199 protein-coding genes and 41 pseudogenes (1 of these 240 running past the window's edge) are annotated in these 225,533 nt (G+C 68.6%); 125 read left to right on the top strand and 115 right to left on the bottom strand.

The genetic code is table 11. The features are described 5' to 3' along the window. On the bottom strand, positions 1-1,200 hold the 5' portion of the coding sequence (locus tag GQF42_RS02020; protein WP_158917093.1) for a helix-turn-helix domain-containing protein. It extends 57 nt beyond the left edge of the window; only the first 1,200 of its 1,257 coding nucleotides appear in the window; the start codon lies at positions 1,198-1,200; its stop codon lies off the left edge, out of view. Between the two features lie 227 nt (positions 1,201-1,427). Here GQF42_RS02020 and GQF42_RS02015 point away from each other — a divergent pair, with 227 nt between their 5' ends. The 3 genes and pseudogenes from GQF42_RS02015 to tpg (GQF42_RS02005) all read left to right on the top strand — a co-directional run. Beyond that, a complete protein-coding gene (locus GQF42_RS02015; protein WP_158917091.1) occupies positions 1,428-1,697 on the top strand; it encodes a hypothetical protein in 270 nt (89 codons plus the stop codon). Between the two features lie 201 nt (positions 1,698-1,898). Beyond that, positions 1,899-3,488, top strand: a pseudogene (gene tap, locus GQF42_RS02010) (telomere-associated protein Tap); the annotation flags it as partial. Between the two features lie 15 nt (positions 3,489-3,503). Continuing rightward, positions 3,504-4,065, top strand: a pseudogene (gene tpg / locus GQF42_RS02005) (telomere-protecting terminal protein Tpg); the annotation flags it as partial. Between the two features lie 269 nt (positions 4,066-4,334). Here tpg (GQF42_RS02005) and GQF42_RS02000 read toward each other — a convergent pair. Next, positions 4,335-4,808 carry a hypothetical protein gene (locus tag GQF42_RS02000; protein ID WP_158917089.1) on the bottom strand — a complete coding sequence of 158 codons (474 nt, stop codon included), beginning with the start codon at positions 4,806-4,808 and terminating at the stop codon, positions 4,335-4,337. A gap of 181 nt (positions 4,809-4,989) precedes the next feature. On the opposite strand from GQF42_RS02000, the pseudogene tpg (GQF42_RS47525) reads away from it, so the two are divergent. The 3 genes and pseudogenes from tpg (GQF42_RS47525) to GQF42_RS45455 form a co-directional block, all read left to right on the top strand. Then, a pseudogene (gene tpg, locus GQF42_RS47525) lies at positions 4,990-5,358 on the top strand (telomere-protecting terminal protein Tpg); the annotation flags it as partial. 58 nt (positions 5,359-5,416) lie between these two features. After that, positions 5,417-5,581 (top strand): hypothetical protein, encoded by a 165-nt coding sequence (locus tag GQF42_RS45460; protein ID WP_233273183.1) that lies wholly within the window; start codon positions 5,417-5,419, stop codon positions 5,579-5,581. Between the two features lie 213 nt (positions 5,582-5,794). Then, positions 5,795-6,376 carry a hypothetical protein gene (locus tag GQF42_RS45455; protein WP_233273182.1) on the top strand — a complete coding sequence of 194 codons (582 nt, stop codon included), beginning with the start codon at positions 5,795-5,797 and terminating at the stop codon, positions 6,374-6,376. Between the two features lie 193 nt (positions 6,377-6,569). Here the strand turns inward: GQF42_RS45455 and GQF42_RS01985 are convergent, their stop codons facing one another. Genes GQF42_RS01985 through GQF42_RS01975 form a run of 3 tightly spaced genes read right to left on the bottom strand, consistent with a single transcriptional unit; the run spans position 6,570 to position 10,792 of the window. After that, positions 6,570-7,952 carry a sensor histidine kinase gene (locus GQF42_RS01985; protein ID WP_158917087.1) on the bottom strand — a complete coding sequence of 461 codons (1,383 nt, stop codon included), beginning with the start codon at positions 7,950-7,952 and terminating at the stop codon, positions 6,570-6,572. Then, positions 7,949-8,626 carry a response regulator transcription factor gene (locus GQF42_RS01980; protein ID WP_158917085.1) on the bottom strand — a complete coding sequence of 226 codons (678 nt, stop codon included), beginning with the start codon at positions 8,624-8,626 and terminating at the stop codon, positions 7,949-7,951. Before GQF42_RS01980 ends, GQF42_RS01985 begins: the two co-directional genes overlap by 4 nt. 3 nt (positions 8,627-8,629) lie before the next feature. Then, on the bottom strand, positions 8,630-10,792 hold the full coding sequence (locus tag GQF42_RS01975; RefSeq protein WP_158917083.1) for an MMPL family transporter: 2,163 nt from the start codon (positions 10,790-10,792) through the stop codon (positions 8,630-8,632). 193 nt (positions 10,793-10,985) lie between these two features. On the opposite strand from GQF42_RS01975, the pseudogene GQF42_RS45450 reads away from it, so the two are divergent. Beyond that, positions 10,986-11,081 (top strand): annotated as a pseudogene (locus tag GQF42_RS45450) (type I methionyl aminopeptidase); the annotation flags it as partial. 812 nt (positions 11,082-11,893) lie between these two features. Here GQF42_RS45450 and GQF42_RS01960 read toward each other — a convergent pair. From GQF42_RS01960 to GQF42_RS01950, 3 genes are all read right to left on the bottom strand, one after another. Then, positions 11,894-12,670 (bottom strand): alpha/beta fold hydrolase, encoded by a 777-nt coding sequence (locus tag GQF42_RS01960; protein WP_158917081.1) that lies wholly within the window; start codon positions 12,668-12,670, stop codon positions 11,894-11,896. Positions 12,671-12,804: 134 nt separating this feature from the next. Further along, positions 12,805-13,704: an aldo/keto reductase gene (locus GQF42_RS01955; RefSeq protein WP_158917079.1), complete on the bottom strand. Its 900-nt coding sequence runs from the start codon at positions 13,702-13,704 to the stop codon at positions 12,805-12,807. Then, the gene (locus tag GQF42_RS01950; protein ID WP_158917077.1) at positions 13,701-14,567 is read right to left on the bottom strand and encodes a helix-turn-helix domain-containing protein; all 867 of its coding nucleotides are present in this window, start codon (positions 14,565-14,567) and stop codon (positions 13,701-13,703) included. The genes GQF42_RS01955 and GQF42_RS01950 overlap by 4 nt, the downstream gene beginning before the upstream one ends. A 421-nt stretch (positions 14,568-14,988) precedes the next feature. Here GQF42_RS01950 and GQF42_RS01945 point away from each other — a divergent pair, with 421 nt between their 5' ends. Continuing rightward, complete coding sequence (locus GQF42_RS01945) at positions 14,989-15,312, top strand: hypothetical protein (protein ID WP_158917075.1); 324 nt, start codon at positions 14,989-14,991, stop codon at positions 15,310-15,312. Between the two features lie 223 nt (positions 15,313-15,535). Here the strand turns inward: GQF42_RS01945 and GQF42_RS01940 are convergent. Then, positions 15,536-16,095: pseudogene (locus GQF42_RS01940) on the bottom strand (tyrosine-type recombinase/integrase); the annotation flags it as partial. On the opposite strand from GQF42_RS01940, the gene GQF42_RS01935 reads away from it, so the two are divergent. Both GQF42_RS01935 and GQF42_RS01930 read left to right on the top strand, forming a co-directional pair. Continuing rightward, positions 16,095-16,871, top strand: coding sequence for an IS3 family transposase (locus GQF42_RS01935; protein WP_325100279.1), 777 nt, complete (start codon positions 16,095-16,097; stop codon positions 16,869-16,871). The pseudogene GQF42_RS01940 and the gene GQF42_RS01935 sit on opposite strands and share 1 nt — an antisense overlap. 63 nt (positions 16,872-16,934) lie before the next feature. Beyond that, positions 16,935-17,183 (top strand): hypothetical protein, encoded by a 249-nt coding sequence (locus GQF42_RS01930; RefSeq protein WP_158917072.1) that lies wholly within the window; start codon positions 16,935-16,937, stop codon positions 17,181-17,183. A 230-nt stretch (positions 17,184-17,413) separates the two neighbouring features. Here the strand turns inward: GQF42_RS01930 and GQF42_RS01925 are convergent, their stop codons facing one another. Next, positions 17,414-17,698 (bottom strand): transposase, encoded by a 285-nt coding sequence (locus tag GQF42_RS01925; protein WP_158917071.1) that lies wholly within the window; start codon positions 17,696-17,698, stop codon positions 17,414-17,416. A gap of 266 nt (positions 17,699-17,964) precedes the next feature. On the opposite strand from GQF42_RS01925, the gene GQF42_RS47135 reads away from it, so the two are divergent. The 4 genes from GQF42_RS47135 to GQF42_RS01905 all read left to right on the top strand — a co-directional run bounded on the left by GQF42_RS47135 (position 17,965) and on the right by GQF42_RS01905 (position 24,135). Next, positions 17,965-20,706 (top strand): PKD domain-containing protein, encoded by a 2,742-nt coding sequence (locus GQF42_RS47135; protein ID WP_158917070.1) that lies wholly within the window; start codon positions 17,965-17,967, stop codon positions 20,704-20,706. 77 nt (positions 20,707-20,783) lie between these two features. Then, complete coding sequence (locus GQF42_RS01915; RefSeq protein WP_158917069.1) at positions 20,784-21,746, top strand: ABC transporter ATP-binding protein; 963 nt, start codon at positions 20,784-20,786, stop codon at positions 21,744-21,746. After that, complete coding sequence (locus GQF42_RS01910; RefSeq protein ID WP_158917068.1) at positions 21,743-23,131, top strand: ABC transporter permease; 1,389 nt, start codon at positions 21,743-21,745, stop codon at positions 23,129-23,131. Before GQF42_RS01915 ends, GQF42_RS01910 begins: the two co-directional genes overlap by 4 nt. Positions 23,132-23,373: 242 nt before the next feature. Next, complete coding sequence (locus GQF42_RS01905; protein WP_158917067.1) at positions 23,374-24,135, top strand: SMI1/KNR4 family protein; 762 nt, start codon at positions 23,374-23,376, stop codon at positions 24,133-24,135. On the opposite strand, the pseudogene GQF42_RS01900 reads toward GQF42_RS01905, so the two are convergent. Beyond that, positions 24,106-24,916, bottom strand: a pseudogene (locus GQF42_RS01900) (IS5 family transposase). The gene GQF42_RS01905 and the pseudogene GQF42_RS01900 overlap by 30 nt on opposite strands. Positions 24,917-25,127: 211 nt before the next feature. Between GQF42_RS01900 and GQF42_RS01895 the strand changes: the two are divergent. The 3 genes from GQF42_RS01895 to GQF42_RS01885 all read left to right on the top strand — a co-directional run bounded on the left by GQF42_RS01895 (position 25,128) and on the right by GQF42_RS01885 (position 26,762). Continuing rightward, complete coding sequence (locus GQF42_RS01895) at positions 25,128-25,400, top strand: hypothetical protein (protein ID WP_158917066.1); 273 nt, start codon at positions 25,128-25,130, stop codon at positions 25,398-25,400. A 351-nt stretch (positions 25,401-25,751) separates the two neighbouring features. Next, positions 25,752-25,895, top strand: a complete 144-nt coding sequence (locus GQF42_RS01890; protein WP_158917064.1) for a hypothetical protein — start codon at positions 25,752-25,754, stop codon at positions 25,893-25,895. A gap of 618 nt (positions 25,896-26,513) precedes the next feature. Further along, positions 26,514-26,762 carry a hypothetical protein gene (locus GQF42_RS01885; RefSeq protein WP_158917062.1) on the top strand — a complete coding sequence of 83 codons (249 nt, stop codon included), beginning with the start codon at positions 26,514-26,516 and terminating at the stop codon, positions 26,760-26,762. A 277-nt stretch (positions 26,763-27,039) separates the two neighbouring features. On the opposite strand, the gene GQF42_RS01880 is transcribed toward GQF42_RS01885, so the two are convergent. After that, a complete protein-coding gene (locus tag GQF42_RS01880) occupies positions 27,040-28,371 on the bottom strand; it encodes a S1 family peptidase (RefSeq protein WP_233273181.1) in 1,332 nt (443 codons plus the stop codon). Positions 28,372-28,729: 358 nt separating this feature from the next. Then, positions 28,730-28,921 (bottom strand): hypothetical protein, encoded by a 192-nt coding sequence (locus GQF42_RS01875; RefSeq protein ID WP_158917058.1) that lies wholly within the window; start codon positions 28,919-28,921, stop codon positions 28,730-28,732. 429 nt (positions 28,922-29,350) lie between these two features. Here GQF42_RS01875 and GQF42_RS01870 point away from each other — a divergent pair, with 429 nt between their 5' ends. The 4 genes from GQF42_RS01870 to GQF42_RS01855 all read left to right on the top strand — a co-directional run bounded on the left by GQF42_RS01870 (position 29,351) and on the right by GQF42_RS01855 (position 32,964). After that, entirely contained in the window at positions 29,351-29,845 is a 495-nt protein-coding gene (locus GQF42_RS01870) for a hypothetical protein (RefSeq protein WP_158917056.1), read from the top strand. Between the two features lie 66 nt (positions 29,846-29,911). Further along, positions 29,912-30,085, top strand: a complete 174-nt coding sequence (locus GQF42_RS01865; RefSeq protein WP_158917054.1) for a hypothetical protein — start codon at positions 29,912-29,914, stop codon at positions 30,083-30,085. Between the two features lie 191 nt (positions 30,086-30,276). Further along, positions 30,277-32,202 (top strand): NHL repeat-containing protein, encoded by a 1,926-nt coding sequence (locus tag GQF42_RS01860; protein ID WP_158917052.1) that lies wholly within the window; start codon positions 30,277-30,279, stop codon positions 32,200-32,202. Between the two features lie 306 nt (positions 32,203-32,508). Further along, positions 32,509-32,964, top strand: coding sequence for an endonuclease/exonuclease/phosphatase family protein (locus tag GQF42_RS01855; RefSeq protein WP_158917050.1), 456 nt, complete (start codon positions 32,509-32,511; stop codon positions 32,962-32,964). A gap of 120 nt (positions 32,965-33,084) precedes the next feature. Here GQF42_RS01855 and GQF42_RS44685 read toward each other — a convergent pair whose 3' ends face one another. The 3 genes from GQF42_RS44685 to GQF42_RS01845 are packed head-to-tail and all read right to left on the bottom strand — an operon-like array spanning position 33,085 to position 37,013. Then, entirely contained in the window at positions 33,085-33,198 is a 114-nt protein-coding gene (locus GQF42_RS44685) for an ALQxL family class IV lanthipeptide (RefSeq protein WP_199272542.1), read from the bottom strand. 39 nt (positions 33,199-33,237) lie between these two features. Then, entirely contained in the window at positions 33,238-35,964 is a 2,727-nt protein-coding gene (gene lanL / locus GQF42_RS01850; protein ID WP_199272541.1) for a class IV lanthionine synthetase LanL, read from the bottom strand. Between the two features lie 56 nt (positions 35,965-36,020). Continuing rightward, complete coding sequence (locus GQF42_RS01845) at positions 36,021-37,013, bottom strand: radical SAM protein (protein WP_233273736.1); 993 nt, start codon at positions 37,011-37,013, stop codon at positions 36,021-36,023. Positions 37,014-37,292: 279 nt separating this feature from the next. Here GQF42_RS01845 and GQF42_RS01840 point away from each other — a divergent pair, with 279 nt between their 5' ends. Next, entirely contained in the window at positions 37,293-38,027 is a 735-nt protein-coding gene (locus tag GQF42_RS01840; RefSeq protein WP_158917044.1) for an IclR family transcriptional regulator, read from the top strand. Between the two features lie 85 nt (positions 38,028-38,112). Here GQF42_RS01840 and GQF42_RS01835 read toward each other — a convergent pair whose 3' ends face one another. Together GQF42_RS01835 and GQF42_RS46815 are read right to left on the bottom strand one after the other, a co-directional pair. Further along, positions 38,113-38,271, bottom strand: a complete 159-nt coding sequence (locus GQF42_RS01835) for a hypothetical protein (RefSeq protein WP_199272540.1) — start codon at positions 38,269-38,271, stop codon at positions 38,113-38,115. A gap of 125 nt (positions 38,272-38,396) precedes the next feature. After that, a complete protein-coding gene (locus tag GQF42_RS46815; RefSeq protein WP_267906114.1) occupies positions 38,397-38,531 on the bottom strand; it encodes a hypothetical protein in 135 nt (44 codons plus the stop codon). Between the two features lie 44 nt (positions 38,532-38,575). Here GQF42_RS46815 and GQF42_RS47520 point away from each other — a divergent pair. Continuing rightward, positions 38,576-38,743: pseudogene (locus GQF42_RS47520) on the top strand (transposase); the annotation flags it as partial. Between the two features lie 95 nt (positions 38,744-38,838). On the opposite strand, the gene GQF42_RS45435 reads toward GQF42_RS47520, so the two are convergent. Both GQF42_RS45435 and GQF42_RS01825 read right to left on the bottom strand, forming a co-directional pair. Next, positions 38,839-38,991 (bottom strand): hypothetical protein, encoded by a 153-nt coding sequence (locus GQF42_RS45435; RefSeq protein WP_233273180.1) that lies wholly within the window; start codon positions 38,989-38,991, stop codon positions 38,839-38,841. Positions 38,992-39,594: 603 nt separating this feature from the next. After that, positions 39,595-40,914 carry an IS630 family transposase gene (locus tag GQF42_RS01825; protein ID WP_199273015.1) on the bottom strand — a complete coding sequence of 440 codons (1,320 nt, stop codon included), beginning with the start codon at positions 40,912-40,914 and terminating at the stop codon, positions 39,595-39,597. A gap of 82 nt (positions 40,915-40,996) precedes the next feature. Here GQF42_RS01825 and GQF42_RS01820 point away from each other — a divergent pair, with 82 nt between their 5' ends. Further along, positions 40,997-41,767, top strand: coding sequence for an MBL fold metallo-hydrolase (locus tag GQF42_RS01820; RefSeq protein ID WP_158917040.1), 771 nt, complete (start codon positions 40,997-40,999; stop codon positions 41,765-41,767). Here the strand turns inward: GQF42_RS01820 and GQF42_RS01815 are convergent. From GQF42_RS01815 to GQF42_RS01790, 7 genes and pseudogenes are all read right to left on the bottom strand, one after another. Next, positions 41,764-42,038, bottom strand: a pseudogene (locus tag GQF42_RS01815) (transposase); the annotation flags it as partial. The gene GQF42_RS01820 and the pseudogene GQF42_RS01815 sit on opposite strands and share 4 nt — an antisense overlap. A gap of 59 nt (positions 42,039-42,097) precedes the next feature. Continuing rightward, positions 42,098-42,175 (bottom strand): annotated as a pseudogene (locus GQF42_RS47515) (helix-turn-helix domain-containing protein); the annotation flags it as partial. 313 nt (positions 42,176-42,488) lie between these two features. Further along, positions 42,489-42,665, bottom strand: a pseudogene (locus GQF42_RS45425) (transposase); the annotation flags it as partial. Between the two features lie 37 nt (positions 42,666-42,702). Beyond that, positions 42,703-43,347 carry a polysaccharide deacetylase family protein gene (locus GQF42_RS01800; protein ID WP_158917038.1) on the bottom strand — a complete coding sequence of 215 codons (645 nt, stop codon included), beginning with the start codon at positions 43,345-43,347 and terminating at the stop codon, positions 42,703-42,705. A 358-nt stretch (positions 43,348-43,705) separates the two neighbouring features. Beyond that, positions 43,706-43,819 (bottom strand): annotated as a pseudogene (locus GQF42_RS47130) (hypothetical protein); the annotation flags it as partial. Continuing rightward, positions 43,799-44,169 (bottom strand): annotated as a pseudogene (locus GQF42_RS45415) (HoxN/HupN/NixA family nickel/cobalt transporter); the annotation flags it as partial. The pseudogenes GQF42_RS45415 and GQF42_RS47130, both read right to left, overlap by 21 nt. Positions 44,170-44,267: 98 nt before the next feature. Next, a complete protein-coding gene (locus GQF42_RS01790; RefSeq protein WP_158917036.1) occupies positions 44,268-45,545 on the bottom strand; it encodes an IS701 family transposase in 1,278 nt (425 codons plus the stop codon). 505 nt (positions 45,546-46,050) lie between these two features. Between GQF42_RS01790 and GQF42_RS01785 the strand changes: the two genes are divergently transcribed. From GQF42_RS01785 to GQF42_RS01775, 3 genes are read left to right on the top strand one after another with little or no spacing between them, the layout of a single operon-like run. Then, entirely contained in the window at positions 46,051-46,494 is a 444-nt protein-coding gene (locus tag GQF42_RS01785) for a hypothetical protein (protein ID WP_158917034.1), read from the top strand. After that, positions 46,491-46,859, top strand: coding sequence for a hypothetical protein (locus GQF42_RS01780; RefSeq protein WP_158917032.1), 369 nt, complete (start codon positions 46,491-46,493; stop codon positions 46,857-46,859). Before GQF42_RS01785 ends, GQF42_RS01780 begins: the two co-directional genes overlap by 4 nt. A gap of 35 nt (positions 46,860-46,894) precedes the next feature. After that, positions 46,895-47,248: a hypothetical protein gene (locus GQF42_RS01775; protein WP_158917030.1), complete on the top strand. Its 354-nt coding sequence runs from the start codon at positions 46,895-46,897 to the stop codon at positions 47,246-47,248. Positions 47,249-47,710: 462 nt separating this feature from the next. On the opposite strand, the gene GQF42_RS45410 is transcribed toward GQF42_RS01775, so the two are convergent. The 3 genes from GQF42_RS45410 to GQF42_RS01760 form a co-directional block, all read right to left on the bottom strand. After that, the gene (locus GQF42_RS45410; protein WP_233273179.1) at positions 47,711-48,505 is read right to left on the bottom strand and encodes a hypothetical protein; all 795 of its coding nucleotides are present in this window, start codon (positions 48,503-48,505) and stop codon (positions 47,711-47,713) included. A 665-nt stretch (positions 48,506-49,170) separates the two neighbouring features. Further along, a complete protein-coding gene (locus GQF42_RS01765; RefSeq protein WP_158917028.1) occupies positions 49,171-49,362 on the bottom strand; it encodes a hypothetical protein in 192 nt (63 codons plus the stop codon). Positions 49,363-50,427: 1,065 nt separating this feature from the next. Then, complete coding sequence (locus GQF42_RS01760) at positions 50,428-50,622, bottom strand: hypothetical protein (RefSeq protein WP_158917026.1); 195 nt, start codon at positions 50,620-50,622, stop codon at positions 50,428-50,430. Between the two features lie 4 nt (positions 50,623-50,626). Here GQF42_RS01760 and GQF42_RS01755 point away from each other — a divergent pair, with 4 nt between their 5' ends. From GQF42_RS01755 to GQF42_RS01725, 7 genes are all read left to right on the top strand, one after another. Continuing rightward, on the top strand, positions 50,627-51,067 hold the full coding sequence (locus GQF42_RS01755) for a hypothetical protein (RefSeq protein WP_233273178.1): 441 nt from the start codon (positions 50,627-50,629) through the stop codon (positions 51,065-51,067). 418 nt (positions 51,068-51,485) lie between these two features. Beyond that, entirely contained in the window at positions 51,486-52,661 is a 1,176-nt protein-coding gene (locus GQF42_RS01750; protein ID WP_158917024.1) for a glycosyltransferase family 4 protein, read from the top strand. Between the two features lie 749 nt (positions 52,662-53,410). Beyond that, positions 53,411-54,355, top strand: coding sequence for a hypothetical protein (locus tag GQF42_RS01745; protein ID WP_158917022.1), 945 nt, complete (start codon positions 53,411-53,413; stop codon positions 54,353-54,355). Positions 54,356-54,602: 247 nt separating this feature from the next. After that, complete coding sequence (locus GQF42_RS01740; RefSeq protein WP_158917021.1) at positions 54,603-55,952, top strand: hypothetical protein; 1,350 nt, start codon at positions 54,603-54,605, stop codon at positions 55,950-55,952. Between the two features lie 245 nt (positions 55,953-56,197). Further along, positions 56,198-56,356 carry a hypothetical protein gene (locus GQF42_RS01735; protein WP_158917019.1) on the top strand — a complete coding sequence of 53 codons (159 nt, stop codon included), beginning with the start codon at positions 56,198-56,200 and terminating at the stop codon, positions 56,354-56,356. Positions 56,357-56,480: 124 nt separating this feature from the next. After that, on the top strand, positions 56,481-56,645 hold the full coding sequence (locus GQF42_RS01730; protein ID WP_158917017.1) for a hypothetical protein: 165 nt from the start codon (positions 56,481-56,483) through the stop codon (positions 56,643-56,645). After that, on the top strand, positions 56,642-57,022 hold the full coding sequence (locus tag GQF42_RS01725; protein ID WP_199272539.1) for a peptidase inhibitor family I36 protein: 381 nt from the start codon (positions 56,642-56,644) through the stop codon (positions 57,020-57,022). Before GQF42_RS01730 ends, GQF42_RS01725 begins: the two co-directional genes overlap by 4 nt. Positions 57,023-57,146: 124 nt before the next feature. Here the strand turns inward: GQF42_RS01725 and GQF42_RS01720 are convergent, their stop codons facing one another. From GQF42_RS01720 to GQF42_RS01700, 5 genes are all read right to left on the bottom strand, one after another. Then, positions 57,147-58,169 carry a helicase associated domain-containing protein gene (locus GQF42_RS01720; protein ID WP_375999850.1) on the bottom strand — a complete coding sequence of 341 codons (1,023 nt, stop codon included), beginning with the start codon at positions 58,167-58,169 and terminating at the stop codon, positions 57,147-57,149. 188 nt (positions 58,170-58,357) lie between these two features. Then, positions 58,358-58,681 (bottom strand): transposase, encoded by a 324-nt coding sequence (locus GQF42_RS01715; RefSeq protein ID WP_158917015.1) that lies wholly within the window; start codon positions 58,679-58,681, stop codon positions 58,358-58,360. A 1,554-nt stretch (positions 58,682-60,235) separates the two neighbouring features. Then, entirely contained in the window at positions 60,236-60,853 is a 618-nt protein-coding gene (locus GQF42_RS01710; RefSeq protein ID WP_158917013.1) for a DUF5317 family protein, read from the bottom strand. A 349-nt stretch (positions 60,854-61,202) separates the two neighbouring features. Continuing rightward, positions 61,203-61,331 carry a hypothetical protein gene (locus GQF42_RS46810; protein ID WP_267906113.1) on the bottom strand — a complete coding sequence of 43 codons (129 nt, stop codon included), beginning with the start codon at positions 61,329-61,331 and terminating at the stop codon, positions 61,203-61,205. Between the two features lie 557 nt (positions 61,332-61,888). Beyond that, positions 61,889-62,941, bottom strand: coding sequence for an IS110 family RNA-guided transposase (locus tag GQF42_RS01700; protein WP_158917009.1), 1,053 nt, complete (start codon positions 62,939-62,941; stop codon positions 61,889-61,891). A 324-nt stretch (positions 62,942-63,265) separates the two neighbouring features. Here GQF42_RS01700 and GQF42_RS01695 point away from each other — a divergent pair, with 324 nt between their 5' ends. Together GQF42_RS01695 and GQF42_RS01690 are read left to right on the top strand one after the other, a co-directional pair. Continuing rightward, on the top strand, positions 63,266-64,174 hold the full coding sequence (locus GQF42_RS01695) for an IS256 family transposase (protein ID WP_267906112.1): 909 nt from the start codon (positions 63,266-63,268) through the stop codon (positions 64,172-64,174). 486 nt (positions 64,175-64,660) lie between these two features. After that, positions 64,661-65,668 (top strand): glycosyltransferase family 2 protein, encoded by a 1,008-nt coding sequence (locus tag GQF42_RS01690; protein WP_158917007.1) that lies wholly within the window; start codon positions 64,661-64,663, stop codon positions 65,666-65,668. A gap of 24 nt (positions 65,669-65,692) precedes the next feature. On the opposite strand, the gene GQF42_RS45405 is transcribed toward GQF42_RS01690, so the two are convergent. The 3 genes from GQF42_RS45405 to GQF42_RS01675 all read right to left on the bottom strand — a co-directional run bounded on the left by GQF42_RS45405 (position 65,693) and on the right by GQF42_RS01675 (position 66,986). Continuing rightward, the gene (locus tag GQF42_RS45405) at positions 65,693-66,178 is read right to left on the bottom strand and encodes a hypothetical protein (RefSeq protein WP_233273177.1); all 486 of its coding nucleotides are present in this window, start codon (positions 66,176-66,178) and stop codon (positions 65,693-65,695) included. A gap of 26 nt (positions 66,179-66,204) precedes the next feature. After that, positions 66,205-66,402: a hypothetical protein gene (locus GQF42_RS01680; protein WP_158917005.1), complete on the bottom strand. Its 198-nt coding sequence runs from the start codon at positions 66,400-66,402 to the stop codon at positions 66,205-66,207. Between the two features lie 104 nt (positions 66,403-66,506). Then, entirely contained in the window at positions 66,507-66,986 is a 480-nt protein-coding gene (locus tag GQF42_RS01675) for an ATP-binding protein (RefSeq protein WP_158917003.1), read from the bottom strand. A gap of 159 nt (positions 66,987-67,145) precedes the next feature. Here GQF42_RS01675 and GQF42_RS01670 point away from each other — a divergent pair, with 159 nt between their 5' ends. After that, on the top strand, positions 67,146-67,523 hold the full coding sequence (locus GQF42_RS01670; protein ID WP_158917001.1) for an STAS domain-containing protein: 378 nt from the start codon (positions 67,146-67,148) through the stop codon (positions 67,521-67,523). A 275-nt stretch (positions 67,524-67,798) separates the two neighbouring features. Here the strand turns inward: GQF42_RS01670 and GQF42_RS01665 are convergent, their stop codons facing one another. Further along, on the bottom strand, positions 67,799-67,969 hold the full coding sequence (locus tag GQF42_RS01665; RefSeq protein ID WP_067040255.1) for a hydrophobic protein: 171 nt from the start codon (positions 67,967-67,969) through the stop codon (positions 67,799-67,801). Positions 67,970-68,058: 89 nt separating this feature from the next. Between GQF42_RS01665 and GQF42_RS01660 the strand changes: the two genes are divergently transcribed. Next, positions 68,059-68,910: a hypothetical protein gene (locus tag GQF42_RS01660; RefSeq protein ID WP_158916999.1), complete on the top strand. Its 852-nt coding sequence runs from the start codon at positions 68,059-68,061 to the stop codon at positions 68,908-68,910. A 133-nt stretch (positions 68,911-69,043) separates the two neighbouring features. On the opposite strand, the gene GQF42_RS01655 is transcribed toward GQF42_RS01660, so the two are convergent. After that, complete coding sequence (locus GQF42_RS01655; RefSeq protein WP_158916997.1) at positions 69,044-69,406, bottom strand: hypothetical protein; 363 nt, start codon at positions 69,404-69,406, stop codon at positions 69,044-69,046. 641 nt (positions 69,407-70,047) lie between these two features. Between GQF42_RS01655 and GQF42_RS47125 the strand changes: the two genes are divergently transcribed. The 4 genes from GQF42_RS47125 to GQF42_RS01635 all read left to right on the top strand — a co-directional run bounded on the left by GQF42_RS47125 (position 70,048) and on the right by GQF42_RS01635 (position 74,161). Next, on the top strand, positions 70,048-70,251 hold the full coding sequence (locus GQF42_RS47125) for a hypothetical protein (protein ID WP_158916995.1): 204 nt from the start codon (positions 70,048-70,050) through the stop codon (positions 70,249-70,251). 27 nt (positions 70,252-70,278) lie between these two features. Then, positions 70,279-71,418, top strand: coding sequence for a GDSL-type esterase/lipase family protein (locus tag GQF42_RS01645; RefSeq protein WP_158929662.1), 1,140 nt, complete (start codon positions 70,279-70,281; stop codon positions 71,416-71,418). Positions 71,419-71,829: 411 nt separating this feature from the next. Next, positions 71,830-73,023, top strand: a complete 1,194-nt coding sequence (gene tuf, locus GQF42_RS01640) for an elongation factor Tu (protein WP_158916993.1) — start codon at positions 71,830-71,832, stop codon at positions 73,021-73,023. A gap of 319 nt (positions 73,024-73,342) precedes the next feature. Next, a complete protein-coding gene (locus GQF42_RS01635; protein WP_158916991.1) occupies positions 73,343-74,161 on the top strand; it encodes a hypothetical protein in 819 nt (272 codons plus the stop codon). 29 nt (positions 74,162-74,190) lie between these two features. Here GQF42_RS01635 and GQF42_RS01630 read toward each other — a convergent pair. After that, positions 74,191-74,403: pseudogene (locus GQF42_RS01630) on the bottom strand (IS256 family transposase); the annotation flags it as partial. 12 nt (positions 74,404-74,415) lie between these two features. After that, on the bottom strand, positions 74,416-74,982 hold the full coding sequence (locus GQF42_RS01625; protein ID WP_158916989.1) for a transposase: 567 nt from the start codon (positions 74,980-74,982) through the stop codon (positions 74,416-74,418). Positions 74,983-75,071: 89 nt separating this feature from the next. Here GQF42_RS01625 and istA (GQF42_RS01620) point away from each other — a divergent pair, with 89 nt between their 5' ends. Beyond that, positions 75,072-76,280, top strand: a complete 1,209-nt coding sequence (gene istA / locus GQF42_RS01620; RefSeq protein WP_456115194.1) for an IS21 family transposase — start codon at positions 75,072-75,074, stop codon at positions 76,278-76,280. Next, positions 76,277-76,642: pseudogene (locus GQF42_RS01615) on the top strand (ATP-binding protein); the annotation flags it as partial. The gene istA (GQF42_RS01620) and the pseudogene GQF42_RS01615, both read left to right, overlap by 4 nt. A 121-nt stretch (positions 76,643-76,763) precedes the next feature. Here the strand turns inward: GQF42_RS01615 and istB are convergent. Both istB and istA (GQF42_RS01605) read right to left on the bottom strand, forming a co-directional pair. Continuing rightward, positions 76,764-77,537 carry an IS21-like element helper ATPase IstB gene (gene istB, locus GQF42_RS01610; RefSeq protein ID WP_158916748.1) on the bottom strand — a complete coding sequence of 258 codons (774 nt, stop codon included), beginning with the start codon at positions 77,535-77,537 and terminating at the stop codon, positions 76,764-76,766. Further along, positions 77,534-78,931 (bottom strand): IS21 family transposase, encoded by a 1,398-nt coding sequence (istA, locus tag GQF42_RS01605; protein ID WP_456115212.1) that lies wholly within the window; start codon positions 78,929-78,931, stop codon positions 77,534-77,536. The genes istB and istA (GQF42_RS01605) overlap by 4 nt, the downstream gene beginning before the upstream one ends. Positions 78,932-79,113: 182 nt before the next feature. Between istA (GQF42_RS01605) and GQF42_RS01600 the strand changes: the two are divergent. Continuing rightward, a pseudogene (locus GQF42_RS01600) lies at positions 79,114-79,524 on the top strand (ATP-binding protein); the annotation flags it as partial. Here GQF42_RS01600 and GQF42_RS01595 read toward each other — a convergent pair. Continuing rightward, the gene (locus GQF42_RS01595) at positions 79,489-80,208 is read right to left on the bottom strand and encodes an IS5 family transposase (RefSeq protein ID WP_407699475.1); all 720 of its coding nucleotides are present in this window, start codon (positions 80,206-80,208) and stop codon (positions 79,489-79,491) included. The pseudogene GQF42_RS01600 and the gene GQF42_RS01595 overlap by 36 nt on opposite strands. Positions 80,209-80,508: 300 nt before the next feature. Further along, positions 80,509-81,369, bottom strand: coding sequence for an enoyl-CoA hydratase/isomerase family protein (locus GQF42_RS01590; protein ID WP_158916987.1), 861 nt, complete (start codon positions 81,367-81,369; stop codon positions 80,509-80,511). Positions 81,370-81,523: 154 nt separating this feature from the next. On the opposite strand from GQF42_RS01590, the gene GQF42_RS01585 reads away from it, so the two are divergent. The 4 genes and pseudogenes from GQF42_RS01585 to GQF42_RS01570 form a co-directional block, all read left to right on the top strand. Further along, positions 81,524-82,141, top strand: a complete 618-nt coding sequence (locus GQF42_RS01585; protein WP_158916985.1) for a TetR/AcrR family transcriptional regulator — start codon at positions 81,524-81,526, stop codon at positions 82,139-82,141. Between the two features lie 231 nt (positions 82,142-82,372). Further along, positions 82,373-83,077 (top strand): annotated as a pseudogene (locus tag GQF42_RS01580) (IS256 family transposase); the annotation flags it as partial. A 209-nt stretch (positions 83,078-83,286) separates the two neighbouring features. Further along, a pseudogene (locus tag GQF42_RS01575) lies at positions 83,287-83,598 on the top strand (transposase); the annotation flags it as partial. A gap of 21 nt (positions 83,599-83,619) precedes the next feature. After that, positions 83,620-83,853 (top strand): annotated as a pseudogene (locus GQF42_RS01570) (IS256 family transposase); the annotation flags it as partial. 32 nt (positions 83,854-83,885) lie between these two features. Here the strand turns inward: GQF42_RS01570 and GQF42_RS01565 are convergent. Further along, on the bottom strand, positions 83,886-84,554 hold the full coding sequence (locus tag GQF42_RS01565) for a TetR/AcrR family transcriptional regulator (protein ID WP_158916983.1): 669 nt from the start codon (positions 84,552-84,554) through the stop codon (positions 83,886-83,888). A gap of 82 nt (positions 84,555-84,636) precedes the next feature. Here GQF42_RS01565 and GQF42_RS01560 point away from each other — a divergent pair, with 82 nt between their 5' ends. Then, positions 84,637-85,557, top strand: a complete 921-nt coding sequence (locus GQF42_RS01560) for an alpha/beta fold hydrolase (protein WP_158916981.1) — start codon at positions 84,637-84,639, stop codon at positions 85,555-85,557. 173 nt (positions 85,558-85,730) lie between these two features. On the opposite strand, the gene GQF42_RS01555 is transcribed toward GQF42_RS01560, so the two are convergent. The 6 genes and pseudogenes from GQF42_RS01555 to GQF42_RS01530 form a co-directional block, all read right to left on the bottom strand. Further along, on the bottom strand, positions 85,731-85,982 hold the full coding sequence (locus GQF42_RS01555) for a hypothetical protein (protein ID WP_158916979.1): 252 nt from the start codon (positions 85,980-85,982) through the stop codon (positions 85,731-85,733). Between the two features lie 86 nt (positions 85,983-86,068). After that, positions 86,069-86,335 carry a DUF4235 domain-containing protein gene (locus tag GQF42_RS01550; protein WP_158916977.1) on the bottom strand — a complete coding sequence of 89 codons (267 nt, stop codon included), beginning with the start codon at positions 86,333-86,335 and terminating at the stop codon, positions 86,069-86,071. A 4-nt stretch (positions 86,336-86,339) separates the two neighbouring features. Further along, positions 86,340-86,819: a DUF3618 domain-containing protein gene (locus tag GQF42_RS01545; RefSeq protein WP_158916975.1), complete on the bottom strand. Its 480-nt coding sequence runs from the start codon at positions 86,817-86,819 to the stop codon at positions 86,340-86,342. Further along, complete coding sequence (locus GQF42_RS01540; protein ID WP_233273175.1) at positions 86,816-87,247, bottom strand: phage holin family protein; 432 nt, start codon at positions 87,245-87,247, stop codon at positions 86,816-86,818. The genes GQF42_RS01545 and GQF42_RS01540 overlap by 4 nt, the downstream gene beginning before the upstream one ends. Before the next feature lie 659 nt (positions 87,248-87,906). Then, complete coding sequence (locus GQF42_RS01535; RefSeq protein ID WP_233273174.1) at positions 87,907-88,377, bottom strand: phosphatase PAP2 family protein; 471 nt, start codon at positions 88,375-88,377, stop codon at positions 87,907-87,909. A 121-nt stretch (positions 88,378-88,498) separates the two neighbouring features. Continuing rightward, a pseudogene (locus tag GQF42_RS01530) lies at positions 88,499-89,562 on the bottom strand (YihY/virulence factor BrkB family protein). A 151-nt stretch (positions 89,563-89,713) separates the two neighbouring features. Between GQF42_RS01530 and GQF42_RS01525 the strand changes: the two are divergent. After that, complete coding sequence (locus GQF42_RS01525; RefSeq protein ID WP_158916973.1) at positions 89,714-89,914, top strand: hypothetical protein; 201 nt, start codon at positions 89,714-89,716, stop codon at positions 89,912-89,914. Between the two features lie 325 nt (positions 89,915-90,239). Here GQF42_RS01525 and GQF42_RS01520 read toward each other — a convergent pair whose 3' ends face one another. Next, complete coding sequence (locus GQF42_RS01520) at positions 90,240-90,572, bottom strand: ANTAR domain-containing protein (RefSeq protein ID WP_233273141.1); 333 nt, start codon at positions 90,570-90,572, stop codon at positions 90,240-90,242. A 171-nt stretch (positions 90,573-90,743) separates the two neighbouring features. On the opposite strand from GQF42_RS01520, the gene GQF42_RS01515 reads away from it, so the two are divergent. The 4 genes and pseudogenes from GQF42_RS01515 (at position 90,744) to GQF42_RS01500 (ending at position 92,877) form a co-directional block, all read left to right on the top strand. Then, positions 90,744-91,004 carry a DUF5133 domain-containing protein gene (locus tag GQF42_RS01515; protein WP_233273140.1) on the top strand — a complete coding sequence of 87 codons (261 nt, stop codon included), beginning with the start codon at positions 90,744-90,746 and terminating at the stop codon, positions 91,002-91,004. 214 nt (positions 91,005-91,218) lie between these two features. Continuing rightward, positions 91,219-92,079: a SigB/SigF/SigG family RNA polymerase sigma factor gene (locus GQF42_RS01510; protein WP_158916971.1), complete on the top strand. Its 861-nt coding sequence runs from the start codon at positions 91,219-91,221 to the stop codon at positions 92,077-92,079. Positions 92,080-92,187: 108 nt separating this feature from the next. After that, a complete protein-coding gene (locus GQF42_RS01505; RefSeq protein ID WP_158916969.1) occupies positions 92,188-92,547 on the top strand; it encodes an STAS domain-containing protein in 360 nt (119 codons plus the stop codon). 118 nt (positions 92,548-92,665) lie between these two features. Beyond that, positions 92,666-92,877, top strand: a pseudogene (locus GQF42_RS01500) (cold-shock protein). A gap of 369 nt (positions 92,878-93,246) precedes the next feature. Here GQF42_RS01500 and GQF42_RS01495 read toward each other — a convergent pair. From GQF42_RS01495 to GQF42_RS01480, 4 genes are all read right to left on the bottom strand, one after another. Further along, positions 93,247-94,269 (bottom strand): iron-containing redox enzyme family protein, encoded by a 1,023-nt coding sequence (locus tag GQF42_RS01495; RefSeq protein WP_158916967.1) that lies wholly within the window; start codon positions 94,267-94,269, stop codon positions 93,247-93,249. Then, positions 94,266-94,478: a CDGSH iron-sulfur domain-containing protein gene (locus GQF42_RS01490; protein WP_158916965.1), complete on the bottom strand. Its 213-nt coding sequence runs from the start codon at positions 94,476-94,478 to the stop codon at positions 94,266-94,268. The genes GQF42_RS01495 and GQF42_RS01490 overlap by 4 nt, the downstream gene beginning before the upstream one ends. Next, positions 94,462-95,142, bottom strand: coding sequence for a HemK2/MTQ2 family protein methyltransferase (locus GQF42_RS01485; RefSeq protein WP_158916963.1), 681 nt, complete (start codon positions 95,140-95,142; stop codon positions 94,462-94,464). Before GQF42_RS01485 ends, GQF42_RS01490 begins: the two co-directional genes overlap by 17 nt. Before the next feature lie 330 nt (positions 95,143-95,472). Beyond that, entirely contained in the window at positions 95,473-97,008 is a 1,536-nt protein-coding gene (locus tag GQF42_RS01480) for an FAD-dependent oxidoreductase (protein ID WP_158929658.1), read from the bottom strand. Positions 97,009-97,211: 203 nt separating this feature from the next. On the opposite strand from GQF42_RS01480, the gene GQF42_RS01475 reads away from it, so the two are divergent. Continuing rightward, the gene (locus tag GQF42_RS01475; RefSeq protein ID WP_158916961.1) at positions 97,212-97,538 is read left to right on the top strand and encodes a plasmid stabilization protein; all 327 of its coding nucleotides are present in this window, start codon (positions 97,212-97,214) and stop codon (positions 97,536-97,538) included. Between the two features lie 201 nt (positions 97,539-97,739). Here the strand turns inward: GQF42_RS01475 and GQF42_RS47510 are convergent. The 3 genes and pseudogenes from GQF42_RS47510 to GQF42_RS01460 all read right to left on the bottom strand — a co-directional run. Then, positions 97,740-98,165: pseudogene (locus GQF42_RS47510) on the bottom strand (transposase); the annotation flags it as partial. A 376-nt stretch (positions 98,166-98,541) separates the two neighbouring features. Further along, a pseudogene (locus tag GQF42_RS01465) lies at positions 98,542-98,855 on the bottom strand (transposase); the annotation flags it as partial. A gap of 231 nt (positions 98,856-99,086) precedes the next feature. Continuing rightward, positions 99,087-99,713 (bottom strand): TetR/AcrR family transcriptional regulator, encoded by a 627-nt coding sequence (locus GQF42_RS01460; protein WP_158916959.1) that lies wholly within the window; start codon positions 99,711-99,713, stop codon positions 99,087-99,089. Between the two features lie 132 nt (positions 99,714-99,845). Here GQF42_RS01460 and GQF42_RS01455 point away from each other — a divergent pair, with 132 nt between their 5' ends. From GQF42_RS01455 to GQF42_RS01425, 6 genes and pseudogenes are all read left to right on the top strand, one after another. Then, positions 99,846-100,778 carry an alpha/beta hydrolase family protein gene (locus tag GQF42_RS01455; RefSeq protein WP_158916957.1) on the top strand — a complete coding sequence of 311 codons (933 nt, stop codon included), beginning with the start codon at positions 99,846-99,848 and terminating at the stop codon, positions 100,776-100,778. Between the two features lie 41 nt (positions 100,779-100,819). Then, positions 100,820-101,679: pseudogene (locus GQF42_RS01450) on the top strand (LLM class flavin-dependent oxidoreductase). Positions 101,680-101,694: 15 nt separating this feature from the next. Next, the gene (locus GQF42_RS01445; protein ID WP_158916955.1) at positions 101,695-102,663 is read left to right on the top strand and encodes an alpha/beta hydrolase; all 969 of its coding nucleotides are present in this window, start codon (positions 101,695-101,697) and stop codon (positions 102,661-102,663) included. Positions 102,664-102,870: 207 nt separating this feature from the next. Continuing rightward, positions 102,871-103,767 carry a cyclase family protein gene (locus tag GQF42_RS01440; RefSeq protein ID WP_158916953.1) on the top strand — a complete coding sequence of 299 codons (897 nt, stop codon included), beginning with the start codon at positions 102,871-102,873 and terminating at the stop codon, positions 103,765-103,767. A 329-nt stretch (positions 103,768-104,096) separates the two neighbouring features. Continuing rightward, positions 104,097-105,190 (top strand): IS630 family transposase gene (locus GQF42_RS47945; protein ID WP_446447348.1). Its coding sequence is split into 2 segments (ribosomal slippage): positions 104,097-104,558 and positions 104,561-105,190, totalling 1,092 coding nucleotides; the frame shifts between segments, so codons are not numbered across the junction. 97 nt (positions 105,191-105,287) lie between these two features. Continuing rightward, entirely contained in the window at positions 105,288-106,697 is a 1,410-nt protein-coding gene (locus GQF42_RS01425; protein WP_158916949.1) for an IS701 family transposase, read from the top strand. A gap of 50 nt (positions 106,698-106,747) precedes the next feature. Here GQF42_RS01425 and GQF42_RS01420 read toward each other — a convergent pair. From GQF42_RS01420 to GQF42_RS01410, 3 genes and pseudogenes are all read right to left on the bottom strand, one after another. Beyond that, positions 106,748-107,050 (bottom strand): annotated as a pseudogene (locus tag GQF42_RS01420) (ISAzo13 family transposase); the annotation flags it as partial. Between the two features lie 101 nt (positions 107,051-107,151). After that, entirely contained in the window at positions 107,152-107,766 is a 615-nt protein-coding gene (locus tag GQF42_RS01415) for a hypothetical protein (RefSeq protein WP_158916947.1), read from the bottom strand. 95 nt (positions 107,767-107,861) lie between these two features. After that, positions 107,862-108,047 (bottom strand): annotated as a pseudogene (locus GQF42_RS01410) (transposase); the annotation flags it as partial. A gap of 61 nt (positions 108,048-108,108) precedes the next feature. On the opposite strand from GQF42_RS01410, the pseudogene GQF42_RS47505 reads away from it, so the two are divergent. The 3 genes and pseudogenes from GQF42_RS47505 to GQF42_RS01400 all read left to right on the top strand — a co-directional run. Beyond that, positions 108,109-108,348: pseudogene (locus tag GQF42_RS47505) on the top strand (hypothetical protein); the annotation flags it as partial. Positions 108,349-108,445: 97 nt separating this feature from the next. Continuing rightward, positions 108,446-109,708 carry an ISL3 family transposase gene (locus GQF42_RS01405; protein WP_233273172.1) on the top strand — a complete coding sequence of 421 codons (1,263 nt, stop codon included), beginning with the start codon at positions 108,446-108,448 and terminating at the stop codon, positions 109,706-109,708. A gap of 7 nt (positions 109,709-109,715) precedes the next feature. Then, positions 109,716-109,987 (top strand): annotated as a pseudogene (locus GQF42_RS01400) (M24 family metallopeptidase); the annotation flags it as partial. Here GQF42_RS01400 and GQF42_RS01395 read toward each other — a convergent pair. Both GQF42_RS01395 and GQF42_RS01390 read right to left on the bottom strand, forming a co-directional pair. Then, on the bottom strand, positions 109,963-112,710 hold the full coding sequence (locus GQF42_RS01395) for a molybdopterin-dependent oxidoreductase (protein WP_158916945.1): 2,748 nt from the start codon (positions 112,708-112,710) through the stop codon (positions 109,963-109,965). The pseudogene GQF42_RS01400 and the gene GQF42_RS01395 overlap by 25 nt on opposite strands. Continuing rightward, positions 112,707-113,531 carry an FAD binding domain-containing protein gene (locus GQF42_RS01390; RefSeq protein WP_158916943.1) on the bottom strand — a complete coding sequence of 275 codons (825 nt, stop codon included), beginning with the start codon at positions 113,529-113,531 and terminating at the stop codon, positions 112,707-112,709. Before GQF42_RS01390 ends, GQF42_RS01395 begins: the two co-directional genes overlap by 4 nt. 213 nt (positions 113,532-113,744) lie before the next feature. On the opposite strand from GQF42_RS01390, the gene GQF42_RS01385 reads away from it, so the two are divergent. Next, entirely contained in the window at positions 113,745-115,256 is a 1,512-nt protein-coding gene (locus tag GQF42_RS01385; protein ID WP_158916941.1) for a PucR family transcriptional regulator, read from the top strand. Between the two features lie 4 nt (positions 115,257-115,260). Here the strand turns inward: GQF42_RS01385 and GQF42_RS01380 are convergent, their stop codons facing one another. The 4 genes from GQF42_RS01380 to GQF42_RS01365 form a co-directional block, all read right to left on the bottom strand. Further along, positions 115,261-115,659, bottom strand: coding sequence for a TOBE domain-containing protein (locus GQF42_RS01380; RefSeq protein ID WP_158916939.1), 399 nt, complete (start codon positions 115,657-115,659; stop codon positions 115,261-115,263). 669 nt (positions 115,660-116,328) lie between these two features. After that, complete coding sequence (locus GQF42_RS01375) at positions 116,329-117,363, bottom strand: IS110 family RNA-guided transposase (RefSeq protein ID WP_233273171.1); 1,035 nt, start codon at positions 117,361-117,363, stop codon at positions 116,329-116,331. 234 nt (positions 117,364-117,597) lie between these two features. After that, complete coding sequence (locus GQF42_RS01370; RefSeq protein ID WP_158916937.1) at positions 117,598-118,065, bottom strand: hypothetical protein; 468 nt, start codon at positions 118,063-118,065, stop codon at positions 117,598-117,600. Beyond that, positions 118,062-118,628, bottom strand: a complete 567-nt coding sequence (locus tag GQF42_RS01365) for an ATP-binding protein (RefSeq protein ID WP_158916935.1) — start codon at positions 118,626-118,628, stop codon at positions 118,062-118,064. Before GQF42_RS01365 ends, GQF42_RS01370 begins: the two co-directional genes overlap by 4 nt. A 260-nt stretch (positions 118,629-118,888) precedes the next feature. Between GQF42_RS01365 and GQF42_RS01360 the strand changes: the two genes are divergently transcribed. Further along, positions 118,889-120,214, top strand: a complete 1,326-nt coding sequence (locus GQF42_RS01360; RefSeq protein WP_158916933.1) for a DNA-binding protein — start codon at positions 118,889-118,891, stop codon at positions 120,212-120,214. Here GQF42_RS01360 and GQF42_RS01355 read toward each other — a convergent pair whose 3' ends face one another. The 7 genes and pseudogenes from GQF42_RS01355 to GQF42_RS01325 form a co-directional block, all read right to left on the bottom strand. Next, positions 120,215-121,228, bottom strand: a complete 1,014-nt coding sequence (locus GQF42_RS01355; protein ID WP_158916931.1) for an NAD-dependent epimerase/dehydratase family protein — start codon at positions 121,226-121,228, stop codon at positions 120,215-120,217. A gap of 72 nt (positions 121,229-121,300) precedes the next feature. Then, the gene (locus tag GQF42_RS01350; protein WP_158916929.1) at positions 121,301-122,545 is read right to left on the bottom strand and encodes a site-specific integrase; all 1,245 of its coding nucleotides are present in this window, start codon (positions 122,543-122,545) and stop codon (positions 121,301-121,303) included. Beyond that, positions 122,542-122,883: a hypothetical protein gene (locus GQF42_RS01345; RefSeq protein WP_158916927.1), complete on the bottom strand. Its 342-nt coding sequence runs from the start codon at positions 122,881-122,883 to the stop codon at positions 122,542-122,544. The genes GQF42_RS01350 and GQF42_RS01345 overlap by 4 nt, the downstream gene beginning before the upstream one ends. Positions 122,884-123,236: 353 nt before the next feature. Continuing rightward, a pseudogene (locus GQF42_RS45390) lies at positions 123,237-123,634 on the bottom strand (helix-turn-helix domain-containing protein); the annotation flags it as partial. A gap of 152 nt (positions 123,635-123,786) precedes the next feature. Further along, positions 123,787-124,419 carry a UbiX family flavin prenyltransferase gene (locus GQF42_RS01335; protein ID WP_067051830.1) on the bottom strand — a complete coding sequence of 211 codons (633 nt, stop codon included), beginning with the start codon at positions 124,417-124,419 and terminating at the stop codon, positions 123,787-123,789. A 308-nt stretch (positions 124,420-124,727) separates the two neighbouring features. Beyond that, positions 124,728-126,230: a UbiD family decarboxylase gene (locus GQF42_RS01330; RefSeq protein WP_158916925.1), complete on the bottom strand. Its 1,503-nt coding sequence runs from the start codon at positions 126,228-126,230 to the stop codon at positions 124,728-124,730. Continuing rightward, positions 126,230-126,829, bottom strand: a complete 600-nt coding sequence (locus tag GQF42_RS01325; RefSeq protein WP_158916923.1) for a non-oxidative hydroxyarylic acid decarboxylases subunit B — start codon at positions 126,827-126,829, stop codon at positions 126,230-126,232. The genes GQF42_RS01330 and GQF42_RS01325 overlap by 1 nt, the downstream gene beginning before the upstream one ends. A gap of 114 nt (positions 126,830-126,943) precedes the next feature. Between GQF42_RS01325 and GQF42_RS01320 the strand changes: the two genes are divergently transcribed. The 3 genes from GQF42_RS01320 to GQF42_RS01310 all read left to right on the top strand — a co-directional run bounded on the left by GQF42_RS01320 (position 126,944) and on the right by GQF42_RS01310 (position 128,613). Next, on the top strand, positions 126,944-127,393 hold the full coding sequence (locus tag GQF42_RS01320) for a MarR family winged helix-turn-helix transcriptional regulator (RefSeq protein WP_067051826.1): 450 nt from the start codon (positions 126,944-126,946) through the stop codon (positions 127,391-127,393). Between the two features lie 73 nt (positions 127,394-127,466). Next, positions 127,467-127,604 carry a hypothetical protein gene (locus tag GQF42_RS01315; RefSeq protein ID WP_158916921.1) on the top strand — a complete coding sequence of 46 codons (138 nt, stop codon included), beginning with the start codon at positions 127,467-127,469 and terminating at the stop codon, positions 127,602-127,604. Between the two features lie 427 nt (positions 127,605-128,031). Continuing rightward, positions 128,032-128,613, top strand: a complete 582-nt coding sequence (locus GQF42_RS01310; RefSeq protein WP_158916919.1) for a UbiX family flavin prenyltransferase — start codon at positions 128,032-128,034, stop codon at positions 128,611-128,613. A 226-nt stretch (positions 128,614-128,839) separates the two neighbouring features. Here the strand turns inward: GQF42_RS01310 and GQF42_RS01305 are convergent, their stop codons facing one another. The 4 genes from GQF42_RS01305 to GQF42_RS01290 all read right to left on the bottom strand — a co-directional run bounded on the left by GQF42_RS01305 (position 128,840) and on the right by GQF42_RS01290 (position 135,746). Further along, positions 128,840-131,698: a helix-turn-helix transcriptional regulator gene (locus GQF42_RS01305; protein WP_233273733.1), complete on the bottom strand. Its 2,859-nt coding sequence runs from the start codon at positions 131,696-131,698 to the stop codon at positions 128,840-128,842. 173 nt (positions 131,699-131,871) lie between these two features. Further along, complete coding sequence (locus GQF42_RS01300) at positions 131,872-132,633, bottom strand: SDR family oxidoreductase (protein ID WP_158916915.1); 762 nt, start codon at positions 132,631-132,633, stop codon at positions 131,872-131,874. Positions 132,634-132,685: 52 nt separating this feature from the next. Next, positions 132,686-134,296, bottom strand: a complete 1,611-nt coding sequence (mdlC, locus tag GQF42_RS01295) for a benzoylformate decarboxylase (protein WP_158916913.1) — start codon at positions 134,294-134,296, stop codon at positions 132,686-132,688. A gap of 289 nt (positions 134,297-134,585) precedes the next feature. Further along, entirely contained in the window at positions 134,586-135,746 is a 1,161-nt protein-coding gene (locus tag GQF42_RS01290) for an alpha-hydroxy-acid oxidizing protein (RefSeq protein WP_158916911.1), read from the bottom strand. A gap of 107 nt (positions 135,747-135,853) precedes the next feature. Between GQF42_RS01290 and GQF42_RS01285 the strand changes: the two genes are divergently transcribed. Next, on the top strand, positions 135,854-136,888 hold the full coding sequence (locus tag GQF42_RS01285) for an Lrp/AsnC family transcriptional regulator (RefSeq protein WP_067051817.1): 1,035 nt from the start codon (positions 135,854-135,856) through the stop codon (positions 136,886-136,888). 362 nt (positions 136,889-137,250) lie between these two features. Here GQF42_RS01285 and GQF42_RS01280 read toward each other — a convergent pair whose 3' ends face one another. From GQF42_RS01280 to GQF42_RS01260, 5 genes are all read right to left on the bottom strand, one after another. Beyond that, positions 137,251-138,180, bottom strand: a complete 930-nt coding sequence (locus tag GQF42_RS01280; protein WP_158916909.1) for an NAD(P)H-binding protein — start codon at positions 138,178-138,180, stop codon at positions 137,251-137,253. Positions 138,181-138,336: 156 nt separating this feature from the next. Next, a complete protein-coding gene (locus GQF42_RS01275; RefSeq protein ID WP_233273169.1) occupies positions 138,337-138,579 on the bottom strand; it encodes an MDR/zinc-dependent alcohol dehydrogenase-like family protein in 243 nt (80 codons plus the stop codon). Positions 138,580-138,718: 139 nt separating this feature from the next. Then, positions 138,719-139,174 (bottom strand): hypothetical protein, encoded by a 456-nt coding sequence (locus GQF42_RS01270; protein WP_158916907.1) that lies wholly within the window; start codon positions 139,172-139,174, stop codon positions 138,719-138,721. Beyond that, positions 139,171-140,172 (bottom strand): metallophosphoesterase family protein, encoded by a 1,002-nt coding sequence (locus GQF42_RS01265; protein WP_158916905.1) that lies wholly within the window; start codon positions 140,170-140,172, stop codon positions 139,171-139,173. Before GQF42_RS01265 ends, GQF42_RS01270 begins: the two co-directional genes overlap by 4 nt. Further along, positions 140,169-140,465 (bottom strand): plastocyanin/azurin family copper-binding protein, encoded by a 297-nt coding sequence (locus GQF42_RS01260; protein WP_158916903.1) that lies wholly within the window; start codon positions 140,463-140,465, stop codon positions 140,169-140,171. Before GQF42_RS01260 ends, GQF42_RS01265 begins: the two co-directional genes overlap by 4 nt. Positions 140,466-141,466: 1,001 nt before the next feature. On the opposite strand from GQF42_RS01260, the gene GQF42_RS01255 reads away from it, so the two are divergent. The 12 genes and pseudogenes from GQF42_RS01255 (at position 141,467) to GQF42_RS01200 (ending at position 155,542) form a co-directional block, all read left to right on the top strand. Continuing rightward, complete coding sequence (locus GQF42_RS01255; RefSeq protein ID WP_158916901.1) at positions 141,467-142,069, top strand: sigma-70 family RNA polymerase sigma factor; 603 nt, start codon at positions 141,467-141,469, stop codon at positions 142,067-142,069. Between the two features lie 25 nt (positions 142,070-142,094). After that, positions 142,095-142,886: an anti-sigma factor family protein gene (locus GQF42_RS01250; protein ID WP_158916899.1), complete on the top strand. Its 792-nt coding sequence runs from the start codon at positions 142,095-142,097 to the stop codon at positions 142,884-142,886. Positions 142,887-144,256: 1,370 nt separating this feature from the next. After that, positions 144,257-144,685, top strand: a complete 429-nt coding sequence (locus GQF42_RS01245) for an ATP-binding protein (protein ID WP_233273167.1) — start codon at positions 144,257-144,259, stop codon at positions 144,683-144,685. Positions 144,686-144,971: 286 nt separating this feature from the next. Beyond that, positions 144,972-146,606 (top strand): vanadium-dependent haloperoxidase, encoded by a 1,635-nt coding sequence (locus GQF42_RS44675; RefSeq protein WP_233273166.1) that lies wholly within the window; start codon positions 144,972-144,974, stop codon positions 146,604-146,606. A gap of 647 nt (positions 146,607-147,253) precedes the next feature. Then, on the top strand, positions 147,254-148,492 hold the full coding sequence (locus GQF42_RS01235) for an IS110 family RNA-guided transposase (protein WP_158916897.1): 1,239 nt from the start codon (positions 147,254-147,256) through the stop codon (positions 148,490-148,492). 82 nt (positions 148,493-148,574) lie between these two features. Then, a pseudogene (locus tag GQF42_RS47500) lies at positions 148,575-148,703 on the top strand (carboxylesterase family protein); the annotation flags it as partial. Positions 148,704-148,915: 212 nt separating this feature from the next. Then, a pseudogene (locus GQF42_RS47495) lies at positions 148,916-149,557 on the top strand (carboxylesterase family protein); the annotation flags it as partial. A gap of 521 nt (positions 149,558-150,078) precedes the next feature. After that, positions 150,079-150,819, top strand: a complete 741-nt coding sequence (locus GQF42_RS01220; RefSeq protein WP_158916893.1) for an SDR family NAD(P)-dependent oxidoreductase — start codon at positions 150,079-150,081, stop codon at positions 150,817-150,819. A gap of 477 nt (positions 150,820-151,296) precedes the next feature. Beyond that, positions 151,297-151,512, top strand: coding sequence for a ferredoxin (locus GQF42_RS01215; protein ID WP_067051804.1), 216 nt, complete (start codon positions 151,297-151,299; stop codon positions 151,510-151,512). Then, the gene (locus tag GQF42_RS01210) at positions 151,496-152,878 is read left to right on the top strand and encodes an NAD(P)/FAD-dependent oxidoreductase (RefSeq protein ID WP_158916891.1); all 1,383 of its coding nucleotides are present in this window, start codon (positions 151,496-151,498) and stop codon (positions 152,876-152,878) included. Before GQF42_RS01215 ends, GQF42_RS01210 begins: the two co-directional genes overlap by 17 nt. Positions 152,879-152,913: 35 nt before the next feature. After that, a complete protein-coding gene (locus GQF42_RS01205; RefSeq protein WP_158916889.1) occupies positions 152,914-154,140 on the top strand; it encodes a cytochrome P450 in 1,227 nt (408 codons plus the stop codon). 223 nt (positions 154,141-154,363) lie between these two features. Next, complete coding sequence (locus tag GQF42_RS01200; RefSeq protein WP_233273165.1) at positions 154,364-155,542, top strand: Gfo/Idh/MocA family oxidoreductase; 1,179 nt, start codon at positions 154,364-154,366, stop codon at positions 155,540-155,542. Between the two features lie 499 nt (positions 155,543-156,041). Here the strand turns inward: GQF42_RS01200 and GQF42_RS01195 are convergent, their stop codons facing one another. Continuing rightward, complete coding sequence (locus tag GQF42_RS01195) at positions 156,042-156,998, bottom strand: Lrp/AsnC family transcriptional regulator (RefSeq protein WP_325100278.1); 957 nt, start codon at positions 156,996-156,998, stop codon at positions 156,042-156,044. Positions 156,999-157,133: 135 nt separating this feature from the next. On the opposite strand from GQF42_RS01195, the pseudogene GQF42_RS01185 reads away from it, so the two are divergent. The 9 genes and pseudogenes from GQF42_RS01185 (at position 157,134) to GQF42_RS01150 (ending at position 165,496) form a co-directional block, all read left to right on the top strand. Next, a pseudogene (locus GQF42_RS01185) lies at positions 157,134-158,581 on the top strand (carboxylesterase/lipase family protein). Positions 158,582-158,595: 14 nt separating this feature from the next. Then, positions 158,596-158,850: a hypothetical protein gene (locus GQF42_RS01180; RefSeq protein ID WP_158916885.1), complete on the top strand. Its 255-nt coding sequence runs from the start codon at positions 158,596-158,598 to the stop codon at positions 158,848-158,850. A gap of 178 nt (positions 158,851-159,028) precedes the next feature. After that, positions 159,029-159,619, top strand: a complete 591-nt coding sequence (locus GQF42_RS01175) for a hypothetical protein (RefSeq protein WP_158916883.1) — start codon at positions 159,029-159,031, stop codon at positions 159,617-159,619. A gap of 22 nt (positions 159,620-159,641) precedes the next feature. Beyond that, complete coding sequence (locus GQF42_RS01170; protein ID WP_158916881.1) at positions 159,642-160,340, top strand: alpha/beta fold hydrolase; 699 nt, start codon at positions 159,642-159,644, stop codon at positions 160,338-160,340. Next, entirely contained in the window at positions 160,337-161,698 is a 1,362-nt protein-coding gene (locus GQF42_RS01165) for a carotenoid oxygenase family protein (RefSeq protein ID WP_158916879.1), read from the top strand. The genes GQF42_RS01170 and GQF42_RS01165 overlap by 4 nt, the downstream gene beginning before the upstream one ends. Before the next feature lie 98 nt (positions 161,699-161,796). Further along, the gene (locus GQF42_RS01160) at positions 161,797-162,753 is read left to right on the top strand and encodes an RNA polymerase sigma factor (RefSeq protein ID WP_158916877.1); all 957 of its coding nucleotides are present in this window, start codon (positions 161,797-161,799) and stop codon (positions 162,751-162,753) included. Positions 162,754-163,096: 343 nt separating this feature from the next. Next, positions 163,097-164,716, top strand: a complete 1,620-nt coding sequence (locus tag GQF42_RS01155; protein WP_158916875.1) for an amidohydrolase — start codon at positions 163,097-163,099, stop codon at positions 164,714-164,716. 200 nt (positions 164,717-164,916) lie between these two features. Continuing rightward, positions 164,917-165,009 (top strand): annotated as a pseudogene (locus tag GQF42_RS47490) (phenazine biosynthesis protein PhzF); the annotation flags it as partial. Positions 165,010-165,022: 13 nt separating this feature from the next. Further along, complete coding sequence (locus tag GQF42_RS01150; RefSeq protein ID WP_199272536.1) at positions 165,023-165,496, top strand: PhzF family phenazine biosynthesis protein; 474 nt, start codon at positions 165,023-165,025, stop codon at positions 165,494-165,496. 303 nt (positions 165,497-165,799) lie between these two features. On the opposite strand, the gene GQF42_RS01145 is transcribed toward GQF42_RS01150, so the two are convergent. Continuing rightward, the gene (locus tag GQF42_RS01145; protein WP_233273163.1) at positions 165,800-166,324 is read right to left on the bottom strand and encodes a MarR family winged helix-turn-helix transcriptional regulator; all 525 of its coding nucleotides are present in this window, start codon (positions 166,322-166,324) and stop codon (positions 165,800-165,802) included. Positions 166,325-166,494: 170 nt separating this feature from the next. Here GQF42_RS01145 and GQF42_RS01140 point away from each other — a divergent pair, with 170 nt between their 5' ends. Then, positions 166,495-167,121, top strand: coding sequence for an isochorismatase family protein (locus GQF42_RS01140; protein WP_158916873.1), 627 nt, complete (start codon positions 166,495-166,497; stop codon positions 167,119-167,121). A gap of 335 nt (positions 167,122-167,456) precedes the next feature. On the opposite strand, the gene GQF42_RS01135 is transcribed toward GQF42_RS01140, so the two are convergent. The 4 genes and pseudogenes from GQF42_RS01135 to GQF42_RS01120 all read right to left on the bottom strand — a co-directional run. Beyond that, positions 167,457-168,224, bottom strand: a complete 768-nt coding sequence (locus GQF42_RS01135) for an NPP1 family protein (RefSeq protein ID WP_158916871.1) — start codon at positions 168,222-168,224, stop codon at positions 167,457-167,459. A 27-nt stretch (positions 168,225-168,251) separates the two neighbouring features. Beyond that, on the bottom strand, positions 168,252-169,358 hold the full coding sequence (locus tag GQF42_RS01130) for a lectin (RefSeq protein ID WP_158916869.1): 1,107 nt from the start codon (positions 169,356-169,358) through the stop codon (positions 168,252-168,254). A 408-nt stretch (positions 169,359-169,766) separates the two neighbouring features. Beyond that, entirely contained in the window at positions 169,767-171,122 is a 1,356-nt protein-coding gene (locus GQF42_RS01125; RefSeq protein ID WP_158916867.1) for a beta-1,3-glucanase family protein, read from the bottom strand. 298 nt (positions 171,123-171,420) lie between these two features. Next, positions 171,421-171,831 (bottom strand): annotated as a pseudogene (locus GQF42_RS01120) (substrate-binding domain-containing protein); the annotation flags it as partial. Positions 171,832-172,151: 320 nt separating this feature from the next. Here GQF42_RS01120 and GQF42_RS01115 point away from each other — a divergent pair. The 3 genes and pseudogenes from GQF42_RS01115 to GQF42_RS45375 all read left to right on the top strand — a co-directional run. After that, positions 172,152-174,407: an RICIN domain-containing protein gene (locus GQF42_RS01115; protein ID WP_158916865.1), complete on the top strand. Its 2,256-nt coding sequence runs from the start codon at positions 172,152-172,154 to the stop codon at positions 174,405-174,407. A 1,212-nt stretch (positions 174,408-175,619) separates the two neighbouring features. After that, positions 175,620-178,223 carry a transposase gene (locus GQF42_RS01110; protein WP_158916863.1) on the top strand — a complete coding sequence of 868 codons (2,604 nt, stop codon included), beginning with the start codon at positions 175,620-175,622 and terminating at the stop codon, positions 178,221-178,223. A gap of 509 nt (positions 178,224-178,732) precedes the next feature. Beyond that, positions 178,733-178,879, top strand: a pseudogene (locus tag GQF42_RS45375) (transposase); the annotation flags it as partial. Positions 178,880-178,921: 42 nt separating this feature from the next. On the opposite strand, the gene GQF42_RS44670 reads toward GQF42_RS45375, so the two are convergent. The 3 genes from GQF42_RS44670 to GQF42_RS01095 form a co-directional block, all read right to left on the bottom strand. Continuing rightward, the gene (locus GQF42_RS44670; RefSeq protein WP_199273166.1) at positions 178,922-179,179 is read right to left on the bottom strand and encodes a hypothetical protein; all 258 of its coding nucleotides are present in this window, start codon (positions 179,177-179,179) and stop codon (positions 178,922-178,924) included. A gap of 138 nt (positions 179,180-179,317) precedes the next feature. After that, entirely contained in the window at positions 179,318-180,520 is a 1,203-nt protein-coding gene (locus GQF42_RS01100; protein ID WP_158916861.1) for a PP2C family protein-serine/threonine phosphatase, read from the bottom strand. A 336-nt stretch (positions 180,521-180,856) separates the two neighbouring features. Continuing rightward, positions 180,857-182,083, bottom strand: coding sequence for an IS110 family RNA-guided transposase (locus tag GQF42_RS01095; protein WP_158916859.1), 1,227 nt, complete (start codon positions 182,081-182,083; stop codon positions 180,857-180,859). A gap of 798 nt (positions 182,084-182,881) precedes the next feature. Here GQF42_RS01095 and GQF42_RS01090 point away from each other — a divergent pair. Beyond that, positions 182,882-183,934: an alpha/beta fold hydrolase gene (locus GQF42_RS01090; RefSeq protein ID WP_233273162.1), complete on the top strand. Its 1,053-nt coding sequence runs from the start codon at positions 182,882-182,884 to the stop codon at positions 183,932-183,934. Between the two features lie 20 nt (positions 183,935-183,954). Here the strand turns inward: GQF42_RS01090 and GQF42_RS01085 are convergent, their stop codons facing one another. From GQF42_RS01085 to GQF42_RS01075, 3 genes are all read right to left on the bottom strand, one after another. Further along, positions 183,955-184,893 (bottom strand): SDR family NAD(P)-dependent oxidoreductase, encoded by a 939-nt coding sequence (locus tag GQF42_RS01085; protein ID WP_158916855.1) that lies wholly within the window; start codon positions 184,891-184,893, stop codon positions 183,955-183,957. 25 nt (positions 184,894-184,918) lie between these two features. Then, the gene (locus GQF42_RS01080) at positions 184,919-185,896 is read right to left on the bottom strand and encodes an aldo/keto reductase (protein WP_158916853.1); all 978 of its coding nucleotides are present in this window, start codon (positions 185,894-185,896) and stop codon (positions 184,919-184,921) included. A gap of 112 nt (positions 185,897-186,008) precedes the next feature. After that, on the bottom strand, positions 186,009-186,965 hold the full coding sequence (locus tag GQF42_RS01075; protein WP_158916851.1) for an SDR family NAD(P)-dependent oxidoreductase: 957 nt from the start codon (positions 186,963-186,965) through the stop codon (positions 186,009-186,011). 162 nt (positions 186,966-187,127) lie between these two features. Between GQF42_RS01075 and GQF42_RS01070 the strand changes: the two genes are divergently transcribed. From GQF42_RS01070 to fumC, 3 genes are all read left to right on the top strand, one after another. Next, positions 187,128-187,712 carry a TetR/AcrR family transcriptional regulator gene (locus GQF42_RS01070; RefSeq protein ID WP_199272535.1) on the top strand — a complete coding sequence of 195 codons (585 nt, stop codon included), beginning with the start codon at positions 187,128-187,130 and terminating at the stop codon, positions 187,710-187,712. Positions 187,713-188,491: 779 nt separating this feature from the next. After that, entirely contained in the window at positions 188,492-190,168 is a 1,677-nt protein-coding gene (locus tag GQF42_RS01065; protein ID WP_158916849.1) for an NAD-dependent malic enzyme, read from the top strand. Then, a complete protein-coding gene (gene fumC / locus GQF42_RS01060) occupies positions 190,165-191,628 on the top strand; it encodes a class II fumarate hydratase (RefSeq protein WP_158916847.1) in 1,464 nt (487 codons plus the stop codon). The genes GQF42_RS01065 and fumC overlap by 4 nt, the downstream gene beginning before the upstream one ends. A 290-nt stretch (positions 191,629-191,918) precedes the next feature. Here the strand turns inward: fumC and GQF42_RS01055 are convergent. Continuing rightward, a pseudogene (locus tag GQF42_RS01055) lies at positions 191,919-192,095 on the bottom strand (transposase); the annotation flags it as partial. Positions 192,096-192,174: 79 nt separating this feature from the next. Between GQF42_RS01055 and GQF42_RS01050 the strand changes: the two are divergent. Beyond that, positions 192,175-192,933: pseudogene (locus GQF42_RS01050) on the top strand (IS5 family transposase). A 454-nt stretch (positions 192,934-193,387) separates the two neighbouring features. Further along, positions 193,388-194,617 carry an IS110 family RNA-guided transposase gene (locus GQF42_RS01045; protein ID WP_158916845.1) on the top strand — a complete coding sequence of 410 codons (1,230 nt, stop codon included), beginning with the start codon at positions 193,388-193,390 and terminating at the stop codon, positions 194,615-194,617. A 91-nt stretch (positions 194,618-194,708) separates the two neighbouring features. Here GQF42_RS01045 and GQF42_RS01040 read toward each other — a convergent pair whose 3' ends face one another. The 5 genes and pseudogenes from GQF42_RS01040 to GQF42_RS01025 all read right to left on the bottom strand — a co-directional run bounded on the left by GQF42_RS01040 (position 194,709) and on the right by GQF42_RS01025 (position 199,035). Next, the gene (locus GQF42_RS01040) at positions 194,709-196,163 is read right to left on the bottom strand and encodes an FAD-dependent oxidoreductase (RefSeq protein ID WP_233273161.1); all 1,455 of its coding nucleotides are present in this window, start codon (positions 196,161-196,163) and stop codon (positions 194,709-194,711) included. 247 nt (positions 196,164-196,410) lie between these two features. Continuing rightward, complete coding sequence (locus GQF42_RS44665) at positions 196,411-196,674, bottom strand: ester cyclase (protein ID WP_199272534.1); 264 nt, start codon at positions 196,672-196,674, stop codon at positions 196,411-196,413. Positions 196,675-196,680: 6 nt separating this feature from the next. Next, entirely contained in the window at positions 196,681-196,827 is a 147-nt protein-coding gene (locus GQF42_RS44660) for a nuclear transport factor 2 family protein (protein WP_199272533.1), read from the bottom strand. 84 nt (positions 196,828-196,911) lie between these two features. After that, positions 196,912-197,739, bottom strand: a complete 828-nt coding sequence (locus tag GQF42_RS01030) for an alpha/beta fold hydrolase (RefSeq protein WP_158916841.1) — start codon at positions 197,737-197,739, stop codon at positions 196,912-196,914. 383 nt (positions 197,740-198,122) lie between these two features. Next, a pseudogene (locus GQF42_RS01025) lies at positions 198,123-199,035 on the bottom strand (helix-turn-helix transcriptional regulator). 222 nt (positions 199,036-199,257) lie between these two features. Between GQF42_RS01025 and GQF42_RS01020 the strand changes: the two are divergent. The 8 genes and pseudogenes from GQF42_RS01020 to GQF42_RS00990 all read left to right on the top strand — a co-directional run bounded on the left by GQF42_RS01020 (position 199,258) and on the right by GQF42_RS00990 (position 205,459). Continuing rightward, positions 199,258-199,578, top strand: coding sequence for a carboxymuconolactone decarboxylase family protein (locus GQF42_RS01020; protein WP_158916839.1), 321 nt, complete (start codon positions 199,258-199,260; stop codon positions 199,576-199,578). Between the two features lie 70 nt (positions 199,579-199,648). Then, entirely contained in the window at positions 199,649-200,083 is a 435-nt protein-coding gene (locus GQF42_RS01015; protein WP_158916837.1) for a cupin domain-containing protein, read from the top strand. After that, complete coding sequence (locus GQF42_RS01010) at positions 200,080-200,937, top strand: aldo/keto reductase (protein ID WP_158916835.1); 858 nt, start codon at positions 200,080-200,082, stop codon at positions 200,935-200,937. Before GQF42_RS01015 ends, GQF42_RS01010 begins: the two co-directional genes overlap by 4 nt. 74 nt (positions 200,938-201,011) lie before the next feature. After that, complete coding sequence (locus tag GQF42_RS01005; protein WP_158916833.1) at positions 201,012-202,406, top strand: MFS transporter; 1,395 nt, start codon at positions 201,012-201,014, stop codon at positions 202,404-202,406. Positions 202,407-202,548: 142 nt separating this feature from the next. Next, positions 202,549-203,040, top strand: a pseudogene (locus GQF42_RS01000) (3'-5' exonuclease); the annotation flags it as partial. Positions 203,041-203,378: 338 nt separating this feature from the next. Continuing rightward, positions 203,379-204,308, top strand: a complete 930-nt coding sequence (locus GQF42_RS45370) for a WXG100-like domain-containing protein (RefSeq protein ID WP_233273160.1) — start codon at positions 203,379-203,381, stop codon at positions 204,306-204,308. 80 nt (positions 204,309-204,388) lie between these two features. Continuing rightward, complete coding sequence (locus GQF42_RS45365; protein WP_233273159.1) at positions 204,389-205,003, top strand: restriction endonuclease fold toxin-2 domain-containing protein; 615 nt, start codon at positions 204,389-204,391, stop codon at positions 205,001-205,003. 18 nt (positions 205,004-205,021) lie between these two features. Next, positions 205,022-205,459: a hypothetical protein gene (locus GQF42_RS00990; RefSeq protein ID WP_158916831.1), complete on the top strand. Its 438-nt coding sequence runs from the start codon at positions 205,022-205,024 to the stop codon at positions 205,457-205,459. Between the two features lie 69 nt (positions 205,460-205,528). Here GQF42_RS00990 and GQF42_RS00985 read toward each other — a convergent pair whose 3' ends face one another. Both GQF42_RS00985 and GQF42_RS00980 read right to left on the bottom strand, forming a co-directional pair. Beyond that, positions 205,529-206,167, bottom strand: coding sequence for a hypothetical protein (locus tag GQF42_RS00985; protein ID WP_158916829.1), 639 nt, complete (start codon positions 206,165-206,167; stop codon positions 205,529-205,531). Positions 206,168-206,199: 32 nt separating this feature from the next. Continuing rightward, positions 206,200-206,583 carry an ABATE domain-containing protein gene (locus tag GQF42_RS00980; protein ID WP_158916827.1) on the bottom strand — a complete coding sequence of 128 codons (384 nt, stop codon included), beginning with the start codon at positions 206,581-206,583 and terminating at the stop codon, positions 206,200-206,202. Between the two features lie 186 nt (positions 206,584-206,769). Here GQF42_RS00980 and GQF42_RS00975 point away from each other — a divergent pair, with 186 nt between their 5' ends. The 3 genes from GQF42_RS00975 to GQF42_RS00965 all read left to right on the top strand — a co-directional run bounded on the left by GQF42_RS00975 (position 206,770) and on the right by GQF42_RS00965 (position 209,845). Continuing rightward, complete coding sequence (locus GQF42_RS00975) at positions 206,770-207,264, top strand: hypothetical protein (protein ID WP_158916825.1); 495 nt, start codon at positions 206,770-206,772, stop codon at positions 207,262-207,264. A gap of 119 nt (positions 207,265-207,383) precedes the next feature. After that, positions 207,384-208,634 (top strand): glycosyltransferase family 4 protein, encoded by a 1,251-nt coding sequence (locus GQF42_RS00970; RefSeq protein WP_158916823.1) that lies wholly within the window; start codon positions 207,384-207,386, stop codon positions 208,632-208,634. Further along, positions 208,631-209,845, top strand: a complete 1,215-nt coding sequence (locus tag GQF42_RS00965; protein ID WP_158916821.1) for an MFS transporter — start codon at positions 208,631-208,633, stop codon at positions 209,843-209,845. Before GQF42_RS00970 ends, GQF42_RS00965 begins: the two co-directional genes overlap by 4 nt. Positions 209,846-210,103: 258 nt before the next feature. Here the strand turns inward: GQF42_RS00965 and GQF42_RS00960 are convergent. Continuing rightward, positions 210,104-210,841 (bottom strand): annotated as a pseudogene (locus GQF42_RS00960) (IS701 family transposase); the annotation flags it as partial. A 141-nt stretch (positions 210,842-210,982) separates the two neighbouring features. Between GQF42_RS00960 and GQF42_RS00955 the strand changes: the two are divergent. From GQF42_RS00955 to GQF42_RS00945, 3 genes and pseudogenes are all read left to right on the top strand, one after another. Continuing rightward, positions 210,983-211,147: pseudogene (locus tag GQF42_RS00955) on the top strand (transposase); the annotation flags it as partial. Between the two features lie 44 nt (positions 211,148-211,191). Beyond that, complete coding sequence (locus GQF42_RS00950) at positions 211,192-211,647, top strand: GNAT family N-acetyltransferase (RefSeq protein ID WP_233273158.1); 456 nt, start codon at positions 211,192-211,194, stop codon at positions 211,645-211,647. Between the two features lie 129 nt (positions 211,648-211,776). Beyond that, a complete protein-coding gene (locus GQF42_RS00945) occupies positions 211,777-212,220 on the top strand; it encodes a hypothetical protein (RefSeq protein ID WP_158916819.1) in 444 nt (147 codons plus the stop codon). A 48-nt stretch (positions 212,221-212,268) separates the two neighbouring features. On the opposite strand, the gene GQF42_RS00940 is transcribed toward GQF42_RS00945, so the two are convergent. Together GQF42_RS00940 and GQF42_RS00935 are read right to left on the bottom strand one after the other, a co-directional pair. Then, the gene (locus GQF42_RS00940) at positions 212,269-213,492 is read right to left on the bottom strand and encodes a NucA/NucB deoxyribonuclease domain-containing protein (RefSeq protein ID WP_158916817.1); all 1,224 of its coding nucleotides are present in this window, start codon (positions 213,490-213,492) and stop codon (positions 212,269-212,271) included. Positions 213,493-213,706: 214 nt separating this feature from the next. After that, on the bottom strand, positions 213,707-214,213 hold the full coding sequence (locus tag GQF42_RS00935) for an NUDIX hydrolase (RefSeq protein WP_158916815.1): 507 nt from the start codon (positions 214,211-214,213) through the stop codon (positions 213,707-213,709). Between the two features lie 562 nt (positions 214,214-214,775). Between GQF42_RS00935 and GQF42_RS00930 the strand changes: the two genes are divergently transcribed. From GQF42_RS00930 to GQF42_RS00915, 4 genes are all read left to right on the top strand, one after another. After that, positions 214,776-215,225 carry a lamin tail domain-containing protein gene (locus GQF42_RS00930; RefSeq protein WP_233273157.1) on the top strand — a complete coding sequence of 150 codons (450 nt, stop codon included), beginning with the start codon at positions 214,776-214,778 and terminating at the stop codon, positions 215,223-215,225. A gap of 346 nt (positions 215,226-215,571) precedes the next feature. Beyond that, positions 215,572-216,204 (top strand): HNH endonuclease family protein, encoded by a 633-nt coding sequence (locus tag GQF42_RS00925; RefSeq protein ID WP_158916811.1) that lies wholly within the window; start codon positions 215,572-215,574, stop codon positions 216,202-216,204. Between the two features lie 342 nt (positions 216,205-216,546). Then, entirely contained in the window at positions 216,547-216,912 is a 366-nt protein-coding gene (locus GQF42_RS00920; protein WP_158916809.1) for a VOC family protein, read from the top strand. A gap of 16 nt (positions 216,913-216,928) precedes the next feature. Beyond that, a complete protein-coding gene (locus GQF42_RS00915) occupies positions 216,929-217,198 on the top strand; it encodes a DUF1905 domain-containing protein (protein ID WP_158916807.1) in 270 nt (89 codons plus the stop codon). Positions 217,199-217,593: 395 nt separating this feature from the next. On the opposite strand, the gene GQF42_RS00910 is transcribed toward GQF42_RS00915, so the two are convergent. Continuing rightward, a complete protein-coding gene (locus GQF42_RS00910; RefSeq protein WP_158916805.1) occupies positions 217,594-218,187 on the bottom strand; it encodes a GNAT family N-acetyltransferase in 594 nt (197 codons plus the stop codon). A 403-nt stretch (positions 218,188-218,590) separates the two neighbouring features. Between GQF42_RS00910 and GQF42_RS00905 the strand changes: the two genes are divergently transcribed. Beyond that, positions 218,591-219,280 (top strand): hypothetical protein, encoded by a 690-nt coding sequence (locus GQF42_RS00905; RefSeq protein WP_158916803.1) that lies wholly within the window; start codon positions 218,591-218,593, stop codon positions 219,278-219,280. Positions 219,281-219,415: 135 nt separating this feature from the next. On the opposite strand, the gene GQF42_RS00900 is transcribed toward GQF42_RS00905, so the two are convergent. From GQF42_RS00900 to GQF42_RS45360, 3 genes are all read right to left on the bottom strand, one after another. Continuing rightward, complete coding sequence (locus tag GQF42_RS00900; protein ID WP_158916801.1) at positions 219,416-219,619, bottom strand: hypothetical protein; 204 nt, start codon at positions 219,617-219,619, stop codon at positions 219,416-219,418. A gap of 31 nt (positions 219,620-219,650) precedes the next feature. Then, positions 219,651-220,016: a hypothetical protein gene (locus GQF42_RS00895; RefSeq protein ID WP_325100276.1), complete on the bottom strand. Its 366-nt coding sequence runs from the start codon at positions 220,014-220,016 to the stop codon at positions 219,651-219,653. A gap of 240 nt (positions 220,017-220,256) precedes the next feature. Continuing rightward, complete coding sequence (locus tag GQF42_RS45360) at positions 220,257-220,601, bottom strand: HNH endonuclease family protein (protein ID WP_233273156.1); 345 nt, start codon at positions 220,599-220,601, stop codon at positions 220,257-220,259. A 568-nt stretch (positions 220,602-221,169) separates the two neighbouring features. Here GQF42_RS45360 and GQF42_RS00885 point away from each other — a divergent pair. Together GQF42_RS00885 and GQF42_RS00880 are read left to right on the top strand one after the other, a co-directional pair. Then, on the top strand, positions 221,170-221,853 hold the full coding sequence (locus GQF42_RS00885) for an HNH endonuclease family protein (RefSeq protein WP_233273731.1): 684 nt from the start codon (positions 221,170-221,172) through the stop codon (positions 221,851-221,853). 336 nt (positions 221,854-222,189) lie between these two features. Beyond that, complete coding sequence (locus GQF42_RS00880; RefSeq protein ID WP_158916799.1) at positions 222,190-222,705, top strand: hypothetical protein; 516 nt, start codon at positions 222,190-222,192, stop codon at positions 222,703-222,705. A gap of 86 nt (positions 222,706-222,791) precedes the next feature. On the opposite strand, the gene GQF42_RS00875 is transcribed toward GQF42_RS00880, so the two are convergent. Beyond that, positions 222,792-223,061 (bottom strand): DUF3761 domain-containing protein, encoded by a 270-nt coding sequence (locus GQF42_RS00875; RefSeq protein ID WP_233273155.1) that lies wholly within the window; start codon positions 223,059-223,061, stop codon positions 222,792-222,794. A gap of 459 nt (positions 223,062-223,520) precedes the next feature. Here GQF42_RS00875 and GQF42_RS00870 point away from each other — a divergent pair. Beyond that, a pseudogene (locus GQF42_RS00870) lies at positions 223,521-224,372 on the top strand (IS5 family transposase). 60 nt (positions 224,373-224,432) lie between these two features. After that, complete coding sequence (locus tag GQF42_RS00865; RefSeq protein ID WP_158916797.1) at positions 224,433-224,741, top strand: hypothetical protein; 309 nt, start codon at positions 224,433-224,435, stop codon at positions 224,739-224,741. A gap of 458 nt (positions 224,742-225,199) precedes the next feature. On the opposite strand, the gene GQF42_RS00860 is transcribed toward GQF42_RS00865, so the two are convergent. Continuing rightward, positions 225,200-225,508, bottom strand: coding sequence for a hypothetical protein (locus tag GQF42_RS00860; protein WP_158916795.1), 309 nt, complete (start codon positions 225,506-225,508; stop codon positions 225,200-225,202). Between the last annotated feature and the right edge of the window lie 25 nt (positions 225,509-225,533).

Genomic DNA, 225,533 nt, shown 5'->3' with positions numbered 1-225,533 from the left:
GCTGCCGGGTTTGGCGGTGACCTTGAACCAGGCCAGGGATCCCTGGCTGGTGATGAGGCAGTAGGCCGATCCGATTGTGATCTTGCTGAGGGGCAGGGTGTGCGGCAGGCCGTGCTGGTTGGCGTCGTTCAGGCATGCGCCCGGGCCGGGTTCTTGGGACGAGGATGTCCCCCATGTCTTGGCATTCGACGTGATGTTGGCGGGGTCGCCGCATGCCGTCTGCACGGTCAGATCGTCCAAGGCCCCGCTCAAGGCGTCGCCGCTCCCTTCATAGCCTCTCGGCGGGTCGAAGTCCATGGAGGCGAGCTGGCACGCGATCCCCTCGACCGGGGGCATGGTGATGGAAGTGTCGTGGTAGTGCATCGTCCACTGGCCCGCGCTGGCCGAGGACTGGGCGGCCGTCGCGGCACTGCTCGTAGCGGACGAGGTGGCCGATGAGGCGGAAGTGGTGGGGGCCGGCTGTGTGTGATGGCCTTGCGCAGTGGCGGAGGGTGTCTGTGGGCGCAGGGCGATGATGCCGAGGAGGGCGAGCGCAGCGGCCAGGGCGGTGGCCAGGACCCACTGAGTGATCCGGGCGCGATTGCGCTGGTGGGAGGGGTGTTCCCCGGGGGGAACGGTCGGTGGCGGGGCGATGGCCGCCTGTTCGTCGTCCAGGGGGAGGCGTTGTTCGAGTTCGTCGATCCGGCGTTGCACGGTGGCTTGTTCGGCCTCAAGTTCGGCGCGTCGGCGGATGAGCTCGGCGCCCTCGCGGCGCAGCTGCTCTTCATCTTCCGGTCGCACCGGCTCTCCGGCCGCCAGGCGGGTCTGTAGGTGTTCGTTGCGGGCCTGGAGGTCGGCGGCCTGCATGTACAGACCGGTGACCTGTGCGTTGAGGTCATCGATCCGCACTTCCAGCTCGAACAGTTCGGCCAGGCTGCCGTTGCGTCCGTTCCTGGGTCCGAGGGCCTTGCGGTACCAGTCGTAGGTGTCCTGCTGGTCCTGCGGGGTCAGCGGGGGCTTACCTCGGCGGGCGACCTCCCGCAGGAGGGTGTCTACATAGACCTTGCGCGGCAGGTGGCCGCCTAACTCGTAGCGGTTCAGGGTCGACGGGTTGTAGGTGTGCTTTTGGGCGTAGGCCCGCTGGGTCAGGCCGGTGCGTTCCCGAAGTTCACGCAGTTTCTCCCCGAGCCGTCTGGCCGCCTCCGGGGAGCCGTCCGGCACCTCGTCACCCGCCGGCCTGGCCGGCACGTCGGGCACCCACCGTTCGCCGCCGCCCAGCTCGTTTCCCCTCCGCTGGTCAGACACCGTTTTCCCCCCAGAGATCAAGCCGAACCGAAAAGTTCCCCGTCGTGAAATCACGGTCCCCGGGAGGGGACTGCAGCCTCGCAGGTCACGGTATCGCCAGGCCCCGAACCGAGGGCGAACATCGTTCCGATTGGATTTGGCTCATGCCCGCCATCCTCCGCCTGGCCGGCCTCCCGGCCCGAAGCCTCATCGCCCTGCTCAGCGCCATCCTCCTGCTGCCGATCATCCTGGCCAGCCTCCCGGCCCTGCTGGTGATGTCCTTCACCACCGACGGTCCGGCCCGCTGCCAGACCATGACCGAGCAGATCATCACCTGGTCCCGCATCCTGCTGGTCACCCGTCCCGACGAACGCTCCACCCCGCCCCGGGGAACTCGCAGGGACGGCTCCGGCACAGGCCGCCGCCGGGTATGAGCACGGGCCCGCAGCGCAGCGTCGCCCACAGTCCCGCCCAGTAGGCCAGCACTCCAACCACCAGCCCTTGTTGGCCACCAGGGACCAGTCACCGTCCACCAGCCTCCATCAGCCCCGGAGCGGTTCAGACCATTCCTGCCGCATGCCCCGCCTCTTCTCGCTCCCGGCCTCACTCGTTCGGCTTAACCAGGCGCCGGCGACACTACAGGCCCGGCCCCGGAAGCTGCGGCCATCACTGAACACGAGACCCCTCAGACCGCCACCGCTCCCGCAACCTGCGTCGAGGAGGCCGTGCCGCGCCCGGCGAGCACCGCCAGGAGCACGTCGACGTCGCGCCGTCCGGCCGCGAAGAGGGCAGCCTCGGCCGGGGCTTCGGCGGGCGGCACCGATGCACGGTTCGCCAACGGCCCGCTCGCCGTCGTCGACGTCGAAGACGGTCAGGTGCTGGCGTACTGCGTCGGCGGTCTGGTCCTGGAGGTGCCCGCCAAGAGCCTGCCGTCCTTGGTGGACTGGACGCTGAAGGAGACGAGGCTCGGGCAGCCGAAGCTGTCCGGGCCCGGGAAGCCGGCCGACCCGCTGCTCGTGCTCACTGAGGCCGCCTTGGAGCGCTACGGCCTTCCGGTCCCCGACCCATGCTTCTGAGCCGGATGCCGAAGGCAAGCGGCACCCCGAGCACAACCCCGGCTCGCTGGGCAAGGACCCCGTCGACTGCGCTCCGTGCGAGGCGCCCGACGGGCACCCGGTCCTGGTGAACTTGCCGCGCTTCCACGTCCGCGGTCCCGGGGAGAGAAGCTTCTCGAGGAGGCATACGACTGGGCACGCCCGCTCACCGACGCCGAATGCCTGCGCCGCAACCTGGTCGGCATCGACGTCAACATGGCCTTCGCCGCAGGCGCCAACGGCCTGATCGTCGGCCTCGGTGGGCCAACCCACGTCAAGAACCCGGCGTTCGATCCGAAGCTGCCCGGCTCCTGGCTGGTCGACCTCTCCCACGTCGACCTGTCCCGCGTGAAGACGGGCAAGGAGTGGGTGGAGCTGGACGACGCGCTGCTGCCCAGCCCGTTCACGCCGAAGGGCGACTACCCGGAGGGCTCGGCCTGGTACGCGACGCCGACCGTCGCCTATGCGGTGGAGCTAGGTTACGAGGTGCGCCCTCTGGAGGCGTGGGTCCGGTACGAGAACGGCCGTTACCTGGACGGCTGGTACGGCCGGCTGCGCGATGCCTACCTCGCCACGATGGCCGACCTCGGCGTCGGCGCTGACCTGGCGCCGGAAGAGTTCCTGGCGGCGATGGACGGGTACCGCGACCGCGACCCTCAGCTGGCGATCGTCGTCTCGGCGATCAAGGCGACGGTGAAGGGCGGCCTGGGCAAGCTGCGCGAGCGTCCGCGCGGCGAGGGCTGGAAGCCCGGACAGCCGTGGCGGGCACTCGGCCGCCCGACCTGGCGGCCCGACATCCGTGCGGTCGTGACCTCCCGGACCCGGATCAACCTGCACCGCAAGCTGGTCAAGCACGCGGCGTTCACCGGGCAGTACCCGGTCGCGATCCTGTCCGACTGCGTCGTGTACGCGGTCGACGGCGAATCGCCGCTGGACTTCCTGCCGTACCGGGAGGGCAAACCGCTGCCCGGCGGCTTCAAACTCGGGGTGAACCCCGGCCTGGTCAAGCACGAGGGCACGCAGACCACGCTGTGGGGCGAGGGCGTTCGCAAGCAGTTCCAGGCCCCGGAGCTCAACCTCGCCCGGTACATCAAGGACGGCACCGTCACCGACGCCGACAACGGAGAGTAGCGGAGTAGGCAGGCGATGGCCAAGGAGTTCGGGGACGGCCTGGACAAGGCGGTCGCAGAAGGCGTTCACCCGTCCCGCGCCCAAGTCCGCGGGCGCGCAGATGCGGTACCTGGTCAAGCAGCTCAAGGGCACCAAGGCTGTCGCCCAGATGCTGCGGGTCTCCCAGCGCACAGTGGAGCGGTACGTGAAGGACCAGCTCAAGAAGCCGCGCCCGGACCTCGCCGCGCGCCTGGAGCGTGAGGTGAAGGCCCGTTGGCAGCCGCAGATCCGGGCCAAGGCCAGGGAGAAGACGGCGACGACCGGCGGCATCGTCATCGACGTCCACGCCCGCCTCGGGTACGCCGGGGCGCCGATGGAGACGACGGATGAGGACCGCATCCGGTACCTCACCGTCGCCCTGCCCCCGCAGTACGCCGCACGGCTCTTCGACGCCCAGCAACGGGGAGCCACCGACGACCGGCTGCGCGAGCTCACTGCCGAAGCACTCAAGGAGGTCTACTTCCAGGACGGCGGCCGCCGCGCCGGCTCTCTCCAGGAAGTCCAGATCAACGACGTGCTGGACCTGGAGTTCGCGCTGTTGCAGGCCGCGCCCCGAACAGCCCGCGAGCCCCGGCCCGCGCAGGTCCGGGGCTCGCTCGCGTATCCGCGGGGGCGGAGGTTCAGCACGCGGTGCCGTGCCCAACGAGGGCGACGCGCCCGGGTCACCGGCTCAGTGTGCGGGGCCGGGCAGGACGCCGTGACTGAGCGCCCCAGGTGGCCACTGAGTGCTTCAGTTGGCCACTCCGACACTCAGCGTCGACCCTGTTTGCACCGGGAGCCCGTACGAACTCGGCAGAGGAGAATCCTTCATTCGCGTGCCTCTGCCTCAGCATGACTCCCCTCTACAGCAATCCGCTGCACAAGTTCGTCGAGCTGACCTGCGATGATCATCCTTCGGCGCTCCAGCAGATTCCTGTAGACGGTCAGCGGTACGGCTTCTCCCCTGGATGCTGCCTGTGTCAGTGCAAAGCGGGCCTCGACCTCCAATGCCAGGTAGGCCCTGCTGCGTGCGTGAGCTGCTCGCTGATGCACCTCCGGCTTCAGGAAGGCGATAGCGGCACTGAGTCCCGCGCTGACCAGCGCCAGTACGGCCGCTGGGACACGGGCGTCTGTTGAAGAGAGCCCCGTTGCGCCCGAAATCCCGGCCAGCACGGCGGCTGGCAATCCGAGCGCGGCATGGGTGAACCGCCAGAACCGCCGGCGGAAGCGGTTCTTCCGGGCGTGTTCTGCGCACTCTGCCTGAAGGTCGGCGACCTGACTCCCCACGACGTCATCTGCCATGGAGCGAGCCTGCCACCTGGTGCCCCCGTCTGAACGGTGTATCCCTATTGTGATCGCCACTCCGCGGCCAACCATGGCGCTCAGAGTGGCCAACTGCAGCGCTCAGTCACAGACGCCACGGGCGACTCGGAGCTCCCGGGCCTGGAATCTGTCCACAGGCGATCCGTGATCCCTAGAAGGTATGAACGACCACGAGCAACAGCAGCCGGCCCCACACCGCGGCAAGGTCCTGGAGGCCCTCGCACGGGCGGAGCGGAAGGTCTTCACCCGACCCGCGCCGAAATCCGCAACGGCACAGGTGAAATTCCTCCTCACGCGGGCGAAGGGATCCACCAAGGCCCTGGCGGAGCGCCTGGGCGTCTCGCGCCGAACGGTGGAGCGCTACCGCGCCGGGACGTTGACGACCCCGCAGAAGCGGCTCCGGGCCGCCCTGGTGGACGAGACGGAATCCGAGTGGCAACCGCAGGTCGGGACACAGGTGCGGGAGCAGGCATCCACTTCCAGCGGGATGATGGTGGACGTGACGGCGTACTTCGGATTCACGTGGTCGGGCAGCTCGGACGACGGCCGCATCCGCACCATCACCACCCCGATCTCGCCCCACCTATGTGAGGCAGATCCTGGAGCTCCAGGAGGCCGGGGCGACGGAGGAGGACCTGCATCCGATCGTCGCGGAGGCCATCACCGAGTCGTATTTCACGGAATGGGGCACCCGGGCCGATGGTCTGCGTGCGGATTTCACGCACGTCCAGTCCATGGATTTCCAGTTCTGACACGGCCGAATTGAGGGCCTGCTGTAAACCGTATTCGGTGGGCCGTCGTACAGCGCTCTGGCGGCGGCCCACTCCGAATGCACCCCACGAATGCGAGGCCGATGATGACCCCGGCCTGGCCGCCCCGGCGCACTACGCCCCGTCCGTTCGCCCCGCGAGCCGGTCGACCCCGCCCACATCGGCCGCCGCGTCGTACGGCGGCGGGCGAAGGGGATGGACGCCGGCGCCGTCACGGCGGCCCTCGAGGACGCCCGGTCGAAGCCCGGCACGACTCGCGACACGAGGGCCTGGCCGACGACGTCCGCGGCCCGGCGGAGCTTGCGGAGTGGCAGCGCATCGCGCAGCTGCTCGACGCCGCAGAGCCGGGCACCGCCTACGACCCGGACGCCGACCGTCGTCCAGGCCGAGCTCGTCGCCGACGCCGCGGCCGCCGCCAGGGAAGCCGCGCTCCGCGAGACAGCGCGGATCGCGGCCCGCGCCGATGAGCTCCAGGCGCTGCGCGAGCTCGGCGCACTGGAGCAGACCGAGCCCCGCGACGGGGACGAAGCCGTACGCAACGAACTGACCCGGCGCGCGGGCGGGTACGTCCAGACCGACGTCGACTCCTGGCTCGCCCACGCCCTCGCCACGCACCTCGGGCACTACCGCGACCCGGCCGCCCGCGAGGCCGCCGCCGGCCTTCTCACCCCGTCGGCTCGAGGACTACGGCGCGCCGAACGGCACCTACATGATCCCGTCCACCCGCCGCCTCTTGTGGGGACACATCTGACCCGAATCCGCGAGTACAGAACTTGAAAGGTCAGGGGCTGTCACGGCGGTTCGGCCTCCAGCGAGAGGCCGGTCCGTGCCAAGAAACCATCGATCAGGTCGGGCCGATACTGCATACGCTTGAGCCGGTTCTCCACGAGACTCTTGACCTGCGGCTTCACGATGCACACCGCTCAATGGGCAACAGGGTCACCCGTGCCTTCAAACGCTACGCTTCAGGTCAGCGTGGCAGGGTTACCACGGCGCGCGTTCCGCCGCCTTCGGTCTCGGTGAGCGTGAGCGTGCCGCCGTGCGCCGTGGCGATCTCCCGGGCGATGGGCAGCCCGAGCCCGGCGGAGCGGGTGCCGTGTCCCCGGTCGGCGTCGAGGCGGACGAAGCGGTCGAAGACCCGCTCGCGTTCCTCGACCGGGATTCCCGGTCCGTCATCGCCGATCTCGACCCGGATGCCGTCCGGTTCGACCCCCGCCGTGACGGACACCCTCGTCCGCGCGTACCGGGCGGCGTTGTCGATGAGGTTGCGGAACAGCCGGGACAGGTCCTCAGGGTTACCGGTCACCGTGGTGTGCGCCGGTACCGCGAGCTCGATCTCCAGGTGCGGCGCCGTGGTTGTCGCCCGGATCTCGGCGAGCAACGTGGACAGGTCGGCGGTTTGCCGGCGCGCGGCCAGCTTTCCGGCGTCGGCCCTGGCCAGGGCGAGGAGCTGGGAGATCAGCGCTTCGAGGCGTTCGGTCTGCCGGGCGGCCCGTGAGGCGATGTCGGGCCAGGGTGCGCGGTCGGGGTGTGCGAGTCCGACCTCGAGGGCGGTGCGGATGGCCGTCAGGGGGCTGCGGAGTTCGTGGCTGGCGTCGGCGACGAAGCGGCGTTGCCGTGCGGCGGAGTCGTCCAGCCGGGCGAGCATGTCGTTCATGGTGCGGGCCAGGTGGCCGATCTCGTCGTCGGTACCGGGCTCGGGGACGCGCTGGGACAACTCGGCGGCGGTGATGGCGGTGGCGGTGCGCCGGATCTGCTCCACCGGCCGCAGCGCGCGGCCGACCACCCACCACACGGTGCCGCATGCCACCAGGAGCGTGCCCGGCACGCCGATGACGAGCAGCCGGGCGAAGGTCTCGTCGACCTGGTCGCGTTGGTTGGTGGCAGTCAGGGTGATGACGGTGACCGGTCGACCGCCGACCTTGGTGTGCTCGCCGAGGACGGTGAGCTCGCCCGGAAGGACGCCGTCGGCGGCTTTCTGCCGAACCGGGGTCGTGGCATCCGCCGCAAGCGTGAACACAGCCGGTCTGCCGGCCAGATTGCGTGTCGAGGCGATGACGGTCCCGTCCGGCGCAAGGACCTGGGACTGGGCCTGCGCGTCGAGCACCGACGGCGGCAGTGGCTGCGGGAACGCCCCGCCGGTGGCCGACTGCTCGATCTGGACTGCGTAGGTGCGCAGTTGCCCGGCGATGGTGCGCTTGGCCTGGCCGACCTGCAGCAGGTACATCACGAGGAGCCCAATGATGACGGCCGCGGTGAGCGCGAGACCGGCGATGACCGTGACGCGGGTCCGCACGGTGCGAGGGCGCGCGCCGTGTGCCAGACGGCGCCAGGCGCGCGCAGGCCCGGTCATGGTTCCTCGCTTCTGATGACGTATCCCTTGCCGCGCACGGTCTCTATGACGGTCGGCCCGCTCGGCCTCTCGATCTTGCGCCGCAGCCGGTGCACGAGGACCTCGACGATCGCCGGGTCGCCGGTGGAGTGGGCGTCCCAGCAGTGTTCCAGCAGTTCGGCCTTGGAGATGACGGAGCCCTTGCGCCGCAGCAGGTACTCCAGCACGGCGGCCTCCCGGCCGGTCACCTCCAGGGGCGCACCGTCGCGGGTCACGGTGCGTCCGGCGGGGTCCAGTGCCAGGCCGGCGGCGATGAGCACCGCCGGCCTGGCACCGAGGGTGCGTCGGGTCAGGGAGCGCAGGTGGGCGAGGAGGACCGGGTAGGAGAACGGCTTGGAGAGGTAGTCGTCCGCACCGGAGTCCAGCCCCTCGGCGTGGTCGAGGTCGTCGTCCATGGCGGTGAGCATCAGGATCGGCGTCCAGCGCTCGCGCTCGCGCAGGCGCTTGGCCACCTGGTACCCGTCCAGGCCGGGCAGCATGACGTCCAGCACGATGACGTCGTAGGCGTTCTCCGTCGCCATCCACAGCCCATTCGTGCCGTCGTCCGTCGCGTCGACGACGTATCCCTCGGCCCGCAGACCCCAGACCAGGGCTTCGGCGACGTCCGGCTCGTCCTCGACCACCAGCACCCGCACGGCCTATGCCTCCCCGATCCGTTGCGGAATCGGCTCCGGACGGGCCTCGTCCGCTGACCGCGTCACCGGGAGCCGGAGCAGTCGCGAGGCCCGGTCCGGCAGCCACCAGTTCCAGTCGCCGAACAGCGAGACCAGTGCGGGCAGCAGCAGCATCCGGACCACGATAGCGTCCAGCACCACCCCGAACGCCAGGCCCATGGCGATCTCGCGCACGGTGACGTCGTTCGCCGTGGCCAGCGAGGCGAGCGCGAAGAACAGGATCAACGCGGCGGAGGTCACCAGGCGGCCGGTGCGCGACACACCCTCGATGATGCCCTCCCGCGTGGATCCGGTGCGGTCGTACCCCTCGCGGACCCTGGCCAGGATGAACACCTCATAGTCCATGGACACGCCGAACAGGAACCCGAAGATCAGCACCGGAGCAAGAGTGTCTATCGCGCCGTAGGTGGACGCGCCCCACAGCGCCTTCATGCCGATGCCGTGCTGGAAGACGATCACCAGCAGGCCGTAGGAGGCCGCCACGGACAGCATGTTGAGCAGCACGGCCTTGGCAGGTAGCAGGACCGACCGCATCCCGCGGGTCAGCAGCAGGAAGGTGACCACCGCGACCACAGCGAACAGCAGCGGGAACGAGCCGTAGGTGGCGCTGGTCTCGTCGATCTTCTGTGCGCCCTCGCCACCGGCCAGCACACCGGGTGGGACGCTGCGGCGGATGTCGGCCAGCGAGGTGCCGCCGTGGGCGCTGCCGACCTCGTGGTACGGGATCGCGATGACCATCGCGCTGCCCCCGGTGTGCCAGGCCGGTCCTGCCGGGGCTGCGGCGCCGCGCAGGCTGGAAACGGTGTCCAGGGCGTTCACGATGTTCCCCGCGTCGACGGCGTTCGGGACGTACACCGGCACCGCGGTCAAAGTCCCGGACGGGAATCCGTCGGTTTCCAGGGTGTGCAGCCCGTCGGTGTAGGCGCCGGCGCTGGCCAGTGCGTGGCTGCTCGGCGTGCTGATGTCGATGGTCGCGGCGGTGGCGGTCAGCGCGGCCAGGATGCCCAGGCCCGCGACCGCCGAAGCCACGCGGTGCTTGATCACGAACTTCGACCAGCCGGTCCAGAACCGGCTGTCCGCCTGCCGTCGCGATGCCCGCCGCGGCCAGTCCATCCGCGGCCCGATCTTGGACAGCGCCGCGGGGAGCAGCGTCAGCGCGACCAGGGTCGCGGTGGAGGGGATGAACAGCCCGGACACACCGATGCCGCGAACCATCGAGTTGGGGATGACGGTCAGCGCGAACAGGCCGAGCGAGGCCACCATTCCGCTGAACCAGACGCTGTTCCCGGCCCGCTGTACGGCCGCGCGCACCGCTTCGTCGTTGCTCTTGCCGGCCGCGCGCTCCTCGCGCCAGCGGGTGACCACCAGCAGCGAGTAGTCGATCGACAGGCCCAGGCCCAGCAGCGCCACGATGTACTGCACGGCCGGGTGGATCGGCGAGGACGACGGCATCAGGAACGTCAGCCCGTAGACGAGCAGTTGCATCGTCAGCACCGAGATCAGGGCCATAACCAGCGGCAACAGCGCCAGCAGCGACCCGAACACCCAGGCCAGGATCACCAGCGCGCCGATCGCTCCGATGATCAGCTCACCGGTGACGCTGGAGTTGCCGCCGCCGGTGGTGTTGCCGGCCTCCAGAGCCCGCAGACTGGTGCCGTGCACGGTCAGACCTGGCGCCGCGGCTGTGACAGCCCTGGTGAGGGCGTCGATCTGATCGGTGGCCATGTCGTCACCGGGCTTTGGCGGATAGGCCAGGATGATCGTGCTCGTCCCACCGTTCCCGACCAGCGTCCGACTGCCGGTCGAGGCATAGGAGACCAGGCGCAGGCTCGGCGCCGCCGTGGCGATGCCCCTGTCCACCGCCCGCAGTTTCGCCTGCGCCTGCGGCGAATTGACGGTCTGTCCGGTCGGGAGGTCCAGGACCACGACAGCGGGGTCCTGGGTCGCACCTCCGTAGCTCCGGGCGATCTGCACGTTGGCGGTGTAGCCGGGGCCGGTGACATGGGTGCCTGGTTGCAGCCGGCCCGAGAGCGACGGTGCCACCAGCATGCCCACCACCGTGATCACCAGCCAGCTGAGACCCACCACCAGCCGATGGCGGATCACCCATCCGCTCAGCTTCTCCACGATTCCCTCCCAGTGACCGGCAGCGGCGGCAGCCGCTGCTCATCTCACTGACGGAAGGTAGGGAGAGCTTCCTTACCGGACGCTTTCAGCGCCCGGCACGGACCGGCACACGCTCGTGCAGTGCCGCGTCAGGAACGGTCCCGTTCCCGGCCCGACGGCGCGCGCCTCACGGGCACGCCGACATGTCCTGCTCGCCGCCTTCGGCGCCTCCGTGCACGACGCCGAAGCGCACATCCCCGACGACCACCGCCTGCGCGACGGCGACCTGGTCAGCATCGACCGCGGAGCAGCCGCAGTGCGTCATGAGGTATGCGCCGGCGAGCATGGCCGCTCTTCCCGGTCGTCATGAAAGGCAGCACTCGGGCCGCCGCCGGCCCAGTGGGCTGCGGTGGTGTGGCTGACTTGGAAGCGTTCCGCGGCCCGCCGCAGTGGCCAGCCGTCGTCGACGACACACCGGGCCAGACGCAGCCTGCCGGTCGGAGTGAGCGGATCTGGTCGCTGCCGAGGAGAGGCTGGGTGTCCGCCTGCGGTGGCAATGCGCGAGGCTTATTTGCTGTGCGGGCGCCGCCGAGATCTCACCAGCAACCACGATGAGCTGCTCGCCCCGGACGAGCTGTACGCGGATGACACTGGGGAGGCCTTGGTCTTCCGGCACGAGAACCAGGGAGCCGTATCCTCGGAATGGGGCACCCGGGCCGATGGCCTGCGCGCGGATTTCACACACGTCCAGTCAATAGATTTCCAGTTCTGATCCGGCCGAATTAAGAGCCTGCTATAAACCATATTGTGACTGAGCGCTCGAGTTGGCGGCTGAGCATTTGAGTTGGCGGGACGGCGCGCAGGAATCAACTGGTTGTGTGATCGGGTAAGGGCAGCTCATGAGGACTGCCGAGTGGAGCTGGTCGAGGAACCGCTGAGGGAGGCCCTGCTGGCGGGCCAAGAGGGTCACCTCCGACGACTGCAAGACCCCGGCGACTGCGAAGAAGGACATCGGGGACGTGGACGAGCGGCCGCGGTGACCGTCGTGTCGGGGGGATTTTGGCCTGGCGGGCCGCCCGCTCATCCGGCAGAGTGCCTCGGACTCGGATGCAACGCTCAGCGTTACCGCTCCGGGAGACGGCGGATGAAGTCCAGGAGCAGGGTGCAGAACGCGGAGGGTTGTTCCAACGGCGCGAGGTGCCCTGCGGCGGGGATGACCGCAGCCTGGCCCGCGTCGAGGTCGCGGGCCAGTGCCTCGCCACCCTCGAAGAAGTCGGGCATGTCATGTTCACCGACGCCGACCAAGGCGGGAACGGTCAGCGTGCGCAGCGCTGCCGTTCCTTCGCCGAGCGGGTCCGCCGCCAGTGCCGGCTCGCCATGGACGAGTTGTTGGGTGAGCCTGCCGCGGAGCATACGGGCCGTGTGAGCGCGTACTTCGTCGGTCGCGCCGGCCGAGGTCCACGCCTCGACGCCAGCTGTCACCGCTGCGTCCAGGTCTCCGGCGGCCAACGCCGTCCTTTCGGCGTCCCAGGCGGCTTGCAGATGGGGGGAGGCCGGCTGGTCGTGGGGCCGGTACCCGACGAGCACCAGGCCCTCGACCCGCTCGGGGGCCGTGACCGCGGCCTGGAGCGCCACCAGGGCGCCAAGGGAGTTCCCGGCCAGGACGAAGCGGTCTGCCCCGAGGTGGTCGAGCGTGTCGAGTACATCCGTCCAGGGGGCCACTTCACGGTCTTCGGGCACGACCGCGTCGCCGTGACCGGGCAAGTCCAGGGCGATGGCCCGCACGCCCGCATCGGCGAGCAGAGGAAGGTGGGCGCCCCACATGGTGCGGTCGGTGGGACGGGCGTGCAGCAGGACCACAGGGCGGCCTCGGCCCGTCTCATCGGAGGGCAGCAGCATGGCAAGCATCTTTCTTCGGTGGGGGCGGGCAAGAGGAACAGGCGAGAGGATGGGAAAGGGGTGGGAGGCGGAACCGGGAAGGCCGCCGGCTCACGGTGTGAAGGCGAGGGAGACCTGGCTTCCCGGGGCGGCTGTCACGCCGCGGCGGTCAGTTCGTCGGTTTCCGCGTCGCTCAGCCGCAGGATCGCCGCCGCCAGGTTCTCTTCCAGGTGCGCGACCTTGGAGGTACCGGGGATGGGCAGGACGACCCCGGAGCGGGTCAGCAGCCAGGCCAGCGCCACCTGCGAGGGGCCGGCGTGGTGAGTGCTCGCGATCCGGTCGACCGGGCCACCGGGGCGAGCCAGCTCACCAGCGGCCACCGGCGCCCAGGGGATGAAGCCGATGCCGTGACGGGTGCAGTACTCCAGGACGTCGGCGGACCCGCGATCGGTGAGGTTGTAGCGGTTTTGGACGGTGGCAATTTCCACGATCGCGCGGGCCTGCTCGATCTGGCCGACGGTGACCTGGGACAGCCCGATCGCGACGATCTTGCCCTCGTCCTGGAGCCTTTTCAGCTCGCCGACCTGGTCCTCCAACGGGACCTTCGGATCGACCCGGTGCAACTGGAACAGATCGATGTGATCCACGCCAAGTCGGCGCAGACTCATCAGGGCCTGCTGCCGCAGGTACTCCGGGCGCCCGACCGGTGGCCACGCCGCCGGACCCAGGCGCACCAGTCCCCCGCCGGCCCTGATCACATCGGGTCCGTTGCGGGTCAGCCCGGCCTTGGTCGCGATCAGCACGTCGTCGCGGTAGGGATGGATCGCCTCCCGGATGATCTCCTCGCTCACATACGGTCCATAGGAGTCCGCGGTGTCGATCAACTGCACGCCGAGTTCGACGGCGCGGCGCAGCACGCGGACGCACTCCTGACGGTCGTCGGGTTCACCCCACACCCCGAGTCCGGTCAGGCGCATCGCGCCGAAACCGAGACGGGCGACTTTCTTGCCGGCTATCTCAAAGGTGCCGACGGCCTCGGCCAGTGCCGCGGTCACGATCGGAATTCTCCATCTTCCGCGGGATGGGTCTGGTTCGCCAGGGTCGCTTCCCGCTCGGACAGCCGGCCCAGCAGGATCAGGGCGTCGGCGCTGGCACTGCCAGGTTCCGCGCTGTAGACGGACAGGTGCTGTCCGGGGGCGCTGGTGACGGCGAGCGCCTCGAAGTGCAGACGTATCTCCCCCACCCCCGGGTGCCGGAAGTGCTTGTCCTCGTGCGTTCGAGGACGGACCTCGTAGCGCGCCCACAGGCCCGTGAAGGCGGGGCTGCGCACGCTCAGCTCGCCGACGACCCGCTCGATCCGCTCGTCCCGCGGGAACTGCGAGGAGGACGCCCGCAGGTTGCCCACCGCGATCCTCGCCGCGTGGTCCCAGTCGGCGTAGAACTCACGCGCGAAGGGATCGAGGAAGATCATCCGCAGCAGGTTGTCATACCGGGCGAAACCGCAATACAGCTCCCGCGCCATCGCGTTGGCCGCCAGCACGTCCTGCGCCGCCCCCACCACGAAGGCCGGCACATCACGCATGCCGTCCATCAACCGCAGCAACTCAGGAGCGACAGCCGTCGGGGCGGCCACCATCCCAACGACCGATAGAGCCAACCGGAAGAGATGGGCGGTCGCCGCGTCGTCCAGCCGCAGTGCCCCGGCGATCGCCCGCAGCACCTGCTCGGACGGGTGCCGCTCGCGGCCCTGCTCCAACCGGATGTAGTAGTCAGTGCTCATCCCGGCCAGCAGTGCCACTTCATCACGGCGCAGCCCCGGCACCCGCCGAGGCCCGTCGTCGGGTAGGCCCACATCCGCCGGTGCCACCGCCGCACGACGGGCGCGCAGGTAATCACCGAGTTCGTTCCCAATTTCCATGCCAGCCACGCTATTCGCAGACGGCCGCCGGGGCGTGGGTGCACTGCACCCACCCGGGAAGGGCCGCTTCGACGCGGACCGGTTCTGTGACCTACTGGCCGGCCTGCCAAGAGCGCACTTCGAGAGGCGGACCGCGCCGGCCGTACCCCTCCATCGCGGCCCTGCCGCCAAACAGGTCGTCGTGGACAGCAGTGCTGGACACGGTCCGGCTTGGACCGCCGACGACGCCGCCGTCAGACCCACCCGCTGCGACTCAACGAACCCAAGCCCCGACTCACACCCCCGCCATGACGCTTCACATTCGCCAACCCAAGCGCTGAGCCGACAACTCAGGCGCTCAGTCACACCTGTCTACGGCCGCCTAACCACGACGCGGCGGCAGGAAATCCGTCACCGTTGCCGCGACGATCGGGAGGCTCGTGTGAGCACCCCCGTTCCCCGATCCCGCCGTCTGCGTGTCCCGGCGCCCGGCGCGGCCACGCCCCGTCAGCCGGTCGACTGGGCGAAGGTCGGCCGCCGCTCGGTCCGCTGGCGCGCCACCGGTATGACCGCCACCGAGGCCGCGGCCGCGCTCGAGGAAGCCGTGATGAACTTCCAGAATCGGACATCCCCCGGTGGGCAATCGATCGCTGGTCGGATGCAGCCGCACGTTTTTCTCTCCATCGTGGAGATGAAGAATGGTCGGTGCAAGACCTTCTTTACTCCTTTGACCCAGGTCAACGTGCCTGGAAATGGTGGGATGTAACTCGCGCTGCAGGAAATGTGATCCAAGTATGGGTCGACTCCGGCGGTGAACCTGTCTATGGATGCGAAGAACTGAGATGGATCTTCTAAATCAGCGGCGCTCGCACCGTGGTTGGCCCTCTGCTGGTACCCGCCTCGGATTGGGAGCAGCAGTCGACGGTTGGCCCTCGACCCTGAACCCGAATCTGATCGCGACTGAGAAATGACGAGAGGCCCCGCCGGAATCATTCCGGCGGGGCCTCTCGGGGGTCTGACGGCAGTAGTTGACGGCAACGTCGGCGGACGGGGACTGCACAAAGCGGTGGGTCGTCGCCGTCGTCGGGCTCGAAAGCGGACTCCGACAGGTCACGCAGGGCGTTGCTGAGAAGGTCGATGGCTTGGCGCTGGAGGTGCAGTCGGGCGTGGGCGTACACGGTGGCGGTGACGCCGACGTGGGCGTGCACGAGGAGTTCCTTGATGACGACGAGTTCGACGCCCTGTTCCAGGAGGAGCGTCGCGGTCGAGTGCCTCAGATCGTGGAATCGAATCTGTCGGAGCCCGGCCTGTCGAAGCAAGGTGTTGAAGTGGCGGGTGAGGGTGGCGGGTTCGATCGGGTGTCCGTCGGTTCGTGTGAAGACGTGGCCGCTGCCTGCCGGTCCGAGCCCGCCTTCTCCTTCTCGCGTGCCTGATGCTCGCGGTGCGGGTGAAGCGAGGTGACGCAGGAGGCCGGCAGAGCGATGCGTCGCTCAGAGCTGATGGTTTTGGTCGGCAAGGTGGTCAGACCGCTGGTATGGGTGCGTTGGAGTGCGATCTCTCGGTTTCGTGTCAGTGAGGTTGGTACCGCAAGGCCAAGGCCGAGGCCGACCGGGGCGAGGGCCAGAGCGGCCAGCTGACCAGCGCCGAGCGCGAGGAACTGCGGCGGCTGCGCAAGGAGAACCGCGGGCAGCAGCAGACGATCGAGATCCTCAAAAAAGCGACCGCCTCCTTCGTGAAGGAGAACGACCGGTGAGCGAGCCGTACCGGTACATCCATACGGAGAAGGCGAACTACCCGATCACCCTGCTGTGCCGGGTGCTGCACGTGGCCCGCTCCTCCTACTACGCCTGGCGCGAGGGCGAGGCCGCCCGCCGCAGGCGCCGGGCCGCCGACGACGCACTCGCGCACGAGATCACCGTGCTGCACCTCGCCTCCCGCCGCACCTACGGTGTCCCGCGTATCCACGCCGAGCTGCGCCGCCGCGGGCGGCGGGTGAACCGCAAGCGCATAGCCCGCGTGATGGGCGAGCGCGACATCCGCGGCGTCACCCGCCGCAAGCACCGCTCACTGACCCGGCCGGACAAGAAGGCGAAGCCGGCCCCGGACCTGATCGGCCGCGACTTCCACGCCGATACACCCGGAACCAAATTGGTCGGCGACATCACCTACCTTCCCACCGCCGAGGGCTGGCTCTACCTCGCCTGCTGGCTGGACCTGGCCACCCGCGAGGCGGCCGGCTATGCCATGGCTGACCACCACCGCGCCGAACTCGTAGTCACTGCCCTGGACATGGCCTACGGCCGGGGCAACCTGCAGCCCGGCTGAGTGATCCACAGTGATCGCGGAAGCGAGTAAACATCGGCTCAACTTACAGAAAAAGTCCAAGAGTTGGGGCTGCTGCAGAGCTGCGGCCGCAGCGGATCATGCTTCGACAATGCCGCTGCGGAGAGTTTCCGGACACTGCTCAAGGTAGAGATCGGCACTCGTGTCTGGCCCGACCCGACCACCGCCCGCGCCGAGGTCTTCGCCTTCGTCGAGACGTTCTGCAACCGCCGACGCCTGCGTACACACAAGGTCTTCGGCTATCTCGCCCCGGCTGAGACCCGGCAACGGCACCAGCACGCCCTCGCGGCATAACGAACGAGTGTCCGAGATCACGGGGAAACTTCAAAGCGAATCTACGAGGACGCCCGCGCCCGCCCAAAGCGGCATCCTCATGCGACCCGCATCCTCGCTCGAGCCTGGCTTCGCGTCATGAGGGCCTGCTGGCGCGACGGCACCTGCTACGACCCCGCCTCCCACCAAACCAACTCCAGCACCAGGGGCAGTGAAGCACCATCAGCCGCATCGAGGTTGACTCGGGGAACTCACCAGTTCGTCTCGCCCGCAAAATACTTGGCCGCCCGGCGCGGGATGTCACGTTCCATCTCCAGCTCGCGGACCTGCTTGCGCAAGGCCGCGATCTCCGCGTCGTTCGTGGACTTCGCGAGCGCCTCGGGACGCTCGGCGTTCTCCGCGGCCTTGATCCACTGCCGTAGCGTCTCGTGGTTCACGCCGAGTTCGGCAGCGATGCGTGAGACGGGTCGGCCCGACGAACGGGCCAGCGCCACCGCGTCGGCCCGGAACTCCGCCGAGTACTTGTAGGTCCCCACCCGGGACTCCTCTCCCTGAATTCAAGATCCAGTGTCGAGGTGTCCACGATCAAGGTGGAGGGCCCGGACGAGATACCCCCTCGTCCCGCTCCCCGCCGACGGCCGGGACGCCTCGTGGGGGACGGCTGGCAAACCTTGCGTGGCGAGTAAAGTGGATCATGCCGACTGACTTGTCGTGGCCCTGACTCGTCGTCACAATCCCGTATGGCTCAATTCAGCGCGCGTAGATGCGCGCGCCCTCGCGCGCCTCCGACACGGGAGTGCCAATGAAGAGATCGAAGAAGTTACTGCTGCCCGGTGTCGCCAGCCTTGCCCTGCTGTTCGGCGGGGTGGAGAGCGTGGCTCACGGCGTCGGGATCGCTGACGCCGCCCACTCTGCGTCGGGCGTCGGCTCGTGCACGCTGAAGGGGTACAACCCGGCGACGACCCCCCCGAACGCCAAGAACCTGCCGCTCGGCAAGCGTCCGATGACGTACAAGCCGGACGACTTCGACTGCTCCGGCGCGAAGTTCGCCGCGCCCGGCGTGGAGTTCGCGAAGTTCCCGCAGCCCAAGAACTTCAAGATCACCGACAAGAGCGTCGTGCAGAGGGTCGGCGGCCATCAGACGATCATAGGGAAGCCCGCAGCGGCGGTGAACCCGCTGGCGCCGTACTTCCCGCCGTTCCAGCACTTCGTGATCATCTATCGCGAGAACCACACTTTCGACGACTACCTCGGCGACTGCGCGACAACGATCGCCGCCGGCTGCAACGGCCAGGTGGAGAGCACCAACCACATGAGCTCCGTTCCGGACCTGCACCAGCTGGCCAAGACCTACTCGCTGTCCGACTCGTACAGCACCGGCGTCCAGCCGCCGTCCGGCCCCAACCACTGGTTCCTGTTCTCGGGGCAGTCCTCGTCCAGCAGCCAGCAGCAGTCCTACCCGTCGAACGGCACCCAGTTCGACCGGTTCCTGCAGAGCGACCAGGGCCCCACGGACGAGGGCACCAGCGCCTGCACCGCTCCGTCCGGCACCAGCAGTGGCACCAGCCCGTACTCGATGATCGTGAACGGTGACATCTACTGGATGCTTAACAGTGGCAGCGGCTACTGGAAGAACCCGGCCGACGGCAAGATCGAGGTCCTGCCGCCCAACCGTCCGGGCACGACCATCCCCGAAGAGCTGCACACCAACGAGTACACCTGCAACAACCAGAGCATCCCCGACAGCACCGTCTCCGGCGACTACCTCAACTTCGTCAACCAGTACGGGATGCCGGCCTACAACTACGTCGAGCTGTTCAACGACCACCCCGGCACCTACCAGGACATCGCCGGCAACGACACCGCGACGAACAACATCGTCAGCTCCATCATGAGCAACCCGACGTACAAGAACAACACGCTGATCGTCGTCACCGAGGACGACACCCAGAACGGCAGCAACGGCCCGGACCACGTCAGCAACACCTACCGCGTGCCGCTGCTCGTCATCGGGAACCCGGCCTACGTCAAGCAGCACTACGTCTCGCACGTGGCGTACACGACGGCCAACGTGCTGGCGGCCATGGAGCGCACGATGGAGAACGTGCACTCCGGCGTCATCGACCCGAACAACAACCTGGGCTCGTCCACCTTCCCGATGACGACCGCGGACCAGGCCGCGCTCGGCGACCCGCTGGAGGACTTCTGGGTCCAGGGCGCGACCCCCCTGTCCGCGAGCGCCAAGGGCTCGCCGACCACCGGCAACGCGCCGCTGACGGAGAACTTCACCGGCTCGGCGACCGGCGGCACGGCCCCGTACACGTACAGCTGGAACTTCGGCGACGGGTCGACCAGCACGTCGCAGAACCCGAGTCACACCTACAGCACCGCGGGTACCTACACCGCGACGCTGACCGTCACCGACAGCGCCTCGCCCGCCAGCACCGCGACCTCGCAGGTGACGACCACGGTCAGCGCCGTCGGCAACCCGCTGGCCGCAAGCGCCTCGGCCACCCCGACCTCCGGCCAGGTGCCACTGAACGTCGCCTTCACCGGCACCGGCACCGGTGGCACCCCGGCGTACAGCTACAGCTGGAACTTCGGTGACGGGTCGACCAGCACGTCGCAGAACCCGAGTCACACCTACAGCACCGCGGGTAGCTACACCGCGACGCTGACCGTCACCGACAGCGCCTCGCCGGCGAACTCCGCGTCCTCGACGGTGACCGTCACAGCCTCGCCGATCGCCGCGACAGTACCGGGCGCGCCCACCGGCCTGACGGCGACAGCCGGAACCGGGCAGGTCGCGCTGAGCTGGACGCCACCGGCCAGCACAGGCGGCGAGAACATCACCTCGTACAAGGTCTACCGAGGCACCTCCAGCGGCGGCGAGTCGCTGTTGACCAGCGGCGGCTGCAGCGGACTGGGCGCGGTGACCTCGTGCACGGACACCGGGCTCACCACGGGGCAGACCTACTACTACAGGGTCACCGCGGTGAACGGCGTGGGCGAGGGGGCACAGAGCAATGAGGCGTCCGCCACCCCCACCGGAAGCACCGGCTGCCAGGCGAAGCAGCTGCTGGGCAACCCCGGCTTCGAGAACGGCAGCTCCAACCCCGCTCCGTGGACCGCGTCCTCCGGCGTGATCAATAACTCCTCCTCCGAGCCGCCGCACTCCGGCAGCTGGGACGCGTGGTTGGACGGCTACGGGACCACCCACACCGACACCGTGTCGCAGACGGTGACCCTGCCGAAGGGCTGCACCTCGGAGCAGCTGAGCTTCTGGCTCCACGTGGACACGGCGGAGACCTCGATCACGACCGCCTACGACACGCTCAAGGTGCAGGTGCTGAACAGCTCCGGCACGGTGCTGGGCACCCTGCACACCTACTCCAACCTCGACCGCATCACCGGATACGCGCAGCACACCTTCGACCTCTCTCCCTACGCGGGCCAGACAGTCACGCTCAAGTTCACCGGCGCGGAGGACTACGAGTACCAGACCTCCTTCGTGCTCGACGACACCACGATCAACGTGCAGTGACCAGCGCCACTCGGTAACCGGCCCCCGTCCCCCAGCGGGACGGGGGCCCACCTGCTCGCCAGCTGAGGAAGGAACGGATGGACACGACCATCGCAGTGAGGGGCCACGGCATCACCAAGGTCTTCGGCGACGTCGTCGCGCTCGACCATGTCGATGTAAGCGTCGCGCAGGGTCAGATCCACGGCCTGGTCGGCCCGAACGGTGCCGGAAAGACCACGCTGCTGGGCCTGATGCTGGGCCTGGCCGTCGCCGACAAGGGGGATCTGGAGATCCTCGGCGCTTCAGTGGGCCGTGGGCTGCCGGCGCCTGACGGTGTCTCCGGGTTCGTCGACGGACCCGGCCTCTACCCCACTCTCACCGCGAAGCAGAACCTCGCGACGCTGGTCTGGCTGCAGCCCGACGACGCACTCGCCGGTGATGTCGGCGAGGCTCTGGAGCAGGTCGGACTCACCGAGGCCGCCGATCAGAAGGTCCGCGGCTTCTCCCTGGGCATGCGCCAACGGCTGGGACTGGCCGCGGCGTTGCTGACCAAACCGCGTCTGCTGGTGCTCGACGAGCCGTCCAACGGCCTGGACCCGGCGGGCAAGAGGAAGGTGCACACGGTCCTGCGCCGGCTCGCGGCCGAGGGCGTCACGGTCGTCCTGTCCAGCCATCGGATGGACGATCTGGAGGCGCTGTGTTCCGAGGTCACCATCCTGGCCAAGGGGCGTGTGCTGTTCTCCGGCCCGTTGAAGAAGCTCACCGATGAGAAACACGAACTCGACTACCGGCTGCGCGCCCTGGATCCGTCCGCCGCGCACGCTGTCGCGGCCGGAACGCCCGGCGTTCGCGTCGTCGAGGACTCCGACGCCGCGGCGCGACCGGACAACGACGTGATCGTCGTACGCGCGCGGGCGGCTGCTCTGGACGAACTCGTGGCGCGGATCGTGGGCGCGAATATCCCCGTGCGCGAACTCGCTCCCGTTGTCTCGCCGTTGGAAGCAGCCTTTCTCTCCCTGACGGACCAGCTCGCCATCATCGGGCAGGAGGCCGACCAATGACCACGACTCTCACCGACGCCCCCGCCGCCGGAGCGGGGTCCGGGGGAGGGCTAGAGCCCGGGACGGCCGGCAGACGCCCGGTCCCGGTGGTCCGGATCCTGCGGATGGAGCTGGTCAAGCAGTTCTCTGCCTGGCGGGTGCGCCTGCTGGTGCTGCTGTGCTGGCTCGGTCCGGTCCTGCTGGTGTTCGCGATCGACCAGCAGAGCACCCTGCCGTCCGATACCCTCTTCGGCCGGTGGATGCACGCCACCGGCTGGGCCGGATCGTTGGTGGTGCTCGGCGTCGCCGGCACATGGGCCCTGCCGCTGATCACGTCCGTGGTCGCCGGCGACGTCTTCGCCTCCGAGGATCGGCTGGGCACCTGGCGCCACCTGATCATCGCCGTCCGCTCGCATCGGCGGATCTTCGCGGCCAAGGCGATCACCAGCGTCACCGTGATCGGACTGCTGGTAGCCGGCTTGGCCGTCTCCAGCGTGCTCGGCGGACTGCTCGCGGAGGGGAACCAGCCGCTGGTCGGCCCGGACGGCCACCTGCTCACCGGCGGGGACGCGGCCGGTAAGGTCCTGTTGGCGTGGGTCTGCGTGCTGGCGCCGACGCTTGCCCTGGCCGCCATCGGGCTGCTCGGGTCGGTGGCCCTGGGCCGATCCCCGATGGGCCTGCTGCTGCCCGTGATCGCCGCCCTCGGGATGCAGACGGCGCAGATGCTGCCGCTGCCGGTCCCGGTGCGCCTGGCACTGCCCGGCTACGCCTTCATCTCCTGGAACGGCCTGTTCACCGATCCCCAGCAGCTGGGGCCGTTGCTGATCGGCATCGGGGTCAGCCTGGTGTGGGCGGTCGTGGCGACGGCACTGGCCTGTCTGTTGTTCCTCCGCCGGGACTTCACCAACGTCAACAACGACGGCGCCGGACGCAGGGCGCTGACTTTGGGTGCCCTCCCGCTGGCGGGCGTGCTGGCCGCGACGGTCGGTCTCGTCGCCGTCGGGACCGGGGCGAGCGGTTCTGGCATCACCCAGGACAAGGTGCAACGGTCGGTAGCCACGGTGTTCGCCCACCTCTACCCGTTCCAGCAAGCACAGATGCGCCAGCCGGCGGTCGCCGCAGCGCAACTGCAGACCACAGCGGCCTGCGACAAGAGCGAGGGGCTCGGGGCGCAGGCAGGGCCGGGAAACGACTGGCGCTGCACGGTCTCCTGGAACGTCCCCGGTTACCACGTTACCGCCCAGGCCATCTACCAGGTCGATGTCACCCCGACCGGGCGCTACATCGCCGACGGGGACGGACCGGTGCAGGTGAACGGGTACTTCCTGATCATCAACGGCGGCAAGCCGACGCCCAATCCGCTGTGGCAGTTCGACGGCAACGTCGACCTGATCTCCGGTCACTGAGTCAGCCGGGCGCGAGGGCCGGCCGGTGGCGACACCTGGCCGGCCCTCGCTTCCGTTCAGCCCGCTTCCGCCGCCGCACGGCGGGCTCGGTGCCGCGCCGGGCGCGCAGCACCAGGGCGGCGAGGCCGGTGACGGCGGGGTTCGGCGCCAGCGAGATCAGGTCCGGGCCCCAGTTGCGACTCTCTCTGGCGGCCTGATGGTCTCTTGGCGATGCGGCTCGGGCTTCCGATACGTTTCGTGGCATGAGTGGCAGCTTCGACGTGGCCCGCGCCCTGGATGGCGGCATTTCCGATCGGGAGCGGGCCTGGACATTTATCCGCAGCTTTGCTGCCGCTTGGGGCGATGCGCTGGCCGAGGATGACGGCACGCCCAGGGCGGAGCTGGCGCAGGCGGAGGCGATGCTCGGCTGCTCCCTGCCGACTGCGCTGCACGAGTTCTATACGCTCGTGGGTAGCCGGCCCGACCTGGTCGCCAACCAGGAGCCGCTGCTGCCGCCTCACGAGGTGTTCGTGCATGACGAGTGCGGCGGCGTCCTCGTCTTCCGCAGTGAGAACCAGGGCTGTGCCTTCTGGGGGGTGCGCCTTACCGACCTTGACCGGGACGATCCTCCGGTGCTCGTTCAGGCGCGGCACGGCTGGGGGCCGTTCTTGGACCGGGTGTCCTTGTCCTGCGTCGAACTCGTCCTGAGCGAGGCGCTGTTCGGCGGCGGAGGCCGGCTGTACAACGCGTGCGAGCTGCCCGCGGACCTGCTTGGTGCGGTGCCCGAACACTTCCAGCGGGTCCAACTGCCGGACCGTCCAATGTGGACGGGGCGGGAGGAATTCCCCGTGCGTTGGTTCTCTGCCCCGGGCAAGCTGCTGCGCCAAGATGGCCTGGGCGTCCACAGCTGGCTTCACGTCCGGGGCCGGACCCGCGCCGATCTGGATGCGATCTGCGCCGCCGTTCCTGAGCGGTGGTCCCTGGGGTACACCGAGTCACTCAGCTCCGAGCCGCTGCCCTTCTGATCTGCTGCGGACCTCCTTGAGGCGTCTCCAGCAGATGAGGCTACAGGCCAACGAGACGAAGGCATCGTGGAGTTCGGTTCGGCGTTCCCAGCGGACGGCGAGGCGCTTGAACTGGTGGAGCAGGGCGAAGGTCTGCTCGACGACGTAGCGGAGTTTGCCGAGGCCCTTGATGTTCGGGGCGCCCTTGCGGGAGATGACCGGCAGAATCCGGCGCTTGCGCAGCTCGCGCCGGTGGAGTCGTAGCCCTTGTCGCCGAGAAGTGAGTCGGGGCGGCGGCGCGGGCGGCCGGGCCGTCCGGCCACGGGCGGGATGCCATCGACGAGAGTGAGGGTCTGGGTGACGTCATTGACGTTGGCCGCAGTGGTGATGACTTTGAGCGGGGTGCCGCGTCCGTCGCAGATCAGATGGTGTTTGCTGCCCGTTTTCCGCCGGTCGACCGGCGACGGACCGGGGTTGGCTCCCCCTTTTTCGCTCGGATGTGGGAGCCGTCCACGCAGGCGCGGGGCCAGTCGAGTTCGCCGGCCGCGTTGAGTTCGGCGAGCAGGATGCGGTGCAGCTGGTCGAAGACCCCGGCCTGCCGCCAGCGGTCCAGGCGCCGCCAGCAGGTCTGTCCGGAGCCGAACCCCAGCTCCGGGGCAGGAGTTGTCAGGCTATGTCGTTGTAGAGCACGTACAGAATGCCCTGCAGACACCGCCGGTCTGCCACCGCGCGGGCCCGGCGACTTCTCGGGCCAGGGCGGCAGCAGCGGCTCGATCAGCGCCCACAAGTCGTCGTCCACGATCCACGGCCGGGTACTCACACCCTCCCGAACGGCCGAATCGTCACATCGGTCACGCCCAACCGGGCCACTTCAACAAGATCGTGTTACGAGCTCGAAGGGGCTGAAACCCCTGGCTGCCATCCCGGAGGGAGAGGGCTGCCGGGTACTGCTGCCGGGGGATGAGTTCGACGCCGAAGAGTTCATCGACGTCGCCCACACGTGCGGCACGCGGGTGCTGTACTTCGACAGCGACGTGTTCGTCGCGAAGGCGTTCGCCGTCATGGACGACGACGGGTCCGCCAAGGTCGGAGCCAGTGTCGAGGGCCAGCTGAGCGCAGAGGCTCAAAACGACCTGAAGCGGCTGCGCCGAACCGCGCGTTCCCACGAAGGGAAGATCACCTCGGTGGTGATGTGCTTCATGGCCGACGGACTGCCCCACTACTGGGGCGAGGAGGCCGACTGGCACACCGATCTCCAGAACGACTGGGCAGAGTTCACCCAGTAGCACCGCCTCTCCGCGGCCGAACGCGTCCAGGACGCCCGCCTGCAGGCCGACGCCGAGGCCGAGCGGATTGCGGCCGAACTCGCCGACAATCCGGAGTTCCGGGCCGCAACGAAGCGATCACATCATCACGGCATCGCCTACGGCGCCTGCCCACCGCCCGACGGGGCCGACGACGAGGCACTGCACGAACACCAGCGCATCGTCCGCTGGGCCACGAGCCAGGCCATCGAACTCGTCGAGGAAGCGTCCCGCCGTATCTACGCCGGCTACGAGCGGGACCTTGAGGCCCTGGCCGACGAGATCACCCAGCAGAACGTCCTCACCGGCGTCACCACGGCGAAGGCACGAACCTTGCTCGTCGACGAGTTCCTCACCGCGAAGTCAGGCGGCTACCCACCGTCGAAGCGGTTCATGGACCTGTTGATGCTCAGGCCGCAGTTCCAGCGCCCGCAGAAGACGCAGATGGCAAAGGCCGAACTACTGCCGTTCGACTGAGTTCTCGGGAACTGCCGGGCGGGAGGCATACCCGTGCTTCCGGCCGAAGCGGGCCGAGCTCAAGCGTGTGGTGATGGAAGCCGTCGACGGCTACATCGACCGGGAGGTCCTCGCTGAGGTCATGAGCTGTGGCGCCGGCGGTGGGAGCAGCTCCGGCCCGCAACCGACGGGGAACCACCCGCCATACTGCCTCCGGCTGTACCGCCGACCTCGCCGTCGGAGGCCGCCCGGGAGCCGAAACCCGTCCCCGTAACCGGTGTCTCCGATCGGTCCGCAGTTGGCCGCCGTCCGCTGACGGCGCTTCGGCGACGGGTGGCGCGAGCCGGCCGACTGGCCTGGGCGGTAGCTGCCGCAGTGCTGCTCGCCGCGCTGCTGGCGGGGCTGAGCGGGGCGTCCGGCGCTCGGCCAACGGTGTCCGCCGGATCGGCGTCGCCGCACGCGGCCGCCGCCCTGCCAGAGGGTGCGCCTGCCCCCGTGCGCCGGCGCGACACGCTGACCCTGAGGCCCGGGCAGGTGGCCGACCTGGACTCGATGGCTGCGGACTGGGATGTACGGCCCGAGCCGGGACCCGCCACGGCGGACATCTGATTCGGCGCCCAGGACCACGCCCTGCACGGCGTGGCGGACAACGACATCGCCGTGCTCCCGCCGAGTCGTTCCGACGGCTTCTGGCCGTGCGCACGCGAGCAGGACTACGGAGTGACGCTCGCCGGTAAAGGCATCCGTCCCGGACAGGTCGTGTGCGCTCTCACAGCCGCCCGTCGCGTGGCCGAGCTCCGGGTGAAAGCCGTGCTGCGTACGGTGTCCGGCGCGCCATGCGAGATCTTGTTCGACGTCACCGTGTGGGTGCCGCCGCACCGGACCTGACCAGACGGATGGCCGCGCCGACCTCTTCGCTTGACGGACTGCGAACTCGCCTGTCCCGCCATCCCTCGGCTTCCCGCCTCGATGAGGGCGGTCTCCACACCGGGCCACCGGTGTTCGGCTCGGGGTGGAGGCCGCGTTGATGAACGCGGCCGAGGCGGCCGGGTCGCGTGGGGTGCTGGACTTCAGCGGTGCTCGGGCCGGCACGGACAGCCGGTCGCTGCGGTCGGTGTCGGCTGTCTCATTCTCGGCCCCGCTGCGGCCCTGGGCCTGTGAAGGGTCACCCGGTGACCAGGGTCCAGTGCATGTCGTGGAGGGTTTTTCCGATGGGTACGTAGTAGACGCCGGCCAGGCACCAGGGTGTCCTGCGATGACCGTCGAGGACGGTGCCGGGGTTGTACGCAGGCGGGCAGGTGATGGTCCGGTCGAGGGCGGTGATGATTCCGCGTGCCTCATCGGCTGTGTGGTTGCGGACGCTGGCGAAGACCGGGCCGCCGCTGTCGCCGTTGACGGCTGCGACGCCGCCAGGAGTGGCGGCGGTGGCGTAGGCGAGGTCGACGTCGGGGCGGTAGATGCCGTTGGGCCCGGTGACGCCGATGTCGGTCTGGGCAATGCGCACACCGCAGTGCACGCCGCCGTTGGCGCCGTCGGTGCACACGTAGTCGCCGACGTTGTTGTGCCCCCAGCCTATGACGGGCTTGGCGTAGCCGTCGGTGCGGCTTGCGGGGCCGTCGTAGAGCCGGCCGCTCACGTGCTGTGAGGGCAGCTTGATGCCGACCACGTCGTCTTGGGGGGAGCGTTGGGTGGCGTCGGTGGTGCCGATGAGGTCGCCACCCCACCAGGTGGTCCACTGGCCTTCAGGGCCGGGGCCGCAGTGGTAGGCCGACGTCAGCATGTACTGGCCCCGGGCGTTCTTCACGCCGTAAGAGCCGGAGCAGATGCCGCCGAGTGGGTTTTTCAGCGCCGAGGCTCCGGTCCAGGGGGAGCTGTCATGCTGCCGGGAGGACAGATCCACGCTCTGCAGCCGGTGGATCGCGGCGACGTGTACTCCCGACAGGCGGCCGACTGCCGTGGCGACCTGCTGCAACGTCTTGCCGTGTCCGCTCGTCAGGAGACTGCTCGCCGTGCGGGCGGCGTTGTCGTAGCCGACCTCCAGGCCGCTGCCGTCCACCGCCGGTGCGATGCTGGTGACGCGGACAGGGTCCGCCGTCCCCTCGACTCGCAGCTTCATGGAGGCCAGGCTGTTCAGCAACTTCACGCGGGCCGCGTGGAGTTCGGCCCTGGAATAGCGGGCAGGGTCGACCTCGGCGGTCACTCCGTGGGGGAGGTGGGCGAGGATACTCTTGACCCGCTGGGACGGGGCGCCTTTCCAGTACAGGCGCAGGTGGTTGTGGTCGGGGTCGACCTCCACCTCGGCGAAGCCGGGTATGTGCGCCCTGCCGGACTCGGAGAGCCCTTCGGTGATCCGGTCGGCAATGGCGTCGAGGACCTGCTGGCGTTCGTCGATCCGCGCGGCTGCCTGTGTGGCCGGCGTAGGAGAGGCGCCCGCGAGTGAGGGGATGACAAACGGGACTGCGGCCGCCAGGGCCGCGGCCGGCAGCGCGAATGCCACCCATCTGTGACGTGCAGCGTGTTTCATATGGCCGCTGTCTTTCTGCTGGAGCCATTGTGACGCGGACATGCTCCTACGGCAGGCTCGTCAGACAAAATTGTGATCAGGTAGGCGAGAGAAGGTTCCTGATCGGCAGCCGCAGGGCTGAGGCAGACGGCGCCTGTTGCTCTCCGGCCAGCTGCCCAAACAGCTCCCCAACGACCTCGACATGGATGGGGCCTGCCGTGTCGTCGGCGGAGATTCGGCCGCCGGCGGATGTTCGCGACGGGCAACCCGACGTTGTGGAGGCCTGCCGTTCCTGGCGGCCTCGTACGTCTCGACCTGTGAGGACCCGACTGCCGAGTGGGCCGGCTGCGGATCACTGCTGCGGCCTGTTGGTGTGTGTCGACCGCGCACCTCGTAGAAGGAGGAGGTCGAGGACCTTGCGGGCGTCGGCCCGGCGGGTGGGTGTGCGGGCGAAGACTGCGGCGAGGGCGAGGACCGCGAGCATGCTGGCGAAGATGGTGCCGCCGTAGGGGGGCGAGAGCCCGGCGTGGAGAAAGGCAAACATGGTGATCCCAAGTGAGGAGCATGGCCCGGGCCTTCCCGGTGCCTGCTCCCTATGGCCCCATGCCGCAGTCGCCTCCGGCGATCTTCTCGGACGTTCCCGCTGGCGGCTGATCCGGCCCCGATGGGGTGCCTATCCTTCACGCATGGCCTGGATAGAACCGGATGCACCCGGATGGGGCGGCAGGCAGGGGAAGCCATGAGCGACAACAGCCCGCGAACTGAACTCCGGGGAAGAAGGAACATGATGCGGCGCGCTGTTGCTGTGACGCTCTGTTCGGGGATGTTGGCTGCCACTGCGGCGTGCGCCGGGTCCTCGCTGGGGACATCGGCGGCGTCACGGACGCCGTCTGCCAGCGCCCCGTCCGTGTCCTGGGCCGGCAGCAGCAGGATCCCGAGCAGCGGCGGGGCTACCGCCTCCTGCCCGGATGGCGTGCAGAGTCAGGGTGCGGCCTCCCCCGCTGCGGGCAGTGGCAATTCCGACGGCACCGCGCAGGCCCAGGCGCTTACGCAGGCCGTCGGCGATGAGGAGTTCAACGCCGCGTACTCGGAAATTTTCGGCACGGTGATCGACGGCTACACCCCGGGGCGGGTGGCGCTGTGCGTCACGGACGTGACGCGCGGGAGGCTGCTCGCCCAGGCGGCCAAGCACGCCCACCCGGCCGTCGACCTCAACCGGCTCGACATCTTTCCTTGCCGCTACTCCGAGGGGACACTGCAGACGGCCGTCCGCGGGCTCATGGCACACAACCGCCCGACGATTGCAGGGTTCCCCGTCTACCAGATCGGCCCGGCCACGGACCATTCCGGCATCGAACTGCGGACCAGCCAGGCAGGCCGCGCCTCAGCAGCCTTGCGCGACTACCTCACCTCGCAGCTGGGCGGTATCGCCTTCACCGTCGTCAAGGGTGAGCAGGCGGTCGGATGAGGCGGCCGTTTCGCCACCACCCGACAGAGTCCTTGGCCATGGTGCGACCCTGGCCAAGGCCAGGTCGTGCGCAGCGATCTGCCGGGCATCATCGTACTGCTGATCCGCGACGGGCTGCTGCAGGTGGCGTCGGTCTCGGCCTGTCGGCGGCTCTGGCGCAGTACGGCCTCGCAGCCGGAAGCGATGCCTGACGACGCGGCGTTCTCAGACCCGGACTACGCGATGACACCCCTGGGTTGAGCCACCCCGATCCAGGCTGTCCCTCCTGGCGCACAACCATTCCCGCTCGTCGACTGTCACACTCGTGTCATACGCTGCCGCTGGCAGTCGCGCCCCGGTCGTCACCGCACCTTTTCGGTCACGGCCGGGCGATGCGCGGCGCCATCGGCTCCCGGCCTCAGGCCGGGACTCCTCGTGGGGGTTACACAACTGTGCGAAGGCGCAGCATCTCGACCGCGACGGCGCTCGCGGTCGTCTTCAGCTCGGCGGCGCTGAGCGTGATGTCGGCCGGTACGGCCTCGGCGGCTCCCGCCTCCGTGTACGCGGTCGGCGGGTTCGTCGTCGACGGCGCGACCGGCCGGGTCTTCGTCGGCGACGCGGAGACCGGCAAGGTCTTCGCCGCCGACTACGACGGCAACCAGGTCGGCGAGGCGGACGGCATCACCGACGTCACCGACCTCGCGCTGTCCGACGACGGCAGCACGCTGTACGCGGCCGCCTCGGGCAGCCACCAGATCGTGGCGCTGGACGCGGCCACCCTGACCGTCAAGTCCCGCTACACCGTGCCCACCACCACCGGCCCGACCCATGTGGCCGTGGCCGGCAGCAAGGTGTGGTTCACGTACGGCGACCAGTGGGACGGCAACCTCGGTTCGGTCGACCCGGCCGGCGCCGGCACGGTGACGACGGGCCAGTACACCAACAAGCTCTGGGGCCAGGCGCTGCTCGACACCGACCCCGGCCAGCCCGGCATCCTCGCCGTCGGTGAGACCGGTCTGTCCACCGACTCGATGGCCGTCCTCGACGTCTCCTCGGGCACGCCGCAGCAGGTCGCGTACTACCACGGCGACTACTCGCTCAACAGCGGCATCCACGACATCGACCTGGTGCCCGGCGGCACTCACGTGCTGGTCAACGGCACCGAGCGGCAGGCGTACACGAACGGCGCGTTCGCCGCCGACGGCGCCTACCCGAACGGGACCGACGCCGACATCGCCCCGAACGGGCTGGTCGCGCAGGCGAACGGCGGCGCCGTGTCGGTCTACCGGCCGGACGGCGCCGTGCCGATCCGTACCTACAACACCGGCTCCAACGGGGCGAAGACCCCGCTGGCCTGGTCCCCGGACTCCACCGAGCTGTTCGCCCTCGTCGGCACCAACAGCGGCTGGGTCGTCACTCCGCTCGGCAATCCGACGCTGGAGCAGCCCACGCTGTCGGTGCACGCCCCGTCCACCGCGACCGGCGGCAGGCAGCTCACCGTCTCCGGCACCCTGTCGACGTCGACGCAGCTGCCCGCCGGCACCAGGCTGAAGGTCCTCCGCACCGACGTGGAGAACCCGAACGGCAAGGTGCTGCCCGACGCCACCGTGCACGCCGACGGCTCGTACTCCTTCACCGACACCCCGCAGGCCGGCGGCACCGCCACCTACAAGGTCTCCTACGGGGGCGACGGCACCCACGCGGCGGCCACCGCCACCGCCCAGGTCAAGGTCTCCTTCGCGACGCCGAGCCTGACCCTGAACAACGACGGCAACGTGTACGACTACAACAAAGCCGTCACCTTCACCGCGCACCTCGGCCCGACCTACAAGAACCGCACGGTCGAGATCTGGGCCAACCCCTACGGCGCCGACAAGCCCAACAAGCTGTTGAAGAGCGGCACCGTCGACTCCAGCGGCAACCTCTCCGTCACCCTCAACATGCTCCGGGACACGGACGTCACCGCCGTCTTCAAGGGGGACACCCGCACCGCGCCCAAGACGGTGAAGTCCACGGCGTACGCGCGCGTGGCCATCTCCCTCGCGGTCTCCCGGCAGTACAGGACGGCGAAGATCGGCACGACCCCTTACTACTGGTTCCACAAGAACGTCGCACCCCTGTTCACCACGACCATGACCTACTACCCGGGCCGCAAGCAGCGCCTCGAACTACAGGTCTACGTCAACGGCAAGTGGGAGGCGGACGGTTCCAAGTACTTCAGCCTGGGCACGGACGGCAGGTCCGTCGTCTACCTCCCGGCCCCCGGCCACTCCGGCATCAAGGCACGGATCCGGTCCTCGTACATCAACGGCACCTCCGGCGACACCGTGAACAAGACGACGTACGGATCCTGGAAGTACCTGTACTTCACCAACTAGCCCTATCCGGCACCCGGTTGGCCCCGCCGCCCCTCGCGCACGAGGGACGGCAGGGCCACACCGGCACCTGCCTGGACACCCTGCGGGAGTTCGGCCGGCTGGGAACCGAGCGCAGGGCCGCTTCGCCTCGCGAGGCCCGCGTTGCTCCAGGCGTGCGCGAAGTGGGCGGGACAGGAGGCGCGGGAGCGGCGGAGGACCGGGGCGCGCTCGCCGGCTGAGCGCCTGCACCCGTCTCATCTTGCCCGATGGGCGCACCACCACGGTGCCCGAGGCCGCGATGAATCCGAACGCGGAGAACCCGGCCCGTTGCAACGCCGAACTGACTTCGTTCCTGGAGACGGCACGACCAGTGCCTTCGGGGACGGCAACCCCGAAGACCGCTGCCCGCAGCTCGCCGAGCGGATCAGGGGCGCCGCCGACCGCGTCGACGTCGTCATGCTGTGCGAGGTCGTCGACCGGCACCGTTACGGGCACAAGCAACTCGCCCGCGCCCTGGCGGACCTGGACCTTGGCGCGGCCCTGCTCGCCCCGTCACGCAGCGGCTACGGCACCGCGCTGCTCTACCGCTGGGAGATCTTGAGCCGCTGGCGTCGCCACAGCCCGGACTTCGGCACCGAGGCCCTGCACGGGCTCGCGGTGACCAGCTTCGACATCCCGGCCTGCGCTGCCACCCGCGGCTACCGCTACGGGCCCCCTGCTCGCGCCGCGCTGAGCATCATGGCGGCGGCGCTGGCGACCGTGGACGCGCATCTCCAGGGGTGAGCATCCGGCGTCGCGATGACGGTGATGACCACTGCGGGCAGCCTGCGCCCAGGCGCGGGTCGGCCCCCTCCCGAGAGATCTCCTGGGAGAGGGCCGCCGCTCGCCGGCCGTGCGGTGTGCTTACTCGGCCTCCGCGGACGTCGAGGTCCACGGGCAGGTGAACGTGCACGGGTAGAGGCCCGTCTCGGGCTCTTCCTCCTGCAGGTGCTGCAGGGCGGTCACGTCAAGCTCCATCTGTCTCACCTCCCTCCGGGTCCGGTCCGGTGTGCTGGTTCACCTGGCCGTGTCGCGTGCGTCCGGCCCGGTGAACGTCTTGGGCAGCCACAGGCGGGGCCCGCCGTGTCGCAGTCGCAGCAGGAAGGCCAGTACACCGCCGAGGCCGGTGCCGTAGTCGGTCGTGACGGTCGTTCCGGTCTCGTCCGGGGCGAGCACGCGCCCGTGGCGGATGGTGTGGCGGGCGTGGAGGGTGAGGGCGAGGTCCTCGGCCCAGCGGGCGTAGCGCGGCTGCCGGTAGGCCTCGGCCATGTCGAGCAGGAACTCGCCGTCGCCCGCCAGTCCGTGGCAGTGGGAGGTTCCCGCGTGCCAGCGGGAACGGCGGACCGCGACGGCGGCCGCCTCGGCACCCTCGCGCAGGCGGACGTCCTCGCTGTGCTGGGACAGCCGCAGCAGGAAGGTGCCGATCCCGGAGGAGCCGCTGCACCAGTTGGTCCTGCGTGCCCCGCCCGAGGGCCCGGCGGTCCAGTAGGCAGCGCCGTCGTCGTGACGTGCCGTCGACAGGAGCGTGCGTGCGGCTTCGTCCGCAAGCTTCAGATACCGCTCAGTGCCGGTGGCCCGGCCCGCGGCGAGCAGGAACGCGCCGGTGCCCGCGACGCCGTGGGCGAAGCCGTAGTGCACGAGCCCGGCGAGGTGGGACGGCCAGGAGTGCGGGATGGGCCACAGGAGCAGTCCGCCCCGGCGGACGGCCGCGGCGGCCACGCACTCGGCGGCCTCGTCGGCCCTGCGGAGGAAATCATCGTCGCCGGTGGCCTCCCAGAAGCGGAGCTGGGTCATACCGGCCCCGGCTGAGCCATGGCAGATGTCAGGGTTGGGCCAGCGCAACGGGACCCGCCTGGCCAGGTCGGCCGCGACGCCGGCCAGTGTGTCGTTGTCGAGGCCCTCGGCGGCGTCGAGGAGGGCCCAGGTGGTACCGGAGCGGCCGAAGTGCAGGCCGGGCAGCGCGCGCGGCTCACGCCCGACGCGGCCGGTGATCCAGTCGGCGGCCGTGCCGACGGCCTCGCGCAGGTGCGGTCCGGGTTCGGCGCACAGGGCGCGGGTGAGCACGCCGAGGAGGCCTGCGGCGCCGTGCTGGACGTTGAGGGGATCGCTGGTGGCGCCGAACGACGACGGCGGCCAGAGCCGGTCGGCCTCGGGGGCCATCGTCGCCAGCAGATGCTCCAGGGCATCGTCGGTCAGCTGTTTGAGTTCGCTGCCGGTGGGCGCGTTCGACGCCGATGGGAGGACGGAACGTGACTCGGGCGGGGACTGGCCGCTCAGGGTGCTCCGGACCTCCGCGAGGCCGGGCCGCTGTTCGGGCTGCTCGTGGAGCAGCGCGAGGATGAGCGGTGCGAAACGATGTGCGGTGGGGTTGTCACGGCACAGGGGTTCGAGGAGGTCGGCGATCTGTTGCCGGTAGGGCCGCGCGGGCGAGTCGTCGGGAGCGAGTAACGGGTCCACACCCGTGACCAGGTACAGCAGCGTGGCGCCGAGGCCGTAGAGGTCGGCGGTGAGATCGAGGCAGCGGTCGCCGGAGCGGGCGTCGACCTGCTCGGGTGCCGCGTAGCCCGGTGTGTGCGCGTGCACCACGCGTTCGCCGGGGCGGGCCAGGAGTTCGAGATCGATCAGCCGCAGCTCGTGGTCCTCGGTGACCATCACATTGTTGGGGTTGAGATCGCGCAGGACGAAGCCCTCGTCGTGGACGAGCTCCACCAGGTCGACCAGGCCGGCGGCCAGCCGCTCGGCGAGCGCCACGGACAGGCCCCAGTCGCCGCCGTCCTCCTCGTAGGTGAGGTTCTGCGTCACCCAGTGGCGGAGGGTGACCCCGTCAATCGCCTCTTGGACGAGGAACAGATCACCCTGCTGTTCGAAGAGCCCGACCGGTCGCGGTGTGCGGCCAAAGGACGCGAAATGCTCCAGCATCGCCGCCTCGTGGCGCCGCGCGTCGCGGACGTCCTCCCCGCTCGCTGTGGCCCCGGTGTGGGGGCGCGCTTGTTTGACGATGACGGCGGCGCCGTCCCGTTCGTCCGTCGCACGGTAGACACCGCCGGTGAAGGCGTGGCGGACGACCTCGCGGACGACGTAACGGTCGTCGAGGCGTACCGGCCGGGCAGCGGCCCTGTCGGGCTTGGGCGATGTGGGCCGCTGCCCGGTGAACGGATCGCGCGGCGCCCACGGCGGCGGGCAGAACCAGGCCTCACGCCGGTCCCGGTCCAGGGAGCCGTCCGGTGCCATCAGCATGGCCTCGTACGACGCCTCGTTGCCGAGCATGGGCACTCCGTGGAAGGCTCCGAAACGGTAATGCACCAGGCTGCCGGGCCGGTACGGCTGGTCCGAGAGGATGCCGGGCCCCGGCAAACCCTCGGTGGCGAGGTGCAGTTCGTCCGCGAGCGCGCGCAGCTGGTCGTAGGGACCGTCCGGATATACGGTGATGAATTTTCCGCCGCTGGCCCGGTCCGTACGGCGGGAGCAGAGTTCCGCCACCCGGGCGAGAGTCCCGGCGAATTTGAACGGCACGCGATGGGCGGCCAGGACATCGGCCGTCTGGGCCAGAACGAGCGGGGCGGACAAGGGCGTTGCAGAAACGTGCAGTTTCCACCCCTGAATGCGCTGCGGCGCATCCGGCAGACGGACGTGGCACCAGAATTTACCTGGCTTGATCTGCCAGTCGCTCAATTCATGACGAGTGAGAACGGAACGGACGCAGTCCACGAGCAGCGAACGATCCGCGGTGGGGCCCGCTTTCATGGTTTCACCCCTTCATCCGGTACCGGCAGCGTGAGGGAGAGGTCGGCGAGAACGCGTCAGTGGTACGCGGGCCGCCTGTCGATCCTGGCGCGGTCCTCGGCCGTGCCGAAGTACTGGTCGATGCGCCGCGCGGCCTGAGCCCATTCCCGCATGGTGCGCACGGGCGTCAGTGTCTCCACGACGAAGGGATGGCTGCGCCGTGCGAGGGCCCGCCGCCACAGGACGGACGGATCCTCGTCGAGGATGTTTCCCACTGTGCCCTCGTAGATCGGCATGGCCCGCACCGCGCCGTCCGGCTCCACCTGCAGAGCCGGCAGCGACCGCCCCTTGGCGAGGTCGTCGGGGTGCATGAGCAGCATGCGGTTGTCCTCGACGGAGACGTCCACCGTGTCCGGAGCGAGGGAGCGCAGGTGTGCGAGCCGCCCGGGGCTCGCCACATCGCGGATCTGGTCGTCGTCGAGGAGCTCGCGTTCGGCGAACCCGGCCCGGTTGGCCAGCCCCGAGGGCACCGTCACGCCGAAGATCAGGTGCCGTATGGCGGGAAAGCGCGGCGTGATGTCCGTGCAGAATGCCTCCAGTTGATGGATGTTGCTCCGCATCAGCGAGCAGTCGATCCCGAAGGCGGCGATCCCGCGGCCACGTACACTGAGGTCGTGGGAGGCCTCGTCGAGGAGGGTGAGCGTCCTGATCGCGCGCTCGAAGGACCGCGCGCGGCCCCTGATCCGGTCATGCACCTCGGCGGTGGCACCGTCCAGGCTCACGGCGATCCGGTGGAAGGCGCCCAAGAGGTCTGCGGCCAGGGCCTGGTCGACGTTCCAGCCGCTGGTGTAGAGCAGGACGGGAATGCCCGCACCCGCGATGCGCTCTGCGACGTCGAGCAGGCCTTTGACGAGAAGGGGCTCGCCCCCAGTCAGGGCGATACCCAGAGGCCGCAGGGAAATCAGCGCATCGGCCACTCGGAGAATTCCGGCATGGTCGAGTTGTCGAGACGGCCGCCGACCAGACTCCGAATAACAATGCACACAGCGCAGCGGACAGGAATAGGTCATGTCCCAGATGACATCTGTGGGGCCGCTCGGCGCACTCATCGGATATTCCCCTCCCACACATACCCGTTGGCACAACGGCACGGGAATTGACTCGCGAAGGGACCATAGCGGCGCCGAGGACGGCTGAACGAGGCGCGTTCCGCTGAGCGGAACGGTACGCCGGGCGCGGCCGTACATTCCCAGCCACATGCACCCTCACCAGCGGGTTTACCCATCGGACAGCGTTCGTCTATCGCCGTCGCCTTGACTCGCTCACGGAGTGGAAAGGGGGTTGGCCCCATGGCTGGACAGGGGTCGGCAGACCGGAAGGCCGGGGAACCACCGTTACCCGGACGCAGCGTTCTCGAAGGGGCGTTCGCGCTGCTGGAGTCATTGGCGGACACGGACGAGACGGGTCTGGCCGCACTGGCCGCGAGCAGCGGCTTGCCCAAGACGACCGCCTACAGGCTGCTGGATCAACTCGTCGCGCTCGGTGCCGTAGAACGCCGCGGCACGTGCTACCGGACCGGTTCACGGATGTTCCGCCTGGGCCGGGGATGGCAGCCACACCCCGGCCTGCGGGCTGCAGCCCAGGAACCGCTGCGGCAACTCGCCGGTGCGACCGGTGCGAGCGTCTGTCTGTGTGTGCTGCGGGAAGGCCGCACCATGGCGGCCGCGGGGATTCCCGGCATCGTCGACGAACTGGCCCCTGTGCGAGCCGGCGCGACCTGGCCGTGGACCACCGCAGCGGGAAGACTGCTCGTGGCGACGGGACCGAAGGCCCTCCTGACGGGCCCGCTGCCGCCCTCCTGGAAGCGGCAGGCAGCGGAGATCCAGCAGAACGGCGTCGCCCTGGACCGCGAGGAACTGATACCCGGCGTGTGCTGCGTCGCCGTGCCCGTGGCGCCACCGCGCGGCGAAGTCGTCGGCGCCCTGTGCGCGATGGTCGAACCCGAACGGGATCTACGACGGCTGACACACATCGTCACGCGAGCGGGCCGGGCGATCGGCGCGGGCCTGCGGCAGGCGTGCTGAGGGCCTTCGGCGCCGGCCCATGCGCTGCCGTGCCCGATGCGTCATGCCCGTGGCCAGTACGTCTCCCGACCGCGCGGGCGGGGCTCTACTGCACCGGGCGCACCCGGGGCAGGGGTTCGACGCCGACGACGTGCCGTACCTTCGTAGGCTCGATGAAGGCGACGACACGTCGTTCGCCCGGGAGTCCCCACTCGAACCGCTCGGTGCCGACGTACTGATGTGCCTGACAGACATCCTCGGTCATGACCCGCTGCTTTGATTGACAACAGATAACGAAAGCGGCCGGGGCAGGAGCCAGATCGACCAGATCGACCGGTCCGCGTGACGGCTTTCGACGGCGAGCCGCCGAATCGAACCCGTTCACACTGCTTACGAGCTGCGGTCGCCGCGGGCGGCCCGGATGCTCGCCTCCAGCACCTTCATCAGATCCGGCGGCGTGTGCAGGCTCGGCAGGTGCCGGCAGTTCTCGGCCGGTGCTGATGTTCCCCCTCGGATCTTGGACATCCTGATACTGGGACGGTTGGGTCCCGGAGGAAGTAGTCCAGATCGTGAGTGGCAACAGTGGTAAGCGGTACACGGCCGAGTTAAAGCGGGACGCGGTGGAGCTTGTGCTTTCCACCGGGCGGACCCCGACGGAAGTGGCCCGGGAGCTCGGGGCCAGTGCCGAAGGGCTGCGCAGCTGGGTGAAGCAGGCGAAGATCGACCGGGGTCAGGGGCCGGCCGGTGCGCTGACCAGGGCGTTGTCAACTTGTCGGGATGGTGGGTTGTTGATGGTGTGTCAGGTCGCGGTGGGGCTGGTGGCGGACCTGGTTCAGCCTGCGGTGGGCAGGGTGGGAGGCCCGGACTCGGGCGTGGCAAGGACGACAGGCTCAGCAGCAGTGAGCACGTTCTCGGAGGTGAGAACTGCGTCGTCCAGGCTGCCCCAGGTGGTTCCCTCGCCGGGGACCTCGGTGTCGAACTGCATGGTTCTGCCGCCCCCGGGCCGGTCGTCGAACCGGATCCGGTGGACTTAGCCGCGCTGGGCAAGGAGGCCGGGGGCACTGCGCGACCATCCACGGCGAGTCCTGCCCGCAACAGAGACCGTCCGACAGCTCCTCGATGCGGGCCCAACACCGGCCGACGACGCACGGCTGCGCATGGCGCTGGGGCGCGGTGAGCGCTGGCTGCAGGAGCGTGCACGACGTCGGAGGGATGTTGTGGAGCGGCTGAAGGAGCAGCCGACCCCCAGCTGTACTGGCAGGCCGATGACCTGATCAGGGATCCTGACGCCTCGGCAGAAGAAAGAGAGGCCGTCGCTGCCGCCCAGGCGCACCTTCGGCGCGTCGAGGAGCAGCAACGGGCGGCTCGGGAGCGCGAGAGGGCCGCCAGGCGCGAAGCCCAAGAGCGCGAGAAGGCCGCGAGGGCCGCAAGGGACGCGAGAAGGCCGCAGCCCAGAACCGCGCCCTTCACCAGGCCCGCATGGAGAAGACGAAGAGCCTCGCGCTGGCCGTCCGCGGCGCATTGAAGGAGTAATCGTCAAGACTTGTGGATCGTGTGTTCTAGTGTGATGCGCCAGAAATCCTGAGGGTTAGTTCTGCTCTGTTTTCTGGCCGGTGGTTCCGACCTTGGCGAGGTAGTCGGCGAGGGATTTGAGGATCTCGTCGGCGGTCTTGGTCCAGGTGAAGGGTCGCGGGTTCTCGTTCCAGGTGTTGATCCATGCGGTGATGTCGTCCTCCAGTGCCTTCACGGAGGTGTGGACGCCGCGGCGGATGAGTTTGTCGGTGAGCAGGCCGAACCACCGTTCCACCTGGTTCATCCAGGAGGATCCGGTGGGGGTGAAGTGGACGTGGAAGCGGGGGTGTTTGCCGAGCCACGTCCTGATCTCGGCGGTGTTGTGGGTGGCGTAGTTGTCACAGACGAGGTGCACGTCGAGCCCGGCGGGCACCGCCTTGTCGATCCGGGTCAGGAACTTCTTGAACTCGATCGCCCGGTGGCGGCGGTGCAGTGCCGATATGACGGTGCCGTCGGCGATGTTGAAGGCGGCGAACAGGCTGGTGATGCCGTGCCGCAGATAGTCGTGGGTACGCCGTTCGGGCATGCCCGGCATCATCGGCAGCACCGGCTGGGACCGGTCCAGCGCCTGGATCTGGGACTTCTCGTCCACGCAGAGCACGACCGCCTTCTCTGGCGGGTGGTGGTACAGGCCGACAACGTCGACGACCTTGGCGACGAACTGCGGATCGGTGGACAGCTTGAAGGAGTCCTGCAGGTGGGGCTTGAGATCGAACCGCTTCCAGATTCGCCCGATCGTCGACTTCGACAGGCCGGTGCGCTGGGCCATCGAGGCCCGTGACCAGTGCGTGTCCTGGCCCGGGAGCGACTCCAGGGTGGCCACGACGACCTCCTCGACCTGGTCGAGGAGGATCGAAGGCGGCCGGCCCGAGCGCGGCTCGTCATGCAGACCATCGAGGCGTTTTGCGATGAACCGGGCCCGCCAGCGGTCCACGGTCGACCTGTCGATACCGAGGTCGGCCGCGGCCTGCTGGTTCGTCCCGCCCTCCGCGCAGCGCAGCACGATCTTGGCCCGTAACGCGAGGAACTGGGCGGTCTTGGCCTGCCGCGCCCACTGCTGCAGCTGTCTGCGCTCAGCATCGTCGAGGATGAGGTCGGCCTTCGGCCGGCCGATCCAGCCGGCGTCCTCAAGCCCGGCCATCCGCTCTGCGGCGAATGCCCGACGCCACTTGCCGACCGTCTTGGCCTGGACACCGACGAGCCGTGCGACACGCGCGTTTGACATGCCGTCAGCACACGCCAGGATGATGCGGGCCTTCTCAGCCGAGCGCCGGTGCGGCATGTTCGTCCGGCGCACCAACTCGGCACGCTCGGCTTCGGACAAGGTGATCGCCACAGCAGAAGGCCCCGAATGCGACATGCCAACAGGGTAGTAACTAACCCTCAGGATTTCTGGCGCATCACACTAGGATCTTGGGATGAGCGACGAGCTTCTTCACCTCACGGTCCTGGGCTGCGCGACGCCCTACCCGAGCGTGGACAATCCCTGCTCCGGCTATCTGGTGTCGAGCGGGGACACCCGTATCTGGGTGGACGCGGGCAGCGGGACGCTCGGCCCGCTCCAGCGTCATGTGCGGCTGGATGAGCTCGATGCGATCTGGATCTCGCATCTGCACGCCGATCACAGCGCGGACCTGCTCACCGCGTACTACGGAGCCCTGTACGCGGACATCCACCTCGCAGCGGCTATCCCTCTCTACGGTCCGCCTGGAATCGCCGACCGGCTGGCCAATTTTCTTACCAACACTCCGGCTCGCAGCCCGATCGAATCCGCCTTCGCGGTAACCGAGTTGCACGACGGGCATCAGGCGGCCGTTGGCTCGCTCCGGCTGACCAGCCGGGCGGTGTCTCACGGCATTCCAGCCTTCGCCGTGCGCATCGAGGCGGCGGGCAAGTCGCTGGTGTACTCCGGAGACACGGCACCGTGCCCGAGCCTCACGGAGCTGGCCAAGGGATGCGACGCGCTGTTGTGTGAAGCCGAGAGCGCACAGGCTCCAGTCGAGGGCGAACAGGTGCACCACACGCCCGAGGACACCGGCGACACAGCCAGCATGGCCGGGGCGGGCCGGCTGATCGTCACGCACGTCGGCCGCTTCCTCACGCCGCAGCAAGCGGTGGCACGTGCCTCGGCACGGTTCGATGGTCCCGTCGACTACGCCGCCCGCGATGCCACCTTCTCAATCGGCTAGGCCGCGGCTGCCTCGGGGCGTTCGACAAGGCAGCCACGTTCGAAGCGGGCTCCGGCGCGGACGAGGGCGAGGAGGTGGGGCGCGTTCACGGCCCTCCGCCGCTGCTGGGCGGACTCGACGATTTGAAGACCATGGCCAAGGCGGCGGTGCGGGAGCCGGCGCCTCGGGTGACCTTGGTCCGCAGCCGGACGGTGGAGAAGGCCGACTCAATGGGGTTCGTGGTCCGCAGATGGATCCAGTGCTCGGCCGGAAAGTCGTAGAACGCCAGCAGTTCCTCCTGGAGCGGCCTGCTTCCTCCGCCAGGGCCCTGATGGACTTCCCGCCCTCGTACTTCATCTTCAGGTCGGCGGCGAACTTGTCGCGTTCCGGGCCGGGCGTGAGCCGGCGGGCCCGGGTCTTGTTCGGCATGAGCGGTTTCCTCCCTGACATGCGGCGGTTGCTGCCATGATCGCGTGGGGCGGTGGCCGCGGCCACCGGTTCGGCGCAAGGTCCGGAGGAGAAGAGGGGGCGGCTGGTGACGATCACGGACCCGGCCCAGTTGGAGGCCTGCCTGGCCCGAATCAGTGACTTCGCCCGGCGGCCGGGCTGGCGTCACGGTGACGCGGAACCGGCCGGGCTCCGTCGTCGCCAGGCTCATGTCCGACACCGCCCCGAGCACAGTTACTGACACGTCGGCCCGGGGCGCCCTGGTCACCAGCATCACGTCGGTTAGGGCCTCGAAGACGCCGGCCTCGTGCCACCGTCCCATGCGCCGCCGGCAGGTCTGCCCCGAGCCGAAGCCCAGCTCCATCGGAAGCTGCTGCCACGAGATGCCGGTGGACAGGACGAACAAGACGCCCTGCAGGCACCGGCGGTCGTCCAACGGGCGCGGCCCCGGCGACCGCTCCGGCGGGTGCAAGAGCGGGCATCGCGCGCGATGACGAAACGCGGAAAGCCTAGGGGGTGACGAACTGGTAGCCGGCTTCGAGTAGGCGGGGGAGCACCAGGCGCAGGGCGGCCACTGTCTGGGAGCGGTCGCCTCCGCCGTCGTGCTCCAGGATGATCGATCCGGGATGGGCGTGGGCCATGATCCGCTCGACGATGCGCGAGGCGCCCGGTCGCGACCAGTCGTGGGGGTCGACGGACCAGTCCAGCAGGCGCATGCCCATCTCGCGGCAGGTGGCCAGGGTCGGCTCGGACCAGACTCCGTAGGGGGCGCGGAAGATCGTGGGGCGCTGGCCGGTGACCTTCTCGATCGTGTCGCTGGTGCGTTCCAGCTGGGAGCGGACGGTCGCGGCGGATGCCCGGGCCAGGTCGGCGTGGGTCCAGGTGTGGTTGGCGATCAGGTGGCCTTCGGCGGCCACTGCCCGCACCAGGCTGGGGTACGCGCTGACACGGGCACCGACCTGGCAGAACGTGGCGGGCACGGCGTAGCGGCGCAGGAGGTCCAGCACCTGCGGAGTCCATTCGGGGTTCGGACCGTCGTCGATGGTCAGCGCGATCGCTCGCGGGCCCTGATGGACGTAGAACTCCGGACTGCCCGGCAACTCGACGCGGGCCGGCTCGCTGGCGTGGGAGTCGCCCGGATGAGTGGGCTTCACGGTGTCCGGTGCCGATGTCCCCGTGTGTTCAGGCGTACCGCGAGGGGCTGTGCAGGCGCTGAGAAACATCAATCCGCCAACTGATAGCAGGGTCCGGCGGGTGACATGAGTATTGCCTGTGTTCTCCATGCCTTTGGTAACTGCATCGCCCCGGAGGGTGGTTGCGCTCTTTGGAGGCCGAACTCTGGGGGCCTTGCCCATTCGATGGAACCAGCCCCTGGCCGACATCAGCCGGTGCTCGCGTTCAGTGCCGTTCGGCCGCCGCATGCCGTCGGTCGCAGTCCGAGCACATGCCGGACAGCTCCACCGTGTGCCGGACGTTCGCGAAGCCGGAGGTCCGTGCCACGGTGTCGGCCCAGTCCTCCACCGGGCCGGAGTCGACGGGTCGGCTCAGGCCGCATTCGGTGCAGATGAGGTAGTGGCGGTGGTCGGGGCCGAGGCGGTAGCGGACGGTCGACGTGTCGAAGCCGATCCCGAACAGGAAACCGAGCGGGAATATCTGGCCGGGCGGCAGATCGACTTGGTGAGCCGGCCGAGGATCCGGTTCATGGAGCCGCACGAGTCCAGGTGGGCCTCCAGCTCCGCCTCGTCGTAGCGGCCGGTGCGCATGGTCTTGAAGACACGCAAGATGCCGAACAGCGCGACGAGGTTGAGGGCGGCGATGAGGTACAGGAAGCTGCCGGTGACCGTCGTGCCCACGGTGCCGAGGAACTGGTGGGTTCGGGAGCTGTCGTTCATCAGGGTGTCAGCAAGTTTGGCGCCCCCGGCGACCAGCGCGGCTATGACGACCACCACGCTGGAGTGCCCGAGGGCGAACCAGGGGTTCGATCTAGTAGGACTCCGTTAGGTCTGTCTTGATCTTGGCGTGGTCCTGCTGGGCAGTGGTCGGTGGCAGGTGGTGCAGATGCCGGTCCAGCAGTTCAGCAGGTCCTGGAGGGCGTCGAGGATCTGGTAGAGGGTGAGTCCGCTGTGTCGGCTTTTGGGGTCAGTCGCTGTTCGGTGAGGAAGGCGTGGGCGGCGGTGACCAGAGTGGCGTGGTGGTGCCAGCCGTTCCAGGAGCGGCCTTCGAAGTGGTCCAGGCCCAGGCCGTGCTTGAGTTCACGGTAGTCGTGCTCGATGCGCCAGCGGATCTTCGCCAGGCGGACCAGCTCCGGGACCGGTGTGTCATCGGGCAGGTCGGACAGCCAGAAGCGGGTCGGTTGGTCCTCGCCGTCGGGCCATTCGGCCAGCAGCTGCACCTCGGGCAGGACGCCGTCCCACCGGCCGTGCTGGGCCACTGCGGCCTGCTGGGCCAGCCGTCGCGGGCGCACCCCGGCCGGCCGGACGTGCACCGTGAGGAAGCGGGAGGTCATCGGGCCGCGGGAGCCTTCCCGCCAGGTCACCTCGCTGAGGGCTTCCGGTCCGGCGGCCGCGGCCAATTCCGCTACCGGCACGGGTGGCTGCCGGTAGCGGGGCACCGGCCGCCGGCCGTTGCCGGACCAGGCGGGGGCATCGGGCAGCGCGTCCCAGGGCTGGACGGTCAGATCGGCGCGGATGCCGACTACGTAACGGATCTCCCGCTCGGCCAGGGCGGCGCGGAAGTCGGCATTCTGGCCGTAGCCGGCGTCCGCCACCACGACCGGCGGCACCAGCTGCCAGGTGGCCAGTTCATCCAGGGCGTCCAGGGCGAGGCGCCACTTCTCCCGGTGCCCGACGTCCTTGGGCACGCCGGTCCGCTGTCGCCGGACGGTGTCCTCGGCCCATTCCTTGGGCAGGAACAATCGCCAGTTCAGCGGGCATGAGGCTGTGTCGGAGACCGCGTGCACGCTGACCGCGACCTGGCAGTTCGCCTGTTTGCCCAGCGCACCGCAGTACTGGGGAGCAACCCCGACCGACATCCTGCCGTCCTTGGGGAACGACACGTCATCGATGGCCCAGGCGTCCGGGCCGATCTGCGGCACCAGCCGCTCGGCGATCCTCCGCCGCACCGGCACCGGATCCCACGTGGACTGGTTCACGAACTGCTGCAGGTTCTGCTCGTTGCCGTCCGGCAACCGCGAGGCCATGGCCTGGATGGACTTGCGGCGACCGTCCATCATCAGTCCCCGCAGATAGCAGTCGCCCTTGGCCCGCTGGTCCTTCCGCGGTACCGAGGAGAACACATCCGCCACGAATATCGCCAACTCCGCCCGAACACGATTGACTTCATGTGCGTCCACGCAGTCCTCATGCCCCTGAACACTGCAGGCAGACAGACCTAACGGAGTCCTACTAGTGCTGTGACCGCGTAGGTTCGCCGGGTTCGTGGTCAGGCTGCGGGTTGCAATGGTCTGCCACCCCAGCGGATCCCTTTTTCACTGCGGACGCGGGCGCGTTCGCGTCGTTGGAGGCCAGGACGTCGCGGCCTTTCTTCCACACGCCGCGGCCCGGCCGTTCGCCCCGTGGGCATGTGATCTTCCGTCTGGCCAGGCGAGGGCATCCCTGGGGCTGGCGTCCGTGTGTGGCAGCCTCCGGGCAGCGCCGCGTCGTTTCTCCCAGCTCCCCCCGGGAGGCCTCGACGCACGCCCGCCGACCTTGATCGAGGCATCCCCGGGGCAGGCACTGGCTGGCAGCCCATTCACCCGATCGGGCGCCTAGCTGGTCAACCTCATAGAGCGATAGATTCGCTACGCACAGTAAGGGGGGCGGCTTGGCTGGCCCCGCTGTCTCTTCGAGGGAGAAGACATGCGACCTTCGATCCTCAAGCGCGCAATGGCCGTGACGGCGGTCTGCCTCGCCGCCTTGGCGGGGACTCCGGCCGCTGGGCACGCGGCCCAGACGAGAGCGGCCTCGGCCACAGCCCCGCACACAACGATGCGCCAGGAGAAGAACTACCAAGTCGAGGTAGACAACTTCTCCCGCCAGGACTTCGACGAGATCGCTCTGGCGTTCACGCGCAACAGCACGCCCGTCACCCAGATCCTCCACCAGTTCAACGTGCCAGCCTCCAGCGTGGTCATCTTCGACCTGGGGCCATGCTCCGACGTCAAGCAGTACGCGGTCAGCGGCCTCGTGGGCGGCGAGCGCAAGTTCACCACCGGCGACGTCGACGCCGATCCAGTCGGCTGTGACGACATCGTCACCATCCGAGACACCGGCGCGCTCGAAATGCACCGGAAGGCCCGATGAGGCGCGTGGGCAAGGCGGTCTGCGCAGCCTCACTGGTACTCGCCGCGACCCTCGCCTCCGTCTCGCCGGCCTCTGCTGGACGCCCGGCAGACGCACCGAACTACCGAGTTGATGTCGTCAACCACTCCGGCTTCGGACTGGACGAGGTCGACCTCGCCGTCGCGCGCTTCAGCGACCCGGTCATTCGGCTGCAGACCCAACGCCATGTCGTGTCAGGTGCCACGGCCAGCTTTGACCTCGGCCCGTGCTCCGACGTCCGGCAGTTCGCGGCCAGCGCCTTTATCGGCAACCGCGAGGTCCTCCACACCGGAGACATCAGCCCCAGCCCGAACTGCCACACCCAGATCGAGATCACACACACGTGAGTACGGCGAGAGGGGGAGGGCCGTTGAAGCATCGCATGAGCATCCTGCTCGCGCTGCCCGTCGCGGCATTGCTGACCACCACTGCGGGCGTAGCCCCGGCATACGCGGCCAACGGCCGGTTCGTCTTCGAGAACTCGGTCAGCAGGACGGGAGAGATGAACAATCCGCCGTCGGGCAGGTGCATCAAGTTCCCCTACCTGGTCGTCAGGGTCACCAACGCGACCAACCAGAGGGCTCACCTGTTCCAGGACGACAAGTGCACCACGAAAGAGATCGCCGCCGTGGCTGCCGATCCCGGAACAGGCCGAGGCACAGCGTGGAGCAAGCCGGACGGAACCCCCTCCGCGCTGGCAGTGAAGTTCGACTGCGACCTCGTCGCCTGCTCCTAAGCTGGCGTAGCACCAGATACTCGCGCCGATCGCCGCTCGTAGGAGCTCACGGCGTCGTGCGCCTCGTGCACCGCGTTGAGGTGGTGCTCGGCCGGTTCGGCCGGGCTGTCACGCGATCATCGTACGGGCGGTGATGGGCCGCCTGCGCCCGTGTCCGTGCATACGTCCTCGTCCGTTCCGCCAGCGCCTTTTCTCACCCGTTCGGGGCGGTGGAAACGCCGGGAGGGAAAACGTTTGGCGAGGGCGTGCTCAGATGTGCCCGCGGGAAGCGTTCGGGACGGATATCCCCAGGTGGATCGACCAACAAGGGAAAGAGCGTCGGCCCGGGCACCAGGGGTGTGATGTCTGGTGTCCGGGCCGGTGGTGCGCGCATGGCGCGTGGGTTGTCGGACAATGAAATGGGAGTACCCCGGCCCGATTCCGGCGGGCCGGGGCCCCGTGTTGGGCTGCTCGGCTTCGGGGTCAGTCCCGGCCGCCCTCGCCGCCCTCGCCGCCCCGGCCGCCCTCACCGCGGTCACCGCGGTCGTCGTGGTCGCAGACCACGCGGAAGCTGGCGATGACTCCGTTCTTGACCTTCACGCCGTCCTCGCCCTTCTCGTGGCGCTCGCCCTTCTCCTCGTGCTTGCCGTTCTCCTCGTGCTTGCCGTTCTCGTCGTGCTTGCTGTTCTCGTCGTGCTTGCTGTTCTCGTCGTGCTTGCTGTTCTCGTCGTGCTTGCTGTTCTCGTGGTTCTCGCGCTCCTCGCAGTTCTCGTTCTCGTTCCCGTTCTTCTTCTCGTCCTCGTCCGTGATCGTCGGGCAGACGCCGTCGGAGGAGCTCCAGGGGCCGACGGTGGCGATGGGTGCGCCGTTGTCGCAGACGGCTCCGCGGAAGACCTCGAGACGCTTGTGGCTCTCGTTGCGGATGTTGAGGGTCTTGGCGCCCAGGCCGCTGACGACGGTGATGCAGTCGCCGGGATGGGCGGAGTAGGACCGCTCGTTGATCTCGATCCGGCCTCTGTCCTCGTGGCGCCGGCCTTCCTCGCGTCGGCCTTCACCCCGGCCTTCGTTGCCCTTTCCTTCGTTGCCCTTGCCCTGTCCTCGGTTGTTGTTGGCCTTGTTCTGTCCGGAGTCGCCGCCGAAGGGTGCTGCCGAGGCGGCAGCCGGGACCGCCTGGGGTGCCGGGGCGGAGGCCGCCGAGGCGTAGGCGATGCCGGTCACGACGAGCGCCGCGGCGGACGAGAGACCTGCGGTCACCATGGTGGAACGAGCGAGCTTCATGTCGCTTCTCCTGTCTGGATATCTCGGAGATGTCGGCTCGTCAGCCGACTGCGACCAAAAGTACTCATAGCTGTCATATCGGGTCATATCGAAAGCTGTGCGGCAGGGGGCCGACCGGGGTATATACGGCCCTGCCTGGCGCACCGTCAGAATGTGAAGCGGCTCGAAGACCAGGCAGATTGAATGACCATTAGCCCTCCCGGATGAACTGCTGACGCCTGCTCACCCTCCGCTGGCTGCGTGTCGCTACGAAAGCCATGACTGATCCGTGTTAGAGGCTGCGCAGATAGGCGCGGTGGTGGTATCCCGACAGCAGAACAGGCACAGGTCTTGGCGGTCATGGAGTTGCGACGCTCTGTCATCACCGGGGAGACCTGTGCCCGTGCTTCCGTCATGGCCGACTGAACCACTCAGTGATCACCAAGACCTGTGCCTGTCTTACGTCTGGGTAGCCCCACCACGCCTATCTGCGCCACCTCTAAAGGCCTGGGCTTCAACCCGAGCTGATCGCGGTGAGCATGGGCGCTGGTCTTGCACTGAGCAGCTCACCGCACGGGCTCGCTCCATCTGCTCATCGCGCAGCACCTGTAGAGCCGTGCGTGATGGTGCGGGCGATCCCCGGCGCGGCGGCCGCGGGGAGTGCGTGGCTCACTCGCGGATCGCCATCAGGTGTCGTCGGGCAACGCAGTCACGGGGAAGACGATCGGTTCCGCGATGCCCGGCAGCAGCCCCGGCAGCTGCTGCACCTCGGGCGCGAGCCGCGCCGTAGCGGCGTCGTCTCCGGTCTCCACTGCCAGGACGTAGTCGAAGCCGAGCTGGACCAGGTGCGGGGGCAGCGAGGGAACGATCGGGGACATGGGCAGCTCCTGACGTACGGTTGCCGTGCCGATCACGGCGAGGTCCCCAGCGGGGTCGGCCCGCCGGCCTGTGGACAGAGGACGGAGAACTCTCTTCCCTCCCGCCGTGATTGGGATGAATCGGGCTGCCAGGGCCAAACCCGGCCCCTTGTCCACCATGGTCGGCCCGACCACGAGCCCGACCGTGAGCCCTTGTCCAGGTCGGCTACCGCCCCGACCACCGCCGCGTTTCCCCTGGACCACGCTCGCTACCGGCCGCCGTCAGATCGCGGACAAGGGGGTTCCCTGCACGCTGCTGCCTCGATCACCGCCCACCAAAGGGGCGGTCCGAAGCGAAGGAGCCACCGCGATGACCACGCACCGACCACCGGCAGGCGCCAGGCGCGCCCGCCCCGGCCATGAGCCCGACCAGCACCGGGCAAGCCGCCCCGGCCTCCTGCGGTGCGCACTTGGGACGCCACTGTGGAACCCACTTTGGTGCCCGGCATCGAGCAGGACGGAAAGCCCGCAGGTCACCACGCAGATACGGCCGCACGCTGCGTCGTCACAGCCCTCTTCTCTCCTCCTGAACTTGAGAGGAATGTCCGTGGTGGAGGAGATCATCGGGTCCGGGGGCCGGATGCCCTCTGCGGCCGGGCGCGGCCGGCGCCCGGCCGGTGGCCGCGCGCGACAGACGACGGGGAGGGAGCGGGGCTGATGGCGGGGAAGCGGAAGACGAACCCGGCGGGGTCGACGAACAACCTGCGCGGCGACGTGCTGCGCGTGCTCGGTGTGCTGAAGGTCGCGACCGTCGAACAGATCCAGCAGATCTCAGCCCCGCACATGAGCTACCGGCACACCGACAAGGCCAAGCCGTCGGAGCGGAAGCAGGCCCGCACCGCTGCGCATCTCGGGGCGGTCTCCGATCTGCGCAAGCACGGCCTGGTGGAGAACGGCGGGAAGACCTCGGGCGGGGACACCCTGCGCAACCTCACGCCGATGGGCCTGAAGGCCGCCTCCTACGAGCTGGGGCGGCCGGTGGGGGAGATGGGCGGGCCGGCCCGTGGCGCGGGACGCAGCGGCGCTTCACACCCGATGGCGGTCAATGAGGCCCTGTTCGCACTGCTGCGCCCGAAGCCGGACCTGGCCCTGCTCGATGGCGAGCCGGCCGACGTTCTCGCCGCCGGGCAGGCCGCCGTCGGCGCCCCGGCCGGACTGGGCACACCGGCCGCGCCCCACTCCCCCGGAGCTGGAGCCGGGGGAGTGGGAGATACCCCGCATTCCGTTGCAGTACGAGCGGGCCGTCCTCGTCGGCGCGGTGGTCCGCGAGAAGCTGCGCACCACCGTCGCCGTGCGGGGCCGGGCGTACGACGTCGTCGCGCACCAGCAGGCGGCGATGCCCGAGCAACTGCTCGCACCCCGGCCCGGCGACCCCGAGCACGGCGACCAGGAGGCACAGGCCGGAACCCGGGAGGCGATTGACCTGACGGCCCTGCGGGCCTTGCGGGAGTCCCGCACGGACGTGGAAGTCCTTGATCTCACGGACGAGCGGCTGCGCCGCCTCCAGGAGGCGTTCACCAAGGCGGCCGACGACTCCCGCGCCCGCGCGGACCGCTACGCCGACCCGCACGATGCCTACGCAGCGCATCCCGTACGCGAGAACGACCAGGAGGCATACCACCCGTGGCAGCCCGGCCCCCACCGCGGTCGGGAGGCGGGCCACTGAGAGCACCCGATGCCGCGCACTCGATGTCGCGGTGCGCACCGACGATGCCCGCGGACGTCATCACCGGCCAAAGAACGCGGGCACAGCTCGCCGTCCGGTACCCACGCGCCCTGCTGCCGGCGCTGGGTGGCTGATGCGGGGGCGGCGGTTGGCCTGTTTGCGACCGGCGCGAGCCAGAGTGCCTGTGAGCTGGGCGTTTCATGCCGCACGTCGGCAGGACACGTAGTGGTGGTTTCGCGCGGAGGCACTGGTTCCGCAGCCGTGTGTCGGGGCTGAATGGAAGCGAGGCCGGAGCGGGCAGACCACGCGCTCCGGCTGATTGCGCGCTCTCGCGGCACACCCGATCCGGAGGGACTTCTTGGTGGACCAGCTGGCATTGCGTCCGTATCGACTGACTGTGGCATCGACCGTGCGGCGCATGTCCATCGTGGCCCGGGTGTACGGGTATCCACCGGATCACAACGCGGGTTCGGAGTGGATGCTGCACTCGATGCTGCGGCCTCTGGCCGAGCGCGGTCACCAGGTGGAGGTCTGGCTGTCCCATCCCGGAAGGAGCGAGAAGACCTACGAGATCGACGGGGTGCGGGTCGTTCCCTTCCAGGAAGGCATCGACTTCGCCGCCCACGCCCACACAGCGGACGTGCTGGTCTCCCACTACGAGAACGTGCCCCTGGTCGCCGGCCTCGCCCGGGAGCGTCTCATCCCGCTGGCCGTGATCTGTCACGACAACTTCGCCACGAGCTTCCACAATGCGGCGGGTGCCGATCTCGTCGTCTACAACAGCGAGTGGATCCGCCGGGACGGCGAGATCTTCTACGCCCGCTACCCGCGCGAGTTCCTGCCCCGGCACAGCATCGTCGTCCGGCCGCCGGTGATCGCTAAGGAGTACCGCACGCAGCCCGGCGACTGCGCGACCCTGGTCAACCTCAACCCGGACAAGGGCGGTGAGCTGTTCTGGCAGATCGCCGCCTGGACACCGCAGTGGAAGTTCCTCGGCGTCCGCGGTGCCTACGGGCAGCAGATCATGCCGCCACCACGGCTGCCCAACTGCGAGGTCCTCGACGGCGTTCCCGGGCAGCAGATGCGCGAACACGTCTACAGCCGCTCCCGGGTGATGCTCATGCCGAGCCTGTACGAGTCCTGGGGACGCGTCGCTGTCGAGGCGTTCGCCTCGGGCATCCCCGTGATCGCCCACCCCACGCCCGGACTCGTCGAGTCCCTGGGTGAAGCCGGCATCTTCGCCTACCGCGACGACCTCAACGCCTGGATCGACGCTCTGACATCCCTGCAAGACCCGGACAACTGGGCCCGCGCCTCGCAACGGGCCGCAGCCCGCTCCCTCGAACTGAGCGCCACACCCGACATCGCCACCTGGTGCGACGCCATCGAATCGCTGGCCATGAAGCGCACGGCCAACGGCGTACGCAAGCGCGCCATCGGCACGCTCGTCGACGTGGGCGAGATGAGCCACAGCCTTGGGGAGGACTCCGCGCTCCGGGGGACGAACCGCGCCTGCGGCCGTCATGGTGCCGCGGAGCACAGAGAAACCACGACCGGTCCCGTCGACCTGCAACGAAAGGAAGGCACGTCTTGACCGAGGCAACTCTTCTCCCCATCGCCGAACCCGTCACGGTGATCGAGCCACGTGCGGCCATTGCGCCGACCATCAGCGCACCGATTGCTCCCTTCACCCACATCCTGCGATTCGACTACACCGGAGCCGTCCAGGACTTCACGGTTCCCCCCGGCGTTACCACGGTCAATGCCCGCTGCTGGGGCGGCGGAGGCCGCGGAGCCGACCAAGGGGGCGGGGGCGGATTCGCCACTGGGGACATCGCTGTCGTCCCCGGGGAGACCCTGCGGATCGTTGTCGACCTGGGAGCAAGCCGCGGTGGGGGCGGGATGAGCGGTTTGTTCAGTCAGCGGCTGGGACAGCCGCTGCTGATCGCCGCAGGAGGAGGCGCGTGCACGCGGCCGGGTCTCATTGATGCGCGTGGCGGGGCGGGCGGCGGCAGCAGGGGTTTTGACGGACAGTCGCAATCGCGGGGTGGGTGGACCGGCACGGTGGCACGTGGAGCATCGGGTTCGACGGGCGGTGCCGGCGGCTCCACGGACAGCAGTTACGGGGGGCGTGGCGGCAACACCGGCCAGAACGGCAGCCCCAACGTGAACGGAGCTCCTGGGGGCCAGGTGCCGATCCCGGGTATGGGGGGAGGCGGGGGCGCGGGCTACAGCGCCGGTGAAACAGGTGGAGGCGCCGGCTACGCGGGAGGCGGTGGAGGACTCACCCTCGCCTCCTCACAGGGCTACTGGGGCAGCGGTGGTGGAGGTGGCAGCAGTTTTGTGAGCGGTCCTGGCGTCACCGCAGGACGCACCGTGGCCGGCAACGGCGCCCGGGCGGGCGGCAAGGACGATCCCCTGTACCAGACTCCCGTCGGTGACGCGGACAACCACGGCCAAGTCGTGTTGCAATGGTCGGAGTTCACACTCACGCCCGGCGGCCCACCGGACGTGGAGCTGACGCGGGGCGGGCCCGTCGGGTATCCGGGAATCCACGTCGACTCCGACGTGGAGGTTGCGCCGGCGACGGTGTCGGTCACCCTTCCCTCCGACCGCGGCCTGCTCTTCGGCACGCAGACACTCGCCGACTACCAGCTGACCGTCCAAGACCCCTCCGGGCAGACGACACCGCACATGGGAAAGCTCTCGGAGGACGGAGCCACGCTCGTCTTCTCCGACGTGGACCTGAACCTGCCCGGCACAGCGGTGATGTGGGTTGCCGTAAGCGCCGGCCACAACGCCCCGCTCGGAGCCACCAGCCTGGCCTTCACCGTCGCAGGCAAGCCCTCCCCCTCCACCACGGTCGTCGTCACACCCGCCTACGACGTCACACCCGGCGGCGGCCCCGTCACCGCGGAACGAGGAGGGGCACCCGTCTACCCGGGCGTGGAGGTACGCAACAACGGATCACAGGCCATCCCCCTGCAAACCGTCACCGCGGCCCTCCCGGACGCCCTCAACATGCAGTTCGGCACACCGGACAATCCCGACCACCAGCTGACCGTCTGGGACGCCAATCACAACACCACCGTGTACATGGGGAACCTCTCCGACGACGGGCAGGTGCTGACTTTTTCCCACGTCGACCTGGGAACCCCCGCTGCCGGATCACGATCGGTCATGTGGGTCGCCGTGAGCGCCTCCGACGCCACCCCACCCGGCGCCACCCGGGTCGAATTCTCCGTCGGCGACCGACTCTCCCCCTCCACCACCATCAACGTCATCTGAGCAACCCGGCAGTCACACGGTCCCCGCTGTGCCCGAACAGCCCAGCGGGGCGGCTGCTCAGCAGTTGTCCCGCGTTCCCACGCAGGCGGAGGTTGAAGAACAAGGGCACAAGAGGTGCCGAAACCCTCATCCAAGGCTGGCGCGGCGATGGGTTGTGCCTGCGAGCAGCCCAACACCCCGACCTTCCTCCGTTCCCTATCGAACCGCACCAGAAGTACGCCAGCTTTTCCAAGCAAGGGAGATTGACATGCCTGCATCAGTATCAGCGGTATCACCGGTCGACGCTCAGACGTCGGACCCGGAATGGACGGGTATCAAAGCCCTCGGGTACGCGAACCGGTTCGCCACCTGGGACTCCGAGTTCCGGTACGACGGCCGCATCCGCGTCCCGATGGGCATCAAGATCACAAAGGTTGAGTACGCCTACTACGGCCAGGACGACAAGTCCTACTGGACCGCCGTCGAGGTGCCGCGCGGCCGCATGGGCATCGACCAGGAATACGAGGTGATCGACCTGACGTTTCTCGAGGACTCCGACGTCATCACCTTCACGCTGCGCGGCGACCTCAACGTCGATTCCGCACCGGAGCAGGGCCAGTACAGCCGCACGTACCAGCTCGGCGTGAAGGTCAGCCTCAGCGACGGCACGACCCGCACCACCCACGTGGAGATCGAGGTCCTCTGGCCCGCCTACGACCCGGCCAACGGGCGGATCGGGCGCCCCTTCGTCCGCCTGCCCTACGACAGGGGCTGGGGCGGGACTCCCAACAGCCAGGCCGGCTTCGGCTACGTGTCGGACAACGGCTACATCGCCGACAAGTTCATCATCGACCTGGTCAACCCCCGTCAGGGCAAGGAGAACGTGGCCGGCAACAACAGCGACCACGTGTACTACCAGCTGGTGCACGAGGACGGCACGCCGTCCCACCTCACGCCTGCCCCGGTCAAGTTCTACGTCAAGGGCCACGCGGACGCCGGAACCGGCAACAAGCGAATCCTCGACGCCGTCAACCTGCTGGATGAGGGCGACAAGCCGGGGTACTACCGGTTCCTGGTCTGGCCGCAGTCCACCAACACCTCCGACGGCAAGACAAGCGCCCTGAGCTGGAACCCGGACAACCCGGAAGACGCCTTCCAGATCGGCAGCGTCTACTTCCGCTACACCGCCACCCGCAGTGCCAGCTTTTCCGTCGCCCCGGGCGGACCGCCGGACGTCAGGCTGACCGCCGGCGGCCCGGTCGGCTATCCCGGGGTGCGTCTCGAGACCACCGAAGGGCCGGTGCCCGAGCAGACCGTCCAGGTCAGCCTGCCCCAAGGGATGGGACTACAGTTCGTGGAGGAAGGCAACCCCGGCTACCAGCTGACCGTGCTGGACTCCGACGGATCTCTGAAGAACTTCATCGGACAACTGTCCCAGGACGGCCAGACCCTCACCTTCTCCAAGGTCAACCTGGCCCTGCCGGGCAAGTCCTCCACGTCCACCGCGTGGGTGGCCGTCAAGGCCGTCGGCCCGAACACCACGGGCCGCACGTCTTTGACCTTCCAGGTGGGTAGTGAGACCAGCCCGAGCACCCCCATCGAGGTCGGCGCCCGCTGACGGTCCAGCCCGTGCCCGCACCCCGACCAGACTGGTTCCCCCGACGGGGCGCGGGCGCGGCGAGCGGGCAGACCCAAATGCCGCTGATCCGGGCCATGTGCTCGGCATGATCGCCCCCTTCCACGGCCAGAAGGAGGACCACGCGTGTCGATGCGGCCTCGGGCCGACAGGAGGCGGTCGACCTGACGGCGCTGCGGGCCCTGCGGGAGTCCCGCAAGCAGGACGTTCTCGCTGGCGCCACCACGGTGGCCGCACGGACCCTGCTCGTCGGCCAGTTCCTCACCGGGAAGTCAGGCGGCTACCCGCCGCCGAAGCGGTTCATGGACCTGCTGATACTCAAGCCGCAGCTCCGGCGCCCGCAGAAGACCCAGACGGCGAAGGCTGAACTACTGCCGTTCGGCTGAGTTCCCCGGCACTGCCGGGCGGGAGTCGAGCTCGTGCTGTGGTGAGGTTCGTCAGCCCTGTAGGAGGTCCGACACTCGTTCCGGTCACTGCTCAGCGCGACACGCTGATGATCGGTCGGAGCCGGTGGACGATGCCGTAGTGATCAATGAAAGGCTGGGCATCCGTCGCTCGCTGGCAGTCGTCCGCGCCGAGGCGGCGGGCGGGTCACCGAGCGGCGGCTGCACGAGCGCGCCGTCGCCGCAGCCCTTCCTCTTCATCTCGACACTGACCGAAGGATCTTTCCTGTGAAGCGTCCGACCGCCGTTCTGGCCGCTGCGCTGCTTGCTGCCGGAGCTCTTGCTACCGCCCCCGCCCCCGCCTCAGCCACATCAGCCGCCGCCTGCCCCGCTGGGTACTTCTGCGTTTGGACCGGACCGAACTTCACGGGCCAACGGTTCACCTTCAGCGGCGACGATGAAGAGTGGGAAAGCGCCGTGTCGCACAAGGACACCTCTTGGGCTAACCACGGCGTGTCCGGCCCCGGAGTCAAGGACCACGTCAAGGTCTACAGCGGGCGCGACCACACGGGCGACGTCACTCTCTGCCTCGCGCCCGGCCAGGAAGTCGCCCAAAACCGCTTGGCTGCCGGTCGGGGAGCGTCCAGCGAATGGACGATGCGCTGCTGACCCACGTCCGACCACACCGCCAGGACAGACCCCGGTGGCCGCCCCGGAAGCGCTGGTGTTCCCTCGGCGCGACGAACGCCCGGGCTGACCCGGAACACGTCACGTGTCCCCCGGTGGTCAGGTCCTACGACCAGCGCATGTCGATGCTGGAGAACTGCTCGACGCGTTCCGGCGACAGCGTCGCGGCCCTGCTCCGCTGGTTGCTGAGCCATGCGCCGAGTCGGAGTTCCCGCTCATCCTGGGCCTCGCCGTCGAGGCCGACCACGATGGTCTCCACGTGCTTGCGCGGCACGCGCAGGTGTCCCTCGCGCTCGTAGAACTGCCGGGCGGCCTCGTAGTCCAGCGCCCACTTGTCGGCCTGGGTACGGCGCGGGGGCGGCTTCTCGTCCTCGGCCGCGGGCTCGATCCCGAGGACCTGCTCACACATCCATTGCTGGACGGTGGTGAGGTTGTGCCAGCCGAGCCGGACCGAGCGCACCCACCGGCCAAGGTCCTCGCCCTGGTTCAGGACCTCGCCGGGCTCGGTCGGCAGGTCACCGCCGACCTCCACGTGGAGCCGGACGAGGTGGAAGGCGCGCTGCCACTCCACGGGCCAGGTGGGGCACCACGACGGGTCGATGTCCTCCAGCTGTTCGCGCCGCTCCTGCGACAGCGCCCCGGCCGACGATCCCACCAGCAGGCCCTCGGCACGCCGCAGCTCGATGTCCTGCGCCTTGCGGGCGGCGGCCCTGGCGTTCTTCAGCCAGATGCCCACCTTGTAGCCCTGGTGGGTGGCGTCCAGCGGCGTGAGCAGGTGCCCGTTCGCCTCGGCCCACCCACGCGCGGCGGCCAGGCCCTCTTCCCACGCGACGTCGTAGTGCGACCACACCATGCCCAGCTTCTCCAGCTGCTCGATGCGGTCCTCGTCCATGTCACCGCGGGCGTAGAAGCGGCGGGCGTCAGCGATCCACTGCCCGAGGGGGAACCCGGCGAGCGAGGCCGGCCACCCCTCGGCTTCTACCTCCTGGTCGTCGCGGCCGGGTACGTGGTACGTGAACGGCACCTTGAGGTCGCCGTGTTCGCGGGCGTAGATGACGGCGGCCTCCACACCGCGCCGCCAGTGCTCGTGCTCGGGGTTGAGGACGCGCAGGTTGATGAACGCGGCCAACTGCGACGGGTCGCGCGGCGTGGAGAACTTCAGCAGCTTCCGCGCGGGCGCCGACGGCCCGCCGGACCCGTTCCCTTCGCCCCGGCTCTCCTAGCCATGCGCGGCCTTCTGGACCGGCTGGTAGGCGCTCGGGGCCTGCTGCTGCGCCAACTGCTCCACCACGCGGGCGTCGTGCGTCCTGAGCGCCTCTAGCAGCTTCGCCAACCCGCCGAACGCCCGGCTGGTGATGCCAGCTCGCGGATGCGCTTGTCCTTCTCCTCGGCCTCGGCCCGCAGCCGCTCCAGCTCAGACCGCTCGCTCTCCCGAAGACGACCGCCGGGCGATGGCTCGGCCACCGGCCGATCCGACGACGGCGACCCGTTGCGCCGCGCCCGCGACACCCAGCTGTGCAACGTCCCCGGGTGGATGCCCAGATCCTCAGCCACTTCCGGAATCGGCTTCCCGGTCTCCGTCACGATCCGTACCGCCCCCTCGCGGAACTCGGCGTCGTAGATGCGCTTCCTGGATGCCATGACCCCAACTATCCCTCCGGTCACGGTCTCCACAGTAGGAGGGGAACCTCATGGTGACCGGGCAGGCCGGATCTGCGACGGCCTGTCGGGCGGCTTCCCGCGCGCCGTCCATGGCTTTGGCGAACTCCTTGTCCCGGCCGCGCCGCTGGTAGATCGCCGCGCTGCTCACGCCGATGGCGGCGGCGGCCGCGATGACGGTGGTCCCCGGCTCGCTCAGTTCTTCAAGGAACCGGGCCACCCGCTGGGGAGTGAACCGGATGACCCTGCTGACCCCGCACGGGGGCGAGGCGGCGCTGACCGCGTCGCATGCGGCCGCGAACGCTGGATCGTCGCCGCGCCATCCTCCCGCACCGCTAATACCGAGGCGTGCACGACTCACCACCGCAGTCCCCGGGCATGGCAAATGGCCCGTACACCCCGCGACCGGCACGCGGCGTACCAGCCATCCGCCGTGCTCAGTGTTGCCTGTCAGTACGACCAGGTCACGGATGCCGGTTCCTGGTCGGGGTTGGGAACGCCGCCGGCGGTCATCGGGGCGGCTGGGTGCCGCATGGCGGTGATAGGGACGGCGGCGGGCTCGCCGGGTGGACTGGTGAAGAGGCAGGCAGCTCGGACACGCTCGAAGTCGGCAGTGTCGGGGGTGGAACGTTCGGCGTGGGCGGGCCTGGGCGTGCAGCAAGCCGACTGGTCAGCCGCCGCCCCAGCCGGGGGCGCCGAGGGTGTAGAGGAGGACGGCGACTGTGGCCAGGGTGAACGTGGTCAGCGCCAGGCGCTGCCAGGGGATGACCCGAAGCATTGAAGGCTCCTTGAGGTCGGTGGTGTCGGAGTGTGTGTCCGCCGGCGGGTCAGTCAGCCGCCGGTCCAGCTGGGGGCGCCGAGGGTGTAGAGGAGGGCGGCGAGGGAGGTCAGGGTGAATGTGGTCAGCGTCAGGCGCTGCCAGGGGATGACCCGAAGCATTGAAGGCTCCTTGAGGTCGGTGGTGTCGGAGTGGTCCGCCAGCGGGTCAGTCAGCCGCCGGACCAATCGGGGGCGCCGAGGGTGTAGAGGAGGACGGCGACCGAGGCCAGGGTGAACGCGATCAGCGCCAGGCGCTGCCAAGGGATGACCCGAAGCATTAACGACTCCTTGGGGTCGGTGCTTTCGGAGTATCGGCCGGCGGATCAGTCAGCCACCGACGTAGCCGGGGGCGCCGAGGGTATAGAGGAGGGCGGCGACTGAGGTCAGGGTGAACGCAGTCAGCGTCAGGCGCTGCCAGGGGATGATCCGAAGCATTGAAGGCTCCTTGAGGTCGGTGGTGTCGGAGTGTGTGTCCGCCGGCGGATCAGTCAGCCGCCGGTCCAGCCGGGGGCGCCGAGGGTGTAGAGGAGGGCGGCGACTGAGGTCAGGGTGAACGCAGTCAGCGTCAGGCGCTGCCAGGGGATGATCCGAAGCATTGAAGGCTCCTTGAGGTCGGTGGTGTTGGAGTGTGTCCGCCAGCGGGTCCTCAGCCGCCGGTGTAGTTGGGGGCGCCGAGGGTGTAGAGGAGGACGGCGACCGAGGCCAGGGTGAACGCAATCAGCGCCAGGCGCTGCCAGGTGAGGGTGTGGGACATGGCTGGTTCCCTTCTCGAGCGGCGTTGGCTGGGTGGTGCATGGCGGTTGCGACGAGCAGGGCCGCGGCGATCGCCAGGAGCACGTCGCCGATGCTGACGACGGCGTGCAGAGGCGGAAGGGGGATGGTGTCGCCCAGGGCGAGCAGACGGGTGCTGCGCCCGGCTGGCACGTTTTTGGCAGTCTGGGACCCGGCGGGCAGCCCGGCGACGGCCGCCGAGGAGATGCTGTAGGGCATCCGGCCGTTGACGGCGATCGGCAGAGCATTGAGAACGGCACCCGTGAGTGCCAGTCCCACCCCCGCCTTCAACGGCCAAGTTCTGCCTCGCGCGTTGACGCCCAGCCAGAGGAGGGCAAGGGCAATGGCCAATGCAAGAAGCGGTGCCCTGAGATGGTGTCCGGCAGTGCCGGGAAGGCCGGCGGTAGCCAGCTGCGCGACCTGCACAGCGGCCGCGAGCCACAGCAGCCACAGCCATCGCAGCCGCACGCCTGCGATCCTGCTCAACCGGCCACCGCTGAGATACCCCACAGCCGTTCCGACAGCAACCGGTCCCCCGAACAGAATCAGCGCGGTGACGCCCATGACCCCACTCCGCAGCTGACGCACCCCGCCACGCTCATCCCCCACCTCACTGCAATTTGGCGCCGCAGCGTTCCTGGGCGCGAGTCCCCCAGCCCAACTGGGCATGGCTGGTTCTTTCGCTGTACGCACGCACCGGTGCGTTCCATCACGAATCTAGGGTCGGCAACGCGCCTTGGGGAGTGTCCGGCTGCACAGTGAGCAGAAGATTCCGGTGCCGCCGTGCACAGTGAGCCAGGCAAGCGGCCCGGCATGAACAGGCCATGCTGCGAGTTCAGTTGCAGACGCCTTCGGCAGTATGTGGTAGGTCGATCGGGCCGGCGGCGGCGTGGGTGAGCATCGTGTAGGCCAGCTACCAGACGCCGAGGATCGCGGCCGTCTCGCAGCGCAGCCGGCCCTTGGTCGTGTAGCCGAGCTGATGGCCGTGGAGGTAGGCCGCGCCTTGCGGGGTGTCGGGGTGGACCAGGGCGACGGCGATCAAGTCGGGGTTAGTACTCGAGCCGTAGGTGTGGATCTTCGTGCGCGGCACGCTGCCAGTCAGGTATCGGGGTCGTCGCGATCACAGCTCGGGGTCCTCGGGGCCGGGACGTCGCCGAACATGTCGTCGATCGCCTGGGTGACCTGCGGCCGGTGCTCGGGCCGGGTGGCGCTGAGCACCGACCCGGTGAGGCTCTGACCAGGTCGATGCCCTCGAACAGCTCGGTGATGTCGGCGATCGTCTGGGGGTCCAGGATGGTGCCGGTGTCCGGGGAAGCGCGCGAATTCGCAGAATCCCGGACGTCTCTGGCTTGTAACCCGCGTGGGGTGTGGTGGGTTGAGCTGGAAGTCTCGCGCGGGTTCGCGTGTCACATCTCGGACAGGAACTGAACGTCAGCTGAGGGTTCAAGCAGCTGCCGCGCGGAGGCAAAGGATCTACTTAACTTGTCATGCAAGAACCAGGACAGGTTCGCCAGCGCAGCACCGCGGCTAGACTGCCGCTCTTGCGCGGCGATGCTCGTGGGACGGAGACGTGACGGGTTGCGTCCTATTACTCCTATGTCAAGCGGCCGTTGCGAGAGTGATCACGTTGCTGTGTGATTCTCGGGCGTCGCGCCGGAGGGCCCGGTAGACGACGTCGGACAGGTGACGCTTGAGGGCGCGGATGGCTTCGGTTGTGGTGTTGCCGGCGTTCTGCCGACGCTGGAGGTAAGCGCGGGCGTCGGGGTGGTAATGGGCCTGGGTGACCGCGATGCGGTGCAGGGCTGTGTTGAGCTGGCGGTTTCCGGTACGACTGAGTCGGTGTCGTGCGCGGTTGCCCGACCACACGGGCAGGGGTGCGGTGCCGTTGTGTCGGGCGAAGGCGGCCTCGGACCTGAAGCGCGTGACGTCGGCGGTCTCGCCCAGGATCTTCGCAGCGGTGAGCGTGCCGCAGCCGGGGATCTTCAGCAGGTTCGGGGCCAGCGTCTCGATCCTGCCGGTGATCTCCTTCTCCAGCTCACGGATCTCGTCGGTCAGTGCCTGGCAGCGAGCCAGCAGTCGCCTGGCCAGCCGTGCAACGATGCCGTCGGAATCACGCAAACGGTCCTCGACCACGGCGACCTGCCGGGAATGTGTCAGGCTGCGAGCCGGGGGATCAAGACCGGGGTCGAGTTCGTGCAGATGCCAGCGCATCCGGTTGATGATGCGCGTGCGTTCGGTGACCAGGTCTTCGCGGTAGTCGACCAGCAAGCGCAGTTCCCTGCTGGGCCCGTCCAGTTGGGCTGTGGGTAGGTCGGGTTCACGCAGCGCGGCCCGGGCGACGGCCAAGGCATCGATGGGGTCGGACTTGCCGTATGTGCGGGCCGCCTTACGGCAGTTGGCCATGAGCTTGGGAGGCACGCGGACAATGCGTTCCCCGGCTGCCAGTAGATCGGCTTCCAGCCGCCGGGAGAGTTGTCGGCAGTCTTCCACCGCCCACAGACGGTGCTCGCCGAACCGCCGTGCCCAGGCCAGTAAACGCAGGTGATCGGAACTGGTGGTGCCGGTGGTGTGAGTCCCAAGCTCACGGCCTCGCTCATCAGCAGCGACTGCGGTGTGGTTGCGCTTGTGGGCATCAATTCCCAAGACGACCATCGATCCCCTCCTCTGTGCTCGCACAACGGACGGGCCGGGCGACGGGCACCCCTCAATGCGGACGAACTCACACTCCTATCAAGCCACTGCCGCTGGCCCGCAAGGCCGCCCCGCGGGCCGCATAACGGGACTTGGCCACCGACAACGAGGCACGAAGTGGTCGAGCGAACCCGCGGGACTACTACCGAGCATGACATTGAGAGAAGTGGTGTACGGGCTCCCACCTGATCCGGGCGTTTGCCCCGGCGTCGGAGTGAGTGCCCGGATACAAGAACGGCCACCGGCTGATCTTCGAGATGTCGAGTCACGAAGGAGATCAGCACGATGACCGCACCCGACAGTGTGCCCCTGCACGCCCTCGCCGAAGACAACCTCGGCGCGGCGAGTCCCGATCTGCTGCGCGCGATGGTCAAGACGTTCGCCGACGCGCTCATGTCCGCAGAGGCCGATGCCCTCTGCAATGCCGAATACGGGCAGGTCAGCGACGAGCGAGTCAACCACCGCAACGGATATCGCCCGCGCGAGTGGGACACCCGGGCAGGCACCGTCGAACTCGCCATCCCCAAGCTCAGGTCCGGCAGTTACTTCCCGCACTGGCTGCTGGAGCGACGCCGGCGAGCCGAGCAAGCCCTCATCTCGGTGGTCGCCACCGCCTACCTGCTGGGCGTGAGCACGCGCCGGGTCGAGAAGCTCGCCGAGTCCCTCGGGGTGACCCAGCTGTCGAAGTCCCAGGTCAGCGCGATGGCTAAACACCTGGACGAACAAGTCGCCGCGTTCCGCAACCGGCCCCTGGATGCCGGCCCCTACGCCTTCGTCTGGGTGGATGCGCTCACGCAGAAGGTCCGCGAGGGCGGCCGCATCATCAACGTGCATGCGTTGATCGCGGTCGGCGTCAACGCCGACGGGCACCGCGAGATCCTCGGCTTGGACGTGGCCACCGCCGAGGACGGCGCCGGCTGGCTGGCCTTCCTGCGCTCACTGATCGCCCGCGGCCTGTCCGGCGTCCAACTGGTCATCTCGGATGCGCACATGGGCCTGGTCAACGCGATCGGCGCCACCCTGCCCGGCGCAAGCTGGCAGCGATGCCGTACTCACTACGCCCGCGCGTTGCGCCGCCAGTTAGCCACCGCAGCTGGAACCCAAACTGTGGGGCAGGTCAGGATGTCGCCCGATCGTGCAGCAGACCCAACGGCCCCACCAGCCGCGAGGCTTGGGACGCCGCGACCGTGCTGAACAGCCCTGCTGTACGTGTTGCCCAGGACGCAGCTGCCTTCGGGACTGCGTATCAGCGTCACCTCCAGGCGAACGTGCGCCTGTACCAACAGCTCACCGCGGCGACCGCTCTCAGCGAGCCACAGCGGGCCCTTGTGGATCAGGCGGTCCGGTTCTACCGGCGCATGAGCTGCCCCGATTTTCGTAGAGTCAGGTGATTTTGTTTCAGGCGGACTGCGGGGGCTGCTCCTGGCTCTGCCGGAAGTCGCGTTCGTCAGCAGCAGGGGATCGAGCACAAACTTGGTGATCTTGTAACGATGGGCCGCCCCCTGTGACACGCAGGACCTGGGACGCGCTGAACACAGTGACCCCGGTCGGGATCACGCCGCCTGCTCTCCGGGGGGGGAAGGTACGCGGGCGGCATCAAGACAGGGGCGGGCCCGTTTACCCCCCGTGGCGGGCCCGCCCCCTGTTCATCTCGCAGCGTTTCGAGTGGAGTCCACGCCGATGATCAGTGTCATAGTCGCCGCGCACGACCTTCAGGGACAGCTGGGGGTCTGCCTCAATTCGATACTGAACCAGTCCTTCCGGGATGTGGAGGTTGTCGCGGTCCTGGACCAGTCTGCTGAATGCCCTGCGGGCTTGGTGGATGACTATGCTCGGCGGGATGGGCGGGTCTCGGTCGTGCGGCTGACAGGCGTCGCCGGCATCGGCCGGATACGCAACGCGGGGGCGGAGCGCGCCGCCGGTGACTACCTGCTGTTCCTGGACAGCGATCACATCATCGGGGGTGAAACGCTTCAGGCGATGGTCGATCGGCTGCAATCGGCAGACGAGCCGGATGTTCTTCTCTTCGGGCACACTCGCCTCCATCGCGGCCGCTCATGGCCCGGTGCCGCCGCCGGCCTGCTTGCCCGGCAGGGACGTGAGCCCTTCGCCTCGATGGACCAGCCCGAGTTGTTCGGTGCTCCCGCCTACTCCTGGGACCGTTTGGTCCGCCGCGACTTGTGGATCCGGCAGGAACTCGCGTTCCCCGACGGTTTCCACGAGGAGGTCACAGTCGTGCACCGTGCCATGCTCGCCGCCGACCGGGTCGCCGTCCTGAAGTGGAACTGCGTCCAGATCCGCCGCCGGCACACTCAGCACCCCGCAGGCTCACCGGGCGGCACCCACTTCGACGTCTTCAGCCGGTACGAAGACAGCTTCGACTTGCTCGAGGCGCGCGGCGCCCTGGAGGTTGTGGCTCCCTTCCTCTTCACTCGTATGATCCGTCACTACCTCTTCCTTCTCAATCTCGAGGGATGTCTCTCCCGCTCCGAGCGCCCGCAGTTCTTCCAACGCGCCAGCGAGCACTACCGGCGGTTCCTCCCCGACGGCTACGAGCACCCCGAGGGTCGGGAGGGGGTCAAGTTCCAGCTCGTGGCGAGCGGGAGATACAGTGCGCTGGAGGCCGCCAGTCTCCCTCAGCGCGCGCGGAGTTTCGTCTCCCGGGGCGCCGCCGTCCGCGGACGGTAGCCCCAGTCTGGGTGACTTCGACCGTTAGAGGTTGCGCAGATAGGTGCTGTGGGGCCTCGCACGGCTGGGCGTGGACACCATCCGCTTCGGCCAGATCGACACCCTACTCTTGCACTCGCGGCCGGGGCTGGACTCCGACGACGCGATCACCGCCGCCGGGTCGATCACTCCTTTCGGCCGCTTCGGCACCGCCGAGAAGCCGCCGCCTCGGCCCTTTACAGCGGAGCGGCCGTCTGCCGGCGTGCCGGGGGCGAGAAGGCGGCGAACGCAGCGTCCAGCAGGTTGCCAAGGTCTTCTTGGCCGCCGCTCGTCACTCCACTGCCCGAGGACGATCCACAGGCATTCGAGTGCTGCTGCTGCGCGCACGTTGGCGATGACCGGTGATCCGTCGGCCGAGGAGGCCGTCTCCCGCAGCCGGGCGACGATCTCCGGTCGCCATTCAGTCTGCTTCTCGCGGAGCCGCGCGTGCTCGTCAGCGCCGTCACGAGGTTGCTGCCCGGCCCCACTCACACGGCAATCGCCCCTGCCGGCGTCCCTCAGGCGGCGTCGGACCGTTCCGGATCGGCCTGCGGACGCATAAGCGGCACTTGCCTGCCCCCCTGGATCAGGCGCAGGTGCCGGCGGCGGGCGTGACGGGGTGGCTGCGAGGCGCGTGTCAGGCAGTCCTCGACACGGTCCATCCCGTACAGCACCAACGCCACCATGGGCAGCAGCAGGCAGGCAACGATGACCACGGTATCGGGCCCCTCACGAAAGACGGCCGCAGACGGGTGCCCGCACCCGCATCCGGCTACCAGCCCGCTTATGTGAAGGTCCCGTGGCCCTTGGCCGGCTCTGCCTACAAGGGGCGGCGTCCGGTGACCGCCCCGCCTGGGTCATCCAGCAGGGCGATGCGGGCGGTGATGCGCTTGCCGACCGGTTCCCGCTGCAATTCGAAGCCCTGGCAGACGGCCATGACGATCTCCAGGCCGTGCTGCCCCACACGGCCGACGTCCGCAGCCTTGGCGATCGGCAGCACCGGGTCGGAGTCCCACACCACGACCTCGACCATGTCACCGGCGATCCGAAAATCCAGCAGCACCGGCCCCGGAGCGTACTTGTGGGCGTTGGTGACCAGTTCGCTGACCACCAGCTGGGTCAGATCCATAGCACGCTGAGAGACCGGCAGCCCGTGGTCAGCCTGCACGCGAGCGAGGAACTCAGCAGCCAGATGACGGGACCGGGCAATGACAGTGCTGTCACCGTCCAAGGCCACCGTGGTCTGAATGGCCTGCTCGCCCTGCGTGACGCCGCCCTCGTCCACGGGCACTGATTCCATCGCAGCCGCCTTCACTTCCCGTTCACACCACGCGCGTATACCCCCGTCAAGACAGGTAACGCCTACTGCCTCAGTGTGGGCTCCGTCTCGCCACGGCATCACCCGGCATATTCGGGGCAGCGATTCCCGCGAAGACCTGGCTGTGCCAGGATCACCGACATGGCTGAGGAAGAAGTGACGGACACCGAACAGGCGGTGCAGCCGGGCGAGCTGTCCATCCTGGCCACCGTCACCGACGGCATCCATGTACTGACCGTGGCCGGGGAAATCGACCACCAGACCGGTGACACGCTCCACCAGGCCCTGGACGTCTCCGACGCGGCCCAGCCCCGCGTCGTGGTGGACCTGGCGCGGGTGACCTTCCTGGACTCCAGCGGCATCAACGTCCTCATCATCGCCCACTGCGCCCTCACTGAGGCCGGCGGCTGGCTCCGCCTGGCCGCACCCGGCCCGTCCGTGCAGCGCATCCTGCAGCTCGTCGGCATCGACACTGTCATCGACTGCCACGAAACCCTTCAACAGGCACTCACCAACTGATTCCAGTCTTCGACGGTCGATCCAGCGCTGCTGTCCGGTGATCGAACGACTCGTAGCGGGCGCAGCGGCCCTGCAGCATAGGAGGCAGGGAGGGTTCCACTGCTGGTTCTGCGGGGCCGCTGCTTTGTTCACGTACCCTGCGGTGTACGTCCGATAGGCCCGATCTCTTCCGGCCACCTGAGTTGCCTGTCCTCACGCATGTGGGGGTCTGGCCGCGTCCGGCCAGACCCCACTTCTTTGCGCGCGGCATGCTCCTCGGGCTCAGGCGCCCTCGTCTACCAGCGGTACCAACGGCCCCTTCGGCCACCGCTGTCCGCGGAGCGGACGACGAAGCCCAGCAGCCACACAATGAGCACAACCACCGCGATCCACCACAGTGCCTTCAGCGCGAAACCCGCACCGAACAGGATCAGAGCCAGCAGAAGGACCAGAAGCAGGGGAACCATCGTTATCAACCTCCTGGCCACCGGATGCCCTTACTTCGACCCTGCAAGCACACAAATATGAGTTACTTCCGCCGAATGAAGGGCAGTGAATGAACCCTAACGCCGCAGGTGTCCTGAAACACGGCTGCGAGAGTGTGGTCGACCGTTTCGTGAGCGAATGGGTCGCACGCCTTCAGCTGCCGGACGAGGCACGCCTGGTGTCAGCCCCGGTGGCCGCCGACACAGCCCGCCACTACGACCAGGCCACCGCGGTCCGCGACCAGCAGATGGTGGCCCGTCGTCCCGACCTGTGCCTGTCTTTCGTCACCCACATGTCCGGTGGCGGCTTTTCTGATCAGTGGCTGGTGGGCTGGCCTGCGTTGATCAGTTGGCGTGCTGGTGTGGTCGGGGGGCGTGGGCGTTTCGGCGGGGCACGGGTGGGGGTGTGGGCCTCGCTGTGTGGGGTCTGGTCAGCGGCTTTGTCAGATGGCGGGCTGGGTGATCAGGTCGTGTCATTTGCGGTGACCGGTGATCAGGTTGAGTGGTTGTTGGTATGGGGCGCGGTCTTACGTCTGCTGGGTGGTGCGGCATGCGGGGCATGCTTTGGGGCTTCGGGGGCCGTATTCGCCGGTGTCGTCTCCTGCGTCGGGCAGCCGGGTGACGGCTCGGCGTTGCTGTTGTGGCTGCACTGCCGTGAGGACTTTTCCACGGCCCAGGCTCTGATCGCCCGGGCGCCTGAGTGCTGGGATAGTCGGCCTCTGCACGCCTTTACGCTGGCGTGCGCTGTGTCCCGGGGTCTGGTCGGCCTGCCGGACCGCCGCCGGGCCACCGGGGAAGCTCTTCGGGCCGCGGGTTTCACCATCCGGGGCCGGCGCCAGTACCTGCGGGCCGAGCTGCCCATCGCAGGCCTGCCCCACCTCGCCGGCGTCGAGATGGCCTCCGGGTCCCGGGCCTGTCACTGAGTCGACGCGGGCACGCCGAGTTGCCATCAGCAGGGCTGACGCGTGGCGGCCTGGCGAGGCTTCGTTCCTGGCAGGCGACACGGGGAGAGGTTGGCTCCTTGAGGGGAAGGGAAAGTCGCGCCGCCCCTCGCGCTCACTTGCCGGGATGCGAGAGGGCCAGCTGATCCTTGACCCAGGGGTCGAACGCGGCCAGCCGGTGGGCGGCCGAAGGGTAGAAGGCTGCCAGTTGGCCGGCGATCCAGGGATCCGCGGGCTGCCGGGGCGTGTCGTGGCGTTCGACGGCGGCCGTGGTGCTGGTCAGAACCGGGTAATGCTGTGCCGCCGCGGGAGTGGCCGCCATCGCCGAGCTGCCGGCGGCCAGGACAACACCTCCGGCGATCGCGGCACACACGCCTGCGTTCGCGATTCGTCGCGTCACCGTCATGCTCATCTCCTCCTTACTCAGCCCCCTCGTGCGATCGACGTGCGGCGCGGGCCGCACGACGATGCGGAACAATTCGTTCCGGTTGGCGCGTCTGCCCCCGCCCAGTCCTCTCATGCCTGTCCGCCGGTGGCGTGGTGGCAAAGAGAGCGTCGCGCTGGCCGGCCATCGGTCAGGCGGCACCTTTCTTATCCGTGGTGTGCATGGCTAGTGGATGTCGGGGAAGGCGACGCGGTCGTCGGCCCGAGGCAGGCCGGCAACGTGCAGCGATGGGGAGGCAGTCATCATGATGGCGACGACTGCGGCGAAGACGGACACGGACGCAGTCGGTCTGCCTCAGGTCGCAGATCCCTCCCAGGTGGCGCCGAATGGCTTCGTAGGTGGGAACGGAGAGCGATTGTTGATGTGGGCTGGCACCGCTTCGTGACCGATCTGTCCCGGAATGTCGATGAGAACTGGCAGCACCCCGGAAGCAGTCCCGGGGGTTTCCCGCTATCGCTGCGGGGTGGTGGTCCTCGGCGACGTGAAGCAGGACGGTCAATTGTGCGCAGTAGCCGCAGGCTCGTTTGGTCGCGTGGAAGGGTGAGCGCATGTGGTTGCGACTGCCGTTCGGGGACGAGTTACGGGCCGAGCTGGGATCGCCCAGGCGCTCTCGCAAACTGGGCAGCAGCCCTCGTTCGCGTGTGTGGCGCGTCGAGTTGCCAAAGGTAACGGCAGTGGTGAAGCAGATCGTCGACGGTCCTGATGCCGACGAGCGATACGCCCGCGAGGTGGCCGCCTTGCGGCTCGCCGCCCGAGCCGAAAATCCCGTGGTGCCCGCGTTATTGGCCATCGATCCCGGCGAGCGGGTTGAGCGTGTCGGTTTGTGTGCCAGGGTGGCGGTAGAGAACTCGCGGGTGCGTACTCGCATCCGGACCTGAGAACGTTGGGGAGTCGAGACGGTGGCGATGCGGGCATTCCCGCTGGTGGGCGGGCCGGTGGAGCTACGGGGTGCGCTGGACTTGGAGCGGACGCAGGCGGGGGTGATGCCTCGCCGGTTGCCCGCGTGGACCAAGGAGCAGTACCAGGACCCGTCGGTCTACGGGGTGACGGTGATGCCTTCAGGGGTACGGCTGGTGTTCCGTACCGATGCGCGTGAGCTTGAGTTCGAGGTACTCACGTCCACAGGACAGCTCGACACCGACCCCCGACCTCGCCCGACCGGGATGCTGGAACTGTTGGTGGACGGTGCCCCTGCCGGGCGTCGGCAAGCACCGATGGGCAATGTGGTGCGGATGGCGGGCCCCGGGACCGCGCAGCGACTGGTCCCGGGGAAGCCGGGGACCGTGCGGTTCGCCGGGCTGCCGATGGGCATGAAGAACGTCGAGCTGTGGCTGCCCCAGCAGACCCCCACGGAACTGGTGGCACTGCGTGCTGACGGCGAGGTGCTGGCACCGTTGCCGGACGGTCGGCGCCGCTGGGTGCACCACGGCAGTTCCATCAGCCACTGCCTCGAAGCCGACGGCCCGACCGGTACCTGGCCGGTGGTGGCGGCTTCGCTCGGGGGAGTGGAGGTGATCAACCTCAGCCAGGCTGGCAACGCCATGCTGGACCCCTATGTCGCCCGGACGATCCGCGACATGCCCGCCGACCTGATCAGCCTCAAGGTGGGCGTCAACATCGTGGGCCTGGCCGCCTTCCGGCTGCGGACGTTCGGCCCGGCGGTGCACGGATTCCTGGACACGATCCGGGACGGCCACCCGGACACCCCGCTGCTGCTGATGTCCCCGGTGAGCTGTCCGGCACTCGACACGACCCCCGGCCCGACCGCGACGGGCCCTGACGGGAAGATCACAGCCCTGGGCGACCCGGCCGATGTGGCCCGTGGGGCGTTGTCGCTGACGGTGGTCCGTGACGAACTGGCCCGAATCGTGGCGGCCCGGCGAGCACGCGATCCCCACCTGCACTATCTCGACGGACGCGAACTGCTCGGCCCGCACGAGGTGGATGACCTTGCCGACGGCCTGCACCCCACCGCCTCCGCTTACCGCCGGATGGGCAAACGCTTCGCCGCACACGCCTTCGCCGCCCACGGCCCGTTCCGCTGAGTGACCGGGGTTCCGCACCTGCATCAGGTGCGGAGCCCGATCGTAACGGCAGCCACGCTGTCCGCCCGCACGCTCAAATGGCCAACCAGACTGCTCAGTCACAGCCGGTGTGACTGAGCGCGCCAGTTGGCCACTGTGCACTTCGGTTGGCCGTTCGCGCGCCCGGTCAGGACATCGCGGCTTCGGTGATCCCCTTCCACATCACCTTGCAGGGTGGGTGTCGGGGCATCGGCGTACGCCCGCAGCGAGCAGCCTTATGATCACCAAGTGTGCGGGTGTGGTTACCAGCAGTCGTGGGCTATGGAGTGGTTCGGCGCTGAGCGGTACCGCACTCGTGCGCCAGCCCATCGGACAAAAGAGCCAGGCGAGTACGCAGCGGCGTACCGCCGCCCAGGCGTGAGGAGACGACACATGGCGAAGGCGAAGTTCGAGCGGACCAAGCCGCACGTGAACATCGGCACGATCGGTCACGTCGACCACGGCAAGACGACGCTGACGGCGGCGATCACGAAAGTGCTGCACGACAGGTTCCCGGACCTGAACCCGTACACGCCGTTCGAGGACATCGACAAGGCTCCTGAGGAGCGCCAGCGCGGCATCACCATCTCGATCGCACATGTGGAGTACCAGACCGATGCGCGCCACTACGCCCACGTCGACTGCCCGGGCCACGCGGACTACATCAAGAACATGATCACCGGGGCGGCGCAGATGGACGGCGCGATCCTGGTCGTCGCGGCGACCGACGGCCCGATGCCGCAGACGAAGGAGCACGTCCTGCTCGCCCGCCAGTCGGGGGTGCCGTACGTCGTGGTCGCGCTGAACAAGGCCGACATGGTGGACGACGAGGAGATCCTGGAACTCGTCGAGCTGGAGGTGCGCGAACTCCTCAACGAGTACGAATTCCCGGGCGACGACGCACCGGTCGTCAAGATCTCCGCCCTGAAGGCGCTGGAGGGCGACCCGACGTGGGTCAAGTCCGTCGAGGACCTGATGGACGCGGTCGACGAGAACATTCCGCAGCCCGAGCGCGACGTCGACAAGCCGTTCCTGATGCCCATCGAGGACGTCTTCACCATCACCGGCCGCGGCACGGTCGTCACCGGCCGCATCGAGCGCGGTGTCCTCAAGGTCAACGAGAACGTCGACATCATCGGCATCAAGCCGGAAAAGACGTCCACCACCGTCACCGGCATCGAGATGTTCCGCAAGCTGCTGGACGAGGGTCAGGCCGGCGAGAACGTCGGTCTGCTGCTGCGCGGCATCAAGCGTGAGGACGTCGAGCGCGGCCAGTGCATCATCAAGCCCGGCTCGGTCACCCCGCACACCGAGTTCGAGGCTACCGCGTACATCCTGTCCAAGGACGAGGGCGGACGGCACACGCCCTTCTTCAACAACTACCGCCCGCAGTTCTACTTCCGCACCACCGACGTCACCGGAGTCGTGACCCTCAAGGAGGGCACGGAGATGGTCATGCCGGGTGACAACGCCGAGATGTCGGTGTCACTCATCCAGCCCGTCGCGATGGAGGAGGGCCTGCGCTTCACCATCCGCGAAGGAGGCCGCACCGTCGGCGCCGGCCAGGTCACCAAGATCAGCAAATAGGCGGACCGCGCTCGCCTGTGGTCGCCCTGTCCTAGACCGGCAGGCGCGCGGGCACAAGACCCTCATCGGACTGTGCGCGCCAGCGGCCAACCGAAATGCACAGTGGCCAATTGGCGCGCACAGTCACAGCCGGTCAGGCCGGGCTGGGTGGTGCTGCTGATCGGGACGTCCACCTCGTAGTAGGGCAGGCTCATGACGTCCATCTCCCTTCGTGCTTCTCGTGGTTGAGGGGCCACCGCGACCGCCCCGGCCCCGACGGAGGCGGGAGTCATTGTCAAGAGTTGTGGATCAGGGAAGAGGGGGTGGGATCATTCGTGTCATGTGTTCCTGGGACTCTCTGACCATCACCGAGCAGACCCTGATGCGTTGGGCCATGGCACAGAATCCGTTGGCCGGGACAATTCAGGCCATCGGTATGGCTTTGCGCTGGGCAGGCGCTGAGGATGCCCCGCCTCCGCGCAGCTACTCCGAGACCGAGCAACGGGAACTGGTTCCGCGACTCGGCGCTGTAGTCCTGGGACTCACCGAGCGTGGCCTCGTCAGCGTCCGGGAGACTGAGGGCTGTGTTCCCGCCCCTTCCGCCCCCGCCGTGACTGGGGAGCAGCTGTGTGCCGTTCTCGCGGACCCGGTCAACTGGGTCTGGAAGCCCGATTCACCGTGCCGTTTCTATCTCGCCGCACCGGACGTCGTGCGTGAGCGGTGGGGCAATGATGCGTACCCGACGGCGGACGTCAGTGGTCTTCCCACCTGGGACGAGCTGAGCACCGCCCAGCGTGAAGTCCTGGTCTGTGCTGCTGAGGCCAGTGGCATGCTGACCGGTCCGTTCGGTATCTGGGAGGACCCGCCGAGCGATCTGAGTGGCACCGAGCGCCTCGATTGGGTCGACCGGCAACTCGCCCCGCTGGTCCCCTTTGTCCGCGCCGGCTGGATCGAGGTACAGCACCATCCTGACACCGACAGCGACGCCTTCACCGTGATCCCTCTCGGCGGCCTCTGCTCCGCCTTGGCTGACCCCATCGTCCGGTACGAAGGTGACGACTGGGGCGTCGGTATCGGTTGCACCTTCACCTATGCAGGACTGGCCATCTGGCGTAGCGGCTGGAGCCGTGCCTGGAGCAGCCGCCTCAACGTGCACTGACGGCCACCGAAAGGACGGGCCCGGGGCGGTCACGCTGCGACCGCCTGGGGACGCTCGACCAGTTGGCCGCGTTCGAAGCGGGCTCCTGCACGGACGAGAGCGACGAGATGGGGTGCGTTCACCGCCCGCCATCGCTGCTGGGCGGACTCGATGAGCTTGAAGACCATGGCCAGGGCGGCGGTGCGGGAGCCAGCCCCGCGGGTGACCTTGGTCCGCAGCCGGACGGTGGAGAACGTCGACTCGAAGCTCTCTTGTCAAGCTGCGCTGTATGCGGGCGGTTGGGCGGGGCGATGCTCAGCGTCTCTCCACATGTGTCGGATGATCACGTTGGCGAGTTGACGTTTGTGAGCTCGGCGCGCGGACCGTTTGGGCATGTTCTCGCCGATCTTTCTGGACATGAAGGCGCGAGCGGGCTCGTGGCAGCGGACCTGGGTGACGTGCACGATGTGCAGCACAGAGTTGACCTTGCGGTTGCCACCGACGTCGAGCCGGTGGCGGCGGGCTCGGCCGTGGCCCTCGCCGGACGAGACCGCCAGCGGGGCGGCACCGCACCAGCGGGCGAATTGGCCCTCGGTGCGGAACCGGCACGGGTCTCCGACCTCGACCAACAACTCCATTGCGGTGACCGCGCCGATGCCGCAGATCTCGGCCAGCGTGCACCCCAACGTGGCCAGCAGAGCGGGAACCTTCTTGTCGAGGTCTTTGATCCGCCGCGTCAGCCGACGGATGTCGTGAAGGGCGTCGACCAGCCGGTCGATGTGTATCAGCGTCGCAGAAGCCACCTCGGGCTGTTGCCGGGCGATGGTCTCCAGCGCCTCCAACTGCGGAAGCACACGGCTGGTCGCCGGAAGCTCTGCCCGGATGCTCACGGGCAGTGCGACCAGGACGGCCTCGGCCTCATTCAGCTGGGTTGATCGACGCGATGCTGCGGGCAGAGATCCTCATCAAGGGCGCCGTGGTGCACGAGCGTCTGGTGAAGGAGTACGGCTCGACGATCAACTATCAGCGGATCAAGCTCTATCTGCAGGAGGCCCGGCCGCGGATCGCGGGTGAACTGGGCATCGAACCGCGGGAGTTGGCGGGTATGCATCGCCGCTTCGAGGTGGTCCCCGGGGCCCAGGCTCAGGTCGACTGGGGCGATGAAGGCAAGATCCTCGCCCACCTGGGCATCCCGAAGGTCTACTCGTTCCATATGGTTTTGTCGTACTCGCGCGACCCGTTCTGCTGCTTCACCACGAGCCAGGACCTGCAGACCTTCTTCGACTGCCACCGGCGGGCATTTGCGCACTTCGGCGGGGTGCCGATGTCGATCGTCTACGACCGGACCAAGACCGTCGTGCGCCGGCACGTCGCCCCGGGCGAGGCGGTGCCGCTGCATCCGGAAGCGGTCGGCTTCGCCGGCCACTACGACTTCGACATCGACGTGCTGGCCGCCTACCGGCCCACCGGGAAGGGCCGGGTCGAACGCCAGGTGTTGATCGTGCGTGATCACGTGCTGGCCGGGCGGGCGTTCTCCTCGCTCGAGGAGCTGGATGCCGCCTTCATGGCGTGGGTGCCGCAGCGACGCGCCCGCACCCACGCCACCCACCACGAGGTCATCGGACACCGGGCCGCCCGGGATCACGCCGCCCTCAAGCCGTTGCCACCCTCGCCCTATCTGGTGGCCGAGCGGCATCTGCGGCCGGTCGGCAAGGACTGCCTGGTCGCGTTCGGCGGAAACCTCTACTCGGTGCCCGCCCGCAAGGTTCGCCCGCGTCAGCTGGTGGAGATCAGAGCGACGAAGTCCCAGGTCATGGTGCACACGACCGTCCCCGATGCCGGCGGCGAGACCCTGCTGTCCAGCCATCCGCGGGCGGTCGGCCGTGGCGTGGTTGTCAGGCAGGACGAGCACTGGGACGGCCTGCCGACCGGCAGGAACCGCCGCACCACGACGGGCGACGAGCCGCCACCACCGCGGAGCGAGTCCTCCGCGTCCGGTCGCATCGGGCCGTTGCAGGCCCTGCTGAGCCGGTCCGCCGCAACCCAGATCGAGGTAGAGAGGCGACCGCTATCGGTCTACGACGAACTGACCGGCACCCGGCCCTTCACCACCAACTTCCCGACGAAGGAGTCGTCTTGAGCGAGCTGACCGGCAACCGCATCCGCACCACGGCCGGCAAGCTCGGCCTGCCCCACCTGGCAGAGACCATCAACGAGTACACCCGCCGGGCCGACGAGGCGAAGATGGGCTACCTCGACTTCCTCGACCTGGTCCTGTCCGAGGAACTGGCCGTCCGCGACGACCGACGCTTCCGCCAGGGCCTGCGGCTGTCGAAGCTGCCGCACCACAAGACGCTGGACGAGTACGACTTCTCCTTCCAGCCCGAGCTCGACCCGCGCAAGGTCAAAGATCTCGCCAGCCTCTCCTTCGTCGACGGCAAAGCGAACGCAGCGCTGCTGGGGCCGCCCGGAGTGGGCAAGACGCATATCGCCGTCGCTCTTGTCGGTGTACGAGCTCATGTGCAGAGCGAAGTACACCCTCACGTGCAGAGTGACGTACGAAGTTGTGGCCGGGGCGAGGGCGTCAGCCCTCGCCCCGGCCGTGTGGGGTGAAGCGGCAGGTTCAGGCGGTCGCTGCGTCGCCGCCGTCGATGGCGAACAGCTTGTTCTTCAGCCGGTAGCTGTTGCCGTTGATGGAGACGACCTCGCAGTGGTGCAGGAGACGGTCGAGGATGGCGGTGGCGAGGACCTCGTCTCCGAACACCTGTCCCCACTCTCCGAAGGTCTTGTTCGAGGTGAGGATGATCGAGCCCTTCTCGTATCGCTTCGAGATCAGCTGGAAGACGAGGTTGGCCTCGTCCCGGTCGAGTGGGAGATAGCCCACCTCGTCGACCACGAGAACGTCGGGCCGCTGATACTGCCGCATCCTGGCGGGCAGCCGGCCGATCCGGTCGGCCTCTTTGAGCTGCCGGACCATGTCGTCGAGGCTGGTGAAGTAGATGGTGAACCCGGCCCGGCAAGCCGCGACGGCCAGCCCCACCGCGATGTGGGTCTTTCCGACCCCGGGCGGTCCCAGCAGGGCGACGTTGGTCCTGGTTTCGACGAAGGCCAAGGTGGCCAGGTCGCGGATCTTGCGGGGGTCGAGTTCCGGCTGGAACGAGAAGTCGTAGTCCTCAAGCGTCTTGTGGTGCGGCAGCCGGGACAGCCGCAGGCCGGTGTGGAAGCGGCGGTCGTCCCGGACGGCCAGTTCTTCGGACAGGGCCAGGTCGAGGAAGTCGAGGTAGCCCATCTTGCCGGCGTCCGCGCGCTGGATCAGGTGGTCGAGACTGGCCGCCGTGTGGGGCAGGCCGAGCTTGGCGGCGGTGGATCGCAGTCGGGCGGTGACCAGTTCGCTCACGCGGTGTCCTTCGAGTCCGAAACGATGCGGGGACGGGGCTTGGGACCGGTGCCGGCGATGTCGTCGTAGAACGACAACGGACGTTTGCCGACAGGAACTTGGGCAGCTGGTGACTGTTTGATCAGTTCTTGGAGTGGGCTGTCCGACGCGGTCGCCGTCCCGGACCGGCGAGCCGGTTCGGTGACGTGTGTGGTGGTGCGGCGGCCGGATCCGTCGGGCAGGCCGTTCCAGTGGGCGTCGTCGACGACCCAGGCGCCGCGGGTGTGCGACCGGGGATGAACGGCCAGCAGGGTCGCCCCTGTCAGGTCCGGGGCCAGCAGGTGCAGGGAGATGCTGTCGCCGCCGGCACGGACCTCGACCAGCTGTCGGGGGCGGACGCGACGGGCGGGCACCGAGTAGAGGCTGGCCTCGAACGCGACCAGGCAGTCCTTGCCGACGTGCCGCAGGTGTCGGTCGGTGACCAGGTAAGGCCGGGACGGAAGCGGTCGCAGGGCGGCATGGTCGCGTTCGGCCCGCAGACCGATCACTTCATGGTGCGTGCGATGGGTTCGGGCCCGCCGCAGCGGCACCCAGTCGACGAAGGCGGCATCCATCTGCACCACCGAGTCGAACGACCGGCCCGCCAGCACGTGATCACGGACGATGGTCACCTGCCGCTCGACCCGGCCCTTTCCGGTGGGCCGATAGGCGGCCAGCACATCGATGTCGAAGTTGTAGTGCCCGGCGAACGCGACGGCTTCCGGATGCAGCGGGACCGCTTCGCCTGGGGCGACGTGTCGGCGCACGACGGTCTTGGTCCGGTCGTAGACGATCACCTTGGGGACCCCTCCGAAGTGGGCAAATGCCCGACGGTGGCAGTCCCAGAACGTCGCCAGGTCCATCGACGTGGTGAAGCAGCAAAACGGGTCCCGTGAGTAGGACAGGACCATGTGGAAGGAGTACACCTTCTTGATCCCGACGTGCGTGAGGACGCCGCCCTCGTCGCCCCAGTCGACCTGGGCCTGGGCGCCGGGGATCACCTCGAACCGGCGGTGCAGGCCATCGAGTTCGTCCGGGCCGATGCCCAGCTCGGCCATCACCTGCGGCCGAGCCTGCTGCAGATAGATCTTCACTCGCTGGTAGTTGCCGGTGAACCCATACTGGGCGACGAGCCGTTCGTGGATCACCGTGCCCTTCAGCGTGATGTCGGCCCGCAGCCAGGCGTCGATGACCGGTTTGAACGGCTCGATCACCTGCGGATTGCAGCCCTTGCGGGGCGGCCCTTTCGGCGGCACCACCGGCGGTGGCGCCTCGACATACTTCTTGACAGTCCGCCAGTTCAGCCCGGTCTCCCGGGCGATGGCGGAGATGCTCATCCCTGCTTCATGCAGGGCGCGAAACCGGCGCAGATCCATCCAACGCTCCGAGTGCAGGATCATCGAGACGGGACACCCTTCGCCTCCTCTCACCTCGCGCGATGGCTGTCCCGCACCCGAAGGCCCTACTCACGACACGCGTACGACACGCCCAAGATCAACCCGATCGAGTGTGTACGTGAGCTCGTACCTACCTCTGCACATCAACATGTACGCGGACAGCTCTCGCTGTCGCGGCCTGCCGGGCCGGCTACTCGATCTACTTCACCAGCCTCGACGACATGGTCCGCAACCTGAAGGCCGCCGAGTCGGCCGGACGGCTGGTCAACAAACTCGGCACCTACCTGCGGCCGAGCGTCCTTGTGGTCGATGAGGTGGGCTACCAGCCCCTCGAACGAGCCGAGGCGAACCTGGTCTTCCAGGTCATCTCCAAGCGTTACGAGAAGGGCTCCATCATCCTGACCTCAAACAAGACCTTCAGCGAGTGGGGACAGGTCTTCGGTGACGAGGTCCTCGCCACCGCGATCCTCGACCGCCTCCTCCACCACTGCGAAGTGATCGCCATCAATGGCCCGAGCTACCGGCTCAAGAACCGCCTACAGGCCATCGAGCGAGAGACCGACGTGGCCTGACAACTGGGGACGTTCAAACGTACCGGCCCGGCCCGAAGGGAGAGTACGCCGACACTCGCCTTTGTGCGCGATGCGGCCGCGCAGGCCGCGGTCGTCGAGCATCGTGCGGGTCTTGTTCGAGTCGTAGCCGGCGTCCAGGTGGACGGTGACCTCGTCGGGCAACGGACCCAGGTCGTTCAGGCGGTCCAGGGTCGGGGCGAGCAGCGGGGAGTCATGGCAGTTGGCGCCGGCCAGAACACGACCCAGTGGAATGCCGTATCCGTCCGTCATGCCCGAGCGTTTCAGGCCCTGTTTGCCGCGGTCGACCGGGGAACGCCCGGCCACCTCACCGCCTCCTGGAGCTTTGGTTATGGAGCCGTCTACGGCGATCTGGTCGAGGACGAGACCGACAATCCGGTCGTAGGCGTCGAGCGCGATCTGCTTGAGTCGGGCGAAGACGCCCAGTCGTGTCCATTCGTCGCGGCGGCTGCGGATCGTGGTGGCCGTGCAGGTTGTGTCGGCGATCGCCTCGTAAGAACAGCCGAAGCGCAGCAGTTGCAGCATCTTGTCGAAGATGATCCGGTCGCTGATACGTCGGCGGTGGCAGCCAAGTGGATGGTCCGGGTGGTATTCCGGCCGCTCGGGCAGCAGGACCGCGAATTGGTCCCAGAGCGGCTCGGTCAGCCATGCCGGAAGCGCAGGCACGGGTCTCCTCGGTGATCACGGAGCGTCAGCAACTCCATGATCAACGGGACCTGTGCCCGCTCGGCTACCTACCCTTCCCAACCGCGCCTATCCGCGCGGCCGAACAGCGTTGTCAAGCTTACGGCTACTTGCGCCATCCACTCCCCTGCCCGCCGTTTCCGGCGCTTCAGCCGGTCGTGTTCCCGACAGGCCCGGCGAACCAGGGTGGTCGACCTGACCACTCGACAACGCGCCTGCCGGCAATGGCTGAGGAACTCTTCCCACGGAGCCTCTGCGCACGGATGGCGAGAGCTTGGGCACTCAGATGCTGTTGGCGATGCGCTCGTGGTCCCGTTCGCCCTCGCGGGTCTGGATACCAGCGGCGAGCAGCTTGTGGGCGAGCTCGGTGACCTCATCGCCGAACGCCGCGAACAGGCCCTCGTTCTCAACGGCATACGCCGCATGAGGGACCGGAGGCGCGACCGCGTCGACCGCAGCCTTCGTGATGGAGATCACCTCCGGCCGGAGGCCGGCGATCCGTCGGGCGAGGGTGTCGACGAAGGAATCGAGTTCTGCGGCGGGCAGGGCACGGTTGATCAGGCCATACCGTTCCGCGAGCTCCGCGCCCACGAGCTCGGCGCCGAGGATGAGCTCCAGCGCGCGGGCCCTTCCTGCCAGGCGCGTCATGTTCACCGTGCCGCCGCCTCCAGGGAGGATCCCCATCAAGGACTCCGGCTGCCCCTGCCCCGACTTGCCGATCGCCGCGAATCGCATGTCCAGGTACATGAAGAACTCGTTGCCCGCGCCGCGCGCGAAGCCCGCCAGCTTGCCGATGGTGACCTGCGGCAGCGAGCGGACCTCCTCGCTCATCGCCTGGAGGATGTTCAGGCCCTCGGGAATGGTCGAGTTCGGTGCGGCCGCGATCGCAGCGCGAGTGGCTGCAGGCAGCGCGTCAGGGTCGGTGAGGTAGGCCATGTCACCGTGCGCGACGAAGAACTCCGGGTCAGCGCTCTCGAAGACGATGACGCGGATGTCGGCGTCGTCCCGCACGCGCGCGACGAATGCCCGGAGTGACGGCAGGAGGACCCCGTCCATCAGATTGAGCGGCGGGTGATCGATTGTCACCGTCGCGACCCCGTCCGAGACGTCGATGGTCAGGGCGGGAAGGTCTTCGTAGCTCATGAGGTGGCTCCATGTCGCGGTAAGAGACGGCCCGTGACCGGGCCGCCGCCTGGGGGCAGTGTCGCGAAGCTCGGCATCGCGCCTGACACTGAGTATCAGACTAGAAACCTGTATCCGAAGAAGCAAACGAGTGTGTCGGAGTACACTCGTCCCCATGAGCGCAGCGCCAGTCGGTACCCGTGAGATCAGCCGCCACGCGGTGCGAGCAGAGCTGGCCCGCGTCGCGTTCAACCGGTTCTGCCTCACCGGCTTCAACCAGGTCACCTTCGCCGACCTCTCCGAAGCCGCTGGAGTGTCGCGGAGCACCTTCCTGCGCTACTTCGGCACCAAGGAAGACGTGGTCCTGTTCGTTTTCGACCCTGTCGGTGACGTCATCACGGACGCGCTCGATGCCGAGCGGGCCGACCAGGACGACTGGAGCATGCTGCGCAACGCCCTGGAGTCAGCCGTGAGGTTCCTTGTGCGCGACGTCCAGGAACTCGTGACGATCCTCGGTCTCATCGAGCAGACCCCGGCCCTGTGCGCACGCCTCCGCGAGAAGCAGGCTGAATGGCGACCAGAGATCGTCGCCCGACTGCAGAAGACAACCTCCTCGGCCGACGGGTCGTCGGTCGTCGCCAACGTTCGCGTAGCGGCGGCGCTCGAAATCTTGTGGATCGTCCTCGGGCAATGGAGTGCGAGCGACGGCCAAGAGGACCTCGGCAACCTGCTGGACGCTGCGTTCGCCGCCTTCTCGACCCCGGCACGCCAGCAGACGGACGCTCCGTTGTAAAGGGCCGAGGCGGCGGCTTCCTCGGCGGTGCCGAAGCGGCCGAAAGGAGTGATCGCCCCGGCGGCGGTGATCGCGTCGTCGGAGTCCAGCCCCGGCCGCGAGTCCAGGAGTGGGGTGTCGATCCGGCCGAAGCGGACGGTGTCCACGCCCAGCCGTGCGGGGCCGCCGAGGCCCCCACAGCACCTATCTGCGCGACCTCTTAGAGGGAAGTCCGCTTTTGTTACGAGTCCTAAGTCGCCGAAGGTATCCGAGGTCCTGCCGCTGCTCTACCTGCACGGACTGTCCTCCGGGGACTTCGCGCCCGCACTGGAGCAGTTCCTCGGATCGGCGGCCGGGCTGTCGCCGGCGACGGTGACCCGGCTGACGAAGCAGTGGCAGGACGGCCATGCCGCGTTCCGGGAACGTGACCTCGCGGACCGCGACTTCGTCTATGTGTGGGCCGACGGCGTGCACCCCAAGATCCGGCTGGGGCAGGCGCACAGCTGCGTGCTGGTGCTGCTCGGGGTGCGGCTCGACGGCACCAAGGAGCTGATCGCGCTCGTGGAGGGACTGCGGGAGAGCACGGAGTCGTGGGCCGACCTGCTGCGCGACTGCCGCCGCCGCGGCATGCGCGACCCCGAACTCGTTATTGGCGATGGCGCGATGGGCCTGTGGAAGGCCCTGGCTGAGGTCTTGCCGACCGCTCGCCATCAAAGGTGCTGGGTCCACAAGGCCCGGAATGTCGCGAACTGTTTTCCGAAGTCCGCGCAGCCTGGCGCGACGAAGGCGATACAGGAAATCTACAACGCCGAGGACCGCGCGCACGCCGAGAGGGCGATCGAAGCTTTCACGAAGACCTACGGCGCGAAGTGGCCCAAGGCCGTCGTGAAGATCGCCGACGACGCCGAGGAACTGCTGGCCTTCTACGACTTCCCAGCCGAGCACTGGATCCACCTAATCCCTTGCTAAGGGCGTTCCGAGGAAGCGGTACTTCCTCGGAACGTTTGAGTGTCGGATCGCGACATCTAGTGGCTGCCGGGCGGGTGACGCCTCACTTTAGACAGTGTGCGCGGTCTCGGTGCTTGTGGTGGTGGCGGTCACGTGGGTGCCGGGCGGATGCCTTGGATCCACTCGGCCGGGAGGCCCCTTCGCAGAGTGGCGGCGTCCGGTGCCTCAAGGCATACGCAGGCTCTTCGCCCGTCACCAGGGCCTCGGGCAAGAAGTCGTCCATCACCCGGAGGTGGGTGAAGAACGACAGACTCAACCACGCGGGTTATCTGTGGGCCTTCGCTTCCCTGCGGGCCTCCGCCGGCGCCCACGCCCACTACCGGCGACGGCGCGAGCACGGAGACTGGCACGCCGCAGCCCAGCGCAACCTCTTCAACCGCATGATCGGCCAGCTCTACCACTGCCTCCAGCACCGCAAGCTGTTCCACGAGACCAGCGCGTTCCCCACCGAACTCACCACTGCCAGTTGACTCGTTGGCATCGTGAGGTGTCTGCGGACCACCAACCCCATCGAGTCCACGTTCTCCACCGTCAAGCTCCGCACCAAGGTCACCCGCGGCGCCGGCAGCCCGGCCGCGGCCCTAGCGATGGTCTTCAAGCTCGTCGAGTCCGCACAGGAACGATGGCGCGCGATCACCGGTGCCCACCTCGTCCTGCTGGTCCGCTCCGGCGCCAGGTTCAAGAACGGCGTCCTGGTCGAACGCGAGGTGGCCGCTGCTGCCTGATCACGCCGCCAGGTGCATGGTCAGCTGCACTGTCAGCCCAGCACGCCGGTCAGGGCGCGGACGAGTACGGCATCGAACCGGTCGCGGGGGTCGTCGGGCGGGAAAGCGGCGAGCAAGGCGGTGATGCGGGGGTGGCTTCGCGCGGCGGCAATGTGGTGGAGGTAGGCGGATTGGCGGGGGTCGCTGGTTTCCGCGGCAGCCATCTCGTTCTGGACGAACAGCGCGGTCAGGCCGCTGAGGAGGGCGAATGCCTCGAGTTTGCGCGCGGGGCCGGCCGGGTGGTCGGCGAGCACCTCGAGCACGTGCTCCAGCAGGTCGATCCCGTGGGGGCCGAGCGTGGGGCGGCCCATGACCATGGTTGGCAACCATGGGTGACGGCGCATGATCTGCCGAGCTTGGCGGGCGATGGCGAGCAGGTCGGCCTGCCAGTCGCCGCTGGGTGCGGTCAGGCTGTATTCGCTCGCGGTGCTGTCGGTCATCAGGTCGAGCAGGTCGTCGCGGGTGGCCACGTAGCGGTAGAGCGAAGCGGCGCCGGTGCCCAGGACAGATGCGACGCGGCGCATCGAGACGGCCTCCATGCCCTCGCGGTCGGCCAGTTCCACCGCAGCAGCGGTGATCTCGGCGCGGCTGCGCTCGGCCGGGCGTCCGACCGGCGCTTGCTCCGGCCGCATCCAGATCACCGGCCCCTGCTGTCCTGTCACTGCAACCTCCCGTATTGTCGCAAGCCTACCTATCGCATACAGTGTTCGCGAACATCGTATGCGAATGGGAGGGGTGCGTGCGATGACGCGCTTCGCGCACAACGGCGAGATCCAGATCGCCTTCGAAGACCTGGGCGGCGCGGGCGGCGACCCGCTGCTGCTCGTCATGGGACTAGGAACCACACGGTTCTGGTGGCCAAACGGCCTGGTGGCCGAACTGGTCGGCCGCGGCTTCCACGTCGTGGCCTACGACCAGCGCGACGCAGGCGAATCCACCCACCTGCCCAACCGGCGCGTCGGCCCGCCGATCAAGGCCCTGCTGCAACGCGAAGTTCCGGCCTACAGCGTCGAGGACTTCACCGACGACGCGGTCGCCGTCCTCGATGCCCTCGGCTGGGAAGGCGCCCACCTCTTCGGCCACTCGATGGGTGGGCTCATCGCCCAGCGCATCGCGATCCGCCACCCGCAGCGCGTCCTGAGCCTGGCCACCTCCTCGGCCGTCCCCAGCGACGCGAAAGGCCTGAGCATCCTGCGCTACCTACGCCTGGCATGCCTGCCCCGATTCGCCCGGCTTCACTACCCTGAGACTCCTCAGGGCAACTTGGACCTGGCCGTGGCCATCGCCCGCATCCTGGCCACGCCCGGCCAACACATCGACGAGCATGATGTGCGCGAGTTCGTAGACAAGGAGGCGGTGCACCAGGTCGCCAGCTTCCGCGACTCGAAGGCGCAGAGCCGCCAGATCGGCGCGAAATGGCAGGGCGGACCACTCGCCCAGATCACCGCACCGACCTTGGTACTGCACGGCGAGCGCGACCCGCTTCTGCGAGTATCGTCCGCGCGTGACGTCGCCGCCGCGATCCCCGGCGCACGCCTGCACCTTGTGCCCGGCGTCGGTCACTTCCTCACCCGTGATGTCTGGGCCACCTACGCCGACGAACTGCGGGCGCTCGCCAACCAGGCCGACGAGCAACCGCAGATCAACGGGGTCAAACACGCGTAGCCGGAGACCGCTGCCCGACGCACTCCGTCGGCATCAACTGGAACCGAACTACCCCGCCCCGTCGAGGAGATCCGAGGACACTCGACCCACAACTCTTGACAATTGCTCACGTGGCCACAGCCGGTGGCGCGATGGGCCATCGAAGCACGGCGTCGCGCATCGCGCAGAGTGGGTCATTCGGGTGGGTCGGTTTGAGCCTGCAACTGCTGCCAGCAGCGGTGGACGTGCTGTTCGGCCTCCCGCACGTCAGCGACGTCGTCTGCTGTTTCGGCAGCCACTTCATTCGTGGTGTGGCGGCGGGGCGGATGGACCGTGCGTGCGGCGCGACCTCTGCCGCTGTGGCGCAGAGCCGCTGCCCTGGCGATCAAGATCATAACGATGGCTGCTGCGGCTGTCAGCGTGGTGGCCGCGTTCTGATCGGACATCTGGCGGGGGGCTTTCGTTGGGGTGAAGTGGGGAGGGGGCCAGCGCGTGGTCCTTTTCTACCGGCCCCCTTCTCCCTGTGGGCTGCTCAGCCCGGCCAGGTGCCGGTCAGGCGGCGGGTGGCGGCTGCGCCGGCCCGGCCCACGGCTGCCTTGACGCCTGCGAAGATTGCGCCTTGCAGCGTAGCGGCGAGCAGAACCTCGCTCCAGCCGCGGTCCTCGTCGGTGGCATCGGGCGCGTCCTCGTCGTGGCCGAGCACCTTCCACGCCTGTTTGAACAGGCCGCTGGCGACCATGCCGCTGAGAGCGCCCAGGGCGAGACCGACCGGCTTGTAGGCGATCTTCGACGCTTTCATGGGCTTATCCCTTCCGGCGCCGGCACACCAGCCAGACGGCGACGGCCGCACCAGCGGCGGCCAGCAGCAGACGGTTGCCGCGAGCCGCCTGGGCAGCCTGGGAGGTCTTGGCCCGCACCGGCTCGGGCGCCTTCTCCTGCCACAGCTGACCTGCCTCGGCTGCCTTCGCACGGACCTGCCCGGCAGCTTGGGTGGCCTTGTCCTTGACCGGCTCCGGCAGTTTGTCCTGCACCTGAGCCGCGGCCTCGGCCGCCTTGTCCTTCAGCTGCCCGGCTTGGAGCGCGGCCTGTTCCTTCAGCTGCCCGGCCTTGGCGGTGGCCTGATCCTTGACCTCGGCGGCCTTCTCCTGGGCGCGGGCCTTGACGTCGGTCTTGGCTGCGAGCGCCTCCACCGTCTGACCGAGCCCTTCGCGGGTCTGTTCGACCTGCTCGCGCAGCTCCTCGGTGTTCTCGGCGGTCGGCTCGTCGTGAGGCGGCTGTGTCATCGGTGCGCACTCTCCTTGATCTCGGCCACGTCGGCCTTCACGTTCTCGACCGTCTGCTCGGGTGTGGGCGGGGCAGCCTGGTCGACTTGCTTCTTTCCGTTTATGGCCATCACTGCGGCGATCACACCCAGCACCGCCGTGACGATCAGCGCCGCCGCCCATACCGGCAGCGGCAGCGCCAGCGCTGCGATCACGGTGGCTACCAGTGCCTGCAGCATCAGGAAGCCGACGATGCCGGCGCCGCCGAACAGTCCGCTGCCCTTGCCGTAGCGCTTGCTCTTCTGTTTCATCTCCGCCTGTGCCAGGCGGAGTTCACCGCGAACCAGCTCGGTCAGCTGCTGCGAGGCGCGCTGTACCAGTTCTCCCACCGGCTCGGCCGCCGACGTCTGCTGGCCTGGGCCGTGGTGCGGCTGCGTACCGAACGACATGACGATCAGCTCCCTGTACTGGTTTCTTCCGCCAGGACGGACGCTGCGGCGCCCCTGGTGACCGCGCGAGTACCCCGAAGGGGCCAGTTCAGGACACCGATGTGGGGATTGCTGGTTCGTGCGGCTCACCGCTTCGTCGGCCAGCCGTTCCCCTCAGGACGTGCCTGGGCAGTGACGAGAGCGCGGTGGATGTGAGCAGATGCCCCCGGGCGGGAGAGGTCTCGCCCGAGGGCTTCTGCTCACTCGCTCCAACTGAGAGCGCTTGGAGTTGACGGACTTACTGCGACATGCCCAGGATCGTCGCACCGGTAGGCGCCGCCACGGTCACGGGCACGCTTATGGCTACCGCCTGCTCCCGCAGCGCTCACTTGGGGCAGGCGCACGGCCTGCGCGGTGCGGCCGGGGGTGGCGAGCACGCGATGCCACTGCCCAACTGGCCGCAGCGCGCAGACCACGGGGAAGTGCTGGTGGACCTTTTGCCCCAGCAGGGTGCGCTTCCCACGGCAGGATCACCATCGCCACGAGATCCTCACACGATCGCGGTCATCTTGCCGCTGCCTGGCCAGCGCGGCTACGGCAGCCGCCACCGCAACGCCAGCCGGAGGCTGTGACGAACGAGTCAGGCGGCGGACAGACCGATCACGGCGCCGGCGACGACATCACTGGGGTAGTGCGCACCGCTCTGCACGCACTCGATCGCCACCGCCGGCCGGAACGGCACACGCGACGCCCGCCACAGGCCATCCGGGCCAGACAGCCGCGGTGAACGCGGCGGCGGCCGCGGTGTGCCCGGAAGGAAACGACGAGGAGCCGGGACGGTCCTCCACCTCGTCGTGCGGGATCCACTCCTTCGGCGGCCGCGAGCGGTCCGCCAGATGCTTACACAGACCGCCTGAGACCACCTGCGCCACCGCCACCGCGGCCAGGCCGGTGGCCGAGGTGCGCCGTCCGCGCCAGCCCCCGGCCCAGGCCATCACCGCCGCCGCGCCGCACCACAGCTTGGTGCTCTGTGCGCAATCCTCCACCGCCGACAGGGTCCGCTGCACACCCGGTCCATTGCAGGCGGCAATCTTCTGGGTCAAACGCCGATCCGTCTCACGCAACCCCGCCAGCAGCCTTATGAACTGCAAGTATCCCTGAGCCCGCCCCACCGTCCCCCATTGATCACCGCGAGGCTGGAGGCGGGTGCGGCCGCAAAAGCCCCGGTGCCCGACGCCAGCATGCAGTCCTGTACTCACCGCGGCCTGCCGGTCAGACGTCGTCCAGGCGGCGCACGTCCTCCTCGTCCCACGTTCGGGTGTCGCGCGGCTGGGTGTAGGGCTTGGCCCCGGGCGGGTGCCCGTCGGCCACTGCCCGCTGACGCACAGTCTCGGCGTCGAACTCCAGGCCCAGCAGGACGGCCAGGTTGGTGATCCACAGCCAGGCGAGGAAGACGATGACCCCGGCCATCGTGCCGTAGGTCTTGTTGTAGGAAGCGAAGTTGGCGACGTAGAATGCAAAGCCCCCGGAGGCGGCCATCCACATCACAAGCGCCAGGAAACTGCCCGGTGTCACCCAGCGAAAGCCCTTGACCTTCGCGTTCGGGCTCGCCCAGTACAGGATCGCGATCGTCAGCGTGACCAGCAGGACCAGCACAGGCCACTTCGCGACAGACCACAGCGTCAGCGCCGTCTGTCTGATCCCGAGCGACTGCCCCGCCCTGCTCGCCAGCGAGCCGGTGAAGACCACGATCAGGGTGCTGGCCACGGCGAGCACCATCAAAACGACCGTGACGCCGAGGCGCACCGGCAGGATCTTCCACACCGGACGGCCCTCCGGCATGTCGTAAACGGCGTTCGCGGCCCGGATGAAGGCGGCCACGTACCCGGACGCCGACCACACCGCCAGCACGATGCCCACAGCGCCATCACCGATCCGGCGCCGGCGCTCCCCTGCAACTGCTCCACGGCTCGGGTGATGATGTCCCGAGCCGAGCCGGGAGCCAGCTGTTCGAGGTTGGCCAGCACCTTGTCGGTGGTGGATTCTCCGGTGATCCCCAGCAAGGAGACCAGCACGAGCAGGGCTGGGAACAGCGACAGCATCCCGTAGTAGGTCAGCGCCGCCGCCCGGTCGGTCAGCTCGTCGTCCTTGAACTCCTTCAGGCTCCCCTTCAGGACCGCGCCCCAGGCCCGTTTCGGCAACTTCGTCGGCGCGTCCGGTGCCGCGTGCTCCACCTGCGGGTCCGGCCCAGCCTCCTGGGGTGACGGCGTCCGGGATGCTGGACCGCGGAGATCGCTGTGATCTTCTTTTCGTCCTGGAAGATGCGGCTTCGCCATACCGGGCGGGTAGCCGCCAGGCGCGGGCTCAAAGCTAGGGGGACGCCGCCTTCTCGCACCAACCTTCACGCCACCTTCACATCGCCTCGTGGAGGCGCTCTGCGAGGCGGGCACCCGCGCGGTATCGCCATCGAGGAAGGGACGCGACGCTGTGATCGTCATAGCGGTACTGCTTCTACCGGCGCTGGGGCTGTTGTTGCTGGTCATGGACCGGTTCGAGGATTGGCTGCCCGTCACGTCCTTCAGCCCGCGGCACGCGCGTGTGCGCCGCCATCTGAGGCTGATCCCCGGCGAAGCGAGCAACTCCCCCTCTCAGTCGGCGGACGGGGCGGCCGAGCACGAGGCCGCATGAGGGAATCGGGAAAACAGACATGGACGGCGCTGAGGCGGGTCGCAGTGCCCCATGCCGCTGCGGGGTGGGTCATGAAGCATGGCATGCGACGAGGACCGCGGATGGGTGCGGACGGCCGTCGCCGGGTTGCACATCCGTGCGGACGGTGGGACCGGGTGCTGCAGGGTGCCGGACTCGAGTGCGGCGACGAGCTGGATGCGGCCGACTGTGATGTCATCGAGTGGCATGGCGGCGGCCCGGAAATCTGGGTGAGCCGGTGAGGCCTGGCCGTGTTTCGAAGCTCGCCGCCCCAACAGGCCGCCGTGGAACTCGGTCCAGGACCCGTTCATTCCTGGGGCGTCCCGGGGATTTCTGTCGGGCCGTGGCGGTCGAGGGCGTCTTCCAGTTCGGCCCGGATGTCTGCGGGCATCTGCCCCATGCGGCCCCAGATGAGGATCAGGTCCGCGACGTTGCGCAGTTTTATGTTCGTGTGCTGGGAGACCTCCTTCAGCACCTCCCACACCTGGTCCGGCGAGACCCGGCCCAGGACGACGACCATGCCGATCGCCTGGTCCGCGACCTGGTGCGAGGTGACCGCTTCCTTGAGCTGGTCGACCTCTTCCTCCAGCTCGAAGATGCGGTCTGCCTCCTCGCCGGACGGATCGGAATCCTGTGCCACCGGGCCATTCTCACCCTCAGCACAGCCGTGCACCATGGGACAGGCTGTTACCTACCGGACTGCCGTCATGCGTTCCCGGCCCCTGTATGGACGGGGTGCCCGGGTTTCGTGCGAGTCCGGGGTGCGGCGGTGACGGAGGCCTGCGACCGTGGGAGCAAGGAGGCAGATCCGGTGCGGGCCGGGACAGAGGCGGTCACCGTGGTGATGGCGGATCCGTCGCTCCTGCGGGAGCTGGTCGAGCGGTACGAAAGCCTCAGGCGGAGCCTGGCACAGGGCGGCGGTAGCGCGGAGACCGCCCGCAAGCTCGGGGATGCGACGTACACGCTGTGCGTCGTCACCGGCACTCGTCAACTGGACGCAGCGCTGTTCGTGGCCCGACGGCAGCTGGCCGACTCCCTGGCACGGCGGCAGCCTCTTCACCCGTCAGGATGAAGAGGCCGCGTTTGCCTGCCGGATCGAAGGGCAGGCGGGCTTTCGTGCTTCGGACCGGAGGCGCATGCCAGCAAAGGAAGGTCGAGGGCCGGCACTGACCGGCAGCCTCGGTGGCTCCTCTGCGGCAGACCCTGACAGCCACTGTTCGGGTCGGCCCCTGAAACGAACGCCGTCTTCGGGACCGCCCTGAAAACCCGTTCAGGAGCGAATCCGTATGCTGACCGACACGTCGACGCCCCGCCCCGCTACGCCCGGAAGCGGGCCTGCCGCCACCGCCTCACCCACCAGCCGACGCAGCCACGACGACGCCCCTGACACCGCCGATCTGTTCACCCTGCTCGTGGAAGTGGACGACGGCCCGGAGCGGGACGCGGTGCGCGGCGAACTCGTCGCCGCCTGGCTGCCCATGGCCCACCGGATCGCCGGACGCTTCCGTGACCGAGGGGAGTCCGTGGAGGACCTGCGTCAGGTGGCCGCCCTCGGGCTGGTGAAGGCCGTGGACCGGTTCGACCCGTCCCGAGGGGCTTTCGAGAGCTACGCCGTGCCGACCATCACCGGTGAGATAAGGCGGCACTTCCGCGACCGGATGTGGGCCCTGCGGGTCCCCCGCAGGGTGCAGGAACTACGCAACCGAGTGCGCATCTCTCGCCGGGAACTCGCCCAGCAGCCGGGCGTCACCGAGCCCACCGTCGCTGCCATCGCCGCGCACGCCGGCCTCACCGAGGAGGAGGTGAATGCGGGCCTGGAAGCGATGGAGAGCTTCAGCACCCTGTCGCTGGATGCCGAACTGTCCGCCGGTGACGAGGCCTACAGCCTCGCCGACACCCTCGGCGCCCCCGACGCCTCGTACGACCTCGTGGTGGACCGAGAGGCAGCCAAGGCCGGACTGCGCCGACTGCCCGAACGGGAGCGGGCCATCCTCTACATGCGCTTCTTCGAGGACGCGACGCAGAGCCGGATCGCCGACCGGTTCGGCATCTCCCAGATGCACGTCTCCCGCCTCATCAGCCGCAGCTGCGCCCGCATCCGCGCCGAAGCCCTGACGGAGAGGTCCGTCGATCGCCTCGCGGCATGACACCAACTGCCACCGGAGCAGCCTGCGGTTCTCGGGCGGATTGTCTGGACATCGTCTCACCGCGGGCGTTCCCTGAAACCACGCGAGCATCAGCAGAGAGAAGCCGCTGTGCTCAAGCCGTTGCGCATCACGGTCCACGCCCCCGGGCCCGACCACTGCGTGGTGACCGTAGTCGGCGAACTGGACGTAGTCACCGCCGCAGAGCTGCGCGCTGCTCTGCAGCAAGCCGTCACGACCTACCCGCGCACGGTCGTCGACCTGGCGGGTGTTGCGTTCTGCGACTGCACCGGCCTCAGCGCCCTTCTGGCCGCGAGCCGCCGCGCCAGGGAGCGCGGCGCTGTGCTGTGGCTCCGCTCGGTGCCGTATGCCGTGGCCCGCCTCCTGCGACTGACGCACACCCGTAACGCCTTCACCATCGAGAGCAGGCACTGCTGCCCGGCAAGAGCACCTCAGCCGACACGCTGGTAGGGCCGACACAGCGGTCCGGCTGCCACCCTCAAAGCGTGGTCTCAAATGATCACAGGGTTCGCGGCAGTCTGGCCGGGGGTACATAGGGTGAGCAAGTGGCACTGAGCGTGAGGGACGTGTGAGGGCTACAGGAACCGTGAAGTGGTTCAACGCGGACAAGGGGTTCGGCTTCATCAGCCAGGATGACGGCGGGCCGGACGTCTTCGTGCACTTCTGCGCGATTCAGTCCCACGGCTTCAAATCCCTCATGGACAACGACCGGATCGAATACGACCTGTGCAGGGTGCGAAGGGGCCCCAGGCCGAGAACGTCGTGGTCCTCGAGCAGTAGGCCACACTCCCACCGCCACGCGGCAGGGCGCAGTCTGCCCGGTCCCCGTCCGGAGCCGCTCAACCTCGACCCGCACGCCAGCGACACGGGGTGGGCTTGTGTGGCGTCCATGGCTCGATCGCTCAAGATCGACGAGATTCCTCAAGCTTCGGTGCGACGGGCGGGGGCATCCAGCTCTTGGAGCGCAGCACCTGCATGGTGGCCTAGCGGTTGGTGATCAGGACCATGTCGAGCGTGCGTGCCGATCACCGACGCGAGACGCATCGAGCCGTGGGCGCTCGCACGAGGAGTATTGCCGTGTGGAACCCTGTCTGTCACATCGGTCACCACGAGCAGACCGTGTTCGACCTGCGTCCACCATGCTCCGTCTCATGTGCCCTGCGTATCCCAGAGCGCCGGTGTGATGCTGCCTGTCCGCAGCGCCGTCCACCCGGCCCGCCAGGCATCCAGCAGGCGGGCCCCCAGCCGGTCCTCCAGATGGCCGGTTGCGCGGATCCCGAACACCACGTCGGCGTCCAGCCACGGCTCGCGGGCCAGCAGCCCCGCGACGACCTCGTGCCGTACGACCTGTTCGTGGACCGCGTCCGCCTCGACGTGCTCCGTGTAGTACCGGATGGCCGCAGGGCCCGCGCCCATCCGGCGCAGGGCGTCGGCCAGGCGGCGGGAAGCCGGGGGTGAGGTGACCTCGATGGCCGCGAAGTGCCCGATCAGCGCCCCGCGCAGGGCCCGGTGCAGACCGAACAGGGACATCAGGTTGAAGGTGGCCAGCGCCTCGGCCGGCGCGGCGTCGACGTAGTGGCCGTAGGAGGTGTCCAGACCCAGGTCCGTCATGAGGTTGGCGAACAGCTCCGCGTGTATCTCCTCCGCGTGGCCCGCGCCGTACTCGTCGAACTCGACGGCGACCATGGCGGCCTTGGCCCGCCCGCGCAACCGCGGGATAACCCATGCGTGCGGGTCCGCCTCCTTGAGGTGGTAGAGCGAGCGCAGTGCCGCGTACTCACGGAAGTGCGCGAGCGTGCCGTGGTCGTGCAGAAAGTGCGAGGGGCTCACGCTGTCGGCGCCGACCGGTTCGAGCTGCAGCTCATCCAGTGCCCGTTCGGCCTTGTCGGACGCGCCGACCGGCACATCCGCGCGCAGGGTGCCGAGAAATCGCTCCTCGAGCGCGGCCCGAAGGGAGAGGAGTCCGGGGTCCCATTCACGCTCGTCCGGTACGCCGCTGAAACCCTGGTAGTGCAGTTCGTACAGAACGTACAACGCGAGATGCAGATCGTCGCCGTAGGCGTCCGCGGGGATCGCCGGCCGGACCGGCTCCGCTCCGCGCAGCGCGTCCGTCACCGCGGCTGATGCCGGGCCGCGTGGCTCGGGCAGCAGCGGCAGGCCTACGTTCGTCATGACGTCTCGTCCCGTCTCCTTCGGCGGCGATGGCTGGTGTCGCACCAGGGCGGCGTGCGGGTGCGCCGGCAGGTGCAGATGGCCACGGTGAAGCGCCGCGACACCGTCACCTCGCCGTCCTCGCCCACGACCTCGACCGGTCCCTCCACCAGGAGCGGGCCGTCCCGCTGGACGCGGATGCGGCGGGGGCGTTCAGATGGGTTCGGCACGGATCACCACCAGGTCCTCGGTCGTAGGGCCGGTCACCAGTCCGCGTTCGCGCAGCCAGGCGAGCCGGGAGAGCAGTACGCGGCCGAAAGGCAGCCGGGTGCGGTCGACGACCTCCGCGTGCAGCCCGGCCGCACGGAAACGGACCAGCGTCTCCTCGACACCGCTCAGGTGCGAGTGCACCATCAGCAGCGTCCCCGTCGGCCGCAGCACCGCCGGCGCCAGCGCGCAGATCCGGTCGATCAACAGCCGGCCGTCCGTGCCGGCGTCCCAGGCCCGGGCCCTGCCCCGGGGCGCGCCCTTGACGGGCGGCGCGGGGACGTACGGCGGGTTGGTGACCACTAGGTCGAAACGACGGCCCGGAACGGCGGACGTCAGGTCACCATGGCGTACCTGCACCACCTGCCCGTTCATCACGGCATTGCACCAGGCGGCGGCGATCGCACGCCAGGAGATGTCCACCGCGGTGACCCGGGCACCCAACCGGGCTGCCTCCACCGCGAGCGCGCCGCTGCCGGTGCCGAGATCCAGAACCTGCGTACGGCTGGTGATCTGCTCCCGGCGCATCACGCGGCTGAGCAGCCCGGTGTCGGCCTGCGGGCGGTAGACCCCCGGAGGGATCCAGCAGCGAAACCGGGGAACAGCGGTGACGAACTGGGCCGTCATCCCGGATCCTTTGTCAGCCGCATGCTGCGCGGCCGTTCAAACAGCGACCAGGCGACTTCGTACAACCTGGGGGCCCTCGCGCGAACGCTGCTGCGCGCCCAGCCGGGGCCGCGGCTGTCGGCCGCACAATCGGGGCCGGCCATGGAGGTCGGCGCTACCGCGTCGGAGGGCACAGACGACTCGTTGAATACGCGATTGATGGCGTGGGGGGCCTTCATGAGGTTGCTCCGCAGCGGTGTGGGGATACGGGGGTGCCGGACACGGCACACCGTGTCGTACGAGTACCCCTGGGCTCCGGAGGTAACGAAGCACCGGAGCCTGAGAGGTCTGTCAGGGCGATTGGATTTCGCGCTTTTCCAGCGGCCGCACGGCGGGTCCCTGGAGGATGCGGCCGTCCGGCGCGAAGCGGGAGCCGTGGCACGGACATTCCCATGCCTGCTCTGCGCGGTTGAAAACGACGAGACAGCCGAGGTGGGTGCAGCGGGCCGAGACGGCCTGGAGCTGGCCGTCGCCGTCACGATGGACGGCACACTGGTGCCCGCCCATGCGTAGGACGGCACCGTCTCCCGGCGCGAGGTCTTCGGGCGCGGGCGCTGTGACGTGCGGGAGACGGTCGCCGACGAAGTGTTTGGCCACGTGGGCCTGGTGCCTGAGGAACGACCCGCCCTCGCGGACCACGGAGGCCAGGCGGCGGGGATCGTACAGCCCCGCCCACTCGACTTCTCGGCCCTCGATGAGGTTACTGATCAGCTGGCCGGCCATGATGCCGCCGCTCAGGCCCCAGCCGCCGAAGCCGGTGGCTACGTAAATGTGGCGGCTGCCGGGGCGGAGCGGTCCCACGAGAGGCACGGAGTCGGTGGAGTCGTTGTCCTGGGTGGCCCATCGGTGGGTGAAACTCAGCCCGGTGAAGCGGCTGTCGGCCCAGGCGGTGAGCCGGTCGAACCGTTCCTCGACGTCGGCGGCGCCGGGGGTGAAGTGCTCGCCGGTGACGATCAGCAGCCGCCCGCCGTCGCCGTAGGGAGCGCTGCGGACCGAGCGGGTGTTCCCCTCGGGCGTGATGTACATGTCGCGGGGGGCCTGGCTGGCGGCGAGCGTCCCCGCGACGACCAGCTCACGGCGCGGGGAGAGCCGGGTGAAGAGCAAGGCGCGGTCGAAGACGGGATAGTGCGTGGCGACCACAACCTCGCGCGCCCGGACCGACACACCCGTGTCGGTCCACAGGACGCAGGGTTCGCCTTCGGTGAGGCCGGTGACGCGCGTCCCCTCGTACACGGTGCCGCCGCGCCGGTGCAGGTCTTCGGCCAGCGCGAGCAGGTACTTCACGGGATGGAACTGCGCCTGGCCGGTCACCCGGACCGCACCGGCCACCGGGAAGGGCAGTTCCGTCTCCGTGACGAACTCGGCCGGCAGGCCTGCCTCGCGCGCCGCCTCGGCCTCGGCTCGCATGCGCGCGATGTCCGGCGGCCTCTCGGTGTAGGTGCAGGCGGCTGCCTCCTCCCACTCGCAGTCGATGCCGAGGTCGGTGACGATCTCGGCGGCACGGCGGATCGCGGCCGACTGGGAGCGGGCGTACAGCCGCGCGCCCTCCCGGCCGCGGGTGCGGCGGAGGTGGTCGTACACGAGGGTGTGCAGGGCGGTCAGCTTGGCCGTCGTATGGCCGGTGACACCGGCGGCGATCCGGCCGGCCTCCAGGACGGCCACCTCACGGCCTCCCCGGACGAGCTCCCAGGCTGTGCTGAGCCCTGCCATCCCGCCGCCGACAACCGCGACGTCGACGGAGACGTCGCCGAACGGCGGAGGAGCGGGCTCGCGGCCCGACGCGGTCTCGAGCCAGTACGAACCCCGGATTCCCTGCTCAGCGTTCATGGCCATCGAGTTCCCGTCCTGCCAAGGCCACACGTGCAATCGCGCCTGGCGGCCTTGGAGATCTCCGGTGGGTGGGAGGCGAGCTTCGGGGAACCCGGCAGCTGACCGAGAACAGGGGCGGCGCAGTGCCCCGGGCCGACGGATCAAAAGGGGCTGTCCAGCCCCGTCCCGTCGTGTGAACGGTGAGAACAAGGAGGGGCGCAATGCCGGCCGGATCGAGTTCCAAGCGGGAACGGCAGTACGAACACATCAAGAAGAGCGCCCAGGACCGCGGCGAGTCCGCGGGGCGCGCCAGGGAGATCGCCGCGCGCACGGTCAACAAGGAGCGGGCCAGGTCGGGCGAGTCGAAGACCGCAAGCAAAGCCTCGATGCGTGACAGCAAGTCGGCGTCCCAGCGTGGGGGAGAGCGCTCGCACAGCGGCGCGCAGGGGCCGACCAAGGACCAGCTGTACGAGGAGGCGAAGAAGCGCAACATCGAGGGCCGCTCCTCGATGACCAAGAAGCAGCTGCAGAACGCTCTCGGCCGCTGATGGCGAGGACGTTGCGGTCGAAGGTGGACCGGATCGCGCAGCCCTGTACCGCGTCCGCCGCACGGCAGGCCGATCCCGTCCAGCAGGCGGTGCTACATCTCGAGGTCGCCCTGCGCGACCATACAGGGCGACTCCCGGTCGCAGTGGAGGTCGTCCGACGGCTCCTGAAGGCGGACCAGCGGCCGTGGTGGTGACGGCCTGGTGGATCGTGCCCTCCACGCCTGAGCGGATCGCGTAGACGGCCTTCCACTCCTCGGTTTCCTGCTCGGCTCTGACGCGTTCGAGGACGGCTTCTTGATCTTGCGGGCGGACGGTGAGTTGTCGGCCGTAGCGGGTGGAGCTGGTGCACTGCGCGCGAGCCGGGCAGGGCGCGCAGGTCTCGGTGGCGAAGCGGATGCGGATCGCGGGCCGCTGGTTGTTGTCGAGTCCTTCGGTCCAGTAGCGGCTGTGAGCGCCGTTGGGGCATGTCGCCTGTCGGGCGTCCCAGTCGATGGTGAAGGATGTCTTGCCGTAGCCGGCGGCCTGGACGGTGTGGCGGGTGTGCGGCCTGACCGGGCCGATGACGCGGACACCACGCTGGCTGGGCGCGGTGAGCAGGAGCTCCGCGGAGATGTATCCGGCGTCCATCAGGTGTTCGCCGGGCAGCAGGTCCTTGGCGTGGAGCCGGTCGTGGATCTCGTCGACGACCACGGGGTCGCCGACCGTGGCGTCCGTGGTGACCACGTGGGTGATCAGGTGGGGTCGGCCGCTCTCCTGGGCGTCGCAGGTCTCGGTGAAGTGGACCTTGTAGCCGTCCCAGGCTGAGCCGCGCTTGACGGCGTTGCGGGAGTCGGGGTCGTAAGGCGAGGTGATCCTCGCTCTGCTGGGCGGGAGATCATTCTTCCCCCGTCAGATCACCTCCTGCACTCCGTCCGTGACCGTCCGCTGAAACTGCTGCAGCCATACTGTCCGCAGGATGCCGACGGCGGGCACCTCCTGCAGTCAGTCGGGAGTGGCTGATGCTGCGGCCTTCAGCTTCACGTACCAGGCGTCGCAGCAGGCCGTTGAGCTGGTTGAAGACGCCTTCCTTCTGCCAGGCGGCGAAGTAGCCATAGACCGTTTCCCACGGCGGGAAGTCGTGCGGGAGGTAGCGCCAGGGGATCCCGTGCGGTCGACGTAGAGGATGGCGTCCATGATGCGGCGCAGGTCGTGCTCGGGCGGGCGGTCGATGTCCAGGCCCTTGCCTCTGCGCTCGACCCGCCAGGCGGTGAGGGTGGGACCGATCAACTCCCAGCGGGCATCGGTGAGGTCGCTGGGGTACGGGCGGTGTCGCGTCATGTTTCGGTAGTACCGTCGGGCAAGGTGCATCCCAGGGCGCAAACAGCGTCAACCGGGGGCGCCTTGGGATCAGACAGGAGCGACTCCACTCAAACGGGCAGAGGTATGGAGTCTGCTGTCGCACAGCCCGCATTGACCACTCTCGCCTCAGTAGCCGCAGACTCACTCGTCCCGCGAAGCGCCACCAAACAGCCCCTCCGGGATAAAACGCTCTTTAGACCAGGGAGCACGTCAAGGCCCAGTTGCTGACCTCACCTCATTGCCTGTCGGTGCCGGGGCGGGCTGGGTAAGGCCGGCGAGCATCAGGTCGATCATGTGGCGGGCCTGGTAGTCGGGAAAGGTTTCGATTCCGATGCACAGGTTGCCGATGGCGAGCATGAAGTCGTAGGCCCGTACGTCGGCGCGTGTGTAGCCAGCGGAGGCGGACGCTTTCAGCAGTTGGTCGAGCACGGGCAGCAGGCGTTCGACGAACTCGTTGTGCAGGCTCTCGAATCCGGCTCGGTCCGAGTGCAGCGCCTCGGCGAGGCCGTGTTTGGTGACGAGGAAGTCGGCGAATTGGTGGACCCACTGCCGCAGGATTTCGTAGGGGGCATCGGCAGTCTGCGCCGCGTGGGCAGCTGCGGCGAGTGCGTCAACCTGGTGCCGGAAGACCGCGACCACCAAGTCCGCCCGGGTGGGGAAGTGGCGGTAGATGGTGCCCATGCCGAGGCCTGATTCTGCTGCGATCTCCCGTACGGGAGCGTGGACCCCCATACGGACGAACACGGCCGCAGCTGCGTCCAGGAGCTTCTGCTCGTTTCGGCGCACGTCGGCTCGTTTGCGACCTGCAGCTGCTGGCGGAGTGTCGGCTGTGGACATCGTGAACACCTCCTGCTTGCAAAACGGAGCGTTGCTCCGTATTTTAATCCGGAGCGGCGCTCCACTTTTTCAATGATGCCAGACGCCGCGCCGCACGAGCCCACTGGGCATATTGAGAAAGGCATTCACCACATGAGCGGCACCACGTCAGTCGACGGCGGCAACGCCTTCACCGCCTCAGTCATCTCTGTCAGCCCGATCGCGCTGCCCGCTCCGGACCGCGGCCAGGACGTGCAGGTACGGGTCACAGCGCCCACGGCCGGCCACAACCTGCCTGTCGTCGTCCTCTCGCACGGCATGACCCTGACCATGGACGATTACGCACCACTGGTCGGCTTCTGGGCCGCCCGCGGCTTCGTCGTCATCCAGCCAACACATCTCGACTCCCTCGGCCTGGCCCCCGACGACCCGCGCACCCCGCTCATCTGGCGCATCCGCACTGACGACCTCACTCACGTCCTGGACCAGCTCGACACCCTCGAAGCCGCCGTGCCCGGGCTGGCCGGCCGCATCGACCACGACCGCATTGCGGTGGCCGGACATTCCTGGGGCGCGCAGACCGCCAGCACCCTGGCGGGCGCACGGGTCGTCGGCGCCGACGGCACTCCCGGTGAGAGCATGGCCGACCCGCGGGTCAGCGCGGCCGTGCTGCTGTGCCTGCCCGGTGCCGGCGGCGCCGACCTGAGCCCGCTCGCCACCCGGTACTTCCCGTTCATGAACCCTGATTTCGCCGAGCTGAAGACACCCAGTCTTATGGTCGCCGGCGACGCGGACCAGTCCCCGCTCACGGTGCGTGGTCCGGACTGGTTCACCGACGGCTACCGCCTCAGCCCGGGCGCCACCGATCTGCTGACCCTGTTCGGCGCGGAACACGGACTCGGCGGCATCCAGGGAGCCAACGACACGCGCACCACCGACGAAAGCTCCGAGCGTGTTGCGCTCGTCCAGCACGCCACCCTGGCGTATCTGCGTACCGCGCTGGGCCTGGACAACGACGCGTGGCCTACCGCCCGTCGGGCTCTGGCTGCGGCCGCCGACCCGCTGGGAAGCATCGACTCGAAGTGACCAACCGCCTCGCACTGGCCGGTAAATCCAGTTTCGGAATCATGACCGCCCCGGCGCAGGTCGCCTACGACGACATCCTGCGGGTCTGGCACGAGGCGGATGGCATCCCTCAGATCGAGCATGCCTGGCTGTTCGACCACCTCATGCCGCTCGGTGGGGACCCGAACGGGCCCACCTCGAGGGCTGGACACTGCTGTCGGCTCTCGCGGCCCAATCCGAGCGGTTGCGGCTCGGGGTGATGGTCACCAGCAACAGGTTCCGCCCACCGGCCATGCTGGCCAAGATCTCCGCCACTGTCGACGCCGTCTCCGGCGGCAGGCTCGAGTTCGGTATCGGCGCGGGCTCTCGCACCGACGTGCCGCTGGCCCGGCGTGAGTGCGCAGCTCACGGCCTTTCCTTCCACGATGCCGCCCACGCGGTCGGAAGCCTCGCCGAGGCGTGCACGATCATCCGCAGACTATGGACCGAAACCGCACCATTCGACTTCCACGGCGAGTACCACCAGTTGACGGGTGCGTTCTGTAGTCCCAAACCCGTCCAGCATCCCCGCCCCCCGATCCTGGTCGGCGGCCAGGCCACCCGGACGCTGCGCGTGGTTGCCGAGCATGCGGACCGGCGGAACATGCCCGGCGGCAGCATCGACAAGGCGATCGAGCGCAGCGCCACCCTCGACCGGCTGTGCGAGGAGACCGGCCGTAACCCGGCTGAGATCACCCGATCCATCGTCCTGCCCGTCTCCTACGATCGGCCTCAGCACACCCGCCACACCATCCGCGCGGCGCTCGATGGCGGGGTCAGCCACATCGTGCTCGGCCTAGGCGCGCCCTACCCGACCGGCGTCGCACGCTGGGTTGCCGACACCATCATCGCCCCTCTCTCCGACAAGATCACCGCCCCCTGAACCGAGGAATCGCCGATGGCCAGGACGCACCCGCCGCTCGACCCTGAGCTCGCCGCAGTGCTGACGGTGGTATACGAACACCTATCACCGACCATCACCCCCGAGGACATCGAGGAACTGCGGACCAACCCCATGTTCGCGGTCCCGGACGAGCTCCTGACGCGCAACGGGACGGTCCAACTGCAGAACTTGTTCGTACCCGGCCCGGAGAGTGCTCCGGAGGTTTCGCTCCTCGTCCTCAGGCCGGTGGGTCTGGCGGCGGGAGCGCCCATCCTCTACTACATGCACGGCGGCGGCATGATCATCGGCAACAACCGCACCGTAGCCGGCGGCGTGCTGGACTGGGCCGTCGACATCGGCGCCATCGTGGTGTCGGTGGAGTACCGCCTGGCACCGGAGCACCCCGACCCGGCGCCGATCGAGGACTGCTACGCGGGTCTGCTGGGGACCCATGGACTCGCCACGGAGATAGGCGGTGACCCGAACCGCATCGTGGTCACCGGAGCGAGCGCCGGCGGCGGGTTCGCGGCTGGCCTGGCGCTTCTCGCACGTGACCGCGGTGGCCCTGAGCTGCTGGGTCAGTTGCTCATGTGCCCGATGCTCGACGACCGGTTCCTCACACCGAGCAGCCAGGAACTGGACGGCGAGGGCCTCTGGGACACCACCAGCAACATGACCGGATGGAACGCGTTGCTCGGCGAACGCAGAGGTGGCAGTGACGTCAGCATCTACACGGCGCCCGCGAGGGCGACCGACCTGTCCGGCTTGCCCAGCTCCTTCATCGACGTCGGCTCCGTCGAGACGTTCCGCGACGAGGACATTGATTACGCTGCTCGGCTGCTGCAGGCCGGTGTCCAGACCGAGCTGCACGTCTGGCCGGGCGGTTTCCACGGGTTCGACGGCATCGCGCCACAAGCTGCGCTCTCGCAGACCGCATCGGCGACCCGAAGCGCCTGGGTCCGGCGACTCTTGGCTGCGGGCTGACAAACAGCAGGACGACGTGATCTGCCCGCGCGTGAACTCGCAGGCCGAACTCGCGGTCGACTCCTTGACACGGCCCCAAGCGTGCCTGCCTGGAGCGGGAAGACAGACCACTGTCCGGTGGGCCAAGTGATGTCCCCGACATTCACGACGTCAGCTGCCGCACTGAGCCAGCACCTCTACGAAGTCAACTCTGAACTGTGAGGACAGATGGACACAAACGAAGTTGCCCGGCCGCAGGGAGAGAGGCCGCTGACCAACCGGGGCCGCTGGGGCGCCGACGACGACCGAGGCACCCTGAATTTCGTCACGGCCGCTGCGCGTGTCCGCGGCGTGGCCGAAGCCATGACGGGTCGCGTTGTCTCCTTGGCTCACCCGATCACACCGGTACCCATGGCCGCGCCGGTCGCCTTCGCCGAGCACAGCATGCCGGCCGCAGTACTGCAAACGATGACGTTCACGGGTTCGCCCGCCCCGGCGTTGACCGATGTGTTGCTGATCAACGTCCACCATGCGCGTTCGACGCACATCGACGCGTTGGCGCACATACCGGTCGACGGCACCGTCTACCCCGGTGTTTCAGTCGCCGAGGCAACTGCCGGGGCGACGGTCAGCCGGGGTTCATCGTCAGCGTTCGTCGACGGAATCGTGCCCCGGGGGGTATTTCTCGACCTGGCGCCGGGAGAGCGGCTCGCGGAGAACCATGTCGTGACCGCGGACGACCTCGCGGCGGCCGAGGAGCGACAGGGAGTGCGGGTCGAGTCCGGTGATGCGCTGGTTGTGCGCGGGGGATGGGTCGCAGCCGACGATCCTTTCGGCCCCCTGCCCACCACCTCGCTGAGCGCCGTCGAGTGGATGGCGGAGCGTGAAGTGTGCCTGTACGCCGGCGACATCGGCGACAAGCTCCCTGGACCGTCAGGCGGATCGCCCGTCCTGCACAACATCGCCCTGGCCGAGCTGGGAATGCCATTGATCGACTGCGTCAACGTGGGTGAGTTGGCGCGGGTATGCGCCGAAATCGGGCGATACAGTTTCCTGTTCGCGCTTGGCACGATTCCCGTGCACGGCGCGACCGGGCTCCCGGCCAATCCCCTCGCAGTCTTCTAGGTTCGGTGCGAAAGTGCTGCTCTCAGCCACTCGTTGTGATGGCTGCGAGCAGCGCGGTCGCTCCGTAGTGGACCGCGAGATCGTCGTACCTGGTGGCTGCAGACCTGTGGCGTCTCGCCGGGTTCATCCCACAGTCCACCGCATGGTGTTGCCTGTAGCCACTTCGGTGGGCGCCCACGTGGGAACCGAGATCCCTGCGGTCGTGAACCTGGCCGGGTGTGTTGTGTTGCGTCGCGGTTTTCTCCCGCCGGCCTAATCTTGACTACTGAGCTCTTCGGGTTGTTGTCGGGGGTGGTGACGGGCGGTGATCCCTGCGGTAGGCCGGTGGTATGCGGTATGCGCAGGGTGGTGGACTGACCGCGGAGCGGCGGCGGTTTCGCGAGCGAATCCGGTACGAGGCCGGTGAACGGTTCGCTCGTGGTGAGAGAACCGCGGCGATCGCGAAGGATCTGCGGGTCAGTGAGCGGTCGGTGGAACGCTGGCGTCGCACCTGGCGGGAGAGCGGAATGGCCGCGCTCGCGTCCGCGGGGCCGCCAAAACTGCCCAAGCTGTCCGACGAACAGTTCACCGAGCTGGAGAAGGAGCTGGCGCTGGGGCCGGCCGCGCATGGCTGGGAGGACCAGCGCTGGACCCTGGCCCGGATCAGAGCGTTGATCGCCCGGAAGTTCCGGCTGGACTGCTCGTCGGCGGCGGTGTGGCGGCTGCTGCACCGGCACGGCTGGTCCTGGCAGTGTCCCGCCCGCCGGGCCCTGGAGCGCGACGAGCAGGCGGTGGGCCTGTGGAAGAAGGATGTGTGGCCGCAGGCGGAATGACTGCGGCGGCGCTGGGCGCGTACATCGTCTTCGAGGACGAGGCCGGGTTCTCGATGACGCCGCCACGCGCCCGCACCTGGGGCCGGCGTGGACACACGGCGGTGGTGCGGGTGCGCGGCCGCTCCTGGCGCCGCTGGTCGATCGCCGCCATGTGCTGCTACAAACCGGGCGAGACCTCCCGTCTGATCTATCGGACGCGCCGCCACCGCAAGCACAAGGGCAAAGGACGAGACACCTTCGCCTGGAGCGACTACCGCGACCTGGTCGTCCGCGCCCACATCCAGCTCCAGGCACCCATCGTGCTGATCTGGGACAATCTCAACACCCATCGGGCCGCCGGAATGCGCGACTACGCGGCCGCGCACGACTGGCTCACCATCATCCAACTGCCCTCATACGCACCGGACTTGAATCCGGCCGAAGGTGTCTGGTCGCTGTTACGGCGCGGCCCCCTGGCCAACACCGCCTTCACCGACGACGAACACCTTGAACGAACCCTCCGCCGGGGCCTACGCCACATCCAACTCCGTCCTGACCTGATCGACGGCTGCTTTGCAGGCACCGGACTCACACTCACCCACCAGCCGACAACAATCCGAAGAGCTCAGTAACGGTAGTTCGTTAAATCCGGCGGTGGTGTGGATTGACGTCAGGTCGGGTTGGTCGTAGGCCGGTGGGAGGAGTCAACTGCCTTGCTGGGGGCTAAAGATGACTGCTCGCCGTCCGTGTCCGCCTGCGCCGGGGCCGTTGGAGGACTACGCGGCCCGGTTCGACGACCTCTTCTTCAGTCTCGCCCAGCGGCGGGGGTTTCGCGAGTACCTGACCGGGCTGCTGGCGCCGCGGGAGCGGAACAAGACGATCACCTGTCTGGCCGGGGCGGAGCCGGTGGCCGGTGCGGGGATGCCGGGGGTGCAGCGGCTGCAGTTCTTCCTGTCCGAGTCGCCCTGGGAGGTCGAGCTGGTCAACGACCGGCGGCTTGAACTGCTGCGAGAGCAGCCGGCGACCGCTCCGCACGACGGTGGGGTCATCGTGATCGACGACTCCGGGGACCGCAAGGACGGCATGGCCACCGCGCACGTGGGCAGGCAGTGGCTGGGCCGGTTGGGCAAGACGGACAACGGCATCGTCACAGTGACCACGGTGTGGACCGACGGCCGCGTGTACTACCCGCTGCACGCGACTCCCTACACCCCTGCCCACCACTTCGACCGCGGCCGCTCGGATCCGTCCTTCCGCACGAAACCGCAGCTGGCCGCTGCCCTCGCGGCCCGCGGGAAGGAGGCGGGCTTCGGCTGCCGGGCGGTGGTCGCCGACTGCGCCTACTCCGTCAGCGACGACTGGTACCTCGCGCTGCGCGAAGCCGGCCTGCCCTACGTAGTAGCCCTCAAGCCGCGCAACGGTGTCTGGGCCCCAGCCCACGAGCCGCACACTCCCATCGAAGCCGCACACGCCCTGACCTGGAAGGATGCCAGGCGTCCCGGCGACTGGACAGCTGTGGAGCGTCACTTCCGCGACGGGCACACCGAGACCTGGTGGGCCGCCGACGCCCGCCTGGGCGGCTACGGACCCGACTCACCCTGCCGACTGGTCGTGGCCACCACCGACCCGGCCAGCCTGCCGGAGAAAGCCACCTGGTACCTGGCCACCAACCTGCCCCACCCCGACGCACCCCACGCCACCACCAGCCCGCACCCGCCGGCCGACCTCGCCGAGATCATCCGCCTCTACGGACTACGGCCCTGGATCGAGCAGAGCTACAAACAGATCAAGGACGAACTCGGCTGGGCCGACTTCCAAGTCCGCTCCGACCGCGCTATCCGCCGCCACCAAACCCTGGTCAACTGCGCCTTCTCCTTCTGCTGGGACCAGTGGTTCGCCCCACCGGGCCCCCTGGACGCCACCGCGCCCGACCCGTGCCCCGACGAGGGGCCAGAGAGGGGGCCCAGCCATACCCCTCCAGCCCCAACCGCCCTGCTGGCCAAGGGCCTTACGGGCCATCCGCTCCTGGCTCACCCCCGCCATCACCCTTACCCGATGGTGGCGAGCCTGGACGGACGCCGACCCACCCTGCGAACTCCAGGCGCTGATCGACGCGGTCACCACAGGACACGGCATTGACCTCTACCTCCGGATTTAACGAACTACCGGTAATTAGGGCTCGTAAAGAATCAACACGGTGGTTTTGTCTCTGTCGTGAGGGCGATGCCGTGTGCGGTTGCGTAGACGTGGAGGCCGGCGAGGGTGGTCAGGTGTGTCGCCGCGGGGCTGGGGGTGTGTCCGTGTTGGTCCATGAGCTGTCCGATCTCGCCGGTGGCCTCGCGGATGGTGTCCTTGCTGACCGTGAACAGGCGGGCGAGCACGGTGGGCGACAGGCCAAGGCGCTGGTGCAGCACGGTGGCCAGGACGCGGTCAGCCAGGTCGAGTTTGGCTTTGCGGCCGCCGCCCGGGGCTCGGCGTCGGGTGCCGCCTTCGATAGTGCCGTATTCAGGGTGACTCGTTGACCTACGCCGTGGAGAGGTCGCTCTTCTTGAACACCACTGTTTGAATGCCTGCCCCAACACCCCGCCGAACATCACCCGTCGAAGTTGGACCAGAAGATCCCGATGCCCGTACCACTCTCGTCCCGACCGACCAGGATGCTGTTCGACGTGAAGTCGCAGGTGGGGAAGACCAGGGCATTCGCGCCGCTCGCCGGGTCGACAACGACATCGAGCATCGGGGTCCGGGAGCCGGCCTCCTGCTGCGCCTCGAACTCGGCCACGGCCTGGGCCACGGGGTCCTCGGCCCCGGCAAACCCGGCGGTCCGGTGAAGAGCCCCGCCGATGACCAGGTTGTCCGGGGTGCTGGAGTAGATCGCGGACGCATCCTCACTCAGCTGGTTGACGTCGTCCGACACCTCCTCCCAGCTCGCACCTATCAACGCATCCGGGGTGGCACCGCCGGCGACCAGCGCGACCGAGGAGACGGCCGCGCCTCGCTCGTCGTCCCAGTCGAACGCCAGATACACCTCGTGCAGCCCGTCGGCGACGTCGTCGAACGTAAAGAAGTCCCCGCCGTCGAGCCCGCACACCGCAATCTCCCCGCGACTCAGCAGCCGCCCGGCCAGCGTGAACTCGCCCAGGTACCCGGGTTCCCCCTCCGGATCGTTCGCCTTCAAAACCGCTTCGATCGCTTCAATCATCTTCATGCCGGTGAGTGTGCCATCCCCCACCGACAGGCCCGGGCCAAGCGGACAGTGTCCGAGGGTGTGTCAATTTAACGGCTGATCTTGGTTGTTGAGTGGTCAGTTGTTGCTCGGGGCACGTCGTCCAGGCCGCGGTTCTTCAGCTCGGTGAACACGTGCAGCCAGTACTTCGCGCCCTCGCCGCCGTCACCGGCCCAGATGCCGAGGATGTCGCGGGTGCCGTCCACGGTCACCGCCATCACGACATAGACCGGGCGGTTCGCGACCTTCCCGTCCCTGATCTTGGTTCTGTCGACGATCTTGTGATCCGGACGGTTGAACAGACTGTGCCGAGGGTTCGCGATCATGCATCGGTGCTCTCGTGATGTGCTCCTGGAGCTGTTTCCGTACCTGTCCGCGCTGCTGATCGAAGAGGTCGAGCGACGGCCGGACAAGGTGGTACTGCGGGCACGCGTGCGGTCGACGACGGGAGCCTGCCGCTGCGGTCATAGCTCGTCGCGGGTGCACGGCGGGTATGTACGCACGCTGCGTGATGCCGCTGTGGGCGGTCTCGGTGTCGTGATCGAGTTACACATACGTCGCTTTCGCTGTGAAAATCCCGCCTGCCCGGCAGTGACGTTCGCCGAGCAGATCGCGGGGCTGACGACTCCGCACGGCCGCTATACCCCCTTGGCTGCGAGGGTTGTTGACGCAGATCGGGTTGGCGCTGGCCGGCCGGGCCGGGGCCCGCCTGGCGGCCGCGGTCGGCATCACCGTGGGCAGGGACACCCTGCTGCGGATGGTCCGGGCCCTGCCCGAGCCGGAGATCGGCGAGGTTGAGGTGCTTGGTGTCGACGCCTATGCCTTCCGCAAGGGCCGCCACTACGGCACGGTGCTGATCGACATGGCCACCCACCGGCCGCTGCATCTCTACGACGGCCGCGAGGGCGAGGACCTGGCTGCCTGGCTCCAAGACCATCCCGAGGTGAAGGTCATCTGCCGGGACCGCTCCAGTGGTTACGGGGAGGGCGCGCGGGTCGGGGCGCCGCAGGCCCAGCAGGTCGCGGACCGATATCACTTGTGGGCCAACCTCGGTCAAGCGGTTGAGAAGACGGTCAACGCCCACCGCTCCCGCCTGGCAGAGCCGCTTGCCGGAGCGGAAGACGGCCCCGGCCACCTGGATACGGAGCCTGAGGTGGTGCAGCCGTCGAAGGAGCTGAAGATCGTGACCCGGCTTCGTGAGCAGCATGCCACCGCCCACGAGATGTGGGCGCAGGGGATGTCGAAGGCGGCGATCGGCCGGAAGCTCGGGCTGCACCAGGCCACTGTCCGCAAGCTGGTCAACGTCCGCTTCGCTGATGATGTCGTCGCCAAGAGCCTGCAGCGGGCGCATGTCGTCGACCCGTACGTCGGCTACCTGCACCGACGCTGGAACGAAGGCATAAGAAATGCCGCACAGCTCCACCGGGAGATCCAGGAACTCGGCTATCCCGGAGGCGAGTTGGCCGTCCAGCGTCATCTTCGGCGCTACCGCACCGGGCGCGGACACGCACCCGCCGTCGGCACCAAGCCTCTCTCGGTCTGCGAGGTCACCTCATGGATCATGACTCATCCCGAACACCTTCGCGATGGGGATGCCGACAAGCTGCACCGCTTGCGTGAGCGCGACCCCGAGCTGGACCGGCTCACCGGCCACGTCAGGAAGTTCGCCGCCATGATGACCGGACGCCACGGCGACCGCCTTGACGGCTGGATCACCGAAGCCGAACAGGACACCCTGGCCCCGCTGGCTTCCTTCGCCCGCAACCTCCGCCGTGATCTCGATGCCGTCCGCAATGGCCTGTCCATGCCCTACAGTTCCGGCGCCGTGGAGGGCAACATCAACCGGCTGAAGATGCTGAAACGACAGATGCTCGGCCGGGCTGGCCTCGATCTCCTTCGCAAACGCGTCCTGCTCGCACGATGAGCCGGACCGTACGGACGCCGCACTGCACGCCGAAGTCGCCCAACTCCTGCCGAGGCTGGCTGGGAGCTGGGTGGCTGGCACGCCGCGCACCTAGTGGGGGAATTCCGGCACGAGAAGCTCGACGGCGCGGACGCCGAGTCGTACATCACACCCGCCAATGACACCCTGCTGCGGCGCACCGACAAAGCCGGGCGCCGCTGTCACTGGATCCTGGAGATGCATCTGGTGGACCATGCGCGGGGCTTCGGCGGGTTCTACGAGGAGTTGCTGACGCTCTGATCCGTAACACCGGCCTCGTGCATCGCCCGCCACACGCGGTCGCGCGTGAAGGGCAGCTCGGTGAAGCGGATGCCGGTGGCGTCGCGCAGGGCGTTGGCGAAGGCGGGGGCGACGGGGTTGAAGGGGCTCTCGCTCATCGACTTGGCGCCGAGGGGGCCGATCGCGTCCGAGGTCTCCATGAAGTGGACCTCGGTGCGCGGGATGTCGGCGTACTGGGGGAGGCGGTACTGGCGGAAGGCGAAGGTCTCGACCTTGCCTTGTGTGTTGATGCGGACGTTCTCGAAGAGCGTGGAGCCGAGGGCTTGCGCGATCCCGCCCTCGACCTGGCCGCGGCACTGCATCGGGTTCATGACCTTGCCCGCGTCGGCGGCGTGCACGCTGCGCAGGATGCGAATCTCGCCGGTGCCCGGATCGACCGCCACCTTGAACCACTGGGCGTTGAAGGCGACCGAGCGTGGGGTGCCGCCGAAGTTGCCGTCGGCGGTCAACTCGACGCCGACCGCCCGTGCGGCTGCGTACAGCTCCTTGAGCGTCAGGATCCCGCCGGGATGCTGCACGGCCTCTTCCGCGAGCCCGCAGCCTGCGCGCGGGACGCGCAGGTGGGCGGCGGCGAAGTCGAGGAGCATGTCGGCGAGCCCGCGGGAGGCACGTAGCGTGGCCTTGCCGGCGACGACAGTGCCGGTGGAGGCGAAGGCGCCGGTGTCGTGCCGTACGACGTCGGTGTCGGACTGGCGGATGGTGATCCGGTCGACGGTGGTGGCGAGTTCCCCGGCCGCGATCTGCTTGTGCACGGTGGTGGTGCCGTTGCCGAACTCCGCGGTGCCGACGGCCAGGTCGAAGGTGCCGTCGGGCAGCAGAGTGGCCTTGGCGTCGGCGATGTGGCCGCCAGGCGGCCCGGTGGCGATCATCGCCAGGGCGGCCCCCTCGCCGACCAGCCAGCCCTCCGGGGCGGGAAGGCCGGCATCGGTGTCCGCCTGTGCCCGGCGCACGATGCCGATGCACTGGTCGAGGCCGTAGCTCGCGATGTGCAGGTCCTCCTCGTGGCCGCCCGGAGTGACCATCGGCTCGTCGGCGCCGATCACGTTACGGGCCTTGAACTCCAGTGGATCCAGGCCGAGTCGGCGGGCCAGTTCGTCGAAGGCGGACTCGACGGCGAACATCACCTGGCCGAGGCCGTAGCCGCGGAAGGCGCCCGCCGGGACGGTGTGCGTGTACACCGAGTAGGCGTCGACCTTCTTGTTCAGGGCGCGATAGATCGCCATCGACTCCCCGACACTGTGGAACATCACGGCAGGTCCGTGGTTGCCGTACGCGCCCGTGTTGGCGACGACCCGCAGCTGGAGGGCGGTGAGGGTGCCGTCGCGGCGGGCCCCCGCCTTCAGATGGATGGTGAAGGGGTGTCGAGTGGTGGCGCCGTAGAACTGCTCGGCGCGTGTGTACTCGAGTTTCACCGGGCGGCGCAGCTTCAGCACCGCCAGCGCCACGATGTCCTCGACCAGCATCTCCTGCTTGCCGCCGAACCCGCCGCCGACCCGGCCCGCCATCACGCGCACCTTGTCCTCGGACAGGTCGTACAGGGCGCACAGGGCCCGGCGTGTGAGGAAGGGAGTCTGGGAGCTGGTGCGCACGGTGAGCCGACCGTCCTCGTCGAACCAGGCGACCGCTCCGTGTGTCTCCAGGCTGGCGTGCTGCCCGCGCTGGGTGCGGAAGGTCTCCTCGTAGACGGCGTCGGCCTCGGCGAACCCGGCTGCCACGTCGCCGATCTCACCGTGTGCCTCACCGACCACATTGTTCTCGGGGCGAGAGATGCGGTGGATCTTCGGATCCTTGTCATGGACGACGGGAGCTCCGGGCCGCATGGCCTCCTCGGGGTCGAGGACGGCGGGCAGCACCTCGTACGTCACGTCGATCCGCCGGCAGCCCTCCTCGGCCGCGCCCTCGCTGTCGGCGACGACGGCCGCCACGCGCTGGCCGATGTAGCGGACCCGGTCGTCGAAGACACGGGTGTCGTCCGGGTCCTCCGTAGGGTGCTCGTGGCGGGCGGTGGAGAAATGCCGTTCCGGAGCGTCGTGATGGGTGAACACGGCGTGGACGCCGGGGACGCGCAGGGCGGCGGAGGTGTCGATGTCGACGATGCGGGCGTGGGCGTGGGGGGAGCGCAGCAGCTTCATGTGCAGCAGGCCCGGCACGTCGATGTCGAAGGTGTAGCGGGCGGTGCCGGTGACCACCTGCGGTCCGGCCGGGGCGGGCAGGCTGCGGCCGACGGACTCGCCGGGTGCCGGTTCCTCGGTGTTCTTCACTCCGCGTACGGCGTCCTCGATGGCCCGGTAGCCGGTGCAGCGGCACAGGTTGCCCTTGAAGGCCCTTGGGAGGTCAGCCAGTTTGTCCTCGTCGAGGGCGGCCGTGGTCATCAGGAATCCGGCGGTGCAGAAGCCGCACTGGAAGCCCTGGGCGTCGAGGAACTTCTGCTGGACGGGGTGGAGTTCGCCCTCCGGCGTCGCCAGGCCCTCGACGGTGGTGACCTTGTGGCCGTCGGCGCGGAACGCGGGGTAGAGGCAGCTGTGGACCGGCTTTCCGTCGACGTGGACCGTGCAGGCGCCGCAGTCGCCCTGGTCGCAGCCCTTCTTGACGCCGAACCAGCCGCGTTCGCGCAGGTAGGTGCGCAGACACTGGCCGGGGCGGGGTTCCTCCTCGTGGGACCGTGCGTTGACCTCGACCTTCATCGTGCCTCCTGCTGTGTCAGCTCCTGGCGGATCTCCTCCGCGTACCGGTACGTCATGTGTCGCCGCCAATCGGGCAGCCCGTGGATGTCGTCGAACCACTCGTCGTCGGCTACGGCCGAACCGATTGCCGACCGCAGCGCCTCGCCGGTCGGCGGCAGCGGGAACCACAGCCGGAACGGGCGGACCGTCGACGCGGTGATGGTGACGGCGAGGGAGTCGTCGAGCGGGTCCAGGGTGCCGATGATCAGCACACCGGACCGGCCGAGGCCGTACAAAGACGCCTGCCGGAACGCCGTACGGCAGGCCAGGGCGCGGGCCGGAAGAGTCACCGACCGTATCAACTCACCCTCCGTCAGAATCTTGCAGCCCGCTCCGGTGATGAAGTCGACGACACGGATCCGGCGCCGTGAGCCCTCCTGCGCGATCAGCAGGCACTCCCCGTCCAGACCGGCCGTGAGGGAGATCATCGGGCCGGCCGGTAGACCGTTGCCCAGATTCCCGCCGACCGTGGCCATGTTCCAGATCTTGAACGACGCCAGGAACGCCCGGCAGCACTGCTCGAACAGCGGCGCCGCCTCGGCCGCCAGCCCCTTCGCGAAGGCGGACAACTCGGCGACCGTGCAGGTGGCCGCGATCTCCAGAGAGCCGTCCAAGTGCTGCTGCACGGGGATCCAGCCGGTGCGACTGAGGTCCACCAGGCGACGCAGATGCGGCTGCGGTTCGGAGAACAGATACGTCCCGCCGCCCAGCCAGGCATCCCCCGGCCGCCAGGGCGCCGGGTGCCGTGCGTCCCGGATCTCCATCACCGTGTTCAGGTCCATGACCGACAGTGAAGCAACGGGAATCGGCCAAAACGACTGGTTCACAGCACGGAAACGACGGCTGGACCGCCTCGATATTTGGTGAATCAACCAAGAGCCATACCGTTCCCTCCCTCTGGCACTTACCATGCGATGACTCGCATGCACCTGGTGAATGTGAGATGCCGGGTGTCAGGCACCGCCACCCGGCAGCCGTACGAGGAGCCGCAACCCATGCACGTCGAACACCTCCTTCAGGACGAGTCCCTCGGCCTGCGCCTGCTCTGGGCCCAGGACGAACTGCTGAGGCGCGAGATCAGCGGCGTCACCGTCACCGACCTGGAGGACCCCGCCCGCTTCGTCCGGCCCGACGAGGTCGTGCTCAGCGGACTCGTCTGGTGGAGCGCGGACGGGGGCAGGGACAAGGCCGAACGCTTCGTCTCCGGACTGAAGGACGCGGGCGCCGTTGCGCTGCTCGCCGGTGAGGAAACGCACGGCTCGGTCCCCGGCGATCTGGTCGAGGCGTGCGCACGGTATCGCGTCCCGGTCGCCGGCGTGCCGTCCCATGTAATGTTCCGCGCGATCACGGACGCCGTGTACCTGCGGCAGTGGCGCGGGCTGAGCCGTCACCACGCCTTGCCCGAGCACGTGCGTGTCCGGCTGAACCGACTGGTCGCGAAGGACGCCGACCTGGCCCTGCTCCTCGCCGCCGCCTTCGGACACCTCGACGTGGCCCCGGCGTACGTCCTGACCTGCACAGGCCGGACCGTCGCGGCCACGCCGGGCGCGGACCCGCTCCCCGCACTGGAGGCCGCTGCCCTGCCCGGGAGCGACGTCGGTGCGACGGTGCCGGTGGAGGCCGACGTCGTCACCCCGTACGAACGCTGGTGGCTGCACCTGCCGGACGCCGCTGCAGCACCACCGCGCCTGCTGCACGAGATCACCACCGTCCTGGGCCGCTGCCAGCAGGCCCTGAGCAGTCGACGAGCCACCGAGCACCAGAAGGCCGACGAGCTCGGGAGGCTGCTCACCGATCCCGAGGCCGGTGATGTGACCAGCGCCTGGCGGGCCTGCGGTCTCCCGGCGCAGGGCCCGTACCGCGTGGTCGTGGCCGACACGGGCGCACGGCACGAGGGACTGGCGAAAGGCGCGCTGACGGAAGCAGTCGCGCACATCGCACCAGCGTTCGCCGCGGTGGGGCGCCTGCCCGACGGAACCGCTTTCGCGGTGCTCCCCGAGGACGCTGCCGCCGGTCTGGCGGAGATATGGCCGCTGGTGGCCGCCTGCGAGCCGGAGATCGTCCTGCACGGAGGGCTCGCCTCACCGGCCACGCAGCCGACCGGGCTGCCCGGCGCCCTGGCCGAGGCTCGCTACGCTCTGTCCTCGGCACGGTCGACCGGATCGGGCATCTCGTGCCTGACCGATGTCACGGCCCTGACCACGCTGGACACGCTGCTCACCGGCGTACCGGCCGAGGTCCGCGCCGCCTACAGCCGTACCGTCCTCGGGTCGTTGCTCGACACGGGGAGCGACTCCGCCGCGGTGCTGCTGAACACCCTGGAGGTGTTCCTTCTCCATGACGGTTCCTGGGCCCGCACGGCGGAGGCGCTGCACGTCCACGTCAACACCGTGCACTACCGGATCCAGCGCATCGAGCACTTCACCAGCCGTGACCTGTCCCACCTCCGCGACCGCCTGGACCTGTGGGCGGCCCTGCTCTGTCGCCCGGATCCGGGCAGCACATAGGCCGCTACGATCGCTCGACGTGCACGCTCGTCGACTTCACCCGCGCGACGACTGTGACCCCGATCGCCAGAGCCAGCTCGTCCACCGCCTCGCGGGTCACCAGGGACACGACCTGGTGCGGACCGGCCTGGATCTCCACCCGGGCCACGACGTCGTCCATCGTCAGGGCCGTGACGATCCCAGTGAGCGCGTTGCGCACGGAGGTGGGCGGCCCGGCCGCCTCGCCCCGCTCGCCGTCGGCCGCCCGCTCCCGCACGAACCGCGCGAGCCCCACGCTGTCGATCACCCGGTTCCCCGAGCCGTCCCGCCCCATCGGCAGCCGGCCCGCGTCCGCCCAGCGGCGCACGGTCTCCGGACTCACCCTCAACAGGCGCGCTGCCTGGCCAATGCTGTACGTCGGCACTGTAAGACCCTAGCCGTCCTCTCTCCTCGCCGAAGGCCGTGCATGTTGCTGCGCCGACTGGAGTACCTCGTCTCGCTCGCCAGGAAACGCCACTGGGCATGAGAGTCCGTACCGTCGCTGCGGCGCACGGCAGCGAAGCGCCAGGGGGGTAGTCCAGGCGTCCGGGGCGTCGAGGCATCGGATGCCGAAGGGGGACCACGCACATCCCTCCGGGACCCCGAACGTGTGCAGCCAGGCGTGTGAGATCACGCTGGACCAGCGACCGCCGGGGAGGTGCCCGTAGAGCCCGGCGACGCTGGTCGCGGAGGCGACGGTGGGGCGTGGCTCAGCCGCGTCCGAGGGCGTTCGTGCCGTGGTCGACGAAGGACAGCCGAGAAGGCGGGTTACACGGCTGCCCGTCGATGTTGGTCACGAGTGGGCGAGAATCAATTCAATTTCACCCCGCCTAAGCCAGTTTGGGCACAGGTTCGGATGAAGTCATCCGGCAGTGACCGAGTCATGCCTTTGTGCCGGGATCGATGGGACGGTTGCGCAGTGCCGTCCCGGACGGGGGTCTGACTCATGAGATCTATGACCGAAGTGTCCAGTCACTGGCTTGTCGACTGCCGTTGCGGGATGGCGCCTGCAGGTACCGAGCCACGAGGCGTGTCCCAATAGCGCCTCTGTGTGTCAAGCGGCTTGAGCAAGGTGGTTCCGGTGGTCTCGTTTCATGATCCGGTAGACCACGTTGGACAGACGTCGTTTGAGGGCCCTTCGGGCTTCCGAAGGTGTCTTCCCCTCACTGATCTTGCGGAGGTAGTAGTCCTGCCCGCGCCCGCCGCCGCGGATCTGGCAGACGGCGATCGTGTGCAACACAGAGTTCAGCGCGCGGTTGCCGCCGGTGTTGAGCCGGTGGCGGACGTTGTTGCCACTGGAGGCGTCCAGGGGTGCGCTGCCGGTGTAGCTGGCGAAGTGGTGCTCGGTGGGGAACCGACTGATGTCCCCGATGTGACCGATGACCTTCGCGGCCAGCACGGTGCCCAGGCCCGGCAGGGCGGTGAGCGTGGTGCGAGTCGCGGCGACGGCTTCGCGCATCTCCGCTTCGTTGTCCTTGACCTGCCGGTCCAGTCTGCGCAGGTCGGCCAGCAGGTCACGGGCTATGTCCCGGCGGCAGTTGTCGGTGGCCGTGAGCGGCCGGATCCCCTTCATCAAAGCGGCAGCCTTGTCGGCCGACAGCGCGGTGGGGGCACCGCCGGGCAGGAGATCACGCAGGACGGCGTGGAGTCGGTTGAGGACGCGGGTGCGCTCGTGGACCAGGTCGTCTCGACGCTCGGTCAGCAGCCGCAGGATGGTCGTCTGGTCCTCCCGAGTCACAGGACGCAGGTCGGGGCGGAAGAGGGCGACCTGGGCGACGTGGAGAGCGTCCTTGGCGTCGGTCTTGCGGTCTCCTCCGGTGGCCAGCAGCCGGGCCCGGGCCGACAGGGTGGAGGGCACGTCGACCACGTTCTCGCCCGCGGCGGCCAGCTGCTGGGCGAGCGAGCGGCCCAGGCCGCCGGCACCCTCGATCGCGAAACGACGGTCGGGCCACTGCTCGCACCAGCCCATCAGCTGGCGGAAGGTTCCGGCATTGACGACGAACCGGCGCTGGGCCACCTGATGGCCTGCGGCGTCAACTGCGACGGCGGTGTGGGACGACTTATGGGGATCGACACCGATCAGGATCACAGGCTGCTGCTTTCGCACTCGATGAGTCAGGAAGGGGAGTGCGGTGGGCACCCTGACTTGAAGTCACCGTGTCACCTTCATGCCTCTGTCGAGCCACACCGCGCGGGTGTCGGCCGGCGACGGCACGCTATTGGTGAGCCAGCCCGAGGGCGGCAAGGGGCACTGCGGGCCCGTGCCGACCGACACCCTGGACGCTACGGCTGCAGACCGAGCATCTGGGCTCGATTCAACAAGTCAGGGGCCGGGCGGCTCCGTCGACGTGACCGCCGGGAGTGCAAGGTGATGAGGCCGGCCGAGGCACATCGCGTAGCGGTGCGGCGCCCACTGCTCGCTCGTGCCCGGCGGAACCAGCCAGATCAGCCATGACCGCTGCGGGTCCTCGATCACCGGCCCGCACGCGTCGGCCCGCTCGTCGCCGACGCGCTGGATGCCGTCCATGACGGATACGGCGGCGTACGCCTCCGGTCCGCTCGCCGTGACGACGATGTCAAAGAAGTTGCCGCCGAGGGGAAGCTGAAGCACCTGGTCCCGGCGCACGCTCATGAGTTGGCGCACCCGCGTGGCCAGGTCGCGCATGTCGGGTGCGACCGAGGCGGGGTCGACCTCGAAGGGCTGTTGCTGGAAGATGGGCGGCCCTGCCTGCGGTATGGCCCGCTCCGGCGCCGTCATGGCCCGCTGGGGCAGCTGCTGAGCGATGCTCACGCCGACGCCCCCTCACGGCCGGCGGGCACGAGCGCCCGCACCGTCTTGCCGATGACCAGGCCGTTGACGCGCTTCACCTCCCAGGAGAGCCGTGCGCCCTGGCGCCTGGCGAAGCCCAGCCCGGATTCCGCACCCCGGTGGCCGTCTGCTGCCGCCTCGAAGTCGGCGAACGCAGGGTCGGCGTCGTCCACCTCGATGCACAGCTCGTCGTCCTCAGACGGTAGATGGAGCCGCACGACGACGCGCCCGTCCGTGAACGGCCTGCCGTGCCGAGCGGCGTTGCTCGCCAGCTCCGCCGCGATCCGGGCGCCGGCTTCGACGTCGCCCGTCCAGTTGGCCACGGTCAGGCGGGTGCGCACCATCAACCGGGCGTTGCGGCGGATGCCTTCGTTTGCCAGCAGACCGCCGTCCCACTGCAAGAGCACAAGGTCTTCCGGCTGTAACGGCATGAGAACCAGCGTCGCGCTCACTGGGTGAGAGGCGGTGACGTCCTCGGACGCCGCGGACGTGACCGCGTCATCGTCCTGGGCCGAAGTGATGCACTGCTGCGTTGCGGGGTTCACGGGGGACTCCCATGGTTTCTGTGCTCGTTCGGGCACTCTCAGCGAAGTAGGCGATCAGAGTTCACCTGCGGCACATGGCTCCGCCATGGCCTGCAACGTGGTCTCTTCGACACTTCCGTGCGACATAGGTGGCCCCGGGGTAGCTTTGAAGTGGCTTCTGCGCGAGGGAGGTTGCCCTGACGAGGAACCGCGGTATCCCTTTCCGGAGAAGGGATCGACTCGCAGGCCAGCCGACTGTGGCGTCGCAGACTGGGAGCGGAATGAGGACTGAACCGAGGACGCTGCTCGCGTGGCTGTGCCGTCGCGACAAGCTCACCTACCGGCGGTTCGAGGAGAAGTTCACCGAGGTCGGTGTGCGGCTCTTCGGCCACAGTCCCAACAACCCGACGTGCGGCGAGACGCAGTTCCGGCGGTGGACGGGCGGCCAGTTACAAGGGCTGCCGGGCCCGGAGACCTGCCAGATTCTTGAGGCGATGTGGCCTGAGCACACGGCTGAGGAGCTGTTCAGGCCGTCGCCCCAGAGCGATCCCCAGGCACCCGCGTACGACCTGGAAGAGCGAGTCCGCATGAGCGCAGAAGAAGCCCACGAGGCCGCCGACGCAACTGCATCGGCGTCCATCTCCGACAACACCATCGATGAACTGCGCGACCAGGTGACGGCCGTGGCTCAGGGGTACCACCTGATGCCTCCGGCGAAGGCCTATGAAGCCGCCGATGCTCTTCGCCAGTCGATCGAACGCCACCGGGACCGGACGCAGGTCCCCGTCCAGCAGCAAGACCTGATGATTCTGAACGGGCAGACCGCCGCTCTCCTGTCGGTCGCCGCGTTCGACCTCGGGTATTTCCAGTCCGCCCGCAGCCTTGCCCGCACCGCCGCGGTGTTCGGCGAGGCCACCCGCTTCACTCCTCTGGAGGCATACGCCTACGGGACGCTGGCCTACATCGCCTACCACACCGGCAACGCCACCGAGGCGGTCGCCAAGGCGACCAAGGCGCAGTCCTACGGCGGTCTCGGCGACGTCGCCCACCGCCGGCTGCTCGCCATCAAGGCCCGCTCCCACGCGCACCTGGGCGACGTGGTCTCCGCGCGGCGCGCCATCCAGCGCTCTGGCGAAGCGGGCCACGGCCAGCGCGACGAGCTGCACGACGGGGTGGGCGGCGAGTTCGCGTTCACCCCGGAGCGTCTCGCCATGTCCACCAGCACGACCGGGCTCCTCATCGGGGACGCGGTGCAGGCCGAGGCGGAGGCCCGGCGGGCGCTGGACCTCATCGGGCAGCGGCCGCCGGAGCGCCAGTCGAGTCACGTGCGGGCGAGCGCGGCCGTCGATCTCGCGCACGCCCGTCTCCTCGCCGATGACGTGGACGGCGCGGCCGAGGCGCTGAAGACGGTGTGGAGCGTGCCGGTGGAGGCCCGGAAGACGGGCATCGTCGTCCGTACGGCGCGCCTCGGCCGCCACCTCGCCCGCCCCGAGTACCACGGGGCGCAGCTCCCGGCGACGCTGCGGGAGCAGATCGAGGAGTTCAACCGGGTCTCTCCGCCCCACAAGATAGGCCCGCACGTGGGCCTCCTCGCGATCGAGGCCTGATCACACAGAGGCGAGGATCTTCGCTTCCTTCTCTGCGGCGATCCCGTGTTCTGCCCATCGGGGGTGGTCCACGGGACGCCCGTCGGCCGCCCACCACCGCCACGTGTCGCGGATCGTCTCGGCGAGCGGCCTGCATCCCAGCCCAGCCGCTACGGCGCGGCTGGAGTCGACGGACCACACCCCGGCGTGGGTGCGCCACAGGGGCAACTCGGTCCACTGCTTCACGCCTTGCTCGACCAGCACCGCGGGATCCACCCATACCGGCGCCCCGGGCCCGCCTGTCTCGGACAGGCACGCGTCGAGGAAGCCGCTGAAGGTCATGCCGTCGGGGTGGGTGATATTGTAGCCGCCGCTCGTGGAGCTGGCGGCCTGGTCGAGGGCGAACCGGGCCACGTCGCGCACGTCGACCGGCTGAATGCGCTGCTCGGCCGGGGCGGGCGCGAGGATGCGGCCGCCGCGCTTGGCGCGCTCCAGCCACCAGGGCAGCCGGCCCACGTACTCGCCGGGGCCGAGGATGACGCCCGGACGCAGCAACACCGCGGCGTCACCGAAAACGTCCGTCACGGCGCGCTCGCCGCCGGCCTTCTGGAAGCCGTACTTGGTCGGCGAGCCATCCTCGCCGGTGTAGCCGTAGGACTCGTCGGCGTCCGCCGGGCATTCCAGCAGCGGTGAGGCGTCGGTGAGCGGCTGGTGCGGCCATCCCTCGTACACGGACACGGTGGAGATGTGCACCCAGCGCCGGGTGGCTGTACGCAGCGCGGTCGTGGCGGCCAGGACGTCGCCCGGCGGGAGTTCGCTGCTCGATGTGTCGATCACAGCATCCCAGGGCTCATGCCCGGCGAGGCGTTCGAGGTCCACGCGGCTCGTACGGTCTCCGTGCACGGGCTCGACACCATCCACGTCGCGGCCGGAGCGCCCCCTGTTGAAAGTGGTGACCTCCCACCCCCTCGACAGTGCGCCCTCCACGATGTGCTTGCCCAGGAACCAGGTCCCGCCCATGACCAGAAGTCTCATGGGGGTGATCCTGCCGTGCGGGCCCGTACGGCGGAAGCGCGGTCCGCCGTACGGGCGCTCAACTGTCCAGGACTATGCTTCGGTTTCCTCCGCTCGGGCCTGCTGTACGGCGGCGTGGGCGGGGCCGCCGTACAGCGGGACCGCGGCGAGCGGGTCACGGGTCCCGACACCGTGGGGGCGGTCGTAGACGGTGTCGGCGGTCTTGGAGCCGTCCGCCCATCGGCCGGCCCTGTTGCGCTCCTGGAGGGAGACGCCCGCCTCGATCAGGTCGGTGTTCGCCCCGGCCCGCCAGGAGTGAGAGGTGACCTTCTTGCCGTCGATGTAGGGCACACCCGCACGGTCGGCGAGAACCTGAAGCCGTTCGTTGAGGGAGCCCGGGCGCATCTTCTTCCCGCGCTTGCGGTCCTCGGGGTACTTCACCAGTTGGCCCTTCTTGGTGAGGGCGCGGAAGAGCGGGTCGTCGGGGCCGTTCGCGCCGAGCTCGCGCAGGACGTCGAGCCACGCCTGGGCGCGGCGCACGAGTTGGAGGTCTTCCCGGTCCTTGATGAACCGACCAGCCCCCTTGCCCGTCTGGTCGGTCTTGGACATGGCCGTGGTCACGAACAGGCCGGTGGGGTGAACCCTTACCCGCTTCACGAGCTGGTCGGCGAGCTCCATCTCGCGGTGCAGGTTCGCGTAGGCCAGGGCCGCAAGGAACGCGTCCCGCTTGCCGATGTTCGTCGTCTCGTCAATCGCGTTGATGATCCGCAGGTTGTAGCCGATGGTGACGGCCGGGGCCCGCCTCACCTCACCGCCGGCCGCCACCCACTCCCTGCGCCAGGCGCGCAGGCGGGCCTTGAAGTGGCTGGGGTCGGGGCGCAGGTCGACCGGCTGCCAGTTCCAGATCCGGGACATGTATGTCCCCACGCTGTCCGGCACGTACTTCCCCGCCTTGCCCAGCCGGATCAGGTGCAGGCCGTAGCGGGTGTAGGTGGTTGTGGTGCACGGGCGGGCCCGGTGCGGCGGCTTCTGCTGCGCGCACCATGCCTCGAAGGCGCGCACCGTGGAGTCCCGGTTGATGACGGTGTTCTCGGCGAGATCCGGCTCGTCTAGGTCGGCGACGTCCTCGTCGGTCAGCCGGAATTCGTGTTCACCCCATACCGGCTGTTCGTCGGCGCGCGGCGGGTGCTCCCCGGGGGCGAGCATGGTGTGCTGGTTGACGATGTAGCGCACCGGCGCCGCGGTGTCGGCGACGTCCAGCAACTCGCCTTCGTAGACGACCAGATCGGCCGCGCCCTCACTCTCGGGCTCCAGTCGCTCCAGTCGCTCGACGCTCACGCCTGCCCCTCCACGGCCTGCCGGTACTCGGGGTGGTCGCTCCACTGCTGCGCCATCTCCCGCAGCCGTTCGAACTCGGTGCGGGCGGCGTCCAGGCGGCCGAGCTCGATGGCGGCCTCGCCGCGGCCGGTCATGCGCCCGAGCCGCTCCCAGTCGCCTTCGCTGGAGTGGTTCTGCCGGAGGCGCACGTGGATGAACCAGTACAGCCGCAGCAGCTCGGATTTCGTGGCTTCCTGCTGCGCGGCCGTGGTGTCGTCGGCCGGCGTGCAGGGCGCGGGAGTCTGGGGCGCCACGGTCGGCTCCGGCCGGGAGCCCTGCGGGCTGTGTCCGGTGCTCACGCCCGGCCCTCCACCCCGTCGGCGCCGCGCTGCCACACCGTGGCGCTCCCCTGGGGATCGGTGTCCACGGCTGTCACCGTCTTGTCGGTGCCGCCCCGGACGAACGTGTGCGCCCACTCCACCGCGTCGTCCTGCGGGTCCAGGTCGACATCCGCGGTGTCTCGGCGCCGCGCCGTCCATGTGGGCTCGGTGTGATGGAAGTTCTCCGCGCGCTCGCGCAGTGCCTCCTTGGCGGCCGGGTCGGCGGAGGTGCCCATCCGGCCGAGCACCGGGTGGATCTGCTCGCCGTGCTCCGTGTCGCGCTCGCTGTCGCTCATCCGTGCGGCCCTCCCCTGGTTGGCGGTTATTCCAGGCAGAACATCGGTAGGGCGTCCAGAGACGACCGCGGGGCTCGTGCCGAGGTCGTCGAGGAGGTACTGCAGCTGTGGGTCCACCTTCCGCCGGGCATCGCCTGACGGCAGCTTGTTCTTGGCCGCGAGTTCGAAAAGGTAGGTCCGCTGGTCCGTGTCGAGTCGGAGCACCCGGGCGAGGTCGGCCAGCACTGGAGTGGATGCCTGGAGGCGCCCCTGCTCGATCCGCGCGTAGTACTCGGTGCTGATGGAGGCCAGCAGAGCAACCTCCTCACGGCGCAGACCAGCCACCCGCCGTGGCTGGTCGGAGGCGACGGGAGGCCTACGTCGGCCGGGTTGAGGTCGGCACGGCGTGCCCTGAGGAACTCCCCCAATTCGTTCAGGTGCAGGTCACGACTCATGTTTCCTAGGGTCGCAGGGGGACCAGACCGGGAAGGGGGAAGATCCTTCCCGCGCGGCGGTCGTTGAGGCCGCCCGCCGTATCAGCGAACCCAGGACCGCTGGTGAGTAGCAACGGGAGACAAACGCGCCCGAAGCTGCCGGCCACGGTCCGCTACCGTGCCTGAGTGCGCTCGCGTCGCGCTGTGGTGTCGGTGCCGTCCCACTGGTAGCGATCGGTGCCGGGCAGGCCCAGGAACTGCAGGACGCGTTCGACGAACTCGTCCCGCAGTTGCGCGAGTGTCTCCGGCACGTTGTAGTACGTAGGGATCATCGGGTACACGGTGGCTCCCGCCTCCGTGACAGCGACCATGTTGCGCAGGTGGATGAGATTCAGCGGTGCTTCCCGGAGACAGAGGACGAGTTTGCGCCGTTGCTTCAGCATCACGTCCGCGGCTCGCTCGATGAGGCTCTCGGTCTGGCCGTGAGCGATGCGTCCGAGTACGCCGGCGGCACACGGCAGGATGATCATGGCGTCGGTGGGGTAGCTGCCGCTGGTCACCGGTCCTGACATGTCGGCCGGATCGAGGAAGCGGACTTTCGTCGACGTGGCCTCCAGGGCCTGGACCACCGAGTCCGGATCTTCGCCGGTCTGGAATTCGAAAGCTACCAGCTTGCGCCCGTTGGCCGACACGAGAAGGTTGACGTGGCCGACCCGGTCGTCTCTCTGAAGTGAGGCGAGCAAGGCTTTGGCCACTCCGGTGCCGCCTGCCCCCGTGACAGCAACTGTCACATTCTGCTGGGTCACGTCTGTCCCCTTCTTGACGCATCGGGCTGGCGGCCGCACCTTCTCGTGCCTGACGGATGGAGGTCTCGAGGCCGTCGTTGAGGACCGCTGTCCGCGTCGGTCCGACACGCAGGCTGATCGGTACCTCGTCACGCGGTCGCCAAATCCCATGGTTCACTCGGCCGGCGGCTTGTAGTGATGACTCATTCACCCAGGCGGTGGCAGCCAACGGCCCCGAGCGGGAGGGTCCCTCGGGGCCGGCGGCCGAGCATGCCGGTCGGGAGACGGCCACCTGGTGGATACCTCCCGCGATCCGCGGCACCCAGGCGTCAGCGCGATGCGGCAGAGCCGGTGTCGCCTGCCGACTCGGATTCGGCGGCGAGGACCTTGGCGCGCACATCTGCCGGGAAGACGCCGTCGAACGTTGCGGGCGGTACGCGTCCGCTTCCTACCGCCGGGAGCAGGGCGTCGTGCACGACGATGGCTCCCCAGCCGTTGTGCAGTTCCTCCTCGGTGAAGCACGGGTACCACGGCATGATCGGTCCGTGCCACTGCTCCTGGCGGAGGGACGGGTGCACCCTGGTGGCCAGAGCCCACAGCAGATCCGAGTCGTTCGACGGATCCACGTCGTCGTCGAGGACGTAGACGACCGGGGAGAGCCGCCCCACCCGGGTGCCGTTCAGCACCTCGCCGATGCGGTGCGCGAAGCGCGCGGTGTCCATCCCCGGCAGCGAGTCGCGCCAGTTCTGCGGGACGGTGATCACCGTCCAGAAGCAGGCGGCACCGAGCGGGAGCCAGGCCGTCGTGATCGGCAGTCCCGCCTTCCGCAGGACCGCGACGACCTCTGCGGAGATGCCGGCAGCCGGTGCGACGTGCGAGTCGTCAACAGGCCGGCCGGCGGCGGCCAGCGGCCAGATCGGGTCGTCCCGGTAGGTGATCGCCTCGATGCTGAAAAGCGGTTGCGGCGACGTCTCGGGCAGTGCCCAGCCGTGGAACTCCGCGAACGGACCCTCCACGGCGTCGCGGGTCGCGGACAGGTGTCCCTCGATGACGACCTCGGCGGAGGCGGGCACTTCCAGATCGTTCGTCTCGCACTTCACGACGTCGACCGGCTTCCCCAGCACCGCTCCGAGATACGCGCCCTCGTCGACCTCGGTCGGGACGGTCATTCCGCCGACGACGGCAATGCCCGGGTCGCCTCCCTGCACGAGGGCGTAGGGCATCGGCTCACCGATGGCCTCCCACTCGCGCCAGATCATGCCGAGGTGCTGGCTCGGCAGCACCAGTCCGGTCATGTGCCGGTCGTCGATCTTCATGATCCGGGAGATGGACCAGTTCGTCCATCGGCCGTCCGGTGTCCTGGCGATGATCACGCCCCAGGTGTTGACGTAGGGGCCGCCGTCGTCCTGGTGCACGCGAGGAATGGGGAACCGGTCGAGACGGGCTTCGTCACCCGTCAGGATGTTCTGCTTGCAGGGTGCCGAGTCGGCTGCCACCCGCCGAGGTGGGAGCAGTTCCTTCGTGCCTGCTTCCCTGAGGTGTTCGACCAGTTCGGCTGCGGTCGTCGTGTACGGCAGACCGAGAGAGAGGGAGACCCGCGCCAGCGGATGCCCGGGAATGCTCGACAGGGCACCCGGGGCGCCGATCATGCGGAACCCCTCGTCGACTCCGCTGAGGTGCTCGAAGAACGGGGCGGGCCTGCCGTTCTCGGTGGACCGACGGGTGATGGCCGACGCTTCCAGGTTCGGATCGATCACGCGTGAGATCCGTTGAATGTCCCCCAGCTCTTCGAGCGCGGAGATGTAGGACCGGAAGTCATTGATTTCAGACATCAGTTGGTTACGCCTTTCAGTTCGGAGGGGCGCGGCATTCCGTCCCAGCGCTGCGCCGAAGCCACCTGGATATCGAGTTGGTCCAGGACTCGGACAACGACATGCTCAACGAGCTCGTCAATGGTTTTCGGACGGCTGTAGAAGGCCGGCATCGGCGGCACGATCCTCGCTCCCATGCGCGAAAGCGCCAGCATGTTCTCGAGATGGATCTCGCTGAGCGGAGTCTCCCTCGGTACGAGCACCAAGGGGCGGCGCTCCTTCAGCGTGACGTCGGCAGCTCGGGGGATGAGACCGTCGGCGTATCCGGTTCGGATGCCGGCGAGGGTCTTCATGCTGCACGGCGCGACAATCATTCCGTCCACGCGGAATGAACCTGATGAGATTGCCGCCCCTTGGTCGTTCCACGTATAGGTCACGTCGGCCAGGTCGGTGACTTCGCGGACCGACAGGTCGGTCTCCAGATGGATGGTCGCCCTGGCCCATTGGGACAGAACGAGATGAGTCTCCACATCCGGCTGCTCCCGCAGTCGGCGAAGCAGTTCGACACCGAAGACGGCGCCGGTCGCTCCGGTCATCCCCAAGATCACACGTCGGGACATGGGATCAACCTTCCGTACACGGTAAGTCCGTACACGGAACAATGTAGCTATCGAAACTTCCGATTGCAAACAGTCCGTGTACCGACTGACCGTATACGGAGGTAGCCTGTACTTATGACGACCGGAGCGCGATACGACGGGACGCTGGAAGACGGCATGGCCCACCAGCTGCGACGTGCCTCGCAGGCGGTGAACGCCTCGTGGCAGCTGCGCAGCGGTGACCTCACACCTCCGCAATTCGCGGTGCTTCACGTCCTGGACGAGCGTGGAAGCCTCGACCAGAAGACGCTGGGCGCCCTCGCCGCGGTCGACCGGTCGACGCTCACCCCACTTCTCGACCGGCTCGTGGCCCGCGGCCTGATCACCAAGAGCACGGACCCCGGCAACCGCCGCCGGCAACTGGTCTCCCTGACTCCTGCCGGGCACGAACGAGCGGCCCTGGGCCGCCAGCAGGCACAGGAGACAAGCCGCTGGATCGAGGAGCTGCTCGGACCCGAGCGGCTCGCTACCCTGACCCTGCTGCTCAAGGAACTCGGAGACGCAGGCCGCGACCAGCAGCCGTAGTGAGGGAGCCAGGAAAGGGGCGTCGCGTCGTGCTGTCCCCGTTTCCGGGGCCGGGCGCGGAGCCGATGGTTTCGTGGCGGCTGGTCGCGAGCTGTTCGTGACCCGCGGCTCGATCGGAATCGAAAGTACCGGCGCGCCGGCCGCGGGGGACACGGTCCGCTTCGCCGCGAGCGGCGGCCGGCGGATCGGTGTCCGGCGCCCGCTGCACTGATCGTCCGGGAGATGAACACGGCCTCGCGATCTGTCCCTGCGAGGAGGCAGCGCCGGGTACCGGCCCGCGCGGTCCAGCGCCGGACGGCCGATGGCGCGCGCATCCCGAGACCGCGCGGGATCCTTGCCGCCATCAAGCGATCACCCTCACACCATTCAGAAGCGAGTGGTTCTGGACGGCGCCGATGTCGAAACTACGTCGCGGCTCACGGCCTCGTCTTCGGTCGATTGACTGCATGCACGTCAGTCGGTCGCCTTCCTGCCCGACCGCTCCCGGATTGTTCAGTCATCTGACGCATGCGGAACGGCCCCGCCGCGTGGTGAGAATCGGTCGCAGCCAGTTTCGAGCGGCTCGTTCGCGCTCAGGACCTTCACGGTGCGTGGGTAGTTCCGCTCGAAGTGATCGCATGCGGAGGCGGTGGATACCCATGCCACGGAGAATGATCGTGGGGATGACGGGGGTGACCGGAGCCGTGTTCGGTGTCGAATTGTTGCGCCGACTGCGGCAGCAGCCGGATGTGGAGACCCATCTGGTGTTGTCCCCGTGGGCCAGGTCGACCGTGCGACGGGAGACCGGATTGTCGGCGCACGAGGTCATCGACCTCGCGGACGCGACGTACGCGTGGAACGACCAGGGCGCGCCGATCTCGTCGGGGTCGTTCCGGGGGGACGCCATGGTCATCGCGCCGTGCGGCTTGAAGACCCTGGCCGGAATATGCACCGGCTGTGCCGAGGGGCTCATTTCCCGTGCGGCCGACGTGACGCTGAAGGCCGGGCGCCGATTGGTACTCGTGGCACGGGACCCGCTCAGCGAGAGTCACCTGGACAACATGCTGGCGCTCACGCGTATGGGGGCTCGGATCGTCCCGCCGATGCCCGCCTGCTACTACCGTCCCGAGACGATCGGGGATCCGGTCAGCCATGTCGTCGTCCGCGTCCTGGACCAGTTGGACATTCACGTGCCGTCGGCACAGCGCTGGAACGGCATGTCCCACTCGCCGGCGCTGTAGGGAACCAGCACCGATGTCCGCGGTCACCGACATCCGGACCCACCTTTGTGAACTCGAAGCGCTCGGGACACCCGCCACGGTCTCGCCTACGGGCGCGGCTCACCAAGCCACCGCTTCCGCCGCCGCGGGTGGACGCCGCCTCCCCGCCCTGCAAACACGACATCGGACCCGCGGGCCGGCTCGTGGCCGACGAAGCCGTCGTACCGGAGGTGTAGGCCGCGCGCGTCTACGACTGGAATTGACCCTCGGAATGGGCTTCGGGGGCGCCGGCTTCCAGTGCGGCGCGCAGCGCGGCGCGGGTGGTGATGCCGAGTTTCGGGAAGATCCGGTGCAGGTGGGAGCCGACCGTGCAGTGGGACAGGAACAGACGGGCGCCGATCTCCTTATTGGTGAGCCCGGTGGCGGCCAGTTCGGCGATCTGCCGTTCCTGGGCGGTCAGTTCGGGTGCCGCCGGGTCGGAACGCGCAGCGGCTACGCCGGTGGCGCGCAGTTCGTTGCGGGCGCGCTGCACCATCGCTCGCGCGCCGATCCGGTCGAAGGTCTCCATGGCGGCACGCAGCTGGATACGTGCGCGGGCGGTGTCCCGGGTGCGGCGCAGCCACTGTCCGTAGGCGAACTGGATACGTGCCTGCTCCCAGGGATAGCGGGCGGCTTCGGGCAGGGCCAGGGCCGCCTCGAACAGGGCGCCGGCCTTGTCGTCGTCCGCGGCCACGGCCGCGGCTCCGGCCGTGATGATCGCGATGCGCGTGCCGATGCGGGGGAGGCCGCCCTGCTGGGCGGCGACGACGTGTGCGCGGGCCTCCTCGCGGCGGCCGGTACGCATCGCCGCCTCGACCAGGTCGAGCACCACCCACCGGTTGGGGATGCCTGCGCTGGGGGCGCTGGGCGGGGCGATCTGCGCCACCTGGGTGTGGGCTTCCTCGAAGTCGCCTTGGCCCATGGCCGCGAGATGGCCGGCCGAGCGGGCGTACCCCATGGTGACGCCCATGCCCCGGGGCGCCGCCCAGGTGGTGGTCTCCTTGCTGCGGGCGCGGGCCAGGTCCACATCGCCGCGCAGCGCGGCACCGGAGGCCAGCACGGCCCGGATCTGCCGCTCCCAGAACGAGTAGCCATAGCCCGTCGCCAACTCCAGCCCCTGCTGCGCGAGGTTCTCGGCCTCGTCCCACCGGCCGTGTACGTAGGAGTCCTGGCAGAGCAGCATCAGCGCGGGCACCACCATGGCGATGGCGCCGCCGTCGCGTTCCCGCTCGATCATGCCGCGGACCGCGTAGCGGTAGTCGGACAGGGTGTCCATCGCGACCGCGGCGAAGGCCAGCGGAATCACTTCCCAGGGCGCAGCGGCCCGCGGGAGCGCGGCGAAGGCGCGGGCCAGGCCCTCCCGGATGGCGTCCGAGGCCCGGGTGGGATCGACGTACGCGTCGTAACACAGCTGGAACGGGACGACCTGCTCGGGCTCGAAGCGGACCATGGCCTTCCTGAGCAGCTCCCACGGCTCCGGCCGCAGGGTGTAGAGGCTGACCAGCAGCAGCGCGTAGAGGATGCCGTACCTGTCCCAGGATTCCGGCCCGGCATCCTCGCCGGCGTCGAGCGCCCGGGTCAGCAGCCGGTACGCGGCGGAAACGTCGCCTTCGTCGTTCGTGAGCAGGTGGGCGGTGGCGGCGAAAACCAGCGCATCCGGGCTCTGCGGGGTCTGCCCGGCGTCCGCCAGCAGCCAGGTGACCTGGTCGAGCTGTCCGGCCATGGTGGCGAGGTGGGCGGCCTCGACCAGGCGCCGGGAGCGGTCTCCGGGGTGCGGGCTGAGTTCAGCCGCGCGCACCAGGGTGGCCACCGCGGTCGAGGCACGGCCGCGGTGCCGCGCGAGCATGGCCGCCTTGTCCAGCGCCCGGGCCACCGTCTCGTCGGGTCCGGCGCTGGCCGCGGCCAGATGGCACGCCTGGCGCTCGGGGTCGAAGGCCAGGGCCTCGGCGAGTGCCCGGTGCGCGGCCCGGCGCTCGCCCGGCGGGGCCAGGTACACAACCGCCGAGCGGGTCAGCGGATGGCTGAAGGTGACCTGTCCGGAGGCGGTGTCGGCGTGGACCAGCCGGGCCCGCTGTGCCGGGGCCAGGTCGTCCAGGTCCAGCGAGCATCGGGTCGTGGCCCTGATGGTGTCCAGGTCGTCGTCGGCCGCCAGTGCGGCCAGCAGGAGTGCCTTTCTGGTCGGGCCGGGCAGCTGGTCGAGCTCGGGGGCGAAGGTGTCCAGCAACCGCTCGGACAGGGGCAGCACGCTGGGCACCGGCTGTGCGCCGGAGCGCTGCCTGTCGTTCAGAGTCGTCGGTAGCTCCTGGAGGGCCAGCGGGTTACCCGCGGCCTGGGCCAGCAGCCGGCGACGCACGGTCGGCGCCAGGCCCGGCCACCGGGCCTCCACAAGCTCCGCCGCCGACTGGTCGTCCAAGGGTGGCACCGTCCGTTCCGGCAGCCCCACATGGTGGAGAAGCCCTTTCAGCCCGGTACGGGCGGCCGCAAGCAGGGCCACAGGGGCTTGGCCCAGCCGACGCATGGCGAAGGCCAGTACCGTGGCGCTGGCCGGGTCGATCCACGGCGCGTCATCGGCCACCAGCAGTAGCGGGCATTCGTCGGCGGCCGCGCCGAGCAGGGCGAGTACGGCTGTCCCGGCGGTCAGCGGGTCCGGGAGAGCTGCCGGCGTCAGGTCGAAGAGCCGGCAGAGGACATCGCGCTGCGGGCCGGGTAGGAGATCGGCGTCCGCGCGCAGTGGGTAGAGCATCTGGTGGATCATCGCGAAACTGATCCCGGCCTCGAACTCCGCGCCGCAGGCGCGCAGCACACGTCTGCCCACGGCACTCGACCGGGCCGCGGCGACGTCGAGCAGCGCGGTCTTCCCGACCCCTGGGTCACCAAGCAGCAGCAACCCGCGGCCGACGGGGCCGTACCCGGTGCGATCCTGATCGGCGAACAGCGAGTCGATCAGCGCCAGCTCGCGCGCGCCCCACGAGGCCGCCAGAGTCGCAACCGGCGGGCTGTGCGGGATACCTCCGGCTCTCGGAAGTCGCCACAGTGGTGAGGATAGGTTCCGCTCGTAGCACGGCACAACGCTGACCGCGCGCGTACCGCCCACCTCACGGGGTGTGCTCAGGCCGATGGTGTGCTTGTTTCCACCGCCGTACGGCGCTTGCGGCGAAGGGCGGCCATACGGTCTCGGTGCTTCCCCGGCGATCACCCTAGCGTGAACCCGCTCGATTCGCGGTCTTGACCGCGGAGACTCTAGAAGCCTTTGCGTACGCCGCCGTCGACCGACAGCATCACGCCCGTGAGGTACGACGCTGCGGGCGAGAGCAGGAAGGCGGCGCTGCGGCCGAACTCGTCCGGGGTTCCGTAGCGGCGCAGGGGGACGCCGGCGGTGGCGCGTTCGCGGGCGGCGTCGGCGTCACCGTGCCGTGCGTCGAGTTCGCGTACCCGGTCGGTCTCGATGTGGGCGGGCACGAGGCCGACGACGCGGATGCCTCGGGGGCCCAGCTCGTTGGCGAGGTTCTTCGCGTAGCCGGCCAGGCCCGGCCGCAGGGCGTTGGAGATCGCGAGGCCGGGAATGGGCTCGTACACGGAGCTGGAGAGGACGAAGCCGATGGCACCTCCCTCGCCCAGCTCGGCGGCGACGGCGCGGGAGAGCCGCACCGCGCCGAGGAATACCGACTCGAAGGAGGCGCGCCACTGGTCGTCGTCGATGGTGTCCGAGGTGCCTGCCGGGGGCCCGCCGACGCTGATGAGCACTCCGTCCAGGCGCTTGAACGCGTCACGGGCCGCGGCGATCAGCCGCTCCGGAGTGTCGGCGTCGGCGTTGTCGGCCACGACGCCGACTGCCTGCCCTGGGCCGCCGAGGTCCGCCTGTGCGGCGGCGACCGACTTCTCGTCGCGGCCGCTGACGACCACCCGCGCGCCGTCCGCCACCAGTTCGCGCGCGGCGGCCATGCCCAGCCCGCGGGTGCCGCCGGTGACTATGTACACCCGGTCCTTCAGTCCGAAGTCCATGTTTGTTGTCCTCTCTCCGCTGTTCCTTCTTCGACCGCCCGATCCGCGCGGCCTACAACATCGCCTTCTGGGGCTGCGTGGCGACGACGATGACGGTGGTGGTGTCGGCGGTCAGGGCCGACTTGAACTCGCGCTCCAGGTCCTCGGTGGTATCCACGTCGACCGCGCGGCATCCGAAGCCGCGGGCGACGGAGGCGATGTCGAGCCCGGGCAGGTCGAGCCCGGGCACCCCGGGGGTCTCCTCCAGCACGGCGAACGACTTGAGGATGGAGTACTCCTGGTTGCGCATGACGACGTAGACGATCGGGAGGTTGTGCTGGGCGGCCGTGTAGATGGCCTGCACGGAGTACTGGAAGGAGCCGTCGCCGATCAGGCCGATCACCGGCCGTTCGGCGCCCCTGTCCCGGTCGCCGAGCGCGACGCCCACGGCGGCCGGGGTGCCCCAGCCGATGCCTCCGCTGGCCGTGGCGAAGAACGATCCGGTCCGGTTGGTGGGGAGCCACTCGATCTGCTGCGCCATCGTGGAGGTCGACTCGTTGACGATGACCGCGTCGGCCGGCCGGACCCTGCTGAGGGTGGCGTACACCTCCGGCGGGGTGAGCGGGGTGTTCGGCGCCTGGGGGAGCTCGCGGGGCTGCGGCATCGGTTCCGGCGCGGTCCGCGCCGAACCCTCAGCGACCATGTCCAGGAGCAGCTCGATCGCCGTCTTGGGATCGCCCAGGAGGCTGTCACCGACGCGCGCCCCCGCGGCCACCGCCGGGTTGCCGGTGATCTGCAGCAGCTCCGTGCCCTCCGGCAGGTACGGCCCGGGCACGTAGGGGTAGTAGCGGAACACCTCCGCGCCGATCACGACCACCAGGTCGTGGCCCGTCAACCGATCGCTGATGGTCTTGACCGACATGCCGAGCGGGCCGCCGAAGAGGGGGTGGTCCTCCGGGAAGGAAGCCCGGTCCAGCAGTGGGGCGCCGTAGACGGCCGCGCGCAGCTTCTCCGCCAGCGCGACGGCCGCGTCCCAGCCACCGGCCCGGTCCACCTCCGGACCGAAGACCAGCGCGGGACGACGGCTGGCCGAGATGCGATCGGCGAACATGCGCAGCCGAGCGGTGTCGGGGGCGACGCGGTCGCTGACCGTCCGCACCCGGGTGAAGCCGGACAGGGGCCGCTTCCAGTCGTCCATCGGAATCGACAGGTACACCGGGCCCGTCGGCGGCTGCAGCGCCTCCGCGTAGGCCCGCATGAAGGCTTCGGGTACATCTTCGGCGCGAGCGGGTTCGTACGACCATTTCACCCACGGCTTGGGCAGCGTGACGGCCTCTCGGTTGCCGAGATACGGGTCGCCGATCACCAGCTCCCGGTGCTGCTGGCCGGAGGTGATGATCAGGGGTGTGTTGCCGTGGTAGGCCGCCACCAGGTTGCCCACCGCGTTTCCCATCCCGGCCGAGGAGTGCAGGTTGACCAGCGCGGGTCGGCCGGTGACCTGGGCGAAGGTGTCGGCCATCGCGATGACGGAAGCCTCCTGCAGTGCCAGGACGTAGGTGAAGTCCTCGGGGAATTCCTGCAGGAACGGCTGCTCGGTGGAACCGGGGTTACCGAAGACCGTGGTGAGTTTCAGGGTTCGCAGCAGGTCGTAGGTCACGCTGCGGACGGTGGACTTCTCAGTCATGGTTGCCATCGACTCCTTGCTGGGCCTGGGTTTCTCGTTCGACGGGTCTGGTGGAGGGGTGCGCGCTATTCCATGCGGTGCCGAGTGCCGTCTTCGGCGTCGTGGGGTGCCGGAAGCGTGCGCCAATCCGATCCTGCTGCACAAATAGGTATTTGTCATGACATATACACCGTTCGGTGACGAGCCTGATGGGAGGCTGGGCCCAGGTCGCTGAGGACGTGGACCATGGCCGACCACTCGGTGAGCGAGGTACCGCCGATGCGTCCGTCCCGCGACTGGTCGGCGGCTGTCAGGTGAGGCGGCGGAGAGCCTCGGGAGCGAGGTCGGCGAGGGTGGGATAGCCGTCGACGGCCATGATCAGGTCTGCTTCGGCGAGCAGGGACCTCAGGACGTGGACGACGCCGGCCTCGCCGCCGTAGGCGAGGCCGTACGCGTAGGGGCGGCCAATGCCGACGGCGGAGGCGCCCAGGGCGATGGCCTTGATGATGTCGGCTCCCGTGCGGACACCGGAGTCGAACAGGACGGGAGTGCCGTCGGCGGCCTGGACCACGCTGGGCAGGACGTCGAGGGCGGGCAGGCCGCCGTTGGCCTGGCGGCCGCCGTGGTTGGAGCAGTAGATGCCGTCCACGCCGCCGTCCTTGGCGCGGCGGACGTCGTCGGGGTGGCAGATGCCCTTCAGGATCAGCGGCAGGTCGGTGATCGAGCGCAGCCAGGACAGGTCGTCCCAGGTGAGCGGGTTGCCGAAGATCCGCACCCATTCGGCGACCGCGGCCGCCGGGTCGTCCTCCGGGCTGCGGGCGAGGCGGGCGCGGAAGACGGGGTCGCTGGTGTAGTTGGTCAGGCAGTTCCCGCGCAGCTGGGGGAAGTTGCTGACGGCGAGGTCGCGGGGGCGCCAGCCGGTGATCCAGGTGTCCAGGGTGACCACGATGCCCTTGAAGCCGGCCTTCTCGGCCCGGTGCACCAGGCTCTCGGCCAGCTCCCGGTCGGTGGGCGTGTAGAGCTGGAAGAAGCCCGGGGTGGCGCCGAACTCGGCGGCGACCTCCTCCAGTGGATCGACGGTCAGGGTGGAGGCGACCATCGGCACGCCGGTGCGGGCGGCGGCACGGGCCGTGGCGAGATCGCCGTGGCCGTCCTGCGCGCACAGCCCGATCACGCCGACCGGGGCCATGAACAGGGGTGAGGGCAGGCGCATCCCGAACAGGTCGACGGACAGATCCCGGTCCGTGGCCCCCACCATCATCCGCGGGACGAGGCCCCAGCGTTCGAACGCGGTGACGTTGGCCCGCTGGGTGCGCTCGTCGCCGGCTCCGGCCATGACGTAGGAGCGCACGGAGGCGGGCATCGCGGCCTGAGCCAGCGGCTCCAGCTCGTCGTAGGTCATCGGGAAGCGCGGCACCACCCCGCGCAGCCCGTCCATGTAGATCTCGTCCTGATAGTCGCCGTACGCCATGGTCCGGCCCTCCTCACGCTCGACAGGTGCGGGCCCCTGAAGTCCACAATGGGAGAGTGACGCGTGAAAGCCGCCAAACGCAGGATTCTGCCTCGCAGGAGAGGACCATGCAGGATGATGCACCAGCGCTGCTGACAGAGGACGACCTGGCACTGATCAACGCCCTGCAGCTGCAGCCGCGGGCCTCATGGACCGAGCTCGGGCGTGCCCTGGAGGTCGACCCGGTCACCGTCGCCCGCCGCTTCGGCCGCCTGTCCGAGCAGGGCGCCGCCTGGGTGGGATTCTCACCCGGCCCACGCCTGTTCGAGCAGATCTGCGTGGCCTTCGTCGTGATCGACTGCGCTCCCGGCGCCACCACCGGGGTCGCCCAGGCACTGAGCGCCCACCCCCACATGCTCACGATCGAGCGCGCGGCCGCCGGCCACGACATCCTCGCCATCGCCGCCACCCGCGACCTGCCGGCCCTCTCCCGCTACACCCTCGACCTGCTCCCGCACCTTCCCGGCATCACCGCCGTGGAAGTCCGGATCGTCACCCACATGTTCACCGAGGGCGGCCGGTGGCGCATCGCCGCCCTGGACCCCGCCCAGCGTGCCCAGCTGACCGGCCCGCCCCCGGCCCAGACCCCTGTCGCCCCGGGCGAGATCACGCCCTTCGACCGCGCCCTCATCACCCGGATCGCCCACGACGGCCGCGCGCCCTATCAGACTCTGGCGAGCGACCTCGGCGTCAGCCTCAACACCGCAAAACGCCGCACCGAACAGCTCACCCGACGCGGCCTGCTGCGGTTCCGCTGCGACTTCGCCCGCCCCCTCGGCGGCTGGCCCGTCGCGGCCACCCTCTGGGCCAGAGTCCCGCCCGCCGATCTCCCCGAGATCGGCCACGCCCTCGTCCGCCTGCCCGAGACCCGTAACTGCGCCGCCGTCAGCGGCCCTCACAACCTCATCCTCCAGGCCAGCCTGCACTCCGTCAGCGACGTCCTGCGCCTGGAGACCCAGCTCGCCACCGCCCACCCGAGCCTCGACATCGTCGACCGCGTCATCGCCCTTCGCCAGGACAAGCTGATGGGGCGCCTCCTGGACCCCCACGGCCGCTCCGTCGGTATCGTCCCGCCCGACTTCTGGTCGGAGCCGGAGAGGTGACTCACACGGTGCCCCGAGCCGCCGACTCCTCCACGTTCGTCAGGGCCCAGCGTGCCTACGGGCATGTCGCGCTGAAAGCGCCAACAGGGCGAGGGATTTGACCCAACCAGTTCGCTGCGGGAGTAGATGCGGAGCTTCGAGTGGACGTGCGTGAGGTGGTATTGGACGGCACCCGGCTCACTGGGACAGCAGAAGACAATGAGCGACCTGGTCTCGGATGCCCTCGAAGCCCATGGCGGCGTGGAGCGGTGGCGGCCACGCGCCGAGGGCTCCGTCGTGACCGCCCCAGCTGCCCAGTATCTGTACGACTTCGCGGAAGCGTCCTCTGACATCTACGCGACCCGCGCCGCGAGGACTCGGCTTCAGGGACTGAGCAGGCCGGGGTTCTCACGGACGTATTCAGTGACCCCGGTCGGAGGCCGTCCGATGACCTGCTCGACGCCGTCCGCCCTGCGGTCGTATCGGTTCTCCGCGTGAAGGCGAGCCATGGTGGAGATGTGCTGGAAGACGTGGTCCGGCAGCCCCAGCGGTCTGAGGTCGTCGTCGATCCATTCCTGCAGGCCGACGTCGGTGTAACTGACCGGCTGGCCCAGAGCTGTGGAAACCTCCTCCGCCATGGCGGAGATGTCCTCCGAGCGGGGGCCGGTCAGCTCATAGACGCGGCCGGTGTGCGGGGCCGGATCGGCCAGGATCTCTGCCACGACCGCGGCGACGTCCCCGGCTGCCACGGGGGAGGTTTTCGCCTGGCCGAAGGGCAGTCTGATGCTTCCGTCCTTCGCGATCGAGGAGAAGCCGACACGGAACAGCGGGTTCTCCATGAACACGGTGGGCCTGATCTGGACGACGGGCAGGCCTGACCAGCCGAGGACCTGCTCCACCAGCCAGTGGTGCCGCTGCTGCACAGACTCGGAGGTGCTGGTGAGGTCCATCTCGGAGACGGTCAGCTGCGACATGTTCACGAACGCTTCCAGGCGCCCGTACGCACGCGCGACGGCCGCCACCGTCATGGCAGCCTCCAGATACTGCGCCGATACGCCCATGCCGAAGTACATCCGCCCGCAACCGGACAGGGCGTCAGCCACATCGCCCGCACGCGTGAGGTCTCCGACGACGACCTCGGCACCCGTCGCACGCAGCGCCTCCGCCCGTTCGTCGTCGCGACGCACCATGGCCCGCACGGGCAGGTCCCGTTGCCGGAGAATTTCGACCACGGTTCGGCCGACGGCGCCGACGCTACCCGCCGCGCCCGTCACCAGTATGGGAAGCAAACTGCCTTCCGGGGGGCGGTCCATACGAGCAGCGTGCGGTGCACGTCGCCGGGGCGCAACCGGAGCCCGATGAGCCGATACGCTCGGTGGCAGCGGGGCGCGTAGCCCGTGACACGGACGCGAGCCCGTCACCGCTCGGCAGATGGGCGCCGTGGGCCCGGGGTGTCCCATCCGAAGCAGCTACCAAGGGCGGACGAGGACGGTGCCGACCTTGCCGGGCCCTACTGCGTGTTCGACGGCGTCGGTCAGTGCGCCGAGGCCGTACGTGGCGGCCACTTTGAACTGGTCCTTGAACGTCAGCGCGATCAGCTTCGCGGCGGCGACGTCGGATGCCTGCCTCTCGGCGGAGACCTCGGACAGCCACCGGCCGATGTTCTTGCCCTGCAGCGTCAGCCATTTGTGCAGCAGCTTCGACGCGTGCATCGAGATCGGCTCCGAACGTTCGGGAACCGCTTGCGTAGCTTGGCGGCGCCTCGGTCGCTGCGGACGACGTTGATGAGGCCGAGGCCGTGGAGTTCGCCGAACGATTTACAGTCCCGATGTGACCCGTCGTGGTGGTGGTTCAGTTGAGTGGTGTACGGGTGATGGATCGGTTCCGAATGGGTGTACTGACGGGCGGTCGGGCAGCGCGGCGCTGTCTGGTCGCGCTCACTTGCCAGATGGCGAGGAGCAGCAGCGTTCCGGTTTCGGCGAGGAGGCTGAGGACGGCTTGTGGTGCCGGTTGCAGACCGCGCTCGGTGAATCCGAACACGCCAACGGTGCGCGAAGCGGTGAAGCCGCCGAGGGCGCCGAGCGCGACGCCTGCCTCGGAGATCCTCAGCAGCGGGGGTGGTGTCCCGATCAGCAGCAGGGCAGCGAGGGCGAAGGATGCGCTGGCCTGGAGCAGGAACAGGGGGCCGATGATGTGGATGAAGCGGTACCCGTCGATGTAGAGCTGGGCGTGGATGTATCCGCCGGCGGCGAGGGTTGCGGCGGTCGCCGCCCGCAGGGTGGGGACGAGGAATTTTTGGGTGTTCATGCCAGCCTCTGGTCCTTGATGGCCAGTTCGCGGTCGCCTTGGCGGTAGCCGACGCTGCGGATGCCGAGTGCGTCCTTGAGTTGCCGGGCGGGGACGACCTGGGGCGTGGGGGCGGGGGCGCGGCCCGGTTTGGGCAGGGGGTAGGCGGTGGTGGTGGCGGAGTGGAAGGTGATGTTGCCCTCTGTCTTGGTGAACAGTTGGTGGACGTGCCCGTTGAGACAGGTGACGGAGGAGAAGCGGCGCAGGAGGGCGATGACTTTGAGGGCGTCGTCGGTGCTCCAGCCCCACTTCGGGTACATGGCGAACAGCGGGATGTGGCTGAAGACCACGATAGGGGTGTCCGATGGCAGTCCCGCCAGGTCTTTGCGTACGAAGTCGATCTGCGCGTTGCCGAGGTGGCCGAGTTTCTCCAGGCTCAGGGTGTTGACCAGGGCGATGAAGTGCACGCCGTGGGTGTCGAAGCTGTACCAGCCGTCACCGAGCGTGCCCATGCCGAAGGTCCGCCGGTAGGCGCGGCCTGCATCGCCGATGGAGTCGTGTTCGCCCGGTACGGTGAAGACGCGGTCTGTCTGCATTCCGGTCATCATCTGCTTGACCTGGTCGAACTGCCCGGCCGTGGACAGGTGGGTCAGGTCGCCGCTGTGCATGACGAATTCCGGTCTGAATCCGAGTGAGTTGACCTGGTTGATCGCTTCGGTGAATGAGCCGGCCACGTCCGTGTTCGCCGGGCCCTGGAACCCGATATGGCTGTCGGAGACCTGGACGAACCGCAGCGTGCCGCTTCCCGCTGCGACGGCCTCGGCGGCAGCCCCGGCGTTGGTGTCCCGGGAGTCCGCGATGTGGCTGATCACCTCTCCGCTGGCCACGGTCAGCACCACCGCGCCGCCGAACCATCCGGCGTGACGCATGAGTTGACGCCGAGTCATACCGTGTTCCGTGTCGGGCTGGCCGGCGTCGTCGGCCGGTGCTCCGTCGTGACGGTCGTAGTAGTCGGTCATTGGGTCACCTCCACGGTGGCGGTCATGAACGGATGGATGGTGCAGATGTAGGCGTAGCTGCCGGGCTTGGTGAACGTGTAGCTGTAGGTGGCGTGGGTGGCCAGGGCGGCCGAGTGCAGGGGGCCACCCGATGCGGCGCTGGTGACGGTGTGGGCGTCGGTGTCCTGGTTGGTCCAGGTCACCGTCGTGCCCGCTTTGACCTGCAGCGTGGCCGGAGAGAATGCGAAGTTCTTGATCGCGACGGCATTCCCGGTCATCGGCGCGGCCGCCGCGCCCGTGCTCGAGGTGCTCATGGGCATGCTCATGCTGGGCATCGGGGAGGCGCCGGGAGCGGAGCCTGCCGCTTTCCCCGACCCCGTGGCACCGGGCATCCCGGGGGTCTGGTGCTGACCCGGACCGGGCGTGATGGCGCCGGCTCCGGAGGACGAGGGATGCGACGACGGGCCGCATGAGCTGAGGAGCCCCAGCGCACCGGCGGTGGCGATGGTGGCGACGGCCAGCCCGGCCGCAGCACGGGATCGCCGAGTTGGTGGGCGAAGGTTCACGTACATGGTGTGCGTTCCTCACTGATCAGGCGGAGACGGGAACCGCGCCGGCTCGGGCGCACGCAACCGCAGGGATGTGGTGGATGCCGCGTTCACGGGCACGCGTCCCTCACGGACCCGGCGAGTGAGCCTGAGTGCCCCCCGTGCCGGCTGCCCGCCTCGAGGTGCTCCGCGCTGCGCATCCGCCCTGCCGCGCCACGAGGGTGAAGGCGGCACGCGGCAGTTCGCCCGAGCAGGCAGCCGCGAGCGACTCGGGGCAGGTCGGCGGCGCCCACGGGTGATGGACACACTGGCCCGGATGGAGTTCTGCCCCGGTCGCCGCACAGCCGCCGATCACTGTGCGTAGCGCCATCGGCGTGGTGTGTGCTGGACATCGGTCGGGGCTGCAGAGGGGCACCGGCTTCGATGCACGGGGGTGGGGGAGCCGGGCCGGGCGAGAGCGCGTGCGTCGCGTGGTGCATTTCGGTCACCCCTGTTCCATCCCTTGCCGCAGGGGAAGCGATGAGGAGTTGCGCAAGCCGGTTCTTGTTCGCCTCCACGGACGGCATGGCTGCAGCGGTTCGATTGATACGCACCTTTTGTGGGACTTCATGGGATCGCTGCAGTTCAGTCGGTCCGGACCCGCGCATGCTTGACCATGGCGAGGTCGTAACGCCGCAAGGGCGTACCACCTGCAGCACTCACAGTGCGTGACCCGTGCCGAGCTGTTCGTGCAGGACAAAGCGGCGCATATACCTGATGATCGTGGTATGCCCCGGAGTTCCCGAAAACGTGGTTCAAGGACCGATCCGGATCGCTCCGCGCACCGTGTCTCTGATAGAGGGACCCTTTCGACCGCGGATGAGGAACTGCTGCGCACGCTGTACGCGGAGCACTCAGGAGCCCTGTTCCACTACGTGCTGCGACTGACCTCAGGAGACTGGCAATGGGCAGAGGACGTGGTGCAGGAGACACTGCTGCGAGCGTGGCAGCATCCCGCCGCGTTCGACCCCGCACGCGGCCCGGCGCGGGCATGGCTGTGTACGGTCGCTCGACACCTGGTCATCGACGCCCACCGGGCCCGGCAGTCCAGGCCGGCCGAGGCCGGCGGCGATGTGCTGGAGCGAGCCGCCGAGCAGAAGCCGGGCAAGGACGAGATCGAGCAGGCACTGCAGAGCTGGGCGGTTGCCGAAGCCGTCCGGTCACTGTCCCCGGACCACCGCGCCGTCCTGCTGGAGACCTACTACCGGGGCCGGACCATGGCGGAGGCCGCACAGGTGCTGGGCGTCCCGCTGGGCACAGTGAAGTCGCGGACGTACTACGCCCTGCACGCCCTACGGCTGGCGCTGCAGGAACGGGGGATCGAGCCATGACCGTGGCGGGCAGGAGGCGGCGACCATGAGTCCGGAGCATGACGCCCTCCGGCTGACGCTGGGAGGTTACGTCTTGGGCACGCTGCCCTCGGCGGAAATGGAACAGGTGCGCATCCACCTCGCGGCATGCACCGAATGCCGGGCCGAACACGCCCAGCTGGCGGGATTGCCTGCGCTGCTGGCGACGGTGACCGAAGCCGAAGCCTCGGGCCAGACGGTGCCGGCGGCCGAAACGGATTTGACCGACCGACTGATGGTACGGGCAGCCGAAAGCGCGCAGGGCTCCCCGCTCCCCGAACGGCCCGCCGCGCCCGCTGTGTCGAAGACCCCAGAGGGGGGTGTGCTGGAGAGGCTGCTCCAGCAGGCTGCGGCCAGGCGCCGCAGGTCTTGGCGTCTGCAACTGGCCGGCGCTGCGGTCTCGCTGACGTTCATCGCGGCAGCGGCCGGTGGCACATGGCTGGCGGCCATCGGATCCGTGGGCAGTCAGGCGAGGCCGCCCGGGCCGACCGCGCCGACCGTCTGGCGCACCTTCTCCGGGAGCGATCCCACCACCGGCGTCTCCGCCTCGGTGAAGGTCTCGCCCTCTGCCTGGGGCAGTGTTCTGCAGATTTCCGCAGGAGGGGCACCCGCCGGAATCACCTGTCGGCTGCAGGCGGTCGGGCCCGGCGGGGCCAGGACGGACGGCGCTACCTGGCGGGCAGGCGGGTACCCTCCCGGCACCACGATCCCAGGAGCGGTCGCCATGGCTCCGGGAGCCATCGAGCACTTCGAGATCCTCGCAGGTAACGGTCAGAAGCTGGTCACCATCCGAGCGTGAGGCCAGACCATGGCGGTCATGTCACTGGGCGGCCGGTCGCCCAGTGACATGACGGCAGCAGCAGGGCGTGAGGATTGGTGGCACAAGAGGCCAAGACGACGTCGCCTTCGAAAGGCCGGGCGCTCCGCGGCGAGGGACCCCGGACATTCGACAAGAACCGGGCCGCCTCAAGACCGGTGGACCAAGCTGGAGGGGCGCGCACAGGACGTCCAGCTGATGGCCGTGGAAGAGGTTTCTGCCCGTGACACCGGCTGTACGGGCATGCTCGTGATCACCGTAGCCCCTCGATCCCGCCGCACCGCGTAGCTCCGGGATCGGCGGGACCGTCCGCCAAGGGCTCGCGGCCGATGAGTGTGGCGGCCTCGGAGGCCGCCACCGGCACCTGTATGACCGAGGGGCTGAGCGGCAGCCAGCACGCGGAGGCGGCTGATGGTCGAGTCGGCCGCCGCAAGCCGGGAAGGATCACCCCGGCCAGGTTGATCAAGGTGAAGGCTATCCGGGTACGCGACCAGCAGGTCGAGGGTCGAGGGGTGGGTTGAAGCAGCCATCCGATCGATCTGTCCGCGGTGGTGCCACACATCGCGGGGCCGGTCAGCTGCGGCGGCTGCTTCCCCTGCACGACCTGTCTCGGGCGGCTGTGTCGGTACCGGGGCAGTTCTGCAGCTCAGTCGTGGGGCTCTGGACTGCTTCCGTCACGCGACCTCCGCAGGGGCCGGTCGGCCATCCCGCGCCGGGCCCCGCGGGTGCCGGCCGCGTACACGGTGGGGCACGGCTGTGCGAAAGGGGTGCGGCGGCATACATCTCCGCTTCCGCCGGAGGAGGCGAAAACCGACACCCTGGCCCTTCCCGCGACGCGCCGACGGTTTCCGGGCCCTGGTCACTCTCGCCCCCGCTCCGTCGAACCGGCCCAGTCCGCAGCTGACTTCATGCATGCGGGGCCGACGGGGCGCGCACGACTCTTCTTTTTCCCGAAGTCCGTACAACCCGGTGAAGAGGATCCATCACGTCTGCACGCGGAGGACCGCGATCCAGCCGGAATGTAGGCGCGTCCGTCCCGGTCTACGGCGCGACGCTTCCACGGGGTCGTCCGGAAGACCACGGGCGAGGGGACCGCACTGCCGGTGCCCAGTCCGGCCGCACAACAGCCAGCTCTGGACAGAGGCAGCTGAGCCCAGACAGGCGCCGACATTGACATGACTCGCAAGAATCGGAACAAAAAAGGCAAATGGCTCGAACCATCCGGCATGTGTCGTCCGTGGAACTGATTGAGCGCGCCCACGCAGGATCAGGATCCGGCCTACCGACCACCCCCGAATTGCTTGCGGTCACCCGTTCCGGTCTCCGCACATCGACAGAAGAGCCAGAAGACCATGTTCGTGACCGATTCCCCCAGCCCGACTTCACTGCTCGGCCGGCCCTGCCGCCGCCATGCACTGCTCACCCTGCCGGCGCAGGAGGCGCACGTCTCCGCCGCTCGTCACTTCGCAGCCGATTTGCTGGAGACCTGGAGTGTGCCCGCGGGTGAGCGGGACTCCGCCATTCTCATCGTCGACGAACTCGCCGCCAACGCTGCCCAGTACGGCCATGAGCGCATGACCCTGCTGCTCGCCCTCGATCACGAAACTCTGCACATCGTGGTCACCGACTCCGGCGCGGCCGTGGAGCGTCATCGCCCCGGCATCGCCTCCGACGAACACGGCCGTGGCACCGGCATCGTCGAGTTCCTTGCCCAGTCGACCGAGATTCGCCAGACACGCAGCGGCCGCGAAGTCCGCGCCTGCCTGAGGTGCTCGCCATGACCGGGCCGGACGCTCCGCAGGAGCTGCGACCCCCTGCCGGGGCCGGCGCCGCAGCACAGCGACGGACCACAGGGGGCGGCCGCGGCGAAAGGCCACCCGACACCCCCGCCGAGTGGTCCTTCGCGACCCACAAGCCGTGTCCCATCGACGGCTGCCCGGGCCCGGCGCAGGTGCCCATGCGGTCCGCGGCCCGCCCATCGGCACTCGATCGCGGCGGCCCCCACGACGACACGATGCTGTGTCAACGCTGCGGCGCCGGCCCCTGCGTACCGGCGGAGGTGTGAGCATGGACGTCACCCCGAACAGCGGCAAGGGCATCGACACCCCGCCCCCGCACGAGGCATATACGCAGGCGCCAGATCTGCGCCGCGAGATGCACCAAGTGCTGGCCCCCGGAGCCGAACGCGTCTGGCTGCTACGCCGGAAGGCCCTCATGGACCGGAGGGCCCTGGACGACCCCGGCCCCGTCGCAGCTGCCGCGGAACCCGCCGAGCAACTCGTCCTCCACGACGGCCGCCATCTCGACCCGGCTGCCGGCCCGCACCACTCCGACACCATCACGCTCGCGTGGCCGACCCAGATGAGCCACGCGCATGACCGCCAGTTGTCACAGCCCGCCACCAGCGACAAGGAGCTACAGAACATGGGTGGAAAGCAGAAGACACTCGCCATACTTGCCGGAGCCGCGCTGGCAGCCGGACTCGCCGGCCCGGCCTTCGGGTCCACCACCGCTCACTCGCCGGCCCTGCGCACCGCCGCGACGGGGGCAGGGATGTCGGTCGTGGAGTGGAACCGCGAGCTCGTCACCATCCTCAGCAATCCGAAGGCGCAGCCGTCCACCGTCCAACCCACGCGCAGCTTCGCGCTTCTGCAGGCTGCCGAGTACGACGCGGTGGTATCGATCACCCGGTCCGGCCCCGCCTACGTGTTCTCGGTGTCGGCGCCAGGAGGCGCTCGTGCGGATGCCGCAGCGGACCAGGCAGCCCACGATGTGCTGGTCGCCCTTTACCCGGCCGAGCGCGCGGGCGTGGACCAGCGGCTGAGCGGCCAGTTGTCCGCGATTCCGGGCGGCCCGGGCAAGCAGGCGGGCATTGGTGTGGGAGCGGAGGTCGCCCGCCGGCTGGTCACCCTGCGGTCCAATGACGGATCCTCAGCCAGGCCACCGCGGTTCAGCCCCGGCGACAAAGCCGGTGACTACCGGCCCACCCCTCCCAATTTCCCGACACCGGTGTTCACCGACTGGGGCTCGGTCAAGCCGTTCGTACTGGCCGACGGACGGCAGTTCCGCCCGGCACCGCCGCCGGCCGTGAGCAGCGCCGCGTACGCCACCGCCTTGAACGAGGTCAAGAGCCTGGGGAGCAAGACCAGCACCACCCGCACTTCCGATCAGACGGCAGCCGCGAAGTTCTGGGCGGCGGCGCCCGTCTGGAACGTCTGGAACCAGGTCGCGCAGGGCCTTGTCACCTCCCAGAACGCGAACCTGGAGAAGGCGGTGAAGGTCTTCGCCCGGCTCGACCTGTCCCTCGCCGACACCGCGATCGCGATGTACGACGCCAAGTATGTCTACCACGTCTGGCGGCCCGTGACGGCCATCCGGCTCGGCGGTACGCACTACAACCCGGGCATCGTCGGCGATCCCAGCTGGACCCCTCTGCTGCCGACCGCACCGGATCCGTCCTATCCGGGCGCTCACGGCGCTCTCAGCCAGGCTGCGGCAACGACGCTCGCCGGACTCTACGGGGCGCGGCATCATTTCGCGGTGACCTCGAAGGGCGTCACTCGAACCTTCACCGGCTTCCAGGACGCCGCCACCGAAGCGTGGCTCAGCCGGATCTGGTCCGGCCAGCACACCTCCCTCGACAACCATGCGGGCCAGCAACTCGGCACCCAGGTGGCCGACTTCGTGGCAGGTCGGCTCTGACCGCACCGCCACGCTACAACCACGCACATGGTAGGGCCGAGAAGCCAGTGGTCCCGGTACATCGGGTACCACTGGCTCGGGCCACGCTCAAAGGGCGGCCATCCTCCGCGCCGAGGGCCCGCAGTTGCTGGCCGGCAGGCCGGACGTCTGCCCGCAGGAAGTCCTGGCTTCCTGTCACCGCGACGCACTGACTGAATGACTGTCGCGGTCGGGCCCACCCGGTCGCCCAGGTCGCTGAGCGCGGGCTCGCCCATGTCACTGTCGGCGGACCCGTAGTCGGGGGCCTCGCTCGAGTCCCCGTGGGTACCTCAACACCTAATAGCAGTGCACGGCGCCGGATGACCCCTACTCAATACCCGGAGCCCTGACTCCTTTCCACAGGCAGAGGGCTCCGTCGCCGTGCACTCTTGCGAGTGAGTATCGATCGCCTCCACCAGGGCATTCATGATCGTGACCCGAGCCGTCCGTACGACCACCCGCTCCTCAACACGCGAGCCCCAGAGCTCTCTCCGAAGACCGGGAGCGTGCGGCCAGCTGGGGCCACGAACAGCTCATCGGATGTCGGGCCGCCGAGCCCTCCTATTAGGTCGCTGCGTGACCCCGCACAGGCTCACACGTTGGGCAAACTCCGGGAGAAAGGGCCAGAGTTGGCAATCACCTGCGGAATCGACTGGGCAGAGAGCCATCACGACGTGGCCTTGGTGGACGAGGCCGGACAGCTCGTCGCCAAGCGTCGCATCAACGACGATGCGGAGGGCTACCGCCAGCTGCTCGGCATGCTGGCCGAGGCGGGAGACAGCCCACAGGAGCCCATCCCCGTCGCGGTCGAGACCGCCCGCGGTCTGCTGTTCGCTTGCCTTCGCGCCACCGGCCGCAAGGTGTACTCGATCAACCCGATGGCGGTCGCCCGCTACCGCGAGCGTCACCGTGTCGCCCGGGCAAAGTCCGACCATGCCGACGCCATGGCGCTGGCCAACATCTTGCGCACAGATGCCGACGTCCACCGGCCGCTGCCGGCGGATTCCGAGCTGGCGCAGGCCATTTCCGTTCTCGCCCGTGCCCAGCAGGACGCGGTCTGGAACCGGGCCCAGTTGAACAACCAGCTCCGCTCCCACCTCAAGCAGTACTTCCCGGCTGCACTGGTCGCCTTCCAGGCCCGGAGCGTCGGCTTGGACTCCCGGGAAGCACGGGCCGTGCTCTCCGCGGCGCCGGACCCGGCGACGGCCGCGCGGCTGACCCGCACCCAGCTGCGGTCACTGCTGCGCAAGTCTGGGCGGCAGCGCAACATTGATGCCTGGACTGACCGTCTGAAGACCGTGTTCACCAGCGACTACCTCCATCAACTCCCGCTGGTGGAAGAGGCGATAGGGCGTCAGACCGCTGCTCTCGTACTCCAGCTTGACGCGGCCTGCCGGGCTGCGGACGACCTCGCGGCCTCCGCGGCCGACGCGTTTGCTCAGCACCCGGACAACGAGATCATCAGCAGCTTCCCCGGCATCGGCCCGCTGACCGGTGCCCGCGTCCTCGGTGAGATCGGCGACGACCGCTCCCGGTTCCGCGACGCACGCGCCTTGAAGGCATACGCCGGAGCCGCCCCGGTCACTGTCGCCAGTGGCAAGAGTCACGCCGTGCACCATCGGCGAGTGAAGAACCAGAGGCTGGCCGCCGCGGGCTACGTCTGGATCTTTGGAGCACTGCCCTCACCACAGGTCAAAGAGCACTACGACCGGCGCAGAGCCCGGGGAGACCGACACACCGCCGCTATGAGGAACCTGTTCAACCGCCTCCTCGGCTGCCTGCATCACTGCCTGGCCACCGGCCAGAACTTCGACCCGGCGAAGGCGTTCCCAGCCCTCGCGACGACAGTCGGACCTGCTGCTACTTGACTTCCTACGAAGCTCGGATGTCTGTGGGTCTGCAGGAGGTTCGAACCGCCGATCGGATCGCCCGACCAGTCGGTCGGACGCCGTGATCGTCGTCTCGGTCGACTACCGGCTCGGCGCTTTCGGCTGTCTGCGCTCCCCGGGGATCCCCGAGGGCAACCTCGGCGTCTCCGACCAGCTGGCGGCGCTGCGGTGGGTGCGGGACGGCATCGCCTCGTTCGGCGGGGCACACCGGCCATGTCACCCTGGCCGGCCGGCCCGCGAGCGCCCACAGCGTGCAGGGCCTGTTGGGCATGCCCGGGACCGAGGGCCTGTTCCACGGTGCCATCGTGAACAGCACCTCGGCAGGGCTGAGCCTCGGCGAGGCCGACTACGCCAAGCGCGCCGCCGAGCGTTTCCTCTCCCGGCTCGGCACGAATCCGCACGGTGCCCCGGTGTCGGACACCCTGGGCGCCCAGAGCGCCGTCGCCCGAGAGGCCGCCGGCAGGCTCGGGCTCAACTCCGTCCACCGTTCGTGCCGGTCGGGGGCGTCGGCCCGCTCCCGGACGGCGCGGCTTGGACCGACGTTCTCACCCGCCGGGAACCCGGCCTGGACGTCACCATCGGCATCACCATCGGCATCACCATCGGCATCACCGAACGGGAGATGGCCGCCTTCAACGCCGTGAACCCGGTGCCGCGCCGGGTGCGCGAGGTCCCGTCCCGGGCTCCGCGCTCGCCGCCGACGGCGTGGAACACGCCGCGAGGGAGTTCGCCTTCGCCCGTCCCTCCCGTAAGCCGGCCGTCCAGCTCAGTGAGGCGGGCGCCCGCGTATGGGCCTACCGGTTCGGCGCCGCCGCCCCCGACTCCGTCTTCGGCGCCGCCCACTGCATCGAACTGCGCTTCCTCTTCGGCGCCGACGCCGACTGGGCCGACGCCCCGATGCTCGCCGGCGCCCGCCCGCAGGACATCGAGTCCCTCGGCCGCCGTGTGTGCACCGCCTGGCTCGGCTTCATCCGCACCGGCGCCCCCACCACCGACACCCCCTGGCCGCAGCACACAGCGCACTCCTCCTCCACTTACCACTGGCAAGCTGAAGCCCCACGGTCACGGGACACGTGCCCGATGCACCGCCGACGTCTGCGGACGTGCAGCGAGGCTCACAGCCGCACCGAGTGCCTGGTGCGCACACAGGCCGCCCGGCCCCATGGCCGTCGCGCGAGAGCCGTATGCCGGACTGCTATGGGCGAGTTCCGGCGGGACGTCGAGCAGCCGCGCCAGGCGCCCGAGCGGGGCCGTCACGCTCGCCGGCCGGGTACCCGGAAGTCTGCGTCACCGTCAGGGCCGGGGCATTGGCACGCCGGACAACGGGGGTGGCGCCTCCACCCCCCGGCGGCAGTACGGCGCGTACCAGTCGCCCGCGGACGTGATCAGCGAAGGCGAGCTCGCCGGCCTCCCAAGACCGCGTGGGCCACGGCCCCGGGCTGGACCATGATCAACGATCTGTCCGGCGTGGGTCCGTCGTCGCCATGGCATGAACCATCAGGATCATCAGTTACACGAGGAACAACCGACAGCATGTCGTTCCTCTCGGCTTGGAGGAGCTTTTCATGGCTGCAGAACTGGACGGATCCACCGCTCTTGTCACCGGCGCTACCGCCGGCATCGGCCGGGCCGTGGCCCTGCGCCTGGCAGCGTTGGGGGCCTCGGTCATCGTCCACGGGCGGGACGAGCAGCGGGGTGCGGAGACCGTCAAAGAGATCGCTGCCGCGGGCGGGAAGGCTCGGTTCGTTGCTGCGGATCTGAGTAGCTCTGAAGACGTCCTGCGTCTTGCCGCTGAAGCAGGCGAGGTGGACGTTCTGATCAACAACGCCGGTATCTACCGGTTCGCCAGTACGCCGGACACCACCGCCGAGATGTTCGACGGTCAGATGGCCGTCAACTCACGCGCGCCGATGCTCCTGGTCGGTGCCCTCGCTCCGGGAATGGCTGAGCGGGGGCGTGGCGTCATCGTGAATGTGAGTACAGCGGCGGCGACCACGCCGGTGCGGGAATCGGGCGCTTACGGGGCCTCCAAAGCTGCACTCGAACTTCTCACACGAGTATGGGCTGACGAGTTCGGCGCCCAGGGCGTCCGCGTGAACGCCGTGGCTCCGGGCCCTGTCCATACCCCCGGGACGGAGGAGATGGGAGGTGAAACCCTCCAGGCGATCGGGCGAACCACCGTACTGGGGCGGGTCGCAGACCCGGAGGAAATCGCGGAAGCGGTTGTGTTCCTTGTTTCGTCCCGCGCCAGCTACATCACCGGCGCGGTTCTCGAGGCACGCGGCGGACAGCTCGCGATCGGATGACTTTGGGCTGGGCCGCGATGGATATGCCAAACCCGACGCCCATGCCCACGATGTCTGCCTCGACCTGCAAAGAAGCTGTTTCTGATCCTGGCGTGAGCGGTTGACGCGGTGTAGTTACGGCAGCAGCAGGCGAGACGATGACCGCTTCCCAAAGCATCCGGTGGCCGTGCCGGCCACTGTCGGTCTGCATTCATCGGCGTGCGGTCAGGGCCCGTCTGGGCGAGGCTGACGTGATGGTAGAGCTCTGTGTGATCGTGTACCTGCGGTCGGGTCGGCGCCGGTGATCCCCACACTCATCCCTTTCGCAGCGCCTCCGTTCCTGGTGCCCGATCGCAGCCTCATTCCGGCCCGCCTGCGCGTTCTCGAACACCTTGCCCGCTGGATCCGGCCCCGACGGAGTAGCCGGGCTGGCACCTGGCGCGTTCCGGAGCCTAAAAAGAGACAGAGGGCTCGAGGCGACGGAGGGAGAGGCCTGGGATGCGGATCGTCGTGGACCTCACCCGCTGCCAGGCGTATGCGCAGTGCGTGTTTCTCGCACCGGAGATGTTCGAGCTGCATGGCGAGGAAGCGCTGCTGTACCGCCAGGAAGTCCCGGACGAGCAGCTGGAGCGCGTGCGCCAGGCCGCTGCAGCGTGCCCGGTCCAGGCGATCCTCGTGGGTGAGGCGGTGACCGCCGGTGCCCGGGCCCGGTGACCTTCGGGAGGGCCCCATCGTCATCGTCGGCGCGTCGCTGGCCGGGTTGCGGGCCGCTGAGGCACTGCGCGAGAGGGGCTTCACCGGCTCCCTGGCCGTGGTCGGGGACGAGCCCCACCCGCCCTACGACAGACCGCCGCTGTCCAAGCAGGTTTTGCTCGGCATGTCGGCGGCGGACACTACCGGGCTGCCGATGCGCCGCGACCCGGACGCCGACTGGCGCCTCGGAGTGCGTGCCACGGGGCTCGACCCGGTCGGCCGTCAGGTCCTGCTGGCCGACGGCGAGTCCCTGCCCTACGACCGGCTGCTGATCGCCACCGGAACCCGGGCGCGCCCCTGGCCCCGACCGGAGCAGGCTGCCCTGGACGGAGTCTTCACCCTGCGAACGCGTGACGACGCCGGGTGCCTGGCCGAGCGGCTGGCCGCCGGGCCGCGCCGGGTGCTGGTCATCGGCGCTGGCTTCACCGGTTCGGAGATCGCCTCGGCCTGCCGGGAGCGGGGCATCGAGGTCACGGTTGCAGAACGTGGTACCGCACCGCTGGTGGGCGCCCTCGGCGGCACGCTGGCGAGGTTCGCGGCCGGCCTGCAGCGGGCCCACGGCGTGGACCTGCGCTGCGGAGTGACGGTCACCGCGCTGTGCGGGAACGACGGCGGGCGGTTCACCGGAGCCGATCTCTCCGACGGCAGCCACATCGACGCGGACGTGTGCGTCATCGCCATGGGTGCGGTCCGCAACGTCGAGTGGCTGGCGGATTCCGGGCTGGCGGCGGGCCCGCACGGGGTCGCCTGTGACGCGGGGTGCCGCGCCTTCGACATGTACGGGATCGTCACCGACGACGTGTTCGTGGCGGGTGACGTCTCCCGCTTCCCCCATCCGCTCTTCGACTACCAGATGCTCTCCTTGGAGCACTGGGGCAACGCGGTCGCGCAGGCCGAGGTGGCGGCCCACAACATGATCAGTTCCGGGCCGCCGCGGCGTCCCCACCTCGCGGTTCCGGTCTTCTGGTCGAGTCAGTTCGGGGTCAACATCAAGTCCGTGGGTGTCCCTACCTACTCCGACCAGGTGGTCATTGCCCAGGGCTCGCTCAGTGAACGCCGTCTGGTGGCGGTCTACGGTTACCGGGGCCGCATCACTGCCGCCGTCACCGTCAACATGGCCAAGTGGCTGGAGTACTACCAGGGCCTGATCGAGGCCGCCGCCCCGTTCCCGCCCGCGCCCGGCGCGGCCGACGGCCATCCGCTGGTGACCGAATTCGCGCTTCCCTCCGACGTGCCGGATCCAAGGGGGCTGTCCCACGGCCCCACCGTCGCGCTGACCGGTCACCTGCCGGACCGCCGGCTGACCGTGGTCCGGGCCGCCGGCTGACCCTTCCGTTCTTCCCTGTCACGAGGAGCCCGTCGATGGCTGTCGACACCCTGCTGGAGCGGATCACCGACTACGCCAACCGCCCCGACCCGTACCCGCTGTACGCGGAACTCCGCGAGGCGGGCGTGGCGCGGCAGACGGACGGCAGCTACCTGGTTGGCGGGTACTACGACATTGTCGCCCTGTTCCACAACCCACGGCTCAGCTCGGACCGCCGCAACCGCGCCGGCACGTACAGCGGCCTGCCTGCGGATGAGGAAGAGCCCCGCCCTTTCATCCGGCTCGATGACCCCGAACACCGCAGGCTGCGCAGTCTGGCCACACGGCCGTTCGGTCCCCCGCACAGTCCGGGTCGGATCGACGCGATGCGAGACGAGATCACCCGGATCACCGACGAACTGATCGAGTCGCTCCAGGGCCGTACGCGAGTCGACGTCGTCGACGACTTCGCCTATCCCCTGCCCGTCTCCGTCATCTGCCGACTCCTTGGTGTACCGCGCGAAGACGAGCCGACCTTCCGCGAGTGGTCCAACGCCATCATCGACTCCGGCGACATCCGGCCCGGTGAGGACCTCGGCACGAGCCAACGGGCCGGCAACCAGGCCCGGGCGCAGATGGGCCGCTACCTGGTGGACCTCGCCGAGCAGCGCCGCGGCCGCCCGGGTGACGACATGCTGTCCGCGTTCGTCAACGACCCGGACCCGAGCGGAGGGCTCACCCGCGAGGAACTGGCGGCCACCGCCGTGCTGCTGCTCGTCGCTGGACACGAGACCACGGTCAATCTGATCACCAACGGCGTCCTCACCCTGCTGCGCCACCCCGACCAGCTGGCGCGCCTGCGCCATGAACCCGACCTGCTTCCTGGCGCAGTGGAGGAACTGCTGCGCTACGAGCCCCCCGTCCACTTGCTGGAGCGTATTCCCCTCACCCACGTCGACGTCGCCGGCACGACCATCCCCAAGGGCGTACCCGTGCTACTCGTGTTGGCCTCGGGCAACCGTGACCCCAAGCGATTCCGCGATCCCGACCGGTTCGACCCCACCCGCCGGGACAACCAGCACCTCGGATTCGGCAGCGGCATCCACATCTGCTACGGCGCACCCCTCGCCCGGGTCGAAGCCCAGATCGCCCTGGTAGCACTCCTTCCCCATCTCACCACCGCAACTCTGGTCGAAGACCCTCCTCCCTACCGGAACAGCGCCGTGTTGCGGGGCCCCCGGCACCTTCCCATCGAGCTGGCCCCGTCGCCGCAGACGCGATGAACCGCCTCGCCCCAGGACGCGAAGTAGAGCAGCGCCGGTCGTTCGTTCGGTTGTTCCTCGGCCGGTTCGGAGGCACCGACGTGCCGCTGGGCAGGGCGCGGCGGAGCGAGCTCGCCGAGTGAGGTTCCGCTGTAACGAACGGCAAGCCGATCGACGTGTAACTGACCGTGTTGCTCAGACCGTGTCCTCCATGGCTATGGGCCGCTTTGAGATGAGAGAGCAGATGACCGCGAACGCCGGGGCGCACATGACGTCCACTTCCCCTCATCGGGAGCCGATCCGCGTCGGTGTCGTGGGTCTGAGCGCGAGCGGCGGGTGGGCGGCCGCTGCCCATGTGCCGGCACTGGCCGGGCTCGATGGATACGAGTTGCGGGCGCTGAGCGCCAGCAGCGCCGAATCCGCGCGTGCGGCCGGCGAGAAGTATGCGGTGCCGCTGGCCTACGGCAGCGCGGAGGAGCTGGCCCGCAGTGAGGAAGTCGATCTCGTGGTGGTGACGGTGAAGGTTCCGCATCACCTGGAGCTCATCCGTCCCGCGCTGGAAGCGGGAAAGATGGTGTTCAGCGAGTGGCCGCTCGGTGCCGACCTCGCGCAGGCCGAGGAGTTGGCCGGCCTCGCGCATCGCAGGAGTGTGCTCACGGCCGTCGGCCTGCAGGCCCGGTCGGCTCCGCCACTGCGGTATCTGCGGGACCTGGTCGCCGACGGCTACGTGGGGCGGGTGCTGTCGACCAGCATGCTCGGGTCGGGCTGGATCGGCGGCGCCACCTACGACGACAACTATGCGTACGTGCTGGACGTCACCAGCGGCGCCACGCTGCTGTCGATCCCCTTCGGGCACTCGGTCGACGCGCTGACCATGGTGCTCGGGGAGTTCCGTGAGGTGTCGGCTCTCATCGAAAACCTGCGCCCGGAGGTCACCCACGTCACGAGCGGGGCGGTCGCGGCCAAGACTGCAGAGGACCAGATCGCCGTCACCGGGGTGCTGGAGTCGGGGGCCGTAGCCGCAATGCACATCCGCGGTGGGACCTCACGCGCCACCGCGTTTCACTGGGAGATCAACGGCACGGACGGCGATCTCGTCGTCAAGGCCGACCAGGCTCAGTGGTGGTACGGGGGGCTGCGGCTCAGCGGAGCCCGGGGAGAGGACGGCACGTTGGCCGAGCTAGCGGTTCCCGCCCGCTATCAGCGGTCGCTGACGCAATGGACCGAGCGATCCACCGAGCCCGCCTGCAACGTCGCCCACGAGTACGCGCTTCTGCGCGACCAGATCACCGGGAACCTTGCGCCAGATGAGGAGGGCGTTCCCGACTTCCGGCACGCCGTCCGGCGACACCGCATGCTGGAGCGGATCCGAGAGGCGGCGCGCGCGGGCCGGAAGGTCACACTCACAGAGCAAGGCTCGTAGGCCCCGAAGTGAGTCGGGTCGGGAGCTCGACCGATTTGCCCTCGCGGCTGGGCGTCCGCACCGAAGCCCTGCTGTGGATCACCGTCGCACCTGGCGGACTGGAGGAGACCGGACAACAGCTCAGCCGCCACCCACAGGTCCGCTTCGCCTCCGCCACCACCGGCCCGGCCAGCGTCCCCGTGTGCCGTCGCCGCAGCCGACCTCAACGCGCTCTACCACTTCATGAGCGACATCATCGGCGCCCTCACACATTTCCACCATCGAGGTCACACCCATCCTGTCCGGGGTCAAACGGACCGGTCTGGTCCGACCCGGCAGCCTGTGAGGCGATCGCGCGTCCTGCTCGCCGAACTCGGCATCCCGGCCACCGCATGATCCGGATCAGGCGCTGATCAGTGAGGGCGGGGTGATCGGTTTCGTGCTTGACAGGGCTTGTTCTTGTCCGTTGTCCGCAGCCGAACGGACGTGAGGTCCTGCCTACCCGGAACCTGTGATCGGCTCAGAGGCTGCCCGGGCGGACCAGGCCGGTCCTCTTCACCCCGGTCAGGATGGGGGTGACCTCAAGGGTGGTGATGTGTTCGAGGGCGCCGATGGTCTCGCTCAGGAAGTGGTAGAGCGCGTCGAGGTCGGTTGCCGCGACGGCCACAAGGAGGTTGGCCGAGCCGGTGGTGGCGGAGGCGAAGCGGACCTGTGGGTGGCGGCTGAGCTGCTGGCCCGTCTCCTCCAGTCCGCCAGGTGCGACGGTGATCCACAGAAGGGCCTCGGTCCGGATGCCCAGCCGGGCGAGATCGACTTCGGTCGCGAGTCTGAGGACCTGGCCGCCCACCAGTGCCTCTACCCGGCGGCGAGCGGTCAGGGCGGTGGTGTTGGCGCGGCGGGCGAGGTCGGTGTAGGAGGCTCGGCCGTCCTCGATCAGTGCGGTGATCAGCTGGTGGTCGAGGGGCTGGAGGACGGGGTGGGTAGGTGCCGCGGACAGGTCGGGCCGCAGGCTGGTCAGTTCGGTCTGTGTCAGCAGGCCGCCGCTCCAGTCGAAGGCGGCCGGGAAGACCCGCAGGAGGACGTGCGAGGTCCAGGACTGGACCGCGGGGGTGGCGGGCAGGTCGCGCAGCAGCAGGTTGTTGCGGGCGTCCGGTCCGTCCAGGAACAGGACGGTGCAGATCTCGTCGCCGCCGCCGAGGACGTCGACCCAGATGGTGTCGGGCCGGCGGGCGAGGGTGGCGGCGATGGCGCTGATCCGGTTGGGCCGGCAGCGGATGCGCAGGGCCAGCGGAATCAGCTCGGGGAAGTGCACAGGGTTGCGTACGGCCGTGGCCCGCAGCGTCCCGTCGCCGAACAGCGGTGCCGCCCGGCGTACGACAGTGCGCTCCGAGAGGCCCAGGACTCGGCCGACCGTGCGCCACGAGGCACGCGGAGAGGCCAGCATCGCGGCGGCGATCCGACTGTCCTTTTCGTTCAACAGATGGCGCACTCCCTCCATAGATCTAGATCATATGTCCTTTTTCCTCGATCCAGATGGTCATTTCTGGCTCAGATTCTCGCCTCGGCTTAGAAACGTCTCAGAGCAACCGAGACGAGAGAGCAGGTGAGCGCGATGACCGGCATCGAGCACACGGTGGTGGACACCGACCGGGGCAAGGTCAGGGGAGTTGGGGAGGGCGAGGCGGTCTCCTTCCGGGGAATCCCTTACGCCGCGTCGCCGGTCGGCGAGCTGCGGTTCGCGCCGCCGCAGCCGCACCCGGGCTGGACGGACGTGCGGGACGCGGCCAAGGCCGGCCCCTCCGTTCCGCAGGCGGCCTCCCGGCTGGAGAAGGTGCAGGGGCAGCGCGTGCCGGACTGGAACGAGGACGGCAGCCTGACCGTCAACGTCTTCATTCCACGCCGGGCGCTGGCGGACGGTGCGGCCCGACCCGTCCTGCTCTGGTGGCACGGCGGCGGCTTCACCAGCGGCTCCGGCGGCTGGGACTGGTACGACGGCGGCCGTCTCGCCGCAGGGGCGACATCGTGGTCGTTACTGCCAACTACCGGGTGGGACCGCTGGGTTATCTCTACCTGCCGCAGATCGGCGCAGCCAACCTCGGCCCCCAGGACCAGGCCGCCGTGCTGCGCTGGGTGCAGAACAACATCGCCTCCTTCGGCGGCGACCCGCGCGCGGTCACCGTCGGCGGGCAGTCCGCCGGAGCGTACTCGGCCCTGTCGCTTGCGCTCGACCCCGAGACGAGCGGGTCCATCACCCGGGTGCTGCTGCAGAGCGGCCCCTTCGGCCTGAACCCACAGGATCCGCACCAGGCCGCCGAGAACGCCGACGCCTACCTGCGCCTGCTGGACATCCCAGTCGGCGCTGATGCCGCGAAGGCCCTGCGTGCCCTGCCGGCCGAGCAGCTGCTGGACGCCTACGGCCGCCTCTCCGTCCAGCTCGCGGCTCCGGGTAACGCGGCTCCGCCGATGTACCCGGTCCTCGGTGCCCCCGGCATGCCCCGCACCCGGCAACAGGCGCTCAGTGACGGCGCTTTGGAGGGCAAGACCCTGCTGATCGGCACCACCCGCGACGAAGCGACGGCCTTCTTCGCCTTCGACCCCCGCATCCAGAACCTCACCACCGAAACCGCCCTGGACGTCCTCACCGCCCAGGTCGGCCGACACACCGCCCTGGACGTCTACCAGCAGCACGCCGCCCGCCTCCCGCAGGCGACACCGGCGCAGATCTTCATCTCGGTGCAGACCGACGGCCTCTTCCGCGACGGCTCGCTGGAGATCGCCGACCATCACGCGGCCGGCGGCAACACCACCTACGTCTACCAGTTCGACTACGCCCCCGCCGAGGACCCGTACGCCCTGGGCGCCACCCACTGTGCCGAACTGCCCTTCCTCTTCAACACCTTCGACGCCTACCCCGGCAGCCCCGTCCTCGCCGGCGCCGGCGACGCCCAGCGCACCCTCGGGCTCGAATTCGCAACCGCCGTCGCCGAATTCGTCACCACTGGAACGACCAGCAACTGGCTGCCCTACGCGACCGCAGCCCGCATCCGCCACTTCGGCTGAGAGAGGAGACCGTCATGAAGCACATCTTCCGCACGCCGACCATGCCTCACTGGGCCGAGTTCCTCACCTTGCTGGTCACCATCTACTCCTCGGACCGGCTGTACTCCCTGACCATCGGCGACCGTTTCGCGAACTGGAACCAGTGGGTACGCTCATTCCCCTTCACCCTGGCCTCCATCGCGCTCCTCGTCTTCTTCGTGATGCCGGGCGCCGGAAGGCTCTGGAAGATCCTGTACGCGAAGGCCCTGCACACGGCCGCCGCCCACTGAACCCCGTCGATGGCCGGCGTCCCGCACCCGTGGGACGCCGGCCATCGCGTCTTCACAGCGGTGAGAACCCAGGCGTCTATGTGTGACGGCCCTCACATGTCGGGATTCGAACTTTCCTGCCCGCCCCGCATCCAGTCCGCGTTGGCCACTTTCGTTTCGGCTCACCAAGGAAGGCTCAATGGGTTATCTGCGCGGATTCATCCCCTGGATCGTCGCCGGCTTCGTGTCGGGCTTCGTCGACTGGCGTTGGGGTGCGGTCAGCGGGTTCGCCTCGGGGCTGCTGCTCCTGCTCCAGGACCGCCGTCGCGGGGTCGACCTCGACGCGCTGATCCTGGAGGCCAGCACCATCGTGTACTTCGTGTTGGTCGGCGCCGTCGCCGTCGCACGGCCGCACTCGTCCCTGTCGCACCACACCGACGTCCTCTCCTTCGCCTGGCTGGCCGCCACGGCTTGGGGGACGCTGGCGATCCGCCGCCCCTTCACGCTGGGCATCGCCAAGCGCCAGACGCCGCGTGAGTTCTGGGACATGCCGGAGTTCCTCCGCGTCAACAACCACATCACCAGCGCGTGGGGCACCGGCTTCACGTTCATCGGCGTCAGCCTGGCCGTCGCGGACGCGGCGGATGCCCCTGCCTGGGTGGGCATCGCCGCCCATGTCATCGGCCTCGTCGGCCCCGCCGTCTTCACGAAGGTCTATCCCGCCCGCGCCCAGGCGCGCCTGCAGGCCGCCCAGGCGCCGGTCACGGTCGTAGCGCAGCAGTCGCAGTAGTCCACCGAAGGAGTGCGTACACATGAGCACTGAAGCAAGGAACGTCGTCCTGGTCCACGGCGGGTTCGTCGACGGTTCGGGCTGGAAGGGGGTCTACGACCTGCTGACCGCCGACGGCTACACCGTCACCGTCGTGCAGAACCCCACCCTCTCCCTCGACGGCGACGTCGCCGCCACCAAGCTGATCCTCGACGCGCAGGACGGCCCGACCGTGCTGGTCGGGCACTCCTACGGCGGCGCGGTGATCTCCGAGGCGGGCAACCACGAGAAGGTGAGCGCGCTCGTGTACATCGCGGCGTTCGCGCCCGACAAGGACGAATCCGTCAACACCCTGATCGCCGACCCGCCGCCCGGCGCGCCCGTCCCGCCGATCCTGCCGCCCCGTGACGGCTTCCTCTTCCTGGACCGGGAGAAGTTCGCCGCGTCCTTCGCCGCCGACCTGCCCGCCGACGAGGAGCGGTTCCTGGCCGACTCCCAAGTGCCTTGGGGCGTGGACGCGTTGGGGGGCACCGTCACCCGTCCCGCCTGGCGTGCCAAGCCGAGCTTCTACCTGGTCGCCACCGACGACCACATGATCCCGCCGCCGGCCCAGCGGGCCATGGCCGACCGGGCCGGGGCCACGGTGAACGAGACGAGCGCGAGCCACGCCGTGTACGTGTCCAAGCCCGCCGAGGTCGCCGCGCTGGTCAGGAAGGCCGCGTCGCCCGGAACGCGGGCATGACCGAGGGGATGTCCCTTCCTCGCCACCTCCGGGGCCGCTTCGCACCGGTCCCGGAGGAGCGCGAGGCGGCCGGTCTCACCGTGCGGGGTTCGCTGCCGCCCGAGCTCGATGGCCGCTACCTGCGCAACGGCCCCAACCCGCTGCCCGGCGAGGTCTCCGGTCACTGGTTCACCGGCCCGGGCATGCTGCACGGCATCCGGCTGCGCGGCGGGCGCGCCGAGTGGTACCGCAACCGCTGGGTGCGCACCAGGGAGTTGGAGGGGCATCCCTTCATCCGTGAGGACTTCACCGTCGACCTGGCGGCGACGCCCGCCAATACGCACGTGATCCGACACGCGGGCATGGTGCTGGCTCTGTGCGAGGTGGGCCTGCCCTACTGGGTTACCGACACGCTGGAGACCGTGGGACCGTACGACTTCAGCGGGCGGCTGAGGACGGCGATGACCGCGCATCCCAAGGAGGACCCAATCACGGGCGAACTGCACCTGTTCGGCACCGGGTTCGCCCCGCCATACCTCACCTACCACCGGGTCATGGCCGATGGTCTGCTGCTTGAGAGCAGGCCGGTCGAGGTGCCGGGGCCGACGATGATGCACGATTTCGCCATCACCGAGCACCACATCGTGTGGCTGGACCTCCCCGTCGTCTTCGACTCCGCCCTGCCCGGAGGCGGCGGCATGCCCTACCGGTGGGACGACCGGTACGGCGCCCGGCTCGGGATCATGTCCCGCAGGCCCGGCAACACCGACGTGCGGTGGTACGACATCGACGACTGCTACGTCTTTCACGTCGGCAACGCCTATGAGGATGCGAACGGCCGGATCGTGCTGGACGCGGTGCGCCACGAACCTGCGGGATTCCGGCACGCCTGGTCCAGCATCGGCGGCCCCACCGGGCCCGGCGGCCGAGCCGGGGTGCAGGAACCAGGCTGCTCGCAAGCCCCCTCCGTCCTGCACCGCTGGACCCTCGCCCCGGCCACCGGCCGCGTCACCGAGTCCCAACTGGATGAGCGGCAGGCGGAGTTCCCCACCCACAATGAGGCCCTGACCGGGCGCCCCCACCGCTACCTGTACACGGTCTGCGGCGACGGCATCGCCAAGCACGACCTCGTGGTCGGCACCAGCCACCTGCACAAGACCCCCGGCAGTCGCCATGCCGGCGAGGCGGTCTTCGTACCCGCGGCGGACGGCGCCGGCGAGGACGACGGCTGGCTGCTGTCGCTCGTCTCGGACGACCACGGCAGGGCGGGCGAGCTTCTCGTGCTCGACGCCCGCGAGCTTGCCGTCCAGGCGGTGGTGGAGCTGCTGTACCCCGTCCCGGCCGGTTTCCACGGCAGCTGGCTGCCGGAGCTGTCCTGACCGGGGAATGATGCAGTGCAGGCACGCCCAGGGTCCTTGGCCGGCAGCGGCCCAGCCCCGCGGGACCGGACCACGTCGCCACGGAGGCGTTCGCCACCATGACAAACCTCAATGCGCCAACGGACGAGGAACTCACCCGCAGGGCACAAGCAGGCGAGACCGCCGCGCTCGGTCTGCTGCTGGCCCGTCACCAGGCACCCATGCGCGCGGTGGCACTGAGCCTGCTCGGCTACGGCCCCGACGCGGAGGACGCGGTCCAGGACGCCGCGCTGACCGCGCTGCGGCGCATCGGCGACGTACGGGATCCCGCGGCCGTGGGCGCCTGGCTGCGGGCGATCGTGCGCAACAGCTCCCGCATGCGGCTGCGGGCCGGCCGGGAGGCACCGGGCCTTGACGCCCTCGAACACCTGCACGCGTGTGACCACTGGCCCTCGTATCCCTCGTATCTCTCGCATCCCGAGCGGGTCGTGGACCAGCACGCGATGCGCGACTGGATCTGGGACGCGGTGGAGCAACTGCCCGAGCCGCTGCGGCTGGTGCTGATGCTGCGCCACTTCAGCAACATCACCTCCTACCAGGAGATCGCCCACGCCTGCGAGATCCCGGTCGGTACGGTGCGCAGCCGCCTCAACCAGGCCCGGGCGAAGCTCGCTCAGGTGCTGCTGGCGACCGCCACACACGTGCACGACGGCGCCTCCCGGCTCGCCGAGGAGAGCCGACGGGAAGCCGAGGTCACCCTGGACGGCGCCCGGCGCGGCTGCCAGCCCAGGGAGATCCTGGAACTGTGGCCGCCGGAGGCTGAACTGGTCGGTGTCCTGGGCACGCCGGGCGAACGCTGCCACCCCTTCCCAGCCATGCGGCAGAACCGGGACAAGGGCATCACCCAGCATCTACGCCACGTCGTGGCCAGCCGCTCCGTCACCATCTGGGAAATGGACGTCACCAACCCCGCCGGCATCCCTGACCCCTGTCCGCCGACCCTCGCCTGGCTCATGATCCGCCGCAACAGACGAGTCCAGACACTCCGCGTGGTCTTCCCCCAGCCACAGCGATGAAGGGCCGGCGGATTCCGTAGCGAACGGCGCCAAGCACACCGAGTTGCGCACGCCCGTCGTGTGCAGGCGCGATCGGTGTACAGGGAGTGAGGCGACGTACGGCGGTGCGTCCGCGCAGCCCCGGCCGGCCGCACCGCCTCAGGGATCACGGGGTGATGCGAGCGGAGCGGCTGCGCTCCTGCGTCCGTCCCGATCGACGTTGGCGCATGATCCGCATATCGGGGTGCGCGCATGGCGTATTTCCTGCGCGGTCGATCCAGATATGGCGGCGAATTACCGAACGGCTTCTACAACAGTCTCGTCAGCGGCACCTTCGAAACGCTGCGAGCTGAGGGAGAAGACGATGTCTGATCACGGAGCCGACCTGCTGATCCGCGCCGGCGCGGTGCACACCCTGGTGCCCGGCCAGGTCCCGCAGCGGGCCCTGGCGGTGCGCGGCGACCGGATCGCGGCCGTGTCCGCCGACCCGCACGGTCTCGACCACCTGGTCACCGAGAAGACCGAGGTCCGCGACCTGCCCGGCGCGACCGTGCTGCCTGCCTTCGACGACACCCACACCCACCTGATCTTCGCCGCGCTCGGCGCCCAGGACGTCCCCGTCCACCAGGCCCGCACCATCCCCGAGTTCCTCGACCTGATCCGGCAGCGGGCCGCGGTCACCCCCGAGGGCGAGTGGATCCGCACCACCACCAACTGGCAGGAACTCAACCTGGCCGAGCGCCGTATGCCCACCGCGGCCGAACTCGACAAGGCGACCGAGCGGCACCCGGTCCTGGTCAAGCGCGGCGGCCACAACGACGTCGTCAACAGCTACGCGCTGCGTCTCGCGGGCATCACCGAGGACACCCCCGTACCGCCCGGGGGCACCATCGGCCGTGACGCCGACGGCAAGCTGGACGGCCGACTGATCGACAACGCCCTGCACCTGGTGGAGCGCCTGGCTCCAGCCCCTGACCGGGCCGAGCGCATCGAAGGACTCCGCATCACCACCCGCGACTACGCCGCCACCGGCATCGGTACCGTGCGGGACTGCGCGGTCACCCCCGAGGACTACCGGGTGCTCCAAGCCGCCCGCGAGGCGGGCGCGCTGCACATCAGGGTGCGCGCGCTGATCTCGGCGCTCGGCATGACCAGCGCGGCCCAGGTGGAGGACCTCCTCGACACCATGGAGGAGTGGCGCGACAACTCCGACCCATACCTGTCCGTGTGGGGCGTGAAGTTCGGCCTCGACGGCGGCCTGGAGGCCGGCGCCACCGAGGAGCCGTACGCCTGTGACCACTCCTTCTCCGGGATGCTGATCTGGGAGCCGGACGCGCTGGTCGAGGCGGTCGAGGCGGTGGTCCGGCGCGGCTGGCGGGTCGGCACGCACGCCTACGGCGACCGCGCGGTCCGCACCCTCCTCGACGTCTACGAACGCGTCCTGCAGCGCAACCCCGGCCTGCCCGCCGGCAGCCTGGTCATGGAGCACGGCGGCCTCGCCGGCCCCGAGCAGCGCGCCCGCGCCGTCGCCCTCGGCATCCCCGTCACCATCCAGCAGCCCCTGCTGCACGACACCGCCGAGGTCGAGGAGGGCTTCTGGGGCCCGGAACGCGTCGCCCGCCTCTTTCCGGCCCGCAGCTGGATCGATCTGGGCACCCAGGTCAGCGCGGGTTCCGACTTCCCGGTCGGCCAGTTCGGCGCGATGCGCTCGGTGTGGGGCATGACCACAAGGCAGACGGTCATCGGCGTGAAGGGTCCCGAGCACGCGATCTCGTACGGCGAGGCCCTCACCCTGCACACCACCCGGGCGGCCCACCTCACGGGCGAGTCCCATCTGCGCGGCACCTTGACCCCGGGCCGCTGGGCTGACTTCACGATCTGGGACCAAGAGCCCGCCCACTGCCCCGGCGATGCCCTGCGCGACCTACACCCCACCCACACCTTCGTCGGCGGTCGCCTGGTCGCTCCCTCCGGAACCCGATAGGCGGGGGAGCATGTGCCGGCCCCGAGCCCCTGGCTACCGCGGGCACAAGCGCCCGCGGTAGCCAACTGCCCGTGATGATCAGTCCACTTTGTGTCAGTGGCCATGTCCCGGCCGCGCGCGTGCCCGTTGGATGAACCCACCTGTTTCCGCCGGGCGCGAGACGCGCAGAATCCGCCGCAGCCGCTACCGGGAGGCCCTCGATGACCACGCCGCGCACTCGCTCGTTCGCACAGGTCGAGGTGTTCTCCACGATCCCCTACGGCGGCAATCCGGTCGCGGTGGTCCTGGACGGGACCGGCTTGAGCGATGAGGAGATACAGCGCCTGGCGCGACCAGCTGGCCACGGCCAAGGAGGTCCTCGGCCTCGAACCCGACCTCTCCCTCATCCCGGACGCCATGGTCGGCGCGATCGGGGCCTATCCCGAGGGATCCGAGTACGACTTCGAGCTGCGCACCTTCGCCCCCGGAGCCGGTGTGTCCGAGGACCCGGCGTGCGGCAGCATGAACGCCGCCGTCGGGCAGTGGCTCACCCTTCTGCGCGCCGACGACCTGACCGTCTTCCCGGTCACTGACCCGGCTGGCACCATCGTCAGCGTCGGCCGTCCCGGCCTGGTGGACACCGTTCTCGTCGCCAGCCGCGTGGTCAAACGCGACGGCGCGCTGGTGGACGTGGACCTCCCGGCGCTAAAGACCCGAATCCTTGAATCGCGCGACCGGATCGCGACGGCCGCCGGAATCCCGCTCGACGGCACATGGGATCCGCAGCCGGGATCGGAGTAACCCGGCTGTATCAGCGGTCGGCGAAGTGCGCTCAGCGGCTGATCTCGGCGATGCGGCGCCGCCTTCGGCCAGTGTCGGGGGCACGACTGAGAGTTGTTCTGCTCCCCGTACATGAACATCTGCGACGCGCACAGTTCGAGGAAGCGGTCCAGCACCTTTCCGTGGTCGGAGAGCTCGACGACGGACTCGAAGAGCGGTCACGAGCCGCCGGGGCCAGGGGAGGCGACCCCACCGCACCTTCGTGGCGGCTCTCATCGCAGGCGCCGATGAACGTGGTGCCGAGACCAGCCGTCGACTGGTCGTTCAGCCGTCCTGACGGCCCCCCGGTGCCTGATGGCCGTGCTCGACCTCGCGCTGGAATTCGGCGACGCGAAGGAGGGCCTGCTTGAAAGTGGCGTACTCCTGTGTGCCCAGAGCGCTGGCGTGGCGTTCCTCGATCGTGCGCATGATGGAGGCGGCGGCCTCCATCTGGAGCAGGCCGCGTTCTGTGGGACAGATCAGTTTGGCCCGGCGGTCCGCGGGGTCGGGTTTGCGTTCGACGTAGCCCAGGCGTTCGAGGTCGTCGATGACGGTGCCGATGACCTGCTTGTGCTGTCCGGAGGCGCGGGCGAGTTCGCTGGCACGGATGCCGTCGGTGCGTAGATAGGCGAGGACGGCGCCGGTGCGGGGCGGGATGTCATCGAAGCCCTGCTCGGCGAGCGCGGAGAACAGCTCGCGCTGGACGGAGAGGAGGACCCGGGCGGCGAGCATGCCGAGGTCCGGTTCCGTGGTGTGGTGCCCGTCCAACGCCTCTCCTGTCCCGGCGCGTCCGCCGCTGTGCTGGGTCACCAGCGATTTTATTCACCTGCCTCGGGGCTCGGACGGCGTCACGCGAATCCCGCATGACCGACCGGCGCTTGCGCTGCGAAAGGCCGGGGCGTAGCGTCAAAGTAGTCACTGATATTGACTATCAACACTGATGACTAAATCCACTGCGGCTCTACCCGAAGGAGCGGAAGATGAGCGCGCATAGCAAGTTCCTGGAACCGATCACCCGGGAGAACGCCGTCGTGGTGCTCGTCGACCACCAGGTGGGCCTTCTGTCCGGCGTCCGGGACATCCCGCTCGGCGAACTGAAGCACAACGTGGTGGCCATGGCGCGGGCGGCGACTGTCCTGGGCATCCCGCTGGTCGTCACCACCACCGCTGCGGAGAGCATGTGGGGGCCGATCATCCCGGAGCTGGTCAAGGCACTGCCGGCCGGATACAAGATCATCGATCGCAGCACGGTCAACGCCTGGCACGACGATCGGGTCCGCGAGGCCATCGAGGCCACCGGTCGGCGGAAACTGATCTTCGCCGGGGTGTCTCTCGAGGTGTGCGCGGCGCTGCCCGCCATCTCCGCGACGGCCGCCGGGTACGACGCGTACGTTGCCGTGGACGCATCCGGTACGTTCAGCCAGGCCAAGCGCGAGGCAGGACTGCTGCGCATGCAGCAGGCGGGGGTCATCGTCTCCGACTATGCCACCCTCATGGTCGAGGCCCTGGCGGACAACGCGGCCCCGGAGTCCGCTGCCGTCTACGGCGCCCTCGACATGCCCTTCGCCGTCCTGGTCGGCCAGATCTCCGCGGCCTACCGGGCCTAGAAGCTCGTTCCGGTCGCAAGTGCGGCTGCGCGATGCCGGTCAGGTTGCCTTGGGGACGAGGACCTCACGCCGGTCAGGCCCGTCGAGGCGGGCCGCGTAGGCGCTGTCGCCCAGCGCAGGTGAAGTAGAAACGTCCGAAGAAGGGTCGCTCGGGTCCATGCGTTGCGGTGGGCGTTCGTGCACTGGCCGATGGTGGGCTCCGTTGCTTGAGCGTCGGTGCGGGAGGACGGAGCCCTTGGCGTCAGCCACGTTGTGCCTTGGGGATTCAACTTGCGGACGCCCAGGAAGCTGGATGCGGCGCTACCGGCCCGGGTGCAATCCCCCTGTTCCGCAGATCAGGCGTTGGGATCGAAGGGGATGCCCGAGGGCATGGAGTGTGCCAGCGCGTAGGCGAAGTCGCCGTTCTTGATCTTGATAGTGGCCGCGCCGAAGTCGGCGCTCATCAGCTTGTCCCGGAAACCGGCTGGGTAGCCGTTCCAGCCCACCAGGCGCGGGTAGAACCAGCCGCCGGTCACGTTCTCCGGAGGCTCGTCGTTGCTGTTGGCGAAGCGGAAGTCGTGGGTGGAGAGGCCGTCCTTGTGGTAGACGATCTTCGGGTGGGTGCCGTCGAAGCGGACTGAAGAGCGGGCGGCCACCTGGTAGCTGGTGTGCTGGGACACCGAGACGTACTGGACCTCGTTGTTGTTGATCCACACCACGACGTGCTCCCAGTCGTGGGTGTGCCCGATGGCGGCCGGGCCGTAGGTCGCCTGGTCCTTCTCGAAGTAGCTGGCGTACATGACGGCACACCAGCCGTTGTTGCACTTCTCACGTGAGTAGGTGTTGGCGTTGGCGAGTTGGGCGTAGTCGTGGCAGTGGCCGTTGACGTCGCCGCCGAGTTTCAGACCGGGGTTGATGGTGCCGTCGGCGCCGATGGCGGCGGTGGCATAGCAGCCGTCGCCATCGTAGTCATAGGCGGGGGAGAAGGTCTGTTCCAGGCCGTCGGCGTTCTCCGGCAGCAACTGCACGACGTTCGCGTGCGCGCTCGCCGGAACGGCCACGACGAGCGTCATCGCACCGAGCGCTGCGAGCAGGCCCTTGGCAAGGGACTTCACGTTGGGCATTACGGCTCCTTGTCGGGGCGGCCGGCGTCAGCAGTACAGGTTGCTGCCCGGTGAGACCCCGAGGATCTGTGTGAAGCGCTGGTAGGCGTCCACGCGGCTCTGCACCTGGGCCGGGTTCTTGCCGTCACATTCGAGGGAGCCGTTGATGCTGCGGATGGTCTGGCCGAATCCGGCGCTGTTGACCATGGCGTTGTGCGGGGTCATGCTGCCTGGTCCCGATTGGGTGTTCCAGTACCACAGGCCGGTCTTCCAGGCGACGGAGGCGTTGTTCTCCACCTGCCAGGGGTTGTTGAGCAGGTCGATGCCGAGCGCGTCACCCGCCGCCTTGTAGTTGAAGTTCCAGCTGAGCTGGAGCGGTCCGCGGCCGTAGTAGGCGGCCTGCCCGGCGGGGCAGCCGTATGGCTGGCTCCAGTCGCAGTAGGTGGGGTAGTTGGCGGTGTTCTGCTCGACGACATAGACCAGTCCGCCGGTCTCGTGGCTGACGTTGGCGAGGAAGGCGGCGGCCTCCTGCTTCCTGACCGCGTCGCTGCCGGTGTTCGCGAAGCCGGGGTAGGCGCTGAGGGCCGCGGTGAGTCCGCTGTAGGTGTAGAAGGAGTTCCGGTTCGGGAACATCTGGTTGAACTGCGCCTCGCTCACCACGAAGCCGGACGGAGTGCTGTCGCCGCCGCTCGCGGGTGCGTTCCACTTCTGGTTGGCGCCGCCGCTGCAGCTCCAGATCTGTGCACGGGTGCCGTTGGCGGAGTTGTTGTCGGTGACGTCCAGGCACTTGTTCGCCTGGGGGTTGACGATGTCGTGGGCGGCGGTGACGGTCCACTTCTGGTTCGCGCCGCCGGTACAGGACCACAGCTGCACCTTGGCGCCGTCGGCGGTCGAATTGCCGGTCACGTCGAGGCACTTGCCGAGGGCGCGGATGGTGCCGTCGCTGTCGACCGTCCACTGCTGGGCGTTCGTGCCGTTGCAGTCGTAGAGCTGGACGGGCGTGCCGTCGGCCGAGTTGGCCCCGGCGACGTCGAGGCACTTGCCGGCGAGCCCGGTGATGGTGCCGGTGTCGGCCTGGGCGGGGGCTGCGGTGAGCAGGCACGCGGAGAGACCCAGTGCGGCGGTGAGGGCGGCTGTGGAAAGGGATCGGGCCATGAGAGGGGGGTGGCCTTTCACATGGGGGTGGCGGCCGACGCCTCACCTCATGAACGGAGGGAGGCGTCGTACAACGCGTGGCTGACCCGAGAACCTAAAGGGGGGCGACTGCTTTCGTCAAGTAGTGAAGTAAGCCTAGTGAAAAGGTAGTTGACAGGCAGACGGCCAAGAGCCGCGGTCGCGCCGACGGTGGCGCCGAGAGCGCGGAAGCCTCTGCGACTCGGGCGGTTGTCGGGCGATCTGGTGTGATCGGTGTGCTGGGTGGTCCCACCTTGCGCCCTCCGTCCGGGGAACGGGGCATGCGGGGGCGACGGATACGGGGCCGTCGGGTTCGGCGGGGTCGTGCGACCCGCCGAACCCGCCAGTCAGGGGATCAGCATGCGTTCGGTGTCCGTGCCAACGGATCGGCTACCAGCCGACGGCGACCAGGAGCCATTGCGGATCGGCGTGGGAGATGAAGGAGGACTGGCCCGCCACGTCGTCGTAGGGGAAGCCGTAGGCGAGGTGGTTGATGGCGTTGTCGTGCCAGAACTTGGCGTAGTAGTTGGCTGGTGCCGCCGTGTAGAACTGGGCCGGGTCGGACTGCTCGGAGGCCGGCAGGGTGGCGACGTGGCGGTTGAGGGCGGCACACATGTCGGGGTTGCCCGCCAGCGAGGCGGCGCAGCCGAAGATGTCGGAGGTGGCCGCGTTCACGCCCACTGACTGGGCGTAGGCGGTGAAGTAGTTCGCGTTGGCGCCGCCCGCGCGGAAACTGGGGTCGCTGCCGGGCGCGATGATCCGGTACGGGGCCTGGGCCTGGGCCAGGACCTTGAACTGGTCCGGAACGGCGTCGGTGAAGCGTTGGAAGGTGGTGGCGCGGTCCTCGGCGAAGGTCTGCCGGTTCTCGCCGACCTCGACGTCGTAACCGTCCTTGCTGTGCAGGCGCATGGCCAGCTTGAGGCCGAAGGCGTCGACCCGGGTGGTGTTGCCGTTGAAGACATTGTTGCCGACGGTGAACTCGATGAAGTCGTAGTACGGGCTGTTGGGCGAACCGAGGTAGAAGTACATGCGGCCCGCGGAGTTGGCCGGCATGTCGAGGTAGGGCTGCTCGGCGATGGAGTGCACCTGCCCGTTGAAGCTCCAGTACACCTGGCTGTCGGGATACTTGCCGTTGGTGCGGTTGAGGATCTTCACCTCGACGGCGTTGCTCGCCGGGGGGATGTCGCTGGTGCTGCCCCAGAAGTCGTCCGGCGGGGTGGTGCCGCCGGGGCCGTAGACCTGGAACTCCCACAGGGAGTAGCCGTACGGGGTGCCCCGCGCGGTGCCGTAGAGGCGGACGTAGCGGCCACTGCCGGAGATGGCGATGTCCTGCGTTCCGCCGGTGGCGGTGGTGGTGGAGTAGACGGTGGTCCAGGTGCTGGCGTCGGTGGAGGTCTGGATCTGGAAGGCGGTCGCGTAGGCGGCCTCCCAGTTCAGGGTGACACGGCTGAGCTGCTGGACGGATCCGAGGTCGACCCGCAGCCATTGCGGGTCGGAGAAGGCCGAGGACCAGCGGGTGCCTGTGTTGCCGTCGACCGCCGCGCTTGCGGGGAAGGAGCCGTTCTCGGTCGAGGAGGCGGTGGCGGGCCTGCCCTGGGACAGTAACTGGTCGGCGGCGCGCGCGGGCGTCGGTGCCAGGACTGCGAAGCAGGCGGCGATCAGGGCGACGACCAGGCCGAGGGCCGCGCGTGGGCGTGCGGCGCCGACCGGCGGTCTGCGGGTGGGTGCGCTGGCGGAACTCTGCATGTGGGGTCTCCTCAAGCCGGTCCGGCATGCGTGGGGATGGAGCAACAGCAGACATGAGAGCGCTCTCTCGGGTTGTAGTCCTACCGGTGTCAGCCGTCAACAACTGAAGCCGAAATCAGTCGGGTTTGCGGCCCTGTCGACGACACGGCACTGATCTCGCCTCCGGTGTCGCGTGTGGCGTGTCCGGCGCATTCGGCTTCCGACCGCCCGATCAGCCCCAAGTCGGGCTCTGCTTACATCCCTTGACGCATCCGGTATGGATCTGACCGCACCGTCACGCCGACTCGCGACCCACACGTCAGGGCTCGGAGACGACCGGCGTCGCGTCTGTGAGTGCGCCGTGGGTGTGCTCGTCGAGCAAGCGGGTCAGCTCCGCCGCCCTCTCCTCAACCGGCTGGCGGACGTGGTCAGTCGAGAACGGCAGGTGACAGCGATACCGGAGTCGTCGAAGCCGACGGCGGCCACGTCCTCGGGCACCCGGCGGCTGCGCCGGCGCAGCACTTGGCAGGCGCCGTGGGCCATGAGGTCGTTGGCTGCGAACACGCCGTCCGTGTCCGGGTGGCGGTCCAGCAGTCCGACATGGCCGCGATACCGCTGTCGAGGGTCAAGCCGCCCTCGGCGAGTGGGACGTACGGGCGGCCGGACGGGCGAGCGTGTCGCGGAACCCGGCCAGGTGTTCCCGGCTCGCCGCTACGTCCAAGGGGCCGCATGGCCGATGCCCGCGTCGAGCAGGGCACCGAGGGTGCGGGCAGCGGCCGGGGTGTCCGCGAAGGACTCCGTCGCGCCTCGACGTACCCGTGCACGACGATCCCTGGTTCTGCGCCTCGCCCCAAGAGGGCCGATCCGACACTGCCCCTGATCGGCCCAGCCACGGGACGCGGCGGGACCACACCTCCCTGGGCGGCCCTCACCGCACCCGCCGATGACCAAGATAATTCACGCCTTATATTTTGATGTATTGACGGCCGGGCGGGCTGCCCCTAGCGTCCGATCGGCATCGCGCCCCACATCGCGACCGAGGAGACACGTGTGACCGACGTTCCTGCCGCCGTTCCCGCCGCGCGCGTCCGCGCACCTCGCCGGCGCAGACGCACGGCCGCCCTCACGGCCGCCTTCCTGCTGCCGGCCGCCGCCGGTATCGCGCTGGCGTCCGCCCCGGGGGCCGCCGCCGCGAGCATCCCGACCGCTCCCACCACCGTCGTCAACGCAGGCAGTGGCAAGTGCGTCGACGCGAGCGGCGGTGCCACCGGCAACGGCACAGCCGTGCAGCAGTACACCTGCAACGGCACCGGCGCGCAGTCCTGGCAGTTCACCCCCACCGACAGCGGCTACTACCGGATCGGCCTGGCCTCCGCGCCGGACCAGGTGTGGGACGAGACCGGCGTCTCCACCGCCGACGGCGCGCTGACCCAGCTGTGGCTCTACGGCGGCGGCGCCAACCAGCAGTGGCAACCGGTCGCGGAGGCCTCCGGCACGTACCACTTCGTCAACCGCAACAGCGGCAAGTGCCTCGATGTGCCGTCGGCGTCCACCGCCGACAGCGTCCAGCTGCAGCAGTACACCTGCAACGGAACCGCCGCCCAGTCCTTCTCGCTGTCCGCCGGCATCACCCCGCCGGCCGGCACCCCGGACTTCGGCCCCAATGTCACGGTGTTCGATCCATCGATGCCGGCGTCCACCATTCAGTCGAAGATCAACTCGGTCTACAGCACCCAGCAGAACAACGAGTTCGGCACCCAGCGCAACGCCCTGCTGTTCACCCCCGGCACCTACAACGTCGACATACCCGTCGGCTACTACACCCAGGTCGCCGGGCTCGGCCTGTCACCGGACCAGGTGTCCATCACCGGCGGCGGTGTGCACGTCGAGGGGCGCACCAGCGACGGCAACGCCACCCAGAACTTCTGGCGCGACGCGGAGAACATGTCGGTGAGCCCCAGCTCGGGCAGCACCATGTGGGCCGTCTCGCAGGCCGACCCGTTCCGGCGCATGGACGTGCACGGCGGCATGAAGCTCTGGGACGACACCCACGGCACCACCACCAACTGGTCCAGCGGCGGCTACATCGGCGACTCGCGGGTCTTTGGCCAGATCAACTCCGGGACCCAGCAGCAGTTCCTCACCCAGGACACCGCCATGAACGGCGGCTGGACCGGGCACAACTGGAACATGGTCTTCAGCGGCGACACCGGCGCCCCGGCGACCAGCTTCCCCAGCCCGCAGTACACCACCGTCGACCAGAGCCCCGTGATGCGCGAGAAGCCGTTCCTCTACGTCGACAGCTCAGGCAACTGGCAGGTGTTCGTCCCCTCGGCGCGCACCAACGTGCAGGGCCCCGACTGGACGAACGGCAACGCCCCGGGCACCTCCCTGCCGATCAGCCAGTTCTACATCGTCAAGCCCGGCGACACCGCCACGACGATCAACAATGCGCTCGCCGCGGGCAAGAACCTGATCGTCGCCCCCGGCGTCTACCACCTTTCCGCCCCGCTCAACATCACCCGCCCCGACACCGTCGTCCTCGGCCTCGGCCTGGCCACCCTCGTACCGGACAACGGCGTCACCGCGATCACCACCGCCGACGCCGACGGCATAGACATCGCCGGGCTGCTCATCAGTGCGAACACCACCAACTCCAGCACCCTGATGCAGGTCGGCCCGACCGGCTCGACCGCCAGCCACACCGCCGATCCCATCGTGCTGCACGACGTTTTCTTCCGCATCGGCGGCGACATCGCCGGCAAGGCCACCCAGACACTGGTGATCAACAGCAACGACGTCATCGGCGACGACCTCTGGCTGTGGCGCGCGGACCACACCAACGGCGTCGGCTGGACGACCAATCCGGCCGCCAACGGACTGATCGTCAACGGCGACGACGTCACCATGTACGGCCTGGCGGTCGAGCACTTCCAGAAGTACCAGACCACCTGGAACGGCAACGGCGGCCGCACGTACTTCTACCAGAGCGAGACCCCCTACGACGTGCCCGACCAGTCCGCCTGGACCACCAGCGGGGGCGACCTCGGCTACGCCTCCTACAAGGTCGCCAACTCGGTCACCTCGCACGAGGCTTGGGGTGTGGGCGTCTACGCCTACCTCCGCGACAACCCCTCCGTCGTCCTCGGTCACGCCATCGAGGTGCCCACCACGTCAGCGGTGAAGTTCCACAGCATGGTCACCACGGTCCTGGGCGGCGACGGCACCATCAACCACATCATCGACAACACCGGCAACCAGGTCACACCCAGCAGCAACGTGGCCTACCTGGTGAGCTATCCGTAGGTCCGGCAACGGACCCGACGGTACACAGGGTGCAACTTGTCCGTGCCCTCTGCGGGTGACGTGGGCCGGGCAGACCGGCCGGACAAGGAGATCGGTCCGGCGCCCGTGTCGAGGTGGCACGGGCGCCGGACACGCAGGGCGGCTACAGGCTCATTTGTTCCCCTGGGCCGGTTCACAGGCGATCGCCCAGAAGCGCGTCAGCACCTCGGGGCAAGAACCAGAGCAACGCCCCTCGGTCGCCAGGGCCTACCGCATCCTCGCCGAAGACGAAACGGTCGAGATCCCGACCTGACTCGGGGGCCGTGGCCGCGATGCACTTCCGCGGTGGGACGTCCCGCGCCACCGGTACCTGCCCCAAGATGAGTCTGCGGCACAGCAGGTGTCCACAGACGTGCGCCACCGGTGTCGCAGACCTGCCACGGCGGAAAGCTGGAGGGCCGTGTCGGGCTTGTCCACATTCTGCGGTTGAAGGTAGACCCATAGCCCCGTGACCAAAGCGGGCGAAGCAGCTGCTGTACCACCGCTGACTCAGGGACCGAGGAGTGCTTCACGTCTGCGCGGGACCAGATCGCTTGCTGGTCGGGGCTGAATCCCATCCGATTCCAGTGCAAGATGATGTGCCTGGCCAGGATGCTGCGGAGACCGAGGCCTAGACGGTTCGTCTCCGCCGCATCAGCCGGAACTCGGCCGCGAGATGACACGCATCCGACCACGCAGGATCCGAGGGCGTGGCCGCTCCGTGGCGCCATCGTCGCGTAAAATCCGTCGAGTTCACTCGCGAATCCTTTGACCTTCTCTGCCTCGTGGTCCGAATCTCAAGAGTGCGACGACGGTACGGTGTCCGCCCTCGTTGAAGTCGGTCATCCGTTCGCGTGTCACGCATACGAATGATGTTGTGGGCGGAGCTGACCGTGCAGTGGTTGGCGTGCTGGTTGACTGTGCAGCTGCTGGGATCCGTGCCGTGACAGAAATGCCTCCGACCCTTTGGAGAGCCGCCACGCGCTGCCGTTGTTCGCGAGAGAAGGGAAGTGCTCCGAACCTTGGCTGACTTGTGGCGCCGTTGCCGCGGAGGCCCGACCGGACGGCACCTTGCTGGCCCTGGGCGTTCCGGAAAGGGGAGAGCAGCAGCGTGACACCCCGACGGCTGCCGCGAAGTCTCGAGCCGTTGGAAGGCGAGTCCCTGCCGGGCTTCCTGCTCCGCCGGCCTACCGCTTGGATCGCTCGCCCGTCCGAATCGCGGAGCTGTGCGGCCTGGACGTATGGCAGCGTCGCCTCTCCTCCGCTTGCCTTCGAACCATCCGCGAGGAGACGCTGCGACAGTTCGCCTTCACCGCACGCCTGACCGAGCACGAAGCCGACGGTCTGACCTTGCGACGATTCACCCGGACCTATCCGCCACTGAGCAGGCTCCGCACGAGTACCAACAGGATCGAGTCTGCCGCTTCGGTCAATTGGGCGATGACCCGCTCCAGCCGCTACTGTCCCGACTGCCTGAGGGGGGACACCAGGGCGGTCGAGCAATCCCTGGGCGGAGGGTGGCAGTTGCTCTGGCATCTTCCAGTCGTCTCCGCCTGCCTGCGCCACCGTCGCCTGCTGGAATACCTCTGCCCGGCATGCAACCTTCCGCTCAATGCGGCTGGCGGTGCAGCCGGTCACGGCCGTTCGACTCTGATCAAGAATGCCGGGCTGACCGGGCTACACCCTTTGGAATGTCGCAACACTGTTCCTCGTCACACCGGCGACCGGTCCGACAGCGCGGAGCGAGCCCGGAGCGTGCTGTGCAGAGCACGACTGGACGACTTCAACTCCCGCATCGGCACTGGCCTACCCAACGACGACTTGGATCAGCTCCTGAGCCTGCAACAGCGCGTCCTGGACTACCTCTCTCCGCAGGAGCGCGGGTGGGGCAGGGACGCCATGCCCGACAAATCCTACTTCTCGGAACTGATCGCGATCACCCACCTCATGAAACTGACGTGGCCGCTGGGCGCGGAGTTCCTCCCTTCCTCTCACTTGGCAGCTCTCGTCCAGGCACACGCAGAACCCGTTATCGCGCAGCTCACGGCCGAACATCAGGGACGCGGAGTACGGAGCAACCGCGGTGCGAAGGTTGCCCCCAACGACTCCTTGATGTGCGGTGCCCTACTCCTCGGAGCCGATGCGCTCCTGGGCGATCGCGAACTCGGCGCGCTCCGGGCCCGTGTTCAGCCACTTGCCAGCGAAGCGTACCGCCGCGCAAGAAGCTACGCCGGAGGCATCTGCAGGAGCGCCGACATTTCAGCGGCCCTCGCCCGTGCCACGGCCCGACGTATCCATGGGCTTCCCCTCCGCCGCAACCTGCGCACCGTCTCGACCCAGCATCGATACCGAGTGGAAGGGATCCCCTCTTTCCTGCCCCGGCCGTGGTTTGAACGGCACTTTGCCGCCTTCATCACGCTCTTGCCGAGCGGCGACGCAGCGATCGAACGTCACCTACGTCGGGCCGCATCCCTGCGACTGGCGGAGCTGGTGTCAGGCACACCTTGGGCCGAATGCGCGGCCGCGGTGGGCATGCAGCAGAAGCTTGCCGAGCGCACTCTCAAATACCTTGGACGCCACCTGGACGGACTCGGGCTCTGGCCGGCTTTCGAAGACGTCGTCGAACAGATTGCGAAACACCTGGATGCGGCCGCGCCGCGCGTTGACTATGCCGATCGGCGCCGACGGCTGGCGTCTTGGCGCCTGCCTGTACACGACTGGCGCGCCATGTGTGACGGGCTTCCCAGGCTGGATCGGCTGAAGGAGAACGCAGACACGCGGATCGGTTCGGCCCTCATCTGGGCTGAGGCCACCCAAGGCGAGCGCATGCGTAGCCCGGTAGTGCTCGACCTTCGACAACGCGGCGAGGACACCCAGCCACTCGCCAGCAGGTTGGGCAGGCTCAGCGACGGACTCAGAGGTCCAAGCCTGAGGCTGCGTCGCAGACTCCGGCTGTATGCAGAACACCTTGCGACTTCATGCGATCACAAGCTTGACCTGGCCGTCCCTGTGTTGCAGATCGTCCGTGACGAGACAGACTTGGCCTCCAACGCCAACCATGACAAAATTGCACAAGAGGGTCTCGAAGCGATGTCGTGGGCCGCGAGGCCGGGCCGTGCCGTCCGTGAGTTGACGGACCCCGTCGAACAAATGGTGCCGGACACTTTGTGGAGCCTATTCCAACAAGTGGTTCCGACAACACCTGAACGCGATCCGGCTATCACGTCCCGACGCCATGGCGACCGGGAGAGCCTGGCTGCGATCGTGTTCACTGCGACCTCGGGCTGCGGCTGGAAGCAACTCCCACTCGGATTCGGACTCTCGGGTCAAACCGCATACCGACGGTTCATCGAATGGACCGAGGCGGGGGTGTGGGTCCGGCTGCGCCAGCTGCTCCCCGCCATCCCTGTTACTCAGGGCGAGTCGGACTGGGCCCCGCCACGCCATCGATGCTGTCAGCGCCCGCGCCGACAAGAGGGAACACAGGCGGCACCGAATGGGCGTCACCTCAACAGGAGCGCAACAAAAGGGCTCATCGACGGACCTCGGGACGCACGCCAACCTGTTCGGCTGAGCCACGAAGAGGAGCAGGGCCGCCCGCGGCGCTACCTGGATGGTCACGAAGTCCTCATGGCTGTCTCCGTCGCAGCGGGACGGCTGGTCTGCCCTGGAGCGGGGACCAGCTGTCGGCCGCTGCCGAGGACGTCGCGACGGCGCCGATGCACGCTTCGCCAGCCCGCGACGGCGAGGGATCAGGACCGCCTCATAGGCGGTCGATGCGCCTGGAACCCCTCCTGACCTGCGGTGTACAAAAGTGCCAACCATCCTTCTGAAACTGGCTGGAGGGTCCGTGAGGCTAGTTGGCATCACTGCAGGTCAACATCGTGCGTTTGTGCCAACTAAGAATCCTGGTCACACCTGCTTGTGACGAGGATTTTGAGTTGGCACAAAAGAGGGATGGTTGGCACCAAGATCACGGGGCCTTCAGGGGTGCCGACGCATCACCTCGATGCAGGTGGCTCGGGCCGCGTTCGATCGGTCCCGGGGGTGGGGATTCCGAGGTTCATGCCGCTGTCGGCGGTTGCTGCCGGGCGAGGTTTCGAGTTCCACGGCGCGGAGGAACCGCTCGGAGCAGGACACTTGCGGTGTGCGGCAGGCCATCGCCTCCGAACCGCTGCCGGTGGTCTGCGTGATGCCTGACGAGCCATTTCGGCGGAGCGCATCCTGCTCCCACGGTGATGGGGACAGCGGAGCCTGAAGGTCCCCTCGTAACGTGGAGTCCCTGATACCAGGGGTAGTTGAGGACCATGGGGTCCAAGCAACAGAAGTACGACGCTGAGTTCCGTGAGGGTGCTGTACTCATCGTGATCGAGACGGCCAAACCGATCTCGGAGGTCGCCGAGGACCTCGGTGTGCATCCAGGGACGCTGCACAGCTGGGTCTCACGCTGGAGGAGGAACGGTTCGGCCTCGTCCGACCGGCCCGCGCCCGCTGAATCAGGCGGCCGGCTCCGAGAGGGCGAACGTGCTGAGCTGGAGCGGCTGCGCCGGGAGATGAGCGAGAAGAACAAGCGTATCCGCCTGGATCTTGGCGGCGTTCTGGCGGCACTTCTCCGCCCCGCCAGGCTTGGCATCGAAGAGAACGGTTATCTCCGCCACCTCCCCGACTCGTTTGCCGTAACCGTCGGGCTGCCTGGCCACGGTCGGAGTCGCGTCCGTCGAAGTCGCCGACGTCTCGGACCTTTGCGTCGTCATGACTCCCTCTCCCTTTGATCTTCTCTTGGCCGGTCTGCGGGCTCCTTCTCCGTTGTGAGGTTGTTCGATTTTTCCCACTGCCAGCTTTGCCGCCCTGCAGGGCGGCGGCAAGACGATCCGGACAGCATGGCCGAGGGCTCAGGAAGGGTCCTGCGCAACCGGCTTCGAGTCGGAGTCGAGTCGAAGGCGGCCGTCGAGGGGGCGCGCCGTGGTGTGCGTTCGGTGGAGGGGGTGGGTGCCGTAGCGTTCGATGGCCAGGAGAGCGGCGTCGTCCCCGGGTTCGTGGCTGATGTGGTTCAGCAGGTCGCGGTGGATGTGGCGGAGCAGGGCCTCGGGTCCGGATGTGGGCGCGGATGCGGCGCGCTCGGTGAGGGGGTAGAAGGCTCCTTTGGGTGAGCGGGCTTCGGTGACGCCGTCGGTGTAGAGCAGCAGCGTGTCGCCGTCCTCGAAGGTGAAGGGGTCGGCGCGGTGGCTGGGGGCGGGTAGTTCGCACATGCCCAAGGGGGGTATGGGGCGTCGTGCGTGCAGGACGGTGAGCTGGCCGTCGTGCAGCAGCAGGGGCGGAGGGTGGCCGCAGTTGACCATCTCGACCTGCGTGTCGTGGTCGGGGACGTCGAGCAGCAGGGCGGTGATGAAGTGCTCGCCCGGGTCGTGCTCGGTGTCGGCGACTTCCTTCAGGTGCCTGCAGACGCTCGCCTCCAGGCCCGCGGCGAGTTCGGGCAGGGTGCCGTAGTGCTGGGCGCCCTCGCGGAACGCGCCCAGCAGCATGGATGCCTCACCGATGGCGGCCAGTCCCTTGCCGCGGACGTCGCCGATGATCACGCGGGTGCCGCGGTCGGAGCGGGCGATCGCGAACAGGTCGCCGCCGATACGGGTCTCGTCCTCGGCTGCCAGGTACAGCCACGCCACCCGCAGCGGCCCGATCCGGCGGCGTGGTGGCCGCAGCAGTACGAGCTGTGCTGTCTCGGCCACCGAGCGTGCCCGGTTCAGCTCCCGGCTGCGCCGCTCGCGCACGTGGCAGACGAAGACGACCAGGGCGGACAGCATGGTCAAAGCGGTGATCTGCGAGAGGTGGTTGGGTGTGGTCAGTCCGCCGTGGAACACGGCGATGAGCACTTGGGCCGCCACGGCCAGTGCTCCGACGAGGGCGGTCAGCCGCGGCCCGGCCAGGGAAGCGGTCAGGGCCGGCGCGATGACCAGCAAGGGGCCCAGGTGGACGTCTGGCGGGGAATGGATGTCCACCACGGTGATCACGACGATCAGCGCAAGGGGAATTGCCACCAGCCTGCGGCCCAGCTGCTGCTCCGGGAGGCGGTCCACCGGCACACGCCCCGCACCCATACATATCGGTATACACCCGGCTGCAGTGCATGTCGCACAGCGAGATCTTCGCCTGGTGCCTACGCCGCTTCGTGCTCCACTTCACCTGAGCCAGCAGCACCGGCATGGCCATGGACACTCCCGCCTGCCCAGCGTATGGACAGTGCCCCCCGTCGTCGGCGTCGGCCGACCTGGAGGGACGTCTGGCGCCCTTCACCGCCAGCGCCCTCGAAGGCGGTTTGGGTGGCAAGGTGCCCTTTACGTGGGAGAGACGACGGCACGGCGGCCCCGCGAACGCCATTCGTGGGAGCGCCGGACGGTGGAGACCGAGTGAGACACCTCCACGGTGCCAACGAGTCAAGCGGCGGCGGCAAGTTCGGTGGGGAACGCGGTGTTCTCGTCGAACACCTTGCGGTGCTGAAGGCAGTGGTAGAGCTGTCCGATCATGCGGTTGAAGAGGTTCCTCTGGGCGGCTGCGTGCCAGTCTCCATGTTCGCGGCGTCGTCGGTAGTGGGCGTTGGCCCCGATGGAGGCCTGTAGCGAGGAGAAGGCCCAGAGGTAGCCGGCGTGGTTGAGTCGGTCGTTTTTCACCCAGCGACGAGTGATGGACGACTTCTTGCCGGAGGCTCTGGTGACGGGCGAGGAGCCTGCATACGCCTTCAGGCCGCGGGCGTCGGCGAAGCGAGTGCGGTCGTCCCCGATCTCAGCGAGGATCCGGGCGGCGAGTTGGATGCCGAGCCCGGGGAAGCTCAGCAGGATCTCGGCGTCCGGGTGCTGAGGGAACGCCTCTGCCACCGCCTTCGCGAGGTCGTCGGCGGCGGTGCAGGCGGCGTCCAACTGGACGAGCAGGGCGAGCATCTGCTTGCCGAGCGCATCCTCGACCAGCGGCGGCTGGTGGGCCCACTCCGCGTGGAAGACGTCACGCAGCCGGTCGGCCTCCAACGCGATGCCGCGCTGACGGCCGGATCGCTTGAGCACGGCCTGGAGCTGGGTGCGGGTCAACCGCGCGGCCCGGGTGGGCGTCGGTGCGGCCTTCAGCAGTTCGCGAGCCTCGGGGCGGCACAGACCGTTGGTCCAGGCTGCGAAGGCATCCAGGGCGGCCGGGTAGTACTCGCGCAGCAGGGAGCGGAGCTGGTTGGCGAGCTGCTGCCGGTTCCAGAGTGAGTCCTGCTGGGCGCGGGCGAGGACGGCGATGGCCCGGCCGAGGTCGCTGTCGTCCGGCAGGGGCCGGTGGGCGTGCATGTCGGTGCGCAGGATGTTCGCAAGGACCAGGGCGTCACCGGGGTCGGACTTCTTGCGCGAGACCGAGTGGCGGTCGCGGTAGCGGGCGGCGGCCATCGGGTTGATCGCGAACACCTTCCGCTTCCCGGTCCGCAGCACGGCCTCCAGCAGACCGCGCGAGGTCTCGATCGCCACCGAGATTGGGTCCTCCTCGGTGTCGCCGTGCTCGGCGAGCAGTTCCAGGAGCAGCTGGTAACCGGCTGCGTCGTCCGTGATGTGCCGCTTGGCCAGTAACTGGCCGGTGTCGTTGACCAGGGCGACGTCGTGGGTGCGTTCCGCCCAGTCGATTCCGCAGTAGATCAAGGTTGTCCCTCCTCGAAGGATAGGTGTTTGCGCTGGTCACGAGCGCATGCGGGCCACGCGAGCGACCTAATCCCAGGCATCAACCGCACTGCGGATGTGCCTCCACCTCACTAGCCGTTCGTGGCACCAGCGCACCCCACGGGCCCCTGTCTGCCTAGGAGCTTGGAGGGCTCGGGCGCATCAAGAGGTCACCGTGCAGCGGGCTCGCACCACCAACACCAACGAGTGATCAAGTGGCTCGTATTGACGCCGGGGGGCAGGCAGACCCGCTCTCTGACGGGCAGCTCGGCGCGACCAGGACGTCTGTGTGAGGCCCGCCGACGCCAATCCCGCGTCGGTGGTGGCGGCCGAGAAGACGCCGGACACTGCCGCTCTCAATCTAGGCATCACGGCCCGTGTACTCCTGGGCATCCGTTCGGCGTCCCCGCGACCGCCGCCACCATGGGCACCAGGACCATGCGCCGCTCTATAGCTAGGCGTCCGACCGCCTGGCTGATCAAAGGCGTCACGGTCCCGTATTCGAACGTCCGACAGACGCGAGCCCCATCGGAACATCCTTGAGAACGGATTAGGTGTACTCCGTTCGGACGCGGTCTGTGGGCGCCCTGTCCGTGGCGTTGCGAGAGTCGTCTTTGGGACCGGTTCGGACGGCGAGGCGCGGGTGGAGTCGTTGCCGGCTGTGCGCGGTCGGTGCGGAAGACCCGCCAGCACCGCCTCGCCTGGGTCGATGACCGCATCCGTGCCTCTTGTCGCGTGCGGCATCCCTCAGGCCAGTGGACACGTTAGGACGGTTCTCAGGTGATAGGCAGGCGGAATTTCGGCAAGGCCCTGGGCGTGGTCACGGCGAGCACAGCGGCTGCCTCATGTGGGAGGATGCCCGACCCCTCCTCGGTCTCGGCGGCCGCTCGGACCAGCGCGCCGGCGACCGGGACTGCCGAGACTTCACGTGGTCCGTCCTTCGCGGTGGTGAGGCAGATCCACGCCGGCGAGTTGAATATCGGCTACGCCGAAACGGGACCCGCCCATGGCCCGGTGGTGATCCTGCTGCACGGCTGGCCGTACGACATTCACAGCTATGTCGAGGTGGCCCCGCTGCTGGCCGGGCATGGCTATCGCGTCATCGTGCCTTACCTGCGCGGCTACGGGACGACCACGTTCCTGTCCGGCAGGACGTTCCGTAACGCGGAGCAGGTGGTGTTCGCGCGGGACATCATCGCGCTGATGGACGCTCTGCGGATCGAGCGAGCAGTCCTTGGCGGTTTCGACTGGGGATCTCGCACCGCCGACATCATCGCCGCTCTGTGGCCAGGACGCTGCAAGGCTCTGGTTTCCGTGAGCGGCTATCTCATAACCAACCGGAAGGCCCAGCAGCAGCCGCTGCCTCCGACGGCCGAGTGGGCGTGGTGGTACCAGTACTACTTCTCCATCGCTCGGGGCGAGTTGGGGCTCGCGAAGTACCGGGACGACTTCGCCAAGCTCATCTGGCGCAACGTCTCGCCGACCTGGCATTTCAGCGACGCTACCTTCAACCGCACGGCCCGGGCCTTCGACAACCCGGACTACGTTCCCATCGTGATCCACAACTACCGCTGGCGTCTCGGTCTCGCACCGGGCGACCCGCGCTACGACGGCCTCGAGGCGAAGCTCGCCGAAGGGCCGCCCGTTCACGTGCCCGCCGTCACCCTCGACGGCGCGCTGGACCCCTTCACCCCTCCTGGTAACGGAGCCGCCTACCGCAGCAAGTTCACCGGTCCCTACGCCCACCGCACGCTGCAGGGTATCGGCCACAACGTGCCGCAGGAGGCGCCCGAGGCGTTCGCCCGCGCGGTCCTGGATGCCGACCGCATGTGAGACCTCGCGGGCCGAGCGCCTCACCTGCTGATGGCGTGCTCCGAGACGTCCCAGAGGCGCAGTGCCGCCTCGGGGTCGAGGGCATGGTCGGCCACGCCGACAGGCTCCGGGCCGCCGTCGTACGGCAGGGCCTGATTGCAGTCCTCGAAGTAACGGCCGCCTATTTGCTCGAGCAGGGGTGACGTGGCCACGAACACAGATGTCGCGGCTCCTTGCTCCGGGGTTTTGTACACAGCCGCCGGGTCCGTGCGAAAACCATCGATCACGTCCTCGGGCAGGTGGCGGACCAGGTTGGTCATGATCCCTCCCGGGTGCAGTGCGTTCGCGGTGATCCCGTCGTCGGCCCAGCGCCGGTTCGCCTCGACGGCGAAGAGCACATTGGCGGTCTTGGACTGTCCGTAGGCCAGCCACGGATCGTATGCGCGCTCGAGGAAGTTGATGTCGTCGAACTCGACGGGCGAGCGCAGATGGCCGCGGGAACTCACCGAGACGATCCGGGCGCCGTTCGCGGCCGCCAGGGCGTGGTGGAGGGCATTGGCGAGGGCGAAATGGCCGAGGTGGTTGGTGGCGAACTGGAGTTCCCAGCCGGACCCAGTCCGCGTCAACGGGGTCGCCATGATGCCGGCGTTGTGGATCAGGGCGTGCAGGGGCTTCTTGCCCCACTCGGCGGCGAAGCGACGTACCGAGGAAAGGTCTGCTAGGTCGAGATGTGCGACCGTGACCCGGGGGGAGTCGAGGCCGGTGTTGATGTCATCGGCCACGCTGCGGCCGGCCTCCGGGTTGCGCACGGCGATGAGGACGTCGGCGCCGGCACCGGCAAGTGCGCGTGCGGTCTCGATGCCGATGCCGGAGGAACCGCCGGTGACGATCAATCGTTTGCCGTGGAGGTCGTTCCCGTCGACCACTTCGGCTGCCGTGGAGACTGCGTTGAAGGAGCTGGTGATGAGATCGTGCGTCATGTCATCTTCCTGTGGTCAAGACGGATCAGAAACCGGCCAGGGGTTGCGGTGCGTAGGGGCCTTCGAGGCGCGCCGCCTCCGCATCCGTCAGGCGCACTTCGAGTGAGGCGATCGCGTCCTGGAGGTGGTGCGGCTTGGTGACGCCGACGATCGGTGCGGAGACCACGGGGTTACGTGAGACCCAGGCCAATGCCACTTGGGCCCGGGAGACGCCGCGCTCGGCGGCGATGGCGGCGACTTCCCTGACGATCGTCTTCTCGCCCTCTTCCTGCTGGAACAGGGTCTTGGTGAAGGCGTCGGCGCTGGAGCGGTGGGTGGTCTCGTCCCAGTCGCGGGTGAGCTTGCCGCGTGCCAGCGGGCTCCAGGCAATGGTGCCGATCTTCTCGTCGGCGCACAGCGGCAGCATCTCCCGCTCTTCCTCGCGGTTGAGCAGGCTGTAGTGGTTCTGCATCGACACGAAGCGGGTCCAGCCGTGCAGATGCTGCAGATGCAGGGCCTTGGCGAACTGCCAGGCGTGCATCGAGGACGCGCCGATGTAGCGAACCTTGCCCGACTTGACGACGTCGTGCAGCGCCTCCAGGGTCTCCTCGAGCGGGGTCGTCTCGTCGAAACGGTGGATCTGCCACAGGTCGATGTAGTCGGTGCCCAGGCGGGTGAGGCTCGCATCGACCTCGGTCATGATCGCTTTGCGTGAGAGGCCGCCGGAGTTCGGGTGCCCAGGCCGCATCGGGTGGTAGACCTTCGTGGCGATCACAACGTCCTCGCGGGCGGCGAACTCGCGCAGCGCTCGGCCGAGGATCTCTTCGCTGGAGCCGTCGGAGTAGCCGTTGGCGGTGTCGAAGAAGTTGATCCCGGCCTCCACCGCTGCCTTGATCAGCGGCCGGCTGGCCTCCTCGGGCAGTGTCCAGGCGGGGTAGCCGCGGTCGGGCTCTCCGATGCTCATCGTTCCGAGGCAGATCGGGGAGATGTCGAGGCCGGTGTTTCCGAGCTTGATGTAGTCCACGGTGGGACCGTCCTTCGGGATGGGTCAGGCGTGCGTGGGTGAGGCGTGCGGATGGCGCGCCGGGTGGAGAAGGCGCGTGCTGGGCTCGGCGGAGCAGTGGCGGGTGGCGCCGTCAGGTCGTTGCCGCGGCCGCGAGCATGTCGAGGGATGTCTGCCACAGGCGGGCCGCGCTCTGGCGGTCCATGGCGTGGGCGGCCACTCCCCGGCGCACCCCGGGGCGGTGCGGGCCGGCTTCGTTGCAGTCCTCGAAGTACCGGCCTGTCACGCCTTCGACCAACGGGGAGGCGGCCAGTAGCGCCGAGGTGGCGGCGCCCTGCTCGATGTCCTTCCAGGACACGTCGGCGCTGTTGGCCTCGAACGAGGCCGGACTGTTGGAGATGTCCCCGATGTGGCGGCCGAGCCGGGTGCTGGTGATGCGGCCGGGGTTGAGGGCGTTCACGGCGATCAGGTCGGACGCCCAGCGGCGGGCCGCCTCGACGGCGAACAGGATGTTGGCGGTCTTGGACTGGCTGTAGGCCGCCCACGGCTCGTAGGTGTGCCGTTGGAAGTTGATGTCGTCGAAGAGGACGTCACCATTGACGTGGCCGACCGAGCTGACGGAGACCACGCGGGCACCCTGGGCTGCTGCCAGGGCGCTGTGCAGGCCGGTGGCGAGGGCGAAGTGGCCGAGGTGGTTGGTGGCGAACTGCATTTCCCAGCCCTCCCTCGTCCGCTCCAGCGGCGAGGCCATCACGCCGGCGTTGAGGACGAGGATGTGCAGCGGCCTCTGCCATGCCCCGACAAACGCATGCACCGAGGTCTGGTCGGCGAGATCGAGCATCGCGGCGCACACTGTTCCCGGGCCGCTTGCGGGGGTGATCTCCTCGGCGGCCTGTGCGCCCGCTGCCGGGTCGCGGACGCCGATGGTCACCTCGGCCCCGGCAGCGGCCAGAGCATGTGCGGTCTCGCGTCCGATGCCGGAGGCTCCTCCGGTGACGATGGCGCGACGGCCGCTGAGGTCGATGCCGTCCAGCACCTCGGCGGCGGTTGTCTGTGCACTGAACGGGGTCGTGATGAGGTTCTCGGTCATGGGGCTCTTCCAGAAAGACGGTGGAACGGGGCGGCGAGCGCGCGGCCGGTGGCGCGGAGGCGAGGTGCCGCCGTAATCTCGTATCCGGAATTGGTTCCGGTTCGAGTTCGACAGTAAGCGGAACCGGTTCCGGTTGCAAGTGTGGCAGGAAGGGAGTCGTGAGTGACTGGCCACGAGGGGGATGCTGGGCGGCCCCGCAGGCCGCTGCGCGCGGACGCGCAGCGCAACGAGGACCGGTTGCTGGAGGCGGCAGCGGACGCCTTCGCCCGCGAGGGTGCGGGGGCCTCGGTCAAGGACATCGCCCGCGCGGCCGGCGTCGGTGTCGGCACGCTCTACCGGCGGTTTCCGTCCAAGGAACTGCTGATCGAAGCGATCTACCGGCAAGAAGTGCAGCGGCTGTGCGAGGCGGCACCGGACCTCACGGCCACCCATCCGCCGGTGGATGCACTGCGGACCTGGATGGAGCGCTTCATCGACTTCATGGCAGCCAAGCACGGCATGGCCGACGCGCTGGCCGTGGTGCTGACCGACGACAGTGAGAAGCTGCACACCCGGGCCCTGCTCGCCGACGCCATCGCCCACCTGCTCGGCGCAGTGGAGAGCGAGGCACTGGCGCGGCCAGGGGTCAGCGCCCAGGACGTGCTGATGGCTCTGGGCGGGATCAGCCTCATCGCCGCCAGCGAAGAGCAGCGCGACCTGGCCACCAGACTCATCGGCCTGCTCCTGCACGGCATCGTGTCGAAATGAAGAGCCAGAGCGCTCCCTTTCACGGGACCCCGCCATCGGCCCCCACGGCCTGCTGTAGCCATTCCACAGAGGGGCTACCCGGTCCTCGTGCGCAACGGTCTGTACGAACCGGGGGTACGTAGGCGGCATCGGTCGGATGCGGTGGCAACAGCGCGCCGTCGTCTCCGTCGACGCCGCAAGGGTCAATTTTCGGCAGGCCTCAAAGAGCGGTGCGTGGACCTGTGGCAAGTCCACCCGGATGACCAGGAGGGCCTGCGGCGGCTCCGTCGCTCGGCGTACCCATCGTCGATCATGGTGAGGTCGTGCGAGGGCCCGGAAAGCCATAGGCCCTGGCGGAAGCGCCGGTCCGCATCCTGGACGCTGCGGTCGCGCTGGACCACTTCGACGATGTGACCACGCTGGTCGGCCGACGCGTCGGCGAGTGCAGTCGCGCAGCCCGTCGGCCGGTGGTTAGGCTGAATTCGTACAGCCGCACCGGCATGGCGCCTGCCAGCGTGTGTGCTGCGCCCCTGAGCGGCGGGCAATTCCGCGGCGGCCGCGCGCGTCGGGACGCGGGTCTCACACGTTCATACTCCGCCGGGCCCCGGGCCGCCCGGACCGTTAGCGAGTTCCGAACAGGGCGCACTCTCGTCGACCTGTAGGGGCGATGTTGTAGCGGCCTGTCTGCGGTACGGGCGTGGAGGTCCCCGCCGTCCCCCTCGAGCTGCCGGTCGTGGCCTGGAGCGTGTCCGCGGACCCCCGTCAGGGCCGACACGGCATTCGCACAGAGGGAGATTCTCATGACCGAAACCCACGCGCGGACCCCTGCCATCCCCAGCGTCCTGGTGGATCCGCTGCGTAATCGTGATGTGGCCTTTACACCGGAGGAAAGGGCGGCCCTCGGTCTTACGGGACGCCTGCCATCCGGAGTGTTCACGCTTGAGCGGCAGGCTCAGCGCGCCTACCAGCAGATGCAGGTACAAGGCAGCGACCTGGCCAAGAACGTGTATCTGGAACAGCTGCACGATCGCAACGAAACGCTGTACTACAAGGTTCTCGCCGAGCACCTCGTCGAGCTGCTACCGATCGTCTACGACCCCACCGTGGGCGAGGCGATCGAGAAGTACTCCCACGAGTACCGCCGCCCGCGCGGCATCTTCCTGTCCATCGACCATCCCGACGACATGGAGAAAGCCTTCGCCACGCTTCAACTCGGGCCCGAAGACGTCGACCTGATCGTGTGCACCGATGCCGAGGAGATCCTGGGCATCGGCGACTGGGGCGTGGGAGGCATCCAGATCTCGGTGGGCAAGCTCGCGGTGTACACGGCGGCCGCAGGCATCGACCCGCGCCGCGTCGTGCCCGTCTCGCTGGATGTGGGCACGGACCGCGAGTCGCTGCTGGAGGACCCGTTGTACCTGGGCAACCGGCACCCCCGGGTCCGGGGCGCCGACTACGACGCGTTCATCGAGAAGTACCTGGAGACGGCATCGTCCACGTTCCCCGACGCGCTCTTGCACTTCGAGGACTTCGGCCCCAGCAACGCACGACGCATCCTGGAGCAGTACGGGGAACGCTACCGGATCTTCAACGACGACATGCAGGGCACCGGAGCCATTACGCTGGCCGCCGCCCTGTCCGCCGTCAAGGTCAGCGGTGTGCGGATGCGCAAGCAGAAGCTGGTCGTCTTCGGTGCCGGCACCGCCGGGGTGGGCATCGCTGACCAGTTGCGCGACGCGATGATTCGCGACGGCGCGGATCCGGAGCAGGCCGCCACCCGGGTATGGCTGATCGACAAGCAGGGCCTGCTCACTCGGGACATGACCGATCTGCGTGACTTCCAGCAGCCCTATGCGCGCGATCCGGCCGAGGTGGCAGACTGGGCAAGGGGAAGCGACGGGAAGATCTCACTTCTGGAAACGGTGCGTCGCGTCAGGCCGACGATCCTGCTGGGCACCTCCACCGTGCACAGCGCCTTCACGCGTGAGGTCGTCCAGGCCATGACCGAGGGGACGGAACGGCCGATCATCTTCCCCATCTCCAACCCCACATCCCGTATCGAGGCCATGCCTGCCGACGTCATCGCCTGGTCCGGGGGTAAGGCGCTCGTCGCAACCGGCATCCCCGTCGCGCCCGTGGAGTACGACGGCGCGAGCTACCGCATCGGGCAGGCCAACAACGCGCTCTTGTACCCGGGCTTGGGCCTGGGCACGGTCGTCTCCGGTGCGTCCCAGGTAACCGCGGGCATGCTGCTCGCGGCCGCACAGGCTGTCGCGGATCAGGTCGACCCGTCGGGGCCGGGTGCCTCCCTGCTGCCACCCGTGGACAACCTTCGAGAGTCCTCCGCGATCACTGCGACCGCGGTGGTCAAGGCGGCACTCGACGACGGCGTGGCCACCTCCAAGCCGGTCGACATCGCACAGGCTGTCCGGGAGGCCATGTGGCAGCCGGTCTACACCGACGGAGCCACAGCATGAACGCGCGACACTCCACCGCCGACCGGGACCAAGCCCCGCAGATCCGCGACATCCCCGTCGGACTGCATGCGACCGGCACCCGGCGGGAGACCGACTCCATGGGCGCCATCGACGTCCCCGCAGACCGCTACTGGGGTGCCCAGACACAACGCTCCCTCATCCACTTCTCCATCGGGGACGACCGGATGCCCAAAGCGGTCTACCACGCCTACGGCTACGTCAAGAAGGCCGCCGCCGCCGTCAACGGGCGCGCCGGCCGCTTGCCGGCCTGGAAGGCCGACCTGATCCAGCGGGTGGCCGACGAAGTCATCGCGGGTGAACTGGACGATCACTTCCCGCTGTACGTGTGGCAGACGGGATCCGGCACCCAGTCCAACATGAACACCAACGAGGTGATCAGCAACCGGGCCATCCAACTGATCGGCGCGGAACTGGGCAGCAAATCCCCGATCCACCCCAACGACCACGTCAACATGGGGCAGTCCTCCAACGACACCTTCCCCACCGCCATGCACATCGCCGCGGCCAAGGAGGTCCACGAGCACCTCCTGCCCAGCGTGCAGGCCCTGCAGCGCGCCATCGAGACCAAGGCACAGCAGTGGCACGACGTGGTCAAGATCGGCCGTACCCACCTGGAGGACGCCGTCCCGCTCACCGTGGGGCAGGAATGGTCCGGTTATGCCCACCAGTTGCAACAAGCCGTCGACCGGGCTACCCGGTCCGCCGAGGGCCTGTACGAGCTCGCGATGGGCGGCACCGCCGTGGGCACGGGGCTCAACGCTCCACCCGGATTCGGCGAGCAGGTCGCCACCGAAATCGCCGACGCCACCGGCTACCCGTTCACCACCGCGCAGAACAAATTCGCCGCCCAAGGCGGCCTGGACGCCATGGCCGGCGCCTCCGCAGGACTGCGGGCGCTGGCCGTGCCGCTGATGAAGATCGCCAACGACATCCGCTGGCTGGCTTCCGGACCCCGCTGCGGCCTCGACGAGCTCATCCTCCCGGCGAACGAGCCTGGCTCCTCGATCATGCCCGGCAAGGTCAATCCGACCCAGTGCGAGGCGATGGTCATGGTCTGCATCCAGGTGCTGTCCGAGGACGAAGCCATCGCCTTCGCAGGCACACAAGGCAACTTCGAGCTCAACGCCATGCGCCCGGTCATCATCAACAACTTCCTGCACGCAGCCACCATCCTCGCCGACGCCTGCACGAAGATGCGCGAATACTGCATCGAGGGAGCCCAGCTCAACCGGGACAAGATCGAAAGCTACGTCGACCGGTCTCTCATGCTGGTCACCGCACTCTCACCCGTGATCGGCTACGACAAGGCCTCCGCGATCGCCCACAAGGCCAACGACGAGGACACCACCCTGCGCGAGGCCGCACTGGCCTCCGGCTACATCAGCGCCAAGGACTTCGACCGAATCGTCCAGCCCGCCGCCATGGTCGGCCAGACATAGAGACTGCCAGCACCGCTTTGCGCCGGGCAGGTTTGGTCCCGGTGCTGGCAGGCGCGGCCATCCGCCGCCTGTCGCAGGGCAGCACCGCGGTGGCGTGAGAGCCGGGATCGGCCGACGGCCGCGAGATGACCGAGGAACAGCAGCGCCAGGCGGCCGTGAAACTCGGAGGCGGCGCGGGCCTGCACGCCTCTCACCCGATGGCCGTCAACGACGCCTACGCTTCACCGGCGCGCGGGCTGTCCGACGCCGCACAGCCTTTCAGTGGCTGCCGGAAACGTTCTCGCCGCCGACAACGCCCGCCATGCACAGCCGCTGACCAGCACGTAGATGATGGCCGCGAACAGCGTCTCACCAGGAGTGCTCGCTGTTCCGCCGCCCTGCGGCCGTGTTCGTTGCTCCGGGATCAGCGGCTTGGCGATCTCCCACAAGCCGTCCGGCACGATCCAGCTCCACGTTCCCCGCCCCATACCGGGTCAACGTCCGCCTCACCACGTAGGACACGGTCTTACACCGTGTCCTACATGGTCAGTTGGTCGTTGGCCCAGCATGGGGAGTGCGCGGTGGGGATGGATCGTGCCCGATGGGCTATGGGAGATCGCCAGACCTTTGCTGCCGTCGGCGCGAGTACGGCCGCAGGGCGGTGGGGGTAGCCAACATCGATGACGAGGCGGTGTTCGCGGCCATCATCTACGTCCTGGTCAGCGGCTGTGCCTGGCGGGCTCTGCCGCCGTGTTTCGGGGCGTCGAAGTCGACGGTGCACCGCCGGTTCCTGATCTGGTCGCGCGCAGGTGTCTGGGGACGGCTGCACCAGAAAGTGCTCGAGATGCTCGCCGGCCAGGGCCTGATCGACCTCTCCCGGGCAGTACTCGACTCCGCTCACGTCCGCGCCAAAAAAGGGGCGAACTTGCAGGCCCGTCGCCCGTGGACCGCGGCAAGCCAGGTTCCAAGATGCACGTCCTGTCCGACGCGAACGGACTGCCCTTACGTGTTGGCCTCTCCGCGGCCAACACACATGACAGCCTCGGACTGAAGCCGATGGTCGCCCATTTCCACATAGGACACGAATCCCGCAGCGACCAATCCAAGCCCGAGCGGCTCCACGCCGACAAAGCCTACGACGTCCCCGACCTGCGGCAATGGCTGCACCAGCAGCACATTGGCGTCCGCATCGCTCGCAAGGGAATCGACTCAAGCGAACGGCTGGGCCGCCGCCGGTGGGTCATCGAGCGCACGATTTCCTGGCTGACCGGTTACCGCCGCCTGTCACCCCGCTACGAGCGTCATCCCCGCAACTACCTGGCCTAATCCGGGATTAGTAGTGGTGGCTCCGTGGACGCAGAGCTGATGCCTGTGCCCGACCAAGCCTTGATGCTCTCTGATAGATCGAGCACGGTTCGGCGTCCTCGTGGCCACCTCCACAGCACGGATGTTGGTGCTCGTCGGTGCTGGGCGAACGCCTGTACCTGGCCGGGCCTTGATGCCTGGAGAAAGATCGGCGCCGTCCAGCGCCGTCGAGCGTCAGCACCCGCGCCTGGCTCACTCGTTGGTGTTGGTGGAGCGAGCCCACCCCGCGGTGACCTCTCCCTGGGCCCGAGCTGACCGAGCTCCCGAAGAGACCGAGGCCCGCGGGGCGAGCTGGTGCCGCGAACAGCTACTGAGGTGGCCGACCGGCCGGAAGGGCTGAGTCCTGGGATTAGGTCGCTGCGTGGCCCGCATGAGCTCGTGACCAGCCGGAACGGCACAGCGGAGGGAAAAGACCTTGATCTACTGCGGTATTGACTGGGCTGAACGCACGCACGACGTCGCCCTGGTCGACGACAGTGGCCGGTTACTGGCCAATCGGCACATCACCGACGACGCGGTCGGATACAAGATCCTGCTGGACCTGCTCGCCGAGTACGGCGACACCGCGGATAACCCGATCCCGGTCGCGATCGAGACCTCCCGTGGCCTGCTCGTCGCCGTGCTGCGCACCGGGAAGCGGCAGGTCTTCGCCATCAACCCGATGGCTGCCGCCCGCTACCGCGACCGGCATAGCGTCTCCCGCAAGAAGTCCGATCCCGGAGACGCCCTGGTCCTGGCCAATATCCTGCGCACCGACATGCACGCACACCGGCCGCTGCCGCAGGACAGCGACCTGGCCCGAGCCCTGGCCGTGCTCGCCAGGGCTCAGCAGGACGCCACGTGGAACCGGCAGCAGATCTCCAACCAGCTCCGCTCCCTGTTACGCGAGTACTATCCATGCGCGCTGGCCGCCTTCGAGCCCTGGAAGAACGGCCTGTGCCGTCGAGAAGCGCAAGAGCTCCTCAGGGCGGCTCCGACACCAGCACGAGCATCGCGGCTGACGTGCAAGCAGCTGCAGGCCGCGCTCAAGCGCGCCGGCCGCCAACGCGGCATCGAAGCCGAGGCCGAACGACTCCGGGACGTCTTCCGCGCCGACTGGGCCCACCAGCCCCCGCTGGTCGAGGACGCGCTCGGCAAGCAGATGCTCGCGCTCCTGGTCCAGCTGCAGGCCGCCTGCACCGCGGCCGACAATCTGTCCGAGGCGGTGGAGGAAGCTTTCCCTCAGCACCCGGACGCTGAGATCATCCTCAGCTTCCCTGGACTCGGCATCCAGCTCGGCGCCCGGGTGCTCGCCGAGATCGGAGACGACCACAACCGCTTCGCCGACGCTCGCGGCTTGAAGGCATACGCCGGGGCTTCCCCCATCACCAGAGCCTCCGGCAAGAAGTCGAGCATCACGCGCCGGTGGGTGAAGAACGACCGGCTCAACCATGCCGGCTACCTCTGGGCCTTCTCCGCGATCACCGCCTCACCAGGCGCCAAGACCCACTACCGCAGGCGCCGTGACGAGCACGGAGACTGGCACGCAGCCGCCCAGAGGAACCTCTTCAACCGCATGCTCGGCCAGCTCTACCACTGCCTCCAGCACCGAAAACCGTTCGACGAACACACTGCTTTCCCCGTCAACCTCGCCGCTGCAGCTTGACATGCTAAGCGCCTGAGGTGTCTTTCTCGGCCTCGCCGCGACGCTCTGCTGCTACAAACGCCTCCTCAAACTGACCATGTAGGACACGGTGTTAAGGGATTTGTCCGACCACCTCGCCCAACCACCGCGTCAAGGTCTCGCGTACCTCGTCGGGATCGGGGTCCTTGGCTGCCCAGGCGGCGTAACCGTCGGGTCGGACCAGTAGCGTGGGGCGCAGGCCGGCTGCTGGGGAGGCGGTCACCACCCGTCCTTCCCACGGCGCGGCGACTGCGGCGGTGTCGCGGCCCACCAGTACGAACGTGCCTTGTCGCAGGGCCTCATACAGCCGTGCTGGTTCCCCTGCCAGTCGGAGGTCCGGTACGCGGCGCCCGGCAAGTGGGTGGGAGCCCCGGGGTGCGGGGTAGGTGATCCCGATGCCGGAGATGCTGCGGGATGCACGCGGCTCTATGACACGTAGCCGGTGCGCGATGGCGGCCAACGAGGTGCGCAACGCGCGGACTGCCGGTGACCCGGTGATGACGGCCGTGAGGAGTGCGTGACTGACGTGCAGCACCCTTCGGGCCACCGGATGGCGCTCGGTGTGGTAGCTGTCCAGCAACTCGTCATCAGCCCAGCCGTGCACAACGGCTGCCAGTTTCCAGCCGAGGTTGGCGGCGTCCTGCATCCCGGTGTTCATGCCCATACCCCCGGCGGGCGAGTGGACGTGCGCGGCGTCGCCCGACAGGAAGACACGCCCTTGTCGGTAGCGGGGTACCTGTCGTTCGTCGCTGTGGAAGCGGGAAACCCAACGGGCATCGTGCATCCCGAGGTCGTCACCGATGGTTCGCCTCGTGATGTCCCGGACCTCCTCCATCGTGACCGGCGCATCGTCGGGCAGCTGCTGCTGTTGCCGGTCCCAGGCGATGACCCGGTACCAGCCGTCCCCGAACGGCGCGAAGAAGGTGAAGCCGTGCTGGTTCGAGGCGAAATTGAAAGCTTCGTCAGGGGCGCGTTCAAGCAGTACATCGGCCAGCATCACGGAGCGGATGGCCGACTTGCCGGGGAACGGCATGCCCAGGCTCTGCCGGACGGTGCTGCTCGCTCCGTCGGTGCCGACCAGGTAGCGCGCTCGAAGCGTGGCCGTGGCACCGTCCGGATGTTTCGTCTCCACGTCCACGCCGCCCGGGTCCTGCCGTATCCCTGTAACCCGGGTTCCCCGTACTATCGTCGCCCCCGCTTCCTCGGCCCGGCGCAGCAGAAGGCGCTCCACCTGCCATTGGGGAACAATTAGCAGGAACGGAAAGCGTGTGCGAAGACCGGAGAAGTCGATGCTGATGCGGCCGAACGGATGCAACGCCTGGACCGGTGAGCCGAGAGCGAGTAGTGCGTCGGCCAGGCCCCGGGCGTCGAGTTCTTCCATGGTTCGTGCGTGGATGCTGAAGGCGCGGCTCAGGTTGGATTCGTGATCGCGCCGTTCCACCAGCGTGACGTTGACCCCGGACTCGGCGAGGTCGCCCGCCAGCAGAAGCCCGGTTGGCCCGGCCCCGACCACTAGAACATCCACCACTGATGCTCCGTGTTGGCCCGAAGAGCCGCGAACCGGCCCGCTGCCAGCATCCATATTTGTCAGTATCGGCCCCACTTGTCGGACTCGCTCGTTGAGCCGGCGGCCCCCGCACCTGATCGTTTACCATCCGATGATCTCAACATTCCGCCGGCCTGAAGCGTCCTCTCGGCACCGCATGGATAGGAACGGTGGCCGATCGCGTGCGAGCTGGTTGTTCTCGGCGCCATCGGAAATCCCGCTGTTGGGGTCACACCTCGGTGAGTCCGAGTTGGCGTAGCATGCCGAGTTCGTCGCTGCGGCCCCAGCGTTCGACGAGCTTTCCGTCGTTGTCGAAGCGGCTGATCTGCATGCCCCGGTAGCTTGCCTTCCTGCCGGTCGCCGGTCGTCCCATCAGCGGCCCCAGATGCTTTCCGGTGATGGTGTAGGCAAAGGCCAACTCGTCGTCGGTGGCCACCAGGTGCTCCACCGCGACGTGCAGGTCGGGAAAGGCTGCCCGCAGATCGGCGAACATGGCCTTTTACCCGTCGGGCCCCGGCAGCTGTCCTGGGGCTGGATCATGGTCGATCAAGTCGGGTGCGACGATCTCGTCGAGGGCCGCGAGGTCGCCGGTGATGACCGCCTCCGCGAAAGCGGTCTGTGCGGCGATGTTCGTTTGCTGAGACATGGGCATTCCTCGGGCTCGCGCCTGCCAGTGGTCTGGCGCCGGCCGCGTGAACGCGGGAAGACCGGTGAAACGACACCTGGTCGGTCAGCCGCGTGCGAATTCAAGGAGGTCGTTGTTGAACCGTCCCGTAAACTCCGGCACCATCGACAGTCCGTGCGGAGCACCGGAGTAGACCTTGAAGGTCACGTCCTTGACCATTTGTGACGATTTTTTCGCGGATGCCACGATGGGCACGATCTGGTCGTCGTCGCCGTGAATGATCAGCGTGGGGATGTCGAACTCCTTGAGGTCCTCCGTGAGGTCAGTCTCAGAGAACGCTTTGACGCAGTCGTAGGCGCTCTTGACGCCTACCGTCATGCTCCACAGCCAGAACTCGTCACGGGTCCCCTGCGACACGGTCGAACCTTCGCGGTTGGCACCGTAGAACGGAGCGCTGAGATCCTTGTAGTACTGGGACCGGTCCGTCAGCACACCTTGCCGGATCTCGTCGAAGACCTCGATCGGCAGCCCCTCCGGGTTCGCTTCCGTCCTAAGCATCAACGGAGGGATCGCGCCGAGCAGAACCACCTTGGAAACGCGACTCGAGCCGTGTCGGCCGATGTAGCGCGTCACTTCTCCGCCGCCCGTCGAGTGACCGACCAGGATGGCGTCCTGGAGATCAAGGTTCTCCAGGACCGACGCCAGGTCGTCGGCATACGTGTCCAGGTCGTTGCCCATCCACGGCTGGTCGGACCGCCCGCCCCCACGTCGGTCGTGGGCCACGGCCCGGAAACCGTTGTCCGCCATCAGCTTCAGCTGCGGATCCCACGCATCCGCGATCAGTGGCCAGCCGTGGGAAAACACCACCGGCTGACCCGCCCCCCAGTCCTTGAAGTAGATCTGTGTGCCGTCCTTGGCAGCGGAAAAGGCCATGATCGCCTCGCTAGCACTTGTATCGGAACTCCACCCTTCACGGCCATTCAGCGCCCGATCCGGGCAAGTGAGTACCACGTCCGACCAGCAGTGAACGGCCGTGAGGGCGAGGGCGATATTGGTGAAAGGCAGCCGTTCAGTACAGCCTCCTCTCCACGCTACTCGGGACACCCCACGTCAGCACACCAGGGCAGGCCACAGTGCGCACACACCCGTAGCTAATATCGAACGGGGCATGGAGTCCGGCATAAAAGGCCAGGGTGGGTGGCTCTGTTCACGAGAACCGACAGCAGTTGTTCACGAGTTTGGACAGCACTCGACCCACTGCAGGAATCGAACAACTCATGATTCCGGGCAGCACGGGCCATGCCGGATTGGCGTGATCAATGCCTGTCAGAGGTGATGTCAGTTGACGACATGGTGGGGAGTTCGTCTGCGCCTGACGGGTGCTCGGTGGCTGCCCAGGCGGCGAGGAGTTGCAGGGTGTCGTGGTCGGGGGTGCCGGGGGCGGCGCTGTAGGCGGTGAGGGTCAGGCCGGGCTGGGCCGGTAGTTCCATGGCGTCGAAGTCGAGGGTGAGGGTGCCGACGGCGGGGTGGTGGAAGGCTTTGCGGCCGGTGTGGTGTAGGCGCACGTTGTGCTTGGCCCAGGCGGTGCGGAACTCGTCGCTTCGGGTGACGAGCTCGCCGATCAGCCCGGTCAGTTCGGTGTCGTGCGGGGCGCGGCCGGCCTCGGTGCGCAGTAGGGCGACGGTGGTGTTGACGCCGATTTCCCAGTCGGGGAAGAAGTCGCGGCCGGCGGGGGTGAGGAACTGAGCGCGGGCGATGTTGGTGGTGCGGGCGGTGGGGTCGGGGAACAGGGGGGGCGTAGAGGGCGCGGCCGAGGGTGTTGGTGGCGAGGATGTCCAGGCGGCCGTTGCGGATGAAGGCCGGGGAGTCGGTCATGGACGCCAGGACGCGCAGGACGCTGTCCGGGAGGGCCGCGGCGGGGCGGCGGGTGCGGCGGGTGGGGCGTTTGGCGGCGGCGCGGGCCAGGTCGAACAGGTGGGCGCGTTCGGCGTCGTCGAGCTGGAGGGCATTCGCGACGGCGTCGAGGACCTCTTCGGAGGCGCCGGCGAGGTGCCCGCGTTCGAGGCGGACGTAGTAGTCGATGCTGACGCCGGCGAGCAGAGCGACCTCTTCGCGGCGCAGGCCGGGCACGCGCCGGTTGCCGCCGTAGGCGGGCAGCCCCACCTGCTGCGGGGTGATCTTGGCGCGGCGGGAGGCCAGGAACTCGCGGATGTCGCTCTCGGTGCTCATGCCTTCCACGCTAAGCCGGGCGGCGCAGACGTGGGGGGTCCTGTCAGTACCTGTAACAGCAGACCCTTCTCCAGCTCCTTGACCTGCGGTTTCCTCGACACCAGAGGCCGCAGACACCGCCCGGACCCGGCCGACACGGGCTGCGGCGGCTGCCGCGGAACCCGCCCCGACACACCGTGGAACTACCCGGTCCACGTCGCCCGAACAAGGAGCCACCCCGTCATGCCGAAGCAGTCCGCGCCCCAGGAACTGGCCCACATCGCCCCGAAGCTCGTCGAGGTCACCGATGAGGTCCTCTTCGGTGACGTGTGGGAGCGCCCCGGGCTCTCCCCGCGCGATCGGAGCCTGGTGACCGTGAGTGTGCTGGCGGCGCTGTACCGCAGCGAGCAGCTCGGCTACCACCTCGCAGTCGCCCTGGACAACGGGCTGAGCGTGGAGGAGCTGTCCGAGGCGATCACGCACCTGGCCTTCTACGCCGGCTGGCCCAACGCGATGACCGCGATCACGCAACTGAAGAAGATCGCCGACGAGCGCTCCGCCTGATCCTCGGCGCGAGCGACGCAACGATGTCCCGCACGCCCGGGGGCGTGCGGGACCGAAAGGAGAGAACGCAATGACTGCCAGCGGATTCGATCAGATTTTCCCCCTCGGGGAGAAGAACGACGCCTTCGCGCAGTACTTCATCGGCCAGAGCTACCTGGCTCCGCTCGCCTCGGGGAGCGTTCCCGTCAGCAATGTCTCCTTCGAGCCGGGCTGCCGCAACAACTGGCACATCCACCATGGCAGCGCCGGAGGCGGCGATCAGATCCTGCTGTGCACGGCGGGCAGCGGCTGGTACCAGGCCGAGGGGGAGGAGGCCGTCAGCATGGAGCCGGGAACGGTGGTCCGCGTCCCGGCAGGCACGAAGCACTGGCACGGCGCGAAGGCCGACTCGTGGTTCTCCCACATCGCCTTCATCACGCCGAGCGAGAACGTCAGCAACGAATGGCTCGAACCCGTCACCGACGAGGCGTACGGGAAGCTGCCGAAGAACGGAGCGAACGCATGAGCATCCTGGACGAGACCTACACCCTGTCCAACGACGTCGAGGTCCCCAAACTGGGGCTCGGCACCTGGTTCATCGACGACGACAAAGCGGCCGACGCGGTCCGCGCGGCCGTTCAGATCGGCTACCGCAACATCGACACCGCCCAGGCGTACGGCAACGAGCGCGGCGTCGGCGAGGGCGTGCGCACCTCGAGAGTGCCCCGCGACGAACTGTTCATCTCGACCAAGCTCGCCGCGGAGATCAAGGACTACGACCAGGCCCTCGCCGCGATCGACGGCTCTCTCGAGAAGCTGGGCCTGGACCGCGTCGACCTGATGCTGATCCACAGCCCGCAGCCGTGGGACGACTTCCGTGGCGGCGACTACGCCCAGGGCAACCGCGAGGCGTGGCGTGCCCTGGAGGAAGCCCACCGGGCCGGCAAGATCCGGTCCATCGGCGTCTCCAACTTCCAGCAGCACGACCTGGAGAACATCCTTGAGGGCGCGAGCGTCGTCCCGCACGTGAACCAGCTGCTCGTGCACGCCGGCAACACCCCCTCCGAGCTGCTGGCCTACTGCGAGAGCAAGCGAATCCTCGTCGAGGCGTACTCGCCGATCGCCCACGGCGCGATCCTGAAGAACGCCGAAGTCCAGGCGATGGCGAAGAAGTATGGCGTGTCCGTCCCCCAGCTGTGCATCCGCTACACCCTGCAGCTGGGCACGGTGTCGCTGCCCAAGACGGCGAACCCCGAGCACATGCGCTCCAACGCCGAGGTCGACTTCGAGCTCTCCCACGATGACATGGATGTCCTGCGCGAGCTGCGCGACGTGGACTACGGCGAGCACAGCGCCTTCCCCGTCTACAGCGGCAAGTGACGCCAGACGAACGCCACCTCGCGCCGACACGAGCCGGCCACGACGCCCCCACTCCGATACGAGGACCTGCCGCCATGCACCGCACCGCGCTCACCCGCCCCGGCACCGAGGCTGCCGTTCCGGCCCGGCCGAGCGGCGCCGCCCGTGCGGCGCTGGCGGCCGCGGTGCTCGGCTTCTTCGTCATCACCTTCGACGCCGTCGTCGTCAACGTCGCCCTGCCCTCGATCCGGCGCGACGTCGGCGGCGGCATCACCGGCCTGCAGTGGGTCGTCGACGGCTACACCCTGATGTTCGCCGCGCTGCTACTGTCCGCCGGCTCCCTGGCCGACCGCATCGGCGCCCGCCGCGCACTGGCCGCGGGCATGACGGTGTTCACCGCCGCATCGATCGCCTGCGGCCTCGCCCCCTCCCTCGGCACGCTGGTCGCCGCCCGCTTCGCCCAAGGAGCGGCGGCCGCGGTCATGATGCCGGCCTCCATGGCCCTGATCGGCCACGCCTACCCGGACCCCCGCCACCGGGCGCGAGCGGTGGCGATCTGGGCGATGGGCGGCGCGGTGGCGTCCTCCTCCGGCCCCGTGCTCGGCGGACTGCTCACCCAGCTGTCCTGGCGGTGGATCTTCTTCATCAACCTGCCCGCCGCCGCGGCGGCCCTGCTGCTGCTCGCCCGCACCCCGCGTTCGCCCCACCGGCGCGTCCCGCTCGACTGGACCGGGCAAGCCACCGCGGTGGTCGCGATGGGCGCCCTGGCCTACGGGGCGATCGAGACCGGCACCGCCGGCCTCACCGCCCCGCGCGTGATCACCGCGTTCGCTGTCGCCGCCGCCGCACTCGCTGCCTTCGTGGCCGCACAGGCCCGCGGCCGCCACCCGATGATGCCGCTGGACCTGTTCCGCTCCCGCACCGTGAGCGTCGCGGTCGTCATCGGGTTCGCGTTCATCGTCGGCTACTACGGCCTGCCGTTCGTCATCAGCCTCTACCTCCAGCAGGAGCGGGGCCTGTCCGCCCTGACCACCGGCGCCGCGTTCCTGCCCATGATGCTGATCGGCGCCGCCCTGACCCCCTTCAGCGCACGCCTCGCCGAACGGGCCGGCACCCGCACCCTCGCCGTCGGCGGCCTGGCCCTCATGACCACCGGCCTCCTCCTGCTCGCCCTCCTGCCGGCCTCCGTCCCCGTGTGGGCGATCGCCGCGCTCATGGTCCTGGTCGGCCTCGCCGGGCCCCTGGTCATGCCACCCGTCACCGCCGTCCTGCTGAACGCCGTCCCCGCCCACCGCGCCGGCGTCGCCAGCGGCGTGTTCAACACCAGCCGCCAGGTCGGGGGCGCCCTCGCCGTCGCCGTCTTCGGCGCCCTCCTCGCCCAACCCGCCGGCTTCCAGACCGGCATGCGCGAAAGCCTGCTCATCGCCGCCGTCATCGCCCTCGCGGCAGCTGCGGCCAGCTCCCGCCTCGCACCGGCCAAGCGCCTCTGAACCGCGCCATAAAGCCAGCCGAAGGACACACGGGAGCTGCGCCCAGGGCCCTGTCGTTCCTCATGAATATCGAACACGACCCGCCGCCCACGTCTCCCAAACTCGCGTACAAGTGCTGTCGGTTCTCGTGAACAAAGCCACCGCCCACGACCCCGCCGGACGCGACCTGCAACCACTGGTCAACCTCGTCGACAACCACGGCACCGACGCGATCCTCGACGCCGTTGCCCGCCTCGTGCCCGAAGAGCACGCACAAGTCACCATCTCCACCGCGCACAAAGCCAAAGGCCGCGAATGGCACTGCGTAGTGATCGCCGACGCCTTCCCCCGCCCCAAGGAACACCCACCGCAGGACAACGGCAGACCCGCGCCGCCGCCAGAGCCGATTGATGACGCCGAAGCTCGCCTGGCCTACGTAGCCGTCACACGCACCCGGCAGCGTCTGGATCTTGGAGGCCTGTCCTGGATCCACGAAACCAGCTTGCGGCAGCAGCAGCTGGGCCATGTCGAGGCGCTTTGCCGTGATGACCTCGGCGACCACGAACTTGACTCACGCGCCATCCGCGCACTTGGGGCCGATACCGCGAGTGCGCAGAGTGATGCCCCGTTTGCATGCGGCCTACGCGATGGGTGAAACGATTCCGACTGCCCACCGTGAGCGGCTACTTCACGTTCGAGTATTAGGCGCCCACCGACCAGGACCCGGTCGTCGCTGTGTCAGGTGGCAAGCTGGGAGAGCGGAGTCTGGTTGTCGATCTTGGCCAAGAAAGTCCCCGTTTGAACTTGATGGCGTGCCCGTCGTGGACGGGTTGCAGAGCTGTTCAGGTGCCAGGCCGGCGTATGCCCTTCGCTCGCGCCATGAGCCGTCGGCTGCCATCTACGGATCCGGGCACTTCAGCTGAGCGCATGCCGACGGTGTCGGGTGCATGAGATAGAACTGTTGATTGGGTCCCAGGCTGACGCACGAGGGGGATGGACATGGGAATGCCGCCTGATCTGAAGGTGGCGGCGCACGGCATGATCGGGGCGGCCATGGAGATGGTGAAGTCCGTGATGCCCGGCGCGCGTGACACCACCATCGCCATGTCCCACGAGTTGGACAGGCAAAAGGGCATGGCAGGTGACGACGAGGCAGGGAACGCTTTCGCGAAGGTCTACAACTCGGCTGCGGCCACGACGCTGGACAACATGGGATTCAGCTCCTACGTGATGGGCGAGACAGGTAAGGGCCTTATGCGCAACGCGCGCGAGTTCATGGCCCGTGAGAGTCACATCGCCTCACAGATCCTCGGGCAGCAGATCGACCTCACTGCGAGCATGGGCGATCCGGCCGAGGACTGCACCGAAAGCTTCATCGGGCTGGGACAAGAGCTTCCGGGGGTGGTGGGAGACACCGCCTGGTACGACCAGTACGCGCCCGCCGGCGTCAGCGATCGCTTCCGGGGCTCCCCGGACAAGCTGCGCGACGTCGCCGGCTCATGGCGACAGGCCGGAAAGCTGATGGTGCGATTCCTCGAAGACGCCCAGGCGTGCGCGCACACAGCCGACAACGCCCACTCCGGCGAGGCCGCCGACGCCTTCTGCAAGTACTTCGGCGACTTCGTGGGATTCGCGGCCCCACCGGAACAGGCGCACGAAAGCGAGACGCTGGTGGCGAACCTCGCGGCCGCCTGCACCCAGTTGGCGAAGGCGTGTGACCGCTATGCCGACCACGTGGAACACGCCAAGCAGAAGATCATCGACCACGAGGCTGATCCCTTCAAGATCGACATGCCATGGGACTCACCGATGTTCGGCGGCAATGGATACGACGGCGGTCTGAAGGACGCAGTCCTGTCGGATCCCTGGATCCACCAGCTCGGCAACGTTGCCACGCTCTTGACAGCTCACAGAAGCGAGTAAAGCTGCCGCCCGGTTCGAGCGAGGGTCCGGGCTTCCCCTTCGGCCCGCTCATCCCGATACCCGTACCGGAGCCGGTTCCCGTGCTCCTGGCCTCCTACCCGGGCGGGACGTCAGGCATCGTGCCGGCTGCCTATGTCGACCCGGACCCAAACATCCCTTACCGGGCCCCGGTGCCGCCGGCGCCGGGCACGACCCGATTGCTGACCGATGCCGAACGCACGAAGTTCGAGCAGTTCGTCGACGGGCTGGAGGCGAAGGGGTTCGGCAGCAATGCCTCCAATCCGAACACGCCGGAGAACGAGTACCAGCTGCGGACCGCCGGCTACCCCGAACGGAAGATCCCTCTGGGACCCGGATCGAAGAGACCGTTCAAGGCAGCCGACGGTATGCGGCCGGCAGACGGATACATGATCGACTCGAAGTACGTGAACGACGACAAGGACTGTTGGCGCAAGCCGGAGACGCTGAACAACCTGGCCGACACCTACCGTAAGGACGGCTCGAAGAGGTGGAACAAGGAGGCGTTCTTCAAGGGGCTTGACGAGGGTGAGCTTGGTGAGTACGGCAACGCGATGCAGCAGCACAAGGAGATACGCGGCCTGGAAATCATGACCAACGACAAGGACGCGGCAGCCTACTGGCAGACCCTGATGGCAGAGCAGGAAGTCAAAGGGACCGCCCAATACGTTCCCTAGCCCGACCAAGGACGACTGATGAACCTCGACGAGTACACCACCTCCTTCCTGCTATACGCCCCCGCAAAGGACCCTCACGGCTGGCAACTCGACCTGAACACCTTCGGAGAGAGACTCCGCAACGCCTTCCCCGACGTCGGCTACCAGCCCGAGGAGGGCCACCCGGCCCGTCTGGGCATCTGGGTACTGACGGCCGACGGGATCGAGTTCGACGGCTTCGCCGACAACGAGACCCGCGACACCATCGCTCTGCGCGGCAACACCGCCGCCGAAATCGCCCCATTCATCGCCTGGCTGCGCGATGCGTACGTTCCTTCCCCCGACCTGATCCGCTTCACGAGCGAAGCGGCGTTCGCACGCGGCATTGAGACCGACTGGCGCGTCCCGGCCACTGGCGGAGTTGAGCGGATCGAGGAGGAGCTGCGACAGCATCTGCTGGTCGTGGTCGGCGGATAGATGCCGGGCGGGCCCGAACGGGGCCGCTCGAGCCTCACATAGATTGCTTGGCCTGCTGCTACGTCGTTGTCAGCCCTGCCGCGCTGGTGCGTACGAAGCGTTGGACCCGAGGCGCCCGCCGCCAGGGGCGGAGGTTCTGGGTGAGCTGGCGGACGTGGTGGGCGCGGGTGGAGCGGACGTGGGAAAGGTGTCGACCGCCCGTTCGCCGTACGCAAGTCCCTGGTCGAGCACGCCTGCCTGGATGTGGGCGGAGCTGAAGACGGTTTGTCGGATTCCGACGGCGCGGGTGTAGACACCGATGGGCATGGCGTCGGCCTGGTGACTGAAGCGGAGGGCGGACTTGAGGTCACCGAGGTCGCGGTAGATCTCGACGGCGTCCGCGCTGATGCGGGCGTGGGTGAGGTAGCTCAGCTGCTGGACGTCACGCGTGCCGGGCCGGATGGACGACAGCAGGTTCTCGGCGGTGCTCAGGGCACGACCGACGGCGCGGCCGTCACCGGCGCGGCCGTGCGCGCGGGCCTCGGCGAGTTTGGCGAATGCCAGGACACGCGGTGCTGCGAGGTGCTTGCCCTGCTCGTAGGCGCCTTGGGCCATGTCGACGGCCTCCGCGAGGTGGCCTTGGAGAGAGGTGTGCAGGCTCATGGTGGCCATGACGTAGGCGCCGGTCTGGACGTCGCCTGCGCCGCGGGCAAGGAGGGCCCACGGCATCGGCGTGCCACCAAGGCGCCGGAGGGGGGCATTTAGCGCGGCAGTTCTTTGGCCCAGGTCAGAGCGTCGGGGCATCCTGCCTTTGCAGCACCCTCGCAGGCCTGTCGGAGGTTGGGCACGAGTTCAGGGTCGCTGGTGGCGATGAGCGCGTGCAGGACCGAGCCGATCTCCTCGCACACCGCGACCACGCCATCGAGGTGTGTTAGGACGTGGGCGGCGAGAGCGAGGGCGGTGGCGCATCCGGCGCTCCAGCCCACGGAGAGAGTGTCGTCGGAACCGTGGAAGTGGACTTGCCAGGGCTCGCCGTCGACGCGGTCGAGTTGAGGGCGGGCGCCGGTCGTCCGCAGTAGGTCGTTCACGAGTTGGGCTGCCTGGTTGATGTGGCCGCCATCGACGGCCTCGAACACTGCCCGCATCTGCTGGGCAGTGTGTGCGAGATAGACCGCGTGGCCTGGCTCCACCGTGGAGCGTTGCGGGAGAGGGGCAGTGCCTCATGTACCGCCTTCGGGAGCTGGTCCCCACCGGGAGCGGTGTAGGGGCGGCCCTGCCGGGTGCCGTCGGCAGCCGCCGAGCGCCGCTCTCCGCCTCCAGGGTCGCAACCGGTGCCCGAGAACGAGCTCCTGGCGCTCGAAGGCGGGGCCTGGACCGGCGGAACCCACAAGCGCGAGCCCGACACCGACGCCATGGTCCGCCTCTTCCATGACGCCGCGCTCCCCATCCCCACGGTGCCAGACGTGGCCACAATGACGGCGCGGCTCAAGGCCGCCGGCATCCCCGTCCCCGAACGCACCAGCCGCGCCCGCACCCCGCGGACCATCCAGGTCCGCCCCGCACCCGCCCCACTGACCGACCCCCCGGTGAGCCGTGCCGCCTCCACGCCGCGCGGCTCACCCCTCCCCCTGGCCAATGAGAAGGAGGACCTGTCCATGTCCGGCAGTCCCGCACTGAGGGTCCTGTCCTGGGAGCGGGCGTGCAGTTCCACCAGGATCGCATCCATGCACACTCACTACCCCGGCACGGGGACCGACCAACCAGGCCATGCCTCAGTGCGCGTCCGCCGCATCGGGCTCAACTGCCTGAAGACCATTGATTGTTGATTCCTGGCGGTTCCCGTGCGACAGTGCGAATTGATCCGGTGCGATCGATCGCGCCCAGGGCCCGAGGAACTGCGCCGCCTTCCTGATCTGCCGAGGAACGACAGGGACCGGGGGAACCGTTGCGCATCCTGCGGCTCACACCGTGGTACTACCACGACCAGGTCGATGCCTGGCCCGCGGAGTACGACTCCATCGGGGGAATGCAGATCCAGACCACCCGACTGTCCCGGATGCTAGCCGAGGACGGCGTGCAGCAGGTGGTGGTGACCGTCGGCTTCCCCGGGCTCCCGCCGGTCCGCGAGGACCGGGAAGGGCTGACCGTACGCATCGCCCGGATGCCGATTCCCGAGATCCGCTCCGAATCGACCGGTCTGGTGGGGCTGACCCCGGCGTGGTTCTTCGCCACGCTCGGCGCCTGCTTCGGATTGCGGCGGTGGAAGCCGGACCTCGTCCACGTTCATGCCGATGGGGCGCTCTGGACCCTGCTGCTCGCCCCGGTTGCCGCCCGGCTGGTCCGTGCACCGTACGTCCTCACCCTGCACTGCTCGCGCCTCGCGGGCTACGTCCCGCGGTCCGCCATGGCCCGGCTGCAGCAGCGCTTCGGGGCCATCGCGGAGAAGCGCGCGATCCGCCGCGCGGCACGGGTCGTCACGCTGACGGAGAGCACAGCGCGCGTTGCGGCCAAGGCCCTTGGCGTGAGCGAGCAGCATTTCGCCGTGGTGCCGGACATCGTGGACACCGGGCCCGCCCCGCCCCGGGTGTCCCGAGCGGGCGCGGGCGACTTCGGCGCCTGGGCGTCCGCCGCCGGCCACCGCCCGATCATCGGCTTCGTCGGTCGCCTTGCCAGCGAGAAGGGCTGGCAGTACCTGGTGCCGCTGGCACTGCGGTTGCGCGACCTCCACCCCTTGTTCCTGATCGTCGGCGACGGGTCGCAGCGCGAGGGCCTGGAGGAGCAGATCCGCGCCGGGGGACTGGCGGACGAGTTCCTGATCACCGGATTCGTCCCCAACAACCGGGTCCCGGAGGCCCTCGCAGTCATGACCACGCTCGTCATGCCCTCCTCCTACGAGGAACTCGGCGGCGTCGCACTGGAGGCGCTGGCCGTCGGAACTCCCATGGCCGCCTTCGCCGTTGGCGGTCTGCGCACGACCGTTGGCCGGCTCTGCCCGGACATGCTGGTGCCGGCGGGCGACCTCGACGCGCTGGCGACGAAGGTTCGGCGGATCATCGCGGAGCCCGATCGCTATGCGGCGCTCGCCCGATCGGCCGGGCCGGCGGTCGAGCAGACCTACGGCGCACCGGCAGCACTGCGGCAGATCACAGCGGTCTACGAAGCGGTCCTTCCTCGCCTGGCCGAGAACCCGCGATGAGCACCAAGACCGACCGTCAGCGCGTCGGTCGTCTCCTCCTGAGCAGCGAAACCCGGAATCTGACGGTCGTGGGCACGCTGGTGTTCGTAGGCGTCGGCGCCGAACCGCTCGCGATGCTGCTGTTCCTGGTCCACGCCACGGGGTCGTTCGGATCCGCGGGGATCGTGATCGGCTGCTACGGATTGAGCTCGGCCGCCACCGCTCCGGTGCGCGGCCGGCTGGCCGACCGGTACGGCGCCGCCGTGCTCGCCGTCATCGCCACGGCGCACCTGGTGCTCACCCTGGCGCTGGTCGCCGCCGGCGAAGCCCACGCACCGCTGGTGGTCCTGGTGTTGACTTCGGCAGCCGTCGGCACCGGCTACTCCGCGGTGTACGCCGCCATGCGGTCGGCCTGGTCGCGGCTGACCGGCGAGCAGGACCGCGAGAGCGCCTACGCGGTTCAGGCGGTCCTCCAGGAGATCGGATACATCGGCGGCCCGGCCGGCGCCGGTGCCGCAATCGCGCAGGTCGGGACCACCTTCGCCCTGCTCGCCACCTCCTGCCTCACCTGGTCGGCGACCCTGGTCTTCAGCCAGCTGTCCGCGGTTCGCAGCCAACCCCGGGCCGCAGTGCAGATGTGGAGCAGGCCGGCCGTGATGGCCAGCGGACCGCTGGCCGTCCTGATCGCGACGACGGCGCCCACCGCTTTCGCCTTCGCCGTCGTGGAAGTCGACCTCCCCGCCTACGCCACCCGGCACGCCGTCCCTGGCATCGCCGGGCTGCTGATCGCCCTGGTCGCCATCGGCAGCCTCGTGGGCGGGCTCGCGTACGGCCACCGCACCTGGAGGTCCGCGCTCGACCGCCGTTACGCGGCCATCCTGTTGCTCCTCGCCCTGCTGATGACCGCGCTCTCCCTCGCGCGTTCGATGCCCGCCGTGGTGCTGCTGACGCTGTTGGTCGGCCTGCCGGCCGCCCCCATGATCACGTGCCGTTACCTCCTGCTGGACGGCACCGTGCCGAACGACTTCGCCAACGAGGCATTCATGTGGATCACCACGGCCGACGCCATCGGCGATTCGGCCGGAAAGGCCATCGGCGGCTTCCTGGTCGAGCGAAGCTCCTTCGGCCTCGTGTCACTCGTCGCCGGCCTGGCCGCCACTCTCGCCATGCTGATCACCGTCCTCGGCGGCCAGACCCTCCGGCGCTCCGTACCGGCCGAACTGACCGTGTGAAGCACCTTCCCGTCCCGCCCCCTTCCCATGCAAATGGCTGTGCCCGCCACTGGGCGGCGGAGCGCGGCGGGCAAACATGCGGGTTCGATCAGGCCGGCAGGTGCCAGATTTGGTTGGCGTGGGCTTTGCAGTCCCAGATGATCAGCTGGGGGCTGCTAGTAGGACTCCGTTAGGTCGAGGTAGATCTTGCTGGGTGGTGTCTGGTCCGGGGTCGGGGCAGGGGCTGGTGGCATGTTGTGCACAGGCCGGTCCAGCAGTTCAGCACGTCTTGGAGGGTGTCGAGGATCTGGTAGAGGGTGAGGCCGGTGTGTGAGCTTTTGGGGCCAGGCGCTGTTCGGTGGGGAAGGCGTGGGCGGCGGTGACCAGGGTGACGTGGTGGTGCCAGCCGTTCCAGGAGCGGCCCTCGAAGTGGTCCAGGCCCAGGCTGTGTTTGAGCTCCCGGTAGTCGTGTTCGATGCGCCAGCGGATCTTGGCCAGGCGGACCAGTTCGGCCAGCGGGGTGTCTCCGGGCAGGTTGGAGAGCCAGTAGTCGGTGGGTGCTTCGGCATCCTGGGGCCATTCGACCAGCAGTGTCTCCTCGGGCAGGACGCCGTCCCAGTGGCCGTCGCGGGCGATGGCAGCGGCCTGGGCCAGGCGGCGGGGGCGCACGCCGGCCGGCCGTACCCGTAGCGCCAGGAACCGCGAGCGCATTGGGCCACGTGAGCCTTCCCGCCAGGTGACCTCGGTGAATGCCCGCCGCCCGTGGCTGGTGGCCCAGGCGGCCACCGAGGCGGGTTTGTCCCGGTAGCGGGGCTGCGGCTTGCGGCCGTTGCCGGACCAGGGCGGCATGAGGGGCTGTGCGTCCTGCGGGTGGACGGTCACGTCCGACCGGATGGCGACGGCGTATCCGATGCCCCGGTCATCCAGCCCGCCCCGGAAGTCGGCGTTCTGGCCGTAGCCGGCGTCTGCCACCAGCACCGGCGGGGTCAGGTCCCATCCGGCCAGCTCATCGATGGCGCTATCGATCATGTTCTAGTAGTGCTTGGTCAGGTTCATTCGCCGGTGGCATGTCCGTTTGATCAGGTGTGTCGTTGACTGGGTGTGCTGGGTGGGGAGTTGGCCGCGGTCCGGTGTGATCTGGAGGACTTCGCGGCGGACATGTTCGAGCCGTTCTCGCGGGCGGATCAGCGCAGGTGCGGCGGGGTCTATCTGCGGGGCCTGATGCTGGACGGTCGGCGCAAGTCGGTGGAGCCGATGGCCGCGCGGTTGGGTGAGGACGGCAACCGGCAGGCACTGGCGCACTTCATCACCTCCAGCCCGTGGGAGGCGGGGACGCCCTTGCAGGCGCCGATCTTGGGGAACGGCTCGTGAGGGCCGGGGCGGCTGGGGAGTTGCAGCGGGCCGCGGGCGAGCTGTCCCTGCCGCTGGTCGCGCGGGACGGCGACGGCCAGGTCGTCGGCGCGTTGCTGGGTGTCCCCTCGGGCACGATCGTCTCCGGGCTCGCCCGGCTACCGGGAGGGAGGCGGTACATCCCGTTGTCGATGCTGACGTACGCGAAGATCAAAGCGGTCGCTGTGTCCGAGGACGCCCGTCGGCGCGGGATCGGGGCCGCGCTGCTGGCACGGTGCATGCAGGTGTACGGGCTGTTCGGCGAGTTCGACACCCAGCGCCCCCTGGGGCCCTACTGCAGGCGGCAGGGCTTCACCGTGCTGCGGCCCGGGCAGGGCATCGACGTCGGCACCCTTCTCACCGGCATGCCGCTTCATCTTGGTGCCGGACCGGGCCTGACCTTCTTCCACGGGTGGCGGCCGCAGGACAGGTGACGGTTGTCCCCGAAGAGCAGCCTGCGGAGCTGGTCTCGTGGGCAGCGGGGCGGGGAAGGCAGTCTTGTCTGGTCTTGCTGGGTGTGGGGCTTGGGATACTGGTGCGGTGTTCGGCGACGGGAGGGTGATATGGGGCTTTTGGGCTCGTTCTCGGCGGTTGTGCTGGTCGAGCGGCACCTGTTCGCGTTGGTCGACACCGACCCCGAGAGAGAGGGCACCTTCTCGCAGCTCCCGGACGACTTGACGTTCTTGGCCCATGAGGGCTCGGTGGTTGTTGCGTCCGATCTGGAGGACCAGATGGCCAGGGTGAGGGTGGAGGTGTGGGACTCGCCGCCTGACGTGCCGTCGGGGGAGGGATTCGCCAGCTTGGGGGAGCCGAGCACGGTCTCTTTTGAGTCTGAGGAGATTCAGCTGGTCAATCTGATGCTGGAGCCGGCATCAGAGGAGTATCGACTCGCCGGTGCCGGCCCTTACCGGGTGCGTGTGTTGGCCAGCCCGCAACAGGAGGATCCCGAGGAAGAGTTGGATGCGTACCGTATGTTCGAGCATTTCGTGATCCAGCTGTGGGCGTGAGGCCGGCAGTGGGGCGACAGCGTCTCGGCCGCCCCACAGAGCGGGTGGCTACTTCACATTGACGTAGAAGGCGTCACCGTCCAGGATCCGGTCGTCGTTGTACCAGGTGGCGAGCTGGGAGCCCGCCTTCTGATTGTCCTGCTTTGACAGTGCTCGCGCGGAGAAGTTCCCGCCCGGCTTGGCGGCCCCTTCCTTCGTGGTACTGAAGGGGTATTCGTCGCAGTCCTTGCCCTGGCTGGAGTAGTTCGGCCACTGCACCTGGCAGACCGCACGCGCCGTGTCGCGGTTCTTCCGCCGCCGGGCTGTGTCGTAGAAGATCCGTTGCAGCGGGGTGGAGGTGAGAGCACCCGGTATCTTTTTGCCGGCCTTCTTGGGGACGGTCCTGTCCGGGTGGTTCTGGGCGTCCCAGATGTGCTGCGCGGTCTCCTTGACGTCAGGATCGGCGCGGTCGTAGTTCATGGTGGCGCGGATGCCAGGGAAGATGCTGCCCTTCTTGAACTTCTCGTAGGGTGCGCTGTCGAACCGGACGGTGATCTTGGGTTCGGGGAGTTGTTCGTTGTGGCTGCCGTCGGAGATGAAGAAGGTGGCGGGTACGAAGTCGTACGTGTGGACCTTGTCCTTGCCGGTGCCGGAGGCCTGGTCCTCGTCGAAGATCAGCACCTCCATGCTGTCCTTCTTCCAGCTCTTGATGCTGGGGTCCTCGTTGGCCGAGCCGATCTCGCCCCTGAAACCGCCCGAGACCTGCGTGACGCCGCCGTGCTTTTCCCCCTTGTGCAGGATGGCGCCGTTCCCGCTTCCCTCGTTCCACCGGTTGACGAGGAACGTGGTCGATTCTTTGACGCTGCCCGTGGCCTGGATGTTCTCGATGTACTGGTCGAAGGCGACGGACCGCTCGTTCTGGAAGGCGTACCCGATGATCGTCTCGACGTAGGTGAGCGTCCCGACCGGCGTACCGGTGTCACGGTCCCTGTCGACGACCTGGACGGTGCCCCGACGGCACAGGGCGAAGTGGTTCTTGACCCACTGCGGCTTGCCGGCACTGTTGCCGTGCTTGACACACTCGGCATACGTGACGTCGTGGTAGTTTAAGTCGGTGCCCGGCGGCCGTCCCCCGCCGGCGCGAGCGCCCGCAGCCTCGTCCGGGCTGCCGGCCGAGGCAGAACCCGCATCGTCCAGCGGCGTGTAGGTTGCCGTGTACGTGATGCGGGACGGATCCGGACCGCTGGCACCTGCCGCCGTCGCGGGCGATAACAGCACGGCAAGCGTGCTCACGACGACAGGAACAGCCCATCTGGCAGATTTCACAGATACCCCCTGAAGATGTGGTCCCCGGCAACATAAGAGGACTGCGATCTTGGAGGGGTCTACGCAGGCGAGAATGACCAGATCCGAATGACGCATTGTCCGAGCGGACGGGCATGGACGAGCAACGCGCAGACGCTCACCGCGCTCGGCGGCGTGTGCACCCCTGGTGCCCACGCTGTGATTAGGGCGTGTCCGGGCGATCTTGTAGCGCCGCAGCGACCAGCTCGTGGATGAGGAACTCCCCAGGTGCGCGGTTCTCCTTGAGCCGGGGCAGGTCTTCGGGGCCGAACCAGTCGTAGGCGGTGTGCTTGGACCATTCCAGGGCGGGGTGGTCCAGATCGCCGTCGACCTCGACGAGGTAGTCGGCCTCGTGCCGCAGCCCGTCGCCGTCGTCGCCGGTCCAGGTAGTAACGCTGAGCAGGCGCCGGACCCGGCGCAGACGCCACCCCGTCTCTTCCCGGACCTCCCGCACGATCGTGTCCAGCAGGGTCTCGCCGGACTCAACGTGGCCCCCCACGATGTCCCAGCAGTCGGGGAAGAGCCGCCGGTCGGGGCTGCGTTTCAGGGCGAAGGCACGGCCCTGCTGGTTGAGGATCACCGCGCCCACCGCCCACAGCTCGCCGTCGGCGGGGACGGGCATCTCGATGCCGCTGCTGACGACGATATCCGGGTGCTGGCCTGCTGCCATGGCCCCACTGTAGGGGCGTATCCGATCACCGTCCTGCCTGTCTTTCCATGGCGTGGAGGGGCTCGTGCCTGGGTTCCTGCTCGGGCATTCAGGCCGCGGTGCCAGTAAGGCATCCAGTAGTGCCGGGCTGACTGCCCGTGGTCGGCATCGAGAACGGGTGTTTCCCTGCTGTCCGGCACGCCACGCTTGGACATAGGTCAGGGCTTGTTACTCACTTTCGGGTGAACGCGCTCGTTGTGACGGGGTGGCGGGTGCTGGCGGATGGTTGCCTGGGGCCCGTATTTCCGTCGTTGACAGCCCGACGGGTCGTCAATCTGGTGCATTCAACGCATAGATGGTCATTGCAGTTGTGAGTAACAGGAATTTGTTTGATCAGTAATACTCTTCGCGTTTCCCTCACGGTGTGGAGGTGTCGGGTGGAGGGTGTGGGTTGTGCGGCCGACCGGCCGCCATCCGCACAACGCACCCCGCCTGGCCTGCGGCTTTGTATTGCTGTGTCCGGTCCGGGGTGTGGGCACCTTTGAAGGGGGACCTTGTGTCCGTTTCTTCTTCCGTCCGTCGTGTGACCGCTGCCGGCGCGATCGCCGCTGCCGTTGTCGGTGCGGTCGCGCTGCCGGCCGCGGCTGCCCAGCAGCCGGCCCGCGCGGCCCACGCCGCGGTGTACATCAGCAGGGTGCAGTACGACTCCCCGGGGCGGGACGACCGGTCGAACCGCTCGCTGAACGCCGAGTGGGTGGATGTCACCAACAGCACCCGCAGGGCTGTGAACCTGGACCGCTGGACGCTGCGGGACGACGCCGGGCACACCTACACCTTCCGCCACGTCAGCCTCGCCCCGCGCGCAACGGTCCGTGTCCACACGGGTATCGGTCGGGACACCCGCTCGGACCTGTACCAGGACCGGCGGAACTACGTGTGGAACAACAGCGGTGACACTGCGACCCTGCGCACCGACCGCGGCCGTATCGACGACGCGGTCTCCTGGGGCCGTGACCGGGGCCACCGGCGCTGACGCGGAGGCCGGCGGGTAGGTGACGCCGGCCGGTGAAGCAGCGTTGTACGGGCGGGCCACCTCTGGTGCGGGGGTGGCCCGCCTCTTCGCCTGCGCATGCCCGCCTGGAGGGCCGCGGCCCGCTGCACCGGCGCGAGCGCAGCCGTCACGACTGCCGGGAGAGGCGACCGTTGGGGCTCCCTCCTCGGCCGAACGGTCCGCCCTGGTTGTCCGGGTGACGGTGACCGGGTGGTGAACGAGTGGTGGGGGAGCTGTTCGTATCCGCTCAACGCGCGTAGCGCACCGTCCGGCAGTTGCGGTTTCCTCATACAGCCATCTCCAACCCCCCACAGTCATTGGAGAGTTCATGCGCCGTGCCTACTTCGGTCTGCCCGCCGCCGGCCTGCTCCTGGCCGTCGTCTTTGCCGGGCCTGCTCTCGCGGATCCTCCCGCGCCGCCGCCGGTGTCGACCGCCCGCAGCGAGCTGGCTGCGCTGACCGTTGCTACTCCGCATTCGATGAACGGCTACGCCCGGGACAAGTTCGGCATCTGGGCCTCTCAGCCCGACGGGTGCACGACCCGGCAGGAGGTGCTGGCCCGGGACGGGAAGAACGTGCAGGACAAGCCGGGCAGCTGCCAGCCCGCCTCCGGTTCCTGGTACTCGGTGTACGACAACACCACGGTCACCGATGTCACGAAGGCGACCATCGACCACATGGTCCCCCTCGCCATGGCCTGGATCTCCGGCGCCGATACCTGGACCGCTGACCAGCGCAAAGCTTTCGGGAACGACCTGAAAGACCCCCAGCTTCTGATCGCGTCGGAGTCATCGAACTCCTCGAAGGGTGACAGCGGTCCGGACGGCTGGAAGCCCGCCAACCACGGGTTCTGGTGCACGTATGCGGAGGACTACACGCACGTGAAGTCGGTATGGAAGCTGACCACGACCGCGGCGGAGAAGTCGGCACTGTCCTCAATGCTCGACACCTGCACCAACTGAGCAGACCCACTCGCCCCGGGGCGGGTCTGGCGCAGGCTGCCCGCCCGCGCCCCCGACAGGCGGGGGAAGGGCCACTGTGGCGCGGGCCGGGCCGGGAGACAGTTCGCCCCGGCCCGCGGTGCACATGGCAGCGCCCGGTCCAGCGAGCAGGCGACTCTGCGGTCACCCAGTGCTCGCGGTTGATCGGCCGTCCCACCCTTCGCCGCAAGATCTGGCTGGTGCCGTATCAAGCAGCGTTCGCCCTGTTGAGGAGACCTGTCCGGTCGATTTTCATGGCTGGCGATGAGTTACCCCGCCTGCCTCGGTCTTACCTGGTAAAGGACAAGGAAGCGGAGGTATGGGATGAGCAAGTCCACCCGCATCACACAGGTGGCCACGATCGGGATCCGTGTCACCGATCAGCAGAAGGCAATCGATTTCTACGTCTGTGAGCTCGGTTTCGAGTTGCGTCGGGACGTGCCCTTCGGTGACGGGCGCTGGATCGAGGTCGCGCCGCCCGGGGCGATGACGACTGTCGCGCTCGTTCCCGAAGGAGTTCCGACCGGTATCCGTCTTACGACCCGGGATGCCGACGCCGATCACGCGTACCTGCGTGCACGCGGCGTCGATGCGGATGCGGAGGTCGTGCGGATGGGGCCCGCAGTGCCGCCGATGTTCGCTGTGCGTGACCCGGACGGCAACAGCCTCATCCTCATCGAAAGTTCCTGAACAGGCGGTATCCGTGATGGACAAGCAGTTCACTGCGATCCTGCAGAAGAGCCCGAACAAGGGCGGCTGGACCTACGTCGTGTGGCCCGAGTCGGCCGAGTTCTTCGGCACTCGTGGCCTGGTGAAGGTCCGGGGCACGATAGACGGTCATCCGTTCCAAAGTTCGCTCATGGCCATGGGGGACGGCACGCACAAGCTGCCCGTGAAGGCGGAAGTGCGCAAGGCGATCGGAAAGGAGGAAGGGGACACTGTGACCGTCCGCTTGGAGCAGCGGGTGGACGCCTGAAGTCCGAGACGTTTGTCCTGTCGTGATGTGGCGCGCCGTCTGGCGGAACAAGCACGCTGCCGATGAACGTATGCGTGAGCTGGCCGTCAGGGCGAACGCTCTCTGATGCGGCGCTAGCCATGCTCGCCGCCTTGGACCAGCGCATCGCGAACCGCTGCGACATGCCGCCCGTGTCCAGCTAGGCCCCCTTCTAGCCCACCTATCACCTCGTGCCCGCCGGACGCAGCGACTCCCTCTGCTCCGACGACGCGATGACCCTCGTCCACGACGCTTCCCGCGGTTGTCTCCGCCGGTCAACAGCCTGGCTGTCCAGGCCCTGCTGTCCGCCTACGCTGATAACAAGTCCGTCGTCGGCGAGACCGGCGCCAGGGCCGCCGCCGAATGGCCGGGTGACCTCACCCCGGCCAGGCGTCACCTTGGACACGTGCATGCAGATGCTCGTCATGCCAGCCGTCCGAGTGCAGCAGGGCGCTTCGCATGGTGCCTTCGAGGGCGAACCCCGCCTTCTGTGCCACCCGGCAGGAGGCGGCGTTGGCGACGGAGTGGGTGATCCGGAGGCGATGCAGACCCAGGTCGTCCAGGGCCCAACGACTGACGCGGACGACCGCTTCGAGCATGACCCCGCGGCCACGGCCAGCGGGAAGGAGCCAGTACAGGAATTCGGCACTACCGCCGCAAAGATCGAAGTCTCCAAGACCGATCAGGCCGACCGGACTACCGCCCCCGGGCTCGGAGATCGCCCAGACCGCCGCCTCCTCGGTCCGCCAGCGCTTCTCCCATCGAGTGATCCGCTCGCCCGCGTCATCCAGCGACAGATGTCCCGGCCGATTCCACTGCTGCACGTCCGGATCCTGGCAAGAGTCCGCGAGGACCTTGGCGTCATCAGGGCGCCAGGGGCGCAGCTCAAAGCCATTGGCCAGGCCGAATACAGGCTGGTCGGTCCGGCTCATCCGGCCTGGGGGCACAACAGCAGGTATCGGAACGATCATCTGGGCATCATGCCAAACCTCGACGGAGAGATCGGCACCCCAAGCATCCCAGTGACACGATGAAGATCAACAAGGCCAGCCGAGACCCGTCGGAAGACCTTCCTTACCCCCGGACATGCTCATCTTGAGTAGCAAGCCAGTGCTCATCTTGAGCGACACTCAACACTGGGCCGGGGCCGGGCCAAGCGATCCCTCCTGCCTGCCGGACTTGCGTGGCTGCCGTGGTCGGGTGCATTGCACCGGATGTCCTTGACGGTTTTGAGCAGCTGTGACGTGCTCCGGCGGTTGCCGGACCCGACAGTGTGAGGGGGTGTGCGCCTGTGCGCCTGTGCCCCCGGGTAGTAGCCGGGTGCGGGGGTGGGGGAGCATTCGCTCAGCTGCTGCTCGTCCGTGAGGGGTCGTCATGAGTTCGTTGCATCGTCGCGCCGTCCCGCTGGTGGTGCTGTCGTGTCTTGTGCTGGCGGGGTGTTCGTCGTCCACCACGCACTCTGGCAGGGGTGCTGGGGGGGGAGAGAACGGGGCGTCGGCTGCGGGGCCGTCGGGTTCGGCGCCGGCCGCGGGTTCGGTGGGGGAGATCCCGGTGGGTGCGGGGCCGCAGTCGACGTACACGGTGCAGCAGCAGCCGCCCGCGGGCAGCTGTCACTACCGGCATGAGAAGGGTGAGCCGCTGCCGGATCTCAAGTGCACGCCGGGTGCGACGTCGCCGGCGGTGACGCAGGCGAATCTGGCACAGACGATCTGCCGCAAGGGCGGCTACACCAAGGACATCCGGCCGCCGGTGGCGGTCACCGGCAAGGAGAAGAAGCTGAACGCCGCCTCCTACGGTTACACCGGCAGTCTTGGGGATGCCGAGTACGACCACGACATCAGCCTTCAGCTCGGCGGTGACCCGAACGATGCCCGCAACCTGTGGGTGGAGCCGGCCGACCCGGGCCACAGGCCGGGCGGCGGGATCAACAACAAGAAGGACCCGGTGGAGACGAAGCTGCACACCGCGGTCTGCTCCGGCAAGGTCACGCTCAAGGCCGCGCAGCAGGCCATCGCCACGGACTGGACCACCGCATTGAGCAGGCTCGGCCTGGCGGCCGCCTGACGGCCCGGCCTGCCTGCCGGGCCGTGTTGATGTGAGCGGCGGGGAGCGGTCACCACGGGGTGGTGCCGACGGTGCGCAGGACCGCGGCAGCAGGCTGCCGGGGTGCCCTTCATGTCGAGGGGCCCGCGCTGGGGGTCAGGGGCTTGGCGGGCGGCAGGCGAGGGCGTCGATGAAGCGTCGAAGGAGGCTGGGCGCGTGGCCCGGTGGGGCCGGGTCGGGTTCGGCGGCGAGGGCCCTGAGGATGACTTCGAGGAGCGCGTCGACTCGGATGGAGATCAGTCCCTTGGTGGTGTAGAGCTGGTCGGCGTCTGCGCACTGCGGGGGGCGGCTGTGCCGCAACGCAGGGGCCGGAACAGCCCCCCGGCGGCTGTCAGGTGGCCTCGGTGGCTCCGCCGTCGCGGATGCGGTCGAGCAGGTTCTGGTGGTAGGCGGTGAGGTCCTCGTCCGGGACGGGGGCGGGGCTGCCGGTGAGGGTGTACCACTCCTCGGCGCCGGTGTACTGGACGGTGACGTGCGCGGTGTGCCTGTCAGCGCCGAGGACGGTGCGGACAGTCAGGTCACCGGTGATGACGCCGACCTGGTCGGTCATCACCCCTCCCGGCCCGGCCATGACCGCGTCGACGTGCCGGTCAGTGCCTGCTGCCCCGCTGATGTTCATCGCCTCCCGGCCCGGGCTCGGTACGGTGCGTCTTGCGCTTTTGAGGGTGGTGGGTGTGGGCGCATGGATTTCCTTCATCCTGGCTCCCCCCTCCGCACCTCTCTCCACCCTGCTCGCCCAGCCGAGAGCTGCGGGTGTCGTCGAGGGGCGGTGGGAGCGGTGGTCGGTTTGCGGGCCGCCTGGCGTCTAGCAAGCCCCAATCCTGGGCGTGGAGGATCGGCGGGCCGGGGATGTCGCGCCAGTGGTAGTCGGCGTCGGTGCCGACCGGGCCGGTGTCCGGCTCGTCGAGGCAGCCTGTACGAGCGTGTTGGCGGGTGGTCATGCGGTGCAGGTGTCCAGCATCCCGGTGAGTTTGTCCTTCTCTTCCGCGGTCACGGTCAGCTGGTAGGTGGCCTTCACCGACACCCAGGAACGGGCGTAGGCGCACCAGTAGGAGTGCATGGGTGGCACCCACTGGTCGGGTGACTGGTCGCCTTTGGACCGGCTGGAAGCGGTGGAGACGGCGAGCAGCTTCGGCTGGGTGAGGTCGTTGGCGAACTTCGTGCGCTGCTCCTGTGTCCATGTGCTGGCGCCGGAGCGCCAGGCGTTGGCCAGCAGCACGGTGTGGTCGATGTCGGCCTGGGTGGCAGAGGTGAGGACCTTGCCCTCGTAGGGCTGGTCCAACGGTCCGAGCTTGCTTGGCACTCGGCATCGCGCCGCACGCCGGTGCCGTCGCGCTCGAGCACTCTTTCCCGGGTGTAGCAGTAGGCGTCCTGCCCGGCCCAGTGCGGGAAGTCGGCGCGGCTGTAGCCGGTCAGGGTCTCTTGGGCGGCGACCGTCAGGCCGGCCAGTTCCTTGCGCGCGACCTCGGCGGTGGGCAGGCCGGGCAGGGTCGTTGGCTGTTGTGCGTGAGCGCTGCCGGCACCGCGGCCGGCCGATGTCGGTGTCCCGCCGGGATGAGAACTGGTGCACCCGGCTGCCGTGACCAGTACCGTCGCAGTGATCTGGCTGGCCCACCACTGCTGCCGACGCCTCATCGCCTGTCCAGTCCCTCTCACCGACCTGGATATTCGCCGGGCAGCCTAGCCACCCGAGGCTGACCAGCCCGGGCATATCCACGCCACGTCACCCGGTCGCGGGACACGGACGGGCACCAGGGCAGCGCGCACCGCGTCAACTCGCCGCAGTGGCACGCCGCGATCGGGGGACGAAGCAGCACCGCGGCGGCCCGTGCCCAGTTGATTCCTCCGTGATCACCTCAACCGTGCGGCGCCGCGCCGCCTGCCTCGCCGTGGCGTGTCTGTCCCTCCTGGTCACGGTCAGCGCCGTCCCCGCTGCCGCCGCCACTGCCGCAACCACGGCGGCCGCCCAGGTCGTCCGGCGTGACCTTCCCGAGCCGCCCAGCTCCGACGTCGCCCGCAAGGAACTCGACGAACTCGTCATCGAGGCCCCCCACTCGATGACCGGCTACAGCCGCGCCAAGTTCCCCCACTGGATCAAGCAGTACGGGGAATGCGACACCCGCGAAGTCGTCCTCGCCCGCGACGGGAAGGGCGTCACGCAGGACTCCATGTGCCGGGCCGTCGCCGGAACCTGGTACAGCCCGTATGACGACAAGACACTCGACTCCGCCTCCAAGATCGACATCGACCACATGGTCCCATTGGCGAACGCCTGGCGTTCCGGTGCCGACACCTGGAGTACCGACAAGCGCAAGAAGTTCGCGAACGACCTCGACCACTCCCAGCTCATCGCCGTCTCCGCCGGCTCGAACCGGTCCAAGGGCGACCAGAGCCCGGATCAGTGGGCGCCGCCGAACAAGGACTACTGGTGCACGTACTCACGGGCCTGGACCGACGTGAAGTACGGGTACGGGCTGAGCATCACAGCACCTGAGAAGAACAAACTCGTCGAGATGCTCAACACCTGCGACTGACGCCCCCGCGACGGCCCAATGCCGCACACCGGCGCCCGGGACCCAGCAGACAGCAGCGCGCCCCGCCCCTCAATACAGCGGGGCGCACCGCAGCCTGGACAGCACGCTGTCCAGGCTGTCAATGAACCCGGCTGAGAGCGGGGCGACCGGCCGGCCCGTGCCCCACTGTCCTGAATGGCGCTCAACCCCGGGAAAACAGCGGGTACTTCGAAGCAGCCGCACAGGTCACTTCGTGTTCACTCCACGGGTTCTACCCGCATAGAGCGGGTGATGGTGTCATGCCGTCAGCCGCCCGTCCCTCTCCTTGTCCGGGCCGACTCTGCGGGAGAACCCCACATGCGCCGCTTCACCGCCACCATCAGCGTCCTGGCTCTGGGAGCCGCGGGCCTGATTACCGCCTCGGCAGGCACCGCCCAGGCTTCGACCTGCTCCCACGCCTTCCTGCCGCTGCCCGATTCCTCGTGCACACCCGGGGCTTACAACCCTGACGTCACCCAGTCGAACATCAACAGCACCATCTGCGTGTCCGGCTGGACCGCCACCGTCCGCCCCCCGACCTCCTACACCAACCCGCTCAAGGCCCAGGGCATCATCGACTACGGCTACTCCGACACCAACATGGCCGACTACGAGGAAGACCACCTCGTCCCCCTCGAACTGGGCGGCGCACCGCGCGATGCCGGCAACCTGTGGCCCGAGCCCTACGCCGGCTCCCAGACCGCGCACTCCAAAGACGGAGTGGAAACGAAGCTGAAGAACGCCGTCTGCGCCGGCACCATCACCCTGTCCTCCGCCCGCAGCGCCATCAAGAACAACTGGACCACGGCCCTGCAGGTCACCGGAATCGGCTGACCCTCAGCCGTCGGGACGTGCCGGCTTACGGCGAAACGCAGCAGGCCGCCTGCGCTCGGTGCGCAGGCGACCTGTGCTGGGTCGGTCTACTTGAACCAGTACTTCACGCCGTGGTGGTGGGAGCAGGTGCCCTGCGAGTGCTGCGAGTAGGACAGGGAAGCGTCGACGCATTTCGCCGTCTCGTACTTGTCCTTGGGCTTTTGGTGGTGCGTCCAGCCGCACAGGCCGGTGGTGTGGCGGGTGCAGTGGTGGGCGGTGTTGGTGGACGGCAGCGTCGCCGCAGAAGCGGCTGGTGCGCTGAAGAAGATGCCGGCCAGGGCGACAGCCGTGGCCGAGACAGCAAGACGAGCACGCAAAGGGACCCCCCCTTTTCAGATCGAGCAAGTGCAGAGGGGACTCTATCCGGGTTCAACTGCTTACGGGCGCGTATGCGATTGACGGACGCGGGGCAGCTGCGCAGCAAGGCGCACCAGCGCCGGTGTCCTGGACGGTGGCGTCGCGATGTGTCCGCGCAGATCAAGGCCCAAGCCGTAACAAGACCAGGCCGGAGCCATGCTCAAGATCTGTGGATCGGCTCGGGGAGGACGTACATTCCCGGGTGATTGATCGACAGGTCTCCGAGCAAGGCCGACGTTGCCGCGTCGGTCGGGAAGGCACGTCCGTGCTCGCCGTAGTCAACGCTGATGCCACGAGCGGCGGGTCCTCGCTGTTGGATGACATCGTCGGGGAGGGTGCCCGTCGGATGCTGGCCGGCGCACTAGGCCGCGTTTTAGGTCCGGGTTCCGTTCCATGCCTCGCGCCGTGATGTTCACCGTGTGGGGCGTGGGGATCTTTCTGATGAGCAGTGGTCAGTGCTGGAGTCTTTGCTGCCTGCGGTGGGTGTGAGTCGCAGGTGGCCGGGGCGGCGACGGCTGGTGGTGTGCGTTGGCGGGCGCGGACGGGTGTTCCATGGCGTGACCTGCCGCCTGAGTATGGGCCCTGGCAGACCGTGTACGGGTTGTTCCGGCGATGGCAGCGGCAGGGGGGTGTGGGCCCGGCTGCTGACGCTGTTGCAGGTGCTGGCCGATGAGGCTGGGTTGATCACGTGGGAGGTCAACGTCGATTCCACGATCTGCCGCGCTCACCAGCATGCGGCCGGTGCCCGCCGGGACGGCGCGGGGCAGAAGGAGGCGCCTGGTGGTGTCGCTGTCGAGCCCGACGACCACGGACTGGGCCGGTCAGGGGGTGGGTTCACTAGGAAGCTCCACCTGGCCTGCGAGCAGGGTCAGAGGCCGTTGTCTCTGCTCGTCACCGCCGGGCACCGGCACGACAGCCCGCAGTTCCAGCCTGTCCTGGAGGTCATCCGGGTGCCTTGGACCGGTCCTGGCCGGCCGCGGTGCCGGCCGGACAAGGCCTACGGCTTCCGCGCGAACCGCGCCTACCTACGCCGACGCGGCATCGGATGCACGATCCCGGAGAAGGCCGATCAAGTCCGCAACCGCAAGAAGCGTGGTTCACGAGATGGCCGACCGCCGAAGTTCGACAAGATCGACTATCGCGAGCGCCATGCGGTCGAGTGAGGGATCAGCCGTCTCAAGCAGCATCGGGCAGTGGCCACCCTATTCGACAAGCTCGCGGTTCGGTACGAGGCGACGGTTCACGTCGCGGCGATCGACCAGTGGTTGTGAGCCGTCGGGCGGCCAGGCGGCCGTGCCATGCTGGCCACCAGCACTTCGAGCAGCACACGCATGGGGGGTCCGGTGGCCGCTGATTACTACTGCGCGGACAGCGAGAACGGCGACCACGTCGACGACCCGTCCGAAGATGCCCTGTTCGAGCTGGTCAGCGACCTGAACGGCACAGACAACACCTTCGTCGTCATCCAGCCCGACGAGGACGATCCCGCCTGGTTTGCCTCCGTCGCCGTCCTGGAGACGGGCGGCTACGAGATCGTGCGGCGTGACACCAGCCGCCGCGAGCACGACGTCACCGTCGAGACAAGCATCGGCCAGATCGCGGGCGACCTCACCAAATGGCTGGCCACCCGCGCTACCTAAAACACGGCCTAGCAGCTTCTCGCGCTCGCCGCTGCCCAGTTCGTCGGCGGGGCAGGCCTGGAGCGCGGACAGGGCGTGGCCGTGGAGCGTGGTGAGCAGGCGTCTGTTCGGCGGGAGCCGCCAGGGGCAGGGCGGCGACCCGCGGGCCGTTCACTCCGGCTTCGGCCGCGAGCGCGTGCACCACGGCCGCCAGGAGCACCGCCGCCTCCCGGGCGGCCGACTGCGGCTCCTCGCCCTGCGGCAGGCGTCACCCGGCCAGCTCTCCGGCAGCCGACAGGCAGTACTCCCAGGTCGTACGCGGCAGGCGCGAGCTCGTCATGGCGACCGTACCCCACACGGCCCACGCACGATCCCCACAGGCCTGGGGAGATGGTCCCCGGGTTGGACAGCAGCAGCCGACCCTGCGCTGTACCCGATCGGCCGGTGCCCCTCTGATCTGCTACCGGCGACTGCTGTAATCAACCATTCTGAGCAGCAACGCCGGCAAACAGAACAGCCGCCGCACCGAGAACGAGCAGGTTAACGGACCCAGCGATCCACAACCGCAGGCCCATCAACCCACCTCCCGCCACGACCGCTGCGCAACCGCAGATCCACGCCCCGCGCCGCCCGGCTTGAGCAGTGCGAATGCCGGAGGATCCGAAGTCATCACCCGAGAACATCACATGCATCCCGAGCCAGACGACAAGCATGACCGACACCGGTAGAAGCGCGATCGTGAGCCCAAGATCCAACCACACCGCAGGACGCTGCATGTCCGCCAGCATGCCGCCCCATCCGCAGATACACCTG

Origin of the sequence: Streptomyces broussonetiae, assembly GCF_009796285.1 — a bacterium.
GTDB classification, from domain to species: Bacteria; Actinomycetota; Actinomycetes; order Streptomycetales; family Streptomycetaceae; genus Streptomyces; species Streptomyces broussonetiae.
The sequence above is the reverse complement of the archived record's forward strand: the minus strand, read 5'-3'. Positions and strand labels throughout refer to the sequence as shown.

What these genes read in the sequence shown, in the direction of transcription:
- GQF42_RS01020 (WP_158916839.1), top strand. Translation starts at nt 199,258, where the DNA reads ATGCCGAAGCAGTCCGCGCCCCAGGAACTGGCCCACATCGCCCCGAAG.
- GQF42_RS01245 (WP_233273167.1), top strand. Translation starts at nt 144,257, where the DNA reads ATGTTCGTGACCGATTCCCCCAGCCCGACTTCACTGCTCGGCCGGCCC.
- GQF42_RS00895 (WP_325100276.1), bottom strand. Translation starts at nt 220,016, where the DNA reads ATGAAGGAAATCCATGCGCCCACACCCACCACCCTCAAAAGCGCAAGA.
- GQF42_RS00860 (WP_158916795.1), bottom strand. Translation starts at nt 225,508, where the DNA reads ATGCTGGCGGACATGCAGCGTCCTGCGGTGTGGTTGGATCTTGGGCTC.
- GQF42_RS01455 (WP_158916957.1), top strand. Translation starts at nt 99,846, where the DNA reads ATGAGCGGCACCACGTCAGTCGACGGCGGCAACGCCTTCACCGCCTCA.
- GQF42_RS02000 (WP_158917089.1), bottom strand. Translation starts at nt 4,808, where the DNA reads ATGGCAGATGACGTCGTGGGGAGTCAGGTCGCCGACCTTCAGGCAGAG.
- GQF42_RS01690 (WP_158917007.1), top strand. Translation starts at nt 64,661, where the DNA reads ATGATCAGTGTCATAGTCGCCGCGCACGACCTTCAGGGACAGCTGGGG.
- lanL (WP_199272541.1), bottom strand. Translation starts at nt 35,964, where the DNA reads ATGAAAGCGGGCCCCACCGCGGATCGTTCGCTGCTCGTGGACTGCGTC.
- GQF42_RS01875 (WP_158917058.1), bottom strand. Translation starts at nt 28,921, where the DNA reads ATGTTTGCCTTTCTCCACGCCGGGCTCTCGCCCCCCTACGGCGGCACC.
- GQF42_RS01585 (WP_158916985.1), top strand. Translation starts at nt 81,524, where the DNA reads ATGAGCGCAGCGCCAGTCGGTACCCGTGAGATCAGCCGCCACGCGGTG.
- GQF42_RS01645 (WP_158929662.1), top strand. Translation starts at nt 70,279, where the DNA reads ATGCGGGCATTCCCGCTGGTGGGCGGGCCGGTGGAGCTACGGGGTGCG.
- GQF42_RS01160 (WP_158916877.1), top strand. Translation starts at nt 161,797, where the DNA reads ATGACAAACCTCAATGCGCCAACGGACGAGGAACTCACCCGCAGGGCA.
- GQF42_RS00945 (WP_158916819.1), top strand. Translation starts at nt 211,777, where the DNA reads ATGGGGCTTTTGGGCTCGTTCTCGGCGGTTGTGCTGGTCGAGCGGCAC.
- GQF42_RS01635 (WP_158916991.1), top strand. Translation starts at nt 73,343, where the DNA reads ATGTGTTCCTGGGACTCTCTGACCATCACCGAGCAGACCCTGATGCGT.
- fumC (WP_158916847.1), top strand. Translation starts at nt 190,165, where the DNA reads ATGAACGCGCGACACTCCACCGCCGACCGGGACCAAGCCCCGCAGATC.
- GQF42_RS01590 (WP_158916987.1), bottom strand. Translation starts at nt 81,369, where the DNA reads ATGAGCTACGAAGACCTTCCCGCCCTGACCATCGACGTCTCGGACGGG.
- GQF42_RS01290 (WP_158916911.1), bottom strand. Translation starts at nt 135,746, where the DNA reads ATGGCGTACGGCGACTATCAGGACGAGATCTACATGGACGGGCTGCGC.
- GQF42_RS00910 (WP_158916805.1), bottom strand. Translation starts at nt 218,187, where the DNA reads ATGATCGTTCCGATACCTGCTGTTGTGCCCCCAGGCCGGATGAGCCGG.
- GQF42_RS01780 (WP_158917032.1), top strand. Translation starts at nt 46,491, where the DNA reads ATGAGGCGCGTGGGCAAGGCGGTCTGCGCAGCCTCACTGGTACTCGCC.
- GQF42_RS01170 (WP_158916881.1), top strand. Translation starts at nt 159,642, where the DNA reads ATGAGCACTGAAGCAAGGAACGTCGTCCTGGTCCACGGCGGGTTCGTC.
- GQF42_RS01740 (WP_158917021.1), top strand. Translation starts at nt 54,603, where the DNA reads ATGCCTGCATCAGTATCAGCGGTATCACCGGTCGACGCTCAGACGTCG.
- GQF42_RS01220 (WP_158916893.1), top strand. Translation starts at nt 150,079, where the DNA reads ATGGCTGCAGAACTGGACGGATCCACCGCTCTTGTCACCGGCGCTACC.
- GQF42_RS01215 (WP_067051804.1), top strand. Translation starts at nt 151,297, where the DNA reads ATGCGGATCGTCGTGGACCTCACCCGCTGCCAGGCGTATGCGCAGTGC.
- GQF42_RS44670 (WP_199273166.1), bottom strand. Translation starts at nt 179,179, where the DNA reads ATGACGACGCAAAGGTCCGAGACGTCGGCGACTTCGACGGACGCGACT.
- GQF42_RS47135 (WP_158917070.1), top strand. Translation starts at nt 17,965, where the DNA reads ATGAAGAGATCGAAGAAGTTACTGCTGCCCGGTGTCGCCAGCCTTGCC.
- GQF42_RS01265 (WP_158916905.1), bottom strand. Translation starts at nt 140,172, where the DNA reads ATGACCGACTACTACGACCGTCACGACGGAGCACCGGCCGACGACGCC.
- GQF42_RS01385 (WP_158916941.1), top strand. Translation starts at nt 113,745, where the DNA reads ATGCACGTCGAACACCTCCTTCAGGACGAGTCCCTCGGCCTGCGCCTG.
- GQF42_RS01760 (WP_158917026.1), bottom strand. Translation starts at nt 50,622, where the DNA reads ATGCGGGGTATCTCCCACTCCCCCGGCTCCAGCTCCGGGGGAGTGGGG.
- GQF42_RS01695 (WP_267906112.1), top strand. Translation starts at nt 63,266, where the DNA reads ATGACCGCACCCGACAGTGTGCCCCTGCACGCCCTCGCCGAAGACAAC.
- GQF42_RS02015 (WP_158917091.1), top strand. Translation starts at nt 1,428, where the DNA reads ATGCCCGCCATCCTCCGCCTGGCCGGCCTCCCGGCCCGAAGCCTCATC.
- GQF42_RS01355 (WP_158916931.1), bottom strand. Translation starts at nt 121,228, where the DNA reads ATGAGACTTCTGGTCATGGGCGGGACCTGGTTCCTGGGCAAGCACATC.
- GQF42_RS01675 (WP_158917003.1), bottom strand. Translation starts at nt 66,986, where the DNA reads ATGGAATCAGTGCCCGTGGACGAGGGCGGCGTCACGCAGGGCGAGCAG.
- GQF42_RS01545 (WP_158916975.1), bottom strand. Translation starts at nt 86,819, where the DNA reads ATGACACAGCCGCCTCACGACGAGCCGACCGCCGAGAACACCGAGGAG.
- GQF42_RS01540 (WP_233273175.1), bottom strand. Translation starts at nt 87,247, where the DNA reads ATGTCGTTCGGTACGCAGCCGCACCACGGCCCAGGCCAGCAGACGTCG.
- istA (WP_456115212.1), bottom strand. Translation starts at nt 78,931, where the DNA reads ATGGATCTGCGCCGGTTTCGCGCCCTGCATGAAGCAGGGATGAGCATC.
- GQF42_RS01275 (WP_233273169.1), bottom strand. Translation starts at nt 138,579, where the DNA reads ATGCACGCGTCGAAGCTGCTGCACAAATGGCTGACGCTGCAGGGCAAG.
- GQF42_RS01835 (WP_199272540.1), bottom strand. Translation starts at nt 38,271, where the DNA reads ATGACCGAGGATGTCTGTCAGGCACATCAGTACGTCGGCACCGAGCGG.
- GQF42_RS00965 (WP_158916821.1), top strand. Translation starts at nt 208,631, where the DNA reads ATGAGCACCAAGACCGACCGTCAGCGCGTCGGTCGTCTCCTCCTGAGC.
- GQF42_RS01750 (WP_158917024.1), top strand. Translation starts at nt 51,486, where the DNA reads ATGTCCATCGTGGCCCGGGTGTACGGGTATCCACCGGATCACAACGCG.
- GQF42_RS01550 (WP_158916977.1), bottom strand. Translation starts at nt 86,335, where the DNA reads ATGAAAGCGTCGAAGATCGCCTACAAGCCGGTCGGTCTCGCCCTGGGC.
- GQF42_RS00905 (WP_158916803.1), top strand. Translation starts at nt 218,591, where the DNA reads ATGAGTTCGTTGCATCGTCGCGCCGTCCCGCTGGTGGTGCTGTCGTGT.
- GQF42_RS01985 (WP_158917087.1), bottom strand. Translation starts at nt 7,952, where the DNA reads ATGACCGGGCCTGCGCGCGCCTGGCGCCGTCTGGCACACGGCGCGCGC.
- GQF42_RS45435 (WP_233273180.1), bottom strand. Translation starts at nt 38,991, where the DNA reads ATGCAGTTCGACACCGAGGTCCCCGGCGAGGGAACCACCTGGGGCAGC.
- GQF42_RS01960 (WP_158917081.1), bottom strand. Translation starts at nt 12,670, where the DNA reads ATGCTGCTGCCCTCCGATGAGACGGGCCGAGGCCGCCCTGTGGTCCTG.
- GQF42_RS01390 (WP_158916943.1), bottom strand. Translation starts at nt 113,531, where the DNA reads ATGGACCTGAACACGGTGATGGAGATCCGGGACGCACGGCACCCGGCG.
- GQF42_RS44675 (WP_233273166.1), top strand. Translation starts at nt 144,972, where the DNA reads ATGGACGTCACCCCGAACAGCGGCAAGGGCATCGACACCCCGCCCCCG.
- GQF42_RS44685 (WP_199272542.1), bottom strand. Translation starts at nt 33,198, where the DNA reads ATGGAGCTTGACGTGACCGCCCTGCAGCACCTGCAGGAGGAAGAGCCC.
- GQF42_RS00990 (WP_158916831.1), top strand. Translation starts at nt 205,022, where the DNA reads ATGAACCTCGACGAGTACACCACCTCCTTCCTGCTATACGCCCCCGCA.
- GQF42_RS00980 (WP_158916827.1), bottom strand. Translation starts at nt 206,583, where the DNA reads ATGCGGGCAGTGTTCGAGGCCGTCGATGGCGGCCACATCAACCAGGCA.
- GQF42_RS01840 (WP_158917044.1), top strand. Translation starts at nt 37,293, where the DNA reads ATGGCTGGACAGGGGTCGGCAGACCGGAAGGCCGGGGAACCACCGTTA.
- GQF42_RS45370 (WP_233273160.1), top strand. Translation starts at nt 203,379, where the DNA reads ATGGACATGGGAATGCCGCCTGATCTGAAGGTGGCGGCGCACGGCATG.
- GQF42_RS01310 (WP_158916919.1), top strand. Translation starts at nt 128,032, where the DNA reads ATGCCACGGAGAATGATCGTGGGGATGACGGGGGTGACCGGAGCCGTG.
- GQF42_RS01255 (WP_158916901.1), top strand. Translation starts at nt 141,467, where the DNA reads ATGCCCCGGAGTTCCCGAAAACGTGGTTCAAGGACCGATCCGGATCGC.
- GQF42_RS01845 (WP_233273736.1), bottom strand. Translation starts at nt 37,013, where the DNA reads ATGACCTATTCCTGTCCGCTGCGCTGTGTGCATTGTTATTCGGAGTCT.
- GQF42_RS01710 (WP_158917013.1), bottom strand. Translation starts at nt 60,853, where the DNA reads ATGGGCGTCACCGCGCTGATTCTGTTCGGGGGACCGGTTGCTGTCGGA.
- GQF42_RS01135 (WP_158916871.1), bottom strand. Translation starts at nt 168,224, where the DNA reads ATGCCCAACGTGAAGTCCCTTGCCAAGGGCCTGCTCGCAGCGCTCGGT.
- GQF42_RS00915 (WP_158916807.1), top strand. Translation starts at nt 216,929, where the DNA reads ATGGACAAGCAGTTCACTGCGATCCTGCAGAAGAGCCCGAACAAGGGC.
- GQF42_RS01510 (WP_158916971.1), top strand. Translation starts at nt 91,219, where the DNA reads ATGCTGACCGACACGTCGACGCCCCGCCCCGCTACGCCCGGAAGCGGG.
- GQF42_RS01260 (WP_158916903.1), bottom strand. Translation starts at nt 140,465, where the DNA reads ATGAGCACCTCGAGCACGGGCGCGGCGGCCGCGCCGATGACCGGGAAT.
- GQF42_RS01155 (WP_158916875.1), top strand. Translation starts at nt 163,097, where the DNA reads ATGTCTGATCACGGAGCCGACCTGCTGATCCGCGCCGGCGCGGTGCAC.
- GQF42_RS44660 (WP_199272533.1), bottom strand. Translation starts at nt 196,827, where the DNA reads ATGTCTCAGCAAACGAACATCGCCGCACAGACCGCTTTCGCGGAGGCG.
- GQF42_RS01300 (WP_158916915.1), bottom strand. Translation starts at nt 132,633, where the DNA reads ATGGACTTCGGACTGAAGGACCGGGTGTACATAGTCACCGGCGGCACC.
- GQF42_RS01005 (WP_158916833.1), top strand. Translation starts at nt 201,012, where the DNA reads ATGCACCGCACCGCGCTCACCCGCCCCGGCACCGAGGCTGCCGTTCCG.
- GQF42_RS01250 (WP_158916899.1), top strand. Translation starts at nt 142,095, where the DNA reads ATGAGTCCGGAGCATGACGCCCTCCGGCTGACGCTGGGAGGTTACGTC.
- GQF42_RS01130 (WP_158916869.1), bottom strand. Translation starts at nt 169,358, where the DNA reads ATGGCCCGATCCCTTTCCACAGCCGCCCTCACCGCCGCACTGGGTCTC.
- GQF42_RS01285 (WP_067051817.1), top strand. Translation starts at nt 135,854, where the DNA reads ATGCAGGATGATGCACCAGCGCTGCTGACAGAGGACGACCTGGCACTG.
- GQF42_RS00935 (WP_158916815.1), bottom strand. Translation starts at nt 214,213, where the DNA reads ATGGCAGCAGGCCAGCACCCGGATATCGTCGTCAGCAGCGGCATCGAG.
- GQF42_RS01915 (WP_158917069.1), top strand. Translation starts at nt 20,784, where the DNA reads ATGGACACGACCATCGCAGTGAGGGGCCACGGCATCACCAAGGTCTTC.
- GQF42_RS01785 (WP_158917034.1), top strand. Translation starts at nt 46,051, where the DNA reads ATGCGACCTTCGATCCTCAAGCGCGCAATGGCCGTGACGGCGGTCTGC.
- GQF42_RS46815 (WP_267906114.1), bottom strand. Translation starts at nt 38,531, where the DNA reads ATGTCCAAGATCCGAGGGGGAACATCAGCACCGGCCGAGAACTGCCGG.
- GQF42_RS01165 (WP_158916879.1), top strand. Translation starts at nt 160,337, where the DNA reads ATGACCGAGGGGATGTCCCTTCCTCGCCACCTCCGGGGCCGCTTCGCA.
- GQF42_RS01100 (WP_158916861.1), bottom strand. Translation starts at nt 180,520, where the DNA reads ATGGGTGCGGGGCGTGTGCCGGTGGACCGCCTCCCGGAGCAGCAGCTG.
- GQF42_RS01700 (WP_158917009.1), bottom strand. Translation starts at nt 62,941, where the DNA reads ATGGTCGTCTTGGGAATTGATGCCCACAAGCGCAACCACACCGCAGTC.
- GQF42_RS00920 (WP_158916809.1), top strand. Translation starts at nt 216,547, where the DNA reads ATGAGCAAGTCCACCCGCATCACACAGGTGGCCACGATCGGGATCCGT.
- GQF42_RS01775 (WP_158917030.1), top strand. Translation starts at nt 46,895, where the DNA reads ATGAGCATCCTGCTCGCGCTGCCCGTCGCGGCATTGCTGACCACCACT.
- GQF42_RS01270 (WP_158916907.1), bottom strand. Translation starts at nt 139,174, where the DNA reads ATGAACACCCAAAAATTCCTCGTCCCCACCCTGCGGGCGGCGACCGCC.
- GQF42_RS01325 (WP_158916923.1), bottom strand. Translation starts at nt 126,829, where the DNA reads ATGTCCCGACGTGTGATCTTGGGGATGACCGGAGCGACCGGCGCCGTC.
- GQF42_RS01015 (WP_158916837.1), top strand. Translation starts at nt 199,649, where the DNA reads ATGACTGCCAGCGGATTCGATCAGATTTTCCCCCTCGGGGAGAAGAAC.
- GQF42_RS01150 (WP_199272536.1), top strand. Translation starts at nt 165,023, where the DNA reads ATGAGGAGATACAGCGCCTGGCGCGACCAGCTGGCCACGGCCAAGGAG.
- GQF42_RS01765 (WP_158917028.1), bottom strand. Translation starts at nt 49,362, where the DNA reads ATGTCCCCGATCGTTCCCTCGCTGCCCCCGCACCTGGTCCAGCTCGGC.
- GQF42_RS01320 (WP_067051826.1), top strand. Translation starts at nt 126,944, where the DNA reads ATGACGACCGGAGCGCGATACGACGGGACGCTGGAAGACGGCATGGCC.
- GQF42_RS01125 (WP_158916867.1), bottom strand. Translation starts at nt 171,122, where the DNA reads ATGCAGAGTTCCGCCAGCGCACCCACCCGCAGACCGCCGGTCGGCGCC.
- GQF42_RS01460 (WP_158916959.1), bottom strand. Translation starts at nt 99,713, where the DNA reads ATGTCCACAGCCGACACTCCGCCAGCAGCTGCAGGTCGCAAACGAGCC.
- GQF42_RS01950 (WP_158917077.1), bottom strand. Translation starts at nt 14,567, where the DNA reads ATGGAAATTGGGAACGAACTCGGTGATTACCTGCGCGCCCGTCGTGCG.
- GQF42_RS01480 (WP_158929658.1), bottom strand. Translation starts at nt 97,008, where the DNA reads ATGAACGCTGAGCAGGGAATCCGGGGTTCGTACTGGCTCGAGACCGCG.
- GQF42_RS01905 (WP_158917067.1), top strand. Translation starts at nt 23,374, where the DNA reads ATGAGTGGCAGCTTCGACGTGGCCCGCGCCCTGGATGGCGGCATTTCC.
- GQF42_RS01495 (WP_158916967.1), bottom strand. Translation starts at nt 94,269, where the DNA reads ATGACGAACGTAGGCCTGCCGCTGCTGCCCGAGCCACGCGGCCCGGCA.
- GQF42_RS00865 (WP_158916797.1), top strand. Translation starts at nt 224,433, where the DNA reads ATGGGGGGTCCGGTGGCCGCTGATTACTACTGCGCGGACAGCGAGAAC.
- GQF42_RS45410 (WP_233273179.1), bottom strand. Translation starts at nt 48,505, where the DNA reads ATGAAGCTCGCTCGTTCCACCATGGTGACCGCAGGTCTCTCGTCCGCC.
- GQF42_RS01010 (WP_158916835.1), top strand. Translation starts at nt 200,080, where the DNA reads ATGAGCATCCTGGACGAGACCTACACCCTGTCCAACGACGTCGAGGTC.
- GQF42_RS01475 (WP_158916961.1), top strand. Translation starts at nt 97,212, where the DNA reads ATGCCGGCCGGATCGAGTTCCAAGCGGGAACGGCAGTACGAACACATC.
- GQF42_RS01715 (WP_158917015.1), bottom strand. Translation starts at nt 58,681, where the DNA reads ATGGCATCCAGGAAGCGCATCTACGACGCCGAGTTCCGCGAGGGGGCG.
- GQF42_RS01485 (WP_158916963.1), bottom strand. Translation starts at nt 95,142, where the DNA reads ATGACGGCCCAGTTCGTCACCGCTGTTCCCCGGTTTCGCTGCTGGATC.
- GQF42_RS01445 (WP_158916955.1), top strand. Translation starts at nt 101,695, where the DNA reads ATGGCCAGGACGCACCCGCCGCTCGACCCTGAGCTCGCCGCAGTGCTG.
- GQF42_RS01330 (WP_158916925.1), bottom strand. Translation starts at nt 126,230, where the DNA reads ATGTCTGAAATCAATGACTTCCGGTCCTACATCTCCGCGCTCGAAGAG.
- GQF42_RS01200 (WP_233273165.1), top strand. Translation starts at nt 154,364, where the DNA reads ATGACCGCGAACGCCGGGGCGCACATGACGTCCACTTCCCCTCATCGG.
- GQF42_RS44665 (WP_199272534.1), bottom strand. Translation starts at nt 196,674, where the DNA reads ATGTTCGCCGATCTGCGGGCAGCCTTTCCCGACCTGCACGTCGCGGTG.
- mdlC (WP_158916913.1), bottom strand. Translation starts at nt 134,296, where the DNA reads ATGACTGAGAAGTCCACCGTCCGCAGCGTGACCTACGACCTGCTGCGA.
- GQF42_RS01415 (WP_158916947.1), bottom strand. Translation starts at nt 107,766, where the DNA reads ATGAAGATGATTGAAGCGATCGAAGCGGTTTTGAAGGCGAACGATCCG.
- GQF42_RS01560 (WP_158916981.1), top strand. Translation starts at nt 84,637, where the DNA reads ATGACGCGCTTCGCGCACAACGGCGAGATCCAGATCGCCTTCGAAGAC.
- GQF42_RS01075 (WP_158916851.1), bottom strand. Translation starts at nt 186,965, where the DNA reads ATGACCGAGAACCTCATCACGACCCCGTTCAGTGCACAGACAACCGCC.
- GQF42_RS01395 (WP_158916945.1), bottom strand. Translation starts at nt 112,710, where the DNA reads ATGAAGGTCGAGGTCAACGCACGGTCCCACGAGGAGGAACCCCGCCCC.
- GQF42_RS00925 (WP_158916811.1), top strand. Translation starts at nt 215,572, where the DNA reads ATGCGCCGTGCCTACTTCGGTCTGCCCGCCGCCGGCCTGCTCCTGGCC.
- GQF42_RS45455 (WP_233273182.1), top strand. Translation starts at nt 5,795, where the DNA reads ATGGACGCCGGCGCCGTCACGGCGGCCCTCGAGGACGCCCGGTCGAAG.
- GQF42_RS01140 (WP_158916873.1), top strand. Translation starts at nt 166,495, where the DNA reads ATGAGCGCGCATAGCAAGTTCCTGGAACCGATCACCCGGGAGAACGCC.
- GQF42_RS01660 (WP_158916999.1), top strand. Translation starts at nt 68,059, where the DNA reads ATGAACCCTAACGCCGCAGGTGTCCTGAAACACGGCTGCGAGAGTGTG.
- GQF42_RS01910 (WP_158917068.1), top strand. Translation starts at nt 21,743, where the DNA reads ATGACCACGACTCTCACCGACGCCCCCGCCGCCGGAGCGGGGTCCGGG.
- GQF42_RS01180 (WP_158916885.1), top strand. Translation starts at nt 158,596, where the DNA reads ATGAAGCACATCTTCCGCACGCCGACCATGCCTCACTGGGCCGAGTTC.
- GQF42_RS01425 (WP_158916949.1), top strand. Translation starts at nt 105,288, where the DNA reads ATGACTGCTCGCCGTCCGTGTCCGCCTGCGCCGGGGCCGTTGGAGGAC.
- GQF42_RS00985 (WP_158916829.1), bottom strand. Translation starts at nt 206,167, where the DNA reads ATGCCGTGGGCCCTCCTTGCCCGCGGCGCAGGCGACGTCCAGACCGGC.
- GQF42_RS01280 (WP_158916909.1), bottom strand. Translation starts at nt 138,180, where the DNA reads ATGGACCGCCCCCCGGAAGGCAGTTTGCTTCCCATACTGGTGACGGGC.
- GQF42_RS01440 (WP_158916953.1), top strand. Translation starts at nt 102,871, where the DNA reads ATGGACACAAACGAAGTTGCCCGGCCGCAGGGAGAGAGGCCGCTGACC.
- GQF42_RS01670 (WP_158917001.1), top strand. Translation starts at nt 67,146, where the DNA reads ATGGCTGAGGAAGAAGTGACGGACACCGAACAGGCGGTGCAGCCGGGC.
- GQF42_RS01820 (WP_158917040.1), top strand. Translation starts at nt 40,997, where the DNA reads ATGAGCGACGAGCTTCTTCACCTCACGGTCCTGGGCTGCGCGACGCCC.
- GQF42_RS01030 (WP_158916841.1), bottom strand. Translation starts at nt 197,739, where the DNA reads ATGGCCTTTTCCGCTGCCAAGGACGGCACACAGATCTACTTCAAGGAC.
- GQF42_RS01085 (WP_158916855.1), bottom strand. Translation starts at nt 184,893, where the DNA reads ATGACGCACGATCTCATCACCAGCTCCTTCAACGCAGTCTCCACGGCA.
- GQF42_RS01205 (WP_158916889.1), top strand. Translation starts at nt 152,914, where the DNA reads ATGGCTGTCGACACCCTGCTGGAGCGGATCACCGACTACGCCAACCGC.
- GQF42_RS01665 (WP_067040255.1), bottom strand. Translation starts at nt 67,969, where the DNA reads ATGGTTCCCCTGCTTCTGGTCCTTCTGCTGGCTCTGATCCTGTTCGGT.
- tuf (WP_158916993.1), top strand. Translation starts at nt 71,830, where the DNA reads ATGGCGAAGGCGAAGTTCGAGCGGACCAAGCCGCACGTGAACATCGGC.
- GQF42_RS00880 (WP_158916799.1), top strand. Translation starts at nt 222,190, where the DNA reads ATGCGCCGCTTCACCGCCACCATCAGCGTCCTGGCTCTGGGAGCCGCG.
- GQF42_RS01175 (WP_158916883.1), top strand. Translation starts at nt 159,029, where the DNA reads ATGGGTTATCTGCGCGGATTCATCCCCTGGATCGTCGCCGGCTTCGTG.
- GQF42_RS01360 (WP_158916933.1), top strand. Translation starts at nt 118,889, where the DNA reads ATGAGGACTGAACCGAGGACGCTGCTCGCGTGGCTGTGCCGTCGCGAC.
- GQF42_RS01065 (WP_158916849.1), top strand. Translation starts at nt 188,492, where the DNA reads ATGACCGAAACCCACGCGCGGACCCCTGCCATCCCCAGCGTCCTGGTG.
- GQF42_RS01555 (WP_158916979.1), bottom strand. Translation starts at nt 85,982, where the DNA reads ATGTCCGATCAGAACGCGGCCACCACGCTGACAGCCGCAGCAGCCATC.